At 41.7% G+C, this 230686-nt stretch carries 210 protein-coding genes, 1 other RNA gene, 1 pseudogene and 7 other annotated features (2 of these 219 cut by a window edge); of the genes and pseudogenes, 30 read left to right on the top strand and 182 right to left on the bottom strand.

Annotated features, from left to right (window positions below; genetic code table 11):
- Both hemW and lepA read right to left on the bottom strand, forming a co-directional pair.
- On the bottom strand, nucleotides 1–575 hold the 5' portion of the coding sequence (gene hemW / locus HMPREF0556_RS04080) for a radical SAM family heme chaperone HemW (protein WP_003755793.1). 553 nt of this gene lie to the left of the window's left edge; the window shows 575 of its 1128 coding nt (coding positions 1–575); it begins with the start codon at nucleotides 573–575; the stop codon falls past the left edge of the window.
- 64 nt (nucleotides 576–639) lie between these two features.
- Nucleotides 640–2472 (bottom strand): translation elongation factor 4, encoded by a 1833-nt coding sequence (gene lepA, locus HMPREF0556_RS04075; RefSeq protein ID WP_003755790.1) that lies wholly within the window; start codon nucleotides 2470–2472, stop codon nucleotides 640–642.
- A 239-nt stretch (nucleotides 2473–2711) separates the two neighbouring features.
- Here lepA and rpsT point away from each other — a divergent pair, with 239 nt between their 5' ends.
- Entirely contained in the window at nucleotides 2712–2966 is a 255-nt protein-coding gene (rpsT, locus tag HMPREF0556_RS04070; protein WP_003755788.1) for a 30S ribosomal protein S20, read from the top strand.
- Nucleotides 2967–3062: 96 nt separating this feature from the next.
- On the opposite strand, the gene holA is transcribed toward rpsT, so the two are convergent.
- The 12 genes from holA to HMPREF0556_RS04010 all read right to left on the bottom strand — a co-directional run bounded on the left by holA (nucleotide 3063) and on the right by HMPREF0556_RS04010 (nucleotide 12712).
- Nucleotides 3063–4091: a DNA polymerase III subunit delta gene (gene holA / locus HMPREF0556_RS04065; protein WP_003755787.1), complete on the bottom strand. Its 1029-nt coding sequence runs from the start codon at nucleotides 4089–4091 to the stop codon at nucleotides 3063–3065.
- A 67-nt stretch (nucleotides 4092–4158) separates the two neighbouring features.
- Nucleotides 4159–6303, bottom strand: coding sequence for a DNA internalization-related competence protein ComEC/Rec2 (locus tag HMPREF0556_RS04060; protein ID WP_003755785.1), 2145 nt, complete (start codon nucleotides 6301–6303; stop codon nucleotides 4159–4161).
- Nucleotides 6304–6414: 111 nt separating this feature from the next.
- Nucleotides 6415–6897, bottom strand: a complete 483-nt coding sequence (locus HMPREF0556_RS04055) for a ComE operon protein 2 (protein ID WP_003755783.1) — start codon at nucleotides 6895–6897, stop codon at nucleotides 6415–6417.
- Nucleotides 6898–6975: 78 nt separating this feature from the next.
- Nucleotides 6976–7572: a helix-hairpin-helix domain-containing protein gene (locus tag HMPREF0556_RS04050; protein WP_003755782.1), complete on the bottom strand. Its 597-nt coding sequence runs from the start codon at nucleotides 7570–7572 to the stop codon at nucleotides 6976–6978.
- A 91-nt stretch (nucleotides 7573–7663) separates the two neighbouring features.
- Nucleotides 7664–8398 (bottom strand): class I SAM-dependent DNA methyltransferase, encoded by a 735-nt coding sequence (locus HMPREF0556_RS04045; protein WP_003755780.1) that lies wholly within the window; start codon nucleotides 8396–8398, stop codon nucleotides 7664–7666.
- 52 nt (nucleotides 8399–8450) lie between these two features.
- A complete protein-coding gene (gene rsfS, locus HMPREF0556_RS04040) occupies nucleotides 8451–8807 on the bottom strand; it encodes a ribosome silencing factor (RefSeq protein ID WP_003755779.1) in 357 nt (118 codons plus the stop codon).
- Nucleotides 8808–8824: 17 nt separating this feature from the next.
- Complete coding sequence (gene yqeK / locus HMPREF0556_RS04035; protein ID WP_003755777.1) at nucleotides 8825–9388, bottom strand: bis(5'-nucleosyl)-tetraphosphatase (symmetrical) YqeK; 564 nt, start codon at nucleotides 9386–9388, stop codon at nucleotides 8825–8827.
- Complete coding sequence (locus tag HMPREF0556_RS04030) at nucleotides 9381–9950, bottom strand: nicotinate-nucleotide adenylyltransferase (RefSeq protein ID WP_003755776.1); 570 nt, start codon at nucleotides 9948–9950, stop codon at nucleotides 9381–9383. Before HMPREF0556_RS04030 ends, yqeK begins: the two co-directional genes overlap by 8 nt.
- 13 nt (nucleotides 9951–9963) lie before the next feature.
- Nucleotides 9964–10257 (bottom strand): ribosome assembly RNA-binding protein YhbY, encoded by a 294-nt coding sequence (yhbY, locus tag HMPREF0556_RS04025; protein WP_003755775.1) that lies wholly within the window; start codon nucleotides 10255–10257, stop codon nucleotides 9964–9966.
- Nucleotides 10254–11078: a shikimate dehydrogenase gene (gene aroE / locus HMPREF0556_RS04020; RefSeq protein ID WP_003755773.1), complete on the bottom strand. Its 825-nt coding sequence runs from the start codon at nucleotides 11076–11078 to the stop codon at nucleotides 10254–10256. The genes yhbY and aroE overlap by 4 nt, the downstream gene beginning before the upstream one ends.
- Before the next feature lie 15 nt (nucleotides 11079–11093).
- A complete protein-coding gene (gene yqeH / locus HMPREF0556_RS04015) occupies nucleotides 11094–12194 on the bottom strand; it encodes a ribosome biogenesis GTPase YqeH (RefSeq protein WP_003755772.1) in 1101 nt (366 codons plus the stop codon).
- Nucleotides 12191–12712, bottom strand: a complete 522-nt coding sequence (locus tag HMPREF0556_RS04010) for a YqeG family HAD IIIA-type phosphatase (RefSeq protein WP_003755770.1) — start codon at nucleotides 12710–12712, stop codon at nucleotides 12191–12193. Before HMPREF0556_RS04010 ends, yqeH begins: the two co-directional genes overlap by 4 nt.
- A gap of 148 nt (nucleotides 12713–12860) precedes the next feature.
- Here HMPREF0556_RS04010 and HMPREF0556_RS04005 point away from each other — a divergent pair, with 148 nt between their 5' ends.
- Nucleotides 12861–14663 carry a M3 family oligoendopeptidase gene (locus HMPREF0556_RS04005; RefSeq protein WP_040486458.1) on the top strand — a complete coding sequence of 601 codons (1803 nt, stop codon included), beginning with the start codon at nucleotides 12861–12863 and terminating at the stop codon, nucleotides 14661–14663.
- Between the two features lie 356 nt (nucleotides 14664–15019).
- Here HMPREF0556_RS04005 and HMPREF0556_RS04000 read toward each other — a convergent pair whose 3' ends face one another.
- From HMPREF0556_RS04000 to mltG, 7 genes are all read right to left on the bottom strand, one after another.
- A complete protein-coding gene (locus tag HMPREF0556_RS04000; protein WP_003755765.1) occupies nucleotides 15020–15475 on the bottom strand; it encodes a hypothetical protein in 456 nt (151 codons plus the stop codon).
- Nucleotides 15476–15803: 328 nt separating this feature from the next.
- Complete coding sequence (locus tag HMPREF0556_RS03995) at nucleotides 15804–16511, bottom strand: 5'-methylthioadenosine/adenosylhomocysteine nucleosidase (protein WP_040486457.1); 708 nt, start codon at nucleotides 16509–16511, stop codon at nucleotides 15804–15806.
- 51 nt (nucleotides 16512–16562) lie between these two features.
- Nucleotides 16563–17201 (bottom strand): DUF1510 family protein, encoded by a 639-nt coding sequence (locus HMPREF0556_RS03990; protein WP_003755762.1) that lies wholly within the window; start codon nucleotides 17199–17201, stop codon nucleotides 16563–16565.
- 40 nt (nucleotides 17202–17241) lie between these two features.
- The gene (gene greA, locus HMPREF0556_RS03985; protein ID WP_036104011.1) at nucleotides 17242–17724 is read right to left on the bottom strand and encodes a transcription elongation factor GreA; all 483 of its coding nucleotides are present in this window, start codon (nucleotides 17722–17724) and stop codon (nucleotides 17242–17244) included.
- Between the two features lie 208 nt (nucleotides 17725–17932).
- The gene (gene udk / locus HMPREF0556_RS03980) at nucleotides 17933–18565 is read right to left on the bottom strand and encodes a uridine kinase (RefSeq protein WP_036104008.1); all 633 of its coding nucleotides are present in this window, start codon (nucleotides 18563–18565) and stop codon (nucleotides 17933–17935) included.
- Complete coding sequence (locus HMPREF0556_RS03975) at nucleotides 18558–19217, bottom strand: O-methyltransferase (RefSeq protein ID WP_036104006.1); 660 nt, start codon at nucleotides 19215–19217, stop codon at nucleotides 18558–18560. Before HMPREF0556_RS03975 ends, udk begins: the two co-directional genes overlap by 8 nt.
- 16 nt (nucleotides 19218–19233) lie before the next feature.
- A complete protein-coding gene (gene mltG / locus HMPREF0556_RS03970; protein WP_003755755.1) occupies nucleotides 19234–20301 on the bottom strand; it encodes an endolytic transglycosylase MltG in 1068 nt (355 codons plus the stop codon).
- A gap of 181 nt (nucleotides 20302–20482) precedes the next feature.
- Between mltG and HMPREF0556_RS03965 the strand changes: the two genes are divergently transcribed.
- Nucleotides 20483–21106 carry a DedA family protein gene (locus tag HMPREF0556_RS03965; protein ID WP_003755753.1) on the top strand — a complete coding sequence of 208 codons (624 nt, stop codon included), beginning with the start codon at nucleotides 20483–20485 and terminating at the stop codon, nucleotides 21104–21106.
- A 61-nt stretch (nucleotides 21107–21167) separates the two neighbouring features.
- Here the strand turns inward: HMPREF0556_RS03965 and HMPREF0556_RS03960 are convergent, their stop codons facing one another.
- The 6 genes from HMPREF0556_RS03960 to HMPREF0556_RS03935 form a co-directional block, all read right to left on the bottom strand.
- Entirely contained in the window at nucleotides 21168–21485 is a 318-nt protein-coding gene (locus HMPREF0556_RS03960; protein WP_003755752.1) for a DUF1292 domain-containing protein, read from the bottom strand.
- Nucleotides 21486–21498: 13 nt separating this feature from the next.
- Nucleotides 21499–21915, bottom strand: coding sequence for a Holliday junction resolvase RuvX (gene ruvX / locus HMPREF0556_RS03955; RefSeq protein ID WP_003755750.1), 417 nt, complete (start codon nucleotides 21913–21915; stop codon nucleotides 21499–21501).
- Complete coding sequence (locus tag HMPREF0556_RS03950; protein ID WP_003755748.1) at nucleotides 21912–22184, bottom strand: IreB family regulatory phosphoprotein; 273 nt, start codon at nucleotides 22182–22184, stop codon at nucleotides 21912–21914. Before HMPREF0556_RS03950 ends, ruvX begins: the two co-directional genes overlap by 4 nt.
- Before the next feature lie 104 nt (nucleotides 22185–22288).
- Nucleotides 22289–24919: an alanine--tRNA ligase gene (gene alaS / locus HMPREF0556_RS03945; RefSeq protein ID WP_003755747.1), complete on the bottom strand. Its 2631-nt coding sequence runs from the start codon at nucleotides 24917–24919 to the stop codon at nucleotides 22289–22291.
- Between the two features lie 296 nt (nucleotides 24920–25215).
- A complete protein-coding gene (locus HMPREF0556_RS03940) occupies nucleotides 25216–25896 on the bottom strand; it encodes an ABC transporter ATP-binding protein (protein WP_003755744.1) in 681 nt (226 codons plus the stop codon).
- Between the two features lie 9 nt (nucleotides 25897–25905).
- Nucleotides 25906–27366, bottom strand: coding sequence for an ABC transporter permease (locus HMPREF0556_RS03935; RefSeq protein WP_040486456.1), 1461 nt, complete (start codon nucleotides 27364–27366; stop codon nucleotides 25906–25908).
- Between the two features lie 168 nt (nucleotides 27367–27534).
- Here HMPREF0556_RS03935 and HMPREF0556_RS03930 point away from each other — a divergent pair, with 168 nt between their 5' ends.
- Nucleotides 27535–28227 carry a response regulator transcription factor gene (locus HMPREF0556_RS03930; RefSeq protein WP_003755739.1) on the top strand — a complete coding sequence of 231 codons (693 nt, stop codon included), beginning with the start codon at nucleotides 27535–27537 and terminating at the stop codon, nucleotides 28225–28227.
- The gene (locus HMPREF0556_RS03925; protein WP_003755737.1) at nucleotides 28224–29627 is read left to right on the top strand and encodes a sensor histidine kinase; all 1404 of its coding nucleotides are present in this window, start codon (nucleotides 28224–28226) and stop codon (nucleotides 29625–29627) included. Before HMPREF0556_RS03930 ends, HMPREF0556_RS03925 begins: the two co-directional genes overlap by 4 nt.
- 551 nt (nucleotides 29628–30178) lie before the next feature.
- Here the strand turns inward: HMPREF0556_RS03925 and HMPREF0556_RS13555 are convergent.
- The 8 genes from HMPREF0556_RS13555 to HMPREF0556_RS03880 all read right to left on the bottom strand — a co-directional run bounded on the left by HMPREF0556_RS13555 (nucleotide 30179) and on the right by HMPREF0556_RS03880 (nucleotide 39218).
- Nucleotides 30179–30457, bottom strand: coding sequence for a hypothetical protein (locus HMPREF0556_RS13555; protein WP_003755735.1), 279 nt, complete (start codon nucleotides 30455–30457; stop codon nucleotides 30179–30181).
- 1850 nt (nucleotides 30458–32307) lie between these two features.
- Complete coding sequence (locus HMPREF0556_RS03910; protein WP_040486455.1) at nucleotides 32308–33087, bottom strand: MurR/RpiR family transcriptional regulator; 780 nt, start codon at nucleotides 33085–33087, stop codon at nucleotides 32308–32310.
- A gap of 124 nt (nucleotides 33088–33211) precedes the next feature.
- A complete protein-coding gene (gene arcC / locus HMPREF0556_RS03905) occupies nucleotides 33212–34153 on the bottom strand; it encodes a carbamate kinase (RefSeq protein WP_003755725.1) in 942 nt (313 codons plus the stop codon).
- Nucleotides 34154–34158: 5 nt separating this feature from the next.
- Nucleotides 34159–35256, bottom strand: coding sequence for an agmatine deiminase (aguA, locus tag HMPREF0556_RS03900; protein WP_003755724.1), 1098 nt, complete (start codon nucleotides 35254–35256; stop codon nucleotides 34159–34161).
- Nucleotides 35243–36619, bottom strand: coding sequence for an APC family permease (locus HMPREF0556_RS03895; RefSeq protein WP_003755722.1), 1377 nt, complete (start codon nucleotides 36617–36619; stop codon nucleotides 35243–35245). Before HMPREF0556_RS03895 ends, aguA begins: the two co-directional genes overlap by 14 nt.
- A 59-nt stretch (nucleotides 36620–36678) precedes the next feature.
- On the bottom strand, nucleotides 36679–37701 hold the full coding sequence (gene ptcA / locus HMPREF0556_RS03890; RefSeq protein ID WP_003755719.1) for a putrescine carbamoyltransferase: 1023 nt from the start codon (nucleotides 37699–37701) through the stop codon (nucleotides 36679–36681).
- A gap of 546 nt (nucleotides 37702–38247) precedes the next feature.
- The gene (locus tag HMPREF0556_RS03885) at nucleotides 38248–38766 is read right to left on the bottom strand and encodes a ClbS/DfsB family four-helix bundle protein (protein WP_003755718.1); all 519 of its coding nucleotides are present in this window, start codon (nucleotides 38764–38766) and stop codon (nucleotides 38248–38250) included.
- Entirely contained in the window at nucleotides 38763–39218 is a 456-nt protein-coding gene (locus tag HMPREF0556_RS03880; RefSeq protein WP_050776985.1) for a VOC family protein, read from the bottom strand. The genes HMPREF0556_RS03885 and HMPREF0556_RS03880 overlap by 4 nt, the downstream gene beginning before the upstream one ends.
- A 79-nt stretch (nucleotides 39219–39297) precedes the next feature.
- Here HMPREF0556_RS03880 and HMPREF0556_RS03875 point away from each other — a divergent pair, with 79 nt between their 5' ends.
- The gene (locus HMPREF0556_RS03875; RefSeq protein ID WP_040486454.1) at nucleotides 39298–40233 is read left to right on the top strand and encodes a helix-turn-helix transcriptional regulator; all 936 of its coding nucleotides are present in this window, start codon (nucleotides 39298–39300) and stop codon (nucleotides 40231–40233) included.
- Between the two features lie 178 nt (nucleotides 40234–40411).
- Here HMPREF0556_RS03875 and HMPREF0556_RS03870 read toward each other — a convergent pair whose 3' ends face one another.
- The 8 genes from HMPREF0556_RS03870 to HMPREF0556_RS03840 all read right to left on the bottom strand — a co-directional run bounded on the left by HMPREF0556_RS03870 (nucleotide 40412) and on the right by HMPREF0556_RS03840 (nucleotide 50660).
- Nucleotides 40412–42940: a YhgE/Pip domain-containing protein gene (locus HMPREF0556_RS03870; RefSeq protein WP_040486453.1), complete on the bottom strand. Its 2529-nt coding sequence runs from the start codon at nucleotides 42938–42940 to the stop codon at nucleotides 40412–40414.
- Between the two features lie 18 nt (nucleotides 42941–42958).
- Nucleotides 42959–43432: an Rrf2 family transcriptional regulator gene (locus HMPREF0556_RS03865; protein ID WP_036103954.1), complete on the bottom strand. Its 474-nt coding sequence runs from the start codon at nucleotides 43430–43432 to the stop codon at nucleotides 42959–42961.
- Nucleotides 43433–43552: 120 nt separating this feature from the next.
- Nucleotides 43553–45940, bottom strand: coding sequence for an SF1B family DNA helicase RecD2 (gene recD2 / locus HMPREF0556_RS03860; RefSeq protein ID WP_040486452.1), 2388 nt, complete (start codon nucleotides 45938–45940; stop codon nucleotides 43553–43555).
- 11 nt (nucleotides 45941–45951) lie between these two features.
- Nucleotides 45952–46623: a tetratricopeptide repeat protein gene (locus HMPREF0556_RS03855; protein WP_040486609.1), complete on the bottom strand. Its 672-nt coding sequence runs from the start codon at nucleotides 46621–46623 to the stop codon at nucleotides 45952–45954.
- Between the two features lie 147 nt (nucleotides 46624–46770).
- Nucleotides 46771–47886: a tRNA 2-thiouridine(34) synthase MnmA gene (gene mnmA, locus HMPREF0556_RS03850; protein ID WP_040486451.1), complete on the bottom strand. Its 1116-nt coding sequence runs from the start codon at nucleotides 47884–47886 to the stop codon at nucleotides 46771–46773.
- The gene (locus HMPREF0556_RS03845) at nucleotides 47883–49043 is read right to left on the bottom strand and encodes a cysteine desulfurase family protein (protein WP_036103945.1); all 1161 of its coding nucleotides are present in this window, start codon (nucleotides 49041–49043) and stop codon (nucleotides 47883–47885) included. Before HMPREF0556_RS03845 ends, mnmA begins: the two co-directional genes overlap by 4 nt.
- Nucleotides 49044–49139: 96 nt before the next feature.
- Nucleotides 49140–49328: non-coding RNA, 6S RNA (ssrS, locus tag HMPREF0556_RS13125), on the bottom strand.
- 57 nt (nucleotides 49329–49385) lie between these two features.
- Complete coding sequence (locus HMPREF0556_RS03840) at nucleotides 49386–50660, bottom strand: replication-associated recombination protein A (protein WP_003755697.1); 1275 nt, start codon at nucleotides 50658–50660, stop codon at nucleotides 49386–49388.
- A 143-nt stretch (nucleotides 50661–50803) separates the two neighbouring features.
- Here HMPREF0556_RS03840 and cymR point away from each other — a divergent pair, with 143 nt between their 5' ends.
- The 4 genes from cymR (at nucleotide 50804) to HMPREF0556_RS03820 (ending at nucleotide 53532) form a co-directional block, all read left to right on the top strand.
- A complete protein-coding gene (gene cymR, locus HMPREF0556_RS03835; RefSeq protein ID WP_040486450.1) occupies nucleotides 50804–51229 on the top strand; it encodes a cysteine metabolism transcriptional regulator CymR in 426 nt (141 codons plus the stop codon).
- A 204-nt stretch (nucleotides 51230–51433) separates the two neighbouring features.
- Nucleotides 51434–52639, top strand: coding sequence for an ammonium transporter (locus HMPREF0556_RS03830; RefSeq protein WP_036103939.1), 1206 nt, complete (start codon nucleotides 51434–51436; stop codon nucleotides 52637–52639).
- Nucleotides 52640–52648: 9 nt separating this feature from the next.
- Nucleotides 52649–53017: a P-II family nitrogen regulator gene (locus tag HMPREF0556_RS03825; protein ID WP_077904778.1), complete on the top strand. Its 369-nt coding sequence runs from the start codon at nucleotides 52649–52651 to the stop codon at nucleotides 53015–53017.
- Nucleotides 53018–53148: 131 nt separating this feature from the next.
- Nucleotides 53149–53532: a hypothetical protein gene (locus HMPREF0556_RS03820; RefSeq protein ID WP_003755688.1), complete on the top strand. Its 384-nt coding sequence runs from the start codon at nucleotides 53149–53151 to the stop codon at nucleotides 53530–53532.
- Nucleotides 53533–53615: 83 nt separating this feature from the next.
- On the opposite strand, the gene aspS is transcribed toward HMPREF0556_RS03820, so the two are convergent.
- Complete coding sequence (aspS, locus tag HMPREF0556_RS03815) at nucleotides 53616–55394, bottom strand: aspartate--tRNA ligase (RefSeq protein ID WP_003755685.1); 1779 nt, start codon at nucleotides 55392–55394, stop codon at nucleotides 53616–53618.
- Nucleotides 55391–56683, bottom strand: a complete 1293-nt coding sequence (gene hisS / locus HMPREF0556_RS03810) for a histidine--tRNA ligase (RefSeq protein WP_003755683.1) — start codon at nucleotides 56681–56683, stop codon at nucleotides 55391–55393. Before hisS ends, aspS begins: the two co-directional genes overlap by 4 nt.
- 46 nt (nucleotides 56684–56729) lie before the next feature.
- Nucleotides 56730–56975: a binding site (T-box leader), on the bottom strand.
- 173 nt (nucleotides 56976–57148) lie between these two features.
- On the opposite strand from hisS, the gene HMPREF0556_RS03805 reads away from it, so the two are divergent.
- Nucleotides 57149–58429, top strand: coding sequence for an N-acetylmuramoyl-L-alanine amidase family protein (locus HMPREF0556_RS03805; RefSeq protein ID WP_003755681.1), 1281 nt, complete (start codon nucleotides 57149–57151; stop codon nucleotides 58427–58429).
- Nucleotides 58430–58439: 10 nt separating this feature from the next.
- Here the strand turns inward: HMPREF0556_RS03805 and HMPREF0556_RS03800 are convergent, their stop codons facing one another.
- From HMPREF0556_RS03800 to obgE, 18 genes are all read right to left on the bottom strand, one after another.
- Nucleotides 58440–58931 (bottom strand): GNAT family N-acetyltransferase, encoded by a 492-nt coding sequence (locus HMPREF0556_RS03800; protein ID WP_003755679.1) that lies wholly within the window; start codon nucleotides 58929–58931, stop codon nucleotides 58440–58442.
- A gap of 5 nt (nucleotides 58932–58936) precedes the next feature.
- The gene (gene dtd / locus HMPREF0556_RS03795) at nucleotides 58937–59383 is read right to left on the bottom strand and encodes a D-aminoacyl-tRNA deacylase (RefSeq protein WP_003755677.1); all 447 of its coding nucleotides are present in this window, start codon (nucleotides 59381–59383) and stop codon (nucleotides 58937–58939) included.
- Nucleotides 59384–59399: 16 nt separating this feature from the next.
- Entirely contained in the window at nucleotides 59400–61616 is a 2217-nt protein-coding gene (locus HMPREF0556_RS03790) for a RelA/SpoT family protein (RefSeq protein WP_036103918.1), read from the bottom strand.
- Nucleotides 61617–61779: 163 nt separating this feature from the next.
- Complete coding sequence (locus HMPREF0556_RS03785; RefSeq protein ID WP_003755675.1) at nucleotides 61780–62301, bottom strand: adenine phosphoribosyltransferase; 522 nt, start codon at nucleotides 62299–62301, stop codon at nucleotides 61780–61782.
- Nucleotides 62302–62324: 23 nt separating this feature from the next.
- A complete protein-coding gene (recJ, locus tag HMPREF0556_RS03780; protein ID WP_003755673.1) occupies nucleotides 62325–64649 on the bottom strand; it encodes a single-stranded-DNA-specific exonuclease RecJ in 2325 nt (774 codons plus the stop codon).
- Between the two features lie 41 nt (nucleotides 64650–64690).
- The gene (locus HMPREF0556_RS03775; RefSeq protein ID WP_003755671.1) at nucleotides 64691–65686 is read right to left on the bottom strand and encodes a hypothetical protein; all 996 of its coding nucleotides are present in this window, start codon (nucleotides 65684–65686) and stop codon (nucleotides 64691–64693) included.
- A gap of 9 nt (nucleotides 65687–65695) precedes the next feature.
- Nucleotides 65696–67489, bottom strand: a complete 1794-nt coding sequence (locus HMPREF0556_RS03770) for an HSP90 family protein (protein WP_003755669.1) — start codon at nucleotides 67487–67489, stop codon at nucleotides 65696–65698.
- Between the two features lie 98 nt (nucleotides 67490–67587).
- Nucleotides 67588–67911 (bottom strand): LapA family protein, encoded by a 324-nt coding sequence (locus HMPREF0556_RS03765; protein ID WP_003755666.1) that lies wholly within the window; start codon nucleotides 67909–67911, stop codon nucleotides 67588–67590.
- A gap of 83 nt (nucleotides 67912–67994) precedes the next feature.
- Nucleotides 67995–70265, bottom strand: a complete 2271-nt coding sequence (secDF, locus tag HMPREF0556_RS03760; RefSeq protein ID WP_003755664.1) for a protein translocase subunit SecDF — start codon at nucleotides 70263–70265, stop codon at nucleotides 67995–67997.
- The gene (locus HMPREF0556_RS03755; protein WP_003755662.1) at nucleotides 70262–70621 is read right to left on the bottom strand and encodes a post-transcriptional regulator; all 360 of its coding nucleotides are present in this window, start codon (nucleotides 70619–70621) and stop codon (nucleotides 70262–70264) included. Before HMPREF0556_RS03755 ends, secDF begins: the two co-directional genes overlap by 4 nt.
- Before the next feature lie 169 nt (nucleotides 70622–70790).
- A complete protein-coding gene (gene yajC / locus HMPREF0556_RS03750) occupies nucleotides 70791–71114 on the bottom strand; it encodes a preprotein translocase subunit YajC (RefSeq protein ID WP_003755660.1) in 324 nt (107 codons plus the stop codon).
- Between the two features lie 36 nt (nucleotides 71115–71150).
- Nucleotides 71151–72290 (bottom strand): tRNA guanosine(34) transglycosylase Tgt, encoded by a 1140-nt coding sequence (tgt, locus tag HMPREF0556_RS03745; protein ID WP_003755658.1) that lies wholly within the window; start codon nucleotides 72288–72290, stop codon nucleotides 71151–71153.
- A 126-nt stretch (nucleotides 72291–72416) separates the two neighbouring features.
- Entirely contained in the window at nucleotides 72417–73445 is a 1029-nt protein-coding gene (gene queA / locus HMPREF0556_RS03740) for a tRNA preQ1(34) S-adenosylmethionine ribosyltransferase-isomerase QueA (RefSeq protein ID WP_003755656.1), read from the bottom strand.
- A 2-nt stretch (nucleotides 73446–73447) separates the two neighbouring features.
- A complete protein-coding gene (gene ruvB, locus HMPREF0556_RS03735) occupies nucleotides 73448–74455 on the bottom strand; it encodes a Holliday junction branch migration DNA helicase RuvB (protein ID WP_040486449.1) in 1008 nt (335 codons plus the stop codon).
- A 16-nt stretch (nucleotides 74456–74471) separates the two neighbouring features.
- Nucleotides 74472–75074, bottom strand: coding sequence for a Holliday junction branch migration protein RuvA (ruvA, locus tag HMPREF0556_RS03730; RefSeq protein ID WP_003755652.1), 603 nt, complete (start codon nucleotides 75072–75074; stop codon nucleotides 74472–74474).
- 102 nt (nucleotides 75075–75176) lie between these two features.
- On the bottom strand, nucleotides 75177–75905 hold the full coding sequence (locus HMPREF0556_RS03725) for a YebC/PmpR family DNA-binding transcriptional regulator (RefSeq protein WP_040486448.1): 729 nt from the start codon (nucleotides 75903–75905) through the stop codon (nucleotides 75177–75179).
- Between the two features lie 48 nt (nucleotides 75906–75953).
- Entirely contained in the window at nucleotides 75954–76802 is an 849-nt protein-coding gene (gene pheA / locus HMPREF0556_RS03720; RefSeq protein ID WP_003755646.1) for a prephenate dehydratase, read from the bottom strand.
- A gap of 73 nt (nucleotides 76803–76875) precedes the next feature.
- The gene (gene obgE, locus HMPREF0556_RS03715) at nucleotides 76876–78165 is read right to left on the bottom strand and encodes a GTPase ObgE (protein WP_003755644.1); all 1290 of its coding nucleotides are present in this window, start codon (nucleotides 78163–78165) and stop codon (nucleotides 76876–76878) included.
- A gap of 235 nt (nucleotides 78166–78400) precedes the next feature.
- Between obgE and HMPREF0556_RS03710 the strand changes: the two genes are divergently transcribed.
- On the top strand, nucleotides 78401–78916 hold the full coding sequence (locus HMPREF0556_RS03710) for a hypothetical protein (protein WP_003755642.1): 516 nt from the start codon (nucleotides 78401–78403) through the stop codon (nucleotides 78914–78916).
- Nucleotides 78917–78960: 44 nt separating this feature from the next.
- On the opposite strand, the gene glpK is transcribed toward HMPREF0556_RS03710, so the two are convergent.
- The 39 genes from glpK to HMPREF0556_RS03520 form a co-directional block, all read right to left on the bottom strand.
- Entirely contained in the window at nucleotides 78961–80454 is a 1494-nt protein-coding gene (gene glpK / locus HMPREF0556_RS03705; RefSeq protein ID WP_003755641.1) for a glycerol kinase GlpK, read from the bottom strand.
- Between the two features lie 17 nt (nucleotides 80455–80471).
- On the bottom strand, nucleotides 80472–81290 hold the full coding sequence (locus tag HMPREF0556_RS03700; protein WP_003755639.1) for an MIP/aquaporin family protein: 819 nt from the start codon (nucleotides 81288–81290) through the stop codon (nucleotides 80472–80474).
- A gap of 302 nt (nucleotides 81291–81592) precedes the next feature.
- Nucleotides 81593–81883 carry a 50S ribosomal protein L27 gene (rpmA, locus tag HMPREF0556_RS03695; RefSeq protein ID WP_003755637.1) on the bottom strand — a complete coding sequence of 97 codons (291 nt, stop codon included), beginning with the start codon at nucleotides 81881–81883 and terminating at the stop codon, nucleotides 81593–81595.
- Between the two features lie 13 nt (nucleotides 81884–81896).
- Nucleotides 81897–82214: a ribosomal-processing cysteine protease Prp gene (locus HMPREF0556_RS03690; protein ID WP_003755635.1), complete on the bottom strand. Its 318-nt coding sequence runs from the start codon at nucleotides 82212–82214 to the stop codon at nucleotides 81897–81899.
- Between the two features lie 43 nt (nucleotides 82215–82257).
- The gene (gene rplU, locus HMPREF0556_RS03685) at nucleotides 82258–82566 is read right to left on the bottom strand and encodes a 50S ribosomal protein L21 (protein ID WP_003755633.1); all 309 of its coding nucleotides are present in this window, start codon (nucleotides 82564–82566) and stop codon (nucleotides 82258–82260) included.
- Between the two features lie 12 nt (nucleotides 82567–82578).
- Nucleotides 82579–82653: a sequence feature (ribosomal protein L21 leader region), on the bottom strand.
- A gap of 47 nt (nucleotides 82654–82700) precedes the next feature.
- Nucleotides 82701–84032, bottom strand: coding sequence for a ribonuclease E/G (locus tag HMPREF0556_RS03680; protein ID WP_040486447.1), 1332 nt, complete (start codon nucleotides 84030–84032; stop codon nucleotides 82701–82703).
- A gap of 58 nt (nucleotides 84033–84090) precedes the next feature.
- Nucleotides 84091–84891 carry a septum site-determining protein MinD gene (gene minD / locus HMPREF0556_RS03675; RefSeq protein ID WP_003755629.1) on the bottom strand — a complete coding sequence of 267 codons (801 nt, stop codon included), beginning with the start codon at nucleotides 84889–84891 and terminating at the stop codon, nucleotides 84091–84093.
- Nucleotides 84892–84893: 2 nt separating this feature from the next.
- Nucleotides 84894–85571 carry a septum site-determining protein MinC gene (gene minC / locus HMPREF0556_RS03670; protein ID WP_003755627.1) on the bottom strand — a complete coding sequence of 226 codons (678 nt, stop codon included), beginning with the start codon at nucleotides 85569–85571 and terminating at the stop codon, nucleotides 84894–84896.
- Between the two features lie 151 nt (nucleotides 85572–85722).
- Complete coding sequence (gene mreD / locus HMPREF0556_RS03665; RefSeq protein ID WP_003755625.1) at nucleotides 85723–86235, bottom strand: rod shape-determining protein MreD; 513 nt, start codon at nucleotides 86233–86235, stop codon at nucleotides 85723–85725.
- A gap of 2 nt (nucleotides 86236–86237) precedes the next feature.
- A complete protein-coding gene (mreC, locus tag HMPREF0556_RS03660) occupies nucleotides 86238–87101 on the bottom strand; it encodes a rod shape-determining protein MreC (RefSeq protein WP_003755623.1) in 864 nt (287 codons plus the stop codon).
- A 56-nt stretch (nucleotides 87102–87157) separates the two neighbouring features.
- Entirely contained in the window at nucleotides 87158–88165 is a 1008-nt protein-coding gene (locus tag HMPREF0556_RS03655) for a rod shape-determining protein (RefSeq protein WP_036103884.1), read from the bottom strand.
- A gap of 183 nt (nucleotides 88166–88348) precedes the next feature.
- Nucleotides 88349–89029 (bottom strand): RadC family protein, encoded by a 681-nt coding sequence (gene radC, locus HMPREF0556_RS03650; RefSeq protein ID WP_003755617.1) that lies wholly within the window; start codon nucleotides 89027–89029, stop codon nucleotides 88349–88351.
- Between the two features lie 11 nt (nucleotides 89030–89040).
- On the bottom strand, nucleotides 89041–89733 hold the full coding sequence (locus HMPREF0556_RS13765) for a prepilin peptidase (protein ID WP_390620694.1): 693 nt from the start codon (nucleotides 89731–89733) through the stop codon (nucleotides 89041–89043).
- Between the two features lie 220 nt (nucleotides 89734–89953).
- Nucleotides 89954–91258, bottom strand: a complete 1305-nt coding sequence (locus HMPREF0556_RS03645; protein WP_003755612.1) for a bifunctional folylpolyglutamate synthase/dihydrofolate synthase — start codon at nucleotides 91256–91258, stop codon at nucleotides 89954–89956.
- A gap of 61 nt (nucleotides 91259–91319) precedes the next feature.
- The gene (locus tag HMPREF0556_RS03640; RefSeq protein ID WP_040486446.1) at nucleotides 91320–93968 is read right to left on the bottom strand and encodes a valine--tRNA ligase; all 2649 of its coding nucleotides are present in this window, start codon (nucleotides 93966–93968) and stop codon (nucleotides 91320–91322) included.
- Between the two features lie 42 nt (nucleotides 93969–94010).
- Nucleotides 94011–94231, bottom strand: a binding site (T-box leader).
- A gap of 41 nt (nucleotides 94232–94272) precedes the next feature.
- Nucleotides 94273–95565, bottom strand: coding sequence for a glutamate-1-semialdehyde 2,1-aminomutase (gene hemL, locus HMPREF0556_RS03635; RefSeq protein WP_003755607.1), 1293 nt, complete (start codon nucleotides 95563–95565; stop codon nucleotides 94273–94275).
- A 3-nt stretch (nucleotides 95566–95568) separates the two neighbouring features.
- Entirely contained in the window at nucleotides 95569–96552 is a 984-nt protein-coding gene (gene hemB, locus HMPREF0556_RS03630) for a porphobilinogen synthase (protein WP_003755606.1), read from the bottom strand.
- A complete protein-coding gene (locus HMPREF0556_RS03625) occupies nucleotides 96549–97271 on the bottom strand; it encodes a uroporphyrinogen-III synthase (RefSeq protein ID WP_040486606.1) in 723 nt (240 codons plus the stop codon). The genes hemB and HMPREF0556_RS03625 overlap by 4 nt, the downstream gene beginning before the upstream one ends.
- A complete protein-coding gene (hemC, locus tag HMPREF0556_RS03620) occupies nucleotides 97264–98199 on the bottom strand; it encodes a hydroxymethylbilane synthase (protein WP_003755604.1) in 936 nt (311 codons plus the stop codon). Before hemC ends, HMPREF0556_RS03625 begins: the two co-directional genes overlap by 8 nt.
- A complete protein-coding gene (hemA, locus tag HMPREF0556_RS03615) occupies nucleotides 98196–99506 on the bottom strand; it encodes a glutamyl-tRNA reductase (RefSeq protein ID WP_040486445.1) in 1311 nt (436 codons plus the stop codon). The genes hemC and hemA overlap by 4 nt, the downstream gene beginning before the upstream one ends.
- Nucleotides 99507–99654: 148 nt before the next feature.
- Nucleotides 99655–100242, bottom strand: coding sequence for a ribosome biogenesis GTP-binding protein YihA/YsxC (gene yihA / locus HMPREF0556_RS03610; RefSeq protein WP_003755602.1), 588 nt, complete (start codon nucleotides 100240–100242; stop codon nucleotides 99655–99657).
- An 89-nt stretch (nucleotides 100243–100331) separates the two neighbouring features.
- Entirely contained in the window at nucleotides 100332–102254 is a 1923-nt protein-coding gene (gene thrS, locus HMPREF0556_RS03605; RefSeq protein ID WP_003755601.1) for a threonine--tRNA ligase, read from the bottom strand.
- Nucleotides 102255–102329: 75 nt separating this feature from the next.
- Nucleotides 102330–102554: a binding site (T-box leader), on the bottom strand.
- A 50-nt stretch (nucleotides 102555–102604) separates the two neighbouring features.
- Nucleotides 102605–103528: a primosomal protein DnaI gene (gene dnaI, locus HMPREF0556_RS03600; protein WP_036104429.1), complete on the bottom strand. Its 924-nt coding sequence runs from the start codon at nucleotides 103526–103528 to the stop codon at nucleotides 102605–102607.
- Nucleotides 103529–103537: 9 nt separating this feature from the next.
- On the bottom strand, nucleotides 103538–104917 hold the full coding sequence (locus HMPREF0556_RS03595; protein WP_003755599.1) for a replication initiation and membrane attachment family protein: 1380 nt from the start codon (nucleotides 104915–104917) through the stop codon (nucleotides 103538–103540).
- A gap of 5 nt (nucleotides 104918–104922) precedes the next feature.
- Nucleotides 104923–105387: a transcriptional regulator NrdR gene (gene nrdR / locus HMPREF0556_RS03590; RefSeq protein ID WP_003755598.1), complete on the bottom strand. Its 465-nt coding sequence runs from the start codon at nucleotides 105385–105387 to the stop codon at nucleotides 104923–104925.
- A gap of 68 nt (nucleotides 105388–105455) precedes the next feature.
- Nucleotides 105456–106049, bottom strand: coding sequence for a dephospho-CoA kinase (gene coaE / locus HMPREF0556_RS03585; RefSeq protein WP_040486444.1), 594 nt, complete (start codon nucleotides 106047–106049; stop codon nucleotides 105456–105458).
- An 8-nt stretch (nucleotides 106050–106057) separates the two neighbouring features.
- Complete coding sequence (gene mutM / locus HMPREF0556_RS03580) at nucleotides 106058–106879, bottom strand: DNA-formamidopyrimidine glycosylase (RefSeq protein ID WP_003755596.1); 822 nt, start codon at nucleotides 106877–106879, stop codon at nucleotides 106058–106060.
- Nucleotides 106880–106900: 21 nt separating this feature from the next.
- Nucleotides 106901–109534, bottom strand: coding sequence for a DNA polymerase I (polA, locus tag HMPREF0556_RS03575; RefSeq protein ID WP_050776984.1), 2634 nt, complete (start codon nucleotides 109532–109534; stop codon nucleotides 106901–106903).
- Nucleotides 109535–109731: 197 nt separating this feature from the next.
- The gene (gene icd, locus HMPREF0556_RS03570; RefSeq protein WP_172465241.1) at nucleotides 109732–110994 is read right to left on the bottom strand and encodes an NADP-dependent isocitrate dehydrogenase; all 1263 of its coding nucleotides are present in this window, start codon (nucleotides 110992–110994) and stop codon (nucleotides 109732–109734) included.
- Between the two features lie 26 nt (nucleotides 110995–111020).
- The gene (gene citZ, locus HMPREF0556_RS03565) at nucleotides 111021–112142 is read right to left on the bottom strand and encodes a citrate synthase (protein WP_003755593.1); all 1122 of its coding nucleotides are present in this window, start codon (nucleotides 112140–112142) and stop codon (nucleotides 111021–111023) included.
- Nucleotides 112143–112214: 72 nt separating this feature from the next.
- Nucleotides 112215–112679 carry a DUF441 domain-containing protein gene (locus HMPREF0556_RS03560; RefSeq protein WP_003755592.1) on the bottom strand — a complete coding sequence of 155 codons (465 nt, stop codon included), beginning with the start codon at nucleotides 112677–112679 and terminating at the stop codon, nucleotides 112215–112217.
- Nucleotides 112680–112914: 235 nt separating this feature from the next.
- Complete coding sequence (pyk, locus tag HMPREF0556_RS03555; RefSeq protein WP_003755591.1) at nucleotides 112915–114672, bottom strand: pyruvate kinase; 1758 nt, start codon at nucleotides 114670–114672, stop codon at nucleotides 112915–112917.
- A 165-nt stretch (nucleotides 114673–114837) separates the two neighbouring features.
- Nucleotides 114838–115797: a 6-phosphofructokinase gene (gene pfkA / locus HMPREF0556_RS03550; RefSeq protein WP_003755590.1), complete on the bottom strand. Its 960-nt coding sequence runs from the start codon at nucleotides 115795–115797 to the stop codon at nucleotides 114838–114840.
- A 274-nt stretch (nucleotides 115798–116071) separates the two neighbouring features.
- Nucleotides 116072–117028 carry an acetyl-CoA carboxylase carboxyl transferase subunit alpha gene (accA, locus tag HMPREF0556_RS03545; RefSeq protein WP_003755589.1) on the bottom strand — a complete coding sequence of 319 codons (957 nt, stop codon included), beginning with the start codon at nucleotides 117026–117028 and terminating at the stop codon, nucleotides 116072–116074.
- On the bottom strand, nucleotides 117018–117902 hold the full coding sequence (gene accD / locus HMPREF0556_RS03540) for an acetyl-CoA carboxylase, carboxyltransferase subunit beta (protein WP_040486443.1): 885 nt from the start codon (nucleotides 117900–117902) through the stop codon (nucleotides 117018–117020). Before accD ends, accA begins: the two co-directional genes overlap by 11 nt.
- A 264-nt stretch (nucleotides 117903–118166) precedes the next feature.
- Nucleotides 118167–121499, bottom strand: coding sequence for a DNA polymerase III subunit alpha (gene dnaE / locus HMPREF0556_RS03535; RefSeq protein WP_003755587.1), 3333 nt, complete (start codon nucleotides 121497–121499; stop codon nucleotides 118167–118169).
- A 114-nt stretch (nucleotides 121500–121613) separates the two neighbouring features.
- On the bottom strand, nucleotides 121614–122555 hold the full coding sequence (locus HMPREF0556_RS03530; RefSeq protein WP_003755586.1) for a DHH family phosphoesterase: 942 nt from the start codon (nucleotides 122553–122555) through the stop codon (nucleotides 121614–121616).
- A gap of 24 nt (nucleotides 122556–122579) precedes the next feature.
- Nucleotides 122580–123881, bottom strand: a complete 1302-nt coding sequence (gene ytoI, locus HMPREF0556_RS03525; RefSeq protein ID WP_003755585.1) for a CBS-HotDog domain-containing transcription factor YtoI — start codon at nucleotides 123879–123881, stop codon at nucleotides 122580–122582.
- 25 nt (nucleotides 123882–123906) lie between these two features.
- Nucleotides 123907–124590 carry a metal-dependent hydrolase gene (locus HMPREF0556_RS03520; RefSeq protein ID WP_003755582.1) on the bottom strand — a complete coding sequence of 228 codons (684 nt, stop codon included), beginning with the start codon at nucleotides 124588–124590 and terminating at the stop codon, nucleotides 123907–123909.
- A gap of 182 nt (nucleotides 124591–124772) precedes the next feature.
- Between HMPREF0556_RS03520 and HMPREF0556_RS03515 the strand changes: the two genes are divergently transcribed.
- Nucleotides 124773–125867, top strand: coding sequence for a M24 family metallopeptidase (locus tag HMPREF0556_RS03515; RefSeq protein WP_003755580.1), 1095 nt, complete (start codon nucleotides 124773–124775; stop codon nucleotides 125865–125867).
- A gap of 54 nt (nucleotides 125868–125921) precedes the next feature.
- On the opposite strand, the gene HMPREF0556_RS03510 is transcribed toward HMPREF0556_RS03515, so the two are convergent.
- Together HMPREF0556_RS03510 and HMPREF0556_RS03505 are read right to left on the bottom strand one after the other, a co-directional pair.
- A complete protein-coding gene (locus HMPREF0556_RS03510; RefSeq protein ID WP_003755578.1) occupies nucleotides 125922–126494 on the bottom strand; it encodes a class I SAM-dependent methyltransferase in 573 nt (190 codons plus the stop codon).
- On the bottom strand, nucleotides 126491–126922 hold the full coding sequence (locus tag HMPREF0556_RS03505; RefSeq protein WP_040486442.1) for an RrF2 family transcriptional regulator: 432 nt from the start codon (nucleotides 126920–126922) through the stop codon (nucleotides 126491–126493). The genes HMPREF0556_RS03510 and HMPREF0556_RS03505 overlap by 4 nt, the downstream gene beginning before the upstream one ends.
- Nucleotides 126923–127078: 156 nt before the next feature.
- On the opposite strand from HMPREF0556_RS03505, the gene HMPREF0556_RS03500 reads away from it, so the two are divergent.
- Nucleotides 127079–127537: a universal stress protein gene (locus HMPREF0556_RS03500; protein ID WP_003755575.1), complete on the top strand. Its 459-nt coding sequence runs from the start codon at nucleotides 127079–127081 to the stop codon at nucleotides 127535–127537.
- Between the two features lie 109 nt (nucleotides 127538–127646).
- Here the strand turns inward: HMPREF0556_RS03500 and HMPREF0556_RS03495 are convergent, their stop codons facing one another.
- From HMPREF0556_RS03495 to HMPREF0556_RS03480, 4 genes are all read right to left on the bottom strand, one after another.
- The gene (locus HMPREF0556_RS03495) at nucleotides 127647–129638 is read right to left on the bottom strand and encodes a GW dipeptide domain-containing protein (RefSeq protein ID WP_003755573.1); all 1992 of its coding nucleotides are present in this window, start codon (nucleotides 129636–129638) and stop codon (nucleotides 127647–127649) included.
- 124 nt (nucleotides 129639–129762) lie between these two features.
- Complete coding sequence (locus HMPREF0556_RS03490; RefSeq protein WP_003755571.1) at nucleotides 129763–130956, bottom strand: acetate kinase; 1194 nt, start codon at nucleotides 130954–130956, stop codon at nucleotides 129763–129765.
- 22 nt (nucleotides 130957–130978) lie between these two features.
- Nucleotides 130979–131977, bottom strand: a complete 999-nt coding sequence (locus HMPREF0556_RS03485) for a class I SAM-dependent methyltransferase (RefSeq protein ID WP_040486441.1) — start codon at nucleotides 131975–131977, stop codon at nucleotides 130979–130981.
- A 125-nt stretch (nucleotides 131978–132102) separates the two neighbouring features.
- The gene (locus HMPREF0556_RS03480) at nucleotides 132103–133416 is read right to left on the bottom strand and encodes a right-handed parallel beta-helix repeat-containing protein (RefSeq protein WP_050776983.1); all 1314 of its coding nucleotides are present in this window, start codon (nucleotides 133414–133416) and stop codon (nucleotides 132103–132105) included.
- 208 nt (nucleotides 133417–133624) lie between these two features.
- Here HMPREF0556_RS03480 and HMPREF0556_RS03475 point away from each other — a divergent pair, with 208 nt between their 5' ends.
- Both HMPREF0556_RS03475 and HMPREF0556_RS03470 read left to right on the top strand, forming a co-directional pair.
- Complete coding sequence (locus HMPREF0556_RS03475) at nucleotides 133625–134248, top strand: TetR/AcrR family transcriptional regulator (protein ID WP_003755563.1); 624 nt, start codon at nucleotides 133625–133627, stop codon at nucleotides 134246–134248.
- Between the two features lie 81 nt (nucleotides 134249–134329).
- Nucleotides 134330–135724 carry an MDR family MFS transporter gene (locus HMPREF0556_RS03470; RefSeq protein ID WP_003755561.1) on the top strand — a complete coding sequence of 465 codons (1395 nt, stop codon included), beginning with the start codon at nucleotides 134330–134332 and terminating at the stop codon, nucleotides 135722–135724.
- A 49-nt stretch (nucleotides 135725–135773) separates the two neighbouring features.
- Here HMPREF0556_RS03470 and tpx read toward each other — a convergent pair whose 3' ends face one another.
- The 3 genes from tpx to sppA all read right to left on the bottom strand — a co-directional run bounded on the left by tpx (nucleotide 135774) and on the right by sppA (nucleotide 137869).
- Nucleotides 135774–136271, bottom strand: coding sequence for a thiol peroxidase (gene tpx, locus HMPREF0556_RS03465; RefSeq protein ID WP_003755559.1), 498 nt, complete (start codon nucleotides 136269–136271; stop codon nucleotides 135774–135776).
- Between the two features lie 62 nt (nucleotides 136272–136333).
- Entirely contained in the window at nucleotides 136334–136840 is a 507-nt protein-coding gene (locus tag HMPREF0556_RS03460) for an RDD family protein (protein WP_003755556.1), read from the bottom strand.
- A gap of 12 nt (nucleotides 136841–136852) precedes the next feature.
- Nucleotides 136853–137869, bottom strand: coding sequence for a signal peptide peptidase SppA (gene sppA, locus HMPREF0556_RS03455; RefSeq protein WP_003755553.1), 1017 nt, complete (start codon nucleotides 137867–137869; stop codon nucleotides 136853–136855).
- Nucleotides 137870–138006: 137 nt separating this feature from the next.
- Here sppA and HMPREF0556_RS03450 point away from each other — a divergent pair, with 137 nt between their 5' ends.
- Entirely contained in the window at nucleotides 138007–138810 is an 804-nt protein-coding gene (locus tag HMPREF0556_RS03450) for an NAD kinase (protein WP_003755552.1), read from the top strand.
- Nucleotides 138811–138856: 46 nt separating this feature from the next.
- On the opposite strand, the gene argF is transcribed toward HMPREF0556_RS03450, so the two are convergent.
- The 9 genes from argF to HMPREF0556_RS03405 all read right to left on the bottom strand — a co-directional run bounded on the left by argF (nucleotide 138857) and on the right by HMPREF0556_RS03405 (nucleotide 149216).
- The gene (gene argF / locus HMPREF0556_RS03445; RefSeq protein ID WP_003755550.1) at nucleotides 138857–139798 is read right to left on the bottom strand and encodes an ornithine carbamoyltransferase; all 942 of its coding nucleotides are present in this window, start codon (nucleotides 139796–139798) and stop codon (nucleotides 138857–138859) included.
- Nucleotides 139799–139804: 6 nt separating this feature from the next.
- Complete coding sequence (locus HMPREF0556_RS03440) at nucleotides 139805–140956, bottom strand: acetylornithine transaminase (protein ID WP_003755548.1); 1152 nt, start codon at nucleotides 140954–140956, stop codon at nucleotides 139805–139807.
- Nucleotides 140953–141705, bottom strand: a complete 753-nt coding sequence (argB, locus tag HMPREF0556_RS03435; protein ID WP_003755547.1) for an acetylglutamate kinase — start codon at nucleotides 141703–141705, stop codon at nucleotides 140953–140955. The genes HMPREF0556_RS03440 and argB overlap by 4 nt, the downstream gene beginning before the upstream one ends.
- 15 nt (nucleotides 141706–141720) lie before the next feature.
- Nucleotides 141721–142917, bottom strand: a complete 1197-nt coding sequence (gene argJ / locus HMPREF0556_RS03430; protein WP_003755545.1) for a bifunctional glutamate N-acetyltransferase/amino-acid acetyltransferase ArgJ — start codon at nucleotides 142915–142917, stop codon at nucleotides 141721–141723.
- A gap of 12 nt (nucleotides 142918–142929) precedes the next feature.
- Nucleotides 142930–143961, bottom strand: a complete 1032-nt coding sequence (argC, locus tag HMPREF0556_RS03425; protein WP_040486440.1) for an N-acetyl-gamma-glutamyl-phosphate reductase — start codon at nucleotides 143959–143961, stop codon at nucleotides 142930–142932.
- 196 nt (nucleotides 143962–144157) lie between these two features.
- On the bottom strand, nucleotides 144158–144988 hold the full coding sequence (locus HMPREF0556_RS03420; RefSeq protein WP_003755540.1) for a DNA/RNA non-specific endonuclease: 831 nt from the start codon (nucleotides 144986–144988) through the stop codon (nucleotides 144158–144160).
- Nucleotides 144989–145065: 77 nt separating this feature from the next.
- Nucleotides 145066–146274, bottom strand: a complete 1209-nt coding sequence (gene thiI / locus HMPREF0556_RS03415; RefSeq protein ID WP_003755538.1) for a tRNA uracil 4-sulfurtransferase ThiI — start codon at nucleotides 146272–146274, stop codon at nucleotides 145066–145068.
- Nucleotides 146274–147419 carry a cysteine desulfurase family protein gene (locus HMPREF0556_RS03410; RefSeq protein ID WP_003755536.1) on the bottom strand — a complete coding sequence of 382 codons (1146 nt, stop codon included), beginning with the start codon at nucleotides 147417–147419 and terminating at the stop codon, nucleotides 146274–146276. Before HMPREF0556_RS03410 ends, thiI begins: the two co-directional genes overlap by 1 nt.
- Before the next feature lie 93 nt (nucleotides 147420–147512).
- Nucleotides 147513–149216 (bottom strand): septation ring formation regulator EzrA, encoded by a 1704-nt coding sequence (locus HMPREF0556_RS03405; RefSeq protein WP_003755534.1) that lies wholly within the window; start codon nucleotides 149214–149216, stop codon nucleotides 147513–147515.
- A gap of 263 nt (nucleotides 149217–149479) precedes the next feature.
- Here HMPREF0556_RS03405 and HMPREF0556_RS03400 point away from each other — a divergent pair, with 263 nt between their 5' ends.
- Nucleotides 149480–149968, top strand: coding sequence for a GAF domain-containing protein (locus HMPREF0556_RS03400; RefSeq protein ID WP_036103840.1), 489 nt, complete (start codon nucleotides 149480–149482; stop codon nucleotides 149966–149968).
- Nucleotides 149969–150027: 59 nt separating this feature from the next.
- On the opposite strand, the gene HMPREF0556_RS03395 is transcribed toward HMPREF0556_RS03400, so the two are convergent.
- Entirely contained in the window at nucleotides 150028–150504 is a 477-nt protein-coding gene (locus tag HMPREF0556_RS03395; RefSeq protein ID WP_003755530.1) for a GNAT family N-acetyltransferase, read from the bottom strand.
- A gap of 274 nt (nucleotides 150505–150778) precedes the next feature.
- On the opposite strand from HMPREF0556_RS03395, the gene rpsD reads away from it, so the two are divergent.
- Nucleotides 150779–151381 carry a 30S ribosomal protein S4 gene (gene rpsD, locus HMPREF0556_RS03390; protein ID WP_003755529.1) on the top strand — a complete coding sequence of 201 codons (603 nt, stop codon included), beginning with the start codon at nucleotides 150779–150781 and terminating at the stop codon, nucleotides 151379–151381.
- A gap of 58 nt (nucleotides 151382–151439) precedes the next feature.
- Here rpsD and HMPREF0556_RS03385 read toward each other — a convergent pair whose 3' ends face one another.
- From HMPREF0556_RS03385 to HMPREF0556_RS03335, 11 genes are all read right to left on the bottom strand, one after another.
- A complete protein-coding gene (locus tag HMPREF0556_RS03385; protein ID WP_003755526.1) occupies nucleotides 151440–152288 on the bottom strand; it encodes a phytoene/squalene synthase family protein in 849 nt (282 codons plus the stop codon).
- The gene (locus tag HMPREF0556_RS03380) at nucleotides 152285–153781 is read right to left on the bottom strand and encodes a phytoene desaturase family protein (protein WP_040486439.1); all 1497 of its coding nucleotides are present in this window, start codon (nucleotides 153779–153781) and stop codon (nucleotides 152285–152287) included. The genes HMPREF0556_RS03385 and HMPREF0556_RS03380 overlap by 4 nt, the downstream gene beginning before the upstream one ends.
- A gap of 19 nt (nucleotides 153782–153800) precedes the next feature.
- Nucleotides 153801–154463, bottom strand: coding sequence for an ABC transporter ATP-binding protein (locus HMPREF0556_RS03375; protein WP_003755522.1), 663 nt, complete (start codon nucleotides 154461–154463; stop codon nucleotides 153801–153803).
- A gap of 5 nt (nucleotides 154464–154468) precedes the next feature.
- Nucleotides 154469–155536 carry an ABC transporter permease gene (locus HMPREF0556_RS03370; RefSeq protein WP_040486438.1) on the bottom strand — a complete coding sequence of 356 codons (1068 nt, stop codon included), beginning with the start codon at nucleotides 155534–155536 and terminating at the stop codon, nucleotides 154469–154471.
- Between the two features lie 106 nt (nucleotides 155537–155642).
- Nucleotides 155643–156209 (bottom strand): TetR/AcrR family transcriptional regulator, encoded by a 567-nt coding sequence (locus HMPREF0556_RS03365; protein ID WP_003755518.1) that lies wholly within the window; start codon nucleotides 156207–156209, stop codon nucleotides 155643–155645.
- A 47-nt stretch (nucleotides 156210–156256) separates the two neighbouring features.
- Nucleotides 156257–157513 carry a tyrosine--tRNA ligase gene (gene tyrS, locus HMPREF0556_RS03360; RefSeq protein WP_040486437.1) on the bottom strand — a complete coding sequence of 419 codons (1257 nt, stop codon included), beginning with the start codon at nucleotides 157511–157513 and terminating at the stop codon, nucleotides 156257–156259.
- A 220-nt stretch (nucleotides 157514–157733) separates the two neighbouring features.
- Nucleotides 157734–157945 (bottom strand) — a binding site (T-box leader).
- A gap of 42 nt (nucleotides 157946–157987) precedes the next feature.
- Entirely contained in the window at nucleotides 157988–158995 is a 1008-nt protein-coding gene (gene ccpA, locus HMPREF0556_RS03355; RefSeq protein WP_003755513.1) for a catabolite control protein A, read from the bottom strand.
- Between the two features lie 266 nt (nucleotides 158996–159261).
- Nucleotides 159262–160296: a hypothetical protein gene (locus HMPREF0556_RS03350; protein ID WP_040486436.1), complete on the bottom strand. Its 1035-nt coding sequence runs from the start codon at nucleotides 160294–160296 to the stop codon at nucleotides 159262–159264.
- Between the two features lie 73 nt (nucleotides 160297–160369).
- Nucleotides 160370–161455: a bifunctional 3-deoxy-7-phosphoheptulonate synthase/chorismate mutase gene (locus HMPREF0556_RS03345; RefSeq protein ID WP_003755509.1), complete on the bottom strand. Its 1086-nt coding sequence runs from the start codon at nucleotides 161453–161455 to the stop codon at nucleotides 160370–160372.
- A gap of 469 nt (nucleotides 161456–161924) precedes the next feature.
- The gene (locus tag HMPREF0556_RS03340; RefSeq protein WP_040486435.1) at nucleotides 161925–162449 is read right to left on the bottom strand and encodes a YtxH domain-containing protein; all 525 of its coding nucleotides are present in this window, start codon (nucleotides 162447–162449) and stop codon (nucleotides 161925–161927) included.
- Nucleotides 162450–162476: 27 nt separating this feature from the next.
- Complete coding sequence (locus HMPREF0556_RS03335; RefSeq protein WP_003755505.1) at nucleotides 162477–162923, bottom strand: DUF948 domain-containing protein; 447 nt, start codon at nucleotides 162921–162923, stop codon at nucleotides 162477–162479.
- A 222-nt stretch (nucleotides 162924–163145) separates the two neighbouring features.
- Between HMPREF0556_RS03335 and HMPREF0556_RS03330 the strand changes: the two genes are divergently transcribed.
- Nucleotides 163146–164258, top strand: coding sequence for an aminopeptidase (locus tag HMPREF0556_RS03330; RefSeq protein ID WP_003755503.1), 1113 nt, complete (start codon nucleotides 163146–163148; stop codon nucleotides 164256–164258).
- 42 nt (nucleotides 164259–164300) lie between these two features.
- On the opposite strand, the gene murC is transcribed toward HMPREF0556_RS03330, so the two are convergent.
- The 7 genes from murC to HMPREF0556_RS03295 all read right to left on the bottom strand — a co-directional run bounded on the left by murC (nucleotide 164301) and on the right by HMPREF0556_RS03295 (nucleotide 171542).
- Nucleotides 164301–165623, bottom strand: coding sequence for a UDP-N-acetylmuramate--L-alanine ligase (murC, locus tag HMPREF0556_RS03325; RefSeq protein ID WP_003755502.1), 1323 nt, complete (start codon nucleotides 165621–165623; stop codon nucleotides 164301–164303).
- A 233-nt stretch (nucleotides 165624–165856) separates the two neighbouring features.
- Entirely contained in the window at nucleotides 165857–168295 is a 2439-nt protein-coding gene (locus HMPREF0556_RS03320) for a DNA translocase FtsK (protein ID WP_003755500.1), read from the bottom strand.
- A gap of 197 nt (nucleotides 168296–168492) precedes the next feature.
- The gene (ytpR, locus tag HMPREF0556_RS03315; RefSeq protein ID WP_003755498.1) at nucleotides 168493–169110 is read right to left on the bottom strand and encodes a YtpR family tRNA-binding protein; all 618 of its coding nucleotides are present in this window, start codon (nucleotides 169108–169110) and stop codon (nucleotides 168493–168495) included.
- A 3-nt stretch (nucleotides 169111–169113) separates the two neighbouring features.
- Nucleotides 169114–169917 (bottom strand): DUF1444 domain-containing protein, encoded by an 804-nt coding sequence (locus HMPREF0556_RS03310; protein ID WP_040486434.1) that lies wholly within the window; start codon nucleotides 169915–169917, stop codon nucleotides 169114–169116.
- 30 nt (nucleotides 169918–169947) lie between these two features.
- Nucleotides 169948–170259, bottom strand: a complete 312-nt coding sequence (locus HMPREF0556_RS03305) for a thioredoxin family protein (protein ID WP_003755494.1) — start codon at nucleotides 170257–170259, stop codon at nucleotides 169948–169950.
- Complete coding sequence (locus tag HMPREF0556_RS03300) at nucleotides 170246–170494, bottom strand: hypothetical protein (RefSeq protein ID WP_040486433.1); 249 nt, start codon at nucleotides 170492–170494, stop codon at nucleotides 170246–170248. The genes HMPREF0556_RS03305 and HMPREF0556_RS03300 overlap by 14 nt, the downstream gene beginning before the upstream one ends.
- Nucleotides 170469–171542, bottom strand: coding sequence for a M42 family metallopeptidase (locus tag HMPREF0556_RS03295; protein WP_040486601.1), 1074 nt, complete (start codon nucleotides 171540–171542; stop codon nucleotides 170469–170471). Before HMPREF0556_RS03295 ends, HMPREF0556_RS03300 begins: the two co-directional genes overlap by 26 nt.
- Nucleotides 171543–171692: 150 nt before the next feature.
- On the opposite strand from HMPREF0556_RS03295, the gene HMPREF0556_RS03290 reads away from it, so the two are divergent.
- Nucleotides 171693–172004: a PepSY domain-containing protein gene (locus tag HMPREF0556_RS03290; RefSeq protein WP_036103777.1), complete on the top strand. Its 312-nt coding sequence runs from the start codon at nucleotides 171693–171695 to the stop codon at nucleotides 172002–172004.
- A 45-nt stretch (nucleotides 172005–172049) separates the two neighbouring features.
- Here the strand turns inward: HMPREF0556_RS03290 and HMPREF0556_RS03285 are convergent, their stop codons facing one another.
- From HMPREF0556_RS03285 to HMPREF0556_RS03260, 6 genes are all read right to left on the bottom strand, one after another.
- Nucleotides 172050–172289: a metal-sensing transcriptional repressor gene (locus tag HMPREF0556_RS03285; protein WP_003755488.1), complete on the bottom strand. Its 240-nt coding sequence runs from the start codon at nucleotides 172287–172289 to the stop codon at nucleotides 172050–172052.
- Between the two features lie 146 nt (nucleotides 172290–172435).
- On the bottom strand, nucleotides 172436–173287 hold the full coding sequence (locus HMPREF0556_RS03280; protein ID WP_040486432.1) for a YtnP family quorum-quenching lactonase: 852 nt from the start codon (nucleotides 173285–173287) through the stop codon (nucleotides 172436–172438).
- Between the two features lie 57 nt (nucleotides 173288–173344).
- Nucleotides 173345–173983 (bottom strand): tRNA (guanosine(46)-N7)-methyltransferase TrmB, encoded by a 639-nt coding sequence (gene trmB / locus HMPREF0556_RS03275; protein WP_003755484.1) that lies wholly within the window; start codon nucleotides 173981–173983, stop codon nucleotides 173345–173347.
- A 6-nt stretch (nucleotides 173984–173989) separates the two neighbouring features.
- Nucleotides 173990–174769, bottom strand: a complete 780-nt coding sequence (locus tag HMPREF0556_RS03270; protein ID WP_040486431.1) for a phosphotransferase family protein — start codon at nucleotides 174767–174769, stop codon at nucleotides 173990–173992.
- A gap of 241 nt (nucleotides 174770–175010) precedes the next feature.
- Nucleotides 175011–176444: a multidrug efflux MFS transporter MdrM gene (gene mdrM / locus HMPREF0556_RS03265; protein ID WP_050777004.1), complete on the bottom strand. Its 1434-nt coding sequence runs from the start codon at nucleotides 176442–176444 to the stop codon at nucleotides 175011–175013.
- Between the two features lie 50 nt (nucleotides 176445–176494).
- Entirely contained in the window at nucleotides 176495–176935 is a 441-nt protein-coding gene (locus HMPREF0556_RS03260) for a MarR family winged helix-turn-helix transcriptional regulator (protein WP_003755478.1), read from the bottom strand.
- Between the two features lie 280 nt (nucleotides 176936–177215).
- On the opposite strand from HMPREF0556_RS03260, the gene HMPREF0556_RS03255 reads away from it, so the two are divergent.
- Nucleotides 177216–178487 (top strand): MFS transporter, encoded by a 1272-nt coding sequence (locus HMPREF0556_RS03255; protein WP_003755476.1) that lies wholly within the window; start codon nucleotides 177216–177218, stop codon nucleotides 178485–178487.
- A gap of 25 nt (nucleotides 178488–178512) precedes the next feature.
- Here the strand turns inward: HMPREF0556_RS03255 and dat are convergent, their stop codons facing one another.
- The 3 genes from dat to HMPREF0556_RS03240 all read right to left on the bottom strand — a co-directional run bounded on the left by dat (nucleotide 178513) and on the right by HMPREF0556_RS03240 (nucleotide 181381).
- On the bottom strand, nucleotides 178513–179388 hold the full coding sequence (gene dat / locus HMPREF0556_RS03250; protein ID WP_003755474.1) for a D-amino-acid transaminase: 876 nt from the start codon (nucleotides 179386–179388) through the stop codon (nucleotides 178513–178515).
- A 94-nt stretch (nucleotides 179389–179482) separates the two neighbouring features.
- Nucleotides 179483–180895 (bottom strand): dipeptidase PepV, encoded by a 1413-nt coding sequence (gene pepV / locus HMPREF0556_RS03245; protein WP_003755472.1) that lies wholly within the window; start codon nucleotides 180893–180895, stop codon nucleotides 179483–179485.
- Nucleotides 180896–180967: 72 nt separating this feature from the next.
- Nucleotides 180968–181381, bottom strand: coding sequence for an NUDIX hydrolase (locus HMPREF0556_RS03240; RefSeq protein WP_003755470.1), 414 nt, complete (start codon nucleotides 181379–181381; stop codon nucleotides 180968–180970).
- Nucleotides 181382–181488: 107 nt separating this feature from the next.
- Here HMPREF0556_RS03240 and HMPREF0556_RS03235 point away from each other — a divergent pair, with 107 nt between their 5' ends.
- A complete protein-coding gene (locus HMPREF0556_RS03235; RefSeq protein ID WP_040486430.1) occupies nucleotides 181489–182316 on the top strand; it encodes an NAD(P)H-hydrate dehydratase in 828 nt (275 codons plus the stop codon).
- On the opposite strand, the gene HMPREF0556_RS03230 is transcribed toward HMPREF0556_RS03235, so the two are convergent.
- The 3 genes from HMPREF0556_RS03230 to HMPREF0556_RS03220 form a co-directional block, all read right to left on the bottom strand.
- Nucleotides 182313–182672 carry a hypothetical protein gene (locus HMPREF0556_RS03230; RefSeq protein ID WP_003755466.1) on the bottom strand — a complete coding sequence of 120 codons (360 nt, stop codon included), beginning with the start codon at nucleotides 182670–182672 and terminating at the stop codon, nucleotides 182313–182315. The genes HMPREF0556_RS03235 and HMPREF0556_RS03230 overlap by 4 nt on opposite strands.
- 72 nt (nucleotides 182673–182744) lie before the next feature.
- Complete coding sequence (locus HMPREF0556_RS03225) at nucleotides 182745–183398, bottom strand: phosphatase PAP2 family protein (protein ID WP_050776982.1); 654 nt, start codon at nucleotides 183396–183398, stop codon at nucleotides 182745–182747.
- A 55-nt stretch (nucleotides 183399–183453) separates the two neighbouring features.
- Nucleotides 183454–185067 (bottom strand): putative polysaccharide biosynthesis protein, encoded by a 1614-nt coding sequence (locus HMPREF0556_RS03220; protein ID WP_003755462.1) that lies wholly within the window; start codon nucleotides 185065–185067, stop codon nucleotides 183454–183456.
- 286 nt (nucleotides 185068–185353) lie between these two features.
- Between HMPREF0556_RS03220 and HMPREF0556_RS03215 the strand changes: the two genes are divergently transcribed.
- From HMPREF0556_RS03215 to HMPREF0556_RS03205, 3 genes are read left to right on the top strand one after another with little or no spacing between them, the layout of a single operon-like run.
- Nucleotides 185354–186112 (top strand): ABC transporter ATP-binding protein, encoded by a 759-nt coding sequence (locus HMPREF0556_RS03215; RefSeq protein WP_003755461.1) that lies wholly within the window; start codon nucleotides 185354–185356, stop codon nucleotides 186110–186112.
- Nucleotides 186109–188013, top strand: a complete 1905-nt coding sequence (locus HMPREF0556_RS03210; RefSeq protein ID WP_003755460.1) for an FtsX-like permease family protein — start codon at nucleotides 186109–186111, stop codon at nucleotides 188011–188013. The genes HMPREF0556_RS03215 and HMPREF0556_RS03210 overlap by 4 nt, the downstream gene beginning before the upstream one ends.
- Nucleotides 188014–188376 (top strand): YxeA family protein, encoded by a 363-nt coding sequence (locus tag HMPREF0556_RS03205; protein WP_003755458.1) that lies wholly within the window; start codon nucleotides 188014–188016, stop codon nucleotides 188374–188376. It abuts the gene before it with no gap.
- A 182-nt stretch (nucleotides 188377–188558) separates the two neighbouring features.
- Here the strand turns inward: HMPREF0556_RS03205 and HMPREF0556_RS03200 are convergent, their stop codons facing one another.
- The 9 genes from HMPREF0556_RS03200 to trpE all read right to left on the bottom strand — a co-directional run bounded on the left by HMPREF0556_RS03200 (nucleotide 188559) and on the right by trpE (nucleotide 197058).
- Nucleotides 188559–189959, bottom strand: coding sequence for a sensor histidine kinase (locus tag HMPREF0556_RS03200; RefSeq protein ID WP_003755456.1), 1401 nt, complete (start codon nucleotides 189957–189959; stop codon nucleotides 188559–188561).
- A gap of 1 nt (nucleotide 189960) precedes the next feature.
- Nucleotides 189961–190650 (bottom strand): response regulator transcription factor, encoded by a 690-nt coding sequence (locus HMPREF0556_RS03195; RefSeq protein ID WP_003755454.1) that lies wholly within the window; start codon nucleotides 190648–190650, stop codon nucleotides 189961–189963.
- A gap of 112 nt (nucleotides 190651–190762) precedes the next feature.
- Nucleotides 190763–191530: a tryptophan synthase subunit alpha gene (gene trpA, locus HMPREF0556_RS03190; RefSeq protein WP_003755452.1), complete on the bottom strand. Its 768-nt coding sequence runs from the start codon at nucleotides 191528–191530 to the stop codon at nucleotides 190763–190765.
- Nucleotides 191523–192722: a tryptophan synthase subunit beta gene (trpB, locus tag HMPREF0556_RS03185; protein ID WP_003755451.1), complete on the bottom strand. Its 1200-nt coding sequence runs from the start codon at nucleotides 192720–192722 to the stop codon at nucleotides 191523–191525. The genes trpA and trpB overlap by 8 nt, the downstream gene beginning before the upstream one ends.
- 6 nt (nucleotides 192723–192728) lie before the next feature.
- The gene (locus HMPREF0556_RS03180) at nucleotides 192729–193340 is read right to left on the bottom strand and encodes a phosphoribosylanthranilate isomerase (RefSeq protein ID WP_003755448.1); all 612 of its coding nucleotides are present in this window, start codon (nucleotides 193338–193340) and stop codon (nucleotides 192729–192731) included.
- Complete coding sequence (trpC, locus tag HMPREF0556_RS03175; RefSeq protein ID WP_003755446.1) at nucleotides 193337–194104, bottom strand: indole-3-glycerol phosphate synthase TrpC; 768 nt, start codon at nucleotides 194102–194104, stop codon at nucleotides 193337–193339. Before trpC ends, HMPREF0556_RS03180 begins: the two co-directional genes overlap by 4 nt.
- On the bottom strand, nucleotides 194101–195120 hold the full coding sequence (gene trpD, locus HMPREF0556_RS03170; protein WP_003755445.1) for an anthranilate phosphoribosyltransferase: 1020 nt from the start codon (nucleotides 195118–195120) through the stop codon (nucleotides 194101–194103). The genes trpC and trpD overlap by 4 nt, the downstream gene beginning before the upstream one ends.
- Nucleotides 195092–195700, bottom strand: coding sequence for an anthranilate synthase component II (locus HMPREF0556_RS03165; RefSeq protein WP_003755444.1), 609 nt, complete (start codon nucleotides 195698–195700; stop codon nucleotides 195092–195094). The genes trpD and HMPREF0556_RS03165 overlap by 29 nt, the downstream gene beginning before the upstream one ends.
- On the bottom strand, nucleotides 195697–197058 hold the full coding sequence (gene trpE, locus HMPREF0556_RS03160; protein WP_003755443.1) for an anthranilate synthase component I: 1362 nt from the start codon (nucleotides 197056–197058) through the stop codon (nucleotides 195697–195699). Before trpE ends, HMPREF0556_RS03165 begins: the two co-directional genes overlap by 4 nt.
- Before the next feature lie 59 nt (nucleotides 197059–197117).
- Nucleotides 197118–197347: a binding site (T-box leader), on the bottom strand.
- Nucleotides 197348–197385: 38 nt separating this feature from the next.
- Nucleotides 197386–197629: a binding site (T-box leader), on the bottom strand.
- A 267-nt stretch (nucleotides 197630–197896) separates the two neighbouring features.
- Here trpE and adhE point away from each other — a divergent pair.
- The 3 genes from adhE (at nucleotide 197897) to HMPREF0556_RS03145 (ending at nucleotide 202627) form a co-directional block, all read left to right on the top strand.
- A complete protein-coding gene (gene adhE / locus HMPREF0556_RS03155; RefSeq protein WP_040486429.1) occupies nucleotides 197897–200497 on the top strand; it encodes a bifunctional acetaldehyde-CoA/alcohol dehydrogenase in 2601 nt (866 codons plus the stop codon).
- 148 nt (nucleotides 200498–200645) lie between these two features.
- The gene (locus HMPREF0556_RS03150; protein ID WP_040486428.1) at nucleotides 200646–201566 is read left to right on the top strand and encodes an ABC transporter ATP-binding protein; all 921 of its coding nucleotides are present in this window, start codon (nucleotides 200646–200648) and stop codon (nucleotides 201564–201566) included.
- A complete protein-coding gene (locus HMPREF0556_RS03145) occupies nucleotides 201563–202627 on the top strand; it encodes an ABC transporter permease subunit (protein ID WP_003755434.1) in 1065 nt (354 codons plus the stop codon). Before HMPREF0556_RS03150 ends, HMPREF0556_RS03145 begins: the two co-directional genes overlap by 4 nt.
- Before the next feature lie 30 nt (nucleotides 202628–202657).
- Here the strand turns inward: HMPREF0556_RS03145 and HMPREF0556_RS03140 are convergent, their stop codons facing one another.
- The 7 genes from HMPREF0556_RS03140 to HMPREF0556_RS03110 form a co-directional block, all read right to left on the bottom strand.
- The gene (locus tag HMPREF0556_RS03140) at nucleotides 202658–203233 is read right to left on the bottom strand and encodes a DNA-3-methyladenine glycosylase I (protein WP_003755430.1); all 576 of its coding nucleotides are present in this window, start codon (nucleotides 203231–203233) and stop codon (nucleotides 202658–202660) included.
- 17 nt (nucleotides 203234–203250) lie between these two features.
- Nucleotides 203251–203472, bottom strand: a complete 222-nt coding sequence (locus HMPREF0556_RS03135; protein ID WP_139028044.1) for a hypothetical protein — start codon at nucleotides 203470–203472, stop codon at nucleotides 203251–203253.
- A 121-nt stretch (nucleotides 203473–203593) separates the two neighbouring features.
- On the bottom strand, nucleotides 203594–206302 hold the full coding sequence (gene acnA / locus HMPREF0556_RS03130; protein ID WP_003755426.1) for an aconitate hydratase AcnA: 2709 nt from the start codon (nucleotides 206300–206302) through the stop codon (nucleotides 203594–203596).
- 158 nt (nucleotides 206303–206460) lie between these two features.
- Complete coding sequence (locus HMPREF0556_RS03125) at nucleotides 206461–206880, bottom strand: general stress protein (RefSeq protein WP_036106561.1); 420 nt, start codon at nucleotides 206878–206880, stop codon at nucleotides 206461–206463.
- Between the two features lie 5 nt (nucleotides 206881–206885).
- Nucleotides 206886–210083, bottom strand: a complete 3198-nt coding sequence (locus HMPREF0556_RS03120; RefSeq protein ID WP_139028042.1) for a DEAD/DEAH box helicase — start codon at nucleotides 210081–210083, stop codon at nucleotides 206886–206888.
- Between the two features lie 156 nt (nucleotides 210084–210239).
- Nucleotides 210240–213305 carry an AAA family ATPase gene (locus HMPREF0556_RS03115; RefSeq protein ID WP_003755421.1) on the bottom strand — a complete coding sequence of 1022 codons (3066 nt, stop codon included), beginning with the start codon at nucleotides 213303–213305 and terminating at the stop codon, nucleotides 210240–210242.
- Nucleotides 213302–214429, bottom strand: a complete 1128-nt coding sequence (locus tag HMPREF0556_RS03110; protein WP_040486426.1) for an exonuclease SbcCD subunit D — start codon at nucleotides 214427–214429, stop codon at nucleotides 213302–213304. The genes HMPREF0556_RS03115 and HMPREF0556_RS03110 overlap by 4 nt, the downstream gene beginning before the upstream one ends.
- Nucleotides 214430–214535: 106 nt before the next feature.
- On the opposite strand from HMPREF0556_RS03110, the gene HMPREF0556_RS03105 reads away from it, so the two are divergent.
- Nucleotides 214536–215147 (top strand): lysophospholipid acyltransferase family protein, encoded by a 612-nt coding sequence (locus HMPREF0556_RS03105; RefSeq protein WP_036106557.1) that lies wholly within the window; start codon nucleotides 214536–214538, stop codon nucleotides 215145–215147.
- 15 nt (nucleotides 215148–215162) lie between these two features.
- On the opposite strand, the gene HMPREF0556_RS03100 is transcribed toward HMPREF0556_RS03105, so the two are convergent.
- The 15 genes and pseudogenes from HMPREF0556_RS03100 to HMPREF0556_RS03035 all read right to left on the bottom strand — a co-directional run.
- Nucleotides 215163–215666, bottom strand: a complete 504-nt coding sequence (locus HMPREF0556_RS03100) for a hypothetical protein (RefSeq protein WP_003755416.1) — start codon at nucleotides 215664–215666, stop codon at nucleotides 215163–215165.
- Between the two features lie 156 nt (nucleotides 215667–215822).
- Complete coding sequence (locus tag HMPREF0556_RS03095) at nucleotides 215823–216305, bottom strand: CcdC family protein (protein ID WP_040486425.1); 483 nt, start codon at nucleotides 216303–216305, stop codon at nucleotides 215823–215825.
- A gap of 72 nt (nucleotides 216306–216377) precedes the next feature.
- Nucleotides 216378–218174, bottom strand: coding sequence for an ABC transporter ATP-binding protein (locus HMPREF0556_RS03090; RefSeq protein WP_003755412.1), 1797 nt, complete (start codon nucleotides 218172–218174; stop codon nucleotides 216378–216380).
- Nucleotide 218175: 1 nt separating this feature from the next.
- Entirely contained in the window at nucleotides 218176–219927 is a 1752-nt protein-coding gene (locus tag HMPREF0556_RS03085) for an ABC transporter ATP-binding protein (RefSeq protein WP_003755410.1), read from the bottom strand.
- Between the two features lie 406 nt (nucleotides 219928–220333).
- Nucleotides 220334–220972 carry a hypothetical protein gene (locus tag HMPREF0556_RS03080; protein ID WP_003755408.1) on the bottom strand — a complete coding sequence of 213 codons (639 nt, stop codon included), beginning with the start codon at nucleotides 220970–220972 and terminating at the stop codon, nucleotides 220334–220336.
- Between the two features lie 1016 nt (nucleotides 220973–221988).
- Nucleotides 221989–222099 (bottom strand): annotated as a pseudogene (locus HMPREF0556_RS13295) (YneF family protein); the annotation flags it as partial.
- 199 nt (nucleotides 222100–222298) lie between these two features.
- The gene (locus HMPREF0556_RS03075) at nucleotides 222299–222727 is read right to left on the bottom strand and encodes a YolD-like family protein (RefSeq protein ID WP_003755405.1); all 429 of its coding nucleotides are present in this window, start codon (nucleotides 222725–222727) and stop codon (nucleotides 222299–222301) included.
- 334 nt (nucleotides 222728–223061) lie between these two features.
- On the bottom strand, nucleotides 223062–223724 hold the full coding sequence (locus HMPREF0556_RS03070; protein WP_040486424.1) for a hypothetical protein: 663 nt from the start codon (nucleotides 223722–223724) through the stop codon (nucleotides 223062–223064).
- A gap of 286 nt (nucleotides 223725–224010) precedes the next feature.
- The gene (gene istB, locus HMPREF0556_RS03065; RefSeq protein ID WP_013315180.1) at nucleotides 224011–224766 is read right to left on the bottom strand and encodes an IS21-like element helper ATPase IstB; all 756 of its coding nucleotides are present in this window, start codon (nucleotides 224764–224766) and stop codon (nucleotides 224011–224013) included.
- A gap of 10 nt (nucleotides 224767–224776) precedes the next feature.
- Nucleotides 224777–226003: an IS21 family transposase gene (gene istA / locus HMPREF0556_RS03060; RefSeq protein ID WP_003755396.1), complete on the bottom strand. Its 1227-nt coding sequence runs from the start codon at nucleotides 226001–226003 to the stop codon at nucleotides 224777–224779.
- An 84-nt stretch (nucleotides 226004–226087) separates the two neighbouring features.
- Nucleotides 226088–226678 carry a helix-turn-helix domain-containing protein gene (locus HMPREF0556_RS03055; RefSeq protein ID WP_003755391.1) on the bottom strand — a complete coding sequence of 197 codons (591 nt, stop codon included), beginning with the start codon at nucleotides 226676–226678 and terminating at the stop codon, nucleotides 226088–226090.
- Nucleotides 226679–226801: 123 nt separating this feature from the next.
- Nucleotides 226802–227719, bottom strand: a complete 918-nt coding sequence (locus tag HMPREF0556_RS03050; RefSeq protein ID WP_040486423.1) for a tyrosine-type recombinase/integrase — start codon at nucleotides 227717–227719, stop codon at nucleotides 226802–226804.
- A 247-nt stretch (nucleotides 227720–227966) separates the two neighbouring features.
- Complete coding sequence (locus HMPREF0556_RS03045; protein ID WP_003755388.1) at nucleotides 227967–228206, bottom strand: YneF family protein; 240 nt, start codon at nucleotides 228204–228206, stop codon at nucleotides 227967–227969.
- A gap of 218 nt (nucleotides 228207–228424) precedes the next feature.
- Complete coding sequence (gene tkt, locus HMPREF0556_RS03040) at nucleotides 228425–230419, bottom strand: transketolase (protein WP_003755386.1); 1995 nt, start codon at nucleotides 230417–230419, stop codon at nucleotides 228425–228427.
- A 94-nt stretch (nucleotides 230420–230513) separates the two neighbouring features.
- Nucleotides 230514–230686, bottom strand: partial view of a DUF896 domain-containing protein gene (locus HMPREF0556_RS03035; protein WP_040486422.1) — the 3' portion only. 55 nt of this gene lie beyond the right edge of the window; the window shows 173 of its 228 coding nt (coding positions 56–228); the start codon falls outside the window, past its right edge; its stop codon occupies nucleotides 230514–230516.

Genomic DNA, 230686 nt, shown 5'->3' with positions numbered 1-230686 from the left:
ATAATGAGCGAATAGGCAGAATAATGCGGTAGATCCAGATCAAGTGCTTGCGTGAGCGTATCTTTAAAATCAGCGAAGGTTTGTGTCGGCAAGCTGAAAATCAAATCGATGCTGACATTATCCAAACCGATCTTTCGGAGATTATCGACAGACTGATACACATCTTTTGTGGTATGGATCCGGCCGATTTTTTTTAGCAGCTCATTATTAAAACTCTGCACGCCCATACTGATACGGTTGACGCCATGGTCTTTCAAAACCTGGATTTTTTCGAGCGACAAGTCACCTGGATTTGCTTCAAAGGAAAACTCCGCGTTTTCCCGTAGTGGCAAAAGTCGATGAATAGCTGTGCATAAGCGGGCAAGCTGTTTTTCATTTAATGTCGTTGGTGTCCCTCCACCTACAAATACTGTATCGATCGGTTCTAATTCTTGCTTTCCTGTTACCATTTCCATTTCTCTGATCAACAAATCGACATAACGATCCACCGGCTGACCTTCTAAAAAGACTTTATTAAAGTCGCAATAATAACAAATATGTTCGCAAAATGGGATATGGATATAAACAGAACTCATTTTGACAAGGCCTTCTTTCTAATAAAGAGCTGCCAGTATATGCTGACAACTCTTTTTCATTTTATTATTTGGAAGGGGAATCATCCATCTTCAAGATCGCCATAAAGGCTTCTTGCGGAACTTCCACGGAACCAATCGATTTCATCCGTTTTTTACCTTCTTTTTGTTTTTCTAATAATTTACGTTTTCTGGAAACATCGCCGCCGTAGCATTTTGCAAGGACGTTTTTACGCAGCGCCTTGATGGTCGAACGCGAAACGATCTTTGTGCCGATCGCGGATTGGATCGGAACTTCGAACTGCTGCCGAGGAATAAGTTCTTTTAACTTTTCAACAATGATCTTGCCGCGCTCATAAGCAAAATCACGATGAACGATAAAGCTGAGCGCATCGACTTTCTCGCCATTAAGGAGAATATCCATTTTGACTAGCTTGCTTTCTTTATAACCGATCAGCTCATAATCAAACGACGCATAGCCTTTTGTACTGGATTTTAACTGATCAAAGAAATCATAGACGATCTCAGATAATGGGATCTCATAAATAATACTCACGCGAATATCATCCAAATATTCCATTGTAATGAAATTTCCACGTTTGTTTTGCGCTAGCTCCATTACAGCACCGACATAATCATTCGGTACCATGACAGTTGCTTTTACATAAGGTTCTTCCACGCTGGCAACATTCGTTTGATCCGGCATGTCAGCTGGATTATCCACCACGATCTCGGAACCATCAGTCATTTTGACATGATAGATAACACTCGGAGCCGTAGTGATCAAATCGATATTGAATTCGCGCTCGATCCGCTCCTGAATGATTTCCATATGCAGTAAGCCTAAGAATCCAGCACGGAAACCAAATCCAAGTGCTTGAGAAGTTTCAGCTTCATATTGTAGCGCTGAATCATTCAATTCTAGCTTTTCAAGGGCATCACGCAAATCATTATACCGTGAGGAGTCGATCGGATAAAGGCCACAGTACACCATTGGGTTCAAACGGCGATAACCTGGTAGCGCTTCTTTTGCAGGATTGTTTGCAAGTGTGATCGTATCACCGACATGCGTATCTGCGACATTTTTGATAGCAGCAGTAATATAACCTACATCCCCTACCATTAGACTATCGCGCGGGGTCGTTTTCGGCGTGAATACACCTACTTCGGTTACTTCAAACTCTTTACCGGTCGCCATCATTTGAATCGTATCACCGGCTTTTACCATTCCGTCCATGATCCGGATATTCGCGATAACGCCTTTATATGGATCAAAAATCGAATCAAAGATCAACGCTTTCAGAGGATTGTCAATGCTTCCTCCTGGTGCAGGAACTTTTTCAACGATCTGCTCTAGAATCTCTTCGATGCCGATCCCTGATTTTGCCGAAGCCAGGACAGCTTCACTTGCATCCAATCCAATCACGTCTTCTACTTCTTCGCGAACACGTTCCGGATCAGCAGCAGGAAGATCGATCTTATTGATGACAGGTAATATTTCCAAATCATTATCAAGTGCCAAATAGACATTGGCAAGTGTCTGTGCTTCAATCCCTTGGGCAGCATCAACGACTAAAATAGCGCCTTCACAGGCAGCTAGACTTCGCGACACCTCATAGGTGAAATCGACATGTCCCGGTGTATCGATCAAATGAAAAATGTATGTTTCTCCATCTTTTGCTTGATAATTCAATTGTACGGCGTTCAATTTAATAGTGATCCCGCGTTCACGTTCTAAATCCATCGAATCCAATAACTGGCTTTTCATTTCACGATGGGTCAACGCATTGGTTTTCTCCAGAATGCGGTCGGCAAGTGTACTTTTCCCATGATCGATATGAGCAATGATGGAAAAGTTTCTTATTTTTTGTTGTCGTGCTTGCATTTCTTCTTTATTCATATCTCCAGCTCCTGATAAGAACTCATCTCAATTTCCGATGGCAAACTAACCTTGATTATAGCAGTAGATGCCATAACTTTCAATCTCTCTTTGGATTTAATGATAAATTTCTATAAAATCGAAAAGTATTATTGCATTATGAAGATACTTTCGGTATAATTACTTGTGTTCTGAATAAAATTAAAGGTATCTTGAAGTAAATAAATAGTACCTCATTAGTCTGGACGGAGGTGAATGGAATGCCAAATATCAAATCTGCAATCAAACGCGTAAAAACAACTGAGACTCGTAACAGCCGCAATGCTGCACAACGTTCCGCAATGCGTACTGCTATCAAGAAATTTGAAGAAGCAGCTGCAACTAATGCAGACAACGCACAAGAATTGTATGTAGAAGCAAGCAAAAAATTGGATGGCGCTGCAAGCAAAGGATTGATCCATAGAAACAATGCTGCTCGCAACAAATCCCGTTTAGCTGCTAAATTAGCTAAATAATAGCGAAGCAAACATCACACCTTATGTGTGGTGTTTTTCATTTTATAAAAAATCCCGCTAGTTATCGAATGTCATTGGATACTCAGCGGGATTTTTTTATCTAACTTTTCGTTTGTCATGTAGTGTAAATAAAAACCATTCAAACTTCTGTTCTTTATTTCCATACCCGGTTTTCAATTCATAATCAATAGCTGCGAGTTGTTTTAAAATGAAATCCAGATCTGGTTGACTGAAATTACGAGCTTGTCTGCTAGCCAATTTCACACGAAATGGATGAACACGTAATTTAGTTGCCATCTGCTGCTGGCTATATCCTTGCTTTTCCAATATTTTTAATTGATTAAGCAGTCTAAACTGACTTGCGATCAATGCCATGATCTTGATCGGCTCTTCTTTTTGCTTTAAAAGATCATAATAAATACGCAAAGCTCCGGCAATATCAAAGGCAATCATTTTATCAAGCAATAAAAAAATATTTTGTTCCAATGAGCGAACTACGAGTTGTTCGACACTATCCACTGTCACAAGCCGTTCTTCTTGACCGTAAAGCATTAATTTTTGCAGTTCGTTCATGCTAGTAGTCAAATTGATATTGGTCAATTCAATCAAGCGATCCAACGCAGCGGGTTCTATCTTCATTTCTGCTTTTGCGATTTCATTCATGAGCCACTGTTTCAATTCTTTTTCTGCTGGCGGTTTTGCTTCAATCACAGTTGCTTGTTTTTTTATTAATTTTGTCAGTTTCTTTCGTTCATCTAATTTAGGTGTACGCGCGATAATACATAACACAGAATAAGGCGCTGGTTCTGCGAGGTAGCGTTCCAAATTCTCTGTTCGGTGCTCGATTTTGGATTTTGTTTTTTCAGCAGTTAGAAAAACGGGATTACTGGCGATCACCAAACGACGATCTCCGAAAAAAGGCATGCTTTCCGCTTCTTCGATTACCGTTTCGACAGGCGTTTCTTCTAAATCAAAATTGGCATAATTAAATTCCGAATTTTCTGCTTCTAAGATTTGGTCACTTAATTTCTTTTTGGTTTCATTGATAATATAATCCTCTGTTCCGATAATAAGATAGAGCGGAGCGAGCTTTCCTTTGTTGATACGATTCCATTCAGCTAACATATGTCCCTAGCACCTTCCTACTTTATTATCCTTCTATCGTAAGGCATCTTTCGGAAGATGACAAGCCCTAGTCTAATTTGAATGTAAAACCTTGTCCAAACGTATAGCGAATCTCGCCTTGCAGATCGGTACGGTACACAACTGCGCCTATCTGCCGCAGCGTCGCTAATGTTTGCCGATGCGGATGACCAAAGCGATTGTTTACGCCACAGGAGATAATAGCTATTCTTGGATTTACAGTTTTAGCAAATGCAAGGGACGTAGAAGTTTTACTACCGTGGTGACCAACTTTTAATATATCCGCTCGAATTGCTTTATTCAATAGCTGTACCTCCCCCTCCGCTTCCAAGTCACCCGTGAACAACCATGTTTTTCCATCTAAGTTTGCTTTGATAACAAGTGAATCGTTGTTTTCTCCCTTTCCTTGTTTGGATGGGTAGAGGCATTCAAAATGGATGCCGTCGCCTATGTCCCAACTGTCTCCCGCTCTCATCGTGTGTACTTTAGAAGAAGGCCATTTTTGTAAGGCTTTTTGCAGGATTTTCTTCTGTTCTGCGCCCTCTCCATGATATAACTGCTTCATGGTTATTTCTGCTTCCAATTCTTCGAGTGCTCCCATATGGTCTGCATCACTATGTGTTACGATCACTTTATCCAATTTTCCGATTCCTTTTGATTTCAGGACGGGGACAAGGATATTTTTCCCAACTGTAAAATCGCGCCTTCGTTTTTGCCATTTTTCTTGTTGGAAAGCCATTTGTCCGCCAGTATCAATGAGGTAATTCCCCTTGTTATTTGGTAATTGAATCAAAATACTGTCCCCTTGACCAATATCAATAAATGTTACCTTCCCTATCCAATTACTTTTACTTAGAAGCAGCAATACGAAAACAGCAATAAGGCAAATGTAGCGGGAGGTTTTTCGATTTTCCCAAAGGAGAAAAAAAAGATAGATCAATGCAAGAATAGCGATAATCAAACTTGGATGGGGCCTTCCAGTTATCAGCACTTGATACGGAATACTGCCGAGATAATGCGTGATTTTTTCCATGAAAAGCAGTAAAGGATTGCCATAAACTGCTGCTATCGGGAAGCAAAAAGAGAGAAAGGATAATGGGAGGACGAAAAAAACAAATAATGGAACATAAATCAAATTGAGAAAAATACCTGTCCAGGAGATTTGATAAAAGTGATAACAGACAATGGGGATAGAGATCCATGTTGTGATCCAAGAAAGCACAAACATCTGGCTCCAATTAGAGGTAAAGCGGCGTAAGATTTTTTGATTAGAAAGAATAATACCTGCTGTCAGTGCGTAACTCAGCTGGAATCCCACATCAAACAGCTGCATAGGGCGAATAAATAAGCAGATTATACCACTGGCACAAAGTGCGGTAAAAGGATCGATTTTCTTCATAAAAAGCGGTAATAGATAGCTTAGCAGCGCCATAATACCGGCTCTCGTAACTGATGGTCCTGCCCCTGTCAAAAAAATATAGAAGGGAATAAAGATAACAATACTGATTTTTGCATATTCATGCGGTAGCCGGATGCGAATCAGCAGATAGTATACTGCTTTTAAAAGTACTTGGATGTGCAGACCGGATATCGCTAATAAATGCACAACTCCTAGTTCTTGGAAGTCCCGGTAGCTTTCTTCGGAAAAGTTAGTGCGTTCTCCAAGTATTAATGCCGCAACATAAGCGCTTGTTGGTTGTGGTAATGTATTTTCGATATGCGTATACAAAAAGCGGCGATAGTTTTTTATGAGTAATAGCGGTGTATTACGCTTTTTAGTACCTATCCGCAATTCTTTTGCTTGAAAAACCGCCTTAATATTATTTTTTTCTAGAAAAGCAGCATAATCGAACTGGTCAAAATTTCTACTCTTCTGTGGAGGAGTCGTTTCCCCCTTTAAAAAAAGATAATTTCCATATTCTAGCTTCTGCAGTTGCTTTTTTTCGGAGAGCTGATTGATTTTATAGGTTACTTGGATTCTTCCAGTCGAGGTCTGGAGAACCGTTCGAAATTGGTTTCCGTCTATGTCTAGCCGCTCTGAGATGTAGCCATTCCGTTCACTTCTACTTTGCAACTGTGAATTTCCATGATGTGTCCATTGTAAGAAAAGCAGGTATAACAGGGTGATAAAAGCGACCAACAGCCATGTTCTTTTTTTTAAAACAGCAAATGCGCAGCAGCTAAAGCTGCACATTAAGATTGCAGTTTGTGGATAAAAATGAAACAGTGTGATGCTGAGAATCAGCGTCAGAAAAAGCGTACTTAGAGGTCTGTGCAGTCCGTTCGCCTCCGCTCTTTGGTGTATTTACTTTGCTTCTGTTATATTTTCAGAGGTAAATGGTTCACGATCAAAGATGTCTTTACTCATTTCTACTTTTTTGGTCGTGACATTCGCTTGTTCAAAAAGTTCTACCGCATAGGGGTGATTTTTATAATCTTCACCATAATAAACCGTCTTGATTCCTGCTTGAATGATTGATTTACAGCAGGATATGCAAGGAAAATGGGTCACATATAGTTCTGCATTATCAGTAGACGCACCAAACTTCGCACATTGGAGGATCGCGTTCATTTCAGCATGGATCGTACGGATACAATGTCCGTCTACAATGTAGCAGCCATGTTCCGTGCAGTGATCTCCACCTGCGATCGATCCATTATAGCCACTTGCAATAATTCGTTTGTCGCGAACGATTGTAGCACCTACCATTAAACGGGTACATGTGCTTCGTGTAGAAATCAAATAGCTTTGCGCCATGAAAAATTGATCCCACGCAATTCTTTGCATATTAAAAACTCCTTTAGCAATTAGACATCATTAAAACTAGTATAGTGCTAACGTTAAATAACCGTCAATCTTTTCTCGTCATTTTACTGCAATAAAGTTTTTTAAGCGCTCGATGGTCTTTTCACCAAATCCAGAAATATTCTTTAAATCTTCCACTTTTTGAAACAAACCGGTTGATTCGCGGTATTCAAGGATGGCTTGTGCTTTTGCTGGGCCGACGCCAGGAATACCTTGCAGTTCTTGTAGAGAGGCAGTATTGATATTAACGGTGTCATCTTTCCTCTGTTTATCTGTATCGGTTTGTTCTGCTATCTCGCCGATTTTGGCAATGTAAATACTTTCTTCATCTTTCAGTTTGGCAGCCAGATTGATTTGCTTCATATCGGCTGTTTGGTTTACCCCACCCGCCAAGTGGACTAGATCCTGTACTCTAGCATCTTTAGCAACCTGATAAACGCCAGGTTTGCTTACTGCTCCTTTAATATCTACTACAATCGTTTTTGATGATTTTGGTGTTTCAGATTCGGCTGCTTTAGTTTGATCCACTGGTTTTGGCGTAGCTTCAGCGACAGGTGCTTCAGTCCTCGTTAAAAACCAAAAAAGTAAGAGGGCACCGATCAGAGCAATGCCGGCAGTTATGAGTTGTTTGGTATACTTCCGCAAATAAATATTCATGTTGTCTGCCTCCTTTAACTACTTTTTCCACTCGAATGTCGATTTCCCTTTTTCCAGTTGGTCACATAAAAAAAAGAAATAATCCTGAGAATTATTTCTTCGCTACAAAAAAGATCCGTTCACTTGTTTCAGTAGGCTGATTATCCGTGAAATCGGCATAAACTTCAATTTTCGAAAAACCGGCTTCATCGAGCCAAGCTATGTATTGTTCCTTTGGAAAAGTGCGTTCTTTATGTAATTCATCTACTCTTGTATATGTTCCGCTTTCTTCATCCAAAAGAAAGAACGTCAATTCGTGTTCTACAGATAGTGGTGATTCGCCGGGGAAAGAATTCCAGATCGTGGCGATTTCTTCTTCCGCATCGCCATATGAGAAAGCATGAAACCCTGTCGTCATTTTATAGACAGAATGAACATCAAAAAGGAACGTTCCCGATTCATTTAGCTGTTTCGCCACATTTCGAAAGGTAGCTTTGACAGCTGCTTCTGTGTCTAAATAATTAAGCGAGTCGCAGTAACAAGTAATCACATCAAAACTTTCCGGCAAGGAAAAGGTCGTCATATCTTGGGTCGCAAAATCGATGGGAACTTCGGCAGCCAATGCTTTTTCCGTGGCTACATCAATCATTTCTGATGAAAGGTCAAGTCCTGTGACTGCAAAGCCAGCAAAAGCAAATTCAAGTGCCAGTTCTCCAGTCCCACAAGCTAGATCAAGCAATTTAGCCGCTTTCCGGTCCACATGACGCTGCGTAAATTCTAACCATTTTTGATACAGGGCAGGATCCATCAACCGATCATAAAATCCCGGAAAATATTCATAGCTCATCACAGTTTCCTCCTTACATAAAGAAAGAGATCAATTGATCTCTTTCTGCTACCTATAAATTAAATGCAGGCGTTACATCCACAGTTGGCGCATCGCCCCATAGTTTTTCAAGATTATAATACGCACGTTCTTCGCGTTGGAAAACATGTACGATCACATCGCCAAGATCTAGCAAGATCCATTTTGCTTCATCCGCACCTTCAAGTCGTTTGATCTCCACTTGGTTTTCATCCGCTTTATCTTTGATTTCCTTTGCGATCGCCTCTACTTGCTTGTCCGAGTTACCGTGGCAGATCATAAAATAATCAGCAATGCTGGATAGTTTTTTCATTTCTATTGCGATAATATCTTCCGCGCGTTTATCATCAGCTGCTTTTGCAACTGTCATAAGTACATCATAACTAGTCAAATTTATTTGTCACTCCTTTATTTTTTTCGTGCAATATAGTAATTATAAGCGGCTAATGTTTCCGGGAATACTTTTTGCTCTTTTTCGATCAAGTAAACGATTGTTCTGGAAAGCGCGAAGACCATGCCGTCATCCAGCGATTGTTGGGTAAGGCGGCGTGCTTCTTCAACACCTGGAAAATCGCGGCCAGGTTCGATGTAATCGGCTAAAAAGATCACTTTATCTAACTCAGACATTTCCGCAGTTCCGGTCGTATGATATTTGATGGCATGCAAGATCTCTGGATCAGTAATGCCGAATTCTGTTTGTACAAGAAAAGCGCCAACTGGGGCGTGCCATAGTTCCGAATGATAATCTAACAGTCGCGGATCCATCTTTTCACGCTCGATGATTTCCCGCGCTTTTGGCACATCTACATATTTTGCATAATCATGCAAAATACCGGCTAGGCTTGCTTTCTCTTCCGAAACCTGATAACGCTTGGCAAGCTGGATAGCAGTCTTTTCTACTCCAAGTGAATGCTGATAGCGTTTTTCAGGCATTGCTGCTTTTACTTTTTCTAAGATCTGTTCCCTAGTCATATAAATGATTCTCCTTTATATAATTCGCCACATTATCAGGTACCAAGTATTGGATCGAGCTATTTTGTTTTACTTTATCGCGAATAATCGTGGAAGAGATCTCGATCACAGGAATGTCGATCTTGATAACGGGATAAGGCGACTTGCGGTGATGCCCGCGTCTATTTACCCCGACAAAGTGCACGAACTTGATCAGTTCATCAATCTTATACCACTTAGGTAAAAACTCAACCATATCGCCACCAATGATGAAATAAAGTTCGCTGTCCGGACTTTCTGCTTTCCACGCTTTGATCGTATCATACGTGTAAGATTTCCCGGAGCGGTGCAATTCTCGCTCATCAATCGCAAAGAAGGGATTATTCGCCGTAGCTCCCTGCAACATCTCTAATCGTTGCTGAGCACTTGCGAGGTTTTCCTCTTCTTTATGCGGTGGGAGCTGATTAGGAAGAAACCAGATCTTGTCGAGATCAAGCTGTTCTTTTACTTCATTAGCCATAATCAAATGACCAAGATGAGGCGGGTTAAATGTACCACCAAGGATACCGATTTTTTGAACCATCTGTTTCGCTCCTTTACGACGGCAAGATGATTTGCTTTTTAGTCTTTGATTCTTTATACAAAATGATCGTTCGGCCGATGATCTGAACTAGTTCTGCGTGCGTTCGTGAGGTGATCAATTCTGCCACTTCTTCTTTCGGTACGTCACAATTTTGTAAAATCGAAACTTTGATAAGTTCACGTGCTTCTAAAACATCATTCAATTGCGTAATCATGGTAGGCACGACGCCACCTTTGCCAACCTGAAAAATCGGCTCTAACTTGTGTGCTTCTTTGCGCAAGTAGCGCTTTTGTTTTCCTGAAATCATAGGGATGATTGTCCTCCTAGTTCTTCTAATAGCTTCTTTTTCATTACTTCAAGGTTGGGCATATGTCCCGTCCAGCGTTGGTAAGCTAATGCTCCTTGACCGCTAAACATCGGCAGACCATTTTGGATGACCGCACCTTTTGTCTTTGCCTGCTTTAGAAAAGCAGTTTCAGCAGGATTATAGATGATATCGACCACCACAGTGCCCGCTTGTAAATTTGTCAATTGGATCGGTGTTTCATTTTTAGACGCTGGCAGTCCGATCGACGTTGTTTGAATAATGATCGTAAAATCAGCCAAATATTTTTCTGCTTTTGCAAGCGACCATGCTTCGTGTGTTTTCTGTACCATAGCTGCTGCCTTTTCTACTGTACGATTGGCGATGACGAGCTGCTGTGGCGATGCATCTGCTAATGCCAAGTAAATGGCCTTGCTTGCCCCGCCTGCTCCGATGATCAAGATTCGGTCTTCACTCGTGACTGCTTTGATCTCGTGTAATCCTTCCATAAAGCCAGCACCATCTGTGTTGTCACCAAGCCATTTTCCATCAGCTTTGATAACTGTATTCACAGCCCCACAACGTTTGGCAAAGGGGCTTAGTTCATCCAAATGCGGAATGATACGTTCTTTGAAAGGAACGGTGACGTTAAAACCGTTAAAATCGCCAGCGAGTAGATGGGCGATCTCAGCATCGAAAGCTTCCACAGAAACTTGGATCGCTTCGTAATTGGCGTCACGCTCTTCTGATCGAAAAGCAGCATTATGCATACTTGGCGATAAGGAATGATTGATTGGATTGCCGATCACTGCATATTTTTCCATTGTTGACCTCTTTTACTACACAAGCGAACGTCTAATACTGACATTGACTCCTTCTGGCACCCAGGCAGTGACTTTTGCATTGCCTTCAGGAACCGTTACCCAGCCTAATCCAGAAAAGACGATATCTTGTTTTTCTTTTAATTGGAATTGATACGGAACAAGTTTGGGCAAGTCCGCGATTTCTTCTTTTGTCGGCGGTGCTAATACTTCACCGGCTTGTGTTTCATAAAGCTGCGTCGCTTTTTCTAATTTCGTACGGTGTGTTTTGAGTTGATTTGACATGTAAACGACAAATGATTTCCGGCCGCCGCTCTCATAGTCTAAACGTGCCAACGCACCGAAGAAAAGTGTTTGTTCTTCGTTTAATTGGAAAACAAGCGGTTTGATCTCGCTTTTCGGCATCATTAACTTCAATGTTTTTCCAGAAACAAAATGAGCCATTTGATGATGATTGATGATCCCTGGTGTGTCGACAAGCAATTTGCCGTCTGCAAGCGGGATCTCGATCTTATCAAGTGTTGTTCCAGGGAATTGCGATGTGGTCACCACATTGCTCTCACCGGAAGCACGTTTGATGATCTGGTTGATCAATGTGGACTTCCCGACATTTGTACAACCAACGATATAAACGTCTTCTCCGCCTCGCAAGTCGTCGATCGTATCTAACAGTTCATCAAAGCCAGTATTTTTTTCTGCACTGACGAGAACAGCATCTTTTGCCTGTAAGCCTAGCTCTCTCGAACGGCCACGCATCCATTTTATCAATTTGTCGTGTTTCAACGATTTTGGCAGCAAATCTGCTTTATTGCCGACTAATAGTACCGGATTATCACCCGCAAAACGGTTCAATCCCGGTAGCCAACTGCCATCAAAATCAAAGATATCGACAACATAGACGATCAGCGCTTTTTTTGCTCCGATCGTATTCAAGATCTTTAAGAAGTCATCATCTGTAAGCGAGACATCTTGAATCTCATTATAATGCTTTAAACGAAAACAACGTCTACAGATAATCGTATCTTTGTCTAACGAAGATTTCGGCGCATAGCCGATCTTTTCAGGATCTTCGGTTTGAATAACGGCTCCACAGCCAATACATCTTAATTCTTCTGTCAAAGTGAATCCTCCCACTTTAGATTTGTTTTTTTACGAAGTGATTTTAAGATCATTCGTTCCATCATACGGTTAAACTTTGTAATAAAGCCGTCCGTTTCTTTTACTGGCTTCACGAAAATCGTATAAAGTTGCTGCCGGTTCCCGCCCCATATATCTGTCATGATCTGGTCGCCGATCATGATCGTTTCTTCCGGCGTTGCATCAAGTGCCTCCATCGCTTTTTTAAAATTGCCAGCTAATGGTTTCTTTGCTTTTGCCAAAAAAGGGATCCGTGCTGCTTTCGCTACGCGTTCTACCCGCATTTCATTATTATTGGATAGGATCATGACTTTGATCCCCTCTGCTTCTAAGATCGTAAACCAGTTGATGACTTCATCGGTCGCATCTAACTGATCCCAAGCCAGCAGGGTATTGTCTAAATCAGTCAAAATAGTTGTTTTCCCCATCTCACGAAGATGTTCTGCTGTTATTCCAAACGGAGTCTTTAACATTTTGTCTGGTGAAAATTGTTTTAGCACTTCATTGGCACCTCATTTATTCATATGATTACATTATTTTATCACAATTCCCTCCTAAAATGTCAAATTTCCGTATTTCCTAGGGTTTTAGTAGTTTCCTTTTGAAAAAAAATGCTATAATAGGCCTATTATGAAGGGAGGAATAAAGATGAGTGATTCCTATTCTTTGAATTGGAACCTGGACGCGATTTATTCAGGAGGAAGCGGTTCAGAAGAATTAAAAGAAAGTCTTGCAGCGTTAAAAAGCGATTTAGACAGCTTTGTACTACATATAAAAGATTGGGTGATCCCTACTCGAAAAGAAGATTCCGTGGAATTCTTATTATTGGTCAATCAGCATGCTGATATTACAAAAGGGCTTCTTAATAGCAGTAACTTTTTAGAGTGTCTTGCTTCAGCAGATGTGAACGACACACGAGCGAACGAGCTCGCTTCGCTCGTTTATGAATATTTTTCGATTTTGCATACAGCAGAAGATGATTGGTATGACAAATTCGCTTCGATCCGTGATGATGTTTGGGAAAGACTACTGAACGAAAACGGATTGAATGAGATCCAGTTTATTTTGAACGAAGCACGCACTAACCGCAAGAAAAAAGGCAGCAAGGAACAAGAAGCCGCTATCAATAGTTTATCCGTCGATGGCTACCGTGGTTGGTCTGATCATTATGATACGATCGTCGGCAAAGTACGTGTTACAGTCAATCTAGATGGCGAGGAGAAAGAATATTCTGCGGGGCAAGCACTTAACCTGCTCAATCACCCGGATCGTGCTGTACGAGAAAAAGTATTTCGCGCGTATACGAAAGCATGGCAGGATAACAGCCGCTTATTCGGCGACACGCTCAATCATTTAGCTGGATTCCGTTTAGCAACGTATCAGTTGCGTGGCTGGGAAGATATCCATGCCGAACCGCTCGATTACAACCGCTTAGATAAAAAAACCTTAGATACGATGTGGCAAGTCATTGACAATCATAAAGCTAAATTCGTCACTTTCCTTGAAAGAAAAGCAAAAATCTTGGGACTTGAAAAGTTAAGCTTCTACGATGTGGAGGCGCCCCTTGTCTTCTCTGGTGAGCCTAAAAAATACAGCTACCAAGAAGGCGCTGATTTTATCATCGAACAATTTGGCAAATTCAGTCCAAAAATGGCGAAATTCGCTGCATACGCATTCAAGGAAGAATGGATCGAAGCAGAAGACCGAGATAACAAGCGTCCCGGCGGCTTTTGTATCGATTTCCCACTTGAAAAAGAAAGCCGGATATTCATGACGTATGATGGAGCGCCTGGAACAGTCGCTACGCTTGCACATGAATTAGGTCATGCTTTCCATTCACACGTGATCCGAGATGAGGCTTTTGAAAATACGGATTATGCAATGAATGTCGCAGAGACAGCTTCTACATTTGCAGAAATGATCATTGCCGATGCTTCGGTAAAAGATGCGGCGACAAAAGAAGACAAGATCACATTATTAGAAGATAAAATCGGCCGCAGTATTGCGTTTTTCATGAATATCCATGCACGTTTCTTATTTGAGACTCGCTTTTATGAAGCGCGAAAAGAAGGTGTCCTTTCCGTTGACCGCTTGAATGCATTAATGGAAGAAGCACAACGCGAAGCTTATATGGATGCGCTTGATGAATACCATCCGCAATTCTGGGCGTCGAAATTGCATTTCTATATTGCCGACGTGCCATTCTATAACTTCCCGTATACATTCGGATATTTGTTCTCGCTAGGCATTTATCATATCGCTTTAGAAGAAGGCACAAGCTACGAAGATAAATATATCGCCCTCTTGCGCGATACTGGTGCGATGACGACAGAACAATTAGCTAAGAAGCATTTAGGTGTTGATCTGACAGAACCCGCTTTCTGGGAAAATGCTGTTCAGACAGCAGCAAAAGATGTAGATGAATTTTTAGAGCTTACGAGTGAGCTTTGAGACTAGAATAGAGAACAGGAAAGAAGATCTTTCTTTCCTGTTTTTTTAAAAGCTGTGCCAAGCTCCTACATCAATCTTTCGAACGAAAAATACGAAAAATTTTTCAGACAGTTTTTTATAGTCATACTCTGCTTACGTCACAAATTAAACTCCATTATTATTGTACCGATAGATAATTATCCATTACAGCGATGGCTTTATCTTTGAAATCATAAGACTCAATAAGTCAAATAACAAAGGAATCGCATGAAATCCATTTTCGAAAATGGTGTTTCCATGTGATTCTTTTTTGCTTTTATTTTAGGTGAACAATAACTTTATATTTCCGTCGCTTGGAATGAACACATAAAATTTAACTATTTATTTTTTAAAGTAATGAAAATATTTTTTTCACTTTTTTTACTAATACTGTTACCAGCTAGAACATAATCAATAGTTGCTTTTTTAGTGTTTTTTTCGTAAGTAATATAATATGTTATCTCACAATTTTCTATTTTATTTAAGTCCCGTTTGTTCTTCAACTTAGTACCATCAAAATATTTATCTCGTCTTAGAACCAGCTTTTCCCATTGCTTATAATCACTTTTCGTGGTAATTATTTTATACACATCATCCACAGAATCGGCCGTATAATAAGTATTATCTTTAATGACATAAAGGTCTGATTTAGGGATGTCCATACTCTTGACTGCTTTTTCAATAGGAACTTTGGCTTTAGCTTTGAGATACCACATGTTCCCATAATAATAACCATAAGAACCCCCAATAACTAGCACGACAACTACAATAATTCCGATTACTATTTTTTTCATAATAAACCTCGTTTCCTTAGTAGGTTCCTATTTTCTTAGGATAGTATTTCGCTGTAAATGTTCGTGGAATCATAGATGGGGAAATCCAATCTAAGCCGGCCATTGCTGGCTCGATTGCATTTATACTTCCGCTTCCATAATAATATGATTGAAATACCATTTTAGAACAATAATTCGGATTCTTATTCATTGTAGCAGTGGAAACTTTATATTTAATGTGCTTATTTTTTTTATAAGCATGGCTACTATTCCAAAAAGTTTTATCTGCATAACTAGCAACTTTGCATGTCCATTTCCTCCTATTGATTCATTCACAGGCACTGCCTATTCAAGCCAATTCCTCCAACAATTTCAAAATACAAGACGCGGATTGTTTAGAAGCAAGTTCGACAAATGTATCAAATGAATCTGCTGCTTTTCCGTCTGCTGTATCAGAAATCGCGCGAATGATAACAAATGGTATCTCAAAATGAGAAGCGGTTTGGGCAATTGCGGTTGCTTCCATCTCTACCGCCTGTACAGCAGGGAATTGCCGCTGGATAGCCTGTTTTTGTTCGCTGTTAGAGATGAAGGAATCTGTTGTCACGATCAAACCGTAATAAGCTTTGTTGCCAATTTCTTCCAAAGCAGTGTTATAGATCGATTGCGCTAGTCTCGCTAATTTTTCACTACCTCGATAAAAAGCTGGCATTTGTGGTACTTGGCCAAATTCGTAACCGAAAGCAGTGGCATCGACATCGCCATAAGTCAGCTGATCAGAAATAATGATATCACCAACAGAAAGTTCCGAACCCACTCCTCCTGCTGTTCCAGTGTTGATGATCATTTCTGGTTCAAAGTTTTGACAAAGGATCGTAGTACCGATTGCAGCATTCACTTTGCCGATCCCAGATTGAAGCAAGATGATTTCTTTGTCATGGATATAACCTTTATAAAAAGTTGCCCCTTTAAGGACGATTTCTTCTCTATGTACTAATTTTTCTTTTAGTAGTGCTACTTCTTCTTGCATAGCACCGATAATTCCGATTCGTTGCATAATTTTCCTCCTTAAAAAAAGAATGGCACTTAGACGCAGTCCCATTCTTTTTTATCGTTTATCATTTGTTTTCAATACTTCTACTTTTGTGGCTGCCCAACCTTCGTTGTCTTTCCAAGACAGATAAACGCGGAAAGCCTTGTCAGGCGTTTCTTTTTTAGAAACCGTGGTAATTGCTTCCGTTGCTGGCTTTTTACCATGTTCCACAAACCAGACAGACATATCGTCACGCGAGATGTCTGCACCTTCGCTTGCTGCTTCCAGCTTTTCTTTCCAATCAACACTGCTGGAGTCATACGAATTGATGTGTTGACCGGTTTGTTCCGTTTTGACCGCTTGCCAGTTTTTCGTGATCACTTCAGAGACATTAGGATCATCACTTTTTTCGGTCTTTGTTTCTTCTTTTGCTTTTTCCTCTTTTGCAGGTGTTTTTTCTTTCTTAGAAACACCTACAGCATCTTCTTTATTTTTAACAGAAGATGCTGTTTTGGTATTGGAAGGAGTTTGTTCCTTTTTATTCGTTGTAAATAAAACAAACCACAAACTTAAAACGATCAATAGTGCGACGACAATAATCAAGATATTTAATATCAAGTTGGTTTTTTTACGCTTCGTATTTTGCTCTTGTCTGGAAGCATCCACCATATTTTGCGAAACGCGTTTGTTTTTTGTTTGTCTGCTATTTGCCACGTGTATTCACCGCCTTTATATCCACTAGCACGAAAGCTGATTAAGAAGCGCTGATCGCGATGATCTTAACTGTCATTTCGCCGCCAGGGGTTTGGATCTCTACTTCTTCGCCGATCTTGTGTCCTAAAAGTGCTTTAGCGATTGGAGAATCGTTAGAGATACGTCCTTCAAATGGATCTGCTTCGGCGCTACCGACGATCGTGTAAGCTTCTTCGTCTCCGTCAGGAACTTCCGTAAAGGTTACTGTTTTACCAAGTGTCACTAAATCGTTGCTTGCATCTAAAGCATCAATGATCTGCGCATTGCGGATCATGTTTTCCAGGGTTGTGATGCGACCTTCTACGAATGCTTGTTCATCTTTAGCAGAATCGTACTCGGAGTTTTCTGATAGATCACCGAAACCGCGAGCGATCTTGATTCTTTCTACAACTTCTTTACGTTTTACCGTTTTTAATTCATGTAATTCTGTTTCTAATTTTGCTTTCCCTTCCAGGGTCATTGGAAATACTTTTTCTTGAGCCAATCTAGTTCTCTCCTTTATATACACATTATTTCTTTATTGCAAGAAAAGCACGGAGGCTACTCCGCACTTTGAAATGAATATTTACCTTATGTGAGAATCATCCATCGTTTTCTCTTCCAGTAAGCAAACGTTTCAATTTTCACTAGGGAAATTTTACCGTAATTTCTGCCATTTGACAAGCAGAAAGGCATATCTTTTGAAAATGCGGTTATTTTGCTTGCAGGATCGATGCTATTTTCGTTGTCATCAAGTCAATAGCCACGCGGTTCTTCCCACCTTCTGGGAAAATAATATCTGCAAATTTTTTAGTAGGTTCGATGAATTCATTATGCATGGGTTTGACAACTGACAAATATTGATCGATGACAGACTCCATTGTTCTGCCGCGGTCATTGATATCACGGGTGAGCCGGCGTATAAAGCGGATATCGTCATCCGTATCGACATATACTTTGATATCCATTAGCTCGCGAAGACGCGGATCTTCCAGAATCAAGATCCCTTCCAGAATAATCACTTCTTTTGGTTCTTGAATGATTACTTCTGAGGAGCGTGTATCGATGGTATAGTCATACACTGGTTTTTCTATTGTCTCATAGTTGAGTAGCATTTTCAAATGCTCGATCAAGAGATCGGTATCGAAGGCAAGCGGATGGTCATAGTTCGTTTTCCGGCGTTCTTGCATCGGTAAATGCGATTGGTCTTTATAATAATAATCTTGTTCCAGCATGAGGATAGAGTGTCCCTGAAAGTAATCATAAATAGCTTTTGTCACGGTCGTTTTCCCGGAACCAGAGCCGCCTGTTACTCCTACCACGATCGGTTTCTTATTCTTATTCATTATCATGGCTCCCTTTTTGTTTTCGCTTCGTAATCGCTAATCCATCGCCCAAGGGGATGAAACTGGTTGTAAAGTCAGGATGAGCCGTTAAAAATTGATTAAATTCACGCATTTTCCGTGCAACACGTCTTTTCTTCTGCAAATCGGGTTCAAGTTCTAATGCTAAGCCTTTAAAAAGCACATTATCTGTGTAGATAACACCCTCATCTATCAGCCTAGCAGTGAAAAGAGTAAAGAATTTTTCGTATTGTGCTTTGGCTGCATCGATAAAGATCGCATCAAATGGCCCATGCGCTAAGATAGCTTCCGTTTGTTCCAAGGCATCAGCAAACACGACACGAATCTGGTCTTCTGCTCCGTAAGTATTGATATTTTCGATGGCTTGATCATAGCGCTCTTGATCGCGTTCCACCGTAATGATCTCTGTATGCGGTAACCGTTCTGCCATGCGGAGCGCGGAATAGCCAATCGCGGTTCCCAGTTCCAAAATGCGTTTCGGTTGTTGGATTTCCATGATCATCAGCATGGTCTCTAATGAATCTGGCTCCATGATCGGAACGCCGTCTTCTTTTGCCCGTTTCTCCATTTCCTGAAAAAACGGATGACGTGCGGGTATTTGTTCTTGCAAATAGGTACGAATCAAGTCGTCCATTGTCATTCTCCTTCAATCAATTTCCTTGTGAAATATGTTTTTCTTTTAAAGCATTGTGTTCTTCTAACGTTTTAGAAAAATAAACTTTATGTGTTTTGCTATTCGCTAAGAAATACAAGTAATCCGTCTTAGCAGGATGAAGTGCTGCTTCCATGGAAGTGACGCCACTATTAGAGATAGGGCCAGGAGGCAATCCAGTGTTTTTATAGGTATTATAAGGCGAGTCCACTTCCAGATCCTTATAATAAGTCCTTGTTTTGTGCTTTCCAAGTGCATAAAGGACAGTAGGATCTGTCTGTAGCGGCATTTTCACTTTGATTCGGTTATAAAAGACACTCGCGATCTTTGCTCTATCTGTATTTTGCGTCGCCTCTTTTTCAATAATAGAAGACATTGTTAAAAACGCTTGGACAGATTTCTTTTGCTTTTTCAACTGTGGTGCATAATCCGTGATCTTGACGCTAGTTGCTTTCAACATCTCTTCAATGATCTGTTCTGCGGTTGGATGGGTTTGTTTGAATTCATAGGTAGCTGGATATAAATAACCTTCCAGTGGATGAAGAACGGATTTATGTAATACTTTTTTGCTGAGCATATCCGGATATTTCGCGATCATTTCTTTTACAAAAGCAGGATCATCCATCGTTTTCAGAACCGCTTTTTTGGAAAGTTTTGGCTCGAACTCAGCGATGCGACTGGCGATTTGATCCACTGTATACCCTTCCGGAATAACCAATTTTTCTGGCGGGACCGTTTTGCCACTTTGGATCTTGCTTACGATCTGATCAACACTCATGGACGGTGATAATTGATAATTACCAGCTTTGAGATTACTATTATTATATTTGACATAAAAAGAAAAAATCCTTGCGCTGCTGATAACATCTTTGTTTTCAAGCAGTTCAGCAATTTGTTTACTGCTAACACCATTTGGTATCTCCACAATTACTTTTTTGTCGCTGTCTGGTGATTTTGCGTCTAATTCTGATTTTACATAAAAATAACTGATACCAGCGATGAGAAGAAGTAAAACGACGATGCTAACGATGACCACGGTGATGATTTTGCTCGTTTTCTTTTCCATTATAGACCTCTTTTCTCTCAGCAAATTCCCTATTTATTATACAGACTTTCGCGGTAAATTGCTATGTTTCTTCAAAACTTTAATTAATATTTAGAATTAGCAAGGCAATCTAGTGATGACGATTTCGCTTTTTTTCGGTATAATGATTAAGCTGTGATTTTATTAAAAGGAGTCCTTGATCGTGTTACATTCACTTATTCATCTATTACAAACTTTCACACTCTGGCTTGTTGACACATTAGGACATTTCGGGATTTTTCTCGGGATGACGATCGAAAGTGTATGTATTCCGCTACCCAGTGAGGTTATCATGCTCTTCGGCGGATTCATGGCGGAAGCCGGGAAATTAAACATCGCACTTGTCGTCATCGCGGGCACACTCGGGAATCTCTTCGGTTCGCTTCTTGCTTATTATGTGGGGAAATATGGCGGAAAAGCCTTTATCTTGAAGTATGGTAAGTTTATTTTCTTAAATGCCAGTCACTTAGAAAAATCAGCGCTTTGGTTTGAACATTATGGTGCAGCTACTGTATCTTTCGGCAGATTGTTGCCGGTGATCCGGACTTTCATTTCCTTACCAGCCGGAATCGGAAAAATGAATATATATAAATTCGTGATTTACACAACGCTAGGATGTATTCCCTGGAACCTTATGCTGACTTGGCTTGGGTACTCGCTCGGTTCCCACTGGGGCGCCGTAGAGAAATACATGCGGCCGATCAGTTATTTGATGCTGATCGCAGTTATTCTCTTAGTCCTTTATGGCTTATATAAACTATGGAAGAGAAGAAGACCTGCTGCTTGATCCAAAAACGAAAAAAGCTACGCAACCTGTTACTGGTCTGCGTAGCTTTTTTGCTGCCCGATTATTCTTCTTCGCCTTCTTCATCTGCGAGGAATGTAGCAAGGATCTCTTCGATCATATCCCATTCTTCATCTGTTTCAACTGGTTCTAATTTACCTTGATTTCCTTCTTCATCTTGAATATAAGAAGAAGCGAGAATCTCGATCTCATCGTCTTCGCTCGCATCCGCTGGGAAATACAAAACGTAAGATTTATCAAATGCTTCCGAATCGAAATCAAATAAAATTTCGTATGCTTCTTGTTTTCCTTCTTCATTTGTGATCCAAATCAAGTTTTCCTCGTGATTATGCGCATGGTTATGGTTGTGTTCCTCTGCCATGTTTTCACCTCTTTTAATTATTTGTATCCAAGTAGGACTGCAAGATCATCACAGCTGCCAACTTATCGATCACTTTCTTGCGCTTCCCTCTTGAAACGTCTGCTTCAAGAAGTGTGCGTTCAGCGGCCTGAGTCGTCATCCGTTCATCCCACAGTACTACTGGGAGTTGTACTCTTTTTTCTAAGACCTCTGCGTATTTTTTTGAGCTTTCCGCACGAGGACCTAATGTGTTATTCATATTTTTCGGCAGGCCGACCACGATTTTCGACACTTCATATTCTTGCGCGAGTTCTTTTACGCGATCGTACCCGAATTGTTTGGCAGCTTCGTTGATGGCAATAGTTTCAATGCCTTGTGCTGTCCATCCAAGCGCATCACTGATTGCGACACCGACTGTTTTTGAGCCGACATCTAAGCCCATGACCCTCATTTAGCGTCGGATTGGTGAGTCTTCATATAAGATTTTACCAATTCTTCAATGATTTCGTCACGTTCCAGTTTGCGCACCAATGTTCTTGCATCGTTGTGTCTTGGAATATAAGCAGGATCGCCTGAAAGCAGATAGCCAACAATTTGATTAACTGGATTGTAGCCTTTTTCCTGCAAAGCGTTATACACTTCTTTCATGATCCGCTTCACATCTTCTTCAATGGAATCATCGCCGAAATTGTAATACATTGTTTGATCTTTTGAATCCATATCCTCACACCCCACTTTTGTTTACAGCTTTGTTTCCTACATTTTACACTATAATGGGGAAAATAACAAAGAAATCCAAGCGCTTTTCGCGAATTAAATCATTCTTATTGAATACTTATCCATTCTTTTACAAAAGCAAGTGCTTCTGGCAGTGCTTCGGGGTTCTTACCGCCTGCTTGAGCCATATCCGGCTTGCCACCGCCGTTTCCTCCAACGCGCGCTGCCACTTCTTTGATCAGTTTGCCAGCAGGGTATTTACTGCGGTATGCTTCACTGACGGCTGCGATCAGATTGACTTTTCCTTCTTCGCTTGTTGCAAGTACTAAGACGCCTTCCAATTGTTTGTCTTTCCAGTTATCGACAAATTGGCGCAATTGGTTCATATCTTTGGCATTTACTTTTTTCGCGATTACTGGCACACCGTTTACTTCTTCCGGTTGTTCAAAAATAGCTGCACTTTCTGTATTAGCAAGTTTCGCAAGGAGCGAATCGTTTTCTCGTTTGACTTCTTTTAATTCTGCAAGCAGTTGATCCACTTTTTGCGGTGCTTCACTGCTGTTTGTCTTCAGTTTTGCTGCCGTTTCTTTGAGAGTCGTTTCTTGTTCGGTAACGAAACGGTACGCTGCTTCGCCAGTAACTGCTTCGATTCTGCGTGTGCCGGCACCAATACCAGATTCGGAAATGATCTTGAACAAACCGATTTCAGAGGTGTTTTTAACATGGACCCCGCCGCAAAGCTCGATCGAGTAGCGTCCAACTTGGACAACGCGCACGATATCGCCATATTTTTCACCGAAAAGTGCCATGGCACCAAGTGCTTTTGCTTCATCGATCGGCATTTCTTCAATAACAACCGGGATCTGTTCCCAAATTTTTTCGTTGACGGCTGCTTCCATTTCGGCAAGTTCTGCTTCTGAAATTTGGCTGAAATGGGAAAAATCAAAACGCAGCCGTTCCGGTTCTACTAGAGAACCTGCTTGGTTAACGTGTTCCCCCAAGACATTTTTGAGTGCGCGATGCAATAAGTGAGTAGCGGTATGGTTTTTGACCGTACTTTTACGTTTATACGTATCAACGCGCAAGTCGACCTCTTCTCCTGATTTTAATACGCCTTCCTCGACAAAAATGCGGTGTAGGTTTTGTTTATTTGGTGCTTTTTGGACATCTTTCACATAAGCAAGACCGCTTGTGGACTGGATTGTTCCGTGATCTGCGATTTGACCGCCACTTTCTGCATAGAATGGTGTTTCGCGGAAAATCACTTGTGCTTCTTCACCTGCTTTTACTTCATCTACTAATGTATCATTTTGGATCAAATAAACGATTTGGGAGCGGCTCTCGGTATTTTCATAGCCGATAAATGCGCTTGGTTCTGTCAATGTAGCCAACAATTCTCCTTGGACCTGCATCGACTTCACGTCTGCCCTTGCTTCCCGAGCACGTTCACGTTGTTGTTTCATTTCTGCTTCAAAACCTTCATGATCAACTGCTAGTCCATGATCTTCTGCGTATTCTTCTGTTAATTCCACTGGGAAACCATACGTATCATACAATTTGAAGATCGCCGAGCCACTGATCGTTGCTTCGCCTGATGCTTTTGCTTCCTTTAAAATCGTCTCTAAGATCGCAAGTCCTTCGTTCAGTGTTTCATGGAAACGTTCTTCTTCGCTACGAATGATTTTTTGGATAAAGCTTTCTTGCTTGCTTACTTCCGGATAATAGCTTTTCATGATCGAACCGACAACTGGAACAAGACGATACATAAATGGTTCGTTGATACCGATCAGTTTTGCATAGCGGACAGCCCGGCGCAGCAAGCGGCGCAAGACATAGCCTCGCCCTTCGTTAGAAGGAAGTGCTCCATCGCCGATCGCAAATGCTACCGTACGAATATGGTCAGCAATTACTTTGAAAGCAACATCGGTTTCACTAGAATTGCCATAACGTACATTTGCCAATTTTTCAGTTTCTTTGATCGTTGGCATAAATAAGTCTGTTTCAAAGTTGGTAGGTGCGTCTTGGATAATGGAAACCATACGTTCCAGTCCCATCCCAGTATCGATGTTTTGCTTTGGAAGCGGTGTATAACTGCCATCTGGATTGTGGTTGAACTGTGAAAATACTAGATTCCAGATTTCCAGATAACGTTCGTTTTCGCCGCCTGGATAAAGCTCGGGATCATCCGGATCGTTGCCGTAGCTTTCGCCGCGGTCATAGAAGATCTCACTGTCTGGGCCGCTTGGTCCCACGCCGATATCCCAGAAATTATCTTCGATCTCGACAATGTGCGCATCGGCCAAGCCAACTTTTTCTTTCCAGATCGCTTTTGCTTCTTTATCTTCTGGATAAACCGTTACATATAGCTTTTCCGGATCGAAGCCGATCCATTTTGGACTTGTTAAAAATTCCCATGCCCATACGATCGCTTCTTCTTTAAAATAGTCACCGATCGAGAAATTTCCGAGCATTTCAAAAAAGGTATGGTGTCTGGCTGTTTTACCGACATTTTCAATATCATTTGTCCGAATGGATTTTTGGGCATTAGAAAGCCGTGGATTATCTGGAATGACTGAACCGTCAAAATATTTTTTCATCGTTGCTACTCCGCTGTTGATCCATAATAATGTCGGATCATTTGCTGGAACTAATGATGCGCTTGGTTCGATCGTGTGACCTTTTTCTTTGAAAAAGTCTAAAAACATTTGTCTTACTTCTTGACTGCTTAATTGTTTCATTTCAAAGTTCCTCCTCTTTTTTATAAGCAAAAAAAGCCCACTTCATTGCTACAGGGACGACTGATCGCGGTACCACCCTGTTTGCAATGATGTAGACTTTATCATTACCTCTTTATAGTCGTTAACGCAGAACTGCGGAGTCTTGATTTCGAAGGAGAGCAATGGACAATTACTACATGGCATCCTTTCAGCGAACGGATTGCCTCTCTGTTATGCGTATGATCGTCATCATATTCCTTCAGACTCATATCTTGATTTAGTATTTAACCAAATTATATAGAAGGCACGTCAGGTTGTCAATAAACGTTTCCTGCTTTTTCGAGGAATTTTCCCGCCTTCAATGTCAACGTCACATCAGAAACTTTGGCGATTTCCAGATCATGCGTGACCATGATGACACATTTCCCTACATCGTGTGCCAAATTTTGAAAAATAGTGATGACTTCTTTGCTGCTTTTATCATCGAGGTTACCGGTCGGTTCATCGGCAACGATCAGTTCAGTTTCACAACATAGTGCTCGGGCAATGGCAACACGCTGCTGCTGACCACCACTAAGCGTTAGCACTTTCTGTTTGGCCATTGCTTCTGTGATTCCTACTTTTGCTAGCATTTCGAGTGCCACTTTCTTTTTATTCCTCTTCCGGACTTTGGTGATCTCCATTGCAGTTAGAACGTTTTGCAGCGCCGTCATGTACGTCAACAGATTGTAGCTTTGAAAAATAATCGACACGCCTTTATTACGATATTTCTGCAAGCCCATTTTGCGGATATTCTGATCTTTGTAATAAATATCTCCTTGATTTGGACTATCAAGCCCTCCTGCCAATGATAAAAAGGTTGTCTTCCCGGACCCGGATCGGCCCACGATCGTATAGAATTTACCTGCTTCAAATGTTTGACTGACATCATTCAGGATTTTACTTTCTGGATTTTGATACCAATATTGGATATTTTGAAATGCTAAAATTTGCGTCATTACTCTCACCTACTCCTGTTTAGTTAAAATTTCTTTTGGATTCAAACGTACTACGAAAATGGCTGGGACAGCAACAGCAAAGAATGTGATTCCAATGCCGATCAATCCCATTTTCACTAGATCGGCTAAGCTGATGTGCACATTTAGAGCGGTGATCGCAGTTTGTTTTGTGTTCGTATTCGTTGGCTGACCTCCGAAACCACCAAAGCCACCATTTGGTCTGCCGTTTTGCTGATTGGTTGGCTGGGTTGTTTTTTCTGAACTATTTTGGTTATCCAGTAATTTATTCCCTGCTGCTTGTGCTAGATAATGGCTGCCAGCTGCTGATACTGCAAAGGCGAGCAATGCAACGATAAGTAATTCGACAAAAAACTGACCAATCAATTTGCTGCGTTTTTCACCGATCGCAAGTAAAACACCCATTTCATATTTTCTGGCACGGACTTGCATAATGATCAGCAGTGCCAAGATCAATGCACCAGCAATACTTACTACATAGACGATTATTTTAGCAAAGGAGGCGACATTGTTGATTGGACCCACCATTTGTTGGTACAGCGCGTCATTAGCATCTAATTGATAGACGTCGTAGTCCACCGCTTTTTGTTTTTTAGCGGCACTTACAAACGAACTGATATTTTTCGCATCGTCCATCGAATAGACCGCCGAATCAACTTTGTTTTTATAGCTGGAGCCTTTTAAAGTATTAGCAACTGTGTATGGCGTATAGATTTTGTTATAGGGATTTAAAAAGGAAAAATTAGCAGCTGAATCGCTGCTGCTGGATTTATTGGTATAAATACCCACGATTTTTAATTTGACGGTGTGTTTTTTATCGCTGGATTTGATTTTAAATGTATCACCGATTTTCCAGTCATTCGCTTCTGCCAACGTCGCTTCCACTAATGCGACGTTTTTCGAAGTGTCATCGCTTGTAATGGCTTTGCCGGAGGTAAGGACGCTGGTTTTCGCATCGAAATCTGTTGAGCTAGCACTGTCTAAAACCCCACTGACGCTGAGATCAGCCTGTGTCATTCCCTGCCCGCCTCTCGCTCCTCCAAAACCGCCTTGGGAATTCGAGCTGTCTTGATTATCGGAGTCATCCCCAGAAGACTTGATCGGGTCAAAGCCGCTGGCAAGCGCTTGGGTACTGGAATATAGATTATAAGTGCTGACATGATTCAAGGAAGCTACTTTTTCTGCCGCGGATACAGCGATCGGGCTGCTCTCGAATTTTGGCCGTTCTCCTTGCTGGCTCTGCATCTTTTCACGCTGTTTATCGCGGTCGACCGATAGCGTGACAGTCGATCCGAGTTTTTCTCTGGCTTGCTTGGTTGCGATATTTGTCGCCGACTGGATCGCAAATCCCGATAAGACGAAAGCACAAACGACAGTAAATACAATAAATTGTAAAATGGCCCTTCCTCTGCGCTCTTTTAGATTAAGCAGTGCACGTTTTAAAAAATTCATCATCAGTTTCCTCCATTCCTTGGTTCTTTTTTAGATTATCGGCAAGATATGAACGAACTGTGAACAAAGTATGATAAAGCTTTTAAACTTTCAAAAATCGGCAAAAGTGCTTGCAAATCTGCTTGTTTTTCGCTAGCTTTAAAGTAGTTATAAAAGAGGTGGAACGATTTGAAATTATTAATGATTGAAGATAACCATAGCGTCTGCGAAATGATGGAATTGTTTTTCATGAAAGAAACGATAACGGCAACTTTTATTCATGACGGTCAAGAAGGACTAGACCGCTTTTTAGAAGAAGACTGGGAATTTGTCATTATCGACCTTATGCTCCCTTCCTTGGATGGCATGACGATCTGTAAAAAAATAAGAGAAGCAAGCGATGTTCCGATCATTATTTTAACAGCAAAAGAGTCGGAATCCGATCAAGTTCTAGGGCTGGAAATGGGTGCAGATGATTATGTGATCAAACCATTTAGTCCAATCACGCTTTTGGCGCGCATTAAAGCAGTCAAACGGCGTCATCATAAAGTCGAGGGCTCTCAACCTAGTTCGATCATCCGTACAAAAGATTTTGTAGTGGATTTGCAGACTCGCGAAGTCCTTCATCTAGGGAAACCACTAGGTGCACTTACACCGAAAGAATTTGATCTGCTTTATTTCTTTTTGCAGCATCCGCGGCAAGTTTTTTCGAGGGAACAGTTGCTGGAGCAAGTGTGGGGTTATCAATTTTACGGAGATGAACGCACAGTCGATGTCCATATCAAACGGCTGCGTCAAAAAATCGCCAATCAAAAGCAGCATTACTTGTTTACGATTTGGGGAGTAGGTTATAAATTTGAGGAAGTAGCTGATGATCAATGAGATTTAAATTCCAATATCAATTGTTTGCTGTCCAATTTCTCTCACTTTTGATTGCTTGTCTGCTGATTGGTTTTTTGACCTCGCATTTTTTTAAAAATTATTTCTTTGAAAGTAGTGTCAATGAACTAAGCGAATATGGTGTTAAAATTGCGGATGATGATCTTTCCAAACCCGTCTTAGATACGTATCAGCGTTTATTGAGCGTGAAAAATATCCATTACACGATTTTAAAGCCCAATAATCAAATCGTTTATCCCAATTTCAATCGCCCACTTCCGCCGAGTTTCAAAATCAGTATGGCTGAGAGAAAGCAGCTAGAAAAAGGCAAAATCATCTCTCATCAAATGGATGATCGTTTTAATCAAACCATGTCTATTGTTTATATCCCGATTTTAGAGCAAAATGAGCTTCGAGGAATTATTATTTTGAATTCTCCAGTAAGCGGAACAGAACGCGTCATTGGGAAAATCAATGCCTATATGTTCTACACGATCATCTTCTCTGTGGTGATCGCCCTGGCAATCAGTTTCCTGCTCTCAAAAATGCAGGTCAAACGGATCAACCGCTTGCGTAAAGCAACAAAAACGGTCACGCAAGGAAATTACGACATCCAACTCACGAGCGGACAACTTGATGAGATCGATGATTTGACCACCGATTTCAACCAAATGGTGCAGGCATTAGCGCGATCCAAAGCAGAAATCAACCGCCAAGAAAAGCGCCGTCGCCAGTTTATCGCAGATGTGTCTCATGAAATGCGCACACCACTTACCACGATCAGTGGCCTTTCTGAAGGACTTGTCAATGATTTGATTCCAGCCGACCAATTTCCGCGCTCTTTAGCATTGATTGAAAAAGAAGCAAAACGGCTGACCAAATTAGTAAATGAAAATCTGGACTATGAACGAATTATTTCCAATAAAGTCCATCTGCAGCAAACCTCTTTTAAAGTGCTGCCATTTTTAAATACGATCAAAGATCAAATGCTTCCGCTAGTTAAGGAAACTGGAAATGAGATCAAGATCGACGCTCCTGAATCGCTCCAGATCTACGCAGATTATGATCGACTGACTCAGATCGTGATCAATGTGGTGAAAAACAGCATTCAGTTTACCAAAAAAGGGACGATCACATTACAAGCTACTTCTAATTATAAAGAAACGCTACTCACGATCACGGACACCGGCATCGGTATGGATCCAGCAGAATTGACTCAGATTTGGGAACGTTTTTATAAAGCAGATCTATCGCGTACAGATACAAAATATGGGGAATACGGTATCGGTCTTACCATTGTTAAGCAGTTAGTAGAACAACACCATGGGCGAATCGAAGTAAAAAGTAAGCGCGGGGAAGGAACCACATTTTCTCTATACTTCCCCGCTCCTTCTGTTCAGTGAGCGCTTGGGAAGACAGTCCCCCATACGCGATACGCGGGACACAATGATGATGTGAGGAGCGTCCTCTGCGACCTGCATTACTTATGACGAACAAGAAAAATCTAATTCTCGTTTGGCACTGGCGAAGAACGATTTCATATCGATACAAAGAGTGTCGTGATAGGGGATTTTCTATGTGTACCATTTTCCTATTGCCCTTCTGACAGATTTTCTGTATGCTCGGATAGATTTGCATGTCTTGATCTTCATACGTCATTGAAATGACCTCCTCCAACAATAACAAACGTTCTATTTGGCAAGTTAAAAATTTATTGAATAATAAAAGCTCCAGTCAAAAACTGAAGCTTGCGAATGAACACATAATAAAAAATTTATTTACTAATTTAAAAGATAACTAAAATATTGTTTATTCTTTTTGTAATTAACTGAATTTCCTGCAAGGATATAATATTTTCGTACTTTTTTAGTATGAGTGTCATAGACAAATTGATAGGATGTTTCACATTTATCTATTTTATCCCAACCCTTCTTCTGATGCCAAGAACTTCCATCTACGTATTTTTTTCCTTGCTAACAAACTGTTTCCAATTTTGGTAATCTTCCTTTGTAGTGATTTCTTTTTTAACACTATCTCCTATAGATTCAGAACCATACTCGTTTTCCTTCATCACATAAATATCCTTTTGAGGGATTTTTGAAGTCTTGATAGCAGCTTCTATGGGCTTTTTAGCTTGCATTTTTTGGTAGTACAGATTGATATAGTACTTCCCTTCAACTACAGCAATAATTAGTACTATAACCACAAGTACTCCGATAACGATTTTTTTCATAAGACATCTTCACCTCTTTTTATCAATATGTACCAACTTTTTTAGGAGCATACTTTCCAGTAAATGTATTAGGAATAGCTGCTGGCGAAACGAATGTCAACCCAGTTGTCGCTACTTCAATACCCTGTTCCATAGTAATAAGCTTGATATACTAGCTTGGAACAATAATTGGGATTTCTTGTTAAAGTCCCTGCGCTTAAATTATAGGCAATATGTTTATCTATTCATAGTTAGCATATAATAGTTGCGCAATTTCTTTATTCCATTTGCTATATAGATATGTAAACGGATTTATATTTTTTTGTTCAGCACCCAGTTCATAAACATCTTCATTGCTTATAGAGGCTGCGCTTAAAAAAAAAGGAAGTAAAGCTATCATTCTTAGCAAAAGAAGTATAGTTAACATAGATTATTTTATCTAATTTCACTCCCGCGATGTAACTTAAATCTGAAACCCTATTAGCAATAACATACTATTATTGATTAAACCGATAAAACATACCATAAATACTATTAAGATCAGCCAAGAAAATTTCTTATGGAACATACAATATCCCAATAGGAAAAGTGCAACGATTGGTAAACCGATTAAAAAAAGCAAAAAGAAAATATTATTATCCAACAACCAATTTGGTAGCTTTTCATAAGTTCCTGAAAAAATTAAAACATGTGAAAAGCATGCCAGTAAAATTATAGTATATGTAAGTAATTTCTTAATACTAATCATCCCCCTTTAGTAGAATTATCTGTGACTATTCTAAAATATTATTGCGCAATAGTTCACATGTCAAGTTGCTTTTCTGATTTTATTAAAGATTTCGTAGTAATCTTGGTAGGAACCGCGATAAAAAAACATACTCCTTTTCCTAGAAAATGGGTATATCACATCGAGCGACAGACATATCGGATAAAAATAGAAGGCTCTACCTACTTAGTTTAAGTTCCTTCAGGTAAAGGCTTAACATTTGGCGTGAAATATCGGTGCTTTTTTCAATATCAACTAACGTATATTTATACTTGTTAGATCCGTCTTATTGCAGATATAAACCGATTGCAAGCCTCAACTTTGGATCTCATCCGATGTGAATTTTTTATTTTCTTCCTTTGTCTTATATAGATGTTCAGTGTCTATCAGATATCTTCTTTTGATTCAATTTCCTAAATGCACTTACTTTTTTAAGTATCCAAACACATCTAACTGTTCTAATCGTTTTTGTTACAATCATTCTACGCAACTTTCCAAAATCTTCACTTGTATTCATGGTTATTATTCCAGCCTCTCTCTATATAAGTTCACGGAAATTTTGTCTCCGTGACTACCCCAAGCAATAATTATATTAAATTACTTGTTTTCCATAATAGAAGGATTATCAGATAAATACGGTTTAATCTCTTTTGTTATACATTTCGGGTACTGTAATAGACTGTCCCATACTTGGATTCACATTCCATATGTATGTCTTTCTTTACATCGATTTTTAAAATCTCCACCATTTCTACCGGAGAAATATCCCCAACACAAAAATCACGATCGTTCTTTCGGATCTCAAAAGTCTCTCTGTTAGCACTTTTTGGACTATAACGGAGCTTTACGGGCTGTTTAAAATTCAGCTTAATAAAAACCGGAAGTAAATATACGCCTTTACGAAGGTAATTACCCTACACCTGCTCCACCAAGCAAAGGGCCTATGCAATTTTTCTAAAAATGAAAGGAGTTTCGGACATAAAAACCAGGAAAGAAAAGCATTAATTTTACTTTTCTTCCCTGGTTTTTATGTAGCAACTAAAGTTTGGCAATACACTTACTTAAGTTTACTGCCAATAGCGCAAAGTCCCAGCCACTTTTCCAGTTACATCTGTTTATTTTTATTTTCCATATATTGATAGAGAATCAATTCCATAATAGCAATTGTTGAGATCCTAGAGGTGATATCTAGTGAAGCAATCTCGATTTCATCTGTAAAAATATACAAATTGATGTCACTCATATTCTGAATGATATTATTGTCTGCGCCGGTGATCGATACCAGCATTTGAACTTGATTTGTGTTCTTTAGCTGTCTGGCGATCTGGATCAATTCGATGTCGTGGCCGCCATATGTAAGAATAAAAACAATATCTGTTGATTGAATATGGACTGCTGCTGCCTGACGATATTGATAATCTTCCGGGAATTCTACAAAAAAGCCGCTCATCGTATATAGGTATTTGATATATTGGGCCGCATGTTTGCTCAGCCCTTTAGCAAAGATGTATATTCGCGGACGATCTTGAAGTACTGCCGTGATACGGTTGATCTTATCTACTTCCAAGACACGCACGGATTCGATGATGTTTTTTAAATATTCTTCGCGGTAGTCTTGCTGATCAACAACGAACGGTAATTGTTTGGAACGCTTTTTATCCAATAATGTAAATTTTAGAACTGTTGTAAATTCACTATAACCGACAAAACCTAGTTTCCTTACGAACCTCAAAAAGGTAGTCGTAGAAACAAAGCATTCTGCCGCTACTTCACGTATACTTTGGTGCTTGATGACATCCATGTTCTTGACCACATAATCGAATAAAATTCGTTCGTTACGTGTCAGCATGGAAACATGTTTACTTACCATTTCGAAAAAATCCATTGCCATTCCTCCAGAAGTTGCTTATCTCTTCTTTGCTATTATAAAGGAAAAAGGGATAAGGAAACAATAGGAATAAACCTGCTGGCAACCACTGATTGAAGTGATTGCTAGCAGGCCTGAGTGTTTATCTTGTAATAACCGTTCCTGCTCCTTCTGTCAATAAATTAGGCAGATTTTCCAGTGAAGTGATAACGGCTTTTCCATGCGGATTGCCCCTTACAAATTGGATCGCTGCTTCGATTTTCGGTAGCATGCTCCCTTTTGCAAAGTGATTTTCTGCTTTATAAGCCTCTAGTTCGCTGGTTGTCACTCGCTGTAATTCTTTTTGATCAGGCTGATTGAATCGGATCGCAACGTGTGAAACACCAGTCAAAATAATCAGCTGATCAGCCTGAACAGCTTCAGCTAATGTTGCAGCAGCAAAGTCTTTATCGATTACTGCTTCGATGCCGACATATTCATTTCCTTCCTGGATCACAGGGATACCGCCACCGCCTGCTGAGATCGTCACGACATCATTTGCGATCAGTTGCGCGATCACAGGATATTCTTTGATCGCGATTGGTTTCGGCGATGGCACTACTTTCCGATAACCGCGTCCTGCATCTTCTTTGTAGACAGCCTTGGTGCGCAATTTTTCTTCCTGCATTTCGGTTTCTGTCAAAAAAGGACCGATCGGTTTCGTTGGGTCTTGAAAAGCTGCGTCACTCTTGTCCACGATGACTTGGGTGACGATCGTTGCTGTTTCTTTCTGTAATTGATGATTTAAGAGCGCTTCATCCAGCGCGTTCTGTAGCCAATATCCGACACTCCCTTGTGTCATCGCTACACAGGTATCTAGTGGCATCGCCGGATTTTTATCGGAGTGAGCTGCTTCTTGCTGTAAAACTAAATTGCCGACTTGTGGCCCGTTACCATGCGAAATGATCACTTGATGTCCTGCGGTGATCAGTGGGATCAAATATTCTGCGGTTTCTTTTAAAACCTTTTTTTGTGCATTGGCAGAAGCATCATCTGTTAAGATGGCATTTCCGCCAAGTGCTACAACGATTCTTAATTTTCTCATCTGCTCTACTTCCCATCTGGTACTTGTTGTGTAATACAATGGATATTACCGCCGCCCAATAATATTTCTCGAGCACGCACGCCAACGACTTTACGATCTGGATAAAGTTCTGTCAGCGCTGTTCGTGCTTTTTCATCATTTGGATCACCGAAAAGTGGGAAAACAATACCACCATTTGCAGTATAATAATTGATATAGCTTGCTGCTAAGCGGTCGCCTTCTTCTCGCGGAAGTGTTCCTGCTACAGCATCTACGCCCAAGCTTTCTTCTTCAGTGATCAAGATCGGTTTCGGTACTTCTAATTTGTGGACCTCCAATTTCCGGCCTTTGGCATCTGTTGCCTCGCTTAAAATATCGAAGCATTCTTTAGAGATCTCATATTGCGGATCCTCTTTATCATTGGTCCACGCAAGTGCTACAACTCCTGGACGCACATAATTAAGGATATTGTCGACATGTCCATTCGTCTCGTCTAAATAGATTCCACGTTTCAGCCAGATGATCTTTTGGATATTGAGATATTCGCTCAAGATCTTTTCGATCTGCGCTTTGGAAAACTGGGGATTGCGTCCTTCTGACAGCAAGCATTCTTCCGTTGTGATCAATGTCCCTTCACCGTCTACGTGGATAGAACCACCTTCAAGCACAAATTCAGGAAGTTCATAACGATCACAAGCTTCGATCTCACAAACTTTTTGTGCGACCATGTTGTCATTGTCCCAAGGGAAGTATAAACCATCCACTAAGCCACCCCAAGAATTGAAAGTCCAATCAATGCCGCGAACTTCTCCGGCTTCGTTTTTCACAAATGTTGGGCCGCAATCACGAACCCATGCATCATCGCTCGCCATTTCGATCACACGAATCTCATCCGGCAACTGATAGCGGGCATTTTTATATTGCCGATTGCTGACTAAGACCGTCACTTTTTCAAATTCGGCAATCGCCGTTGCTACATTGGTAAATGCTTGTTGCGCTGGTTTTGCTCCTAAGCGCCAGTTATCTGTACGCTCCGGCCAAATTAAATAGCAGCCTTTATGCGCTTCAAATTCACCCGGCATACGGAAACCTTCTGCTTTTGGAAATCCATCAATTGTTTTCATCTTTCTTGTCCTCCTTTTTACCATTCGCCACACGAATACATATCTCACCGATAACCGCTGTTATCACGAAACCAATCAAGATCGGAACTTTTCCAGTTATTTCTGCGGAACTTCCGTTTAAAGGAACCGCTGAGAAAATCAATGTGATTCCAAGAAGTATCATTGGTACAAATGCTACAAGGCGAATCACCCATTTTGGTCCAGGAACTTTAAACGGACGAACTCTTTTTCCATCACTTTTCCGCAACTTCAAGAAAGCTGGGAACATGACCATGTAGGAAACAAGTAGCGCGATCACATTGAGTGCGAAAAAGGCCCAGAAAATATCTTTATTCGGTATGAATGGTGCCACGATAATCAACACAGAAGCAACAACACCGTTCATCACATTCGCTCCGATCGGCATATCGGTTTTTTTGCTAGCGATCCGAAATACTTTCGGCAAATCTTGATTTTTTGCTGCATACATGGTCACATAATTAACACCAAGCGCCCATGAAATCAAGTTAGCAGCCAATGTATACATAAACATGATCCCGATAATGATCACAAACCAATTATTGTGTCCGATCATCAGCAAGAAGCTGTCGATCAAACCGCCTGATGTCGAAAGGTCGCCTACAGGTATGGCTGCGCCGATCCCAAATGCTGCTAATACATAGAAGAAAGCAATCAAAGCCCCGCCAATGATGATAGCTTGTGGGATTTGTTTTTTGGGATTATCCATATCTCCCGCCAGTGTCGTCACAACTTCAAATCCCAAGAAATTGAATAAAATGATCGAAATAAATGATAGACTGTTCAAATCAAAAGACGGTAACAATGCCTTACCGGAAAAGTCATTTGCTAGTCCTTTCGTAACGGCAAAATAAATACCGAGCACACCTAAGCTGACCATGATCGCAACTTTGCAAAACGCTGCGATATTCAAGATCCATTTACTATCACTAACAGGAAACGCGCTAATCAGTGTGACAATCCATACAAATACCAGCTGGATAATGATCGATGTCATGGTTGATATATGAAAAGAAAAAATCTGTGTCATTACTTCTACGAACAACACCGCTAAGCTCGCCATCCAGATCGGAAAGTTGATCCAGTAATACCAAGCGACTCTACCTCCCCAGCGTCTGCCAAATGCCCTTTTTACCCAATCATAAATGCCGCCTTCATCATCATACGTCGTGCCGAGTTCTGCTGATACCAGCCCATAAGGTAAGAAAAACAAGATCAGCAAACTGATCCACCAGAAGAACTGACTGGGACCGATCGCAGCTGCCGGTGCCGCGGATTCTACAACTAGAATAACGCAGACAGCCATAAGCACCGCGTCAAATAAGCGGAATTTCTTTTTTTCCATTTGCACTCGCCTCTTTTATGAGTAGGGAAAAAGCAGCTGACCGCTTCTTCCCCTATTTTCTATTGCTTGTTCGGTGCCTTGCGTAGCAATAATTCCAGTTCGCTGTCATAATGGTCGCCCACTTTTTCAGAAGCTGGTTTAACGAACGGCTGCATAAAGTAAACTAGCAAAGCACGCATTGCTGTTAATCGATTTTCTGCTTCATCTAAAACCACACTGTAAGGTGCGTCGATCACTTCATCCGTCACTTCTTCGCCGCGCGTTGCTGGCAGGCAGTGCATAAATTTCACGTGTGGTGCCGCTTTATCGATCATTGCTTTATTGACTTGGTATTTTGGATAAAAAGCATTCATCCGTTCTTCTTCGGAAAGTTCAGCTTCGTACAAACCATACCAAACGTCTGTATAGATAAAGTCAGCATCCTTGATCGCTGTTTCCAAATCTTCTGTTACCGTATAGCTTCCGCCGGACACTTTACAGTTTGCTTCTCCAATTTTGCGATGTTCTTCTTTTAATTGGAAACCTTTTGGCCCGAATTGTACAAAATCCATTCCTAATTTGGTAGCCATGAACATCGTTGAAGCACATACTTGCGTCGCATCTCCGACAAAAACGATTTTACAATCCTCGATGTTTTTACCTGCTGGAAGATGTTCGATCATGGTAATGGCATCGCCAAGCTCTTGTGTGGGATGGTTGTAATCACTCATTCCGTTGATAACAGGAATAGAAGCGCTTTCAGAAAGCTCCACGACGGTATGATGGCGTTCAACGCGTGCCATTAAGATATCGACTAAACGAGATAGCACTTTAGCAGTATCTCCAACGGATTCGTGTCCACCCAATTGGATCTGACCAGGAGCTAGATATTGCGCATGTCCACCTAATTGTGTCATCGCTGTTTCAAAAGAGACACGCGTTCTCGTCGACGATTGTTCAAAGATCATCCCGAGTGTTTTATCTTTCAATAATTTCGGATAATGTCCATTTTTGATAGATTCTTTCATTTTTAATGCTAAATCGACCATAAATAAAATTTCTTCTTTGGAAAAATCTTTTGTGTCTATAAAATCCTTTACCATGTTTTCCACCTCGTTAGATTATTACAAGCCGGCTTGCTCGAGTAATCTGATTACTTGCTCATCATAATACAAGAATAAAATTTGGAAAAGCCTTTTCCAAGGTTTCGCAACAGACTAGAGAACCTTGTAACTCGTTTCATTTCGCGTAACATGTTATGCACATAAAAAAACAAGCCAAAAAGGCTTGTTTTAGACTGAAAAAAACATCATTTCAATCATTTTCGTGCTGTTTTCAGCTTGGCGAAAAATGATTAGATTTTAGGCAAAGTTGAGTACCGAAGCGGTGCGTACTCGTAACGCGTGAATCGGAACGCAGGCTTTAACGACGAAGATGATCGTTTTTCGCCAAGCTGAAACAAGCCAGAAAGGCTTGTTAGCAATAAGAACGGTTCATCTTTTTTTTCCGCGAATACTCAGCCAAATAATAAGGCCGATAATGATCACGATGACGCTAATCACCGAGATTGGTATAAAGACTTGAAAACTTAATGCAGCCAGCTCCATGAACGACTTCCTTTCTGCGTATGTATGAAAGGATTATATCACTTATTGAGCAGCAGGAGCCAGCTTTTTCCATTTTCTGATCTTCGGACGGAAATTGGTGAATGGTGCTACTGTATTGATATGCAACCATTTCACCACTGGCCACATTGCCTTCGTCGTTGCCCAATTTTTTTGTCCCGGCTCCATTAATTCACGCTCTGACAGCAACGAGACCCAAGCGCAGACTTTTTCCACCAATGCGGTCAATTCTGTTGTCATCTCTTGTAGAGTAGCAGCTTCATACCGCTTATAAAAAGATCGATACAGTCCTCCCAGATTATTCCATTTATAATCCGCTGTTGGAGTTTGAACATTTTTGCCTGCTTTTTCGTCTTCCTCCCAGCTCAATAGCAGATCTAGCCAGCCCAATTGATAAGCCAACATTTCTGCAGGAGTTTTGTCGACTTCCTCCAACCGAAGATCTTTCAACGCTTCGGGCACATTTTCAAATTCGGAGATAAATGTTTGATAGGCCGTTTGTATGGCTGCTACTAATTCTGCTCTATCCGCATAAGTTCTCATCTTTGTTCTCCTTCCGCCTGCACAGCGAACTGAATGATCACGCCAAATGGATCCTTTACAATCGCATATGCTTCGGCAAAAAAGTTTTTTCCTAAGGGAATAATGACTTTTGTTCGTTTATCCATTGTAACACGTTCATAAAAATCGGTCACTTGCGCTAAGGAACTGCTGTAGAGGCATAGTGATAGATTATTTCCTGTCACTACATCTGTGCCTTCATCCATCGTATCATCGATGATGGATAGCTCTGACGAACCGATTTCTAACACCGAATGCGAAACAAAATCTTTTTCTGATTCAGGAAATGTATATTCCGGATCCATTTTTGCTTGGATTTCAATATTAGTGATCTGGAACCGAACCTTTGCATCAAGATTTTTTTGGTAAAAAGAAATAGCTTCCTGCGCCTTTCCATTTAGAGATAAAAATGTAGTTACTTTTACATGCGCCATCATTAAATCCTCCTTCTTTTTGATAGTCTAAGTATATGCTATAATGGTGTCAAAATACGGCACCATCGGGAGAATTAAAATGAAAAAAGATGAACGCTTGATCCAAGAGTTACTATTTATCAATAGCCGTAAAAGGTTTAATCTGCGGGATCTTATGGAACGATTCGCTATTTCTAAACGGACAGCGCTACGCGACATCGAGGCGCTAGAACGGATCGGCGTGCCTTTATATTCCGAGCGCGGCAGTCATGGCGGTTATCATTTGCTGGAACATAAATTATTACCTCCAATCTATTTCAATGATAATGAGTTGCACGCGATTTTTTTCTCACTCCAATTATTGAAATCATTGCTTGTGACGCCTTTTGAACAAGATTACCAGCAGATCAAAACAAAACTATTAGCGGTACTCTCCCCACCTCAGCAAGAAAAGGTCCTGTTCGCTGACCAGATGATCCGCTACACCGGAATGGAGCAACATCAAGAGTCGCCGCATCTCAAAGCTCTTTTTGACGCGATTTTTCAAAAGCAAGTCATTGTGATTACCTATACACGCTATCATACAGAAATTCGCGAGATCCAGCCACTGCAACTACAAACAATAGATGGTAACTGGTACTGTTCCTGTTATGACCTCACTAAACAGGCCTTTCGGATTTTTCGTTGTGACTTTATCGAATCTGTAGAACAGTCATCGAAGGCGGCGCTTGTGTTTACACCGGAAGAGCTGGAACATCGCTATCAGGACCAGTTGCGTGCTGATCGTCCCTATCGCTTCCAAGTCCAACTTTATCCAGATGGAGAAGAACAATTTTATAAACGGCATTATGCGAATATGAAGCTTGTGCGCACCTCCGATGGCACTTACATAGAGGGTACTTTCGGCAAACAGGAAATTCCCTTTCTAGTTCGTTATTTTTTATCATTCGGGAAAACGATCTCGATACTCGAACCAAGCGAATTGAAAAAGGCTTATACAGCTTATCTTAGGGAATTGCTTGATCGCTGTGAGTGAAAAACCCTTGTCCTATTATACTGACAAGGGTTTTTCGCTTAATTATGCTACTGCTTCTTCTTGAGATATTTTCTTGCGTTGTCCACGGAAAAAGAGAATGATAAGCAGGTTGAATACAATAGCTAACGTAATGATGATAAACAGATCCTACTGGATGCTTCCGCCAATGGAGAGCGTATTACGTAGCGCATCGACGGAATACGTCATTGGTAAAAATGGATGGATCGCTTGGAAAAAGCCATTGGAAAGTTGAACGGGATACGTTCCTCCTGAACCGCCAAGTTGCAAGATCAAGAAGATCAGCATCAAGAACGAACCGGCTTTTCCTAGCGCAAGGGTTAAAGAAGCAGATAATCGCCATGAACATCAACGACGTGGCTACTAAAACGCCGAATGTTTGCAAGATCGCCACTGGTTCTAAACCATTCACAAATGTCAAGAAAATCACCATTAAGAGCGCTTGTAAGATTCCGACTGCTCCAAGAACAGACATTTTGCTCGCCCACCAACTGACGCCGTAACGCGGATATTGTTTTGGCGAATAAATGTTATACATCATATTCAATGTGATCCCGCCGACAAATAGTGCCAGTGACATCATATAAGGTGCCATTCCTGTCCCATTGTTTACGACTTTCGCTAATTCTTCATGTTTGGTTTTAACTGGTTTTGCCATCATTTGATAGGTTTTATCAGTTGGATGGAGTTGGTTGATCTTTTCCCCGCCAGTTTGCAGATTAGTAGCAATTTGCTGGTTCCCATCAACGATTTTTTTCATATTTTTCTCTATTTCGGAGGAACCGGCTGCCAATTGCTCAGAACCGTGGTGAATACCGGTTGCCCCGTTATCCAATTGATTTACTCCAGCCGTTAGCGTGCTGCCCTTAGCTTGTAAAGTCGCTAAGCCGGTTTGTAGATTGGCTGCCCCAGTCGCCAATTGCGCTGTTCCATTAGTCAGTAGCGGTACTTTGGCATTAAGAGTAGTCAAACCGTTATCCAGTCCAGAAGCTCCGTTTTGCAAAGCTCCCGACTTAGCCACTAATGTACGGCTTCCTTGCGCAAGTTTGCTACTGCTACTTTCGAGTTGGGAAACGGAACTCGTTAACTTCGGTAGTTGTTGATTGGCCTGTTTTACAGCGCTGTGAGTCGTTTCTAAACCTTGGTTCAATTGAGCAGCACCTGTTAAAATACTTTTCCCTGAACCGCCTATAGCTGATGCAATTTGCTGATTAGCTGTCAGTAGTTGTTTAGTTCCGCCATAAATGCCAGGTTGTGCGTCTGTTCCCGAATAGCCTGCTTGAAGAGCAGCAGCTGTTTGAGCCACATCACGGACTTGCTCTGTAAGTTTTGTTGTGGAAATATTGGTCTGTAGTTGATGAACTGATTGATTCGTAGTTCCTTGTTGTTTTTTCAAAACCGCAAGTTTTGCTTTTAACGCTTGCATACCGTCCGCATCCAAGTCACTTTTATCTGCTAGCAGATTGTCGATTTCTTGGAGTGTTGCCTGTTCTTTGTCACTTGTTTGGACAGCAGATTGGATGCTTTCCTGGGAAGTGGCGATTTGTTCATTCAAAGTTTGTAGTGTGCTCGTCAATGCTGGAATCTTTGCTTTAGTCAGTGCAGTCATTCCCTGCTTCAACTGTTCCAGCCCCTCTGATAAACGAGCAGTTTGCGCTTTCGCTTCTTTGCTTGTTAATTTTGTATTCAAACTGGAGACTGCATTTTCCAATTGCGAACTGCCGGTCTGCAGTTTTGCGATGCCGTTCTCTAAATGGCTGGATTGCTTTTCCATTTGCGGCATTCCTGTATTTAGCTGCATTAAGCCATTATTCAGTTGATCCATACCTGAGCCAACTGTTTTTACACCGCTGACAAATTGGGTTGTTCCCGTCGCTAATTCATCGGCTCCTCCGGCCAAGGCATCGACTCCTTGTGCAAGCGGGGCTGTTTGTGTGGCAAGTTGTTTCGTTCCTGATGCTAGTGTGCTGCTGCCTTTCGCAACTTTGCCCACGCCATCTTGATATAAATCGAACCCTCGCTCTAATTTGGCGGTTCCCTGTTGGAAAGTAAGTGTACTATCCGCTAGCTTTTGTAAATTCGCAGTCAGAGCTGCATTTCCTGATTGAATTTTCCCGCTACCGTCTGCCAATGTTTTATTTGCTTTTCCAGCCTTTGTAAAACTGCTGCCAACTTCTTTGAATTGTCCGAATACGCTTGTCGCATAGATTTCTGTCACTTGTGAGGCAATACTGTCTTTCAGCGCTGTTACTGCATTTCCCATAAATTTTGATGCCGTGAAGTTGTGCCCAGCCATCGTTTGATAGTTGATCGTCATTTTCTTTGGATCGTCTTTCAGCAGAGTGGTTGCATTTTTGGAAAAGTCCTTCGGGATCGTGATCACCATGAAGTATTTACCACTTTTTAATCCTGCTGCTGCCTTCGCTTCTGTGGGGAACCGAAAATCCAGTTTCCCATCTTTACGCATGTTTTTTTCCATTTCATCGCCGATCGCCATTTTTTTGCCATTCATTTTTACGGGCTTATCGTGATTGATAACCGCTACCGGTAGTTTCTCCATTTTTCCATATGGATCCCACATGGAGCCCAAAAAGGTGACTGTATAAATGGATGGAATGAAACACATCACACACAATACGATTATTAAGAGCTTTTTATTAAAAATGCTCTTCCATTCTGCTTTGATCAACTTGATACCTTCCTTCTCTTACTTTCCCTTAAGTGGGATTTCTTTCCAATCTACACCCTTATTGATTTGTTCGGTATTCATTAATAACTGTGAAAATTTGTATTGTCCCAATCGTATTTTAAATAATTCTTCTGCTTCAAAAAATACATTTAAAATCTCGCTTTCTTTCGCTTCGATGATATCTTCGTACAAGAAAACTTTTGCCGCTAAGTTTGTCGAATGGATAAAACTTTCTTTTCCTTCGATTGCTTCATAGATATCTAACATCGTAAAATCCTCGGCTTTTTTTGCTAAAATAAAGCCACCGTCTTTTCCAGCTTCCGAAGTTACCAGGCCTGCAACGACTAATTGCCGCATCACTTTTTTTAGATAAGAATCGGAAATCCCAAGACGTTCACTGATCGTGTAGCTTTTTAATGGTTTTGCTTTATCCTGGGTTTCTAACATAATGAGAATACAGATTGTCTGCTCAATGCCATTTTTCAGTTTCATGAGTCGCTCCTTTCGTGGATAAGTTTTATCTATGGATATATAATATCTCTTATTAGAGAAGATAGCAGCTTTTTTTGCAAAAAAATAACGCATCAGTGAAATCCACTGATACGTTATTTATCATGCGCTCGCGAATTGCTCCGGTGTTATTCCTTCCATTCCGATCATCGGATCGATTTCTTCCACATTTGTCATGGTCAGGACTTTCAAACTGCTTGTTTCATCGAGCAACACATCTTCGCTCACAAGTCTGTCATATAACGTGGTATTGCGTGTATGCTCATTGATTCGTTCGACACCTGCTCGAAAAGCTTCTTCTTCGCCGCATATAATCAAAAACTGACTACTTCTTGTAACGGCTGTATACAAGAGGTCGCGTCGTAGCATCCGGTAATAGCTTTTCACGACCGGCATGATGACGATCGGGAATTCACTCCCTTGCGCTTTATGGATCGAACAACAATACGCATGCGTGATCTGCGTGAATTCCTGCCGATAATACGTCACTTCGGTCTGATCGAATTCCACAACGATCATATCTTGTTTTTCTGTATTTTCTTTTGCATAAATAATCGAGACGATTTCGCCGATATCGCCATTAAAAACATTTTTTTCCGGCTGATTGACAAGTTGAAGCACTTTATCATGTATCCGATATTTGATATCGCCGAAAGCAACTTCTTTACGCTTACCCGTATCATTTGGATTAAAGATTTCCTGCAGCTGGCGATTCAAAATATCGATCCCGGCTGGACCGCGGTACATCGGTGCCAGAACTTGAATGTCCTTCGCCCGAAATCCCTTTGCTTTGGCATTTTTGACCACTTGTTCTACGACGTCACTGATTTGACCAACTTGGCAATGAAAGAAAGAGCGGTCTGCGCTGTTTTTCGTAAAATCCGGAGGTAATTGCCCCTCTTTGATCGCATGCGCCATTTCAATGATCGAAGAGCCATCCTTTTGGCGGTAAATATCAGTCAGTTCCACTGTTGGGAGCTGTTTCGATTCAAGGATATCTTTCAGCACTTGACCTGGACCGACTGACGGCAATTGATCCTGATCGCCTACCAAGATAACTTGCATATGCGCAGGAAGTGCGCGAAAGAGCTGGTTCGCCAGCCACACATCGACCATCGACATTTCGTCCACGATAAGCAAGCGTCCATCGATAGAGCGTTCTGATTCATCATCCAAGTTCTCTTGCCCATTCATGCCAAGCAAACGGTGGATCGTCATCGCCGGAAGTCCAGTCGATTCCGACATTCGTTTAGCCGCTCTGCCAGTTGGGGCTGCAAGCAGGATAGGAAAAGCCGCGCCATCTTTATAGGCATGCGGATCTAAGCTAAGGCCATGCAGTTCCGCAAATAGTTCGACGATCCCTTTGATAACCGTTGTTTTCCCAGTACCCGGACCACCTGTAAGTGCCAGCATCGGTGACATCAGCGCTTGTCTGATCGCTTCTTTCTGCGTTTCTCCAAAAGAAACCTGCAAGCGCTCCTCTAATTCTCCGAGTGCTAACAAAAATTCTGATTCTGGAAACTGCTCTGCATATTCAGTTTGTTTCATTATTCGCTTCACATGGTAGGCAAAACCGCTTTCCGCAAAATAGAGAGAAGGTAGATAGATCCGTGTGTTTTCCCTTATCAATTTTTGTTCCTCTGCTAAGACAAGCAGTTCCTTTGCTACTTCCTCATGCGAGATCGTTACCGGTTCACTTTCTTGGAGCAAATGGATCACTTCTTGGATAAGCGGCTCTTCTTCCATATATACGTGCCCTTGCTGCATACTGATCTGATCCATTGTATAAAGCAAACCTGCGCGAATACGATCAGGATGCGCACCGCTTAAACCGAGCTTACGCCCCAGTTCATCGGCACGCTGAAATCCGATCCCACGAACATCTTCAATCAACCGGTAAGGATTTTTTTCGATCACCTCGATCGCATCTTGTTTATAAGCCTGATAGATACGCATGGATAGCTGAGGTCCAAACCCATATTCATTGAGCTTGACCATGACATGTTCCAGACCTTGATTTTCCCGAAGTGTATCGATCAATGTCAGCGCTTTTGCTTCTGGTAGTTTCGGGACATTATCCAGCAGCGAGGGATCCGCTAAGATCCTACTGATCGCGTCTTTTCCAAGTGTATCAACGATGTTTTCCGCAATAACCTTGCCGATACCCTTAAATAGCTCTCCAGATAAGTAGCTGATGACGCCTTCCCGTGATTGCGGCATTTCTTTTTGAAAACGCTCGGCATGAAACTGCTGCCCGAATTTCGGGTGCTCCTTCATTTTTCCGTAAAACAGATATACTTCTTCTTCATGTAAGGCTGGGAAATAACCGGTAACGACGATGTCCCGTTCATCCCAATTCGTGTTCGTATCTTTTACTAGCAAACGAACGACAGAAAACAAGTTATCAGCATTATGGAAGATCGTGGATAAAATAGTCCCTTTAATAAATAATTCTTCTGGCTGTTCTAATAAAGAGCCTTGTTCTTCCATCATTGATCCTCCTAATCGTTGTTTTCTTTTTCCATTTCTTCGATCGCATAAAGCGCTCGAAGTGCCAATTCGTGATTGCTGTCAGAGGCTACGGCGCGTTCTAGGTAGTCTTTTCCGACTACGAGATCGCCCTGCCATGCTAAATAGACGGCACCAATATTATAAAGGCTGTCTGCGTCATCCGGTTTTAATTCTAACGACTTCTCAAGTGCGCCGATCGCTTCTTCATAGACTTCTGATTTCGCAAGTGCAATACCATATTGGAACCATGCTTCTCTATCTTCTGGAGCTAGTTCGACGCTCCGCAATAAATAGGGAATCGCCAGTTTATTTTGCTCTAATTGTACAAAGGACATTCCTAGCATAAAGTAAAGATCGCCATTTTCCATTCCGTTCTTCTGCGCCAATGTGAATGTTTCTGCCGCTTTTTGATAGCGTTCCAATTCATAATATAAACTACCCAAGCTGTAATAAGCAGCAGGAATCGTATTGTCCAGCTCCAAAGCTCTATTGAAAAACAATTCTGCCCGTTCGAAGTCATCCATGGAAAGCAGAACGTTCCCGAAGTTCAAATAACCGATCGGCTCTTCTGGATTTTCTTCGATCACTTCTGTAAATGTTTTAACCGCTTCTTCTAGTTTTCCTTCTTGCATATATGTAATACCTAATTGATTTTTATCCATAATAACCCCTTTTTCCAAGTTTCTTTCTTTTATTTTATCATAAAAAAGAAAAGTAGCCATGCGATTCCTCTTGAAATGTAGAGAAACATGGTGATCGTCCTTTTTTCAAAAGAAAAAGTGGTTATCATTATTGATAACCACTCTCTTTTAACCTACATAATCCAATTGTTTTTCATTTTTATAAACAGTGTCGATCGTGGCACCACCCAAACAGATATCACCATCATAAAAGACAACGGCTTGTCCCGGCGTGATCGCACGAACTGGTTCGTCAAAAACGACTTTCGCTGTGCCATTTTCTGTTAGATAAACTGTGACGCCTGAATCGACTTGGCGATAGCGGAATTTCGCTGTACAATGAAATACCATTTCTTTCGGGCGGTTCGATGTGAACGATACATCTGTAGCGATCAGCATGTCAGAATACAAACTGTCATGATGGAACCCTTGTTCCACGAACAACACATTATTTTCTAAATCTTTACCAGCCACAAACCAAGGTTCCCCGTCTCCGCCAATGCCTAAACCATGGCGTTGACCGATCGTATAGTACATCAAGCCATCATGCTTGCCCATCCGCTTGCCTGTCAATGTGCGCATTTCCCCAGGTTGTGCAGGCAGATATTCGCTCAAGAATTGTTTAAAGTTGCGTTCTCCGATAAAGCAGATCCCCGTGCTATCTTTCTTATTCGCAGTCGCTAAGCCGGCTTTTTGTGCAATGTCGCGCACTTCCGATTTTTCCATTCCACCAAGCGGGAACATAACTTTAGAAAGTTGTTCTTGGGAAAGTTGATTTAAAAAATAAGTTTGATCTTTATTATTATCTACTCCGCGAAGCAATTGCACTTCGCCATCCACGATTTCAGTGCGTGCATAATGGCCGGTAGCAACATAATCTGCGCCTAAGCTTTCCGCATGTTCCAGAAAAGCTTTGAATTTGATTTCTTTGTTACACATAACATCAGGATTTGGCGTTCTACCTAACTTATATTCAGCCAGGAAATAAGTGAATACTTTATCCCAATACTGCTTTTCAAAATTGACCGCATAATACGGGATACCGATTTGATTAGCTACGCGGATAACATCTTCATAATCTTCGGTTGCTGTACAAACGCCGAATTCATCTGTGTCATCCCAATTTTTCATAAATATACCAACGACATCATATCCTTGCTGTTTCAACAGGTAGGCTGTAACGGACGAATCAACGCCGCCTGACATCCCGACTACAACGCGGATATTACTGTTATCTTTCACTATTTTTCACTCACTTTCTTTTTCAGCCGTTTTACGATCCCGACTACTTTTTCTGCTGCGTATTCCACTTCTTCTAACGAATTTCCCAACCCAAAACTGAATCTGACTGTTTCCTGGATACCGGGATGCTCTTCGCCATAAAGCGCTACGAGTACATGAGAAGGATCGACAGTTCCGGCTGTACAAGCAGAACCACTTGACACAGCGATGCCTTCCATATCCAGATTCATTAATAGCTGTTCGATCGACACATCCGGAAAGCGAACGCTGAAGACATGTGGCAAGGTAGAGGCACTTGCGCCATTTACGCTGAAGTCTATCCCATTTTCGCGCCAGAACTCGGCCATTCGTTGTTTAAAGAATAGATAATCTTCGGTTTTCGCTGCGCGTTCTTTATGGATGATTTTTTGTGCAGCGTTCATCCCGGCAATGCCGGCTAAGTTTTCAGTTCCAGCACGACGCTTGCGTTCTTGTTCACCACCGTGGAATGGATATTCTAATCTTACACCATTTTTACAGTATAAGAAGCCGATTCCGCGGGGGCCATTTATTTTATGGGAAGAGGTAGATAAAAGATCAATACCCATCGCTTTTACATCGATCTCGGCAAGACCATACGCTTGAACAGCATCCGTGTGAAAAACAGCCTGATGTTCCGACAACAATTCGCCGATCTCACTGATTGGCTGAATTGTGCCGATCTCGTTATTTCCGTACATGATGCTGACTAAGATCGTATCTTCTCGCAATGCTGTTTTAAGCTCTTGAAGTTCGATCACTCCCTCGCTATTGATCGGCAAGTAAGTAACTTCAAACCCTTTCGTCTCTAAAAACTCACATGCGCGAAGAACAGCATGATGTTCGATAGTAGATGTAATGATATGTCTGCCTTTTTCTTGATTAGCATATGCAGCGCCGATCACAGCGGTATTATCACTTTCAGTACCGCCACTTGTAAAAATAATCTCTTTCTCATCCGCATGGATACTTGCTGCTATCTCTGCACGGCATTCGTCGAGCACCTTACGTGCTTCTCTTCCAGCAAAGTGGATGCTGGATGGATTGCCATAGCTGCCAGAAATTGCTCCAAGCATCGCCTGCACGACTTCTGGATGAATCGGACTTGTAGCTGCATGGTCCAGGTAAATTCTTTTTTCCACCAAAATCGCTTCCTTTTTTGTCATCAATTTGAATCGATAATTATTGTAACAGCTATCCTTTCGGAAAGCAAAAACACTGACTTTTTTAATAAAAAAAGAAACCCCAATCGTACCGTTAGGATTCCCGTCCTTTGAACCCGCAGTTAATGCAGGTGGGTGCCTTGTCAGACGTTTTACACTTCCTCGTGTGGAGGCATGTGCGCTGCGCCTGAACTCCAGGCTCCCAAGGTAATAAAAATTGTTCGGTTCAAAATAATGGGAACTACTCGAATACATTAGGGTTTCTTTTCATCATTAGAATAGCATAGATTAAAAAATTTTACAATCATTGATACTCTAATTTCACTTTTTATTTTGGTTGATTTTTGTATAAACCCCCGCGATAGTTTGTTCAAATTTAGAATTTTCTTTTGGCTCATAGTAACGTTTATTAATCAATTTATCCGGAAGATACTGTTGATCCACCCACGCATTTTCATAGCTGTGTGGGTATTTATAGTCTTGCGCACGACCAAGTTTTGCCGCGCCTTGATAATGGCCGTCCCGCAAGTGATCGGGGACTTCGCCACTATGCCCTTTACGGATATCTGCAAGCGCTGCATCGATCGCCATGATCGCCGAATTTGATTTTGGCGATAAACATAGTTCGATCACTGCGTTGGCCAGCGGAATGCGCGCTTCTGGAAAGCCGATTTTTTCAGCGGTTTGAATCGCTGAGAGTGTGTGGACAGCTGCCTGCGGATTGGCGAGGCCGATATCTTCATACGCCATGACGAGCATTCTCCTACTGATGCTGATCAGATCGCCTGCTTCGATCAGGCGCCCCATATAATGAAGTGCCGCATTAACGTCACTTCCTCGAACCGATTTTTGAAATGCGCTGAGCACATCGTAATGGGCATCCCCATCTTTATCGTGCGCTAAGCTCTTTCGCTGCAGACATTCTTCTGCCACTTCCAAGCTAACATGAATCACGCCTTTTTCATTGGTTTCGGAAGAAACGACTGCAAGTTCTAAAGCATTAAGAGCACTGCGGACATCTCCATTACTGGCTGTTGCGAAATGCTCTCTCGCTTCCGGAGCTAATTCGACTTGATAATCGCCCAGACCATTTTCCGTATCTGCCAAAGCACGATCGATCGTTTTTTCGATATCTTCTATTGTTAATGGTTTTAATTCAAAAATCTGCGTACGACTTCTGATCGCCGGGTTGATCGCGATATAAGGATTACTGGTGGTAGCGCCGATCAAAATGATCGCACCGCTCTCTAAATGCGGTAGCAGAAAGTCCTGCTTCGCTTTATCAAGGCGATGAACTTCATCTAACAGTAAAATTACTGTCCCGCTCATTTTCGCTTCGGCAGCAACGACTTCCATATCTTTTTTATTATTGGTTACAGCATTTAGCGTACGAAACGCATATTTCGTGCTGCCGGCGATCGCACTTGCAATCGAGGTTTTACCGATGCCCGGCGGACCATAGAGAATCATGGAGGAAAGCTGTTTTGCCTTCACCATACGGTTTATGATCTTACCTTCTCCTACTAAATGGGTTTGACCCACGATCTCATCCAGTGATTTTGGACGCATACGGAAAGCAAGGGGTTGAATTGCCATCGTAGCCCTCCTCTTTTTTTCTTCGTTCTTATACTCTATTATATCATAAGAACGTTTGTTTCCATAGTGGAGAATCTTGTTTGCTAATTCCTAGTAGTTTGGTTATAATAATAGTGGTTTTAATGACGTGGAGGTTTTTTAAAATGAAAATTACAACAAAAGGCCGTTATGGTTTGACGGTCACACTGGAACTTGCCCGCCAAGTTGGAAATGGTCCGATTTCTTTGCGTAGTATTGCCGAAGCTAAGGGATTATCCGAACATTATTTAGAACAATTGATTGGGCCACTTCGCAATGCCGGGATCGTCAAAAGTATCCGCGGTGCTTATGGAGGATATGTGCTGAATCATGACCCCTCTGAAATCACAGCAGGCGACGTGATCCGAACGCTTGAAGGTCCGATCGTCCTTGTTGAAGGTATGGAAAATGAAGAATCGGCTCAGCGTGAATTATGGACTCGTATGCGAAATGCAGTACGAGATGTGCTTGATAACACCACCCTCTCCGACTTGCTGGCACACTCGGAAAACGAACGCGCGCTCGAATCAGGTTACATGTTTTATATTTAAAAAGCAGGAGTCCCATAAAGGGGCTTCTTTTTTTCATTCCCGGTCTATACCAATCCGCTTTTTGGAAGCGTTTTCTGTTAGATTATCTTACAAAATACATTAAATTTTCTAATTTTTATTGCTTTATCTTTTTTTTCGTGTATGATGAGGGCATAAATAAATTATTTAATGTTATATTATCTTACAAAAAGAGGAGAGTTGGTTATGGAAGCAGTATTCTTATTTTTCTGTACGTTACTAGTTTGGATCATGACACCAGGAATCGCTTTATTCTACGGAGGCATGGTAAGACGAAAAAACGTGCTAAGTACCGCCATGCATAGTTTTGGAGCAATGGCTGTTATTTCGATCTTATGGGTGGTTATCGGGTATTCCCTAGCTTTTTCTCCCGGCAATGGTTTTATTGGCGGAACGGAATGGGCTTTTCTACACAACGTTGGCTTTGCAGCAAATGACAGCTATTCAGATGCTTTGCCGCATATCCTTTTTATGATGTTTCAAATGACATTCGCTATTTTAACAGTAGCTATCATCTCTGGCGCATTTGCTGAGCGGATGAATTTCTCCGCTTACTTGATCTTTATTGTCCTTTGGTCCCTTTTCGTTTATGCCCCAATCGCTCATTGGGTATGGGGAGACGGTGGCTGGCTAAGTAAACTGGGTGCACTTGATTTTGCGGGTGGGAATGTCGTGCACATCAGTTCCGGGGTATCTGGTCTCGTACTTGCACTGATGATCGGCAAACGTAAGGAAGCGGACAACTCGGCTCCACATAGTCTGCCATTGACATTGATCGGTGGAACGCTCGTCTGGTTCGGCTGGTATGGCTTCAATGTAGGCAGTGCTTTGACGATCGATAATGTAGCAATGGCTGCTTTTATCAACACGAATACAGCTGCTGCTGCCGGAATCATCGGTTGGTCCGCTGTTGAATGGCTGACTAACAAGCGTCCTACTATTCTTGGAACGATTTCCGGAGCGATCGCAGGTTTGGTATCGATCACACCGGCAGCTGGTTTTGTTTCCGTTCCCGGCTCACTTATTATCGGCTTGGTCGGTGGCGCCATTTGTTTCTGGGGTGTATTCTGGTTAAAAGGGAAAATCAAATATGATGATGCCTTGGATGCATTTGGCTTGCACGGCATCGGCGGCATTTGGGGCGGTATCGCTACTGGTTTGTTCGCGACACTGAAAGTGAACGACGGTGGCGCAAATGGCCTGTTCTATGGGGATCCTAGCCTCTTGCTGAAACAAGTGATCGCGATCGTGGTCACACTCGTTTTTGCCGCAGCAGTTACAGCGATCATTACGCTTATCATCAAACTGTTTGTACCAATCCGTGTGGATCAAGATCAAGAGTTTAAAGGCCTTGATTTGACACTACATGGCGAAAAGGCTTATCAAGATTAAGGAGGAACCATTATGTCACTAACAAAAATAGAGATCATTACACGCCCCAACCGCTTTGACGTTTTTCAAAAAGCACTTAAGGAAATCGGAGTAAGCGGACTCACCGTTACAAAAGCAGTAGGAACCGGCCTTGAAAAAGGAATGATCGAACTTTATCGCGGTACAATCAAAGAAAATAATGTGCACGAACGAATGAAAGTTGAAATCGTCGTATCTACTGTTCCTGTAGAAGCAGTCTTGGAAGTTGTCAAAAATACACTTCGTACCGGCGAGCCGGGCGACGGGAAAGTATTTGTCTATCCGCTAAGTGATGTGATCAAAATCAGCACTGGCGAACATGGCGTGGCAGCCCTGCAAGACAGCCCTGCGGCAAAATGATAGAATACCAAGAAAAACAGTAATATTCTAAAAATACCATGAGAAATTGCGCCTCCCTCTTTCTTTCTAAATAACGAACTCGTATAATAGAGAAGCAAGCCGTTATTTTAGATTGGAGGCGCAATTTTTTAATGCGTAAAGTCCCTATTTTCACCTTGTTAGCATTACTACTTTTAGCTGGAGGCTACTTTTTCTATCAACATCTATCATCTAAAGTAGATGTTACCTTTACTTTTTTAGTAACTAAAAAGCTAGAGGATCACAAAATAAATGGCACGATCGATGGTGCCGGCGATAAAATCGTTACCCTTCCCTTATCGAAGCAGCAATGGAAGAACGTAAAAGCGGGCCAACGGTATAATGTGGAAGCTAATTACTATAACAAGAAACAACCGGCAGGAAAAGAACGTGATGCGCTAAAAGGCCCCTTCTGGTCGAATGATGCGAACCGTGGACTGTTGGCGAATAAAATCACGATTGTGAAAGTCGAGAATATCGAAACGAGTATGGAATAAAAACACATGGCTGACCGTGTGTTTTTTTGTTTGCTCTAAAAAAAACCCCGAATGTTTAGGACATTCGGGGTGCTCAACTACTTTTATTTTTTAGCTTCTTTTTTCTCAACCACCAATTCCAACTCATGCAGTTGCGCATCGCTTACGGTGTCTGGTGCATTTGTAAGCGGATCGGATGCACTGCCGGTTTTCGGAAAGGCAATGGTGTCGCGCAGATTCGTCCGCTTTGCCAAGATCATGACGATACGATCGAGACCTAATGCGATTCCTCCATGCGGTGGGAAACCGTATTCCAATGCTTCTAGCAAAAAGCCGAACTGTTCTTGCATTGCTTCATCACTAAAACCAAGTGCACGGAACATTTTTTCTTGCACATCTTTCTGATAGATCCGCAATGAGCCGCCACCGATCTCATAGCCGTTTAAAACAATGTCATAGGCTTCTGCCATCGCTTTTTCCGGAGCGCTCTCCAGAAGCGCGATATCGTCTTCTTGCGGCAGCGTGAATGGGTGATGCGCAGAAACAAAGCGTCCTGCTTCTTCATCGTACTCGAATAACGGCCAGTCGGTGATCCAAATGAAAGCAAGTTCATCTTCATCGATCAATCCCAATTCTTTTCCGAGTTTATTGCGCAATGCTGCTAATGACGCGGCAACAACGTCCTTCTTATCAGCAACAAACAGCAATAGATCGCCGTCTTCTACTTCTAAAATTTCTTTGAGCGCTGTTTGCTTGTCTGCATCAAAGAATTTCGCGATCGGCCCTTTAAGTTCGCCTGCCTCTGCTTTCAGCCAAGCAAGTCCTTTAGCACCATAGTTAGCTGCAAATGCTCCCAATGCATCGATATCTTTACGCGAATAGTTTCCAGCTGCCTTTTTCGCATTGATCGCTTTTACTTGACCACCGTTTTCGATTGCTCCCGTAAACACTTTGAAGTCAACATCTTTAACAATAGGAGAAACGTCTTTGAGCTCCAAACCAAAACGGATATCTGGTTTGTCGATTCCATAGCGATCCATCGCTTCTGTGTAAGTCATTCTTCTGAATGGACGTTCGATCTCGATACCTTTGACGTTTTTCACCACTGCGGCAAGCATCTCTTCCATGATCGTTTGGATCTCTTCCTTGGATAAAAAGCTCGTTTCCAAGTCGATTTGGGTAAATTCAGGCTGTCTGTCACCGCGCAAATCTTCATCACGGAAGCAGCGTACAATTTGGTAGTACTTGTCAAAGCCAGCAGACATCAGCAATTGTTTCATAATTTGCGGCGACTGCGGAAGCGCATAGAAACTTCCTGGATAAACGCGACTCGGCACAAGATAGTCACGAGCTCCTTCAGGCGTACTTTTTGTTAAATAAGGCGTTTCGATGTCTAAAAAGCCTAGTTCATTTAATTTATCACGGAAAGTTTGGGTGACAAGATGACGCATCCGGAAAATCTGATTCATTTCCGGTCTCCTAAGATCTAAATATCGATATTTTAAGCGTAGCTCATCTGCCACATTTACGCCGTCTTCGATATAAAATGGTGGGGTTTTCGAGCTATTTAAGATCGTGATCGATTCCGCCAACACTTCCACTTTCCCAGTCGCGATTTTGTCGTTGACCGCGCTCTCTGAACGAGCTGCAACGGTTCCTTCTACAGTAACAACGAATTCATTTCTGATCTTTTCCGCTACAGCCAACGCATCTGCTGAATTAGCAGGGTTAAAGACCACTTGAACGATCCCCTCGCGGTCGCGCAAATCAATAAAGATCAAGCCGCCTAGGTCACGACGTTTTTGTACCCAACCGTGTAAAATCACTTTTTTATCAATGTCTTGCTCGGAAACTTGTCCGCAATATGTCGTTCGCTTTTTCATTGATGTTCCTCCTTCAATGTTTGTAATTTTTTAGAAATCGTTGCAGCGATCGCATCTTCGGCAATTGCTGTTTGTTCACCGCTTTTCATATCTTTCAATTTATATACCCCGCTTGCGAGTTCCTCTTCGCCGACGATGATCGTGAACAGCGCATTTTTGCGATCCGCGTCTTTCAGTTGGCCTTTTAATTTGCGATCTTGGTAGTCTTTTTCAGCGCTGATTCCTTGCTGACGAAGGGTATTCATAATACTCATCGCTTTGACTGCGGTTCCCTCGCCCGCTGTAATAACATAACACGCAAGCGCTTTTTCTTCTGGAATGATCACTTCTGCTTTTTCTAGCGCTAACAACACTCGCTCTACTCCGATACCAAAACCGATACCGGGGGTTTCCGGCCCGTCAAATTCTTGAACAAGGCCATGATACCGGCCGCCACCGCACAGCGTTGTTTTTGCTCCAAAGCCTTCTTCGACACTCATGATCTCAAAGGTAGTGTGATTATAATAATCCAGCCCACGAACCATAGTTGGATCGATTTCACAGTCCAAGCCAACTGCATCTAGATAACTTTTTACTTTATCAAAGTAAGCCGTGGACGCTTCATTTAAATAATCCAAGATCGACGGTGCCGATTGTACTAATGGATGATCGTGATCTTTTTTACAGTCCAATATCCGTAGTGGATTTTTATACAGACGATTTTGGCAGTCCGCACAAAATTCATCGATCCGTGGTTCGAAATGCGCGATCAAAGCTTCCCGATGTCTCAATCTGCTTTCCTTATCACCCAAACTATTGATAACTAATTTCGTATTGCTAAGTCCGATTTTTTGGAAAAAGTGCATCACCAGAGTAATCACTTCTACATCGATTGCCGGATCATAACTTCCGAGGGCTTCGATCCCCATTTGGTGGAACTGACGTTGCCTACCGCCTTGCGGACGTTCATAGCGGAACATCGGTCCTTTATAATAGAGCTTATTGGGCTGATTGGGAGAACCGAACATCTTATGTTCGACAAATGCCCGCACAACAGAAGCAGTACCTTCTGGCCGAAGTGTCAAGCTTCTGCCACCTTTATCTTCGAAGGTATACATTTCTTTCGTTACGATATCGGTAGAGTCCCCCACACCGCGTTCAAATAGTTCTGTATGTTCAAAAATCGGCGTGCGAATCTCCTGATATTGGTAATCCGTACAGATCTCTTCAAAAGAACGTTCCAAAAAGTGCCATTTCGCGACTTCTTCTGGTAAAATATCACGCGTTCCTCTTGGTAATTGAATTTTCATTTTTTATCCTCCCTATCAAAAAAACCCCCGTCCCTTGTTCCGAAAAACAAGGGACGAGAGTTTGACTATACACCCGTGGTACCACCCTAATTAGGATCCTGTTTGATCCTCACTTGAATTCCGTTAACGCCGGTAATACGTTTCTGTTTACACAGCTCTCTAATAGAAAGCTTTCAACAGAAAACCTCTGAAGTGTCTTTCGGAAACCATCACATTCATGGACCTTCCAGCCTAAGGGTCCAACTCTCTATAATGGAAAAAGTTTCTTACTTTTCTTCGTCTCTGGTCAAAGTATGAATATGTTTAGGTTACTAGAAACGAATCAAAAAGTCAATATATTTCAAAAAAATGCGGATTCTCAGCTTTTCTTGTTTTCACAGTGACGAATTTGTGATAGGATTTTAGTAATGACAGTAAATTTTTATACAAAATTGAATAGAAAGCTTCAGGTGGAGGATTAGATAAATGAGAAACAAGTTCCTATTTATTACCATTGTTTCCTTTTTACTGATTGTAGCGGGAATTATGACGACGATCGCAATGGCTCATGCAAATACGGTCGAAGTTCAGACCGAAGTACTTAATGTACGGAATGGTCCTGGACTAGCCTACGATGTAACGAGTCAGGTTCGGAAACATGATCTTCTGCAAGTGATCGGCGAAGAAAATAAATGGTACAAAGTTCGTTTGAGCAACGGCGAAAGCGGTTATGTTGCCAGCTGGCTCGTAAAAAACAAAGATGTCAGCGCAGCAAGTAACAGTCTCGCTACCGTAACATCGGACGGCGGGCTTAATATCCGCACGAGTCCAAGTACTTCTAGTGAATCAATCGGGTTATTACATAAAGGAGATCAAGTCACGGTGATCAGCCAGCAAAACGGCTGGGCACAAGTTCAGTACAAAGGCAAGATCGCATGGATCAATTCTTCTTATATCACGATCAAAGAATCGGCAACCCGCGAGAAAGACAGTTCACTTCAACAAGTGACCGTTCGTGAAAATGCGACAAATATTCGCGAAACAGCAGCTTTAAACAGTAATATCCTCGAAAAAGTAGATGCTGGCGAATCCTTCGACATTGAAGGCGTTCAGGGAGACTGGTATAAAGTTAAAACAACCAACGGCCAGTCCGGTTATATCGCAAACTGGGTCGTAGATATCAGTCAAAAAGGCGATGCCGCTCCTAAACCGAAAACAACAAAATTATCCGAGGCAGTGATCGTTCTTGATCCTGGACACGGAGGAAATGATCCTGGTACGCGTGGATCTGATGGTATCAAAGAGAAAAATATGACATTGAAAATGGCAAATGTGGTGGCAGATAAATTACGTTCATCTGGTGCTAAAGTTATCCTTACACGTTCTACGGATGAATACATCTCGCTCAAATCACGTGCTGATCAATCCTACGAAGATAAAGCCGATGCCTTTATCAGCCTTCACTTCGACAGCAACGAAGAAGATGATGCCAGTGTTTCTGGTCAAACTACCTATTATTACCATAACCGCGATAAGGAACTTGCTTCTTCTGTCAATCAAGCACTCGGCAAAGAACTCCCAACTCCGAATCGTGGCACAAGGGTCGGTGATTTCTACGTGCTTCGGGAAAACACCCAACCTTCCATCTTACTTGAACTAGGTTATCTAAGCTCGCAGAAAGATGAACAAAATATTACTTCCCCAGGTTACCGCACACAAGTTGCAAATGCCGTTTATGATGGCTTATCCAATTATTTTGCAAATTAAAAAGAATCCGTTATGGATTCTTTTTTTTGTTATCGCTTGGATTTTCTATTCGGAAAACAGTCCAGTCTTCCATTGGAATAGCGCCTTGTGATTTATAAAAAGCAATGGATGCTTTATTTTCATCTAGACACCACCATTCCACCCGTCCCAACTTTTCTGCCTCCGCGATTGATCGCATTTTTTCAAGCAGTGCTTTTCCATAGCCACTTCCGCGATAAGCCTTCTCAATGTAGAGATCTTCAATATAGAGCCCTGGGCGGCCAAGAAACGTCGAAAAGTTATAGAAAAACAAACAAAAGCCGATCGGTTTCCCATTTATTTCCGGGAAAAGCACTTTCGCTGCTTGTATGTTAAATAAACTATCCTCCAGCACTGCCTCGCTCGTATTGACTTCATCAGCCAGCCCCTCATATTCAGCAAGTTCGAGAATGTATCGATAAATGAGCGGAACGTCCTGCTGCGTTGCATAACGGTAGGTTATTGTTTTGTCCACATTGACCATCCTTTTTACATTTCATTGGTGTCGATCATGAAAGTCACAGGCCCATGATTAAGAATCGAAATATCCATATCGGCTCCAAACACGCCTGTCTGCACCACTGTCCCTGTATCTTGCAGTTTCGCATTAAACTGTTCATATAGTGCTTTTGCCTGTTCTCCCGGCAAAGATTTGATGAAACTAGGACGCCGCCCTTTTTTCACATCTCCATAAAGTGTGAATTGCGAGATGCTAAGAATTTCGCCGCCCACCTCCGCCAATGCCAAATTCATTTTCTGGGCATCATCTTCAAAAATACGCAAACCAGTTATTTTTTTCACTGCATAGTCAAGCGCCGCTTCGTCATCGCCGTGCGTAAAGCCGACAAACAAGCAGAGACCATGCTTGATTTTGCCGACTTCCTGTCCACCGACAGTTACTGCTGCTTGTTTGACTCGTTGTATTAACACACGCATCTGCCTCTTGACCTCCTTAATTCATTAAACGTCTTACTGCATAAATATCAGGGATCTGTTTGATCTTGTCCACTACCCGCTGTAAGTGATTGATATTATGAATTTGTAGAGTTAGTACCAGCGTCGCCATTTTATTTTGATCGACTTTGGCATTGACACCATTGATATTGGAAGTAAGGCTGTTCACCACTTGGAGAATCTCATTTAATAAACCATTGCGGTTATAGCCATAAACTTCAATATCGACATTATAATCATTTTTCGCTTGCAAATCAGCAGCTTCCCACTCCACTTCGATCAACCGTTCTTCTTCGATCGATTGTACATTCGGACAGTCTTTCCGGTGGATCGAGATGCCTCGTCCTTTAGTGATATAGCCGATGATCTCATCTCCCGGAACCGGATTACAACAACGTGATAAACGGATCAAGAGATTTCCGACTCCTTGGACAACCACGCCAGCGTTGTGTTTGATCTTCAGCTTTTCATTATTTGCTTCTGAGTTGGAAACTTTATTTTCAAATTGGGTCAACAGTTTTTCTGTTTCTTGTTCTGCTTCCCGCTCGCGTCGTTCTTTTTCCGTTAAACGATTGGCCACTTGAACTGGGGTCAAACCGTTATAGCCAACCGCCGCAAACAGATCATCTTCGTGCGAGAAGTTAAGTTTGGCAGCGACTTGTTCCAAATGTGGATTGGTCAAATATTCTTTTGGATCATAGCCCGATTGTCGTAGTTCTTTTTCAACAGCATCGCGACCTTTTTCGACATTTTCTTCTTTAGTTTGACGTTTAAAGAATTGTTTGATCTTATTTCGAGCCTGAGAAGTTTTCACGAGTTTCAGCCAATCTCTGCTTGGTCCATAAGAATGTTTGCTAGTCAAAATATCGATGATATCGCCAGTTTTGAGCTGATAGTCCAGTGTCACGATCTTGCCGTTCACTTTCGCACCGATTGTTTTGTTCCCGATCTCCGTATGGATGCGGTAAGCAAAATCAAGTGGGACTGAACCATTTGGCAGCTCATAAACATCCCCTTTGGGTGTGAATACATAGACAACATCAGAAAATAGATCCAGTTTCAGACTTTCCATAAAGTCTTCTGCATTATCCGCTTCATTTTGATATTCCAAGATTTCTCGGAACCAAGTCATTTTGTTGTCGAAAGAAGTTTTCGCATTGACCACTTTGCCTTCTTTGTAAGCCCAATGCGCTGCGACCCCGTATTCAGCGATCTGGTGCATTTCTGTCGTTCGGATCTGCACTTCCAATGGTTCACCTTGTGGGCCGATCACTGTTGTATGGATCGATTGATACATATTCGATTTCGGCATCGCGATATAATCTTTGAAGCGGCCTGGCATCGGTTTCCAGCGTGTATGAATGATTCCAAGGACTGCATAGCAATCTTTGATGCTGCTAACGATGATTCGTACAGCAAGCAGGTCATAGATCTCATTGAACTGCTTTTGCTGAATAGACATTTTGCGGTAGATCGAATAAATATGTTTCGGCCGGCCAGTAATGTCTGCTTGAATATTCAGTTCTTCTAAATTGTCGTTGACGCCGTCGATCACATCTTGGAGGTAGCGTTCGCGTTCGTCGCGCTTTTGACGCATCAAATGAACGATGCGGTAATATTGTTGCGGATTGAGATAACGCAGCGCCGTGTCTTCGAGCTCCCACTTCACGCGCGATATCCCCAAGCGATGAGCGAGCGGTGCAAAGATCTCCAAGGTCTCATTAGCGATCCTTCGCTGTTTCTGAGTAGGCAGATGTTTCAATGTCCGCATATTATGCAGCCTGTCTGCCAGTTTGATCAAAATGACCCGGATATCCTGTGCCATTGCAATAAACATCTTCCGGTGGTTTTCTGCTTGTTGCTCTTCGTGTGATTTATATTTGATTTTACCAAGTTTCGTTACGCCATCAACGAGCATGGCAACCTCTTCGCCAAATTCTGCTTTTAAGTCATCAAGCGTTACAGGCGTATCTTCTACAACGTCATGCAGGAATCCTGATGCTACGGTAGAAGGATCCATCCGCAGTTCCGCTAAGATTCCCGCAACTTGAATGGGATGAATAATATATGGCTCACCTGATTTACGAAATTGTTCTTTATGGGCATCGCGAGCAAATGTATAGGCTTTTTCTACGATCGCTAGATGTTCTTTATTCATATAATGAGCAGCCATTTCAATCACTTGCTCAGCAGTGAGATTTTTTTCCTTTGCCATCTTCATCACCCCTTTAGTGTGTTTTTATGTGAATGAAAAGCACCCAGGTCTCCCAGAGTGCTTTTCAAAGGTTATTTTTATTATACATGGAAAATTGCGCTTTATAAAGGAATTTTCCTTAAAATTCGTTCATTTTCTGAAAAAAGAAGCTGTTTGGTAATTTTTAGAATTCCATCAAAATCAAGCGGTCATAGCCGTTTAATTTTTTATGTCCTTCTAATTCTGTTAGTTCGATCAAAAAGGCACAGCCGGCAACGATGCCGCCAAGTTCTTCTACTAACTTGATCGTCGCTTCGATCGTCCCGCCTGTTGCTAACAGATCGTCCGTGATCAAAACACGTTGTCCAGGTTTGATCGCATCTTCATGCATGGTCAATACATTGGAACCATATTCAAGATCATAACTTTTTTCGATCGTTTTACGCGGTAATTTATTAGGCTTTCTAACCGGTGCAAAGCCGATACCAAGTGAATATGCCACTGGACAGCCGATAATAAAACCGCGTGCTTCCGGACCGACCACGATATCGATATTTAATTTTTTGGCATATGCTACGATTTGATCAGTCGCAAATCTGTATGCCTCTCCGTTATTCATTAAAGGCGTGATGTCTTTAAAAACGATCCCTTCACTGGGCCAATCATTCACAATCGCTACATAATCTCTTAACTCGTTCAAATTCATGTTTTTTCCTCCAACTAGGTAACCTAGAAATCCATCGATTTTGCAATCCAGTCGTGCAGCTCCTGGTAGTTCGCATAAAGCAGTTTTTGTTTGACCGCAAGCTTATTCGCTTTTGTCTGATAGACTGTCGAGTCTTCCAAGTTACGCTTTTCCTTTACTTCATTTAATAAAATAACACCATCATTCATTGTAACAAAATTTAAGTCAAAAAACACGTTTGACATAAAATTAATTTGTGCGGTCGTCCAACCAAATTGTTTTGATAAATGCGGAATGTATTTTTCTAAGGAAAATGGCTGGAACTTTTTGATCAAGCTATATAGTTTTGCAAATGCAGAACGGTCTGGGATCGCAGCTATTTCTTCTGAATCAGAAAAATGGATGTAGATCCGTGCCGGTTTGATCTTGTTCACGAGCGAGGTCACTTGTTCTGCTTCGGCCGGCAGATCCGCAAAGATCAATTCCTCGCATGAGCCCTCACCTGTCACCGTGGCTGCATCTTTGGCCGCGATCACTTCTTCATTGTTCAGTTCGCTGCTCAATTTGTCTGCTGTTTCCGGTTGGAAGCAAATAATCATCCGATCGGCAACTTGCTGTTTGATCAATTGCTGCCAATCAGTTTTATTACGGACATCAAAGAGTTGCCATTTTTCGATATGCATGTCCACCAACCGTAGTTGTGGTTTCCGGACATTATTCCATTCGTTGATTGATAACTCGCCAGCAATTTCTACCGTTGCCTGCGCCGAAACCTTTTCTGCGAGATCACCAAAACCAAAACCTACCGCATCGAGCGTTGCGGAAGTATTGTTCTCATCAACAAGCAACGTTTTTAAATGCGTTTTGTCTCCGCCGATCCGTTTCGTATTTTGTAGTTTCAAATTCTGCAAGCGGAAGACTGGCTTCGGATTATCCGTGCCAAATGGAGCTAGATTCTCTATTTTTGAAATGAACGCTACATCGATATCGGCTAGCGCTAATTTATCTTCTACGATCAATTCCAATTGAAAATCTTCGTCCTTTAATAGCGCTGCTTGCTGATTGAGCTGGCTGCGCAGTTCCTCGACTTGTTCTGTTGCGATAGTCAGACCTGCAGCCATCGGGTGTCCACCGAAAGCGATCATCAACGCACGATTTTTATCTAGCTCTTGATAAAGATGAAACGCAGGTATGCTTCGGCCAGAGCCTTTTGCGATTCCAGTAGCTGGATCGCTAGCAAGCATAATCACGGGGCGAGCGTAGCGATCCACTAAGCGTGATGCTACGATCCCTAATACACCGGCATTCCAGCCCTCTTTAGAAAGAATCAAAACGCGATCCTCTGCAAGGCCGTTTTCTTCTACCAATGTAACTGCTTCTTCTGTAATAGCAGCCACGATCGCTTTTCGTTCTTTATTGGCTTCATCGATCTCCTCAGCCAAAAAGCCTGCTTCTTCCTCATCAGGGGTCAATAATAAATCAGCAGCTGGATCAGCCGGGCCTAAACGACCAATTGCATTCAGACGGGGTGCTAAGGCAAAACCAACCGTTTCTTCCGTTGCCGCCTCTAACTTCACACTCGCTTTTTTTGCTAAAGCAGCTAAACCGAGCGTTGGTTCTTCACGTAGTTTCCGCAATCCTCTTTGGACAAGCAAACGGTTTTCATCCGTTAGGGAAACAAGATCCGCGATCGTTCCGACAGCCACGAGGTCGAGTAATTCTGTCGGCTCCGCTCCAAGCAAAGCATGCGCCAATTTATAAGCAACACCAACTCCGGCTAGATCCGGGAACGGATAATCGCTTTCTGGATGACGTGGATGGATAACTGCCAATGCTTTCGGCAATGTGTCGCGTCCTTCATGATGATCGGTCACGATCACATCTAATCCGATCGCAGCTGCCTCTTCCATCACATCAAGCGCAGCAATCCCGTTGTCTACCGTGATCAGCAGGTCCACACCGTCTGCTTTGGCCGCTTGGAAAGCAGCGCTGTTCGGACCGTAGCCCTCTGTGAATCGATTAGGGATATAAAAACTAGGTTCCGCACCTAATTTGATCAATGTTTTATAGAGAACAGCGATACTTGTTACACCGTCTGCATCGTAATCGCCATAAATAAGAATACGTTCTCCGCTTGCGATCGCTTTTTTGATACGCGTTACTGCTTTGTCCATTTCCGGAAGCAGAAATGGGTCGTAAACATCGTATTTGGTAGGGTGGAAAAATTTGTCGTATTGACCAGCAGTAGTGATCTTACGCTTCCACAACATATTTGCGAGTGGAACTGGTATCGCTAATTCTTCTGCAAGTGCAGCCACTTGTTTTTCGTCTGTCTGCTTTATTTTCCATGTATATTTGGAACGAATCACATTACCACACCTTTCAACCTTCCAATTATACTGGAAATCGGTTAAATTTCCAAGTCTCTTTCTCGTTTATCCATGGAGGTTTGCCATAATTTCGAATAATAATCATTACCATTTCTAGCATCGAATCTTGCCGCTAAATCACGCGATATCTCCGGGAAACTACTGTCAGCTTGAACGACTGGCAATGCATGGATCATAAAGAGCATCTTACTCATTTCAGAATCCGATTTTTCCAAGATCACTTCATTCTCAGCAATAATTTCTTTTGCCTTCACAAGATCCCCGATTTGATAATGATAAGCAACAAATTGACCGATCGTTTTTAAATATTCCGGTTCTTGCCGCACCAGCGGGTACCCTTTAGCAAAACAAGCTGCTGCCTGATCAGGTTGATCGACATCCAAAAATGCCAGAGCTGCGAAGCCATATGTTAAATGCGGTATCTCTGCACAGCTTTGTTTGCCATTAATGACCGGTTTTGCGGCTTGAATCGCCTTTTGGCTGTCACCAGTGAAGTAATGATGATGCGCCACATCGTTTGTTTCGCAGGCCACACAATCATTCATATAATCAGCTGGTGTCGCTTGCCATTTCGCAAAATAGTCGGCCGCGGTTTCTGCGTTCCCCATTTCTTCCGCTGCGATCGCAACTGTTTTATAATAAGGCCGCAGCGAAAAGCCGTTTTCTTGGAATTTTGTTTTCATATCGGCTAGCAAGTTTTCTATTTGTTCTTTAGAAATCGCCAAAATCCCGCAAGTGTCGCCCGCGATCCATTTGTATTTCCATAAAATATCATACGTGGATACAAATGGGCTTTTTTCTTCATATTTTTTTATCAACCAGGCAAACGCTTGCAGCGCTTTTTTCATTTGTCCATTATAGACAGTAGCTTCGATCATCAAATCGCGTGCTTCAACGCCCACTTCAATGTCTTGATAAACATCTGCCGCAGCGATCACGCGTTCCAATATCGGGATGACTTCCGGGTTTTGATCGCCTAATTGGTAGGCTAACTCTAGGTCTTCTAAATAATTCATCGCGTCCTCCTATAACATGCTCAAAATTTGCAGGTAATTGTCGTTCATTAATGTCATTTCTTTTTGTTTCAACGGATAATGGCCGAATAGCAATGCTTGGATATACAGCATTTTTACGATCGTTTCTAGCGACTCCGCCGTTCGATCTTGGGAAAACAAGCGTTTGATCAATGGATTTTCCAAGTTGAGATACAACTCGGCAAAGACACGTTCCACTCCATAATCACTTTGGATGCTCTCTAAGATCGAACTAAATAAGCTATTGGACTCTTCTTGGGCACGCTCCAATTCACGAAGCTGCTGCGTTGCGGTCGGATTGATAAACAGCACTGGCATGTCGCGTGGTTCAAACTTTTTGATTGCTACTTTGACTTTATACTCCGCCATCCGCTGATTTAAAGACTCCAGAAGTGCCGCGAAAAACTGCTGTTCGTCCGCCGAGATCTCATTCCACTCATTTAACAGCTGAGCTGGCTCGATCATTTCGAGCTGCACGTTTTCGACCATATCGCTTAGCGCACGCAAGATTGCTGCATCGTAACTAAAACCACCATTGATCACTTCCATGCCTTTACTTCTTGCTAAATCGATGATCTGTCTAAAATCATCAACAGAATACGTATAATAAATGTCGCTTGTTCGCTTTAAAACCGCAGCGAGACTTTCTTCGCCGTTTCCTGACCGGAAAGGCAAGTAAGGATAGATCAATTCTAAAAACTCATTATCTTCTAATGCCATCAGTTTGAATGCGTGGAAATGTGTGTAAACGATTCGTTCCAACACTTCTTGATTAAGTGATTCGATCCCCTTTTTAAGTGCTTTTCCAAGTGAACCAGCCACCTTTTCCAGCGTAGCATTTTTATAAAAGTCTTCCCGAGAAGCGACTGGCTGAAGCTCATCTGTCCATAAGACACAATTAGTAAAGAAAGACCATTCTGGTAAAATATCGGCGGACTGTCCCGTCACAAACATGTTGTTGAGATACACGGTATGGTTGCGTTTCGCATTCATTTGGATCGCATACGGAATAACATAGGCAATCCCATATGTACGTTTATTTTCTGATTGAAGCAGACAATACGTTTCAAAGTTCGTTTGATAGAGTTCGCGGCCAAACGCAAGGATCTCATGCGAAGAAAGTTGTTGCAAGGTTTCTAGGTCAGCAAACTGTTTCGTTGTTTCATTAATGATCTGATCCTCATAGCGAATCGCGATCTCCAGCGAAGCTCCATATTTTTTAAGTACTTTTTCCAGTTGCTCCGCTTCGAAGCACTCCAATCCTTCTTCCGCCTCTGGATCAGCACGCAAATAAACATGCGTTCCCGGCTCACGATCCGGCAGATCAAGTTCACGGATCTGATACGTGCCATCCGCATTCCCACGCCACTCCACTGTCTGCCTTGTTTTTGCTGATGTGGAGATCATGACGATTTCATCACTGACGATAAAACAGGAAAGCAGACCGATCCCAAAGCGACCGATGTAATCATTCTCTTCGATTTGAAAACGCTTAGACCCTTTAGAAGAGCTGGCAATCGTTGCTAAAAATTCGTGGACTTCCTCGGTGGTAAGTCCGATCCCATTGTCCTCAAAAATAATCACCGAACCGCCTTGGTCCGATGTATTTAAACTAACAGCGATTTCTCCTGTTAGCGAAGATTCGTTTTTTTTGCGAGCTCGAATTGCATCTGTAGCATTCTGCAGCAGTTCCCGAATATAAACATCTTTGGAATCATACAGGTGGTTGGATAAAATGTCGATCATGCCACCGAGATTTACTTTGAAGCGCATGTTTTCTTCCATAAAACGTTCCCCTTTCGCTACTATCTAGTAGTTAAAGTATACAAAAATAGCAAATCAATGTCAAAATGCTGGAACACTGATCTGCTAGGAATACTTCTTTATTCGATTGGCGTTTGCGTACTTGGAGCACGTTTCGGTTTCGCAGCATTTTGCTCGCGGAAAGCCGTTAATTGACGGTTTAGATCGTCATTTTGACTGTTTAGTTGTTTGATTTGTTTTTTCAGTGAACGAGCTTTGCCAAGATTCAAACAGAAAATAATCAGACAACCAATCAGCACGGAACCGATGATGATCAAGATTAGTGGCCACTGCGCCTCGACAATTAAGAAATTGACTTGCACTGCATCTACATTGATAACAGCAAAAATAGCAATAAGAAGTGCTAATATAATTCCAACAATCACTTGCCATTGTACTTTCATAAAAATCCCTCCCTTTCATTTTACTCATTTACCCCATTTTCCCAGAAAAAAAACCAAGCAACCGTAGCTGCTTGGTCTCGGATTTATACGACTGGTTGACCACCGTTTCGTTTTTTCTTCTTCTTGACTGTAGTAATCGTACCTTTTTTCTTCAATTGACGTACCTTGAAGACGTACCATAACTGCATTGCCATAAAGATAGAAGAGAATACACTGGAGATCAGACCAACTAGCAAAGCAATGGAGAAGTTCAAGATGGAACTGCTTCCGAATGCTACTAAAGCTACAACTGTGAAAATAACCGTTAAGATCGTATTGATCGAACGAGTAAACGTTTGTCTTAGCGCACTATTGACACTGCTAGCGATCTCCTCTTTCGTTTTGAAACGTTTCATTTGTTTACTGATATCCCGAATCCTATCAGCCGTAACGATCGTATCATTGATCGAATAACCAATAACCGTCAACACCGCGGCAATGAAGGTAAGATCGACCTCCAGCCTGAAGATGCTGAAGAAAATAAAGATCACAAAAGCATCAAATAGGAGTGACAAGATCGCTGCGATACCCATATAAAGTTCAAAACGAATACCGATATAGATCACAAGCAAGATGGAAGCGACTCCCAATGCCCAGAAACCATTTTTTGCCAATTCCTTGCCGACCGTAGGGGTTACTGTACTAATACTTGGTTCATGACCATATTTCGATTTGAATTCTGCCTTGAATTTCGCGATTTCCTGCTGGCTAAGCGCGCCTTTATAGGAAACAACCGCAACTTTTTGGTCTTTCCCTTGTAAAACGATCGTTTCAGCAGGCATATTGATCTCTTTCAAGTCCTTTTGGACAGCAGCCGCTGTAAGCGTATGATCCGCTGTTACATCTGCACGCGTACCGCTCGAGAAATCAATACCAAGATTCATTTTGAAGACGGACAACAAGATGACCCCGGCTATTGTGATCACTGCGAAAGTCCATAAGAAGCCGCGGTGATGTTTAACAAAATCAAAGCGGTCAAAATGCGTTTTTAACTTAAATGTGCTGATATCTTCATGCAGATCATAGATCTCATCTTTTCTGACTGCAAACCAGCCTGGACGTTTATTAAGGAAATTACTGTCGATCGCAAAGCGAAGCAGTAAACGAGATCCCCAAACAGCCGTCAAGAAACTGATCAAGATACTGATGATCAATACCGTAGCAAAGCCTTTGATCGAGCTTGTTCCAAAATAGAACAATACGACAGCAACAAGCAATGTGGTAAAGTTTCCGTCAAAAATGGCACGGAAAGCTTCTTTACCGCCGATCTCAAATGCCGACTTGATCGATCGACCGATCTTGATCTCTTCTTTTATCCGTTCATAGGTGATAACATTCGCATCGACTGCCATCCCAATACCCAGTATCAACCCTGCAATACCTGGCAGAGTCAGCGTCGCATGCAGCAGACTTAAAATCAGCAAGACTAAGTAGGTGTATGCAACCAAAGTAACAGAGGCAACAAAACCTGGGAAACGATAAACAGCCATCATGAAAATGAAAATCGCAAGTACACCGATCAACCCAGCCATTACTGTTTCGTTTAGCGCATCTTGTCCGAATTGTGCACCTACCGAAGTAGAGTAAACTTCTTTCATTTTAACTGGTAGTGCTCCAGAATTCAGCAAGTTAGCTAGATCTTTGGCTTCTTTTACTTCAAAATCACCAGTGATCTCCACTTGGTTCGTGTCTAGGACTTGACTGACATTTGGTGCTGATAGGAAAGCCGGTTTTTCTTTTTGTCTTTCCTCTTTGTATTTTTGTCCTTTTTTATGATCCAGCCAAATAACGAGTTGATTTTCCTGCGTTGGTGCTTTTGCTAGGATCTCTTTGGTTACTTTGGCAAATTTGGATGCACTTTTGAGTTTCAACGTTACGATCGGACGATTATTGTTATCAAACGCTTGTTTTGCGCCACCGCCAACTAGATCGCTTCCGTCCATCATTAGCTTATCATCCGCATCACGGAAAGATAATTGGGCCGTTGTGGAAAGCAACTTTCTTGCTTCTGTTTGGTCCTTGATCCCTGCTAATTGCACACGGATCCGATTTTTGCCTTCAATGGTAATACTTGGTTCTGCAACACCAAGTGTGTTTACCCGGCGGTCAAGCGCACTCACAGTATCTGATAACGTAGATTTATCTACTGTTCCCTTGCCATTTGCTGGTTCTACTTGATAGAGAACTTCAAAACCACCTTGAAGATCCAATCCTAAATTGATATGACTAAGTACCACCTTTGCCGTTCCAAAAACGACGCCGAAAATGATAGCCAGTGCAAGTAAGAACGCAACGATTCTGCTTTTCTTAATCATGTATGACTCGTTCCTTCCTCATCTGAAATGTTTGCCGCAGGGGCGATTTCTTCCTGTTTTGGGTTATCGATGACCGCATCCACCAATTCCTGATCCAGTTTCGCACCTGCTTCTGGTACGTTTTTTTCAGATGTCCTCATAATAAATTGTATTAATTGCCCTATCTTCATCTGCATAACATCATTTATCCGTTCATGCAGAGCAGGAGTGGGTTTGTTCGCCCATATGACTTCCGTAAGAAATTCCCAGATATCTTGTTTTTTCACTTCGCGGTACCCTAATATATGGAAATCTTCTACTTTGATCAATATCGCCGGCTCAAGTGTGTCATGCCACTCTTGGTAGTTATTCGCCATTTCGTTTCCCCTCCTTCTCCAAAAACAATCAACATATCTCCATTTTATCTAATCTCGGGTCAAATGAAAAGAAAAAAATGAAGGAATTCCTTTTTTAACAGAAAAAGCAGCTTTTCCCTAATAAAAAATGCCCTTTACAGTTTTCAAGCTATAAAGAGCATCCGTTTACTTATTTGGTTTGATCATTATCCGGTTCTTGAACTTCTTCTACTACTTCTTCATCTGCAAGTACACTTGGTTCTGCAGTTTTTTCAAGTACAGTACGAATCGCATTGCGATCAAAAGTCAATCGAGCGCCGCCACAATTCAAGATAACAGTGTTATCTTCGATTGCGTCTACAATACCGTGCAGTCCTCCAATAGTGATGATTTTATCACCTTTAGACAAACCACTTTGCATTTGTTGTACTTGTTTTTGACGTTTTTGTTGCGGTCTTATCAACAAAAAATAGAAAAGTACGATCATTAAGACCAATGGAATTAACATTTGCATATAAAACTTAACCCCTCTCCGATATGTTATTATATATTAGAAATTTTTCGCGTCCGGACGATTCAGTCCATATTGCTCAAAAAATTCTTCCCTGAAATCACCAAGCCGGTCTGCTTGGATAGCAGTTCTTACCTGCTTCATTAAGTTTAACAAAAAATGTAGGTTATGATAAGTAGTAAGCCTTATACCGAATGTTTCATCACATTTTATTAAGTGACGTACATAGGCACGGCTGTAATTGCGGCATGTATAGCAATCGCAATCCTCATCGATTGGTCTGAAATCGCGGGCAAATTTAGCATTTTTGATTACTAATCGGCCTTGCGATGTCATACAAGTCCCATTTCGGGCGATCCTCGTCGGTAATACGCAGTCGAACATGTCGATTCCACGGATCACGCCGTCGATCAATGAATCTGGGGAACCTACTCCCATCAAATAGCGAGGTTTATTAGTTGGTAACAATGGTGTCGTATATTCTAGCACTTCATTCATTACCGATTTAGGTTCGCCAACGGACAAGCCGCCGATCGAATAGCCTGGGAAATCAAGAGAAACCAGATCTTTCGCACTCAATTCCCGTAGTTCTTGATATGCACCACCTTGCACGATGCCGAAAAGTCCTTGATCCTCTGGACGTTCGTGTGCTCGAAGGCCTCTTTCAGCCCAGCGCGAAGTACGTTCTACCGATTTTTTCATATAATCATGCGTAGCCGGATATGGCGGGCATTCATCAAATGACATCATAATGTCGGAACCCAGCGCATTTTGGATCTGAATCGCTTTTTCCGGAGACAAAAATAACTTGTCGCCATTTAGATGATTTCGGAAATGAACGCCTTCTTCCTTGATATCGCGAATATCGCTCAAACTAAATACTTGAAAACCACCTGAATCTGTTAAGATCGGCTGATCCCAGTTCATAAAGCGATGCAAGCCGCCTGCTTCACGAATAAGTTCTTCCCCAGGTCTTAACCATAGATGATAGGTATTGCTTAAAATAATCCCAGCCCCCATTGCTTTTAACTCTTCTGGAGACATCGTTTTTACTGTTGCAAGCGTTCCGACGGGCATAAACATTGGTGTATCAAATGTGCCGTGTGGTGTATGGATCTTGCCAAGTCTAGCGCCAGTTTGCTTATCTGTTTTTATAAGTTCATAACGAATCGCAGTCATTACTTACCTCTTTCTACTTGTTCTTTTACTAGCATAACGAAAATACTTGTCTATTACAAGTATCAGACGGAAGAAAATACGAATTCAATCTTTTTCGCCTATTTCGCGCAGCCGGTATTGTTTGTATTAATGAATAAACATCGCATCGCCGAAACTAAAGAAACGATAACGGTTCTCTACGGCATGCCGATATGCATGTAAGATGATATCGCGGTTGGAAAGTGCTGATACGAGCATGATCAGCGTTGACTTGGGCAAGTGGAAATTGGTGATCAGCGCATCTACTGCTTGGAAAGTAAACCCAGGGGAGATAAAAATATCTGTCCAACCAGATTCTTCTACTAAAGCACCATTATTTCTCGAAGCGATCGTTTCCAGTGTTCGGATCGACGTAGTGCCCACTGCAATAATACGCTTACCGGCAGCTTTCACTTCGCTTAGCTCTGCTGCGGCTTCCTTCGTCAGTCGGTAAAATTCAGAGTGCATTTTGTGATTATCCGTATCTGCGACATCGACAGGACGAAATGTCCCAAGACCAACATGAAGTGTCAAGAAAATCACTTTTACTCCTTTTTCCCGAATTTGATCCAGCAAGGCTTCTGTAAAATGGAGGCCTGCAGTCGGTGCTGCAGCGGAACCATTTTCTTTCGCATATACTGTCTGATAGCGTCCTTGGTCCTCCAGCTGTTCTTTAATGTACGGTGGCAGCGGCATTTCACCAAGGTTTTCCAAAACTTCATAAAAAATACCTTCATAGTGAAATTCAAGGATGCGACCGCCATGCTCCAACTCTTCTTTGCAGACTGCTTTTAGTTCGCCATTACCAAATGTGATCGTTTGCCCGACCCGAATACGCTTCGCCGGCTTTACCAAGGTTTCCCATTCATTATCTGCTTTTTGCTTTAAGAGCAGCACTTCGATATGGGCGCCGGTTTCATCTTTGAGGCCATGAAGTCTGGCAGGAAGAACGCGTGTATTGTTAAGAACAAGCGCGTCCCCAGGTTCCAGATAATCAACGATCGAAGCAAAATGTTTATCATCAATGGCTCCGGTTTCTTTATTTAATACCATCAAGCGACTGGCCGTTCTATCTAATAATGGAGTTTGGGCAATCAGCTCTTCTGGCAAATCAAAATCAAAATCTTCTACTTTCATTTCTACACACCTTTTTCATATGAAATTCCTAAATGATTATATGCTCTTTCCGTAACTAGCCGACCACGAGGCGTTCGTTGCAGAAAACCGATCTGCAGCAGGTAAGGTTCTTGCATATCTTCAATAGTTTCGCGTTCTTCACCGATACTTGCCGCAATTGTTTCGATTCCGACAGGTCCGCCTCCGAACGAGTGAATAATCGTTTGTAATAAACGCTGATCGATCGTATCCAGACCACGGGGGTCGACACGCAGAAGTTCCAGCGCTTCTTTAGCAAGCCTTTCAGTCACATAGCCATCTGCCTTCACATCAGCAAAATCACGCACGCGCTTTAATAGACGATTCGCGATTCGCGGGGTCCCGCGTGAGCGACGTGCGATCTCTTCTGCACCGGGAACATCTACTTCGGTATCCAATATCGAAGCAGTCCGCGTGATGATTGCTTCTAATTGTGCTTCTGTGTAAAACTCCAAGTGATCGATAACACCGAAGCGATCACGTAGCGGCGCTGATAGTTGTCCTGCCCGAGTTGTTGCGCCAATCAATGTGAATGGCGGAAGATCAAGACGAACAGATTTCGCAGTAGGGCCGTTACCGATCACGATATCAATAAAATAATCTTCCATTGCTGGATAAAGTATCTCTTCGACCGTTCGCGATAGACGGTGGATCTCATCGATAAATAAAACATCCCCCGGCTCGAGGCTGGTCAAAATTGTAGCCAAGTCCCCTGGTCGTTCGATTGCCGGACCACTTGTCGTTCTGATCCCGGCACCCATTTCATTGGCGATAACCATTGCTAGCGTCGTTTTCCCAAGTCCAGGCGGTCCATACAGTAGCACATGATCGAGGGCTTCATTTCTTTTTTTTGCTGCTTCAATAAAGATCTTCAAGTTATCTTTTACTTTATCTTGACCGATATAATGGGCCAACAGTTGAGGTCTTAGTGACATCTCAAAACTTTCTTCTTCAGGATTCACAGATTCTCCAGAAATGATCCGTTCTTCCATGTCCATAATCCCTCCTTTACTTTGTCATCAATTGTAGCGCTAATTTAATATAAGCATCGCTGCTCAAATCTTCTTTTTCCAATTTTGGAATGACTTTTTTTAATTCTTTTTTATTATAACCTAATGCTTCTAATGCTAAAATAGCTTCTTCCAACGCTTCTGTCAAACCAGCTGTCAAATCTTCTTCTTTTCTCTGCATCTTTGCAAAGGAAGTATCCACATCGCTTAGTTTGCCTTTTAAATCCAAAATGATCTGCCTAGCTGTCTTCTTACCGACACTCGGGAATTTCGTCAAATAAACATCGTCTTCTGCCTCGATCGCACCGATCAATGCATTGGCGTCCCCAGTCGCAATGATCGCCAAAGCACTTTTCGGACCGATCCCAGAAACGCTCAGTAATTTTTTGAATAGGAAACGCTCTTCTTTGGTTTTAAAACCAAAAAGTGTTAGACTATCTTCTCTCACATGCTGATATACAAATACTTTGGCGGTCTGTCCGCTCATAGACTGAAAGGCAAACGGATTGCCGGTGATTAACTGATAACCGACTTGTCCGGCTTCCACCACGATGAATTCCGGGGTAATGTCCGTAACGGTGCCATTGATATAATCGTACATAAAAGTTCCTCTCTTTCTTTACTCATACCATTTATGATAGCATAAAAAAGAACGTTTGTACTGTTTTATTTTCTTGTTTACATAATAATATTATAGTAGTTTTTAAATGAGATGCGCTGCATTCGTATAAACTTCTTGGACATCGTCGTCCTCTTCCAACACATCGATCATTTGCTCTAATTGTTCCTTTTTATCCTCAGGAACTTCAATCGTTGTTTGCGGTTTCATTATCAGATTTGCCTCTGCGAATACATATCCAGCGTCCTGCAGACTATCCTTTACAGCTGTAAAATCACTTGGATCCGTAAGCACTTCAAACACTTCCGGATAGACGAAGACATCTTCTGCTCCTGCCTCGATTGCTTCGAGCATGAAATTGTCTTCCTCAACTTCTGTATCTGTACGTTCGATCACTAAATATCCTTTTCGATCAAACAAATAATTGACTGTTCCAGTTTCACCTAAACTACCGCCATTTTTATTAAATCCGACACGAACATTGGTAGACGTACGATTCTTGTTGTCAGTTAAAGCATGGACCAAGACGGCAACACCTGCCGGGCCATATCCTTCATAAGTGACTTCTTCATAATTTTCTGTCGCATTTGCCCCTGTCGCTTTATCGATTGCCCGTTTGATATTATCATTAGGCATATTAGCCGCTTTTGCTTTATCCATCACAAGACGTAGACTCGGATTCATATCGGGATCTGCCCCGCCTTTAGCTGCCACATATAGTTCCTTCGCTATTTTTTGAAACGTTTTAGCGCGTTTCGCATCTTGCGCATTTTTTCGTCCTTGAATATTGTTCCATTTCGAATGTCCAGACATCATTATCATCCTTTCTTCAAATCAAGAAGCATAAAGCCCTGCTAAGCATCAATCCTTAGCAAGGCGGTAGACATGGTAGGTTCCTAAGTTGCGGACTTCACCGCCGATCAATTCGATCTCTTCCACTGCATTTGCTACTAATTGCGATTTTCCCGCTGATAACAAATCAACGAAAAAGAAATATTCTCCGAGTGATGTTTTTAGCGGCCGAGATTCGATCCGGCTCATATCGATATTGCGCCAAGCAAACGTCGACAATATCTTATGTAATGCACCAGGTAAATTTTGTGGGAGTAGAAACGTAAGTGTTGTTTTTTCTTCTTCTTTAATGAGCGGAATCTCAATCGGGATCCGACTCAGCACAAAGAAGCGCGTTTGGTTGAGCTCCAAGTCCTGCGCGTCTTCCTGGACGATCTCCAAACCATATCGTTCTGAGGCCATACGTGGAGCGATAGCAGCAAGCAGTTCTTCCGGGTGCTCGCTTACATATTTAGCTGCATATGCCGTAGAAGGTGTGACTTCCTGTTCGGTTCCATATAATTCTGCCTGTAAGAACGTATGGCATTGAGCTAAAGCTTGCGGATGCGACATTACTTTTTGTACCGATTTCCATGCTGTTTTATTCTCCGGATGGACCATCAAATGTTGTGAGATCGGCAAAACGATCTCTGCTACGACAGGTACTTTAGAAAAATGGAACAAGTAGTCGAGTGTCACATTGACGCTACCTTCAATTGTATTTTCGATTGGGACAACTGCCACGTCGACCTCTTCTTTTTCAATGGCCATGATGCAATCAGGAATCGTATTTTTTGCTTGCATCTCCCCATAAGGAAATGCTTTGGACGCAGCTGAATGCGTGAAGGAGGCAGCTGGTCCTAAGTATGCGACTTTCATTTTTCATACCCCTTTCTTATGTAGAAAAGAAGCCTAAGCATTTCGCGAAAAATACATTAGGCTCCTATGCGTGCTATTCCATAAACTCAAATTCAAAATCAAGCAGACGAACAACATCGCCGTCTTTAGCTCCACGTTTCCGCAAGGCTTCATCGACTCCAAGTGAACGAAGCTGTCTGGAGAAACGATTGATGGAAGCATCTCGTTCGAAGTTCGTCATTGTGAACAAGCGCTCCACTTTCGCCCCAGTAAGCACAAACGCACCATCTGGATCGCGAGTGATCTCGAAATCTGGTTCTTCTTTTTCAAATTTATACAAAACTGTATTTTCTTCTTCTTGTTCCAAGATTTCATCCAGCGGAAAGGCTGGTGTATCTTCCAATTTATCAGCAATTGCCAAGATCAGTTCTTTCAGACCTGTTTGGGTAACTGCAGAAATTGGGAAGATCGGGTATTCCCCTGGAATTTCTTTGCGGAATTTTTCTAAGTTTTCTTCCGCTTCCGGCATATCCATTTTATTGGCTACGATGATTTGCGGGCGTTCCATAAGGCGAAGGTTGTATGTTTCAAGCTCTTGATTGATTGCTTTAAAGTCTTCGATCGGCTCTCTGCCTTCGGAACCCGACATATCAATCACATGAACGATAACGCGCGTCCGCTCGATATGACGTAAGAATTGATGACCTAAGCCAACACCTTGGCTAGCGCCTTCGATAAGTCCCGGCAGATCAGCCATAACGAAACTTCTTCCGTCATGTGTATCCACCATTCCTAGATTAGGGACGATCGTTGTGAAATGATAGGCTGCGATTTTCGGACGTGCAGCCGATACAACAGAAAGAAGCGTGGATTTACCAACACTTGGGAAACCGACTAAGCCAACATCTGCAAGAACTTTAAGCTCCAACTGGATATTACGTTCTTGACCTGGTTCGCCGTTTTCGGAAAGCTCCGGCGCAGGATTGGCCGGCGTCGCAAAACGCTTGTTACCGCGTCCGCCGCGTCCGCCTTTAGCAATAATAGCTGTTTGACCGTGAGCTACCAAATCCGCAATGATCTCTCCCGTATCAATATCTTTTACGATCGTGCCCGGTGGAACTTTGACAACTAGATCGTCTGCCCCGCGTCCGTGCATACTTTTACTCATACCGTGTTCTCCATGATGTGCTTTGAAATGACGTTTATAACGGAAGTCTACTAATGTCCGCAGTCCTTCTTCCACGATAAAGACGACGTTCGCGCCTTTACCGCCATCTCCGCCAGCCGGCCCGCCGTTCGGGACAAACTTTTCGCGGCGGAATGCGACCATTCCGTCACCACCGTTACCGCCTTTAACATATATTTTTACCTGATCGACAAACATGTAAATGAAATTCTCCTATTCTTATAAAAAAGTTATTGTATTCTCTCTATCTCTGAAGTAGCATTCTATTTGCTTGATATTCTAAAGTGTACTCTATAATGCGATTTAATTCAAGTTCGTTAAAATAGAAATATCTTCTGTTTCTTGCTCATCAGACCTAAATCGACTAAATTTATGAGAAAAGGGTATAATTAATACTAGTTCCCTTACAAAAAAGACAAAGCGAGGTGTAAAAATGAATCCATTCCTAATAAAAACTGCAGCTAAGAAAATCGTCAAGCTAGCGATCCAAGCTGGTGTAGCCGACCTAGTTGCACAAGCGGCAAAAGAAGGTATTCATAAGTTCGCTGAAAAAAACAAGGATAAAAAATCAGCAGCCGTTAAACGTAATGAACACGCTTATAGATTGGCGATCGCCAGTTATGAAAATACAGTAGATACGCTAGGTGAAAAACCGGAGCTAGAAGCTGATGAAAAAACAGCTTTGCTCATCAGCAGAGAAATGCTACATGCTTTAGATAATTATAGCTATGCGGTGGAAGGCAGTTTCAACGCCTATCATAAAAAACAGTTGGCGATCTTGTATACCCGCTACAACAATCAGCAAAAACCGAATAAAAAAGAGAAAAAATTCATTTCGCTTTTTGTCGGCGCCCTTCCCGCCTTAATGATTGCAACAAAAACAGTCAAACGAACTGGTACGGATATATTATCGAAAGCAAAACCAAGGAAGCGAAAATTCTATAGATAATAATAGTGCAAAAAAAGGATGCCGATTAACCGGCATCCTCTTTTTTATTTAAAAGCTTGTGTTGCTTTAACCGCTTTTTGCCAACCTTCATACAGGTCATTACGTTCTTCGCTACCCATTTTCACTTTGAAGCGTTTGTCTAGTTTCCATTGTTTCTTGATCTCGCTCTTATCTTTCCATAGTCCAACAGCCAGACCTGCTAAGAATGCTGCACCTAGAACCGTTGTTTCTTGGTTTTCCGGACGTTCGACCGGTACATCCAAGATATCTGCTTGGAACTGCATCAAGAAGTTATTGGAAGAAGCGCCACCATCTACCCGAAGCGTTTTCAAAGCGATTCCTGAGTCTTTTTCCATGACATCCATCACGTCTCTTGTTTGATAAGCAAGTGATTCTAATGTGGCACGGATGAATTGTTCTTTTTCTGTTCCGCGGGTAAGTCCGAAAATAGCCCCACGTGCGTCAGCGTCCCAATACGGAGCACCGAGTCCAACGAAGGCAGGAACCACGTAAACACCGTCGGAGGATTCGATCCGTGTTGCATAATTTTCTGTATCCGGTGATTGACGTACCATCCGCAGACCATCACGCAACCATTGGATAGCAGAACCAGCAACGAAGATACTTCCTTCTAAAGCATATTCTACTTTTCCATCGATTCCCCATGCTAATGTCGTAAGTAATCCGTTTTCCGACTTCACTGCATTTTCGCCGGTATTCATCAATAAGAAGCAACCTGTCCCATAAGTGTTTTTTGCCATCCCTTTTTCAAAACATCCTTGACCAAACAATGCTGCTTGTTGGTCGCCAGCGATTCCGGCAACTGGAACTTCTTCTCCAAAGAAATGATAAGGAACGGTATTTTCATAGATCTCCGAGGATTGTTTTACTTCTGGAAGCATTGCTTTTGGAATATTGAGCATTTCCAAAAGTTCGTCATCCCACTCAAGATCATAGATATTGTAGAGCAGTGTACGGGAAGCATTGGAATAATCAGTGATATGCGCTTTCCCGCCAGTTAATTTCCAAACCAGCCAGCTATCGATCGTTCCGAATAACAGCTCGCCTTTTTCTGCACGTTCTTGCGCGCCGTCTACTTCATCTAAGATCCAGCGTGCTTTCGTACCGGCAAAATAAGGATCGATCAACAAGCCGGTTTTATCTTTTACCATATCTTGATAGCCCTCTTTACGAAGCTTTTTACAAATGTCTTCTGTTTGGCGTGATTGCCAGACGATTGCGTTATAAATCGGTTTCCCAGTATCTTTTTCCCAAACGACTGCGGTTTCCCGTTGATTGGTAATCCCGATCCCCGCGATTTCTTTAGAAGAAATATTTGTTTTTAATAGTACACCAGCAATAACTGCTAAGATAGACGCCCAAATCTCATTAGCATTATGTTCCACCCAGCCCGGTTTTGGAAAAATCTGTTCAAATTCCTCTTGTTCCACGCCGATGATTTCTCCGTTTTGATTGATGATCATTGCTCGTGAACTTGTTGTTCCTTGGTCTAATGCCAAAATATATTTCTTTTCCATGATAAAATCCTCCTCAGTTATGCTAAATGTTTTCTTTTATCTAATTGTACAGTGAAAATAAGTACTAATATGAATAAGACTGCAAATAGAATCATCCAATTGCTGTAACTTCCTTTAATAATCAACTGATAGATAACTGCGCCTAATCCACCACCGACAATCGGTCCAAGAACAGGTACCCATGAGTACCCCCAGTCTGAATTACCCTTTCCAGCGATCGGCCAAACAAAATGCGCGATCCGCGGGCCAAGGTCACGAGCCGGATTGATAGCATAACCGGTTGTTCCACCTAAACTCATCCCAATCGCAACGATCAATGCACCAACGACTAAGGGATTCAAACCATCTGAGAATTTATTAGATCCTAAAGATAATAATCCAAATACTAATATGAAAGTTCCTAACACTTCACCGAAAAAGTTTGACGTGAAATGTGGAATTGCTGGTCCTGTAGAAAACACACCTAACTTAGCTGCAGGGTCCTCTGTTTTTTTCCAATGCGGATAATAATGAAGCCATACCAATGTCGCCCCGATAAATGCACCAATAAATTGGGCGATGATATAAGGAAGTACATAACTCCAAGGAAAGTTCCCTGCAATCGCCATACCGAGTGTCACGGCAGGATTAAGATGTGCCATACTCATATATCCAGAGACATATACACCCATTGTGACCGCTAGCCCCCATGCTATCGATACAACTACCCAACCACCGTTCTCGGCTTTTGATTTTTTCAGCGACACGCCAGCAACGACGCCTCCACCAAAAATAATCAATACCGCGGTGCCGATGAGTTCTCCCAAAAACTGTGTTGCTAAACTCGTACCAATCATCTTTTCCAACTCCTTTTGATTACGTTTTTCTGCTACATTGAAAGCAGATATTTATATTCAAAAAAAGAATGACAAACAAAGCGACAGGTGGCTACACCGATCGAATTTGATTGTCATCTCTTCTCCTGACTAATTATTAACTTACCCCCATTTAAACATATGGAGAAAGCGCTGTCAATCAAATGATATGTACAAATGGTCACAATAAATTTTGTTGTAGTTATATATTTATACCCTTGTTATGAAAAAAGTAACGCTTGTTAGAAAAATAAAAAAACCATTCCGAAGAATGGTTTTTAGTCTTATGCTTCTTGAACTACTGGATAAACGCTCACTTTTTTCTTGTCGCGTCCAACGCGTTCGAAACGAACGATACCTTCTGTTTTAGCAAAAAGTGTATCATCGCCGCCACGGCCAACGTTAGCACCAGGATAGATTTTTGTACCGCGTTGACGGTAAAGGATAGATCCACCTGTTACAAATTGACCATCAGCACGTTTAGCTCCAAGACGTTTGGATTCTGAGTCACGGCCGTTAGAAGTCGAACCGCCACCTTTTTTGTGCGCAAAATGTTGAATATCAAATTTTAACATGAAATTCCACCTCCTAGTTGGAGTAAATTTTAATATGATCAGGATAGCTGTACGCTAGTGATCTTAATTGATGTTCCATCCCTGTAAGTAAAGTTTGAACAGTCGTATCATTTTCCCATTCTATAGGAACTACATAATGAAGATAGCCTTCACTTTGTTCTACAATCGGCTCTGTTTCTTTTATTTCCGAAATGGCATTCACCATACCGAAAGCAATCGAAGAAGCACCTGCACAGACAAGATCACTGCCATGTTCGGCAAAATCTGCATGTCCGCTCATTGTAAATGATATAACATGGTCTTCTCTACGTTTTACATTGACTTGAATCATCTTTTATCGTCCTTTCGCTTGCGACTGACGAGCAGTCCAAACCTTACAAGTTGATTGCATCAACAGTCAATTTTGTATAAGGTTGACGATGACCTTGTTTTTTGTGGTAATTCTTTTTAGGTTTATATTTATAAACAGTTAACTTTTTAGCACGACCTTGTTTTTCAACTTTAGCCGTAACTGTAGCGCCGTCGATAAAAGGAGCCCCAACTTTTGAGTCGTCGCCTCCAACTAAAAGAACTTTGTCAAAAGTAATTACATCACCAATTTCACCTGCTAATTTTTCAACATAGATCTCTTGGCCTGCTTCTACTTTGATTTGTTTCCCACCTGTTTCGATAATCGCGTACATACTTGCACCTCCTCATATACTAAGACTCGCCAGCACAGGAGAATGTTGCCATTGCTTAATTCCTGCTTTGTGCGGTTGTAGCGTGGTGCGCTACAAACATAACAGTAAAATAATAGCATATCCACATGTCAGTGTCAACTTTCCGTGCGTCTGATAGCATAAAATGGAACTGCCTCTTCCCCGATCTCCCATTCCAGATCAATATGCTCGCATACTTGTAGATCCAGAAAAGCAGATAATACCGGTTCTGTAACATAGACGCTTGCATAAGAAAGCCCTTTGTAACTCATCAGCTCCCGTTCTAGCTGATACGCAAGCGACAACGCAGATTGGATATGCCCACTGCCATTACAGACCGGGCAAGCCACTGTGACAGTCTCAAGTAGCGATTGCTGCTTTTTTCTGCGCGTTAGCTGCATTAGTCCCGTTTTGGAAAAGTCCGCCACCTGCGTAGTCACATATTCTTTATTTGCTAATACTTCCATTTTATCTTTCACTTTTTGGAAGCCCGTTTCATTCATACCGCCAACAAAATCGATCACGATCAAGCCACTCATATTTCGAAGCCGGATCTGCCGCACGATCTCTTCTGCAGCCGCAAGGTTTACCGTTGCCATAACTTCACTTTTCGCTTGGTTACTCTTATAACGGTGGGTGTTGACATCAATGATCCACATTGCTTCTGTTTTTTCAATAAACAACGAAACACCGTTTGCTAAAATAACTTCCGGCTGGAGCAGGTTTTCAATCGCTGGTTGTAAATGGTAGCTGTGAAACGTATCTTCCTGGTAATCTGTATAAATAGAAGCGCGTTTATCATCCGTGACGACTCGCATGACATCTGGGTAATGCTGCTGCCACTGCGAGATAACTTCAGTGAAGTCGAGCACATTTTTTTGTACTAACCCTGCTTTTTTGCGGGAACCGATTTTTTCTTTTAAAGTTTGGAAACGCTGACGCAGCTCGAAAATCGCGCTAGTCACTTCCTCTATGCTCTTCTCGGCAGCTTTCGACCGCAGAATAGCTGCTTCATCAGCCTCTAATATAGGTTCTACCGCCTTGACCCAGCTGCTTCTCTGTTCCGAAGTCAAACGCTTGGAAACAGAAAGATAATGTGCGCCTTCAATAAGAACCACTAAATCATTGGCAAATTCAATATTGCCGGTAGCCAAAGGCAACTTGATTGCGGTTCCTTCCCGTGTGATCTGCACAGGAAGTTTGGCTCCCTGTATCCATTTAAAAGCAGCTGGGGCATCTTTCATATGGATAAACGCCTTTTCCGATCCTCCCAGATTCAAAAAAGCGGCATTGATTTTTTTGTCGATTTTTTCAACAGCCGCATAATAGATGTCGCCAACAGAAACATCCTCTGACGGTCTTACAAGCCGATATTCCAATAGTCGCCCCGATTCCAGCAACGCTAAATGACCCTCTGTATTTTTATTACTGATAATAATTTCTTTCATTCTCGTCATCCTTATAAAGAAAAGGCATAGAGCAAAAGCCCGATACCTTTTCTACATATTATTTTCCACCGAAGAAACGTTTTAATTTGGCAAAAAAGCCTTTTTTCTTGGTTTCGATCGACATCAATGGAATCGATTCTCCCAAAATCCGTCTTGCGATATTGCGATACCCTTGTGATGCCCGATTATTCGGCAAAAGCGCCACTGGATCTCCACTATTAGATGATCGGATAACCGCATCATCATCAATAATGATACCAAGTAGTTCAATCGACAAATGGGAAGTGATCTCATCAATATCCATCACATCACCATTTTCCATCATTTGCGTCCGAATACGGTTGATGATCAATTTCGGCGGCTCAATAGCTTCTTTTTCAAGCAACCCGATGATTCGGTCTGCGTCACGCACTGCAGAGATCTCCGGTGTCGTCACTACGATCGCTTTATCAGCTCCGGCCACTGCATTCTTATAACCTGTTTCAATCCCAGCAGGGCAATCGATCAAAATAAAATCATAATCAGGGCGCAATTCTTCTACTAACGCGATCATCTGCTCACCAGAGACCGCACTTTTATCTGTCGTTTGTGCTGCAGGTAATAGATAGAGCAAGTCATCAAAACGTTTATCTTTGATAAGTGCTTGATGAATCTTGCATCTGCCTTCCACTACATCTACGAGATCATAAATAATTCGATTTTCGAGTCCTAATATAACATCTAAGTTACGTAATCCGATATCCATATCGATCAAGCATACCTTTTTACCTTGCAGGGCTAATGCCGTCCCCAGATTAGCAGTAGAAGTAGTCTTACCTACGCCACCTTTCCCGGAAGTTATGACTATCGCTTCTCCCATTTTTAACGCCCTCCTTGAAAATTAGCAATATGCGGTCTTACTTTTCTTAATGTATGTACGCCGTCCACTTTGATGTCTTTTGTATCTGTAATAAAAGCCGCCTTCAAATCGGTATCTCCAATTTCTTTATAGGCTTCATCATCAAAGCTGTAAAATTCGCTAGCGATCCGTATTTGTGACGGATATAAAAATTTGCCAGCAACAACTGCATCCTTTGATCCAGCAAAGCCGGCGTGCACGATTCCTTTGATTTGACCTAAAACAAAAATATTTCCATCTGCGCGAATTTGCCCACCAGGATTAATATCTCCGATCAATAAAAAGTCGCCAGGAACATGAATAACTTGTCCGGAACGAATAATCGTTGCCATCGAATAGATTTGTTCTTCTTCTTTCCACTTTTTGGCAGCTTCTTTCGTCATGACATTACTATAAAAAGCTTTGATCTTCATCTGGCTGTTATCATGGATGATCCCAGCAAAATCCGCCTCTTCTTCTTCAGAAAACAGCCGATTCCCCAATTGAACTTGTACTTCCAGTTTCTCGCCAGAATAAGGACCTTGCTTCTGTTCTACCAATAATTGCAGTAACTCCTGCCTTAACTGCATGATATCTGCTTTGTCGCTAAGACTGATCACGATCCCATCTTTCGTACCTTTGATTTGTACATTTTTTTGCATTTTCAAATTCACCCCACTTTATGGTGTATCCTGTCATTGTTTCCATTATAACAGGAAAAAGTTGACTTGACATTTCTTTTCTATAAAAACAGCTTAAATCGTGCTACAGTCTATTTACCTGCATGCGGAAAACGATTTAAGCTGCTCTATGTTAATTTTCTAGTTTTAATAAAAAGCGCCTGAATGGAAAATATGCAATCAAGTAAAATGCAAAATTCAATAAGATCGTCGTCCATAGACGAGTATCGATAAAGGCAAAAATCTCCATATTCGTTTTGCCGATCAGCAGATAAAAAGCATAAACGATGCTTTCCATCAAGATAATATCAAAAATCGTTATCAATGCTAACAGCAAAATATTTTTCTGGAAAACCTGCAAAAATTTATCCGTAATGTAAACGATCAATGGGAAGAGGGCAAAGAAAACACCCATGATATTCGTATAGTAAATATCATAAACCAATCCCAAAATAAAAGCATAGATCAAAGTTGGATTTCTTTTGTAGAAAGCTGTCATCAAAATCAGCATAACTAAAAGAAAATGAGGAATAAACAGCCGATTTTCAGCAAAAAGTTGTTTGCCGAAAATCAGACTGGCTACCCCTTCTAGGATAAAAGTCAAGATAATGATAGCAGGTAGCGCAACATTTTTTCTCAAATCCATGCTCAATTACCTCCATCATCGGAGCTGCCGGATTGAACACTGCGGTCCAAGACGATCACATGATTCAAGTCATACAGATCAGCCCCGGTCTTCAACGACGCTGTTTGGGAAAGCCCCATTTTATCGGTCTCTACCTTTTGGATCGTTCCGATATAAATTCCAGCAGGAAATTTTCCGCCAAGCCCAGAAGTAACGACTTTTTGCCCTTTCTTGAACGTCATATCATACGGCAACTGCGTTAATTCCAATAATTTTGAATCCGCATTGTAACCGTTGATGATTCCGAAAGCTCTATCTTTTCCTTGAACGCTCGCAGATACGCGATTTTTCACATCAACAGAAGAAACCAGTTCAACTGTCGACGATTTTGCCCCAGCAGTAGTGACCTTCCCGATCAATCCTGCTGGCGTAACAACTGCCATATCCGGCTTCACGCCGTCGTTGGTCCCTTTGTCCAGTTCTACTTGATCGTTCCAGTTATTCGGATTTCTAGAAATGACCGATGCATTGATCGATTTATAATCACGAATACTTGCCGGGATCTTCAACGTGCTTTTCAAGTCTTTATTTTCTTTTTCTAAATCTGCTACATCACTCTCTAATTGAGCTACTTTTTCTAAACGTTTTTTCAATTCTTCATTTTCTTTATAGGTGTTTTTCAAAGAAGAAACATTTCCAGTTACATTTGCAACAAACGAAACTGGTTTAGAAATGATATTCTCTCCAAACCCAACAACGTCTTTAACAAACTGTTCCGGCCAAGAAGCATTTTCTCGGTCCCGCAACGAAAATCCAACCAAAGCTACGAGCACAATGATGGATATCAACAAGATAATCAAACGTTTATTAAGAAAAAATTGCGGCATGTGGACACCTCATCTCGCTAATATTCTTCCTGCATTATTCGCACAGGACTTAGTCGTTAGTTTTTCTTTCTGTAAACATCCATGTTGTCCAACGATTTCCCTGTTCCGATCGCCACACAATCCAGTGCATCCTCAGCTAAAATAACTGGCATTTTTGTTTCTTCTGAAATAACGTCATCCAGTTGACGCAATAATGCTCCGCCACCTGTAAGAACGATTCCTTTATCCATGATATCTGCAGAAAGTTCTGGCGGTGTGTTTTCCAACGTGCTTTTCACTGCATCGATGATTGCAGAAACAGTATCACGCAATGCTTCGCTGATCTCTTCAGGTTGGATCTCGATCGTTTTTGGAAGTCCTGTTACTAAATCACGGCCGCGGATGCTGAAAGGAGCAAGTCCCTCAAAACTATGTCCAGCCGAACCGATTTCAACTTTGATCGTTTCCGCAGTACGGTCACCGATCAATAAATTATATTTTTTACGGATATAATTGATAATTGCGTCATCCATATCATCCCCTGCTGTTCTCACGGAACGACTTGTCACGATACCTCCCAAAGAAATAACGGCAACCTCTGTTGTTCCGCCGCCGATGTCAACGACCATGCTTCCCGTTGGATCCCATACAGGAAGTCCTGCTCCAATTGCGGCTGCAAAAGGCTCTTCGATCGGATAAGCTTCTTTCGCTCCTGCTTGGATCGTCGCATCTGTTACGGCACGTTTTTCTACTCCGGTAATACCAGAAGGAACACACACAACAACGCGCGGCTTACCTGCATTGATATTTTTGCTCGCTTTTTGGATGTAGTATTTCATCATCGCAGCAGTTGTATCATAATCAGCAATAACTCCATCTTTCATCGGTCGAATAGCAACGATATTTCCAGGCGTTCTACCGATCATATTCTTTGCTTCGCTACCTACAGCCACAATTTCTTGTGTATCTTTCTTCATAGCAACAACGGAAGGTTCACGCAGTACGATCCCTTTTCCTTTTACATAAACAAGTGTATTTGCAGTTCCCAAGTCAATACCAATATCTTTATTTCCAAATCTAAACATCCATATTCTCCTTTTCATCTACGGTTTTCGTTATGTATATCAGCTTTAAAATCATCTCTTAAACCCAATAAATCTGCTTTTATATTTATCCATAAAGTATACATAAACAACCATTTTATTATAGCATACTCTAAAGAAACAGACATCCATTTTCTCACGCTTCCCGTAAATTTATACTTTTCTTTAAAAATATCCCTGTTCTTTTAAACTGGTAAATGAACCCTTGCCAATGATGATATGATCAATCAAGGGAATGCCGATGATGTCCCCGGCTTTTGCCAAATTCTTAGTAACTTGGATGTCTTCGGGAGAAGGAGTTGGATCTCCCGATGGATGATTGTGAAAACACATGATTTGGGCGGCAGATTTCCGTACAGCTAATCCATAAACTTCTCGCGGATGAACAATAGAAGCATTCAAACTGCCGATAAAGATAGTCTGACGATGAACAATCTGATTTCGTGTATTCAAAAGCACGCAATGAAAATGTTCTTGAAAAAGAAAAGCAAGCTCTGGCAAAACAATGGACACTGCATCTTGTGGACTTCTGATCGCTATATTATTTTTTTCTGATTCACTTTGCAGACAGATCCGTTTCCCAATCTCGATCGCAGCCATGATTTTAGTAGCTTTCGCAAGTCCAATACCATTGATAGATCGCAATTCTTCGATAGTCAGATCTTTGATATCTCCTAGCGATTTATATTTAAGAATGATTTTATTGGCTAATGATAAAACGGAATCTTCTTTCGTTCCCGTTTCCAATAATATCGCAAGAAGTTCCGTTATGGTAAGTTGCGCTTGCCCTCTTGTCTGCATTTTTTCTCGAGGTTTATCAAAAATCTGCATTTCTTTCATTTGCATAAAAAACCCTCCTAAAATAATATTATGCCCATGTAACTGATGAAAATAAACGGAACAAACGGCGCTTTTGCAGAGTTAGAGATTTTTTTGAACTTCACTAGTAATAGTAAGCTAATCAACCCTATTATTACTGCCCCAGTAAATAATATATATCCTTGTCTCCATCCTAATGCAGCACTATAAATAATAAGCAGTTGGATATCCCCGCTGCCGATACCTTGGTGAAAGAGCAAGTAAAGACAGGCGTAAAAAATACTACAGAGTAAGAGAGATTGATAAAAGGGCCAGTTGGTTAAATTCCATATAAAGAGGATCACCAACAAGAAGTACAAATAACGTAATGGAATATACATATATAAATAATCTGTAACTGTGAAAAACAATAAAAAAATAAATAGAAGAAGGTAATAAAAAAAGGAGATAGAGAAATTATATTTTACATATAACAAGCAGATAAACAATGGAGATACGACTTCTAAAACGACATAATGCAGCCTCAATCTATTATGACAGCATATGGCTTTTCCGCGTTGCCTGAGAAAGGAAAAGATCGGAATCAATTGAGTCCAATGCAGCATGGAACCGCAATGATCACACTTGGATTTTCGCCACAAATGTTTTTGCCATTCAAAAAAATGTTCTGCGAGAAAAAGTACAAATGAGGTAGCAATAGCGCTATACACAAATAACCAGAAAAAAAGCATTGGCATCTTTCCTTTTATTTGTATAGTAGCAGGAATTGATTTTAGCTGCATTGGCAAAAATCATATTTTCTCTATATAAAAAAAGCTTTTTCGTCTATAGAGAAAAAGCTGTTTTTATGTAACTATTACCTCTCAAAAAAAGAATATCGGGAGTTGAAGAAATAATGGTGATTGTTATAATGAAACATATTACCGCTCCACTTTGCATAACCAATCAGTTTTATTTACTTTTCGCTTCACCATTCTTTATAAAATGACGTACCTCCGAAATGAAGTAGAGCGAACCAGTAATAAATAATGTTTTTTCTAATTCTTCTTGACTCCAATAAGTCTGTAACCAGGACTTCCAATCCACCACCGCTTCAATCGAATGTATTTCTGCTGTGTGGCGAAGCTCTTCCTGATCCATCGCTCTTGGATAATCGAATGTGGTTAAATAAACTTTGGCATTTGGTATGGATTTTAGAGTAGCTAACATCTGCCTATGATCCTTATCCCCTAGGATGCTACACAAAATAACTTTATCACCCAAAATTGCCGAAGCATTATCAGCAAATGCCTGCACTCCCTCTGGATTATGAGCACCATCTAGAATGCAAAGCGGATGATTGGAGATCGTTTCCATTCTTCCCGGCCAAAAAGCATTGGCCAAACCTAATTTGATGGCTTGATTGGAGATTGAAAAGTCCGTTGTCTCTGCCAGTGAAAGAACCGTTTCCACTGCCAAAGCAGCGTTGTGATATTGATGCTTCCCTTCCAACCCTAGTTTTAAATCGGGCAATTCTTTATTTCTACTTACAAAACGCAATTCTGACTTAGTCGATGTTTTTATGTCAAAATCTTTATTTATCTTGTATAACGGTGCCTGTCTATCCCTAGCAATCATTTCGATCACTTCTGATGCTTCTGGCTGAATAACTCCTGAAATGATTGGAAGTGAGTCTTTAATGATCCCAGCTTTTTCTTTGGCAATCACTGCTAGATTATCGCCTAAGAATTCCATATGATCCATTCCAATGGTTGTGATGACACTGATTAGAGGTGTTAATACATTTGTTGAATCCAACCTTCCGCCTAAGCCAACTTCAATCACACCAATATCAATTGTTTCAACTTCTGCAAAATAAACAAACATCATAGCTGTAATTATCTCAAATTCCGATGGCGAGCCAAATTCGCTCTCTTTCATTTCTAAGGTTATTGGATAAATAAGGTTTGCAATCGTCACTAGATCCTCATCCGGAATCGGGTTCCCATTGACGCAGATCCGTTCATTGAAGGTTTCGATATAAGGAGATGTAAATGTGCCTACTTTGTATCCGCTATGTTCTAAAATCTCTCTAATAAAAGTAACTGTGGATCCTTTCCCATTGGTGCCGGCTACATGAATCCATTTATTACTCCGTTCGGGGTTGTTTAACCGTTCCAATAAAAACTCCATTCGGTCTAATCCTGGTTTTATTCCCAGACGGAGAGTTCCATGTATCCAAGCAATAACTGCTTCGTAATCATTGAATTTCACCATTGATCCCCAACTTTCTGTAAAAAATAGTCATATCCGTCAACTGACAGATATGACCAGTTTATCAAGCCTCTTGTAACGTTTGGATACGCTCTTCTACTTTTGCACGTTTTTCAAGATAGTCTTTTTCTTTCGCGCGCTCTTCTTCAATTACTTTTTCTGGTGCTTTTTCCATAAAACGTGTATTTGCTAGTTTTCCTTGTACACGAGCAACTTCTTTGTTCCATTTCTCCAGTTCTTTCTCTAATCGCTTGATTTCCTCATTGATGTCAATTAGTCCTTCTAATGGCAAGAATATTTCTGTTCCTGTTACAATAGCTGTCATTGCTGTATTGGAAGGCTCAAGATCAAAAGAAATCGCAACGGTCTCTGGATTACAGAAGCGTTCGATATAAGAAAGATTTGTTTCTAGGATCGTCTTGTAATGTTCATTTTGTGGTTTCAACTGCAAAACGATTGGCTTACTTAATGGTGTATTTACTTCAGCCCGAATGTTTCGAACCGCACGAATCACTTCTACAAGAACTTTCATGGATTCCGAAGCTTCTTTATCGATTTGTTCCGCTTTTACTACTGGCCATTCAGCAACTGTTATAGAAGTGCCTTCATGTGGCAGATTTTGCCAAATCTCTTCCGTCACAAAAGGCATAAACGGATGCAAAAGACGCATTGTTTGATCTAAAGTATAGGCTAGTACCGATTTTGTGGTTTTCTTTGCGATCTCATCTTCACCATAAAGTGAGATTTTAGCAATTTCGATATACCAGTCGCAAAGATCGTCCCAAATAAAGTTATATAAAACCCGTCCTACTTCACCAAATTCATATCGTTCGGCAAGTTTAGTAACTGCCTCGATCGTCTCATTAAGACGTGTTAAAATCCACTTGTCACTCACTTCTTTTACATGACTCAAATCGATTTCTTCAAATGTCATGCCGTCCATATTCATTAGAGCAAAACGAGAAGCATTCCAAATTTTATTGATAAAATTCCAAGATGCTTCAATTTTTTCAAAGCTGAATTTCAAGTCTTGACCAGGAGATGTCCCTGTAGATAGCATGTAGCGCAAGGAATCTGCACCGTATTTATCAATAACCTCGATTGGGTCTACGCCATTGCCAAGTGATTTAGACATTTTCCGTCCCTCTGCATCACGAACAAGGCCATGAAGAAGTGTATCATTGAAAGGTTTATGTCCAGTAAATTCTAACGATTGGAAAATCATTCTTGAAACCCAGAAGAAAATAATATCGTATCCGGTAACCAATACATTTGTTGGGAAAAAGTGTTTATAATCTTCATTTTCTGTATCTGGCCAGCCCATTGTCGAGAAAGGCCATAGTCCAGAACTGAACCAAGTATCGAGTACATCTTCGTCTTGTTCCCAGTTTTCCAAATCGGCTGGAGCTTCGGTTCCCACATAAAGTTCACCTGTTTTTTTATGATACCAAGCCGGGATACGATGCCCCCACCAAAGTTGTCTTGAAATACACCAATCATGGATATTGTCCATCCAGTTTTCATATGTTTTCTCAAAACGAGGTGGTACAAAGTTGATTTTTTCCTCTGTCTTTTGGAAATCTAAGGCTTGTTTCGCGAGAGGCTCCATTTTAACGAACCATTGTTTAGAGAGATACGGCTCAACGATTGCACCTGTTCGTTCTGAATGGCCTACGGAATGCAGATGGCTATCTTGTTTGATGAATAATCCTAGTTCTTTGATATCGGCAATAATCTGCTTACGTGCTTCAAAACGATCTAATCCTTCATATTTACCAGATTTAGCATTCATCGTACCATCTTCATTCATCACGATGAGACGCGGCAAATCATGGCGGTTACCTACTTCAAAATCGTTAGGGTCATGTGCAGGAGTGATTTTCACAGCACCTGATCCAAAATCTTTCTCTACGTATTCATCAGCTACGATTGGGATCTCTCGGTCCATGATCGGCAAAATAATCGTTTTTCCGATCAAGTGCTGATAGCGTTCATCATCGGGATGAACAGCCACTGCTGTATCACCAGGGATCGTTTCTGGACGGGTTGTCGCAACTTCCAAATAGCCTGATCCATCAGATAGCGGATATTTCAAGTGATAAAATGCGCCTTCAACATCTTTATGGATAACTTCAATGTCGGATAATGCTGTTTTAGCAACAGGATCCCAGTTAATGATATATTCACCGCGATAAATAAGTTCCTTTTCATATAACGTTACAAAAACTTTTTTCACAGCATCTGAAAGGCCTTCATCTAATGTAAAACGTTCTCTGGAATAATCAAGGCTCAAGCCCAGTTTTCCCCATTGTTTGCGGATCTCGCCGGCATATTCTTCTTTCCAATCCCAAACTTGATCAATGAATTTTTCACGGCCAAGATCGTATCTAGAAATGCCTTCTTCGCGAAGTTTTTCTTCTACCTTTGCTTGTGTCGCGATACCTGCATGGTCCATTCCTGGCAAGTATAGCGTATCAAATCCTTGCATCCGTTTAATCCGGGCAATAATATCTTGGAGGGTAACGTCCCAAGCATGACCGATGTGTAGTTTGCCTGTTACGTTTGGTGGCGGTATAACAACTGAAAAAGCTTGTTTATCTTTTGTGATCTTGGCTTGGAAGAAGTTTTGTTCTTTCCACCATTCATATTTTCCTGCTTCTACATTATTTGGTTCATATTTTGTCGGCATTTTTATTTCATTATTTTCTGACATAAACATCCTCCTTTTTTCAATAAAAAAACTCTCTTCATCCTATAAAAGGACGAAAAGAGTATCATTCGCGGTACCACCTTTTTACTCACTTGAAAGTAAGCACTTCATTACGATAACGATGTTTCACACACCGGTTTTTCTTACTGCTCGTTCAGAAAAACTGCTCCAAGGTTACGTTCAAATAGTTTTTTCTAAAGGTTCTCAGCTTTTCCTTCTCTCTTGGAGAAAAACACTATTTTACTCTTCCTCTTCTTAGCATTTAAAAATTTAATTGCCTTTATTCTAGCAAACTAGCGTGATTTAGTCAATTGTTCTTTAGCTGTTTAAATGTATACTCTAACGCGTTTAATGTTTTATTGATTTCTGCTTCCGTATGGGCAGTGGAAATAAATATCCCTTCAAATTGAGACGGTGGTAAAAAGATCCCTTGGCCCAACATTTCACGGTAATACTGACGGAAGAATTCTAAATCGCTTGTTTTTGCTGTTTCAAAATCAATGACTTTTTCTTTTGTAAAGAAGAAGCCGAACATGGACCCCGCTTTATTGATATGGACTGGGACTTCGTATTGCTCTGAAAGCAAGTTTAGTCCTTCCTCCATTTGGCTGATCAGCGACCGAAAGACATCGTAATGATTTGGCGTCAATTGTTTCAAAGTCGCAAATCCGGCATTCATTGCTAATGGATTTCCTGATAAAGTTCCTGCTTGATAAATCGGTCCACTTGGGGCAATTTGCTCCATGATCTCTTTTTTACCGCCATAGGCACCAACTGGCAGACCGCCGCCGATAACTTTTCCTAGACAAGTAATATCAGGAGTGACCACGTAATATCCTTGTGCCGAATAATAATCTACGCGGAAACCGGTCATTACTTCATCAAAGATAAGCAGACTTTCATACTGGGTAGTCAATTCGCGGAGACCTTCTAAGAAACCAGCGATAGGCGGGACTACACCCATGTTTCCAGCAACAGGTTCTACCATGACAGCAGCGATCTGATCGCCGTATTTTTCAAAGGCTAATCGGGTGCTTTCGAGATCATTATAGGGAACTGTGATCGTATCGGCCGCTAGATTTTTCGTTACTCCTGGAGAATCAGGCAATCCCAAAGTTGCGACGCCGGAACCGGCTTTGATCAGAAGGGAGTCGCCATGACCATGATAGCTACCTTCAAATTTCAAGATTTTCTCTCTTTTCGTATAGCCTCGTGCCAAACGAATAGCACTCATCGTTGCTTCAGTGCCGGAAGAGACCATTCGGATCATCTCGATCGAAGGGACACGTTCAATCACTAGTTTTGCCAATTCTGTTTCGATCTCGGTCGGTGTGCCAAAGCTTGTTCCCTTTGCCGCGGCAGAAGTGATCGCTTCGACTACGAGGGGATTAGCATGTCCGGTAATAAGTGGGCCCCAAGATAAAACATAGTCGATATAAGAATTGCCATCGATATCTGTTAAATAGGCTCCTGTTCCGCTTTCCATAAAGATTGGCGGGGCATCAACTGCTTTGTTAGCTCTGACAGGACTATTTACTCCGCCAGGCATGATGTCTATAGCTTGTTTGAATGCAGATTTAGATTTAGAATAATTAGCCATCTATTACATCCCTGCTTTCTTTAGATAATGAGCAACATCTTTCGCAAAGTATGTGATGATCAAAGAAGATCCTGCGCGTTTCATGCTCGTCAACATTTCCATAACGATTCTTTCCTCATCGATCCAGCCATTTATAGCGGCTGCCTTTACCATGGAATATTCACCACTTACATTATAGGCAACAACTGGTAGATTCGTTTGGTTTTTAACATCGCGCATGACATCTAAGTAAGAAAGTGATGGTTTTACAATAATAAAATCAGCACCTTCCTTTTCGTCACTTTGCGCTTCCCTTAGTGCTTCCAAGCGATTCGCGGGATCCATTTGATACGTTTTACGATCCCCAAACTGCGGAGCGCTTCCTGCGGCGTCACGGAATGGCCCATAAAAAGCGGAAGCATATTTCACAGCGTAAGACATGATCGGAATATCAAAGTACCCTGCTTCATCCAAACCTGCTCGGATCGCTTGGACGAATCCGTCCATCATATTAGAAGGCGCAATAATATCTGCTCCTGCTTCTACTTGACTGACAGCTGTTTTTTTCAATAATTCCAGTGATTCATCGTTCAAGATCTGACCTTCTTGGATAACACCACAATGGCCATGATCTGTATATTCGCAAAGACATGTATCTGCTACTACGAGCATTTCGGGAACGGTTTGTTTAACTACCCGAGTTGCTTCTTGGACGATTCCATGTGTGTGAAAAGCCCCACTTCCGATCGCATCTTTTTCATTAGGGATCCCGAATAAAAGAACGGCTTTTATACCTAATTGCGATATTTCTTTGATCTCCGCTGCTAGTTCATTTAGAGGATATTGATAAATACCTGGCATTGAAGGGATCTCCGTTTTCGGTTCATTGCTTTCTTTTACAAAAATCGGATAGATCATATCATCCATCGTTAAAATGGTCTCTCTCACTAAATCACGCATCACGCTACTTGAGCGTAGACGGCGATGTCTATCAAAATCATAGTTCATGATTGCTTTTCCTCCCTCATTATTTCCTGAATCATCGCTTCCATCGTATAAGTATCTGCCGGCTGATATTTCACAGAGCAACCAGATGCCTCGATTGCCCGGCTAGTGATCGGGCCGATCGATCCATACTCCCATGCTTGTACGGACTGGTTCCTCGTTTGGCAGATTGCTTCAAAATTATGCCATGCAGAGGGGCTGGCAAATAGAAAAAGAAAGTCTTTTTCTGTTTGGATCAGCGCTGCAAATAGGTTTGAACTGGAAGCAGGTATAACTGTTTCATAAATATCTATTTCTTCTACCGAATAGCCTTGCTCACGCAAAGTTTTCGCAATAACCTCCCGAGCCAAACTGCTTCGCGGGAACAAGATGCGTTTGTCAGCCGAATATTGAGGCAGCCATTCTTCTAAAAACGTTTCCGCCACATAGCTGGAAGGCTCGAAATCAGCTTTTCTTCCATATCGAATTAAGGCTTCTGCCGTTTTTTCTCCAATTACCGCAATCTTAGCAGTCACGACCGCTAGATCATATTTTTCAGCAAAGTAATGAATGGCTTTCGCACTTGTAAAGAAAATCCAATCATACTCCTTTTCAATTTGAAAAGGGAGCGCTTTGGTTTCAATGAGTGGTAATGATACTGCTTCTACTCCCAGCTCATGAAAATAGGGCAGCCATTTTTCATTATCAGCAGCCGTCCTCGTCAATACGAATGTTTTAGACATTTTCATCTCGGAGCGAGGCGATCAATGCTCCAGCACCTTTTTCCAGAAGCTCATTTGCTGCTTCTGTGCCAATCTGATCCGCGTCTTCTCCCACTCGTTCGGCTTCCCAGATCGTTTTGCCGTCTGGTGTTCCAACAAGTCCTTTGAAAGATACTTTACTTCCAGATTGAGTAGCATAACCAGCGATCGGTATTTCGCAGCCGCCATTTAATGTCTTTAGAAAAGCGCGTTCAGCGGCAACGCAATTTGCTGTGATCGCATGATGGATGCTGCGCAAGATATCTTTGGTATCATTATCTTCTTCACGGCATTCAATTGCCAATGCTCCCTGACCAACTGCTGGTAGACAAATCGTTTCAGGGATCGTTTGAATACGAAGCGAATCGTCTTCCAACCAGCCCATGCGACTTAATCCTGCTTGTGCGAGAATGATCGCATCAAAATCTTCTTCGCGTAATTTACGAAGCCGGGTATCGATATTACCGCGGATAAATTTGATCTGCAAATCAGGACGTTCTGCTAATATTTGCGAGGCACGACGCAAGCTGCTTGTCCCAATGATTGCTTGGGTTGGCAGATCACCGAAATCATGGACTTCTTTAAAGACGAATACGTCATTTGCAGATTCGCGCTCTGGAATCGCTGCGATCGTTAGACCTTCTTCTATAACCGCTGGAACATCTTTCATACTGTGAACAGCAAAATCAATATGCTTATCTACTAATGCTTGTTCGACTTCGGAGACAAAGAGTCCTTTGCCGCCAACTTTACTTAATGTGACATCGAGAATCTTATCCCCTTTTGTCACCATTTCTTCTATGCGAAAATCAATAGTGGGATAATGTTTTTTTAGTTCGTTTATTACCCAATTGGTCTGCACTAGCGCCAGTTTGCTCCGTCTAGAGCCGACAATGATTTGGCTTTTCACTGTTTATTCCCCATTTCTATTTCTGTTTCACTCATTTCTGTTGTGGCTTCAACTTGAAAAATTCGTTTGGCAATATCTAATTTATAAGCGGCATCTTCTTCCGCAGACATTTCTTTCAGTTCAGAGATCGGTTGTTTGAGAAGCTGATTGATAATACTCTTCATATGTTTTCCGATCACTTTCTCTTCCCGATCTGTTAATCCAGGGATTTTTTGCGTCAAGCTTCTCATTGTTTCCGCTTGGATTTGAAGCGCATTGTTACGAAGCTCTCGAATGATTGGAACAACACCTAACTGTTTTTGCCATTCATAGAAAGCGGCTACTTCTTGTTCGATCACTACTCCAAGTTTGGCAACGATTCGTTTGCGTTCTTCGGTATTCGCCGAAACAACACCCTCCAGATCGTCAATATTGTATAAAATCAAATTGGGAATTTCTGCACATTCATCGGCAATATTTCGAGGCACACCGATGTCGATGACCAATAATTCTTTTTCTGGACGAGTAGCCAACCAAGCTTCCATGTCTGCCTTGGAAATAATCGGTTCTGCCACACTCACAGAACTGATGAATACATCCGTTTCTGTCAAAATAGCTCCCAGTTCATCGATAGGTGCTGCTTTCCCGCCATGTTTGGCAGCAAGTACTTCTGCGCGAGATAAAGTCCGGTTTAAAATCGTCAAATCGGTCGCCTTTTGCCCAGCAATATTTTGTAATGCCAGTTTGCTCATTTCTCCAGCCCCTAAAATACTGAAATGCTTTCCAGCGATATCACCGTGTACTTTTTTGGCCACTTCCACAGCTGCATAACTCACAGAAACTGCATTTTCGTTGATTTTAGTTTGCGAGTGCACACTTTTAGCAAATGTGATCGTCATTTTGAACAATTGATTCAGTAGCGTTCCCGTTGTGCCTAGTTGATGCGCGGTATCAAAGGCGTTCTTTACTTGACCGAGAATCTGTGTTTCGCCAAGAACAAGGGAATCTAATCCAGCTGCTACTTCATATAAATGTTTGACTGCTTCGCCATCTTCATAAAAATAAAGATAATTCTCCACAGCGCTTATTTCCATTTGGAACCAATCTGCAATAAAGCGTTTCAAATAAAAGCGTGCTGTATGTATTTGATCTACAACCGCAATGATCTCTGTTCGATTGCAAGTCGAAATGATCACATTTTCTAAAATGCTCTTTTCTTGTTGCAATGTGATCTGCGCCATTTCCACTTCTGATTCTATAAAGGAAAGTTTTTCTCTAATGTCTACTGGAGCGGTCTTAAAATTGAGCCCCATAGAGAGTATGAACATGGATAATCCCCCTAGATTTAAATTCATTGTTTATTTTATCACTTTTCATTTGTGAAACCAAATACGCCGTTTGTGAATCTGCTTTTGATTCGGACAAACTAAAAAACCCCTTCCCAGCTGATTAGATTTCAGGGACGGAGGGGCAGTTTTAGCGATTAAGAAATGATTCGATATGCTGCCAAGCTTCCTCTTTCCCCATTTTCGTTTCAGAAGAAAACAATACTAATTTATCGTTGGCATCAAAATCGAGTGTTTCTTTGACGACTTTGGCATTTTTATACCATTTGCTACGTGGGATCTTATCCGCTTTTGTGGCAATAATAATGACTGGAATGTCGTAATACTTTAAGAATTCATACATCATAACATCGTCTTTTGTCGGTTTATGTCTAAGATCGATGATTTGAACCACTGCCCGAAGCGGTTCACGGGAAGTGATATAGGTTTCGATCATTTCTCCCCATTTTTCACGTTCTTTTTTAGATACTTTAGCAAACCCGTAACCTGGTACATCGACAAAAAAGAGTGTATCTTCAATGTTGTAAAAATTAAGGGTCTGCGTTTTCCCTGGTTTCGATGAAATACGTGCCATACTTTTACGGCCGATCATCGTATTGATAAAAGAAGATTTACCAACATTTGACCTTCCTGCAAGTGCGAACTCTGGTAATCCGCCTTCTGGATATTGCTCCTGCCAAACGGCACTGATTACAAGTTCAACGTTGTTTACGTTCATAATTTCCCCCTACTTCAAATAGCTTCTTTGCTAAGTATAACGGATATTGCAAAAAAAATCACTCCCCTATTTGGAGAGTGACTCATTTCTTAAAATTTATTTACTTCTGCAACGACTTGTTTGATAAAGTCATCTACAGAAAGTGTTTCGGAATCTTTAGAACCATATCTGCGAATATTGACTGTGCCGTTTTCCGACTCTTGATCGCCAACGACTAATGCGTATGGAATCTTTTGTGTTTGCGCTTCGCGGATCTTATAACCAAGTTTTTCATTGCGGTCATCGATTTCCACGCGTAAACCAGCTCGGACTAATTTGTCTTCTACTTCTTTAGCGTAATCGAAATGAGCATCGCGATTGACTGGAATGATCTGCATTTGGATCGGAGCCAGCCAAGTTGGGAAGGCACCTTTGTATTCTTCAATCAAATAAGCGACAAAGCGTTCCATTGTAGAAACAACACCGCGGTGGATAACAACTGGGCGGTGTTTTTCGCCGTCTTCGCCGATATAAGTCAGATCAAAGCGTTCTGGTAAAAGGAAATCAAGTTGAACAGTCGATAGTGTTTCTTCCTTCCCAATCGCTGTTTTTACTTGGACGTCTAATTTCGGTCCGTAAAATGCTGCTTCGCCTTCTGCTTCAAAATAATCCATTTCCATTTCATCCATCGCATCTTTGAGCATTGTTTGTGCTTTTTCCCACATCGCATCATCATCAAAATATTTTTCTGTATTTTCAGGGTCGCGGTAGCTCAAGCGGAATTTATAATCTGTAATGTCGAAGTCTTTGTATACGGCAAGGATAAGTTCAAGCACGCGTTTGAATTCATCTTTGATTTGATCTGGTCTTACGAAAACATGCGCATCATTTAATGTCATCCCGCGAACACGTTGCAATCCTGATAAGGCACCACTCATTTCATAACGGTGCATCAGGCCTAGTTCGGCGATTCGGATCGGTAACTCACGATAGCTGTGGATGTCATTTTTATAGACCATCATGTGATGCGGACAGTTCATTGGGCGTAGAACCAATTCTTCGTTATCCATCTTCATTGGTGGGAACATATCTTCATGATAGTGATCCCAGTGACCGCTTTGTTTGTAAAAATCTACTTTGGCCATGATTGGTGTATAGACGTGACTATAACCGAGACGCTCTTCACGATCTACGATATAGCGTTCGATCACGCGGCGGATCGTAGCACCTTTCGGCAACCAGAGTGGCAAGCCTTGCCCTACTTCTTGGGAGATCGCGAACAACCCTAGTTCTTTACCTAACTTACGGTGATCGCGTTCTTTTGCTTCTTCTTGCATTTTCAAGAAAGCTTTTAGGTCTTTTTTATCGAAGAAAGCTGTTCCGTAAATACGCTGCAGCATCTTGTTATTGCTATCGCCGCGCCAGTATGCACCGGCTACATTAAGCAATTGGAAGACTTGTAGTTTGCCAGTGGAAGGGACATGGATCCCGCGGCAAAGGTCGAAAAATTCACCTTGTGAATAAATAGTTACCGTTTCATCCGCTGGTATCGCTTCGATCAATTCCAATTTATAATGATCGCCAATTGCTTCAAAGCGTTTGATCGCTTCTTCGCGACTGACAACTTCCCGAACGATCGGCAGATTTTCGCGGACGATTTTCTGCATTTCTTTTTCGATCACTGGGAAAGATTCTTCACTGATTGGTTCTTCTGTATCGACATCGTAGTAAAAGCCTGTTTCGATTGCCGGTCCAACTCCAAATTTGATGTCGGGATAAAGGCGTTTAAGTGCTTGAGCAAGCAAGTGTGCTGTGCTGTGACGTAAAATGCCAAGGGCGTCTTCATGATCAGGAGTGACGATCTCGATTTTTCCGTCCTCTTCGATTGGTGTTGCCAGATCCACCAATTCACCATTGATTTTTCCAGCTAAGGCTTTCTTTTTCAGTCCTGGGCTGATGGATGCGGCGATGTCTGCAGTAGAAACTCCTTTATCAAATTCTTTTACTGCACCATCTGGGAAAGTGATTTTCATTTTTATCGACTCCTTTGTTTGTTTTAGATTTTGTAAGTAAAGGAAGGCAAAATAAAAAACCCGCCCCTACTACGCTCAAGGGACGAGTTTACGCTCGTGGTTCCACCCAAGATTCTGAAGCTAAAAAAGCTTCACTCTTGTTGCCAATAACGAGGCAAGCCGGCTGTCAATAGTTGCAAAAGCGTTCCTGACAGCAGTTTAGAGGTGGTCCGATTTCTAATTTTCGATTCGGAGGTTCGCAGCTACCCCTCCTTCTCTGTAATCACCAATTAGAATGGTTGTCCTCATCGTTACTTGTTAGTATATGATAAGCATTATATGCTACAATCGGCTAATTTTCAAGTCTTTTTTTAATAGCGTCTGTTTTTGCCTTCCAAACCGACTTCTTTGGATAAATAACGGATACGTTCCATGATTCGCCTTGCTTTCAATCGTTCTTCATTTCCGTTCCCGGTAAACATCAAATGGCTTTCCAGCTCGTTCATGGTGTAATTGGACGAAAAGAATGTCGGTAGTTCTTCCTGCATACGGAACTGCAGGATCGCACCGAGAACTTCATCTCTGGTCCATGCTGTCATGGCTTCGGCACCGATGTCATCCAGCATCAAAATATCGGTTTCTTTCGCAAACTGGATCTTTTCGCCAACGGTATTATCTGAGATCGACTGTTTGATCTCACGCATGAATTCAGGCAGATAGACAAGCGTTGATGAGATGCCTTTTACGGCAAGCTCTTTCGCCATCGCTCCTAGCAAATAGGATTTTCCTGTCCCGAAATTACCATGGATATAGAGACCTTTTAGACGCTCACCGTTTGCACTTGGGTAGCTGTTCAAAAATTGATAAGCTTCAACCAAGGCGACTTGGCGCGATTCTTCGTCCGTGAAAAAATCTTCGAGATCTGCTTCCAGCACTTGTTTCGGCATGTAGAGAGAGCGCATCCGTCTTTCGATCGCACGTCTTTTATCTGCTTCGACTTTTTCCTTCGTAGGATAATAACTGACAGTGATATATTCGCCATTCAAGGATAATCTTGGCGCATAGCCCGGCATCATGGTTTCTTGTTTCTCTTCGTATTTTTGATTTTCGGTCATAAATTCATATAGCTTTGATAAATTTTGATTGACCATTTGTTCGGAGAGCACGTCTTTATTTTCTTCAAGAAACGTTTTTACCCGCGGATAAGCCAAAACTTCTTGTTTCAGTTTTTGATAACGATCATCGAAATCACGTCCGTCGAAGAGGTTACCTAGCGTCTGATTGATTTTATCCATTTCTTTCACCTACCTCTTTTTTAGTTTTTCTTTGATTTCGCGAACCTGTTCTTCCAAGGTTTGCTTTTCTTTATTCGTCATTTTGCTGTCAGTCGGTTCTGCAGTTTCTTTATCAAACCATTCCGGCAGGACTTCTTTCTTTCCATTGCCGCGGCGTGAGTAGTTCGTTGGCTTGTCTTTGGTTTCTTCCTGTAGGCGCTTGTATTTCTCGTGTTCAGCCCAAGCAAGCTCCATCGCATCTTTTGCAGTTTGGACTTTTTTACGTTTCCAGTGTGCCGCGATCGTCATCATGTAGTTACGGGCGATCTTGCCATCTAGGCGCAAAAGAACGTACTCGATCAAGACATTCATGACTGGTGTCGGCAACTGCTGTTGTTCCATTACTTCTTCCACGATTTTCAAATCGGTCTCAGCGGGTCTTGCTCCATCCGCAATGTCTACCAGTAGCTGAAACGGCGTGATGTTCTCCAAATAGATCTGCAAAGCTTCTTCATCGCTGGCCGGTTCTGACTGCTCTGGTATTTTTTCTTTTGGGGCGCTTTTTTTCATGCTAAGAGCCGGTAGTCTGCCGGTCTCGATATGATAGCCGTTGCGAACGATTTTTCGTAAGTATTCTAAATCGATATCGCCGCTCGGTTCTAGCGCGCGATATAAGTAAGTCACTAATTCTTCTGCTGAAGCGCCATAGATCGTGTGCATTTTCACCAGTGCTTGTTCGACAGCAGGCGTGATTTGTTCCCGTGTGATCAATTGCGGAGAAAGCATTTGATAAAAGGCTTCAAAATCGAATGTTTTTTTATCTAATTGGATCACTGTCGGTTTACTTTTCTGAAAAACTTCGGAAGCAACATGGTTAACATCGGGTGGAATCGCAGTACCTTTAAAAGTTTCAAAAACATCTTGGAAGGATCGTGTCACTTCTTTATAATCGTTTGCTGGTAATGGTTTATCTGAGAAAAATGTGCGTAATCGTTTGAACTGCTTTTCGCCTACTTGGCTGAATAAATAAATATTCAGTAAGCCATCCCCGAAAAATTGGGCTGGCGAGAGTGGCGGCAAGATCTCGTACACGTATTCACGGGTATCGTCCGCATCTTTCATAAAGACTTTGAGTAGCCCTAGTCCTTCTAGTTTCAAGCGTGCTTCAAATAATTCTTCGAGTCCCACATGAAGCATGCTTAGGAGCTGCATGTGAGAGCGGCTTTCTGCTGTCCAAAGACGGTTCTCTTCTACTTCTGCGGCTAACGTTTGGTATAGCGCTAGGCTGCTTGTTCCCATCAAGGGTTGGTAAAGCATCGTGAGTGTTTTGGCATCGATCGTATTAAATGTACCATTTAGTTTTACTTGATAGCTGTCTATCGCTTGTAATTCCATCCAAAATCCGGCCAAAGCGCTCACCTTTCTTTATTTTTTTCCATCAGTTCTTTTAATTCTTCAACGAATACATTGATGTCTTTAAATTGCCGATACACAGAAGCAAAGCGCACATATGCTACTTCATCGAGATTCGCCAATTTATCCATGACTTTTTCACCGATCAATTCAGAAGAGATCTCGCTGTCACCAATGTTACGCAGCTCGCGTTCTACTTCGTTTACGATCTCTTCTAACTGTTCTGCACTGACGGGACGTTTTTCACAAGCACGAATGAGTCCTCGTCTGACTTTTTCGCGCGCGAATTCTTCGCGTGCACCATCTTTTTTCACTACGATCAGTGGACTTTCTTCCACTTTTTCAAATGTCGTAAATCGAAACCCGCATTGTTCGCATTCTCTTCGTCTGCGAATGGAATTTCCAGCATCTGCTGGTCTTGAATCTACGACACGTGTTCCATTATATTTACAATTGGGACATCTCATGCTATCACTTCCCTTAAAGCATTTTTGTGTTTATTATACCATGATGCGGGCGGACTGACTATTTGTTCTTAACGCAATTCTGCCAAGATCCGATTCAGCTGTGCTTCTGTTTCTTCCAGCGTACCATTATTATCAATGACATAATCGGCAAGTTTCGCTTTTTCAGAAATCGAGATTTGGCTTGCGATCCTGAGCTTGGCATCTTTTTCGGAAAGATGATTGCGCGACATCAAACGTTGTAGCTGAACTTCTGGATCCACTTTGACGACAATGACCTTATCGACCAAATGGGTCAGCTTGCTTTCATATAGTAACGGAATATCGAAAATGATCAATGGTGCTCCTTCCGCTATCCACTCCTGTTGTTTTTCCAACATATACTTTCGCACTAGTGGATGCGTGATTTGGTTCAACTTTTCACGCTGCGTCTCATCTTGGAAAATCAGTTCTCCTAGCTTTGCCCGGTCTAAATCGCCATTTCCATTCAAAAAGGAAGCTCCAAAAGTTGCTTCGATCATTGCCAGCCCTTCACTACCTTTTTTTACAACTTCTCTCGCAGCGACATCTGCGTCTACGACAGGAATCTGTTTATCAGCAAGCATTTTGCTGACGGCAGATTTTCCTGTAGCGATACTGCCCGTTAATCCAATCGTTTTACTCATTCTTCCACCTACTTCTGACATCCCCGGCAAAAGTGAGTGCCGCGTCCATTTAATTTTATTTTTTCCACTGTACCGCCGCAACGTAGACATTTTTCACCCGTCCGACCGTAAACTTTGAGAAAGTCTTGGTAATTCCCTTTCTTTCCTTGTGAATTTTCATAAGTTCGAATGGAGGAACCGCCTGCTTCGACTGCAATACCAATGATTTTTTTGGTGGCTTCATATAATGCAGCGACTTCAGCATCGCTTAATTCATTTCCTCCCCGCATCGGTAGCACCTCTGCTTCAAAGCAGATCTCATCGGCGTAGATATTGCCAACTCCTGCGACTAATTTTTGATCTAATAAAGCCGTTTTGACCGCGCGGGTCGTTTTTTTTAGTTTACTTGCAAAAGCAGCTAGCTCAAAATGAGCGGAAAGCGGTTCAGGTCCGAGCTTTTGGAGAGAATTTGTCGTTTCTTCCTGATGCTTGGCGGCAACTTGCATGGTTCCGAATTTACGGACGTCCAAGAACCGTAATTCAGTTTGATCGGTAAAATGAAAAATGATATGCGTATGCTTCGTAGTTGGTTCGGTTTCGGGATAAACGCGAAACTTCCCTTCCATCCGCAAATGTGAAAGAATCGTGCAGTCCGTCAGGTCGAAAAGCAGAAACTTTCCGCGACGTCTTACCGCTTCGATTTCTTGGCCAACCAACATATGGACAAACTCATCTGCCGGAAGTCCGTGAATCATTTTCGGAACATGAACAATCACTTGATCGATCGTTTTTCCGATAACTTGGCGTTCGAGTGTTGTTCTGACATTTTCTACTTCTGGTAGTTCTGGCATTGCTGTTACCCCTTTTTCTACTTATTTTGCATCGTACCAAGAGTCGCCATGGGCACTGTCTACTTTCAGCGGTACCGAAAGTGCTACGGCATTTTCCATAACATCTGGAACGATCTCGGCTAATTTTGCGATTTCTGCTTCTGGTGCTTCAAAAATCAATTCATCGTGTACTTGAAGCAGTAATTTTGCTTCCATTTGTTCGGACTCTAAGCGTTCATCCATGAGTAGCATCGCTTGTTTGATGATATCAGCTGCACTTCCTTGGATTGGCGTGTTCATCGCTGTTCGCTCAGCAAAGCTGCGGACATTAAAATTACGACTGGTGATTTCTGGAATATAGCGACGTCTATGCAAGATCGTCTCCACGTACCCTTTTTCTTTGGCAGAACGGACGATCTCTTCCATATAGACTTTTACATCTGGATAGCTAGCGAAATAACGATCAATAAAATCTTTTGCCGCTTTTCGGGTGATTCCAAGGTTCTGCGATAGACCATAATCGCTGATACCATAAACGATGCCGAAATTGACTGCCTTCGCTTGCCTTCTCATCAAGCTGTCCACTTCCGCTTCCGAAACATGGAAAACATCCATAGCTGTTTTCGTATGGATATCATAATCGTTTCTAAAGGCATAGACTAAGTTTTCATCTTGGGAAATGTGGGCTAGCACCCGTAATTCTACTTGCGAATAATCGGCAGAAAACATTTTCCAGCCTGGATGGCTTGGAACGAAAACTTGTCTGATCTTCCGGCCTTCTTCTAAGCGGATCGGGATGTTTTGCAGGTTCGGATCAACAGAACTCAGACGTCCTGTTTGTGTCAGTGTTTGGTTGAAACGAGTGTGGACTTTGCTTGTCTTTTTATCAGTCACTTTTAGCAGTCCTTCCACATAGGTGGATTGGAGCTTACCTAATTGTCTATATAACAGGATCTCATCAATGATCGGGTGCTTACCAGAGAGGCTTTCTAAAACATCTGCAGCCGTCGAGTAACCAGTCTTTGTTTTTTTGACTGGCGGCAGGCCAAGCGTCTCAAATAAAATCACACCTAGTTGTTTTGGTGAATTGATATTGAAAGTCGTTCCAGCAAGTTCATGAATGCTAGATTCGATTGTTTGCAGACGCACTGCCATTTCTGATTTCATCTCTTCTAAGCGCTCCGTATCAACACGAACGCCTTCCATTTCCATTTTCGCAAGGACAAATGTCAGAGGTAATTCCAAGTTATCCACAAGTTCCAACTGCTCATTTTTTTCCAGCGATTCATTGACTGTTTGTTCAAGCTTGGCAATAGCTACTGCTTTGCGGGCCAAATGATCTGCTACTTTCGTTTCGTCTGGAACATTGTATTTTGCTCCTTTACCGAAAACAAGTTCATCTGCCTCTACTTGCGTATAATCATAACGACTGGCTACACTAGCGAAATCATCGATCGTCTGAGAAGGATCGAGCACATATGAAGCGAGCATAAAGTCGAACAAGATCCCTTCGCATGGCAGTCCTAAACGATTTAATGTAACCATTGTTTTTTTGGCATCGTATACGGCTTTTGTCTGATTGGGGTCGCTGATCCAATCTGCAAACGCAGTGCTGTTTTGGATCGTTGCTGCACTGTAATAAAAATTTCCTTTATCGGAAGAAATTGCAACGCCGATAATGTCAGCGGTGTGATAATTTTCTCCTTGTAATTCGATATAAAAAGAGGTGTGTTTCCCGAAATCCTCAGGAGAAACATCGGTTTTGATCGTTACGTCGATCCCTTGTAGCTCTATTTTCTCTTCTTCCGGATCCTCTGCACTGATATTTTTCAGCAAGGATGTAAAGTTCATTTCTTTAAGCAACGGAATAACTTTTTCGGTATCATAGCCGGAATAAGCTGTATCCGCGATTTTTACTTCGACAGGTGCTTCGGTATTGATTGTTGCTAATTCTTTGCTTAGTAGCGCTAGTTCTTTATTTTCCATCACTTTTTCCTGCAATTTTTTGCCGGAAATCTCAGAAGCATGTTCCAATACACTTTCGACCGTCCCACCGTATTGATGTAACAACTTGAGCGCTGTTTTTTCGCCAACTCCTGGAATTCCGGGAATGTTATCGGAGGAATCTCCCATTAGGCCCTTCATATCAATAATCTGTGCTGGTGTTAATTGATATTTTTCTTGAAGAGATTCGGGCGTATTTTTTTCCATATCGGTGATACCCTTCTTAGTGATATAGACCGTGATGTGCGATGAAGCAAGTTGTGTCAAGTCGCGATCTCCTGTGATCACGATGACTTCAAACGCTTCCTTTTCTGCCTCGCGAGCAAGCGTACCGATGATATCATCTGCTTCATAGTCGGGCAATTCATAACGGGCAATACTGTAAGCATCTAGCAGTTCGCGAATAAAGGGGAATTGTTCGGAAAGTTCGCTTGGTGTTTTTTGGCGGCCGCCTTTATATGCTTTAAAAGTTTTATGTCTAAACGTCGTTTTCCCTGCATCAAATGCAACTAGTGCATGTGTTGGCTTTTCCTTTTCGATCACGTTTATCAGCATCATTGCAAAGCCGTAAACAGCATTTGTATAGACACCTTTATCATTATTTAAGAGTGGCAATGCATAGAATGCGCGATTCGCGATACTGTTACCATCAATCAAAATCAATTTATTCATCAGGGATATCCTCCTTGTTTCTTGCTTCAATATCTTTATTTTAACATAGGTATAGGGGAAAAACACTTGCGGTCGCATTGCTTGTCACAAAAAATAACTTCTCAGCAAATTCGCTAAGAAGTTATTTCTCATTAACTGAATGTTTTTATCTAAAATCAAAATTACAGACTAGTTATAGATTGCTTAAAATCTCTATATTATAGATTTTTAATCAATTCATCCGCAAATTCCGAACATTTAACTTCAGAAGCATTTTCCATCAAGCGGGCAAAATCGTAAGTCACGACTTTAGAAGCGATCGTTTTCTCCATAGATCTCGTGATCAATTCTGCTGCTTCGCTCCAACCGATATGCTCTAGCAACAATGTTCCAGAGAGGATGACAGAGGATGGATTCACTTTATCAAGATCTGCATATTTAGGTGCTGTTCCATGCGTTGCTTCAAAAATAGCATGACCGGTATCGTAATTGATATTAGCCCCCGGAGCGATCCCGATGCCGCCGACTTGGGCAGCAAGCGCGTCAGAAATATAATCGCCGTTTAGATTCATCGTAGCCACAACATCAAATTCAGCTGGTCTTGTGAGAATCTGCTGCAAGAAGATGTCAGCGATCGAATCTTTGATCAATATCTTACCAGCATTTAAAGCAAGTGTTTGCGCTTTATCAGCTGCTTCGATCCCTTTTTCTTCTTTGATACGGTCATATTCATTCCACGTGAAGACCTGGTCACCGTATTCCCGTTCTGCTAATTCGTAGCCCCAGTTTTTGAAGGCTCCTTCTGTGAACTTCATGATGTTTCCTTTATGGACCAACGTAACCGATTTACGGCCTTCTTTGATCGCATAGTCGATCGCAGAACGCACTAACCGTTCCGTTCCTTCTTGAGAGATCGGCTTGATACCGATCCCGGATGTCTCTGGAAAACGGATCTTGTTCACGCCAAACTCTTTTTTCAAGAAAGCGATCAGCTTTTCAGCTTCTTCTGTTCCTTTTGCAAATTCGATCCCCGCATAGATGTCTTCCGTGTTTTCCCGAAAAATCACCATGTCCGTATCTTCTGGACGTTTGACTGGAGAAGGAACTCCTTCGAAATAACGAACTGGGCGCAGACATACATAAAGATCGAGTTCTTGACGAAGTGCTACATTCAACGAACGGATCCCGCCTCCGATCGGTGTTGTTAGAGGGCCTTTGATTGCGATCAGATACTCACGAATGGTATCTAATGTTGCCTTTGGAAGCCATTCCCCAGTCGTGTCAAAAGCTTTTTGCCCAGCTAATACTTCCTTCCAGACAATTTCTTTCTCACCCTTATATGCCGTTTTGACTGCTGCATCTAATACTCGCTTCGCCGCACGCCAAATGTCTCTTCCTGTTCCATCCCCTTCAATAAAAGGAATGATCGGATTGTTCGGGGTATGTAATGTCCCTTGTTCTACTTGAATTTTTTCACCAATAGTCATATCTTGCTTTTCCTCCTTTATTACAAGCGTTTTTCAACTGGTTGATATTCCCTGTTTTCCGGTCCTACGTAAATCGCACGTGGACGGATCAGACGGTTATCGCGATATTGTTCATAAATATGTGCTAGCCAACCGGATACACGGCTTACAGAAAAGACAAGTGTAAACAGATCATGATCGATTCCGAGCGCGTGATAGAGCGAAGCCGAATAAAAGTCGACGTTCGGATGCAAATGTTTTAATTCCCATACGACTTGTTCTACTTCTTTCGAGATCAAATACCATTTTTCTTCACCAGATTCAGCTGTTACTTTTTGAGACATTTCTTGTAGATATTTTGCTCTTGGATCACCATTTCGGTACACGCGATGACCAAATCCCATGATTTTTTGTTTATTGTCGATTTTATTCCCGATATAGGATCTGACATTCTCTAATTCGGCGATGTCTTCGAGCATATCGAAAACACGTTCATTTGCTCCGCCATGAAGTGGTCCTTTCAATGCGCCGATCGCAGCAGTGACTCCGGAATAGACATCCGAAAGGGTTCCTACACAAACGCGGGCAGTGAAGGTGGAAGCGTTGAACTCATGATCAGCATGCAAAACAAGTGCCTTATTCATGGCAGTTACAGAAAGTTCATCTGCCTCTTCTCCCGTCAGCATATACAAAAAGTTTGCAGCCATCGAAAGTCCTTTTTTGGGCGCGATTGGATCTAATCCGCGGCGGATTCTTGAAAAAGCAGCTACGATCGTAGGCATTTTCGCTTGTAATCGCAGTCCTTTACGGTATACCGCTTCCCCGTCTTCCAGTTCCGACTCCGTATCAAATACCCCAAGCATCGATACCGTTGTGCGCAAAACACTCATCGGATGCAAATTTTGGTGGTTCTGCATTCGTAGGCTAGTAATAATCGTTTCGGAAACTTCGATATTTGCTTCAATTTCTTCTTGGAATTTTTTAAGTTCTTTCGCATTCGGCAAGCGCAGGTGCCAAAGAAGATAGATCACTTCTTCAAATGACGCATCATTCTCCATCAAATTGTCGATACTATAGCCAACATAAGTCAGCGTATCATCTACAATGGAACTGATCGATGTTTCAGCAACGTAGACATTTTCTAATCCTTTAGAAAGTGGCATGATTTATTCCTCCTTTTAAAGATGCAAAGCCCTCTTTAGAAGGCTTTGCACTATTCGTGTATTTCACAAACCTCATCTACCGATAAAACCAACCACTTGCATGGCTATGTACGCTATTCCCGCAGCAATAACTGGTCCAGCAGCGATTCCGCGGAAAAGTACAACAGCTAGTATTGTCCCGAAAACAAGCGAGACAGTGATTTGCGGATCAACGGACATATAGCCGACACCCTTTTTAGAAAGAATCGACACAAGGATCCCCGCTGTTAAGCCAATCCAACCAGCTGCGGACTTAAAAGATTCAATCAGATCTTTCAAGCCGATTTGATTCGTGGCAATTGGAATCAAGATCGCAATCGTGATGATCGTTACTCCCCAATTAATACCTTTTGCTTGGATCGTTTCTAAGATCTTGCCATCAACATGGAAAATTTTTAATAACAAAACGACCACGACAGCAATAATCAATGAATTGTTCTTCGCTATTAAACCAAGGAGTAAAAAAAGTAATAAAAATAACATGCTTTCTGAAAACATTCCATTACACCTTTCAAACTTGCAAACTCGCAAGATAGAAGTAATTATAACATAAAATCACTAAATGTCATAAAGTAAACCTTATGTTATTTTCTATATAGCATAAGAAAAAACAATTGAAGCTAATTCAAATTGCAGTTCTTATTTCAGTTATTATACCTCAATTTCAGTAAATTAGACATGGAAATAAAAAAACCGGCAAAGCACAAGGCTTTACCGGTCGATGATCATTATTTTAATGAGTTGATGTTTTACCATTGTAGACACTGCCTTGACGAGAGTCAACCGTGATTACTTCCCCATCATTGATTAGGGAAGTGGCATCTTTTGCACCAACAACAACAGGAATACCTAAGTTGATTCCTACAACAGCTGCATGGCTTGTCAATCCACCTTCTTCTACGATGATCGCTACGCTTTTTTCGATTGCTGGAAGAATTTCTTTATCCGTTGTTTTTACAACAAGGATGCCGCCTTCTTCTGCCTTCGCTAAAGCTTCTTTATTGGATTTGGCAACGATTGCTTTTCCGCTTACGGATTTGTCGCCGATCCCTTGGCCTTTGACTACTTTTTCACCAATCAATTGGATCTTCATCAAGTTAGTTGTACCACTTTCTGTAACTGGTACACCAGCCGTGATGATGATCAAATCACCTTGTTTTGCGATTCCGGAATCAACAGATTCTTTCACTGCTAATTCAAACATTTCATCTGTATTGGAAACTGGCTCTGCTAGACGAGGATAAACGCCCCATGACAACGCCAAGCTGCGGTATACATGTTCGTTGAATGTTACGGCAACGATATGCGATTTCGGACGGTATTTAGAGATCATGCGCGCTGTGTGACCGCTTTGTGTCGCAGCAACGATCGTATGAACATCTAGGTTACGCGCCGTATGACCAACTGCTTGGCCGATCGCTTCCGTCATATCTGTATTTTCATGCATTTTAAGCGCTACTTTGTCTTGTGTCGAAATCACTTCTTCTGTACGGATCGCGATTTGTGCCATCATTTTAACTGCTTCTACTGGATAATCCCCAGCTGCTGTTTCACCAGAAAGCATGATCGCATCTGTTCCGTCGAAAATAGCATTGGCAACGTCACTTGCTTCCGCACGAGTTGGACGTGGGTTGCGTTGCATCGAATCTAGCATTTGTGTAGCAGTAATAACAGGTTTACCTAATTTATTACATTTTTTGATCAATTGTTTTTGAACGATCGGAACTTCTTCCGCTGGGATCTCAACTCCAAGGTCGCCACGAGCAACCATCAAGCCTTGCGATACTTGCAAGATTTCGTCGATGTTGTCGACACCTTCTTGGTTTTCGATTTTAGGGATGATTTGAACGTGAGTCGCATCATTTTCTTCTAAAATTTTCGTAATTTCCAGTACATCTGATGCACGGCGTACAAAAGAAGCAGCGATAAAGTCGATTCCTTGACCTAAACCAAAACGAATGTCGTTAGCATCTTTTTCAGTGATACCTGGCAAGTTGATCGAAACATTTGGCACGTTAACGCCTTTTTTGTTTTTCAATACGCCTGGATTCAATACTTTCGTTACTAATTCGCGGTTTTTAGCATCTTTTTCAGTTACTTCCAGCGCAATCAAACCATCATCCAATAAGATAGATGATCCAACTTCTACGTCGTCAAATAATTGTGGGTAAGTAACGGAGAATTTTTCTTTTGTTCCTTCTACTTCTTCCATTGCTACGCGTACGATATCTCCAGTAGCGAATTCTAACTTGCCGCCTGCCATATCATTCGTGCGGATTTCAGGGCCTTTTGTATCTAATAAAATAGCTACTTGTTTCCCTGTTTGTTCAGATGCTTTGCGAATATTTTCGATTCGAGCACCGTGTTCTTCATAGTCACCATGGGAAAAGTTAAGGCGAGCAACGTTCATTCCCGACTCAATCAATTTTACCAATGTATCTATCGATTCACTGGCTGGCCCAATAGTACAAACGATCTTAGTTTTTTTCATGTTAATACTCCTCCTAGAACTACCTATTCCTCTTCATTATATACATAAACAAACGAATTTACCAGCTACAACCTAGTAAGATCTGCTTATTTGTGAAAAACATCGCAATGCTACGATTCCATACGCGCAGCAGAAAAGCCGCCATTATGGGCAGCCTTCTCTGTCTTAGATGGATAAAATCGATGCTAGATTGAACAAATCTTTATCCAATGTGTGTTTTTCTTTTAAAATTTCTGTAATGTTATTTTCTGTAATGTGGTTATTACGGATACCGACAGCTAGACCGCCGCGGTTTTCTAATAGTAATTCTACTGCACGAGCGCCTAAACGGCTTGCAAGTACACGGTCGAATGCAGTCGGGCTTCCCCCACGTTGCATATGACCTAAAACAGATACACGTGCATGATAATCGCCATATTCAGCCAAGCGTTCCGCAAATTCGTTTCCGCTCATAACGCCTTCTGCAACAACGATAATGCTGTGTTTTTTACCACGAGCACGTCCTTGGTTCAAACGTCCGACAACATCATCCATGCTGAATTCTTCTTCAGGAATAAGAATCGCTTCTGCACCGCCAGCTAATCCAGACCAAAGTGCGATATCGCCAGCGTCGCGTCCCATTACTTCAATAATAAAAGTACGTTCATGACTTGTCGCTGTATCACGGATTTTATCTAGTGCGTCGAGCGCTGTATTAAGTGCTGTATCAAAGCCGATCGTAAAGTCTGTTCCACAAATATCATTATCAATCGTTCCCGGTACGCCGATTGTTGGGAATCCTCTATTCGTAAGCGCCTCTGCGCCATGATAAGAACCGTCGCCACCAATTACGACTAATCCTTCGATGCCGTGTTTTTTCAGTTGTTCGATTCCTTTAAGCTGACCTTCTTCTGTCGCAAATTCTGGATAGCGTGCGGAATATAAGAAAGTTCCTCCACGATGCAAAAGATCTCCTACTGAACCAAGTTCCAGTTTATGGATATCTCCGTTGACAAGACCTAAAAAGCCGTAATTTATTCCGTAAACTTCCAGCCCTTCGTTGATCCCTTTACGTACTACTGCACGTGCAGCAGCATTCATTCCTGGAGCGTCGCCTCCGCTTGTTAAAATTGCAATTCGTTTCATTTTTTCTACCACCTTAGAAAATGATATTATTTGTCATTCTTCGTATTTCATTTTACATGAAAACAATGTAAATGGAAAGCAGGATTCCGGCGTTTTTTCAAATGTTTTCTACTTTTATTCCTATTCTGGATGATTGGAATAGACAATGAAAACGTTTTTCATTAGGGCGTCCGGGAATTGGTCTACCTTCTCGTGACTTTGAAAAATATTTCACTAATTACAAAAAAAACGAGGGAAGAACTGCGAATCTAGGCGTTTCTTCCCTCATTGTTATTTATTCGACTTCATAGACGCCGATTTTTTTGAATTTATTATAACGCTGTTCCACCAATTGCTCCTCTGAAAGAGCTGTCAATGTATGAAGCGCTTTGCTCAGTGTTTTTTTGATTGCTTTCGCTTGTTCCTCTAAATCGCGATGCGCGCCGCCTTTCACTTCTGGGATAATACCATCCGTGATCTGCAGTTCATATAGATCATCGGCCGTGATCTTCATAGATTCTGCCGCTTTTTGGGCTTTGCTCGCATCTTTCCAAAGGATCGCTGCAGCGCCTTCTGGAGAAATAACGGAAAAGACCGCATTCTCTAGCATAAAGATCTGGTTGCCGACACCTAGTGCCAGCGCCCCGCCACTTCCGCCTTCCCCAATAACGATGGAAATGATCGGCACTTTCATGTCGCTCATTTCATATAGGTTCCGTGCGATTGCTTCACTTTGGCCGCGTTCTTCGGCAGCTCGACCCGGATAAGCACCCTTAGTATCGATAAAACAAATGATCGGGCGACCAAATTTATCCGCTTGTTTCATCAAGCGAAGTGCTTTGCGGAAGCCTTCGGGATGTGGCATCCCGAAATTGCGGACAAGATTATCTTTAGTATCTTTCCCGCGTTGGTGACCAATAACGGTTACCGGTGTGCCTTTAAAGGTCGCGATACCGCCAACGATAGCCGCATCATCACCATAGGCCCGGTCACCATGCAGCTCCATGAAATTATCAAACAGATAAGGGATATAGTCTAGCGTAGTCGGGCGTTCAGGATGTCTCGCTACTTGGAATTTGTCCCAAGCTGTCATGTTGTCATAGATATCTGTTTCTAGCTTAGCCAGACGTTTTTCCAGCTTTTCGATCTCGCGGGTCAAATCCACTTCCGCATTTTCATTATACTCTTTTAAATCGGTGATCTTCTCTTTGAGTTCGAGTATCGGTTTTTCAAATTCTAATTCACTCGCCATCCTGTTCACCTACTTCCTCATTCTTTGGAGCATGGACTTGCAAAATGAATGCCAGCTTCTCGTTCATATCGAGTCTAGAAATAACATCATCCAACTGTCCATGTTTCAATAAAAATTCAGCAGTTTGAAAGTCTTCTGGTAACTCTTCGCGAACAGTCTGTTCGATTACTCGGCGTCCTGCAAAGCCGATCAATGCTTTTGGCTCAGCAAAGTTAAAATCACCAAGGGAAGCAAAACTAGCAGAGACTCCGCCAGTTGTCGGGTGCGTCATAACCGTGATCGCAAGTCCGCCATGATTGCTGAAGCGTTTGAAGGCAGCAGAAGTTTTCGCCATTTGCATCAGCGAGATCATTCCTTCTTGCATTCTGGCACCACCTGAAGCGGTGAAAATAATGAATGCTTCTTTGGTCCGATCTGCTTCTTCCACAGCACGAAGAATCTTTTCACCTACGACAGATCCCATGCTTGCCATCCGGAATCTGGAATCCATGACAGCAACAACAAATGGAACGCCATCAAGTTTGGCATGTCCAGTCACGATTGCTTCGTTCAATCCGGTTTTCTTCTTATCTTTCTCGATGCGATCCATATAATCGTCAAACCCAAGCGGGTTAGCAGTCGTAAGATCTGCATCCAGCGCTTGAAAAGAACCTTCATCAACGAGCATCTCGATACGAGCCATTGCCCCTATTGGATGATGATATCCACAATGGCTGCATACCATTTTGTTTTTTTGCAGTTCTTTGGTGTACATGATTTTCTTACAGTCGGGACATTTTGTCATGATGCCTTCTGGTACTTCTGTCTTGGCCCCACTAGCTGACACACTTGCATACTTCCTTTTTTTCGGTTTTGTAAACAAATCTCCTAACAAGGAAAAAAACCTCCCCATTACGCTTTCTATAATTTTAAATCTAATAAGTGCATGATACTTTTTCAAACAAAAACTGATCTCAGCGAGACAACAGTGCCTTCCTTCTGCATGAAAAGGTCTTGCTTGGTGCTCGCACCAATACCAGCTCTTCTCCTCAGAAATGAACAACCGCCATCCCGCCGAAAGATAAAGAAAAAGATTCTTAACAAATAAATTCCATTCTACACTATACCATACTTTTTGGAAAGATAGGAAATTTAAACCTTATTTCCAAACGACATTTTCGGTACCTAACGTCTGTTTTAATTGGTGCAGCAAGTTGTCCGAGCCGTTTACGGAGAATTTATTTTGCAGTTGTAGCGTCTGCTTTTCCCCGGCATGATAAACGATAACGGCATGGTCACCGGCATTTTGAAGTAAGATCTTTTTGACCATATTCAGTTCTTCAGCTGTGGCGATTTTCAAAAAAAGCCGTTTGGCAGGCTCGAGTGTTTTCATATCTTGGATACTGTTCACAACAGCTTGCATCTCCCCGTTACGATCCTCTACTTTTACTTTCAGCAGCAAGATCGCACCTTTTTGGATAATTGCTTGCGCCTTTGCATATACTTCTGGAAAAACCACAGCCCGAAATTCCTTGGAGGCATCACTGATGGTTAAAAAGCACATCTGCGACCCTTTTTTCGTGCGAACCGTCTTGATTTGATGTACATACACTGCAATGGCGTAAGAATTTCCATTCGTCACATCAGCAAGTTCTGTAACCGCAAGTGTCTGCGCTACTTGTTGATAGGAAGTAACAGGATGTGCGGAAACGTATTGACCGGTAAACTCTTTTTCTTTATCTAGTTTTGTATCCATCGGCATCGGATCCGCTTCCCGATATTTCGGCTTCATCGACTTTAAGAAAGAATCTTCTGTAGCAAAGAGATTCATTCCTGCTTCCGATTCACCGAAAAGATCTGTATATTGGAGTCCTGTCTCAATAGAAGCCATAAGGACCGCTCTATCTTTACCGAATTCGTCAAATGCTCCAGCATAGATCAGCGCTTCTAAAACTTGGTGGGTCAGCATATTATTTGGCATACGCTCACAGAAATCGAAGAAATCCGCAAACGGGCCCCCTTGTTTTCTGACATTCAAGAGCTCTAAAATAAATTTATTCGGCACTTTTCGAATGATACGCAAGCTATAGCGGATCTTGTTCTCCTGTTCTACTTGGAAATAATAGCCACTTTTATTGACGCTTGGCGCAAGCATTTCGATTCCATAGTTTTTCGCTTCCGTTACGTACTGGGCGATTTTCTCATCGTTCCCAAATACAGAACTCAATAGAGAGGACATAAAAGCTGCTGGATAATGCGCTTTTAAATAAGCTAGTTGGAAAGCGATCTTGGAATACGCAGCAGCATGACTGCGGTTGAAGCCGTAATTGGCAAAACGAACGATCAGATCATACACTTCATTGGCAGTCGTCTCCGCATAACCATTTGCATTCGCGCCGGAGACAAATTGTTTGCGAAAACCGTCTAAAACTTCCCGCTTTTTCTTGCTCACTGCACGGCGAAGGATATCTGCCTCTCCTAGCGAGAAACCAGCCATCCGGTTCGCTACTTGAATGATTTGTTCTTGGTAAACGATAACACCATACGTGACATCTAAGATCTGCTTCAGATCCTCATGCGGATAAACGATCTTTTCTTCCCCATGCTTGCGGGCAATGAAAGTATCGATCTGTTCCATTGGACCGGGACGATACAGGGCATCGACCGCAACGATATCTTCAAAAGAAGTCGGCTTCAGTTTGCGAAGGACACGCCGAATCCCACTTGACTCGAATTGAAAGACTCCGGTTGTGTCTCCTTTTTGAAAAAGATTCAGCGTCGCCTTGTCCTCCAGTGGAATATCCGCTAGCGTGAGCGGCTTCGTACGGTTATAATTGACGATTTTCAAGATCCGATCCAACAAGCTGAGATTCCGCAGTCCTAAAAAGTCCATTTTCAAAAGACCGATACGTTCTAGCTCGCCCATCGCATATTGCGTCAAACGTGCATCTCCACTTCCCGACTGAACGGGTGTATAGGTAACGAGCGGTTCATCGTTGATAACGATTCCGGCAGCATGTGTGGAGATATGGCGCGGCAGTCCCTCCAATTTCTCTGCGATCTCCCAGATCATCTCATTGACATGGGAAGAATGGATATGACTGTTTAACCGCGGATTCTGTTCACGCGCTGCTTTTAATGTTATCCCAAGTTGACTAGGGATCATTTTCGACCATTCGGAAAGTAGCACTGCATTCAATCCAAACGTTCTTGCCGTGTCGCGGATCGCCGCTTTTGCAGCTAATGTCCCGAACGTTCCGATCTGAGCAACATGATCTGCGCCGTATTTATCGACGACATAGCGAATGACTTCATCGCGGCGGTTATCTGGGAAATCCAGATCGATATCCGGCATCGTTACACGCTCCGGGTTTAAGAAACGTTCAAACAGCAGACGATAAGCGATCGGATCCACATCCGTGATCCGAAGAGCATAAGAAACCAGTGATCCTGCGGCAGAACCACGCCCTGGTCCGGTGAGGATCCCTACTTCTCTGGCGAAACGCATGACGTCCCAAACGATCAGAAAATAGTCTTGAAATCCCATTTTCGTAATAACATCCAGCTCGTAATGCAACCGGTCTAAATACCGTTTGTCTCTTGCAACATTTCTTTCTTGCAATCCTGCCAGCGCCAACTTTTCTAATTCCGCACTGGCATTGCTGCCTGACCTCAGCGGGAAACGCGGTAGCAGCTGCAGCCCCATTGGGATTACAACTTGACATCTTGCTGCGATCTTCGCCGTTTGTTCATAAGCTTGTTGCTCAAAGTCAGTAGTCAGGCTTGCTGCCATTTCATCAGCGGAAGCAAGAAAATTCGGTCCGGCAAGCGGCAACTTTTCGTAATCAACGGTTCGATTATCGCGGATCGCCATCAACACTTCCTGCGCACGAACGTCTCCTGCATCCAGATATTGGACATCTTTAGTAAGGACAACATCGATTTCTTGCGCGCTACTGAAGTTCTGGACAGCTTCTTTCAAACGCGGGTTCTCCGCTTGGATCGATAAGAAAAAAGAATCCTGTGAAAAGATCGACTGCCAGTATGCTGTTACTTCAGCAGCACTCTCAGGAGAACTATCCATCAGCAGATGCTCCACTTCGCCTGTCGCTCCAGGAGAAATCGCGATCAATCCTTTTCCATAAGCTTTCAACCAATTGAGCGGCAGGACTTTTTCATCTTGAGTTTGAATGGCACTCGCTATTTTAAGCAGGTTCTGATAGCCCGCAGTAGTTTCAGCTAGTAAAAGCAACTCATAAGAACGTGTCGTATCGATATAGCCATAAACGGAAACGGTCATTCCGATAATCGGTTTAATTTGAGCAGCCTGACATTTTTCATAAAAATTCACTGCCCCATATAAGGCATTTTTATCTGTGATCGCTAGAGAATCGAATCCACACGCTTTTGCCTTCGCAATGAGTGCGTCAAGCGAGGCTGTGCTGGAAAGCAGATCAAATGCACTTTTTACTTGGAGATGTACAAATCCCATTATCGAAACTCCTTTCTCGGCCTTTTTCTTTTATTATATCGGTTCAGCCAAAAAAAAGAAAGTACGTTCGCATTTATACGAGAGCGACTCTTCTATTGGAAGAGCCGCTCTCACTTATTTGGAATAGTTTTGACATAATAAAGAAAGTTTTCTTGTCATTGCTTCTACTTCTGATGGGCTATGAATCGTCGCACCGGATGCTAGCGGATGACCTCCGCCATGATATTCTTTCGCCAGTTCATTGATAACCGGTCCTTTAGAACGAAGGCGGGCCCGAATAAACTCGCCTTCTTGGATGAATAAGATCCAAGCGCGGATTCCCTCGACATTTTCCAGTATGGACACGAGTGCCGAGGCTCGGCGTGGATCAACGGCATATTTTTGTAATAATGCATCATCCAAATATACTGTCGCCGCCCCATATTCATCCATTTCGAAATGTTCCAGCACATAGCCGGACAATTGAATGATCGGCCGCGGTAGTTCATATAGGCGCTCATAAATAGCGGAGCGGTCAAATGGAAAGCTGACCAATTTCGCAGCCAAACGCAGCGTTTTCTCGGTCGTACTCGGATATAAAAAGCGTCCGGTATCGCCAACGATCCCTGCATAAAGCAGGCGAGCCGCGGTAGTACTCAGCGTCAATTCCGCGGCGAAAGTTTCATAAAAGTCGACAATCATTTCACTGCAAGAAGAAGCTGCTGTGTCTACCCAAAGCAAATCACCGTATGGATCATCATTGGGATGATGATCGATTTTGATAAGTTGTTTTCCGCTAGTATAGCGCCGGTCGGAAACCCGTTCTTCATTGGCAGTATCACAAACGATAACCAACGCATCTTGATATTTCTCATCGGCGATCGTATCGACCTCACCTAGGAAACGAAGCGATTCTTCTGGCTGCCCCACGGAGTAAACTTCTTTTCCCGGAAAACTGGCGCGAATAATTTCCGCAAGTCCCATTTGCGATCCGTATGCATCTGGGTCTGGTCTTACATGCCTATGCAAAATAATGACATCATATTGCTTTATTGCTTCTAAAATTTTTGTTTTCATTACAGATACCCCTACTCTTGTATGCTATCGTTCCATCATTTGACAGGTGACGATTGCTTTTCCTGTCAGAATGCCTTCTAAATATAATTCTACATCTAATTTAGCAGATTTTCTTCCCATTTCCAAAATTCGTGGCTGGACTTGCAGCTGCGCATCCATCTGGATAGGTTTTAAGAAATACATATTGATATTTTCAATAGCCACATTCCGCTTTTTGAGTGCCATCAATTTTTGTTGGACAACTTCGCCGACTACTTGGGCAGAAACGCCATAAGAAAGTGTGCCTAACGAGTTCGTCATTTGCGGAGAAACTTGAAATTCATAAAAACCGTCTTCTTTTTCAAACAGCTGGTTCGCGATCGTATCGTCGATCGTTTCCCCGACTTGTGGCTGTTTCTGGATCATCTGCATGGATTTCAAGATATCCTGTCTGCTAACGATACCGACTAGCGTTAGATCATCTTTGACAACCGGAATGACTTCGATTCCTTCCCAGATCATCATATGTGCAGCAGAAGCCACACTCATTTTCTCGCCAACGGTCAGCGGATTTTTCGTCATCACTCGCTCGATTGAAGCCGTCATATTCTTATCTAAAATATCTTTGCTAGTAATCATGCCAACTAAGCGCATCGCTTTATTGACTACCGGGAAACGGCTGTGACCGGTTGCTTCTTCTTTATCATGCCAATCAGAAACTTTTTCGGCAGTCGTCAGATAAGCAGTGTTTTCAAGCGACGTCAAAATATCTTCGACAAGCACGACTTCTTTTTTGATCAATTGGTCATAGATCGCCCGATTGATCATCGTTGCTACAGTGAACGTATCATAAGAAGTCGACAAGATCGGCAGTTCTTTTTCGTCCGCTAGTTTTTTGACCGCTTCTTCGGTGTCGAAACCACCAGTGATCAAAACAGCTGCTCCGCGTTTCAGCGCTAATTCATGGGCACTCACACGATTCCCTACGATCAAAAGGTTATCTGCTTCCGTGTAGCGTTCCATTGCTTCTACCGTCATCGCACCGATCACGAATTTATTAAGCGACTTATACAGCCCTTCACGCCCACCGAGAACTTGTCCGTCGATCATATTGACGATCTCGGCAAATGTCAGTTTCTCAATGCTGTCTTTTTGCTTGCGCTCGATCCGGAGGGTTCCCACACGCTTGATTGTTGAAACGTAGCCCATGATTTCCGCATCCTTGATCGCGCGGTAGGCAGTCCCTTCACTAACGGAAAGATTTTTTGCGATCTTTCGTACTGAGATTTTTTCCCCGACCGCAAGATTTTCAATATATTTTAAGATTTGCTCATGCTTGGTAGCCATTTTTCACACCTGCTCTTTAGATAGTTTATAATTCTAATCCTTCTCCGATCGCCAGCACTTTTCCTGCAACTCCTTCTGGAAGGAGACCGACAAACGCTTCAGGATCTTGATTGATCAGCGGGAATGTGTTGTAGTGCATCGGTACAACTGTTTTAGCTTGTAAAAACTCTGCTGCCAGCGCCGCATCTTCTGGTCCCATCGTGAAATTGTCACCGATCGGCAAGAACGCCAGATCCAAGGGATTCAGTTGCCCAATCAGTTTCATGTCGGAGAATATTCCTGTATCACCTGCAAAGTAAATGTTTTTTCCTTCTAGCGTAAAAACAGCCCCGGTCGGAAAACCTAGGTTGACGATTTTTCCGTCTTTTACCGTTTGTGACCCATGGAATGCTTGGGTCAATTTGATTGTTCCAAACGGAAATTCCCGCTTGCCGCCAATATGCATCGGCGCGATATTTTCTGCCCCTTCCAATGAAAAGAAAGTTGCTAAGTCTGCATTGGCAATAATCGTTGCGCCGCTTTGTTTTGCGATTGCTACTGTGTCGCCGACATGATCGTCATGTCCATGGGAGACAAAGATAAAATCAGGTTGCTGCGCTTCTACTTCCAAATCACATTTTTCGTTTCCGGAAATAAATGGATCAACAAGAATTTCAATTCCTTTTGTTTGGATTTTTAGACAAGATTGACCATGAAAAGTGATTTTCATTTTTCTTACTTCCTTCCTACATCTTGAATTTTTTCTACTTTTTTATTGTATCACTTTTTTTGATAAACTACTATATAACAGTTCTCTTTTCCATTATTTGTACCACTCAACATTATTCTTTAAACTAGCCGTCGCTTCGTGTTATGATAAGGAAGAGTAATTGAAGGAAAGAAGGATTAGACATGGAAAAAAATATTGATGTGTTACAACATTGGCTGACAGAGGAAGCCATCGATGCTTGCTTGATCACCAATCCAGAAAATGTCGCTTATTTTAGCGGCTATGTAAGTGAACCACATGAACGCGTGCTGGCTCTAGCTGTATTCCAAGAGGCAGAACCATTTTTATTCGTTCCTGGTTTAGAGATCGAGGACGTCAAAGGCGGCGACTGGTCACATCCGGTTTATGGCTATAGTGACATTGAAAACCCTTGGGAAATCATCACTTCTCAATTAAAAAACCGTGCATCGCTCTCTAATTTAGCGGTTGAAAAAGGTCATATGACTGTAGAACGTTACGAGATACTTCAATCCCTTCTACCAGACAGTGCCTTTGCCAATGCAGAAGAAAAAATCCAAATGATCCGCCTGATCAAGACACCAGAAGAATTACAGATTTTAAAAGAAGCAGCACTGCTTGCTGATTATGCTGTAGAAGTGGGTGTCAGCGAGATCGCAGAAGGAAAAACAGAAGCGGAGATCGTAGCGAAGATCGAATTTGAAATGAAGAAAAAAGGCGTCACTGCCATGTCCTTCGATACTATGGTATTGACAGGTAAAAATGGCGCCCTTCCGCATGGAACGCCCGGTGACACAAAGATTCAAAAAGGCGATCTCGTCTTATTCGATCTAGGTGTCGTTCACAAAGGATATTGTTCTGATATCACTCGTACAGTGGCCTTTGGTGATATTTCTGCCGAACAGGAAAAAATCTATCAAACTGTTTTAGAAGCCCAAGAAGCTGCTGTTGCCGCTGTTCAATCTGGCAAAACTGCAAAGGATATTGATCTAACAGCGAGAAACATCATTGCCGAGGCTGGCTATGGCGACTATTTTCCGCATCGCCTTGGTCATGGATTAGGTGCAAGCGTGCATGAATTCCCATCGATCACTGAAACGAACGAGATGCCTCTCCAAACCAACATGGTCTTCACGATCGAGCCTGGTATCTATGTACCAGAAGTAGCTGGCGTTCGGATCGAAGACGATATCGTCGTAACTGAAAATGGCTGTACAGTACTTACAGAATATCCAAAAGGATTGCAAGTTATCCGTTAAGTATAAGGCTATAAAAAAGAAGCGCGCATAATAAGCGTGCTTCTTTTTTTGCTTTTATTCTTTTTCTGCTACCAGCAGATACATGTGCTGAGCCAAATGAGATTTTTTAATCGGTTTAAATCCTGCCATGATCAAAGCTGTTTCCATCTCGTTCGAGCTTATACGGTTATGCATGTGTTTCTCAGAGGCTTCTTCTTTTTCAAACTCCAAGCAAATGAGTTGTCCCTTCGCTTTTGTGATCCGATTTAATTCTATCAGTACTTTATTTAGATCGTGCATTTCGTGTAAAACAAGAGAAGCCAAGCTAGTATCGACTGAATTATCTGCTAGCGCAATATTTTCCGCATTGCCAAATAGCAATTCGATATCCTCTAAATCTTCTTTTTTTGCACGTTCCTCAATGATATCCAACATGTCTTTATCCATATCTAAAGCGACCACTTTGCCGCCAAACGCTTTTGCCGCAGGAATAGTGAGAAATCCTGTTCCGGCTCCAATATCCAATATCGTCGGTTTTTCAGACGGTGAGATCAGTTCGAAGATTTCTTGGGGACTAATGATAGCATTCCTTTCTGGGTTATCTAAGTAGGCCATTTTGTGCGCCAGTTTGGCATTTTGCTTATTCATTTCTTCATTTCCTCCTTTAGGGACTTCATTTGACGGGCCACACCTGCGATTGTTTTAGTTGCTAGATCTGCTTCCATCTTCTGTTCCGCTTCTTTCATGGCATTTTCAATCAAACAGATTTTCTCATTGTGTGCAGGAGTCGCATTCATCCCACAGACAAAGAGCGGATTAGCCCCTTCTACTGCTTGGACAACATCCAAAAAAGTGATGGTCTCACTTGATCGTGCCAATTTATAACCACCTTTGACTCCTGACACAGACTCGATCAACCCCGCTTTAACAAGTGTAGTCAATACTTTGGACAAATAAGTGGAGGATACTTGAAAGCGTTCTGCCAGCTCTTTCACTCCGAGCGTATTCTCCAGTGTTGTGTGTGCGAGATAAACCATCGTATGCAGTGCATAATTGGTTGCTTTAGAATATTTCATGATTAGCTCCTTTTCAATCATAGACTTAATATATCTATAATATCCTTTATATAACAAAAAAGCAAATTATTTTTATTTTTTTCTCGTTTTTGTGCTTGTTCAATAAAAAAAGGGGTACAATAGTAATATAAAAAGATATTTAGGGAGGTAACGAATATGTTACAACAATATTCAAGAGTTTTAGTAGCGGTGGATGGATCAAAAGAAGCAGAAAGTGCTTTCCGTAAAGCAGTCCAAGTGGCAAAACGGAATGACGCAGCATTAGGTTTAGTACACGTTATTGATACCCGAGCATTTTCTTCTGTTGCCAATTACGACACAAGCATGGCAGACAAAGCAACGGAATATGCGGACGAATTGCTAGAAGGTTATAAAGAAGATGCTTCTAATGCCGGTGTTGTAAAAGTAGAAAGTTATATTGAATATGGTTCACCTAAAACGGCGATCACAAAAGAAGCAGCAACAGCTTTCAAAGCTGACTTGATCATGTGTGGTGCTACTGGATTAAACGCTGTAGAACGTTTATTGATCGGTAGCGTTTCCGAGTATATCATTCGTCATTCTCCTTGTGATGTATTGGTTGTAAGAAATGAAGAACCAACTTACGAAGCCTAATTAAATAAACATAATATCGTGAAAATGGATTTGGATCCTTCGATTCAAGTCCATTTTTTCAGCTAAAAAAGAGGAGAAAAACCATCATACAGGTTTTTCTCCTCTTTTATCAGTCTGTGATGTTATTTGCTTGCAGGATCTCGGGATAACGTACGTTTAAAATATATGCATTTGTTCCCTCAAAGGTGATATCTTGTGTTTCGATGACATTGGCACCCAAATCTTTTAAAAGTCTGGTATAAACGATATCTTTTCCTTCCAGCGTTCCTTCTTTTAATTTCTCACGTGGGAAACTGGCATAGATACTGTCGGAAACGATATAAAGTCTGTCATTCAACGGATTGTAGCTTATATTCTGCATGTAATAGCCGATATATTGCGTCAAGTTCTGTTTGATCAGATTGACTTTGACGCTATTCCCTGTTATTGTTCCACGGTAAAATTGATAGCCAGTAAAGCGCGCATCGCTTCTTGCTTTTCTTTTCAAAGCAAAATAAAATTCATTATTGCCTGCCCAAGTAAAGTTATTTACGTAATAGTAGCTAGTACTAGTTGAAAAACGATTGCTCAGTTTAAAGGACCACTCTCGAACCGGGAGCAACGTGTTTTTATCCAGCTTCTGGATAACCGTGTTATATTGTGCACCTGCGCTTGTAGTCGTATCTGACAACATGTATAGCGTGCCGCCACTTTCCGACAATGTCTGGCCGTGACCAGTCGGAAATTTCGGACTGATTTTGATGGAATCGCGCAAACGGATCAAATATGGATCAGTTAAACTGGCTTTTTTAGAGAGCAGCCGGTAATCGCCGATGTTCTTTAGCGGAAAACTTAGATCATATCGTACTAACCTGCCGTAATACGTATCTTCATCATAAATCACATACATATATTTTCCTTCTTTTACAATACTTTGCGGATTATAAAGCGTGAGATTATCTTTTAAAGATGTCGGCAAGATCAGTGTCGAGGCATAGGTTTGACCTGTTGGTTTATTCTCAAGATTTTTATAGGTTTGCAGTTTGGTCGCGCTGGTCGGGAATTGATTGTTATATTGATAAGTCGGTTTCAACAGTTCATCCATATTTGTTGCAGCTTTATGTGGAAAAGGATTATTCTCATTATTTTCCAGCGGCGTGATGTAGCTTGATTTGAATTGTTCCAGTGCCTGTGTGTCTGATCCGCTGATCACGTGGATATTGGATCTTGCAGTAGCTGTACCATATTTCGTCTTATATTGATAGGTAATGACATAACTACCAACTTTCGATATATTGACATTGTTGGAGAGGATCGTTGCTTTTTCCGGTTCTACTTGCGTGTGGAAATCCCCTTTTTCACTCAAAAGAGCTGCGATGCCGTCATAAGGGCTAAACGCTTTTCCCTCAGCCCGCCAAGATCCGCCGATCGGTACGGAAAGATCTTGTGCGAATATTTGCGGCTGAAGCGCCGGTGAGACAGGTGGAGCAGCAGGCTTAGCTGGCGCCTGATACTTACCAACTTTCATTGCTTTATAATAAATCCAGCCGAAGTTTTTGCCATTTGTCTGCTTTAAATAATAATATTTGGTATTATCGCTCTTTCTAGTCGTTTCTTTTGTAACATAGAAAGAGGTGGTCCAATACTTTTTGCTACGGTAAACTACTTTCGCTTTATAAGCAGTCCCAGCCGGATAATTCCAGACATCTTTCGTATCATTGCTAAAATGATATAGCTTTTTAGGTAAGTTTTTGCTGCGATATGTCGTTGCATATTTGGCGATCCCTCTTGCATCGATATACCCGTATACTTGCCCATTTCCCTTTACCAGTCGAAAATACGTGTGTTTTTTCGTGGTAATGATTTTTTTGTCTGCGAAAAATGTTGTATTCTTGCTAGCTGTTTTCGCGTGCAAACGCTTGCTCTTCGCCTTTAATTCCCGCGGATACGCATACACATCATAATTGTTTTTCGCTTTGATCCGGTAGCTGACATGCGCCACCTTTGCACTTGACTTCACTTTACTTTGTGTACTTTTTGCATACACATTGGTTGTTGTTATTAAAAACAAGATACTCCAAACAATAATAAATATTCCAGTAACTCGCCATTTTCTCTTCACTCAAGGTCCTCCCATTTCAGGCTTGCCTTCCCCGTTAGCAGACCGTTTTTCTCTAAAGTTATTCATAAAAAAAGCCCTGCAAGGCAAAACATACTTATTTGACTTACAGGGCTTTCTATTATTTTCAGGCTTGGTCTTTCAATGTTTCTACGTCGCGAGCAATCATTAATTCTTCGTTTGTCGGAATAACGATTACTTTGACTGGTGAATGCGGATAGTTGATGAAGGCTTCTTCACCGTGGATCTGATTTAGAGCTTGATCCCAATATACGCCCATGAATTCTAGGCCGCGTAATACTTTTTCACGAATGAAAGTACTGTTTTCACCGATACCGGCTGTAAAGATGATCGCATCTACACCGTTCATGCGTGCTGCATAAGAACCAATGTATTTGTGGATACGGTCTACGAATACTTCTAAAGCAAGTTCTGCACGGTCATTTCCTTCTGCTGCTGCTTTTTCAAGATCGCGCAAATCACTGGAAATACCGGATACGCCAAGCATCCCGGATTCTTTGTTTAGCACATCTAGCACTTGCTCCGCTGTTTTGTCCGTTTTTTCCATGATGTAAGGAATAAGTGCCGGGTCAATGTTACCGGAACGAGTTCCCATGGAAACACCAGCAAGCGGCGTGAATCCCATCGATGTATCCATTGATTTTCCGCCTTCAATAGCTGCGATACTTGCACCATTACCTAAGTGACAAGTGATCAAGCGTAGCTCTTCGATTGGACGGCCTAATAGTTCAGCAGCGCGTTCGGATACATATTTATGACTTGTTCCGTGGAAACCGTATTTACGGATGCCGTAGTTTTCATAATAGCTGTACGGCAAGCTGTATAGGAAACTTGCTGGTGGCATTGTTTGGTGGAATGCTGTATCGAAAACTGCCACAGATACGATATTCGGCAATACTTTGCGGAATGCCTTGATCCCGATAACGTTTGCCGGATTGTGAAGCGGTGCAAGTTCAGAAAGTTCTTCAATTTTTTCGATAACTTGGTCGTCGATCACAACGGATTCAGGAAAAACTTCGCCGCCATGAACGACGCGGTGTCCTACTCCTGTGATCTCATCGTAAGAGCTGATGATTTTATGTTCTAATAATTTTTCTAATAGCATTTGAACAGCGACTTCGTGATCCGGAATGTCCACGATCTCGGTTACTTTTTCGTCTCCCACAGAGATTGTAAAAATAGAATCTTTTAATCCGATTCTTTCGACGATACCTTTTGTGATGACGGTTTCTGCTGGCATTTCATATAATTGGAATTTCAAAGATGAGCTACCCGCATTGATTGCAATTGTTTTATCCATGATAAATTATTCTACTCCTTTATTATTTATTCTCGTTAAACCATTTCTCAATATTGCTTAGAATCGGTGCTGTTACTGCCGGATCAGATAATGTCGGCAAGTTGGCAAGCAGCACTTCTTTCGGCGCTTTTGTTTCTGCAGACTGCTTTTGCAAGATCAAAATGCTTTTTCGCGACTGTTCGCTTTTAAACAAGGTCTCTGGAAGTTTGATGATACCTTGCATGTGTCCGTGTTTCTTGATAAAACGGTCGACTCTCGGAAATTCACTGTCTGCAAACATACTGTCTGGGATAAGGAAGAACAAATAGCCGCCTGGCTTTGTATAGCGCATACCTTGTTCAATAAATAAATAATGAGCAAAGGAGTGCCCGGACGCTTGTTTTAGTTCGTACGTATTTGCTCGCTCGTCATCCGGATAATAACCGACCGGAAGATCACTGACGACGATATCTGCCGGGTCAACGAGCAGATTGCTGAGTCCATCTTGATGAAGCAGATGGGTACGTTGTCCTTGTAGGTCACTGGATACAAGGGCGAGAGATATCAGCAGATCGTCTACTTCGATACCAGTTGCCTGAACGACTTTATCTTTTGTCAGCAGCAGCTGGTTCGTGATCGTAGAGAGGAGATTACCGGTGCCGCAAGCTGGATCTAAAATGGCTACTTCTGCTTTTTCTTTTGTCAATTTCTCAATGAAATAAGCTAAAATAAAGCCAATCGAATCCGGAGTCATTTGATGATTCGTTTGGATACCGTGCTTCATGCCTTTTAAGAGCGCAAGTTGAAGTGCTCGGCGGATATCCTCTGGCGTATAATCATCGAGTGCGACCGACGCATATGCTTTTTTCAAATCAGCTACTTGCTCGGCACTAACTTCTTCTACTTGTAACACCTCGTGCTGAAACAAATTTTCTCCTGTTTCATACAACGCTTCCAAATAGCTTATTTCCAAAGCGTCTTGCAAAATGACGGTCGTACTGTCGAGCACTTGGAAAAGTTCTTCGGCGACTGAATTTGTCAAAAGTAACACCTCTACTATTTTTCATTAATAACACCACAAAACATTATACAGTAATTCGCTTTATTATTAAAGGGTTTTTTCTTAAAGAGATTACTACAGTTTTTCAAATCAATTAATACAGTCTGTTATTTTCTCTTTATTATTTTTCCGGTTTCGGCGGTAAGCTTTTTGAATTTAGAAAAACTGGTTATTCGCTTCCCTTGCCATGTACTCAAGAACTTGTCTCCAGTCCTTAGATAGTATTTATTTCCGGATAATACCGCTTTGATTTTTTGTTTTTCTCCCTGGGAGATGAAAAACCCGGCTTTCTTATTATACAATTTATTATTGGTTACTTTTAATTGAGTAATGTGGGACTGGATCAATAGTTGTCCAGCTTCTTGCCCGATTTTATCATTATCAGCAAGTATGTTACCGGAAATAACAACATTTTTGATTCCGCCAACGCTAGAATCGTAACCACCTACTGCAATTCCGGTATAGTTGTTTTGCCGGACCGTATTATTCAGCACACGGATGTCTTTTGCTACTTTATTTTTATGTTCGCTTGCCACTTCAATCCCAATATCATTGTTGTTCGATGTGTTTCCTTTGATCAAAACATTTTCGCCACCGTCGATATAGATACCTCCGGCAGCCTGTTCTCCTTTGTAGGCTGGATTATGTTTGCTGGATTGATAGCTGACATTGTTACGGAGGATGCTGCCGTTACGTGCTTTATCGGTCTTTTTGCTGGCAGAGACCCCTTCCCCGCCGATAATATCGATGCCGATATTATCATTTTTCGTCAATGTATTATCTGTGATCTTAAAAGTAGACACATCACCGTTCAGCACCATTGCCTCGCTGTATCCTAATTTCAAATGAGCCAGTTTATTTTTTACAAGCGTAATGTCCTTGATCGGTTTATTTCCATATACTGCGATTCCATGAGCGTTGCCGTTTTTATGTTTGGTTCCAAGGTCATGGATATAGGTTTTTTCAATCCGAATATGACTGGATTTCCCCGTGACCATGATCGCGATCGGTGTGAAGTCTTCTTTTTTTGTCCAAAAGTTGGTCAATTCAATGTTTTTGATTTGGATATACTGCTTATTATTGATGAGGATCAGCTGTTCTTGATTCCCTTTTTTCTTTCCTGTTATTTTCACTGTATTAGGCTTTTCAGCTTGAAAGATAATCGGTTCCTTTTTAGTGCCCGAATTTTTCAGCACGATATGCTCAGGATACGTTCCTTTCTTTATTGTGACAACCGTTCCTTTTTTAGCTATTTTAGCCGCTTTTGAAATGGTTTTCAGTGGTTTGTTTTTAGTCCCTTTACTGTTATCGCTCCCGCTTGGTGAAACAAACAATTCCTTTTTCGCTTCTGCCTGATTAGGAATCGTTCCCCAAATCACCCCCGCAAGCACTATACAGATTACAATCATCCAGTTTTTCAATTAAATATGCTCCCTCCAAAATAAAGTTTTTTTCTTCATTTCTACTATTTTGACAACAATCCTAACTGGTTCAACCAATTTTTAAAAATACTGATCGATTCCTGCTTTTATCCTCCGCAAATAGCCACAAAAATAGTTATGGATAGCTACTTTTCTACTATGCTATAATAATGTACAGATATAAAGTCTATTTTTAGGAGAAAATAAAATGAAAAAGCAAGAAACTCAAAAGAAGATCACAAACGCTGCATGGAAATTATTACAATCCCATGGGACAAATGGTTTCTCCATGCGTAAACTGGCAGAATTAGTAGGAATGACTGTCTCTTCTTTATATTACCACTTCCCGAGTAAGGAAGCATTGTTTGCAGAATTGATCAATCATGCAAGCGAAGAAATTCTTTTTCCTGTGGAAGAACGAACCTGGAAAGGTCGCTTAGAAAAATATGCCCATCATATTTTAACAACCTTGGATCATTATCCAGGATTAGCTCAATTACTGATGGATTATCCACCTTCCAGCCGTAATTATTTAAAATTATTAGACACTCTATTGATGACATTAAGTGATTTGACAATGGAGCCCGAAGAAAAGTTTTTTGCGATCAATGCCTATATGAATTATATTTGTACGTTTAAGATCGATAGCGAGCGTTTCCAAAAAAGGGATAATCGATTTACAGAGGAGGAAGAAGAAAGCTATAAATTTCTGCCGTTTTTAACTGCCTACAAAAAAGCGGGTATTTTTGATCGTTTAGGTAGCCCATTCATGTTTGAATTTGGCTTGCAATTAATTTTATCTGGTATGGAAAAGATTGAAGCCGATCGTTGAAAAGTTTTTCTTTACAACTAATTCGAACGGTGTTAGTATTTTTATCGAACAGTGTTCTAAAAATGATAAGAGGCGATAAAAATGGATACACAAAATTTTGAATTAAAAAAGGTACTCCCCTCGATCTTAACGATTTCGCTGGGAATGCTTCTAGTGATGATGGATACGACCGTGATGAATGTTGCTTTACCGCATATCCAGCAGGCATTTCATTCTTCATTGGCAGTTTCCCAATGGACGATTACTGCGTATACACTTGCAATGGCAACGGTAATTCCTTATGCCGGCTGGTTGGCAGATCGTTTTTCCGCTAAAAAAGTCTTTATTATGACGGTCGTATTGTTCACCGTCTCTTCCTTTTTAGCTGCAATCTCAGGATCGATGACGCAGCTGATCCTCTTCCGAATTCTTCAAGGTATTTTTGGAGGAGTCGTGGGACCGCTTGGTATTGCTATGTCTTTTCGGATCATTCCTATCGAAAAACGTGGAAGTATGATGGGCTTTTTAGGTCTGCCGATGCTGATCGCACCAACCGTTGGACCGGCATTATCTGGCTGGTTGATCAATCACTTTGATTGGCACACGATATTCATGATAAATTTGCCGATCGGCGCAGGTGCACTTTTAATGGCCGTGCTGTTTTTACCGAACTTCGAAGCAAACAAACATGCAAAAATCGATGTCAAAGGGGCACTCTTTTCTCCTTTTGCTTTTCCGTTTTTGATTTATGGGATTCATGTTGGAGCAGACGAGGGGTGGGAAAATCCTATAGCTTTATTTTTTTTGATAGTTGGGATAATTATGCTGGTCACGTTTATCATTACCGAATTACGAGCAGATGCTCCCCTTTTGCATGTCAAAGCCTTTCAAATTTCCGAGTTTAGAAAAGGGATCGTTTTGATTTGGCTAAATCAAGTGGCGGTTTTCGGTTCCATGCTCCTAATCCCGCTATATCTACAAGAGATTTGCGGATACTCTTCTTTCCATGCCGGATTGATGATGGTTCCGCAGGCCATTGCTAGCTTTATCGGTATGATCATCGGTGGTAAAGTATTTGATAAATTTGGAACCAAAGCTGCTGCGCTTCCAGGTTTCTTCATGACAGGGGCGAGTTTGTTCCTATTATCACAAGTACAGCCATCTTCTTCGATTTCCTACTTGCTAGCAGCTGTTATTTTGTTAGGACTCGGCCAAGGACTAGTCAATATGCAAGTAAACAATCATGCTTTACAATCGGTGCCCATTCAATTCATTAGCAGGGTAACGCCGATTTCCAATGTTATGATGCAAATCGTCAATTCTCTGGCAGTTGCCTTTTTGACGGTGTTTCTTTCGCAGCAGATCGATGCGCATAAAACGCTCGGTATCAAAAGCGCCAGTCTGATCGGATATCAGCATACTTTCTTACTGCTCGCAAGCTTCATTGTACTGGGATTGATTATTGGGCTGTTTTTAAAGAGAAGACAAGCCAAATAAAAAAACAAGCATGCAAGAGTAAACTCCTGCATGCTTATTTATATGGCGATTATGCCAATTTTGCGGCTTCGATCGCTTTTTCGTAATCAGGATGGTTGGTACCTTCTTCTACATATTCGCTATACACGATTTCGTCATCGCTATTTACAACGAAAACGGAACGCGCCAATAAGCGAAGTTCTTCCATGACAACGCCGTATGCTTTGCCGAATGACAAATCATAATGATCTGACAATGTGATCGCATTTGGTAATCCTTCGTTCGCACACCACTTACGCTGTGCAAATGGCAAATCAACAGAAATCGTCAACACCACGGTGTTTTCTAAATCGCCAGCTTCTTCGTTGAACTTTCTCGTTTGCTGGGAGCAGACACTTGTATCGATGGATGGGACAACGCTGATGATCTTTGTTTTGCCTGCATAATCCTTTAACGTTACAGGTTCGCTCGCGTTATTCAGCACTTTAAAGTCAGGTGCTTTATCGCCTGCTTTACGCTGCTCTCCGCCGAGTGTCACGGGTTTTTGTTTAAATGTCACTTGTACCATGTAAATTCCTCCTTTTTACTTTCCTCTTCTATTGTAAGAAAAACTGTTTCAAGAAGCGAATATTATGCTTTTGTCTCTAATTCTAAATAACCAACATGCACAACGGTCGTATTCTCCAGTAAATCTGCGATGCTTTGTTTTTGCGGAGTGAATGCGACAACCAAATAAAGCGGTAGAATCACTTTCTGCAGATAGCGTAGCAGTCCTTCACGGAAAAGTACATTGCTGAATGTCAGCGGCTTCCTGTCTAAGCGGATCACTTTGATCCCTAGTAGCATTTTCCCAAGTGTCTGTCCTCCCAGCTTAGTGAAAACGATAAAATAAGCTAGAAAAAGAAGGGCGCTCGCCAGACCATACAAACTGAAAAGGCTGGAATGTTTTGGCAAGCCAACACCTGTGAATAGCGGTGTCAGCAGAATGACTTGAATCGATCCTGCTGCGATCAGATCAATGATATAAGCGAAGAAACGAATCCAAAAACCTGCAAAATAAGGCTTGGGGATCGCTTCGCTTGCTGGCATTTTTTCAGCGGCTGCTTGGCGGTAGTAAAAAACACGTGGTTCCGTCATTTTTATCCCTCCTTATTTTCCATACAAGTACATCATTTTTGGTGCACTTATATTTCCGCTCATTTTTAAGAAAGAAAGCAATTCTGCATTCGGGCTGACGATTCCTTTTACCGAGGCAGAAAATAAACTTTCGATTCCGCCAGTTTGCTGATATTCAAAAACATCAGCATCTTGCAGTCCTTTTTCTTTTTTAAGTGCACGGATCGCATCTTCTTTATAACCGAATTGATCGATCAACCCGATTTTTTTAGCTTGTCTACCATCATAAACGCGTCCGTCCGCGATCTTCCGAACTTTTTCTTTCGACATATGGCGGCCAGTAGCAATGACATTTACAAATTCATCATACGAATCATTGATCATCTGCTGCATGATTTTTTTCTCTTCTTTTGTCATGGGACGGCTACTGCTCATGATATCTTTATGTGCGCCGCTCTTGATCGTATTATCGGAGATCCCGACTTTTTTCATCAGTCCACTGTAGTCATAGCCCTGCATGATCACGCCAAGCGAACCCGTCAAAGTTTCTTTACTTGCGAAGATCTTGTCCGCTGCTGTGGAGATATAATAGCCACCGGATGCTGCCATGCTGCCCATTGAGACATAGACAGGAAGCTTTCTTTTCTTCTTGATCTCCAGTAATTTGTCGCGGATCTGCGCAGACTCCATCACTCCACCGCCAGGAGAATTCACATACATCAAAATTCCTTTTACCGATTTATCTGCTTCGATCTGTTTTAGTTGTCTCATAAAGGCAGCATGATTATAGCCACTGCTTCCGAAAAGCGAACTAGCTTCTCCTGTATCCTGGATGGTCCCATCAACAGACAAAACTGCGATTCGAGCATCTCCGTCGCCTTCTTCTAGCGTTTTTTCATCAAATGTATCCTCATCCGCCAGCAGCGAATCTATGAAACTTGGTTTAGTTTCTTGGTCGGCTGCTAAAAGACTGGTGGTGATTTTTACTAACCCGCTTACCAGTAGTAAACCTGCCACCAACGCAAGCGCGACCCATCGTTTTGCATTCATATGTATTGACCCCTTTTCATAAGATATACACTAATAGTAGCAAGATTCAGGCTCCCTATCAACTATCAGTAAAATAAAGGCAACTTTGCTGCTTTCATGCTATACTGGACACAAAGGATAAAGAAGGAGGAAGTACTATGCCACAAACAACCTTTTATTTTTTTTATCGTAAAACCGAACAGCTGCATGAAAAAGTCAGAGAATTGAAAAAGATAACCAAGTCTTATGGCTACGACATCACGGCCGATCCTGAAGAAGCGAATGTGATCATCAGCATCGGCGGCGACAGTGCCTTTTTGAAAGCAGTACGGGATACTGGTTTTCGAACGGATTGCCTGTATGCAGGAATTGCTTTAACGGAACAATTGGGACAGTACTGTGATTTTCATATCCATCAGCTCGATGAGATCATCAAAGCCGCAGCAGAAGAACGCTGGCTTGTTCGTAAATATCCGACGATCCACGGGACGGTCAATAACACCAAAGCTTTTTATGTGTTGAATGATTTCAATATCCGCTCTTCTACGATCCGAACTTTGACGTTAGATGTTTTTATCAATGAAAGTTTATTTGAGACATTCCGTGGTGATGGCATGGTTATTTCCACGCCGACTGGAAGTACAGCCTATAATAAATCCGTGCATGGCTCGATCGTTGACCCGCTGCTGCCTTCCATGCAGGTAAGTGAACTTGCCTCCCTGAACAATAATCGTTTCCGGACGTTGGGGTCTTCTTTCCTGCTTAGTTCTAAGCGGAAGCTGCATTTAAAGATGGCTTCCGAATTAGGGCATAATGAATTCCCATTGATTGGCATGGATGGAGAAGCACTGAGCATTCAACATATTTATGACATTCATTTGGAAGTGGGCGACCGATTCATCAATATTATCAAACTGCCTAAAAATTCATTTTGGGATAAAGTGAAGCGGAATTTTTTGTAGCATACGAAAATGGGAAAACCACTAAGAAAAGTGGTTTTCCCATTTTTTAATGTTGTAGCACCAACTGCAACAAAGCCTTCTGCGCATGCAGACGATTTTCGGCCTGCTGCCAGCATACGGAATGTTCGCCGTCAATGATTTCCGCTGTCACTTCTTCTTCGCGATGAGCGGGTAGGCAATGCAGAAACTTATAATCCGGTTTCGCATAAGCAGCCAATGCTGTGTTGACTTGATAAGTTGGGTAGAAAATCCCCATTCTGGTTTGATTTTCTTTCTCTTGCCCCATGCTTGTCCACACATCCGTATAAATGAAATCGGCATCCGTTACTGCTTTAACTGGATCGGCAGTAACGACGATCTCTGCTCCACTTTCTGCCGCCAGCTGATGTGCTTTCTCCAAGATCGTGGCATCGATCTGGTAAGCATCGGGGATCGCAAAGTGGATCGTGATGCCCATTAACGCGCAAATCAATAACAGCGAGTGGCAGACGTTATTGCCATCGCCGATGAATGCGACTTTCACATTCGTGAGATCATCTTTCCATTCATACATCGTCAGCAGATCTGCCAGCGCCTGACAGGGATGATGCAAATCAGTCAAACCATTGATAACTGGGATCGTAGCGTGCTCGGCTAACGCCTCCACTTCTTCGTGACTAAATGTCCGGATCATCAATGCATCTATGTAACTCGACAGGACTTTCGCTGTATCAGCGATCGGCTCTCCTCTTCCTAGCTGCAACTCTTTTCCGTTCATCATAATTGCTTGTCCACCTAATTGCAGCATACCTGCTTCAAAAGAGACCCGCGTCCGCGTGGAGGGCTTATCAAAAATAAGGCCTAATATTTTCCCGCTCAGTGCATGACTGAAGTGTTTGGGATTGGTTTTCATTTCCAGTGCTAATTGGATCAATTCTTCGATTTCCGCTTTCGACCATTCTAACAGCGAAAGCATATCTTTGGGATAACTTTTTTTCATCTCCAACATTTCCGCTCACCCTTCCTGTATCATCCATTTTTCTAATAAAGCATCATTTAAAATAGCAAGTGCTGCTGCAATCTCTTCTTCCGTTGCCGTGAGTGGCGGCAGAATACGAAGCACATTTGGACCGGCACTCAGCACGAGTAGTCCGTTTTCTCGGCAGGCTGCGATGACTTCATCCGCTGGTCCTGGGAGTTCGATCCCAAGCAAAAAGCCTTTCCCACGGACTTCTGAACCGGGAAGCCCTTTTACTAAAGCCGTCAGTTGTTTTTTAAAATCGGCTGCTTTTATGTTCAATTCTTCCAAAAAGGCTGGCTGATCGATTTCTGTCAAAACTTGCTTGGCAGCAGCAAGCGCTATCTTATTCCCCCCAAAAGTAGAACCGTGACTTCCAGGGCCAAAAGCTTCCGCCAATTTATTTTTCCCTATCATTGCTCCGATTGGAAATCCGTTTGCTAACCCTTTTGCTAATGTATACATATCTGGTGAAATAGCGTATTGTTCAAAAGCATATCGTGTTCCGGTACGACCGATCCCAGTCTGGATCTCATCTACGATCAACAATGCCCCTGTTTCTTCACATTTCGCTTGGATCGCTTGTACCCAAGTAGGATCTGCTACATTTACGCCACCCTCTCCTTGCACCAATTCAATGAAAACTGCCGCCGTATCTTCATCGATCTGTTCAAGAGCGCTATTTTCATTGAAGGTAGCAAATTCAAATCCAGGAACGAGTTTGCCAAAGCCTTTTTTGATTTTCGACTGACCTGTCGCACTCATGGAACCAAATGTTCGTCCGTGGAAAGATTGGGTGAAACTGATGATTTTTTCTTTGTGCGTGTATTTGCGTGCTAATTTGATTGCCGCTTCATTCGCCTCGGTCCCACTGTTACAGAAAAAAACTTGATATGCTTCGTTTTGCGCGATCTTCGCAGCAACTTCTTCTTCCAGTGAACTTTCATATAAATTCGATGTATGCCAGATTTTGTTCAACTGCGCTTCTACAACTGTTTTCACCGAATCAGGGACATGACCCAAATTGCAGACAGCGATACCACTTGTAAAATCTAAATACGTTTTGCCTTGGGCGTCTTTGACATTTGTCCCCTTACCTTCTACTAATTCGATCGGATAACGCTTGTAATTCGGAAAGACATTTTTCATGAAACCGTCACCTCGCTTTTAATCGTTGTTCCTGCATTTGCCAAGTGATTAGTGATAATAACTTGCTCTACGCCTCCTTGCAGCGCAGCCTCAGCACTTGCTAGTTTAGGAACCATGCCACCATAAATAGTACCGTCCTCTTTCCACTTTGTGATTGCTTTTGTTGTGATTTCCGCTTGCACTTCTCCGGCTACTTGGACACCAGCGACGTCTGTGAGTAAAAATAACTGCTCGGCATGCATAGCGGTTGCGATTTGACAAGCTGCTATATCTGCATTGATATTCAGCCAGTCAAATGTTTCGGTAATCCCTAGCGGCGCGATGATTGTCACAAAATCAGCGGCTAATAGATGCTCGATCACTTCCGTTTGGACAGCTGTCACTTCTCCTACTAGACCCAATGAGGGGTCGGCGGTTTTCTTAGCAGAAATGATTCCGGAATCCCCAGCATTGAGGCCAACTGCCGGAATATGTTGAGTTTGGAAAGCGGTCATAATAAGCGGCTGTACTTGGCCGATCAACACCATTTTTGTAATCTCCAGTGTTTGTTCATTTGTCACACGAATCCCGTCCTTCGTCTTAATAGGGATCGCCAACCGTTCTAACATACTGGAAATATAATGTCCGCCGCCATGCACAATGATTATTTTCTTGTTTGCTTCTTGCCATGCTTTGATTTGTTCGAAAAATGCCGGCGTCAAATTAGCGCTTGCAACACCGCCGATCTTGATCACAATTATATCTTTCATCCAAGTCAGCTCCTTTTAGGTGTGGTAACACGCATTGATTTTGACATATTCATAACTTAAATCGCAGCCCCAAGCAGTCCCCGAGGCGATGCCGATATGCAAGTTGACATCCACGACGATATGTTCCCGGCGTAGATACAGATCTACCTCTGCCTGCGAAAATTCGACGGGTTCACTTTGCTGCAAGATCATCGTATCTCCGATTTTGATGGTAATGTTATCCGGTGTGATCCTGCCGCCTGAATAGCCGATCGCACAAATGATCCTGCCCCAGTTCGCATCTCCACCGAAAATAGCGGTTTTAACCAGACTCGAGGAAACGATTTTTTTCGCGATCATTCGTGCATCTTCTGAATTAGTCGCGCCTTTGACATTGATTTCAATTAGTTTCGTTGCGCCTTCTCCATCTCGCGCGATCTGTTTGGCTAAAAACTCGCAAATCGTGTGAAACATATCTGTGAAAATCTCGTAAGCCTCAGTATTCGGAAAAATCTCCGCTGCTCCCGACATACCATTAGCCATGACGATCACCATGTCATTCGTTGATGTGTCGCCATCCACCGTAATTTGATTAAAGGTTTGATCCACTTTTTGCTTCAATAATTGCTGCAAAAGCAACGGACTGATAGCAGCATCCGTGGTGATGAATGCTAGCATCGTGGCCATGTTCGGGTGAATCATTCCTGAACCTTTGGAAACGCCGGACATCGTGACCTCATTTCCATCAATCACAGCTTTGCAGGTAATTGTTTTTTCAAAGGTATCCGTGGTTAAAATCGCTTGCTGAAACGCTTTGCCATTTTGTACGTTTGTTTCCAGCATTTTAATCCCTGTTGTTATTTTCTCCATCGGTAGTGTTTCACCAATGATTCCGGTAGATGCAACCGCCACGTCCGTTTCTGATAACTGTAACCGTTCGGCAGTCAAACGGCGCATCGTTTTAGCATCTTCTGTGCCTTGTTTCCCTGTACAGGCATTGGCATTACCACTATTGACGATGATTGCCTGTAGCGTTCCATCTTGCTGGATAGATGCTTTCGTCACTGCGATCGGTGCTGCCTGAATGATATTCGTTGTATATACGGCAGCTGCAGAAGCTGGCACTTCGGAAACAATCCAGCCGATATCTTTTCTTTTTCTCTTTAAGCCAGCAAACTTTCCATCTGCATGAAAGCCTTTTGGCGAATCGATTGCTCCCTCGATAATTTCCAAGTTTTTTCCTCCTTATGGATACACTGGAACAAAACCCAATCCTTTAGTTTCTTCCCATCCATTCATTACATTTAAATTCTGGATTGCTTGTCCCGCAGCGCCTTTGATCAGATTATCGATCACTGCCACGATCACAAGTGTATTTGTTTGTGGATTATACGTGATACCGATATCACAATAATTGGAGCCTACGACTTGTTTGATTGTCGGCAGTTCGCCCGCAGGCATCATTCGGACAAATTCCTTTTTCTCATAAAGATGCTGATAGTACGCGAAGAGCGCTTCTTCTGTTATCGGCAGCTTGGGCTTCACATATATAGTGGCTACCAGTCCTCTAGTGATTGGTAGCAATGCAGTTGCAAATTGGATGGTTGGAACGGAAGCATCCCATTTGTTGATCTGCTGCATGATCTCCGGAATGTGCTGGTGTTTATTGACCTTATAATAAATGAGGTTGTCATTTACTTCTGAATAATGCGTGAGTGGTGTTGGTGCTTTGCCAGAACCGGAGATCCCAGACTTAGCATCCACAATGATGGAGTCTGGTTCAATCAGCTGGTGTTGCAAAAGCGGAGCTAAACCTAGCAGAGTAGCTGTCGCATAACAGCCCGGATTTGAAACGAATGTCGCTGCTGGATCGTCACGAAACTCTGTGAGACCATAATCGGCCTGTTGCAAATATAAATCCGCGGCTGGTGCTTTCTGATACCACTGTTGATAAAGTGTTCCTTTTTTCAAACGAAAATCGCCTGATAGATCAATCACTTTCATACCTAATTCGAGAAAAGTTGGCGCCAAGTCTTTGGAAGTCCCGCTTGGTGTTGCTAGAAAAACGAGGTCCACGGTTTGGCTGATTTTTTCAGGGTCGATTCTTTCTAAAGGAGGAAGGTGCTGACCAGCTAAATGAGGATATAGAGAAGCAAGCGGCTGATCTGCTGCTGTTGTGCTATGTAGTGAAACGATTTCAACATCGGGATGCTGCTGCAGTAAACGAATCAATTCTAAACCACCATATCCCGTCGCTCCGACAATCGCTACCTTCATTCTGTTTCCCCCTAACATTTATTGGAATATATTCATTATAGTTATGTATAAATATAATGTCAAATGTTTTTTTATTAATTATATATACGATTTAATTGGATTTTATACATATTATTTGTATTTTATATACATTTTACTGTTTTTTCTGAAATTTTATCGCAAAAAAAAGAACATGCAATGCGGCATGTTCTTTTTCCTATTCGGCTAAATGATTATCGGTGGATACTTTCATCTGCTTAGCTACTTTGGAAGTTCCAGTCGCATAATTAAAAACGATCCCCGGTTGGACATTCCAGTTATAGACATTGAAATGGAGAGTTCCTTTACTATCGACTGCTTGAAGCCAATAGCCCCGCGGCATTTTTTCTTGTCCACGAAAGACGGTAACGATTTGATAGATCACTTTATTGCCACGAATCGCTTGGGCATTTCGGACCTTGTTTTCAAAATAAGTCTGCGTATGCTGATTTGAAAATTGCGATTGCGTAGCTAAGTTTTTCGGATTATCGATGCTACCTTGTTCGCCGGTTTTATAATTACCGTCTTGATCGAAATTGAAACTGGATGTATACGCCAGCAAATGGCCACGGTTATAGATCGGCATGCCGTCAATCTCCTTTTGGTGCCAACCAGTCGGCTGCCAGATTTGGCGGTCGCGTCCTTTCGATTTACCTAAGTTCTTGCGATCGATAAACGCTGTCACATAGGTTGTCCGGTTCCATTTATCGAGGTTTCCGTAAATCACGCGATTTTCTTTCCACTTGCGGATATCCAAATTGCTTTGCCCGTTATTCACTTCTATGTAGGGCGCTTCTCCTGATTGATAATTTTTGCTTGCCAACTTTTTATATACAGTCTGATCCACCGCATTGGAAAGCGGGGCATTATTGGAACGTGTAATGGTTTGTTTCTGTTTTTGCGGTTGATCAGATAAACCAAGTTCTCCTAAAATATCGATCTTGAAAATTGCTGAAATAGCAATGATCGCGATAATGATCAAACTGATCCACGGTGATTTTCGTTTCATTGTCTCTTTCCTTTCTAAAAAAAGATCAGGCGCTGGACGCTTCGTTCAAAGCGTCTTCCTGCCTGATCATCTTCCTTTTAAAATAAATCGGCAAATTCGGTTTTTGCTTGTTTTTGGCTGCTTTCGACCACAAAGCTTTCCGTTTCTTCTACTGCTTTTTGGATCAGCGGCTCAAAATCAACAAAGCTTTCATATCGCTCGATTTTTTCAAGCTTGGGCTTTGTTTTCGGCGATGGTGGTGTGAAAATGGTGCAACAATCCTCGAATGGCTGTACGGAGAGGTCATACGTATCGATTTGTTTGGCGATCTGGATGATCTCATTTTTATCCATTGTTACTACAGGACGAATGATCGGCGTTGCTGTAACCGCATTGATAGCCGTCATGCTCTCTAAGGTTTGGCTTGCTACTTGTCCTAGACTTTCTCCATTAATGATCGCAAGCCCTTGTTCTTTTTGACGGATCTGATCGGTGATCCGGAGCATCATTCGTCTGGTGACTGTCATAATCACACTTTCTGGAATCTGTTGTTTGATCGTTTCTTGAATTTCTGTAAATGGGACCACGTGCATACGGACATCACCGCCGTATTTGCTCAATGTCGCAGCTAGATCCACTGCTTTTTGTTTCGCTTTTTCACTCGTATAGGGTGGACTGTGAAAATGGACAGCTTCCACATCCACGCCGCGTTTCATAGCTAGATAACCAGCGACCGGACTATCGATCCCGCCGGAAAGCATCAGCATCGCTTTGCCAGAGGTTCCGACTGGCAGACCACCTGCTCCTAAAATGTGTTTCGCTGAAAGAAAAACACCTTCTTTACGAACATCGATCGTTAACTTGACTACCGGTTGTTTCACATCTACTTTCAAATCAGGAAAAGCATTTAATACATGACCACCGATTGTTTGATTGATTCCATTCGTATCAAGCGGAAAATCACGATAGCTTCTTCTTGCCGCCACTTTGAATGTCCAATTTGGTTCCTGCAGTTCGGTCATCAACACGACCGCCGCTTTCTTCACTTCTTCTACATCTAATTCGGTACGAATAGCCGGACTAAAGGACTGGATCCCGAAAATTGGACGCAGACGTGCTTCGATAGCGGTCGGATCTGCTCCATTTAAAATCAAATACATCCTGTCTCTCTCTCCGTAAACTTTTACTTCCGGCATGTCGGAGATCGCTGTTTTCACATTATGCGCTAGTGTTTTGATAAATTGTTTGCGATTTCTTCCTTTGGTCGATAATTCTCCATAACGTATAACGATTCTATCAAATTCCATTATTTCACCACTTTATTTAGATTTTCAATAACTTCTTGCAATGCTTCGATAAAAACCTTTGCCTCGCTCTCTCTATTTTCATACGAGAGGCTTACTCGTACTGCACCTGTTGCCTCGTTATCACTTACACCCATTGCTTTTAAGATGCTGCTGGCTAACTTTTGTCTGGAAGAGCAGGCACTTGTTGTCGAGATATAAATATCTTTTTTCTCCAGTGCATGCACGATGACTTCGCCACGCTGTTTGCCTGCTACCGTAAAGCATAAAATATGCGGTGCTGCATTTTCAGCAGGCGTATGGATAGTAATAGCTGGGATATCAGTGAGTTGCTCGCGCAGATACTTGTTTACTTCACGCAGATCGCTAGCCTTTGCTTTTTCCTCATCAAAAGCAAGTCGCAATGCTTTCGCAAAAGCCACTGCGCCAGCCACATTACTCGTGCCACTGCGTAAGCCGTTTTCTTGCCCGCCCCCCAGCATTTCTGGATGTAGACTAACTTTTTCGTGCTTATATAAAATCCCGATTCCGCGCGGCGCATGAATCTTATGCCCGGAAATCGATAAAAGATCGATATGCGCGTCTTCTATGTCTAGTGGCACCTTGGCGATTCCTTGGACATTGTCGACATGAAACTTGATTTGCTCATACTTTTCTAGTATTTCTCCAATAGCTTGAATCGGCTGAATGCTACCGACTTCGTTATTCACATACATAATCGATACCAAGATCGTTTCCGGCGTGATCGCTGCTTTTACATCGCTTGGCGAAACACGTCCGTCCTTATCTACTGGCAAATAAGTGACTTGAAAACCTTCCGTTTCCAGCTCCTGCATCACTTCCCGCACAGAAGGGTGCTCGATGCTCGAGGTGATGATGTGGTTTCCTCTGGCACGATACGCTCGTGCTATTCCCTTGATCGCCAGGTTATTGCTCTCTGTCCCGCCCGAAGTAAAAATGATTTCTGCTGGTTTCACAGCAAGCATACTAGCGATCTGTTTGCGCGCTTCCGTCAGCAACTCATCCACTTTCCCGCCTAGGCGGTGCAATGAACTTGGGTTTGCGAAATAATGCTGCGCTACTTTTGTATATGTTTCTAAAACCGCATCTTTGGGTTTAGTTGTCGCACTATTATCAAAATAAATCATTGTTTTCCCCGCTTCCGAATTTATACCATATATATTTTATCACATCTGTCAAGACATAAAAACTGGCTATGCTCGGGGGCATAGCCAGTTCGATCAGTTATCTTGTTCCGTATATTTCTTTTCGATTTTCTTAAAGGCGCCACTTTCGACTTTCTCTAAAGCCGTAACGGCGATTTCCAAAGCTTTTTTATATTGGAAATCTTCGTAGAAATGATATTCTGCCCCTGAAAGACTTTCTGCTAATTCCGGATTGGATAAACGGTAACGATTCGCATATTGGATAACGTGTTCGACCAACTGCACGTTTTCGATCATTTCTTCTGTCTTTTCTGTAAGGTGTCTGAGATCCTCTTCCGCCACTTGCCAATGCTGCGAAACTGTTTTCATGTTCAATGGTTTCGCTTCTAGAGCAGCTTCCAGGTTGTCGATGGATTCGCCTAAGTGCAGGCGCCACTGAACGTAATCTTCTGGGAGTCCCGGCAGTCTTTCACGTTCGATCTTGCGGTCCAGCCCGATGACTGTTCTGCGCATCGCGCTTGCAGCATCGCGGGCTTCTAATTCGTCTTTGCGGAGCGAACGTAATTCTCCGGTAAATTCATCTTGCTCCAATGTAATTTCATTTAGAGCGATCTCGATCTCTTTGAATGTATCTTGCGCTGCAGAAAAAGCGATCTCGTTGCTTTGCAATAAGGTAATTACTTGCTCGTAGGATTCGCTTTGCTTTTCTAACTTCTCGCTCGTTTTCAAATACGTGGCTAGTTCGTCTTCCCCTACATGGTACGTTTGTTTGACTTCTTCGATTTGGACGGCGACGGAATCAGCAACTTGAATAAGATTGGTGATTTTTTCGCCGATCACAGAACGATTATCTTTCACAAATCGTTTGGCTGTTACTTCTTTTTCCAATTCATCGTAGAACAGATCCAACTCTTTATGTAAAGCTACAACGCCTTCTTCTGCTGCTTCCAAATCCAAATTTTGAATCGTCGCACGGAGTTTTTCTAGTTGCTCCCGCATCCGGCTCGTTTCGCTTGGAATCTCTAAATGCGCTAAGTAAAAGCCATCTCTTACCATTTCTTCATGACCTTCGTTCAACTTGCCGATGTCATCCGGAAGCGCAACTTCTGTTTCATGAAGCAGATTCGGGATTTTTTCCATTTCGACTTCGACTTGCTGTAGTTCCACTTGGACATGCTTGACTTTTTCGCGAGCTTCCAAATGGTCCCCTTGATCAGTCAAGTGGTCGTATTCATTTAATTCAAGTGCTAATTGATCCAGCTTTTGTTCGATCTCCGCACGCGTATTGCCGAGTTTGAAACCACGTGTCAAGACTTCTCGTCTTAAACCGGCAAATTTTTCTTTGGTCGTGCGGCTCTCTTCCGCATTTTTTTCTTCACTTTGAAGCAACTCATGTAAGCCGGCTAAAATGGAATCCATTTGTTTTTCGATCACAGCGAGCATTTGTTCAATATCGTTTTCCACATTCGTCGCTGCTCGGAATTGGTATTTATCGACATGCATTTCTGCTTCCATAAAAGTCTCTTCTAAGTCAGGGAATAATTTACTCGCGATCTCATCCCAAGATTCCCGCCATGATTCAAATAGTTCTTCTGTTTGACCTGTTAGTTTCAGCTTTTTCACTTTTCCAAGTTCATCGATCACCGGCCGGTCGTATAAAGTGATCTTTTTCGTTTCTAATTCATTGATTTGTTGATAATGTCTCTTTTTTAATAAGTAACCGCTCACTAAAATAGCAATGACGATTACGACGAATGCAAGCAATATATATATGAACATTCTATATCCTCCTATCAGATTCACTACTGAAAGAAAAAGCCGTTTCGTTGCTTTTGCTCTATGTACGTTTTGATTTCGATTCTATTCCTATAAACAGGATACACAATTATTATTTTAACACGATTTTCACAGAATTACTTCTCTTATTTGAAAAAAAGAACGCTTTTTTCAAAATATAAGCATGTTTATAACCAAGCGAAAGTGAATGTGCTATACTTATACGTATTATAATACTCAGACTGTAGAAGATGGAGGGATCGTCCATGATCGAAATCGCAAAATACAATGGCTCCAAAGAAGAAAATTACTCGCTTTGTGCGAAACAAATAAAAGCAATGATCGACGGAGAAACCAGTTTGATCGCTAATCTCAGCAATGTTTCTGCACTCCTCAATCAAGCTTTAGAAAATATCAATTGGGTCGGCTTTTATTTATATGAGGAAAGTAGCGATCAATTAGTATTAGGACCGTTTCAAGGCTTACCTGCCTGCATTCGAATCCCACTAGGAAAAGGTGTCTGCGGATCTGCTGCGGCAGAGCAATCCACGTATCTGGTTGAAGATGTCAATGCTTTTCCTGGACATATCGCGTGCGACGCTGCTTCCAGATCCGAGATCGTCGTGCCGATCACGATCGAAGACGAACTGATCGGTGTTTTGGACATCGACAGCCCAGAAGTTGGACGCTTTGATGAAGTGGATCAAAAATGGTTGGAACAGATTCGCGATATTATTGTGGATAATCAGCTATGAAATAAAAAGCAACGCGCTTTTCGGATAAGCTGAGACCTATCGAATCGATAGGTCTTTTTTTATTGCCTTCTCACCATCACATAATCATCCATCACATAGCCATTACCGATCTCTGCAACCACAGCCTCTTCTTTCTCAAAACCGATATGCTCGTAAACTTGGATCGCAACGGTGTTATATTTATTAACGGTCAGACGAATGATGGGCTGATCACTCACTTCCGCAAATAATCGTTTTGCGATTCCTTGCTTTTGTCTGTCCGGATCGACATATAATTTACTGATGAAAATTTCTGCTTCTTTTTGCTGGAAAGCTAAGTAGCCAACTAACTGATCTTCTATGTAGGCCAACCGATAGTCATATATGCCCGCTTCGATGCTTTCCCAGACCACCGCAGCGGATTGGAACTTATCCAGCATATAGTCGACCTGGGCTTTGCCGATGATCGGGATATAGGTATGCTCCCACACTTTTTTTGCTAGAACTGCGATTGTATTGGCCTCTTCTCTCGTAGTTGCTTGTTTTATTCTTATCACCTTGCATCTCTCCTTTGCTATCCTAGTTTAGCATGAAAAAACAGCTCCTCACAACTCCCAGTTGACAAAAGAGCCTAAACTATATTATACTGAAATTTGTGTAAAACGCAGCATGAGTAAAAAATAAGTAAGTTGTTTATCCCCAGAATTTTCTGTGGTATATTGTGTAACCAGCGGCTGCAAAGGTGAAGGTATATGAAGATAAACTGCCCTTATTTGGTTGCTTGTCTTGTTTGTTTTTATACTAAAAACAAATTAAAGGAGGAGTCTTCTAATGGCTCGTTATACTGGTCCAAGCTGGAAAGTTTCTCGTCGTCTAGGCATTTCACTTTCTGGTACTGGTAAAGAATTAGAGCGTCGTCCGTACGCTCCGGGACAACATGGTCCTAACCAACGCAAAAAATTATCTGAATATGGTTTGCAACAAGCAGAAAAACAAAAACTTCGTCACATGTATGGTTTGACGGAACGTCAATTCAAAAATACATTTGATAAAGCTGGTAAATTACCAGGTAAACAAGGTGAAAACTTCATGATCCTTTTGGAACAACGCCTTGATAACGTTGTTTATCGTTTTGGTCTTGCTCGCACTCGTCGTGCAGCTCGTCAACTTGTTAACCATGGTCACATTCAAGTAGATGGCAAACGTGTAGATATCCCTTCTTACCAAGTTTCTGTTGGTCAAGTGATCACTGTTCGTGAAAAATCTGCTAAAAACTCTTCTATCGCAGAAAGCTTAGATGTATCTAATTTCGTTCCGGAATATGTTACTTTCGACGCTGAAAAATTAGAAGGTTCATTAAACCGCTTGCCAGAACGTTCTGAGCTTGCAGCTGAAATCAACGAAGCATTCATCGTTGAATTCTACAGCCGTTAATCTCGAAATAGCGGCAATCGAAAAAGAACTCTTAAACTTTTGTTTAAGAGTTCTTTTTTTATCCAATCAACTGTCGGTAGATCTCCCTTGCTTTTAGCTTCGATACATATCCCCGCTTCGTGAAACAATCATAATCATTATTCCGCACGCTGTTCAAGATTTCATTATAGCTTCTAGCAGCGAACAAAACACTGACTTCGACGGTTTGCTCTAAATTATGTCTTTCCCTCTCAAAAAACGCATAACGCTGATCTGCTTCCTCTGCTAAATGTTCCCATAATGCTACAAAGTTCCCATTGATTTCCTGCGCTGCGATTTCAGCCTCGGAATAACCAAAGCGTGTCATGATACTTTTCGGCAAGTAGATCCGCTTGTATTGCTGATAATCTTCGCCGATGTCTCTCAATATATTGGTGATCTGCATGGCTATTCCGAGCTCGACACACGCCTTTCTCCATACCTGCTGATCCTGCACAGAAATGATAGGCAGCAAGATCAAACCCAGATTTCCAGCTACAAAATAACAATATTCCAAAAATCGTTCCATATCAGATGGCTGTTCAAAATCCAGATCCATGCGTTGACCAACGATTTGTTCTTGCAGTAGGTCAACGTCGATCCGATATGCAGAAATCGTAGCATCAAGTGCCTGCACACCAGCAATCTCTGTGTAAGCTGCTCGATTCTTCAAGATGTTTTCCCACATCAATAAACGCGCTTTCTTTTCGGCTATTGTCAATTCCGCATCATCTGTAATATCGTCGATTTTTCGACAAAATGTATAAATGGCAAAAACCGCATTCGCTTTTTCTGTATCCATTTTTGAAAAGGCACGGTAAAAGTTCGTCGAATTCGTTTTAATGACTTTGCGGCAGTAATCGAAGTCGGCTTTTAATTCTTTACTCATCTTCTCTCTCCTTCATCTGCGATTATGGCTTCTGCGGCTAATTTCGCTGATGTCATCACGATTGGCACTCCGGCACCTGGATGCGTACTACTGCCAGCGTGATAGAGGTTTTTGATGTGTTTATCCTTGCTTTGCGGTCGCAAATGATTGCTTTGTTTAAGCGTTGGCTTCAAACCGAAGCAAGCGCCATTATAAGCATGGAATTTATCGCGAAAGTCGAGCGGTGTCGTGTACATCTCCAACTCGATATCCGCTTCGATAGTAGCAAAGCCGTCTACCTTTTTAAGCGCGGTCATGACTTTATCTCGATAAAACTTCGTATCTGCTTCCGTCCAGTCTTGTTTATCTAGCGAAGGGACCGGCACCAAAACATACATACCTTCCTTTCCTTCTGGCGCTAATTCTGCGTCTAACATAGAAGCTAAGTAAACATAAAAAGATGGATCTTCGGCACGCTCCCCTGCAAAAATGGCTTCGAGATTTGTTTTCAGGTCTTCAGCAAAGAAAAAATTATGTACATTCAATGTAGAGACTTTATGCGACAACCCTAGATAAATAACGAAACAGGAACAGGAATATTCATACTTATCTACCTGCTTTTGTCTTTTTTGATTTTCAGCTGCCGTTGTGTTGAGCAGATGTTTCATTGTGTAAGGATAATCTGCATTACTAAGCACGACATCGCTTGCAATAACGCTACCGTTCACGCGGATTCCTTTCGCAACCTTATTTTCCACGATGATTTCCTCGACATTTGCCTCACAATGGAGTTCGCCGCCTAACTTCTGATAAACAGCTACTAGACTTTCCACTAAGGTATACATGCCACCTTTGATAAACCAAATGCCATATAGCAATTCGATCATCGGGATCATGGTATAAATCGATGGTCCTTGGTAAGGAGAGATCCCGATGTATAGCGTTTGGAAACTCAACATATTGCGAATCCGTTCATTTTTCACGTATTTCCCAATCGACTTTTCCGCAGTATCAAAAGTTTTTAATTTGAGTCCTTGACGAATCGTATTCGGATTATAAAAGTCGCTAAAGCGATTGAAGGATTTTAGAATAAAGTGATTCTTCGCTGTCAAATAACGTTTATAAATATTTTGCAGATACTGCAGAAAGCCTTGCGCATCCTCTTCGCTGATTCCTTCCAACATTTTCATCAGCTCGCTCAGTTCCGAGGAAACGCCATATTTCTCCTCATACTGTTCCCCAAAGAAAACGGTATACATCGGATTTAAAGGCTGCATGTCTAAATATAAGTCCGGATCTTCCCCTGCCATTGTAAAAACTTCGCGGTAGATATCCGGCATCATTACGATCGTTGGGCCCAGATCAAAAGTAAAACCATTCTTTTTGATTTGATTCATTTTCCCGCCCGGTTTATCATTCTTTTCATAAATCGTCACTTGATAGCCTTGCTTCTGCAATCGGATCCCGGCACACAAACCAGCCACGCCAGCCCCGATAATTGTCACTTTCGTCATTTCCTGCTCCTTCATTTTATCAATTTGTAAGCACACCATCTTTCATTCGTACTACACGGTCACAGTAACTTAAAAGACGTTCATCATGCGTTACCATAATGATCCCCTTGCGTGTTCGCTTACATTCTTTTGCCAATATCCGCATAACATCAAAAGCACGTTCGGAATCAAGACTCGCTGTCGGCTCATCTGCCAAAATAATTTGCGGATCGTGGTACAAAGCGATCGCGATCGCGACCCGCTGTTGTTCTCCACCAGATAATTCTTGAGGGAATTTGTCCATTAACTCTTTTATACCCAAAGATTCCAGTAATTCCACATATTTTGTCGATTTATTTTTGTTAATTTTATTAATTAGTTCAAATTGCTTTTTCACTGTCAAAAAAGGAACTAAATTTGTGTTTTGTAGGATAAAGCCAATCTCATGGAAACGCAGCTGAACCAGTTCTTTTTTTGAAAGTTGGTGGAGCGGCTGATCACCGACTTGGACCACTCCTTCTGAAGGCATCTGCAAACCTGCCGCCAATGTCAAAAAAGTGCTTTTCCCGGAACCAGACGGTCCAATCACTGCAACCAATTCATTTTCTTCCATTGTAAAGTTGATATGCTTGGCTGCGGTCACTTGCGTATGACCCGTTCCAAATGATTTCGTCACATCTTGCATTGTCAATATTGCTGTCATCTCTGTCAACCTCCTATCGCTACTAAAGGATTTATTTTCACAATCGTCCGAATCGATACCAGACTGCCAACAACAGAAACAAGCAGTATCAATCCCATATCACTCAGCAATTTCAAATAATCTAAGCGAAAGGGCAGTGTATCTGGCATGACAAGTGAAATTCCGACCGTAAGTATAAAGCCGATCACAATACCGATCATAGCAAGGACAAATGTTTGCGCCACGACCGAACGTGCTAGATAAGCGGTTGGAATCCCCTGTACTTTCAAGACCCCAAAAATCGCTTGCTTCTGCAAGGTCATGATATAAATAAAAATACCGATTACAAAAGAGGCAATCACGATCAGAAAATAATTCATCGTTTGCAGCGTCAGATTTTGAGCTTGATAGCCGGGTAAGTTTTCAATAAACGTATTGGTCGGCAATAATTCCGTATTGGCGGCTTTGACTTTCACTTTAGAAATATCCGCTGCACGGATCAATAATCCATTGACCATATTCGTATTTGGTCCAGCAGATTTGATTCCTTGGACAGAGGTCATGGAACTATAGGCTATCGGTGCCAAATTCAGTGAACTGTCCGCAAATGCGCCAACGATCTTCCATTTTTCCTTATCAGCGCCTACTTTCACCTTGTCTCCTACCCGATATTCCTTTTTAAGGACACCATCAGAAACAATGATTTCTTTCTTATGCTGAAATAGTTTTCCTTTTGTTAGTTTTGGTGTTATAAAAGCATTCTTTTCAATCCCCAACAAATTGATATTTAATTGCGCTTCATCCGTTCCTTGAATAACTGCAGAAGTCTGGCTTACAGGTGTTACTGCTTTAGCATGGTTAACTTTATCTGCAATACCTGCTTTCAAAGCGGAACCTGTCAAATTTTTATTGGCTTCCTTCGAAAGAACGACTCCCTCGATTTTCCATTGATCCACTGCCATTCGATTTCCTTCCGCTAGTCCATTTGCCAGACCGTTGATCGTAAAAATCAGCCAGCCGATCAATCCGATCACCGCTATGATCAGTAGATATTTAAATTTTGTATAGCGCATCTCATTGATCCCTAAAAACATACTATCCCTCCTCGCTAAAACTTTATCACTTATCGTTCGATAAATCAAATAAATAAGAAAAAACCAATTAGTATAATTGGTTTTTTCTTTGGCTCCTGACAAGTTTTTACATAATCCCATGAAGTAGAAGATCGATTGTCAGTTCCACTTGCTTGCTGACCGTTTCTTGCGGTAATTCTTTCATATTGAGCAAATAACTGATATTGGTAAGTACAAGACTAGCAGCTTGTGCGGCCGTGACGCCAGAACGAAGCGACTCATTTTCAAAAATAAGCTGAAATGGACGACTATACGTTTGCTGAAATAAAGTAAACATATCCATTTTTGCTTTTTCATCCAATTCATTGTTGATATCATGAATCATCATTGTTAAATTTGCTGGATGGGTGGCAAGTAAGAAGTGGATCATGCGGGACAGCAGCTCTTGCGCTGTTCCTGTTTCAGCCGCCATTTCTTGTAACGTCTGACTGACCGAACTCGTCAACGTCTCAATAACAGCTAGATAGATAGTGACTTTATTCTTAAAGTGGTGGTATAAATTAGGCTGCGTGATTCCACACTGCTTCGCGATCTCACGTGTAGACGTTGCTTTAAACCCATTTTTCATAAATAGATCCGTCGCTACTGTTAAGATTTTTTCATGCGTCAGTTTCCATTCTGCTTTTCGATCCATCTGCTTCCCTCCTCTGCCTTTTTCTCACCCAGCAAATTCACTCTTTATTAATATTGAATCAAAAAGTATTTTTTCTTTCCTTTACGGATGATCAAGTATTTATCCTCAATGCGATCGCTACTACTGATAACCTTTTCCAAGTCTTGACAACGTTCGCCATTCAAGTAAATGGCACCGTTGGAGATATCTTCGCGTGATTGGCGTTTGGAAGGTTCGATTCCGCTTTCTACTAGCCAATCCACTAATTTAGCATCTTCTTTGGTAGCTTGGATGGTCGGAACATCTTTGAAGCCTTGTTCAATTTCTTCCGCAGTCAGCGAAGCGATATCCCCACTGAATAAAGCGTTTGAAATCTTGATAGCTTGGTTCAGATCCTCTTCACTATGAACAAATGTAGTGATCTCTGCAGCCAATTTTTTTTGTGCTTCTCGCAAATGCGGTGCTTCTATCATTTTTTGTTCTAACTCGGCAATTTCTTCTTGCGATAAGAAAGTAAAGTATTTTAAGTATTTAACGACATCGCGGTCGTCCGTGTTGATCCAAAATTGGTAAAACTCATACGGTGTTGTTTTTTCGCGGTTGATCCAAATAGCACCGCCTTCTGTTTTCCCAAATTTTGTACCATCTGCTTTTGTTAATAACGGGATCGTTAAGCCGAACGCTTTCGCTTTGTCGCCTTCTTTTTTACGGATCAGGTCGAGTCCGGCTGTGATATTGCCCCACTGGTCGCTTCCACCGATCTGCAGACGACAGTCTTCGTGTTGGTATAAATGTAAAAAGTCCATTGCTTGTAAGATTTGGTAGCTGAATTCCGTAAAGCTGATTCCGTTTTGGAGTCTGGAAGCAACAACATCTTTAGAAAGCATGATATTCACGTTGAATTCTTTCCCAAAATCTCTTAAAAAGTCTAGAATCGATAATTCTTTGGTCCAATCATAATTGTTGACCATTTTCGCCGCATGCGCACCTTCAAACTCAAAAATTTGACCCAGCTGACTACGCAGACCTTCCACGTTTTTTTGAATCTGTTCAATGCTTTGCAATTGACGCTCTTCTTTTTTACCGCTTGGATCCCCAATAGTCCCCGTTGCCCCGCCGACTAACACGATCGGTGTATGTCCGGCTTTTTGGAAGCGGCGCAAGATCATAAACGGAATCAAGTGACCAATATGCATAGAATCACCGGAAGGATCGATTCCGCAATATAGCGCGATCGATTCTTTTTCTACTAATTCCTTCAAGCCTTCCTCGTCTGTTTGTTGGTAAACGGCTCCGCGCCATTTTAGTTCTTCAATGATATTCATTTTTTTCCTCCTTGGTTGGTGTGTTTTGAAATGCAATGAAGTGGACTTATCTTTTGATGGATCAACCTCTCGCTTTGCTCGATCTTGTATTGCAACTGTAACCGCCTCTCGGCGGAACAGTTCTTCATGGATCAACCTCTCGCTTTGCTCGATCTTGTATTGCAACTGTAACCGCCTCTCGGCGGAACAGTTGCAATAAAAAACGTCCCCTCGTCAATGACGAAGGGACGTTGGATACGCGGTACCACCCTTGTTGGAAACTTGGCTCGAAGTTTCCCACTTGATAAGATAACGATTTTTCACCGTTCACGCCATTTCCTGCGTGAATATGCTCCCGGATGTAATTCATCTGCTTTTTTATACTGGTTCACACCGACCACCAGCTCTCTGAAATAGGGAAAAGCGACTACTTCGTCCGTTCATTGCTTTGCATTATGAAATTTTCATAAATATATCATATCCTATTTATGACTGTCAAGATTTGTTTTTTGTTGTGCCGCGGAACTTTTCGCTGTGCGGCAGGATCACTGCTTTTTCATCTACTTCGTCACTGGACATCAATTTCGTAAGCAGACGCATTGCTACCGCACCGATGTCATATAATGGTTGTACGACTGTCGATAATTGAGGTCTTGTCATCAATGTTAATTTCGTATTGTTGCTAGTGATGATCTCAAGGTCATCAGGAACACTGACACCAGCGTCAAGAGCGGCATTCAAGATACCTACACCTAGTTCGTCATCAGCTGCAATTACAGCGTTTGGTGTATGCGCAAGGTTGCTTAGTTCTTCCCAAGCTTTGACACCCGCTGCATAATTATAGTCCGCTTCTAATACATAAGTTTCGTCGTAGGCAATGCCAGCTTCTTCTAATGCATCTTTATAACCGCCCAGTTTCAGATCACGATTGACAGGCTCGTTTAAAGAACCGATCACAAAGGCGATCTTGTCGTGACCGTTTTCAATAAAGCGTTTTACAGCAGCTTTTGTTGCTTCCCGATAATCGATATTTACCGAAGCAAGTTTATTTGCTTGATCCACTGAACCAGCAAGTACGACTGGCGCTGGAGAACGGTCGAATTCTTCTTGTAGCTGTTCGGAAATACGTTCACCCATATAAATGATCCCGTCCACTTGTTTCCCTAGCAATGTGTTCAGAACTTGAAGTTCTTTCATCTCGTTTTCATCCGAATTACTTAAAATAATATTATATTTATACATCGTCGCAATGTCTTCGATCCCGCGAGCTAATTCTGCATAAAATACATTTGAAATATCTGGGATGATAACACCGACCGTCGTGGTTCTCTTACTAGCAAGTCCACGTGCTACTGCATTCGGGCGATACCCAAGTTTATTGATCACGTCTAATACTTTTTTTCTGGTCACAGGCTTTACATTCGGATTCCCGTTGACCACTCGAGAAACAGTTGCCATTGATACGTTAGCTTCACGAGCTACATCATAAATGGTCACATTCATCTCTATTCACTCTCCATTACCTAAAATTTATCTCCGTTTTGAAAACGCAAACAATATTGCTCTCACTATATAATACGATAGTTTTAAAGCTTATGCAATTTATTTCACTTTTTATTTTCATTAATTTTCATAGTATTTTAGCATGATTTAGACTACATCGTTCTAATAAAGTGATTGAAACTTTTTATGTGCTATCGTTTAGCGAAAATAATGCACACACTTTTTCGTAAGCTTTGGATTTTCCCCGTCATCTTGGATGAGATAATCTAACAGAATCGCTTCTCGTTCTTCTTCGTGTTTTTGCATATTGAGCAATTTCGAAAGATAGTGATCAAATGAATACGATAAGGATCAATAGCAAGTACTGGATAAAGTTCCAGATATTCTGCCGGAGCAGTGAAATAAGTAAAATCAATCAAATGCGTGATTTCATTTTCATCTAGTTGCGCAAAATCTGTTGAAACACAAATCTTTTCCGTATGTTTTTTACTAAAATCCATCAAATGGTAATATTCTTGTAGCGTTGGTAAATCATGCAGTTGCGGCATTGCTTTTGGAACAGAGATAAGCTCATCCAGATTTATTGGTTGGAGTCTTTTTTTATTTACCTCTCTGATTGTTGACACAACCACGCATTCTAGCCATTCACGTTTTTGAAAAGCTGCTGTTGCTTTATGATGTCCATCCAATAAGCAGGCGTAAAACCCAACAAAATGTGTAGCAAAACCCCGCCCCATAAATGATTTTTCCTTATACTCTAAGATAGTCTGAGGCTCAAGGCTATCTTTTGATTGTGTAGGCACCAAAAAAGCTGGCTCCGACTCATAAGCAAAGGGTTCGTTTCCTTCTTGTCGGTAAAAAAGATCGACAGAAGCCGGGAAATTCTGGGAATCTGTCGGCAACTCCTGAAACCAATTTCCAGCACCGTCTGTTGGGACCAAATGCTTTACCTCCACTTGGTAATACCCACTTTTAAACAGCTTGAAGAGCGGCTCGCAAGCATGCAAAAGTGCCCCATAAGTGGAATATTCCTCATTCATTACTTGACGATAAAGCGCTGTTTCAGCGATGTGCACTTCCTTTCTGTCCATGTTTCCCAAGGCGAGCATTTTTTCGCAAGTTGGGCTACTATCGCTATTAGCTTCATTTTTGACCAGAGGCTGTCCATTAACCGAAATGGCGTGCCTGTCTTGTCTTATTATATGTGACCCATGCTTGACTTGGACAATCCATTTTTTATCGTTGGAAATAGTATCTTGCTTGAAATAAAAGACTTTTGGTTGTCTTTTCAAATACTTCATCTGGAACCTCCTTTCCATAAAAAAACTGTGATCCTAGTATCGCTACAGGAATCACAGTTTGATCCTTATTCGATTAACGAACTACTTGCGGGGCAACTCGTGAATTCATAATATTCTCCCAGAAAGCATCGAATTCTGGAATATTCATTTGTTGGGCAGCATCAGACAGTGCTACTGCTGGATCTGGATGTACTTCCGCCATTACGCCGTCCGCTTCGATCGCTAAGGCAGCTTTCGCACATGGCAATAGTAGATCTTTACGTCCAGTGGAGTGGGTCACATCAACCATAACTGGTAAATGGGTTTCTTTTTTCAAGATTGGAACAGCAGAAATATCCAGTGTGTTCCGGGTCGCTTTTTCGTAAGTGCGGATACCGCGTTCGCAAAGAATGATGTTTCCGTTCCCTTGCGACATGATGTATTCGGCTGCACCAATGAATTCTTCGATCGTTGCTGAAAGACCGCGTTTCAAAAGAATCGGTTTATTCACACGCCCAGCTTCTTTTAGTAATTCAAAGTTCTGCATGTTACGAGCACCGATCTGGATCACATCGACATAGTCAAGTGCTGTTTCGATATCAGCTGGTGTTACGATCTCGCTGATAACACTCAAGCCAAATTCGTCCGAAATACGTTTCAAGATCTTCAGACCTTCTAAGCCAAGACCCTGGAAGTCATATGGGCTAGTACGCGGTTTGAATGCACCACCGCGGATAAGGTTCAAGCCCTTCCCTTTGATGGAAGCCGCTACAGCTGCTACTTGTTCATAAGATTCTACCGAACATGGTCCGAAAACAAAAACAGGTTCGCCATTACCGACTTTTAGGCCATTGACATCAACGATCGTATCCTCTTTTTTATTTTTACGAGAAACAAGTAACGCTTTGGAATGATCTTCCTCTTGCAATTCCAAACCTGCTTTGAAGATCTCTTTAAAAATGTTTTGGATCGTTGCATCTTCAAACGGTCCTTTATTCGCTTCCACGATGTGGTTCAGCATTTCTCGCTCACGTAGCGGATCAAAGCGGAGCGATCCTTGGACACCTTTTATTTTACCAATTTCTTGGACTAGATTGCCTCTTTTATTGATGTTTTCTAGCAGTTCGATATTTAATCGATCTACTTCTGCGCGTAATTCTTCTAATCTGTCATTACCCATTTCTTGCTTCCACCTTTCATGAATGCTCTTTTGTTAACAATAATTATAAAGGAAAAGAAAAGATTTGTCACATATCCGCTTTTCTACTTAATCGCTTTTAAGCGTTAAAGCCTTTAAGCACATAAATAATACTAACATGGATTTGCAAAGTTGACAAGTGATTTAAATGTTTGGTTGTAAAGTTTGGAGTGACAATCCCTTATGTTTTACTTTTTTGATAGATGATCAGCATGGTATCTCGTTCAACGTTTTACAAGTTATGTAAACACTGCTTTGTCATTTGTGCCGGGAACGACGACTACATAAACGGTGTAGGTTATCCATTTTCGGATCATCACTTGCACCTTGTATATATATTTTTAAGATTAACACAAGAAAGTACGAACTAATTATAGAGAAACACTAGATTTTATCAACGTAGACTGAAAAAGACCGCTTGCCATGGTGGCAAGCGGTCTCCTTCTGTTACTTAATTATTTTCTTTTCTAGCTTCTTTTAATTTTTTTTCAGCTTCTTTTTTTGCTTCTTGTACTTCTTTTTCAGCATCTTGCTTGGTTTGCTTTGCTTCTGAAGAAACATCTTGGGCAGCATCTTTCGCATCTTTTTTAATGTTTTCTGCTGCTTCTTTAAAGCTTTCTTTGTTTTCTTCTGCATTGCTAGAAATCGTATCTTTCACATTTTTACCTTGTTTCACAACTGTATCTGCTAATTTACCAGATTTATCTTTGACTACATCGACAAGTCCATTAGCTGAATCCACGATTTTTTCTTTGCGGTCTTTAGCAGCATTACCGATTTCGATTCCTTTTTCATAGGCAACATCTTTCCATTGATTGCCCTTTTCTTTTAAGTTATCTACTTGGTCATTTAAATCTCCGCGTAGTTCTTTACCAGATTTCGGTGCTAAAAGTAATGCGACGGAAGCACCGATCGCTGCTCCGATAAATCCACCAATCAAAAAGTCTTTTGAATTAATACCATCTTTTTGTCCCATGTTTGTTACCTCCATATTCCTGATTTTTTAAATTTCGCTTGCTTCTTCTGCTGCTTGTTTTGCAGCTTTTTTTGCTTTCATCTTATTACGGAACGACAGAATAGAATTACTAAAAGAAAGTGCTTGGGCAATTTTAGTATCATTCTGCTCTACTTTGTTTGTAGCAAGCTCAGCAAGTTCGCGAACGGATTTGCTAAGTCCGAACAAGGAAGTTCCGATATCGCCGACTGCATCAAATACAGGGTCGATTTTAGAAATTTTCCCGTTCACATCTTCCAGCAATACATTTGTTTTATCAAGCAGATTCGTTGCCTGCCCAGTTATTCCCTGTACTTCCACTGTGATCTTATCTAGAGATCCTTTTACCTCGTCTAAAGTTTGCGATGTTGATTTTAATGTTTTTCCTAAGTAAATAGCAATGATGAGTAATGCGATTGCGGCAATTAATGCGGCAATATATAAAATATCTATCATCTATCCACACCTCCGTTTTCTTAATTCTTACCCTCTCTTAGAATATGTAAAACTTGCTGTCAAAAAAATTATGCAAATAATGGCTCCAGAATTAGGGTTATATACATTCTACCAATTATACCTCTAAATGAAAACTAAAACGGTAACAACATTGCAATTCTTACTTTTTCGCGTAAAATAGATAGAGAAATCTCATTTTACTATTTAGGGAGGAACAAGGGAATGAAAGATCCACGTATTCAAAAATTAGCACATAATTTAATTCATTATTCCGTAAAACTAGGCAAAGGCGAGAAAGTATTGATCGAGAATTTCGGTGTGCAAAAAGAACTCGTTGCTGCGTTAGTAGAAGAAGCATATGGCGTAGGCGGCTTGCCGTTTGTATCTCTAAAAGAACCAGAGATCGATCGCGCGCTCTTACTTGGTGCAACTACATCGCAATATGAAAAAATCGCTGCGTTTGAAGCAAATGTTATGAAAGAAATGGATGCTTATATCGGCTTGCGTGCTGGTGGCAATATCAGTGAGCTCTCCGATGTGCCCGCTGACAAACTAAAAATAAACGGCGGAACGGTTGGCAAAATGCATACAGATATTCGTGTCAAACAGACCAAGTGGGTCGTACTTCGCTACCCAACTTCTTCGATGGCACAATTGGCTAAAATGAGCACCGCAGCATTTGAAGATTTCTATTTTGACGTATGTACATTGGATTACAGCAAAATGGGCGAAGCAATGGAAGCCTTAGTCGATCTGATGAACAAGACGGATAAGGTCAGATTGACCGGTCCGGGAACAGATCTAGCTTTCAGTATCAAAGATATCCCTGCGATCAAGTGTGCCGGCGAACTGAATATTCCTGATGGTGAAGTTTACACAGCACCTGTTAAAGACTCGATCAACGGAACATTAACATATAACACACCTTCTCCTTATCAAGGTTTTACTTTTGAGCAGATCTCTTTCACCTTTAAAGACGGCAAGATCATAGAGGCGACCGCAAACGATACGGACCGCATCAATAAAGTACTCGATACAGACGAAGGCGCACGTTATATCGGCGAATTTGCGATCGGTGTCAATCCTTATATCCACGAACCGATGCAGGATATTCTTTTCGATGAAAAAATCGAAGGCAGTTTCCATTTCACACCTGGACAATGCTACGACGATGCATTCAACGGCAACCACTCCGCTATCCACTGGGACATCGTCAACATTCAACGTCCGGAATACGGAGGCGGCGAGATCTATTTCGACGACGTTCTTATCCGAAAAGATGGATTGTTCGTATTACCGGAATTAGAGGCTTTGAATCCAGACCGACTTATTTAAACAGAAAAAGCCAAGCGAGTGAATCGCTTGGCTTTTTTAATTTCAGATACTGATATTCACATTTTTATTTTCTAATACTTTTTCATAGGCGGCCTGGAATTTCTGTACATCTCCTGCTCCCATGAATAAGATCACAGCTTCTGGATAGCGTAGCAATTCTTCCGTATGCGCTTCTTTGATAATGTGGTTTCCTTTTGTTTTAGCAGCTAAGTCACCGATCGTTAGTTTTCCAGTTTTTTCACGTGCTGAACCGAAAATATCACAGAGATAAACTTCATCTGCTAAATTCAAGCTTTCCGCAAAACCTTGTAAGAATGTCTGCGTCCGGGTAAAAGTATGTGGTTGGAATACAGCTACTACTTTTTTATCTGGATATTTTTGGCGTGCAGCATTGATCGTCGCCCGAATCTCAGAAGGATGATGCGCATAGTCATCTACCAATACTTGATTTCCTTTTTCAGAAATAGAGAAGCGGCGTTTGACTCCTTCAAACGTCTTCAAACCTTCAATGACCGATTTCATAGGCAGACCTTCATAGTCTGTCAAAGCAATAACGCTTAGAGCGTTCATCACATTGTGATCTCCATAAGTAGGAATTTCAAACGTGCCAAGCTTTTGGTCGAAATGATACGCATCAAAGACTGTTCCTGTCGTCTTTTTGATGACATTTTTCGCGATAAATTCGTTATTTTCTCCAAAGCCAAAGTAAACGATCGGAATATCTAGATCCAAGCGACGTAATTGTTCGTCATCTCCAAGGGCAATGACAGCTTTTTTCACTTGCGAACCCATTGTTTGGAACGCATCAAAAACATCATCTACACTTTTGAAATAATCCGGATGATCCCAATCAATATTCGTCATGATCGCATAGGTAGGCGAATAAGCTAGGAAATGGCGTTGGTATTCACACGCTTCCAAGGCAAAATATTCCGCACCCTTTGTTCCGCTACCTGTTCCATCCCCGATCAGATAAGAAGTCGGCTTTATCCCTTCTAGGACATGCGATAAAAGACCGGTCGTGGATGTTTTTCCGTGAGAACCGGTAATTGCGATGCTTGTATAGTTTTCAATAAATTGTCCCAAAAATTTATGATAGCGGATAACTGTCAGACCAAGTTCTTTTGCTTTTACGATTTCTTCGTGTGTGTCAGGAAAAGCATTCCCGGCAATGATCGTTTGTCCTTTTTGGATGTTTTCTGCGGAAAACGGTAAGATCTTGATACCCTTTTCTTCCAATGCTTTTTGAGTGAAAAAATATTTATCGATATCGCTTCCTTGTACGTTTAAGCCTTTATCAAATAGAATCTGTGCTAAAGCACTCATCCCAGAGCCTTTTATTCCTACAAAATGATAGATTGTCATTATTATATACCTCCGTTAACTATTTCTGGAAGAGGTTGTCTAAAATAGTATGGTAATGGTTGAATCAGCTAACTATTCGTATTCATTTCTTTTCTAGACATCATCTTTTTTACTACGTCTTCTTTTAGAGTTCTCTTTTTGCAATCCTAAATTATTATAGCACCTTTCCCGCTTTTAGAAAAACCTTTGAGCAAAAATCCGTCATTGGTCGCATATAAATTATAAAAAATAGTTTACTGCTCGATTTCTCTTAATTTTGCTAGTTGATCACGAGTGATGATCACATCGCGTGGCTTAGTGCCATTTGTTCCGGAAACGATTTGCTGAGCTTCGAGTGCTTCCATCAATCGCGCCGCGCGGTTATAACCGATACGGAAATGTCGCTGCAACAGCGATGTCGATGCAGCATTTTGCGATAAAACAAATTCGCAAGCATCATCAAATAACTCGTCGGTGTTCTCTTTATCGACTGCTTTTGCTAATAATTCTTCTTGCTCAAAAAGATAATTCGGCTCTCCTTGGTTACGGACATGAGCAACGACGGTATCGATCTCTTCATCGCTGACAAATGTTCCTTGAAGGCGTACTGGCTTATTCGTGCCGTTCGCAAGGAATAGCATGTCCCCTCTTCCAAGTAGTTTTTCTGCTCCGCCGACATCTAGGATCGTCCGCGAATCGATCTGGGAAGAGACCGAGAAAGAAATACGTGTCGGAATGTTCGCTTTGATCAATCCAGTAATCACATCTACGGATGGCCGCTGCGTTGCGACAATCATATGAATCCCGCAGGCTCTTGCTTTTTGAGCGATACGGCTGATTGCTTCCTCGACATCACTTGGAGCAACCATCATTAAATCTGCTAATTCATCAATCACAATCAAAATGTACGGTAATTTTTCTCCGGTATGATCTGGGTGGCTGGCATATTCATTATATTTTTCCATATTGCGGACGCCAGTATGGCTAAATAGCTGATAACGTCTTTCCATTTCTTCTACGGCCCATTTGAGCGCCGCTGTTGCCGCTTTGGCATCTGTGATCACAGGGCTTACCAAATGCGGAATGTGATTATACGGAGCCAGTTCAACCATTTTCGGGTCGATAAGCAACAACTTCAATTGATCAGGCGTTGCTTTGTAAAGCAAGCTGACTAGCAATGAATTGATACAAACACTTTTCCCCGAGCCGGTCGCCCCAGCGATCAGACCATGCGGCATCTTCTGCAGATCCGTCAAGATCGGTTCACCAGAAATATCTAATCCCAACGCTGCCGTTAACGGTGAAGCGGCATTTTGGAAATATGGGGTGCCCATGATCTCAGAGAGCATGACCGGTCTGCTTTGCGGGTTTGGAATCTCGATCCCGACTGTGCTTTTCCCCGGAATGGGCGCTTCGATCCGAATATCTTTTGCCGCTAAGTTCAATTTGATGTCATCCGATAGGTTCGTGATCTTGCTGACTTTGACACCTTTTTCCGGCTGCACTTCGAATCGTGTTACAGCTGGTCCCTGCGTACGATCAACTACTTTTGCCTGAACATTGAAGTTTTCAAAAGTCTCGTCTAATAATAATTGTTCATCATCAAGCCATGCTTCATCTTTTGCACTGAAAACAGGTGGATTAAGTAATTCTTCGGATGGGAAATAATATCCCGACATCGCTTCGCTAGTTACGACTTCCGTTTGGATGGCTGGTTCCGGCGATGCGGGTTCCGGCTTTTTTTCAAGCTTTGTTTTATCACGGTTGATCATCATCACATTAAAAGGAATATGGGTTTTTTTCGACTTTTGCTCACGAGCGGCAGAATGCTGTGCTTGGGTTTCAACTTTTTCTTCTTGTTGCTCTAGACTTTCTTCCTTTTCAGGCTCTATAGTGGCTTCTGCTGCTTCTGAAGGTGCTTCTGGTTCTGACTCGAGTGGCTGCTCTTCTAAAACGGCCGGTTCTTCTATAATAGGTGCTACCATTTCAGTCGGCTCTACTACAGATTCGCTAATCATAGCAGATTGAGTGAGTTCAGGCTCTGGCTGATTCATGACTTCCTGCACTTCGGCTTCTGTTTGTATTTGGGCATCTAAATGCGCATCAAAGGAAACGGAAGCAGTTTCTGCTTGCAATTCAGTATCAACAGGGTTGATTTGAATATCTTCTGCGATTTCCTCCTGCACAGTTTCTACTTTGGTATCCGAAAGACCAAATTCAAATTTACTTGGCCGTTTTTGGAAAGCAAAAACTGGTGAAGGAACATCCGTGGCAGCAAACGGCTTTTTAGAAACGGGTTCTGAAGGCGCTTCGGCTTCCTTTATCTTATGTACTGGTTCTGTCTGGCGGTAAGCAGGCGCTGAACTCGCCTCTTGCTGCTGAACGCCATCAGGTATTAAGGGGAAACGAAATTCACCCTTGGGATATTGATAGGTCATTTTCGCGCTGACAGCCCGGTTTTTTTTCGGTTTTGGCACTGGGTTGCGGCGAATGATCGGCTGCGCCTCCTGCCTTATACTTTGTTGGTTGAAAGCCGCTTTTTTTGGGGCGGCTGGTGGTTGATTCTGTTGTTTACTTACTTGTTTACTAGCTTGTATTGGTTGTTCCTGCTCGTTTTTTGTTTGTTTTTTTTCGGCTTTTTCTTCTGGCGTTTCTTCCAAATCACCAAAGAAAAATTCTTTAAACCATCCCATTCTATATCACACCTAAACATAAATTCTTATTTTAATAGATTCATTATACATGAGATAGTAGCATGACGAAACGGCGATAAGTTTTTGTTAACCTTTGATTGAAAGGATAAAATAAATGCAATAATAACATGTATTGTATACAATATATAGCGTGAAAAAGGCTTAGAACGGCCATTCCGTTCTAAGCCAATTGTTTTCTAAAAGGAAACAGGAAATGCAGCACCAGTTTCATAGCCGTCTTCCAACACTAAGATCCCTTTTTCTTGCGGCGCATTTGGGATCGCTAACTCTCTTGCTGCACACAGCATTCCAAAAGAGTCTACACCACGTAGGTTGGACGGTTTAATAACAAGTCCACTGGGCATCACCGCGCCGACTTTGGCAACCACGACTTTTTGTCCCGCTTCGACGTTCGGAGCTCCACAGACGATCTGCAATTCTTCCTCCCCTACCGCCACTTTACAAATACTAAGTTTATCTGCGTTTGGATGTTTTTCTTTTTCAGCTACATATCCAACTACGAACTTCGGTGACAAATCAACTTCTAATTCGTCTTCAAAACCAGCCTTGCGAATAACTTCATTTAGTTCCGCTACCAGTTTCTCCGTCAATTCTACTGGACCATCTTTTTCTGCTTTAAAAAACGAGGATGCTTCAAAAAAATTGTATCCTGCTAATTCATTTGTTTTTTCTCGGTAGATTCGAGCCACATTCCCTTTTCGTTCAAAGGATTGTTCTGTCAATGGGACATCCATCGTTTCCACGATCAGCACATCCCCTACCCCTTTTGCATTATAAAAAGCATTTACTATCACGTTTTATTCCTCCGTCTTTCTATTTTTCGCTAGTATAAATATCGGTTCTAGTTTACCATCATTGTAAACAAATGACAACGACGTGATCGGCATCATCCCCTCAGCAAAAAATTGCATCGTCACATGCGCCATGACATCATAGCCGCTTTCATCACGAATATCGCCAATGATCAGTACATCTTGATGCGGAACCGCCAAGACCATTTCGCCAGTCAGATCCGCGCGCATTTTCGCAAGGTAATCAAGATTTAAGATTCTGCTGGCATCGTAACCATCATTCATGCGAACAAAATAAAAATCATTCGCGCCGACGCTATCTTTTTTCACTTCCACCGGTAATTTGTTCACATTCGCTAGCGCGTGCTTTCGGATCACTTCTATCGAGATCGCCTCATCTTGCAGTTGCTTCTGAGTAATGAATTTATACGAGCGTCCAAGATCCAATACATAGAAAATGGCTGTTTCCGCAGTGTGTTCGTCCACCGCCAACAGTTCACCCTGTTTTGTCTTTCGAGGAAAAGAAGTGGAACGAATCACCGGAAAGATTTTCGTTTCATTGCCGTCCAATTGAATTTCGTGGCCGGAAGCGCGCAACCCTTCTTCGACATAATAACGAATTTTTTCCAGCGCCCGTTCGCCCTCTTCTTCCCAATTCCCAATAATCGTCGGTAGCGTCAAAACGACAGAAGCGCTTCCCTGCTCAACACTAAGTGTGTCTTTCTCGCGATCAAATCGAAACGTTCGCTTTGGATCAGCCAGGAGCGCCTCTAGTTTTTCTTTCATTAGGAAAGCGGTCATTTTTGCGATATTAATCCCCTCCCCTGCTTTGCTATTTGCTTAAATGGCTTGTAAAAAATCATTGATTTCTTCTTTTGTTTTTCGATCTTTGCTGACGAAACGCCCAGCTTCCTCGCCATCTTCGTAGACAAGGAAACTTGGGATACCGAAAATCGAGAGTTCCGCACATAGATCAATAAACTGATCGCGATCCACTAAGTAAAAAGCAAAATCGCTGTTTTCTTGTTCGATTTCAGGCATAGCGGGTTCAATAAATCTACAGTCTCCACACCAATCTGCACTGAACATAAAAACCGCTCTCTCCTCTGCAGCAACTTGTCGAAATTGTTCGACCGATTCAATTCTTTTCATTTTCTTCCCTCCTTTTCCTGATACGTTCGGATCGATAAGCGTCGACCCCCGCGAAAACGACTATCAAAATCACAGCTATCCAACCAGCCATTAGCCAGCCGACCGAAGTTCCGGTCAGATAAGGGATCGCCAACCAATGACCGATCGTCATCACTAAACAACTGAGCGCAAGCACGGCACCCCAAGTCAAACTAGGATAACGAAAAGCTTTACGCATTACTTTTAATCGTTTCATATGTCGTCTTATCCAGCGTGCGAATAACTTTCACGATCATTTCCTTCGCTGCTGCATAATCATCCACATGCAAGATCGAATTAGTCGAATGGATATAACGGGATGGCACGCCGATCACCGCACTTGGGATACCACTAAGCGACGTATGAACTTTACCCGCATCTGTACCGCCAGGCGATACGAAATATTGATAAGGGATCTTGTTCGTTTCTGCTGTATCTAATAAAAACTCACGCATGCCGCGATGCATGATCATCGTCCGATCAAAGATACGCATCAAAAAGCCTTCACCAAGTTTGCCGAATTGCGATTCGTCGCCGGCGACATCATTGGCCGGACTCGCATCTAACGCAAAGAAAATATCCGGTTTCACCAAATGCGCACTCGTTCCTGCACCGCGCAAGCCAACTTCTTCTTGGACATTCGCACCCGCCACTAATGTATTCGGCAGTTTTTCACCCGCCACTTCGCGAAGTAATTCGATCGCCAAGCCGACTCCATAGCGATTGTCCCAAGCTTTTGCCATGATTTTCTTAGGATTAGCTAGCGGAGTAAATTCGGATACCGGTACAATAAATTGTCCTGGTTTGATACCGATCTTCTCCGCATCTTCCTTGTCATCCGCACCAATATCGATCAACAAATTTTTCGGATCAGTCGGTTTGCTACGTTCCGCTTCCGTTAGTAAATGCGGCGGAACCGAAGCGACTACACCGATTACCGGTCCGTCAGCTGTCATCACTTGAACACGTTGCGCTTGTAAAACTTGCGGATTCCAGCCACCCAGCGTTTGAAAACGAAGCAATCCTTTAGACGTGATCTGCGTGACCATAAACCCAACTTCATCCATGTGGCCTGCTACCAATATCTTAGGCCCATCTTCCGCACCGCGGCGAACGCCAAAAATACCACCTAGTCCATCTTGGATAATTTCATCAGAAACTGGTTCGATCGCTTTGCGGACGTAATCGCGAATCCGAAACTCATCTCCAGAAGCTCCCTGTAATTCTGTTAGTTCTTGAAACATTTGCAGCGTTTCTTTTTCCACCATCATCATTCCTTTATTATATAATCCCCTCTATTATAGCAAATCTTAACAAAAATAACCGCCCTTCTTGCTCATGGCAGTTATTCTTTCGCGAATGATGAACTTTGTAGTATAATGGATGATAAAGGCAAAATCATAGGAGGAATTACCGTGAACGCAAAAACATTTATTGCTGGCGCATTGACTGGTGCAGCAGCTGGACATCTTTTTTATCATTATTTCATCGATCAAAAAACCACTTCTGGTGATGCTATCCTAGAAAAAGTAAAAACTGCTTTCAAAAAAGAAGGACCGATCGAAGGATCTTGGATTCAATTAAAAAAACAGCATTATAAAAAATTCGCGATCGATACTTTCGTTTACCACGGTGGCATCACTTGTATCCGTGAAGGCGAGAAAAAACAATTTGAATTTATCGCTGATGCGAATACCGGTACGATCATTGATATTTATTTAGTGTAGCTTCTACTACATAATAAAAACCGCTTCTATTCAGAAGCGGTTTTTTTAGCGTAAAAAAGTATCGATTTGTTTCCTGATTTTCTTTTCGTCTTGTTCTTGTGTGCGAATCCAGTTTCCAATTTCAGCTGCAAATAATTCTCTCGACACACCATCCAAAGCCTTTTTTACAGCTAGAATCTGCTGCTCGATCAACTCGATTTGACGTTCTTCTGTCACCATTTTGGAAACAGATTTTACGTGCCCTTCGATTCGAGCTAAGCGTTTAATGATTGGGTCTTTATCCATTATACCCTCCTCCCGTATCTATAACGTTATCCCCATACCCAGGATAAATAAACGGCTTTATATAAGCATATTATATCAATTTATTCTCTTATTATCTATATACCCCACAAAAAAAGGAGATCGCGGGGCAATCTCCTTTTCACTAGCTACCCTTTCCGGACAATTGGGAGCTCGTCAGTTACCGTTCCATCAGCATTGATTTTCACTGCACGATAATGTGCATCATGATAGGTTAAGAACCAGTAATTTGCGCCGCATGTTTGTTTGAATAAACGTTGTTTCGCGGCGATCGAATCCATTGGATAATCATCGTAGGCAGTGACCCATAGGACATTTTGATGCGCGAATGTAGGGAAAATATCTGCCATATGGATCGCTTTCTCTCCTCTTGATTCAAACCAGATCACAGCGTGACCATTACTATGGCCTCCGGTATGCTCCATCGTCACAGCATCATTACAACGGAAACGGTCATGATACGTCTGTATTTGCGACTGGATCGCTTCGTAATTTTCTTTCCAGTAGGTTGCCTTGGAGCGAATATTCGGGTGTTGCATCTCTTCCCATTCGATGTCGTTCACAATGATCGTTGCATTCGGAAAGACGGAATAGTAGCCCTCCCCTGCCGCTTTACCTGTCAGACCAAGCACATGATCAAAATGGAGGTGCGTCATCAATACAACATCGATTGCTTCTGGTTGGATACCAAGTTTCGCTAGATCTTCAAGCACAAATGATTCTTCTTCCACACCATAATTTCGTTTTTGTTTTGCCGTCAAACGATCGTTGCCAAGTCCGCTATCGATCAAGTAATTTTTCCCTTGGTATTCAAAAAACATCGGGTCCGTGTAGTTAAGGATCTGATTTTTCTCATTTGCTTGGTATTTTTTCTGCCATAATGGTTTTGGCACGACGCCAAACATCGCTCCGCCGTCAAAATTTGTTTTTCCGCCCCGTAGCCAGTAAATTGTGATATCACCAATTTTTATCGAATCCATTTTACGCACCCTTTCTCCATTAAAAAAAGAAGCTTTCGGCGGCTTCTTTTTTATTTGTTACTCAAATTTTGCTTCGAGCCGATAAATCGGGAAGCCTTTTTCCGAGAATTTTGCTTCATACTCTGTCATGATATTCCCTTCAAAGTCGCTTTTATGCAGATCGAGCGACAAATAAGTCAGCTGCAAAGGATATTCGGAAAAGGTCACAAGCGAATATTCAAACAATCCGCGGTTATCTGTTTTAAAATGAATGTCGCCATCCGGCTTTAAAATTTGCTTATAACTGTCTAAAAATTGCGGATACGTCAACCGTCGTTTCGCATGGCGCTTTTTAGGCCACGGATCAGAAAAATTCAAGTAGACCCGCGCAATTTCTGCATCTTCGAAATAATCCGTCAAATAAGCAGCATCTACAGATAGTAAGCGAACATTATCTACTTCTGCTTCCAGCACTTTGTCTAGTGCAGAAATAATGATGCTCTCTACGATCTCGATGCCAATATAATTGATCTCCGGGTTCTGTTTCGCCATTCCACTGACGAAGCTCCCCTTCCCTGAACCAATCTCAATATGAATCGGATGGTCATTTCCAAATAGTGTATGCCATTTCCCTTTATAGGTTTCGGGATCGGCGATACAGACCTCTGGGTGGGCAAGCAGTTTGTCTTTTGCCCAAGGTTTGTGTTTTGCGCGCATGTTTCGTTACACCTCATTATCTTCCATTACTTTTTGTAATAATTTTTTTGCCTCGTGCAATGTATCCGAGCTGGCTACTTGCATCAAGCGATGAAGCAGACCCGCCGTCGTGTACCATTTCAACTTCAGGTGGAGCTGTTTGGAGTAGTTTGTGCCATATACATGAAGCCATTCATCCCATTTTTCGCGTGGGATGTATTGATATAATAGAACTCCGATATCGATTGCCGGATCGGCAAGCTTGGCTTCATCCCAATCAACGAGGTACAAATCGTCTTCTTCGGAAACGATCCAATTTTTATGGTTGACATCACCGTGACAAACGACTAGCTTATCATCTTCCACTGCTCCGATATTTTCTTCTAAATAAGCAAGCGATCGATTGAAAAGCGGCTGTTCGGAATAGAAATCACTTTTTTCTTTGATTTGGTCCAAAATCGAAGAAGCGTTGTAAAAGCGTTGATCGATTCTAGCAAGCATGTTTTTTAAAGGCTCAGAATGATGGATTTTGGCAAGAAGTTTTGCAACGCGAGCTTCTTGCATATCGGCTTCAGAAAGGATATAACAATTGATCCATTTTTGGGCAGTCAATACATCGCCATTTTCTACCCTTCTTGTCCACATTAATTTCGGAACGATATTTTCTACAGAGAGCGCAGCTAAAAAAGGCGAAGAATTTCTTTTCAAAAAGAATTTTTCGTCTTCATTGGACACCATAAAAGCCTGACCAGTCTCGCCACCAGCAGAACTTATTTCATATTCTCTCCCAAAGAAATAATCTTTCATTGTCATACACACCTTTTGATTTTGCCTTTTCTGTTTTCTCACAGCTGCAAAAGGACTACTATTCATGATTTTACTTCTCTTGCGATTATGCGTCAAGTCAACATACGTTCGGGTTTTTCAGCAAACCATTTTAAACTAAAGCAGTAATGCGAGCAAGTCATTATTCAGGAGAAATTTATTTCTTTTTTGTTACCGAATTTATAAAAAAATACATCCCCTAGTAAAAGAGGATGTATTTCTATCAAGCTGTTTCTTGCGTATCTTTCGTAGCTGCTGTCGTTTTCGTGACGATTGGATCGCGGGTGGTATTTTTGATGAATAGAGATAAAATAACGGCAACCAACGAGATGATCGCAGCCACTAAGAAGGCTGTTTCGATTCCGTGGATCAGCACATGGTTGGCGATTTCTTGTTTTGTTTTACCGACCACATCGCTCGCCCCCAAGTTTTTACCAAAGTGGCTCGCACTTTTCGACATAACGGTAATCAAGAATGCCGTACCGATCGATCCGGCTACTTGTCTTAGTGTGTTGTACATCGCGGAACCGTGTGACGCCAGTTGAAGCGGCAATGCATTGAGTGCGGCAGTTTGAAGCGGCATCAGTACCATCGCCATTCCTAGTGAACGAACAGCTTGGACGATAGTGATATACGTCAATGTCGTGCTTTCGCTCAGATTCGTAAACATAAACGTCGCAACTGTCATGATCGTTAAGCCAATGATCGTCAAGTATTTCGCGCCGTATCGGTCAAACATGATCCCAGTAATCGGCGACAATGCCGCCATCATGACTGCTCCGGGAAGTAAGACGAGTCCAGAATCAAGCGGCGAGAATCCGCGGACAGATTGTAGGAAAATCGGCAGTAGCAGCATGCCGCCGAATAATCCCATAATAACGAAGAAGCTGATGATCGATGTGAAAGTAAATGTCGAACTTTTGAAAACTTTGAAGTTGAGCAAAGGAGTTCGTGCCCAATTTTGATAGAGTACAAAAATGAACAACACGATCAATCCAATTAGAATAAATCCGAATACTTTCAGTGTTAACCAGTCATGATCTCCGGCATTACTGAAGCCTAGCAACAAGCTTCCGAATCCGATCGTCGACATAATGACACCGAGCACATCCAATTTAGGGAAAGTACGTTTCCCAACATTTTTAAGTAAAAATGCGGCAACTATCACATCTAAAAGTGCAAATGGGATAATAATGAAAAAGAGATTCCGCCAATCAAACTGTTCAACGATCCAACCGGACAAGGTCGGTCCAATGGCTGGCGCAAAATTCATCGCCAGTCCGATCAATCCCATTGCTTTTCCTCGGCGGTTTGGTGGGAATAAATTTAAGATAACGACGGTCAAAAGCGGCATAACTACTCCGGCACCAACTGCTTGTACCATTCGGCCGACGATCAAGATCGGATAGCTAGTAGCAAACCCGCCGATCGTTGTCCCGATCGCAAATGCAATCATGGCAAACAAGTACAGCTGTCTTGTCGTAAAGCGCTCGATCAAAAATGCCGTCATTGGGATCATAACCCCGTTAACAAGCATAAAACCAGTAGAAAGCCATTGACCTTGGCTGGCAGTGATTTTAAATTCATTCATAATACTTGGTAAGGCTACGTTCATGAGCGTTTGATTTAAAATTGTTACAAAAGCGCCCATCAGCATAACAATCAATATACCATTTCTCTGTTTTGGTGATTCTACTATATTACTATTCAATTTGCAGATGCCTCTCTTTCTAATATCGCGATAATCTTACGGTGAGTTTCTAACATACTTTCTAATTCCGCTGCATCAATTTCCTCAATTGGCTTCAACCGTTTAAAAAACAGATCATACGTAACAGCGGCCTTTTCCTCCCCTATTTCCGTAAGCTCCAAGTTTAAGCAGCGGCGGTTAGTCGCATCGCGCGACCTTTTTAAAAATTCTGCTCTTACCAATCGATCGACTACCCCAGAAACTGTACTTTTTCCTAATTTCATCCGATCAGCCAGTTCCCCAAGCGTCAAGCTAGGTTCCCGCTTCAAAAAATTCAGTGCCATTAGCTGCGTGGTAGTGATGTCTCGTTTGCTTGCTTCTTCCGCAAAAAAATGCTGTGTTTTCTTCTGAACTTCCCGAAACGAGAAAATAATGTCACGAATAAATTGATCCTCCATTTTAATTCTCCTCCGAACTGTTCGCCTATAAACAGTTCGTATACGAACTGTTAACCAATAGAAATTATACACCGTTAAAACTAATTGTCAATGACTTTGAAAACTACATTTCTAAGTGTAAACGCGTTCATCATTGAAAATAGTGCGTTTATATTTTATGTAAAAATTTACATATGAATTAAAAAACAACTAAATTTAATTTGTTCCCGATTTTAAAATACGCTATACTAATAAATATCTGAACATTCTTGACATAACACTGAAAGGGACGGGTACTATTATGGAAGATCACGCGAAGCAATCTCAGCAGCAAGTTTTCAAATTTTTGTTAAGCATGCTGACAGGAAATTTGGGAAGTAGTATCTTGACCTTTATAATCGGCCTATTGATCTTAAAAAGTACCGATTCAGCGATTCAATTTGGGATCTCGCAAGTGATTGGTCCCTTAGTCGCGTTGTTGTTACTTCCTTTCACAGGCAGTATGATTGATAAGTTCGACAAAAAGAAAGTGTTGATCGCAGCCCAGTTTTTGAGCATTGGCAGCCTAGCAGTTTACAGCATACTTATTTACTTTCAAGGCTTTGATAACCTTATTTATACATATGTATTACTTATTTTCTTAAAAATATCTGATCAATTTTTAACCACCGGTTTTACCGCCGCGATCATTACTATGGTTATAGAAGAACACATTCAAAAATTAAAATCCTTTCAACAGATGTTGAGTGCGTTTATCATGATTCTCTCGCCCCTGCTGGGAGTCATGTTTGTAAATCTTATTCCGCTATACAGTTTCGTATTGATTGAAATCGGTTTGGAAATAATCGCTGTCCTTGCGATTTACTGGATCAATTTTCAGTTTATTGATGCTGCTTCCACAGATGAACCGCCGGAAGGGATTTTATTGATGTTCAAAAAAGGATTGTCCTTTGTCGGCAAAAGTAAAAAATTGATCTTCACCTTATTCTTCTCGATGATGATCAACTTTTTGTTTGGTGCGATCAATGTCGGTATTCCCTTTGTGCAGATCAATGTTCTCCATTTCCCCACTCATATTTATGGGATCACAGAAGCGATTCTTTCGATTGGCATGATATTAGCTGGTCTCGTATTATCCATTAGGAAAGCGATCAAACACCCGCTGCTAAGCACTTGGTGGATGATCAATATGTTTGGGCTGTTATTTATTTTATTAGGGGTCTTTTTAAGTTTTCAGCTCGATCGTTTCTACGCGATCCTCCTGATCAGCAGTTTTAATTTCTTGATTGGAGCTGTTATTACCTGGACAAATGTGCCACTGACGATCTGGATGACAAAAGAGATCCCCATCCAGCTTCAGGGACGAACGTTCCATCTATTGAATACCGGTGGTCAGCTCTTGACTCCGCTTGGGATCTTATTGTTCTCGGTGCTATTCGATTTTTATGCTAGCTTTATTATTTTTATTATTGCTGGTATTTGTATTTTACTGATAACGATTATTTATCCTGCAATTTTCAAGATCGACTTGCGCGACACTACATTGCTTACGGAAAAAGAAAAAGCCCGCTGAAAAAATCCAGTGGGCTTTTCCTATTTTATTGTTCAGGAACTGTTTCTAGTTCGCCACATTGTTCCACGATCAAGTCTACAAAATGTTCATGGATTTTCGCAGTAATAGCACCGCGTTTTCCTTCGCAGACCGGAACGCCATCGATCGCTGTAATTGGTGTTACTTCTAGCGTAACGCTGGAGATAAACACTTCATCTGCTTCTTTCAAGTCTTCGATAGTAAAAGCTTCTTCCTTCACTGGAATACCATTTGCACGAATCGCTTTTAAAATGCCTTGACGCGTGATCCCGTTCAAAATCAAATTGTCAGCAGGATGCGTGAACACTTCACCGTCTTTGATCATATATACATTGGAAGCCGAGCATTCGGTAACTTCACCATCGCGATGCAAAATCGCTTCCATTGCACCAGCACGATGCGCCCGATTTTTAGCCAGTACATTTCCCAGCAAACTGATACTTTTGATATCACAATGTAGCCATCTTGTATCTGGTTCTATGATCGCCGTTCCACCATCTTCGAATAAATGAGGATTGCGTGGCACTTCTTGTGCCGAAGCTGTCAAGATGCCCACTAAGGCAAGGTCATCTGGAATGATATGGTTGCGGGGTTGTTGCACGCCTCGAGATACTTGTAGATAAACATTCCCTGTGTCGATATCATTTTCTTTTACCAAATTTTCTAAAAGTTCCCGCAATTTTTCTTTGGAATAAGGAATTCCTAGTTCGATTTTCGCTGCACTCGCAAATAAACGGTCGATGTGCTCTTCAAATGTAAAGAATTTTTTATTATAAAGCCGAATTACTTCATAAACACCGTCGCCAAATTGATAACCGCGATCTTCAATATCCACAGCAGCCTTTGATCGATCAACTAATTTGTCATTTACTAATACTTTCACTACTTCTCACTCCTTAACAGCTTGTCTTCCTTTAATAAAAACCGCTGCAATACGTTAAATTATTGCAGCAGTTTAGTTTGAACAATTATACCGCTTATTCGGCTAATTTGTAAAGCGCTTCTGCATAAATCGCAGTCGCTTTAAGCAAATCTTCCAAATAGCTGAATTCATCTTTTTGGTGCATCGTATCTTCGCGTCCTGGGAACAATGCGCCGAATGCGACACCTGTTTCTAAATGACGTGCATACGTACCGCCGCCGATCGCAAGCAAGTTTGCTTCTTCGCCAGTTTGCTTCGTATAAACTTCTTGAAGCGTTTTGATAAGCGGATGATCTTTAGGGACGAACAATGGTTCCGAATCATCATAATGCGAGTATGAACCACTGTATTCAAGCACCACAGTTTCCATTTTATCTTTAAGATCGTCCATTTTTGCTGTTACAGGGTAACGGAAGTTCAAGCCGTATTTCCCGCCATCTTCCGGTGTGAAGCGGATGATGCCGACATTCATCGTCAATTCTCCACTTTCTTCATCTTCAAAACTGATTCCTAGTTTTACAGCGCGGGAATCACCAAATAAGTAATCGCGTCCAAAAGCAACAAAGTTTGCCGCAGCTCCGGAAAGTTTGAATTGCCCTAAAAAGGCAACTAGATGAAGGCCTGCATTGATACCATTGTTTGGCTCCATTGCATGTGCTGATTTTCCGACAACTGAGATCGTCACTGTATCTTCATTATTGGCGATCATTCCCTCAACATCATGATCAGCTAAGAATGTACGGAAAGCTTTATTAAGTGCTTCGTTATCTTTTACATCGGATAAAACCGCATCAGCATGATCAGGAACCATATTGTAACGAGCTCCAGACGCAAGACTTACTAAACGAAAATCGGCCTCATCGGTTTGTTCGCCTGTTTGGAAAGCAACGTCTAATTCGGAGATCCCTTTTTCCGCATGGATGATCGGGAATTCAGCATCAGGAACGAATCCTAATGTTGGCTGTGGTTCTGTTTCGAAATAACGTTCTACACAGCTCATACCGCTTTCTTCATCAGAACCAATGATTACACGGATGCGCCGGGAAATCGGCAATCCTAGTTCTTTAATTATTTTCAGCGCATAATAGCCAGCGATCGTTGGTCCTTTATCATCTGCCACACCACGTGCATACAATTTACCATCTTTCAAAACTGGTTCAAAAGGATCGTTGCTCCAACCGTCACCAACTGGTACGACATCCACATGTCCGAGTACGCCGACGATTTCTTCGCCATCGCCATATTCCACATGCCCTGCTACATGCCCTACTTCTTTGGTTGTAAAACCATCTTTATCGCCAAGTTCAAGCATATAATCAAGCGCGCGCTTTACATCAGGACCAAATGGTGCATCGTCCGTTTTCTTGCTATCGTCGCGCACACTCGGAATTCGAAGTAATCCTTTTAGATCTTCTAAGAATGCCTCTTTGCGGGATTCTACTTCTTTTTGCCAATCAATCGTACTCATATTATCATTCCTTCCTAATATATAGACATTTCTATTGTAAACTCTTTTACTGCTCCTTGAAAGTCTTAATCCTTATTTTTTCATAAAACTTTTGATTGCTTCAAAATCCCATCTTTCCATTCGGCTGGAAAAGACGAGATCGATCACAGCCAAACTTTCTTTTTCTAATGGTAAAAATTGGTAATCACGGTGTTCTTCTGACAAAATGATGGTTTGATCGGCTGGCATTTCAACTAGATAAATGACACCTGTGATCTGGTAATCAGGTTGAAAGTTTTCAAATGTGTCGTAAAGAATAAACGGCTGGACTTGCAGTTTGGTTTCTTCATAAACCTCACGGAAAAGGGCTTCGCCATGAGTTTCACCGAAATTCATTTTCCCGCCAGGTAGTTCATATATCTCTTCGGTCATGCCTTGTTTTCTTAGCACTAAAAATTTTCCGTCTTTGACGATCACTGCTTTTACAGCTGGAATAACTGGTTTCATTTTAGCAACTCCTTTTAAGCTTCTAATAAAATACTTTCTGCACCTTTTATTTTAGCGTGATAAGGGGTAAAATACAACGATAGGGTCAAAACTTGGAGGGAATGAAAATGAAAAAAATAACGCCAAAAGCCATTTGTACGTGGGTACCGCAGCGCGAAGATGATTCTTATAAAGGAGATTATGGGAAAGTCCTCATCATTGCCGGCAGCAAACGATACGGCGGTGCAGCGATCATGGCTGCAGAAGCCTGCGTGAAGAGCGGAGCAGGTCTCGTGACGGTTGCGACAGATGCTGTCAATCGGCCGGCACTTCATTCGCGACTTCCTGAATGCATGTTTTTGGATCACCAAGAATTAGATTCCTTGCGCGAACTGGTCCCGACTTTTGATGTCATTTTGATTGGTCCTGGCCTTGATCGAAATGAACTTGCAAATGAATTATTGACGCTGACTCTGCAAACTGCTGGAGAAGAGCAGAAAGTGATCTTGGATGGCGATGCACTATTTTTATACAGCAAACAGCCTACAAAAACGAAAGCCGCTTTGATTTTCACTCCGCATTTAGGCGAGTGGGAATATCTGCAGACTCTAACAAACGAAGATTCGAATGCGGGTCGGGCAGAAGAACTTGGCGGGATCGTGGTCTTAAAAAGCAATCGAACGACCGTATATACCCCTGATGGTGGTGTTTGGCAGAATATTTACGGCACACCAGCAATGGCTACCGGCGGAATGGGTGACACATTGGCCGGTATGATTGCCGGTATGATCGGTCAAACCGAAAAATTCGCACATGGTGTGCTGGCTGCGGTTTTTCTGCATAGCTATATCGGTGAAATTTTAGCAAAAAAAAGATATGTTGTTCTGCCAACTGAGATCGCGGCCAGTATTCCGACCTATTTGAAGATTTTCAGTGAAATGGAAGAACAACTTTAAGCAAAAAAAGCACGTGACGCTAATCGCCACGTGCTTTTTTTTATATTTTCTCTTTCGATCCACCCGATCCGCGAATCATCGGAGGTATAAGCCAATACCCAAATTCGATTATCGGCAGTTGCCCGCTCCTCGCGAACGATCAATGGCGTACCTTTTTCAGCCCGTTTTTCTTCACAGCTTCCGCCGATCTCTGTATATATTTTTGCCCGTTTGGCCACTATTCCCGTGTAATTTATTTTTTTACAAACAACTTCTTTTTTGGTAGCACGATATATTTCTGGAACAAGGCTGACCAATACTAGTATACAAAGAAGAACTGCACTGTAACGTGCTACTGTTTTCATAACACCCTTCATTCTGCCACCTCTCTTGTTGCTTCACCTTACTTATCAGTATACCGAATTTCATTCCCCAAAGCTGTGTCTTTTTTATGAACTTTTAAAGAAATGTGGTTTTTTTTCGCGAAACCAGTGCAGAAGGCTGCTTGATAAAATAACGATACCAATGCCGAACAGAAAACCTGCGGTGATATCTGAAAAATAATGGACACCAAGATAAACGCGGCTAGCCATTATCAAAAGGATGAGTATGATCCCGCCTAGCAATATCGTCCATCTGATCCACTGCTTGCGGATAAACAGCAACAAACAAACCAATAACATTCCATAAAAAATCGTTGAACCAGAAGAATGACCGCTCGGAAAACTATAGCCACCTTCGGGGATCAATTTATAAGCTGGACGGGGACGCTGGATCGTATGTTTTAAGATAGACGGAATGACTGCCGCTCCGATCAAGACAGTCAATCCGAACCAAATACCGATCGTATAGTGTTTTGCTAGAATAAATACAGCCATCGCAATAATCGTCAGCCAAGTAATAAATGTCACCCCACCAATATTCGTCCAAAAAGCGACTACATCGATCCGTTGTTTTGTGAAACCGTGCCGCAATAACTCGTTTCCAAATCTATCATAGCCGCTGATCCAAGTCGCATGCGTCAAGACACTGATCAGAAAGATACCAAATATCAGAAAAGCGGCTCCGCTGATTCCATATGCGATATAGCGTTTATTTTGCATGCTTTTACACCTCTTATTAAGAAATAAAGCACCTCCCATGAGAAGTGCTTTGCTTTTATTTGATTCCTAATTTTTCCCGTACTCGCGTGCCACGCGGTCCGAATAACTTGTCTACTAAATGAAGGCGCATCGAGATATAGCCATAAACAGCCGCTCCTGCGACACCACAGATCACACAGATCAAGAATGCGGAAAGCTTATGATCCGGACTAATGCCGAGAGACGCGAGGTAATAAACGGCTTTTACCACGACCGACATCACAAGCGTCATCATGATAAACAAGACCGTCCGCCGAAATGTCTGCTTAAAGGAAAACTGGACATATTTTTTGATAATCACCAGCATGAAGATACAAGACACGAGATAACCTAAGCCCGTTGCCAAGATCGAGCCTTTCGCTTCAAATAACATGATCAGCGGCATTTGCAGCACTGATTTTGTTAATAGCCCTACTAACAGCCCTAATACAGTAAAGCGCTGTTCATCGATTCCTTGCAACACTGCCGCTGTTACCGCGAACAGGGAGAACAAAATGGCAAATGGTGCGAAAAATTGTAGCAGCTCTGTTCCATTGTCGCTTGCATTGAAGAACACAGTAAATAATGGTCGTGCTAGTAAAGCGATGCCGAAGCAAGCTGGAATAGTTAGAAAAAGGAGAATCTGAAAAACGTCATTCAATTGTCGCTTCACATAATCATATTGTTTTCGAACATATGCCCCAGTTACAAGCGGTACTAACGCCATAGAAAAGGCGATCGCAAGTGTTCCAGGTATCATAATCAATTTTTGTGCATCAAAGTTGATGATCGCGACATACGTATTTACCAATTTTTCGCTAACACCGATGTACTCCAGTACTTGACCTAGTGTAAACTGGTCGATCAATTGATAAAGAGATGTTGCGGAACCCACAATGATAAAAGGAATAGCTGATAAAATAATGTCTTTATATAGCCGCGGTATCGAGATATGTACTTCCCCGCGGTCTTCTAATAATGTCCTGTCCAAGCCAGGCTTTCGTTTCACAAAGTAAAAGATCAACAAGATCAAACTGGCAAAAGCCCCTATAAATGCGGAGAAAGTTGCGACACTGACTGCATTTACCACACCACCGTCCATCACATACATGACGATAAATGTACCAATTAATAGGAAAACGATCCGAGCCACTTGTTCCAATACTTGTGAGACCGCTGACGGTCCCATGGAATTATATCCTTGAAAGAATCCTCTGAGTAAACTCATTACAGGAATGATAAGCAAGGCAAAGCTCACTGCACGAATAACTTGGATACCATCTTGCAAGCTGTAGCCGCCTTTTAGCTGCTGCATCCTTGCTAGCGTTGGCGCCAGCCCGTACATCGCCAAGAAGCACACGATCCCCGAAACGATCATTAAATAGATCCCCGTTCGGAACAATCTTCTACCTATCATATACTCTTCCATTGCATTGTATTTCGCAATATATTTCGCGACTGCTAGCGGAATCCCTGCTGTAGCGACACTTAAAAAAAGTTGATATGGTACATACCCGAAATTATATAATAATGCCGGTTTATCGCCTCCGATAATCCAATAAAAAGGAATGACATACACGATGCCGAGTACTTTTGAAATCAGTGTACCTAGCGTTAATATAAACGTGCCTCGTAGCAGTTTTGAACCCATGTTTTAACTTCCTTTACCAAAAAATAATCTATCTTAAATACTTTACCATTTTATCTTCTAAAAAAAAAGCATCTTTTTCATTTCTTATGCTGTTTCCATTCTGTTTGTGCGCATTTTATCACAAATATTTTTACCCGTATATCTACTAGATTTTATCATATAGCATTTTCTTAGAAAAAGCGACTTTAATCCTTTTTTAAAAGTAAGCTTTATGTAAGGTTGGAACAACAATGACGTAAGGTTGCCCCACTATACTTAGGTTATCAAAGACAAGGTGGTCATAAAAATGAAGCATTTATTAGAGGTTGAACAGTTAAATAAAGTATACGGTAAAAGCGATAATCAATTTCGAGCGCTGAAAGACATTTCTTTTACCATCCAAGAAGGTGAATTCGTTGGAATAATGGGGCCTAGCGGTGCTGGGAAATCGACACTACTTCATATTTTAGCAACGATCGATCATGCAACTAGCGGTACGATCACGCTAAATCAAAAAGATATCCAAACATTGAAAGAAAGTGAATTAGCCGACTTTCGGCGCGATCATCTAGGATTTATTTTTCAAGACTACAATTTGCTGGATTCCCTGACCGTTCAGGAGAATATCCTCCTTCCCCTTGCGATTGCAAAGGTTACGGCAGCTGCTATCCAAGAACGTTTAGATGCGATTTTGGAGTTACTGGGGATTGCTGCGTTGAAGGATAAATACCCCTATCAGATCTCCGGCGGGCAAAAACAGCGTACAGCTGTTGCGCGGGCGATCATTACGAAACCATCGCTGATTTTCGCAGATGAACCAACGGGAGCGCTTGATTCCAAATCTGCAACTAACCTATTGAACAGCTTGTTCCAACTAAATCAAGAACAAGACGCGACGATCATGATGGTTACGCATGATGCATTTGCAGCGAGTTTCTGCAGTCGTATCCTTATTATTAGTGATGGCGAATTATCACATGAGCTACTTCGCGGTTCACAGCGCCGAGAAACCTTTTATCAAGAAATTCTTGAAACGATCGCACAAATGGGAGGCGAGCAGAAATGACTCTCTTTACGCTTGCGAAACGGAATGTCAGCCGTAATTTTTCGCAATACTTCCTTTATATGCTTTCGATGGTAGTGAGCATTGCCATTTATTTTACTTTTGTTGCGTTGAAATACAGCGACAGCGTAGCTCAAAAAATGACAACTTCCACGAAAGTAAGTGCCTTGATGGGCGGAGCTTCTGTTATTTTACTGATTTTTGTAGCGATCTTTATCTTCTATTCTAATTCTTTTTTCTTGAAAAAGCGTAAGAAAGAGGTGGCGCTATATGCGTTACTCGGGCTAAGAAAGCGCCAGATCGGTAAAATGCTATTTTTTGAAAACTTATTGATTGGTCTGATCGCCTTAATTATCGGAACCGCACTTGGCTTCTTGTTCTCCAAAGGATTTGCAATGCTACTGCTCGTTTTTATCCATAGTTCGGAAACGGTCAGTTTTACCTTTTCACTAACTGCGGTCTTGCAGACAGCACTTGTTTTCTTTCTGCTATTTTTCATTACTTCTTTGCAAGGCTACCGCTTGATCTATCGCTTTAAACTGATTGAACTTTTCCATGCAGAGGGAAAAGGCGAGTCGATGCCGAAGCCTTCCTTGTGGTTGGCACTGATTGCCATCCTCTCGATTGCGGCAGGGTATTATCTAGCGTTAGAGAATATCTTGACCTCAAAATGGTGGGAATTATTCGGCATGTTGACCACGCCGTTACTGATTTTAGTGCTCGTGATCGCTGGCACATTTCTCCTTTTCCACAGCTTAGTCGGCTATTTCTTTATTTATATGAAAAAAGCACCGGCTTTATTGTGGAAAAATCTGCGACTCATCACGATCTCCCAATTGGCCTACCGTATCCGCGCCAATGCAAGGATCCTTACAATAATCGCTGTTCTAAGTGCAACGACGATCACAGCAGGCGGCGCGATTTTTGGCATTTACTATAATACGACCAGTTCTGTAAAAAAAGCAGATCCAAATACGCTGATGTTCACAGCAAACGCCGCTCTCAACAAACACGCCGATGCTATTTTAAAACATCCGACCTATGACATGATCATCCCAGTGGTGGAAGCAAAATTTGAAGCGAAATCGATCAATCAAAATGCGGAGGATGAACGTATTTTGCCTGTCATGGCTGTTTCTAATTACAATCAACTCGCCGGCAAACAACACAAGCCGCGTCTCCAACTAACGAAAAATAACGGCCTTATGCTGGATAGTGCTTATGACAAACGCTTCTCGCCGGATTATACCAATAAAACCATTACCAGCAAAAACCAAACAATCAAGTTACAAGGGTTCCGTACCAAAACAGTCTTAAATGCAATCAGCGGATCCAATGCCGTTATTGTCAGCGATACTGCTTTCAAGGAATTTCAAGCCAAACATCAAACGACTTTCATCCGCTTGATCCAAGATCCGCTTTTGAAAGCAGATGATACCAAAAAATTGCACAGCTTTATCACTGCGAAAACACTGTTTAGCAGCCAACCGGAAGATATCCAATCTAGCTTTGAAGGCATCGGCGTCATGCTGTTTATCGGTAGCTTCCTCGGCATCGTTTTTCTTATTGCCATGGGCAGCATTATTTACTTTAAAGTGCTGACAGAAGCGGAAGCAGACAAAGAACAATATCTGATGCTTTTCAAACTTGGAAATAACATCCAAGCATTACGAAAAACGATCGCTGCTCAGATCGCCGCCTTTTTTGTTATCCCACTGATCATTGGGCTAGCACATAGTGCAATCGCGCTAAAAGCTTTCTCCGCATTGCTAGGTGTGCAGTTGTTCCTTCCAATCATGCTGTGGATGATCGCCTTTACAGTCATCTATATTCTGTATTATTTCGCAACTGTCCACGCTTATATGAAAGTCATCAAACAAACCATTCGAACGGAGGCTATTTAAATGAAAAAAACATTATGGATCATTATCGGAATCTTACTGGTTCTTGTCGTTGGGGCTGCGGCTCTTTTATCGGTCGACTTCAACCGCTTGGGAAAGCAGGCTTATTACGCAGAGATCACCAAAAGCGATCACATCACAGAGGATAAAGACGCAAGCGGAGTGGTGTACAAAACATATCATTATAAGTTGCCTGCCTATGATAAAAACGGCAACAAAAAATCACTCACTTTCACTGCTTCTAAAGAATTGCGCAGCCACGCTTTTCTGAAGCTCTATGTCAAAAAAGCAGATCGCGTGACTTCTTATGACGAAGTAAAACAAAGCGAATTGCCGGATAAGGTTACAGCTAAATTAATAAACTAAGAAGAAAAACACCATTTCAATCATTATTTTACTGTTTTCAGCTTGGTGAAAAATGATTAGATTCTAGGCAAAGCCGAGTACCGAAGCGGAGCGTACTTGTGACGCGTGAATCGGAACGCAGGCTTTAACGACGAAGATGAGCGTTTTTCGCCAAGCTGACAGCCCTTTTAGGAGGGCTGTTTTTATAAGTAGATATTCAACTTCGTACCGCTTCCTTCTTTACTGGTCAGTTCGATCTCGCCTTGATGTGCTTGGACAATATCGCGAGCGATCGCCATTCCTAGACCTGTTCCATAATTATTTTCTGTATTGGTCCCCCGATAATAGCGTTCGAATAAAAAGGGCTGTTCCCTAGCTGGTATGCCTTTTCCATTGTCTTCTATCCGAATTTTGACCCGATATGGTGATTCTGCCTTTTCCACTTGGACTTGCACTTGCACATCTTCCTTATTATGAAGCAGGGCATTGTAAATAATATTTAACAAAGCTCGTTTGATCAATTTTTGATCGATCGAAGTTTCAATATTTGTTTCCTCAGCTATAAATTCTAGCTCTGCGGCTTGAAATTTCGGATCATTCAGCAATTCAATGACCATTTCGCGCATAAAACTTACCATATTAGTAGACTGCTTGGTAAGCGATTGTGCTGGATTTTTCAATTTTGTGGTTAAATTCAAATCATCGATCAGTTCTTGGATATAAATCGATTTTTTCTCAATGATCTGCGTATATTCTTTCAGTTCTTCTACTTTAAGCGTTGCGGCATCTTCTTTGATAAATTCTGCATAGCCGCGAATCGATGCCATCGGTGTTTTCAGATCATGAGAAATATTGCGAATCCAATCTTCCCGCATTTCTTCTAACTGTTGGCGCTGCTTTTCATAATGATCAAGTGTTGCGGCTAAGTCATTGACATTATTGAATACTTCTGCATAAACCCCTCTTGGGATCGGGAGCTGTTTGTTGAACCGTCGTTTTTGAAGCTGTCTGATTCCTTCGATCAATTTATAAAGTGGTGCTGCCAATCGTTTACTGAAAAAGAAGCCCACTAATAAAGCAATCAGCAAATCAACAACTAGAAAGAACAGCAAGACCTTATTAGAAAGCAGAAATAAACTGTCTTTATTCAAGTTGAAAACGATTCGTTGGTTTTTCGAATCTGCCACACCTACCATATAAGTGAGCGATCCTTTTTGACCAAAATAAGTCGTCGTCTGTGCATCTACTTCTTTATATTTATATTGTTGAACGATATCGATTGGCGCATAAGCAGTCGGTACTTTTTTTGGCTTTTTGTAACTGCCTACTTCTTGCCCGGCTTTATTCAAAAATTGGACCCATGCTTTTCTTTCCGTCAGCTTCTTCTTACCACTTGCATCGAGAACAGGTTTGTCGTCTTTTAACTGGATATGTTTTTCAAGCGCTCTTGTAAAATCTTCGGCTGATTCTGCTTCCTTATTTCCCCAATAGCCAGAGGCACGGGTAATAAAAAAACCTACTGTCAGAATCGAGTTGACGAGTATAACGATCAGCACGACGGTAATAATGGATAGCACAAATCGACTTGTTAGACGCCATTTCATTTTAAATATCCCTTATTAGGAATTTATATCCTAATCCTTTCACCGTAATCAGATATTCCGGTTTTGAAGGCTGAGCTTCGATTTTTTCGCGCAACCGGCGAATGTGGACCATCAATGTATTATCTGCACCTAAAAAAGTTTCCTGCCAGACCCGTTCAAAAAGTGTTTCTTTACTGATGATCTGGTTAGGATTATGCATGAACACACGCATCAATGCGATCTCTTTTGCAGTCAGTTCCAACGGTTCGCCTGCTTTTCGCAGTTCTGTTTCATTGTCATTGAACTGAAATGGGCCGACCTGTAGTGCTTTTTGTTGCGGGACGGTAAAATTAGCACGGCGAAGATGCGCTTTGACGCGGTAAGCAACCTCTTTCGGGCTGAATGGCTTCGTAATGTAGTCATCGCCGCCGATCGCTAATCCTAGCAGTTTATCGATCTCTTCTCCTTTGGCCGACATAAATAAAATCGGTACAATGGAAGTTTCGCGGATTTTTTTGCAGAGGTCATAACCTTCTCCATCTGGCAGCATGATATCCAGTAACACAAGATCCGGCTTTTCAGCTTCAAATTTTGTATAGCCTTCTGCTAGATTTTGCGCGATAGAAATATCCGAAAGCCCCTCTTTTTCCAATATTCGTTTCAAAAGCAGGGAAAGTTCTTTTTCATCATCAACAATCAATATTTTTTCCATAAGTCACCTTTTCTATGCTTTTTTCGCTACTTAAAATATAGCAAAAATACCCACTAATTCCTATTGAAAAAGCAAGCATTCCTAAAAAAGGGAATGTTTGCTCCTTTCCAACTTATTTTGTCGCCTCTTCTAGAAATTGCTGAACTTCCTGCTCTTTGTTTTCATGGAATAGTTGCACGAACTTGCTACCAATCACGACGCCATCACAAATCGCATGGAAATGTGCGACATGTGCTTGGGTCGAGATTCCGAAACCTGCTAATACCGGAACCGGACTAACACGTTTCAATTGTGCAAAATGTGTTTCTAATGTATCGGCAAACGCTTGGCGCTGACCAGTGATGCCATTTACTGTTACCGCATAAATAAATCCTTCTGCTTCGGAAGCGATCTCTTGCATCCTTGCTTCGGAACTAGTAAGTGAAACGAGCGGTACTAAAGCGATATCTGTATCCACCAACAAATTACTGATCAGCTCTCTGTGTTCATAAGGTAGATCTGGAACGATCAATCCTTTTACTGGGGTCGTTTGAATAGCTTGGATGAATTCCTTGATGCCATATTTGAAAATCGGATTGATATAACTCATAATAACGAGCGGAAGCTTCACGCGGCTGGTCTGCAAGGTTTGCAGGATCACTCGCAGAGATACGCCGTCTTGCAAGGCGCGTAATCCGGCTGATTGGATCACTGGACCATCTGCTACCGGATCAGAGAATGGAACGCCGACTTCAATCGCAGTCGCCCCGCTTGCTTCTAATAACTGTAGCTTGGCTTCCAAATTTTCCAAACCGCCGTCTCCAGCCATGATATAAGGAACGATCACGGCAGTTCCATTTGCTTGTTTGTCTCGAATCGCTTTTGTCAGAGGTTTAGTCATGTTGTTCACCTTCCAATCGGTCTTTGATTTGACTTACATCTTTATCGCCTCTTCCAGATAAGCAAACAACGATCGATTGCTCAGGCGATAGTTGACCAGCTAGTTCAACAGCGTAACTGATCGCATGCGAACTTTCAAGTGCCGGAATAATGCCTTCTGTTTTGCAAAGCAATTGAAAAGCTTCGACTGCCTGTGCATCTGTAACTGATACGTACGTAGCTCTACCAAGCGTTTTGAAATAACTGTGCTCTGGTCCGATGCCGGGATAATCCAGTCCAGCAGAAATCGAAAATGCTTCTTGAATCTGCCCGTTTTCATCTTGAAGCACGTCCATCAATGCCCCGTGCAGAATTCCTTTGCTCCCTTTCGTCAGCGAAGCCGCATGTTTTTCCGTATCTAGTCCAAGTCCAGCAGCTTCCACACCATACATTGCCACATCCTTATCATTGACGAACGGATAAAAAAGCCCCATTGCATTGCTTCCTCCGCCAACGCATGCTACCAATGCATCCGGCAGTTTGCCTTCCGCATCTAAATGCTGCTGCCTTGCTTCGGAACCGATCACACTTTGGTAATCCCGAACGATCTCAGGAAATGGATGCGGGCCTAAAACAGAGCCCATCACATAATGCGTATCCTCTACATTCGCGACCCAATATTTCAGCGCTTCATTGACTGCATCTTTCAGCGTACGGCTCCCAGCTTTGACACTTACAACTTTCGCACCTAAAAGCTCCATGCGGAAAACATTCAGTTCTTGTCGTTTGACATCTTCTTCCCCCATAAAGATCGTACAATCCATTTTAAATAAAGCAGCTACAGTCGCAGTTGCCACGCCGTGCTGACCAGCACCAGTTTCTGCCACGATCTTCCGTTTCCCCATTTTTCGCGCTAATAAAGCTTGTCCTACTGTATTATTGATTTTATGGGCACCGGTATGATTGAGATCTTCTCGTTTTAAATAGATCTTCGCTCCACCGCTATGTTTTGTTAACTGTTCAGCAAAATAAAGCGGTGTTTCCCGGCCTACATATTGTTTTAAATAATAGTTCAATTCTTTTTGAAAGTCGCTGTCTTGTTTAGAATCCTCATATGTTTTTTCTAATTCTTTTACAGCTTTCATTAATGTTTCCGGGACAAATTTCCCACCAAACTCACCGTAAAAGCCATCTTGATTTGGTGCTTGATACATGGTGCTTCACACTCCTTTAGCATTTTGTAAAAAGGTTTTGATTTTCTGCGGATCTTTCTCACCCGCCGTTTCTACGCCAGAAGAAACATCCACTCCATAAGGTTGGAAAATTTCCTCGGCTTTCTTTACATTCTCAGGAGTCAATCCGCCTGCAATGATGATTTTTTTATTTGCCAGCTTGATATGCTGCCATTTTTCCCAATCAAATGTTTTTCCGCTCCCACCAGCAAATTGTTCTCCTGGCGTGTCTAATAAAATATAAGTAGCCTTTGTTGTTGGCAACCACTCTTCGAATCGAGCTAGATCGCCATCTGCTTTATACGCTTTAATGACCGGTCGTTCGATTTGTGCGATCAAAGATTCAGATTCTTCGCCGTGGAGTTGAACAAGATCGAGCGGCACTTGCGTAATGGCTGTCTTTACTTCTTCTAAAGTCGGGTTCACGAATACACCGACTTTTTTGATTGACGCGGGGATTTGTTTCGTCAGCTCTTGTGCTTGTTTAATGGAAACTTGCCGTTTGCTCGGAGCAAAAACAAAGCCGATCATATCACCGCCATTCTCAATGACTGTTTGGACGTCCGCTGCTTTTTTAAGTCCGCAAATTTTCACTTTCATCGCAGTACCCGCAGACGTTCTGCTGCTTTCTCCGGCTGATCATCCCGCATCAATGCTTCGCCGACTAAGACAGCGCGGTAATCTTGTTTTACTCGTTCGACATCTTCCGGTGTTTTAAAGCCGGACTCGCTGATATAGCAGACTTTTTCACCGCTTGCAGCCCTTTTCGTCGCTAATGTTTCACTTACCGCGATATCTACTTCAAAACTGTGGAGATTGCGATTATTGACACCGATAATCGTAGCGCCTAATTTAGTTGCTGTTTCCAACTCCTGTTCGTTATGCACTTCCACCAGTACTTCCAATCCGATCGACCGGGCAAAGCGGTATAGTTCTTCCAGCCGTTTTGCCTCTAGCGCAGCCACAATCAGCAAAATGATCGTGGCACCAGCATTATTTGCCCGGCTGATCTGCTTTTCATGAATGATAAAATCTTTACATAACACAGGAATACTTACTCGGCTTGCAACTTGCCGCAGATCTTCAATGGATCCTTTGAAATAACTTGGATCAGTGAGGACGGAAATTGCTGCCACACCCGCACGTTCATAAGCAAGGGCTTGTTCGATCGGATCCACATCTAATTTGATTGCTCCTTTGGAAGGTGAGGCACGTTTGACCTCTCCAATCAGTTGCATGCGTTCCGGATGTGCTTGTAAATAATCATAAAAAGAATAGGTCTCTCTAATAGGCCGAAGCGTTTCTTGCTCCATTGCCGCCACTTCTTCGCGTTTTGCGGTCAGTATTTTTTCTAAAAATGTCATCCTGCCATTACCTCTTTCTGCATGTGCAATAGTTCCTTCAATTTTGCTTCTGCTTTTCCGGAGAGGATCAATTCCCTCGCTAACTCGACACCTGCTTGCACCGTTGTCACTTTCCCATTTGCCAGTAAACCTAAACCGGCATTTAGTAAAACAGTATCTAATGGCGCGCCAGGTTTCCCAGCTAGCACATCGCGTAATATTGCGGCGTTCTCGATTGGTCCGTTCCCGCGGATCGTTTCCAGCGGATAACGATTTAGCCCTACATCCTCTGGCGTGATCGTATGCAAAGTCACTTTACCGTTTTCCAGCAATGCATAGTGGTTTTCACCAGACAGACTTGCTTCATCTAAATAGTCTGCCCCATTTACTACAATGGCACGTTCTCTTCCTAGCTCACCTAATACAACTGCTGTCTGTTCCAATAAATCTCTGCGGTAAATGCCCATCAGCTGAGTTTTTAATTTGATCGGATTAGTAAGCGGCCCGATCAAATTAAAGATCGTCGGCGTCGCAAGTGCTTTTCTCACACCCATCACATATTTCATATTGGGGTGAACATGCGGTGCGAATAAAAAGGCGATGCCGGTTTTATCTAATAGATCCATTACAGCAGTTGGTTCTAAGTCAATATCAATACCGAGCTCCTGACAGACATCGGCGCTCCCAGAACGGCTGGAAATACTGCGATTGCCATGCTTTGCCACTTTTATCCCTGCTGCGGCAAGTACGAAAGCAGAGGTCGTGCTGATATTGAAACTGTTTGATTTGTCGCCGCCAGTTCCGCAGTTATCCATCGCATCCGCGTTTGTATAAGGAATCGAAAGTGACATGCTTTGCATCGCTTCGGCAATCCCGACCATTTCCGCAGTTGTTTCACCTTTGATTTTAAGAGCCATTAAAAAGGCTGCGATTTGGGCATCTGCGATTTCACCTTTAAAAATTGCTTCTGATAATTGTTTCATTTCTTGCCGAGTTAAATTTTCTTGATCATAAACTTTCTGTAATAAATTTTCCATTATTTTTCACCTCATCCTTTACTAACGTAACAAAATTACGAATTATTGTTTTCCCATAAGGACTTCCGATCGATTCAGGGTGGAACTGCAAGCCATATACGGCTTTACCTTGGAGCTTCATCGCCATCATTTCGCCATCATCCAGCGCGGTTCCCATCGATATTAGCGTTTTTGGCAAACTGGCTTTTTCCACGATCAGCGAATGGTAGCGCATGACCGGAAACTCTTCGGGGATGTCAGCAAACAATGGATCCGCGATTCGTTGCATCATCGAAACTTTACCGTGACGGATCTGGGAGGCTCGTGCTACCTTTCCACCATTTACTTCACCAAGCGCTTGGTGTCCTAGGCAAATGCCCAGGATCGGCTTCGTATGCTGATAGCTCTGAATGACTTTTTCAAGCAAATTTGCTTCGCTCGGATGTCCCGGTCCCGGTGAGAGTACGATACCATCGGCATGTCGGATTGCTTCCAGTAGCTTTGGATCATCGTTTCTGATCACGGAAACTTTGGTATACTCAGACAGATATTGTTCTAAATTAAATGTAAAAGAATCATAATTATCTACTAAAACGATCATTCTCCCACCTCCAAAAGTGCCTTCGCTTTTTGCAATGTCTCCAGATATTCCGATTCTGGATCTGAGTCATAAACGATCCCCGCACCAGCCTGGACGTATGCTTTTTGCTTATGAAGTACCATTGTCCGGATCGCTAGCGCAAAATCAGCATCACCGTGCTTTGTCAGATAACCGATTGCTCCTGCATAAGGACCACGCTTGCGATTTTCCCATTCATAGATTCGCTGCATTGCCCGAATTTTTGGTGCGCCGCTAACGGTTCCGGCCGGCAATGTCGATCGCAAGGCGTCAAGTGCTGTCAAACCTTCCTTCAATTCGCCTTCCACTACGGATACTAAGTGCATGAGAAAGCGATAACGCTCGATTGTTAGATAGACCGGCACTTTAACAGTGCCGATTCTGGCCACTTTACCAATATCATTTCTACCGAGATCTACCAACATGCGATGTTCTGCCAGTTCTTTTTCATCGCTCAGCAGACTTTCCTCCAACTCGCGATCTTCTGCTTTGGTCTGACCGCGTTTTCGAGTTCCGGCAATCGGATTTGTCGTGATCTTGCGGCCTTGTTTACTTATCAAGCTCTCCGGCGAAGACCCAATCAGCTTTGTTTCGCCGAAATCTAAATAGAATAAGTAAGGCGAGGGATTAAGCAGCCGCAGTTTTCGGTAATAATCAAAAGCATCACCTGTAAATGTTGCTTCTAAACGCTGCGACAAAACCACTTGAAAGAAATCTCCCGCTTCAATATGCTGTTTCGCATGTTCTACCATCTGTTGATAGGTCTCTTTGGTAACGTTGCTGGTATAAGTCATTTTTTTGATTGCTGTAATCGTATTTTCGTCCGCCAGCGGTGTCGTTAGCTGTTTTTCACGAAAGGCCATTGCCTCGCGAAGTACTTCTTCAGGACGGCCGCTGTAGCAGTTATCTTCGACGATAAACAATTGTTCTTCTTGATGATCAAAAATAACAAATGATTCATAGAGGAAAAAGTGACAATCCGGGATCTGGAGATCATCTTCTGGAATCGTACCGATGCTTTCATATAAAGCAACGGTATCATAACCAACATAACCAATGGCTCCCGCTTCAAAGGGAAGCTCGCTTTCTTTTTCCTCTTTTAGCGTCAATCGATCGATTTCTCGAAGTGGATCTTGCGTGCGCTGTTCTTTGCCATCAAAGAAAAAACGGTCTTGATAAACTTGGATATCATGCACAGGATCACTTGCTAGCAAAGAGTATCTTCCAGAATCAGCATCTTTCGCAGCTCCTTCAAGCAAACATTTATTTTCACCCTGGATTCGCTTGAACACCACGATCGCAGTCAATGTATCAGCTGGTAGCTTCTTATATAATCGCATTTTCTTTTCTCCTTTCGTCTTTCCAAATAAAAAAGCCCTCTAAAGCCGTATTTACAGCTTTAGAGGGCGAATTATCGCGGTACCACCTCATGTTGATCAGCAGAAACACTGATCATCTCTATTTCCAGATATCTGGAATCACTCGTTAACGGGAGCGCCGAAAATCCCTACTCTTCGTTCAGGATCTTACTCATAGGCCCATTCGCAAAACCGCTTTGCTTACTCACACCACCCGTAAGCTCTCTGGATCAGCATCTGTTTTGTTACTCTTCCTACTCATCGTTTTAGACTATAAAAAAGGAGCTTCCTCCATGTTTAAATAAATTAAACAAGGACGAAAGCTCCGCGTTGCCACCTTAATTAATTGGTAAAATACCAATTCACTTTATCCATCCAATCATTGAATGGTGTCTTGGATAACGACAAGACATACACGCTGCCACCTACTCGCAAACTGCTTTCAGTACAGGACTCAGAAGCCCATTCACCTAGCTTTTACTACTGATTCTCACCAACCATCAGCTCTCTGAAAATAGCCACTAGACTACTTACTCTTCTTCTACGTCACTTATATTGTCCCTATCATACAAAAATTCTGCTCCTCTGTCAAGAACACCGATTATTTTCTGCTAAAATAGGTCTTTTTTCTTATTTTCTATTTTTGTGAAACTTTTCACGTGAAATAGTGGACAAACTTTTTTGGATGTTTTATACTAAGCTTGTAAACAAAAGAAATGACATCATGCATGCAGGCAAAGCCTATTTTTTTAAACCTATCGGGACGTTTATTGTAACACAGGGACATTGAATGACCCGAAAAAATAAGGAGGACTTTATCATGGCAGTAAAAGAAACCGACCAAAAAGAAGTTTTAGCAGTACAGCAAACAATCGACCAACTAGCAGAAAATGGACAACAGGCGTTGAAAGCATTTGATACTTACACACAAGAACAAATCGACAACATCGTGCACGCAATGGCATTAGCAGGACTTGATCAACATATGCCACTTGCAAAAATGGCAGTTGAAGAAACAGGACGTGGTCTTTACGAAGACAAATGTATCAAAAACATCTTCGCTACTGAGTACATCTGGAATAGCATCAAAACAAACAAAACAGTCGGCATCATCCATGAAGATAAACAAAACGGCGTGATCGAGATCGCAGAACCGGTTGGCGTTATCGCTGGTGTAACACCGGTAACTAACCCGACATCTACTACTCTTTTCAAAGCGATCATCGCTATCAAAACACGTAACCCGATCATTTTCGCTTTCCATCCAAGCGCTCAAAAATGTTCCGCTGAAGCTGCAAGAGTAGTTTATGAAGCAGCTGTAAAAGCAGGCGCTCCGGAACACTGTGTGCAATGGATCGAGACACCATCGATCGAAGCTACCAAACAACTTATGAATCACGAAAAAGTTGCATTAGTGCTTGCAACAGGCGGACCAGGAATGGTCAAATCCGCTTATTCTACTGGTAAGCCAGCTCTAGGCGTTGGTTCTGGTAACGTACCTGCTTACATCGATAAAACGGCAAAAATCAAACGTGCAGTCAACGACCTGATCCTTTCTAAAACATTCGACCAAGGCATGATCTGTGCTTCTGAGCAAGCCGTTATCGTGGATAAGGAAGTTGTTAAAGAAGTAAAAGAAGAATTTACTCGCAACAACTGCTATTTCGTTAAAGGTGCGGAATTCAAAAAATTAGAAAGCTATGTGATCAATCCTGAAAAAGGAACTTTAAATCCGGATGTTGTTGGTAAATCTCCTGCTTGGATCGCAGCACAAGCTGGCTTCAGCGTTCCTGAAGATACCAAGATCCTTATTGCTGAAATCAAAGGTGCAGGCAGTGATTATCCGCTATCTCATGAAAAACTAAGTCCAGTACTTGCATTTATGGAAGCAAAAGACCAAAAAGCAGCATTCGATCTAGCAGAAGCGATGCTTGAATTCGGTGGTCTAGGACACTCGGCAGTTATCCACTCCACAGATGAAGCCGCTCAAAAAGCATTTGGCCTTCGCATGAAAGCTTGCCGGATCATTGTGAATGCACCTTCTGCACAAGGCGGAATCGGCGATATCTATAACGGCTTCATTCCTTCTCTAACGCTTGGCTGTGGATCTTACGGCAAAAACTCTGTTTCTCAAAATGTTAGTGCTACGAATCTTCTAAACGTCAAACGAATTGCTGATCGGAGAAATAATATGCAATGGTTCAAATTACCACCTAAAATTTTCTTTGAAAAATACTCCACACAATACTTGCAAAAAATGGAAGGTGTCGAACGTGTTTTTATCGTAACTGACCCGGGAATGGTACAATTCAAATATGTCGATGTTGTCATCGAACATCTGAAAAAACGTAGCAATCAAGTAGACTATCAAGTGTTCGCTGATGTTGAACCAGATCCATCCGATGTGACTGTTTATAAAGGTGCGGAATTGATGCGCGACTTCAAACCCGACACGATCATTGCCCTTGGTGGCGGTTCTGCAATGGATGCAGCGAAAGGTATGTGGTTATTCTACGAACACCCAGAAGCTTCCTTCTTCGGATTAAAACAAAAATTCTTGGATATCCGCAAACGTACTTTCAAATATCCTAAATTAGGTGACAAAGCAAAATTCGTTGCTATCCCTACTACCAGCGGAACAGGTTCCGAAGTAACACCATTTGCTGTTATCACAGATAAAGAAAATAATATCAAATATCCACTAGCTGATTACTCATTAACACCTGACGTAGCTATTGTAGATGCACAATATGTCACAACTGTTCCTGCACATATCACTGCAGATACCGGAATGGATGTACTGACACATGCGATCGAATCTTATGTCTCTGTAATGGCAAGCGATTATACGAAAGGACTTTCGATCCGTGCCGTACAGTTAGTCTTTGAAAACTTACGCAACTCAGTATTGAAAGCCGATCCAGATGCTCGCGAAAGCATGCATAACGCCTCTGCCCTTGCCGGAATGGCATTTGCCAATGCTTTCCTTGGCATTAATCACAGCTTGGCGCATAAGATCGGGCCAGAATTCCATATTCCGCATGGCCGTGCCAATGCGATCTTACTGCCCCATGTTATTCGCTACAATGCAACTAAACCGAAAAAACATGCGTTGTTCCCTAAATACGAATCATACAAAGCAGACGAAGATTATGCACAAATCGCTCGCATCCTTGGTTTGCCTGCCGCAACGACAGAACAAGGGGTAAGATCATTAGTTGACGCGATCATCAAACTTGGAAAAGATGTTGGCATCGATATGAGTCTAAAAGGACAAAATGTCGATAAAAAAGACTTCGATGCAGTGGTAGACACTTTGGCAGACCGTGCTTTCATGGATCAATGTACAACTGCCAATCCAAAACAACCACTTGTAAGTGAACTAAAAGCAATCTATCAAGAAGCATATAAAGGCGTTTGATCTAAGTGCCACTTGTAAAAAGGCTGGGGACAATAATCGTCTCCAGCCTTTTTACGTCTTAGGACTTATACTTTTCTTATACTATTGACAGATGATTTTCCCAATATTAATTGTTATACTGAAAACATACTACATAAGGAGGGCTACTATGGAACAACCTATTTTACAAGTCAAGCAAATATCCAAAAAAATCGGTAAGAAAAAGATTATCCAAGATATTTCCTTCGACGTACATAAAGGCGAGGTATTTGGTCTTCTCGGACCAAACGGTGCCGGAAAAACTACTATCATCCGCTCGATTGTCGGACTGATCTCAATGTCTGAAGGAGAGGTATGGATCGCTGGAAAAAATATCAAAAAAGATTTTAAATCCGCGATTTCTAATGTCGGCGCGATCATTGAAAACCCTGAATTTTACAAGTTCATGAGCGGCTGGGATAATCTGAAACAATTTGCAAGGATGAGCCGAAAAAAAATCTCCGATGACGAATTAAAGCGCATCGTGGAAACGGTCAAGCTTACTCCTGCTATTAGAAAAAAAGTAAAGACCTATTCCCTTGGGATGCGTCAACGTCTAGGTGTAGCACAGGCGCTTATCCACTCCCCTGGCCTCTTGATTTTGGACGAACCGACCAATGGACTTGATCCACAAGGGATGGCTGAATTTCGCGATTTGATTACGCAGTTAGCAGCAAACGGTACTTCTGTTCTTATCTCTAGCCATTTACTCAGCGAGATCCAACAGATCACCCAACGTTTTGCGATCATCAATCAAGGTATTGTAACACATATTGAAGATATTGCTTCATTGACGGATGAAAATCACATCAGCTATCTGCTGGAAGTGACTAATCCCGCGATCACTGCTTCGCTGCTTGAAGATAGCGGCATTAAGATCATCAATCAGCAAAACAATCAGTTTGAGATCGAGTTGACTCACGAACAAAGCGTTCACTTGGTCCGCAACCTCATCCACGCTAATGTCGATGTTTTGGAATTCGTGAAAATAAAGGCTTCACTAGAGAAACGATTCTTAGAATTAACAAGCACTGGGGGTACTCAACAATGATGGCTTTAGTAAATAACGAATGGCGCAAACTAATGGCGCGTAAATCTTCATGGATTTTGCAATTAATTTTAATTGTTTTTATTATTGGTTCTGCTATCCTGCTCCTTTCCCTTTCCAATATGTTAGGAAATTCAGCAGAAGACGGTGTTACAACTTCAGAAAACGGCGTGATCGTTTATCAATCTAGTGACGGCAGCACGATTTCCGAAGAACAGTACCAATCGCTCTCTGATAGTAAATCAAGTGCCTATAAAGAAAAAATATTGTCTCCTAAAGACTCTGTTACCGAACTAAAAAAACAAAAAACGGCTGTTTCTAGTAAAGAAGAGCGCGAAACACTTCAAAAAGAGATCGATTATTATCAAGGATATGCGGATGCAGGCAAAACGCCTGATGTTCCTAGCGGTTACGGAAGTGCTTCTTTCTTCTCTAACTTAGGTGGAATGAGTTTTATAGCCTTAGTTTTAGTCGTGATCATGAGCAGCATGATGGTAGCAATGGAATTCTCAGGTGGAACGATCAAACTGTTATTGACACGTCCTTATTCCCGTAGTCAGATCCTGTTATCTAAATTGATCGTGACTTTATTATATGGACTTGTAACGCTCATTATCTTGATCGTCGTCAGCTACCTCTGTTCCTTTATGCTGCCACATCAATCAGCGTTCCTGCCAATGGCAACTTACACAGGCTCATTAAGTGCTTTTGATATCGCACTTCGCTCGATTGCGATCTCCTTTGTACTGATGATCGTATACGCAAGCTTGTCCTTCTTCTTCTCATCTGTAATTCGCTCGCAAGCGCTAGCGATCGGTGTTGGCTTAGGTGTGATGTTTGCCAGCAATATCTTAGGAGGGATCTTACAAATCGCGATCGGCAAATACGAATGGATCAAGTGGGTATTTTTCAACCTGCTGAACATTAATTATTATGCTATTGGAGATAAGATTCCCGGCAATCTTGATTTTTGGCAGGCATTAGTCGGCTTAGCGATCTATACCGTTATTATTCTCGGATTAAGCTTCTATATCTTCAAAAAACGAGATGTTGCTTTAACGTAACAAAAAAAGAGTCCATATATGGACTCTTTTTTATTTGCTGCGATTATCGGTATGATAAGGACAGGTCGTCACATGATCGTCAATGATGCCGATCGCCTGCAAGTAGGAATAAATGATGACCGGACCAACGAAGGTAAAGCCGCGTTTTCGTAGATCTTTACTGATTTTCTCTGATAACTCATCTTTTGCCGGGAGCTCCTTATCGCTTTTCCGATGATTGACGATTGGCTTATTGTCAGTAAACTGCCAGAAATAATTTGCTAAGCTGCCAAACTCTGCTTGTACACGAAGCGCACTTTTAGCATTTTTTCGTACACCATTTACTTTCAGTTTATTACGGATAATCCCTGGATTTTGCAGGATCTCGGTAATTTCTTCATCAGTCATGGCAGCACAGCGATCAATATCAAATCCGAAAAAAGCTTCTTGATAGGCGTGTCTCCGATGTAAGATTATTTTCCAGGAGAGACCAGCCTGCGCACCTTCTAAATTAAGCAACTCAAATAAATAGTTGTCATCGTAACTTGGGAATCCCCATTCGGTATTGTGGTAAGCTTCCATTACTTCATCGTTTTGTGCCCATGTACAAATCGTTCCTTCTGTCATTTTCTCACTCCACTCTATTAGTCAAAAACATATAAGACACTGATCACAACTGCGAAAAACAAACCTGCTAGTGCCCAGATAAAGCGCCCTTTCCATTCCATAACGGCTATGCCGATACAGGCTGCCAAAAAAAGTAGACGCGCCCAAATCGGTATGGATGCGAGAACAGGAACGCCTCTCCAAATCAATGCCCAACCACTAAGTATGCCGGCAAGTATCGTTATACCTAAAAGAAGCACTCTGGTCCTCAAAGCGAGGCACATCCTCTCAATATGTATTTCTTACTCTCATTATAGAACGTTTGTTCCTGCTATGCAAGCAAAAACCCAAGCCGATTAATAGCTTGGGTCATACTTTTATTTAGGCTTCGCTCAACTTGCCGCGCAATACCATAGGTAAGATACCGCCGTGTCGATAGTAATCGATCTCCACCTCGGAATCAAAGCGGACAACTGCTTGAAATTGTATTTTTTCACCAGTTGGTTTTACTGCTGTTACTGCAACAAGATCGTGTGGCAGAACAGATTCATCGATTGCGACATGAATCGTTTCGTCTCCAGTCAATCCAAGTGAATCGGCATCTTCCCCCGCTTGATATTGAAGTGGTAAGACACCCATCATTACGAGATTGGAACGATGGATACGTTCATAGCTTTTCGCGATAACTGTCTTGATACCTAGTAGATTAGTACCTTTCGCGGCCCAATCACGGGAAGAACCCATGCCATAATCATCGCCAGCCAAAATGACAAGCCCGGTGTTTGTTTGCTGATATAATCTGGATGCATCATAGATTGACATCACTTCTTCTGTCGGCCAATAAGTCGTATACCCGCCTTCTGTTCCAGGAGCAATCTGATTTTTGATCCGAATGTTGGCAAAGGTTCCGCGCATCATTACCTCATGATGCCCTCGGCGTGAACCGTACGAGTTGAAATCGCGGATCTTCACGTCGCGTGACTGTAAATATTGACCAGCGGGAGTATCTTTTCCGATTGCTCCGGCTGGAGAAATATGGTCCGTCGTGACAGAGTCAGCAAATTTTCCAATTACACGCAAATCATTCAATGCTTCTACCTTACCTGCTTCTTTCGCTAGGTTTTCAAAGAATGGCGGATTAGCGATATAGGTAGAAGCATCATCCCATTGATAAAGCGGTTCGTCTGTAGTTTCGATCGCATTCCACGTTTCATTTTCTGTAAAGACATGTTCATACTGTTCACGGAAAAGTTCTGGTGTGACCGTTGCTTCTACTAATGCTTTTACTTCATCTGTTGCCGGCCAAATATCTTTCAGATAAACTGCTTCGCCATTTTGATCGTAGCCGATCGCCTCACCTTGCAAGTCGATATTTGTTGTCCCAGCAAGTGCATAGGCAACGACAAGCGGTGGTGAAGCGAGGAAGTTCGCTTTTACTAAAGCATGGATTCTTCCTTCAAAATTACGGTTCCCACTTAATACAGCAGAAACCAGCAAATCGTTATCTTGAATAGTGGTTTCGATTTCTTCTTTTAAAGGACCGGAATTACCGATACACGTTGTACAACCGTAACCAACCAAGTCAAAGCCTAGTTTCTCCAAGAATGGCAGTAAACCGGCCTTCTCCAAATAGCCAGTTACGACTTTAGAGCCCGGCGCTAATGATGTTTTAACGAATTTAGGAACTTCTAAGCCTCTTTCTACAGCTTTTTTAGCCACTAAACCGGCACTGAGCATAACATAAGGATTGGATGTATTGGTACAGCTTGTGATTGCAGCAATCGCGATCGATCCGGTTTTCATTACTGCTTCATCGCCGTTATGAAATTTCACGACCGCTTCTTTGTCTAAATCAGTCTTTTCCAGACCGAAGCCTTGGTTACCACTTGGAGCTACGATCGATTGTTGGAAAGTCTCTTTCATTTTTGAAAGCGGGATTAGATCTTGTGGACGTTTTGGTCCAGCTAAGTTAGGTTCAATATCAGATAGAACGATTTCGAGCGTATCCGTATAGGACGGCTCTGGTTTATCTGGAGTGAAAAATAGATCATTTGCTGTTAGATATTTTTCAACTAAATCGATCTGTTCTTCAGAACGGCCAGTTAAACGCAGGTAAGTAAGCGCCTCTTTATCCACAGGGAAAAAGCCGCAGGTCGCACCATATTCTGGAGCCATGTTGGCTACTGTTGCCCGGTCCGCAAGTGGTAGTTCGGAAACACCTGGTCCGTAAAATTCCACAAATTTGCCCACTACTTTTTTCTCACGCAGTGCTTGGGTGACTTTCAAAGCAAAATCAGTTGCTGTCGCGCCGTTAGGCAATGCGCCTGTTAATTTGACACCAATGACTTCTGGGATAGGGAAATAAGACGGCTGTCCAAGCATTCCTGCTTCGGCTTCGATTCCGCCGACTCCCCAACCAAGTACGCCAAGGCCATTGATCATGGTCGTATGGCTATCTGTTCCTACTAATGTATCTGGAAAAGCTGTAACTTCCCCGTCTTTTTCCAACACATTTACGACGTTCGCCAGATATTCCAGATTGACTTGATGCACGATGCCAGTTGCTGGTGGGACTGCGCGATAATTGTCAAATGCTTTTTGCGCCCAATTTAAAAATTGATAGCGTTCCATATTGCGCTCAAATTCCAGATTCATATTGATTTGTAGTGCTTCCGGCGTCGCGTAACTGTCTACTTGGACGGAGTGATCGACCACGAGATCAACAGGAATCTCAGGGTTGATTTTTTCTGGATCGCCGCCAATATCTGCCATCGCTTTTCGCAGTGACGCCAGATCCACGACTGCCGGAACTCCGGTAAAGTCCTGCAAGATCACGCGCGCTGGTTTGAATGGAACTTCCCCCTTGTTTTCTTTTTTTGGCTGCCATAGCGCTAGCTTTTCGACATGACCATCTTGGATCACTTTTCCGTCTGACTGTCTAATGACCGATTCCAGTAATACCCGAATCGAATAGGGTAGTTTGTCGATCTTCGTATTCAGTTCGTCTTCTACACTTTTTAGTTGATAATAATGATACGTTTTATTATGCAATTCAAAGGATGACTTCGCTTTTTCTTTCCATTTAGGCATTTTCGCTTCCTCCTTATTCTCGAAACGGTTGCGAGTACATCTTTTATTTTACTTAAATATCTTTGATAAGTAAACTAATTGTTTTTAGAAATAATCAATAAGTTTTACTTATACAAAAAAATCTACCTCAAAAGGTAGATTTTCAGCTAATCCATTGCTCATCGCGCTAATATAAGTAAATTACCGGCGTCAAGATTACGGATAAAAGAATCGATTTGTTCTTCGGTTAGATCAAAATCTTCTAACAGATTTCTGACAGTCTTATCATCTGTCTTGGAAAACCATTTGGCGAATGGACCAGCTGCATATAGAGCGCCGTAATCAGGATTATAAACTTGCGGGATAACCAAACCTCCGCTTAAAGATTGTAAGATTCCTGAAATAACGCCAAACGCATTTTCATTTACTGGATGTTCCAAGGAAATATTTTCCGCTTCAATAAACGCATTGATTTCTTCATTGGAAGATTTGACAAGCAACGAGATATCTTCTTTGTCGTAGCCTTCTGCAATCAAATTCTCAATGGTGGTTTTTGCGGTTTGAATATCTAATACGGTGTAAACTTGCCATGGTTTCATACGGATCATTCCTTCCTATTTTCTAATAATAAGGCCTTTAATTCATCGACGGAAAGTGTATTCAGGAGTTTTTCGCCTGGTTGGATGATGTCGTCGATCAATGCTTGTTTTTTCTTCTGTAAGTCGAAGATCCTCTCTTCTATTGTACCCTTTGCGACCATTCTTATAACCTGTACGACATTTTTTTGTCCAATACGGTGAGCACGGCTAGCTGCTTGTTCTTCCACTGCCGGATTCCACCATAAGTCATATAAAATCACGGTATCCGCACCCGTCAAGTTAAGTCCTGTTCCACCAGCCTTCAAGGAAATCAAGAAAATATCTTTTCCTCCCTCATTGAACGCATTGACTAAATTCACTCGTTCTTTAGAAGGTGTTTGGCCGTCCATATAAAAATATTCCATGCCAATTTTTTTCAGCTCAGACTGGATAATACCAAGCATACTTGTAAATTGGGAGAAAATCAGCATCCGCTTACCATTTTCTCTTGCTGTTTGGATCGTATCCAGCAGTTGGAGTAATTTCCCGGAACCGCCTTGATAGCCGTCGACAAATAAAGTTGGATCGCAACATATCTGGCGAAGGCGCGTCAATCCGGCTAGCAATTTCATCCGGTTCGTTTCATCATCCTGGGCAAGTTCTGTTTGGATTCGCTCTAAGTATGCCAGATAAACGACTTTTTGTTCTTCGGTCAATTCAGAGTATAAATTCGTTTCGATCTTATCGGGTAGCTCTTTAAGCACATCTTGTTTGATTCGTCTTAACAAGAATGGACGGATCATACGGGCGATCTGATCGTTTTCCAACAGTTTGAATTTTCGTAGTGAGGGGAAAAATCCCGGCATTAGGGTTTGAAAAATCGTCCACAACTCATCTAGATTATTCTCCAGTGGCGTCCCGCTGAGTGCAAAAGTTTGATAGCGATGAAGCGCCCGAACAGCTTGTGATGTCTTTGTATGATAATTTTTCACTGCTTGCGATTCATCTAGGATAACAGACGAAAAAGTATGCTCTTGGAAAGAGGTGATATCCTGCCGCAGCGAAGGATAAGAAATCAAATAAACCGCATTTGATTCTAGATTCGCGATGATCGTTTCCCGATTTTGCTTGTTGCCGTCAATGATCTGCACCTTTAAAGCTGGAGCGAACTTCTCAAATTCATTTTGCCAGTTGTATAAAAGCGATGCTGGGGTAACGATAAGGATCGGGTCAAGCGCCTCCGCTCCCTCGATCTCCGATGCTAAGAAAGTGATCGTCTGTAGGGTTTTTCCAAGTCCCATGTCATCAGCTAAAATCCCGCCCAATTGATATTTTGCCAATGATTTCATCCATTCAAAACCAACGATTTGATAATCTCGCAGTTCTGCTTGGATATTAGTTGGCAATGTGAAAATCTCCTCTTGAAATGCCGTGATGTCTTCAATCAAATGTCTGAAACTGCGTGTGAACTTTCGATTTTCATTGGGAGTACTGGCAATCGTGTCATAGATCTGTAGTCCGCGATAAAGCGGGACGTGAACTTCCGTAGTCAAATCTTTTTTACGAATATCGATCAATGTCAAGATTCGTTCCATCTGTTTGAAGCGCTCTTCTTCTAGCGAAATAAAATGACCGTTTTCCAAGCGATAATATTTTTTGTGTTCGCGGATCGCATTTAAGATATCCGGGACTTCTACTGGATCGATCCCTTTGAAATCAAAAGCGATCGATAAATAATTGAGTTCTGTCGAAACATCGAGTGTCGTTGTCGGCAGTACATCTTTTTCTACCAGTGTTTCTAATTCTTCGTCCAAATAAACATCCGCAAGCGCTGATAAAGCCGGGACTGTACGTGCATAGAACTGGTAATAAGATGCTTCTTTATCATCCACGACTAGCTGATTAGAAGAGATATGCAGCGGCGCATTCTCGATGATCTGCATAAAATGCGTCTCTTTTTCCACATCGCGAATGATGATCGCGGCTTGATTTTCCAACTGTTCCTCGATTTGGAAGGGATGAAAACTTTGCTCGCCATAGTGATAAGCAATGTCAACAGTGTGCTGTCTCTCCACTTTCTGAACATGCACTTCGATTTCCAGCGGTCTTTTCACCAAACGATCCTGAATCGCTGTGTCGATCTCTAGTTCGCCGCTCTTTTGCAAACTCGGAAGCACGTAAGAGATCACTTCGCTAAGCTGCTGTTCGCTGAATTGTACGATTTCATTCTTCGTAATATGTTGAAAAGAAATAAACGGTTGCAGCGCCTGCCAATCCTCAGTAGATAGCGCGTAGAAAGTTCCATCCAAAAAAAGCAGACGGTAGCTTTCTAAAAAGATCGACTGCTGAACATCTTCCATTTCCAAAATGTAGTGAGCTTCGCTATCTTTATTTAATTTAAAGGTAAAATCTGGTTTTGTCGTTTCAAGTACGATACGGTTATATTTGAATAAGGCTTCTTTATCACGCATCACTGTCAAAGAAGCATCTTGCCCGTCCAACAGTTGCAACAACTCGGTCGCGAATGTCGGCGGGATGATCAACTGTTTTTCTTCCTCATAACTCTTACTCCAATAGATCGTATCGGTATCATACATTTCAGCTACTTTACTGATTTGGAATAAATGCTGGAGAATCTGCTGGTCTTTTTCGGAAAAGTAATATTCGTTAGGATCATAAGTGAAATTTTTATTAAAGCTGACTAATTGCTGTTTATCAACGGCTGTAACAAAATTACTGATATTTTTCACCACATAATCACGCTCTGTCCCAACTTTGATCTCAAGTGACAGACTGGTACCATCCTCTTCGATTTTCAGCCGGAGAAAATAACCGACATGGAGCTTTTTCTTTTGTGATGCCCCGCTGTCATAATGTGCGGATAGATTTTCTTGAAATAAAGATAAAAGTGTCGCGGCTTCTTGCTGTAAAATACGGTTTTTAAAATTGATTTTATTTTTCTGCTGATTTTCTTCTTCTATCTGCAGAGAAACGGCATAAACATGTTCGCAATACTGCTTTTCGGCAAATGTCTGGCAGCTGCAGTGATAATTCCCGTTATTATCGTCTTTGACCGTTTCGTGATCTGTAAACATCGTTTTATAGATGGAAGAATCTTCAGGCACGCGAAATGCAGTCATCGCATTTTCTTTGAACAGCGCCCGTCCCTTTTGCTTGATACTATATGGGATCATTTGTTTTTCAAGTGAAATATACACTGAAATTCCTCCTCTATTTCTCTCTTACTCTAATATATCATTATACAACAACTCGCAGGCAGTTGCTATGATAAGGCAAAAAAACGCTCCGTATCACGGAAAATGCTTTTTTAGGCAGTAAAAACCGCAATTAGCATCATCCATTTTACGAAGCATTTCTTATCAAAGCATATGAATAAATTCCGTCGTGCTACCGTGATTAGTGGCAGTGACTTCTAACCGAACTGGAATACGTTCTTTCAGTTCCGGCACATGGGAAATAATTCCGACTAGGCGCCCGCTCTCTTGTGTTTCTAGTAGGCACTCTACAGCCATTTCGAGTGATTCGGGGTCTAATGTGCCAAATCCTTCATCAATAAACATCGTTTCCAAGGAGATTCCCCCAGCCATCTCTTGAACGACTTCTGCCAGGGAAAGTGCCAGCGCAAGAGAGGTTTTAAAGCTTTCACCTCCCGAAAGCGTTCGCACATGGCGCATATAGCCTGTATATGCGTCATAAACTTCTAATTCGAGTCCACTTTGTGCGTTCCCCTTAGAACGGTCCAGTTTGCGGCTGAGCTGAAATCTGCCACCTGTCATTTTTGCAAGACGCAGATTAGCTCGTTCGATGATCGTGTCGAGGAAAGCTCCTAGCACATAACGTTCAAAAGTGAGTTTGCGTTCATTTTTCCCTCGTGCCGTATCTGCTAAGAATCCGAGTTCAGCATATTTCTGCTCTTGTTTAGCAACATGGTGCATTTCTTTTTCAAAACGTTGGAAGTTCTCTCGCTTGAAAGTCAGGCGATCACGAAGTTTCACGGTCTGCTCTTCCAAACGTTCCCTTTGCTGTTGTTTCTCTTGCCAGACTTCTTCTAAGTGATCTAGATCCGGATAAGTTGTATTTGCGAGCTTAGTCGATAGATCCTGATACCTTGATTTGGCGATTTCAAAGTCATTTTGGAAAGCTTGGATCTGCTTTTCGAGTTTGTCCATTTCCTCATCGGTAAGTGACGCTTGCTTATAAGCGTCATACGAAGCAAATTCTTGTTCTTTTAGCAATTGCTTGAAACTTGCACGTTCTTCGTCCAATTCTTGCTGCGTGCGTGCCATATCCTGCTTCACGTTGCCTTTCGCAGCATCTTTACGGCTAACTTCTTCTATTATGCTGTGAAGTTCTTCTTGCAGTTGTTTTGCTTGTTTATCATGGCTGACGATCTGTTCTTGTAGCTGCTGCTTTTCTTGTTGAAACTTTTGTAGATTTTGGTATTCTGCTGGTATTTCCTGTTCCAAGAAAGTTCGTTCGGCGGCTATTTGTTCGCTTTGCTGTTTGAGCGTTTCATAGCTTTGCTGCTGTTTCGTAATGGTCTGTTCTAGTTCTTGCTGGGCAGCGATCGCTTTCTCTATTTCCAAGTGAAGTGTTTGCTTGGTCTGTAGCATCCTCTCAGCTTCGGCGGCTTGAGAAGCAAGCTTTTGCAAGGCTTCAGTAAGGCTGGCGATGTTGGCGTTTATTTCTTCTGCATTTGGCAGCTCTTCCCGTGTCAATTGGCTCATTTGCCAGGTTATTTGTTGATTTTCCGCCTTTAATTGTTCTTTTTTACTCTGCAAATGCTGTAAATCTTCTTGTGTTTGTGCCAGTAATTCCAGATCCACTTCGTTGCTGAAAACGGCTAGCTCTGGATGCGTAGTGGAACCACATACTGGGCAGGCTTCTCCTTCGTGCAGATGACCGGCTAAGACGGCGGCTTGCTGATTTTTTTGCTGGGATTCTAGCGCTTCCACCTGTTCTTCCAGCGGTGCTAATTGCTGTTCATAGGCAGCTAGTTGCCCCAGAGTTGAGGCTTGCTTTTCTCTGTAAATGGTTAATTCCGCAAGTTGCTGTTTTTTTTGACGCCAAATTTCTAATTCACGTTCCTGTTGTGCACTTTCATTTGCCCGCTTTAATTGGTTTATTTCCACATCCACAAGCTGTTCTTTTTGCCGATCAAATCCCGCTTTTTGCTGCTCCAGGTCTTTGATTTGCTGCGCATTCTGTTCTAAAGCTGCTGCTAACTTTGCCAACTGCTCGTCTTCTGCCTTGGTTTTTAAAGCTTCCCATTTTATGATTTTTGGTTCTAGATTTTCCAAATAATAGAACGTTTTGCGTCTTTCTTCGATCCAACCTGCTTTAGCTTCGATAGCGTCGCTTTCTTTCCGGATCGTCTGCAAACGTGTGGTCGCTTCGGCTAGTTCGCGTTCGATCTCAGCTAGTTCACGTTCCCGTTTTGTAAGCCTTGCTTTGAGCTGTATGCAGTTTGCATCTTGAGATTGGAGGCGCAGTGCTTGTTTGGCACGCTGTAGGGTGTGGATTTGAGACTCGACTGCTTCTTGTTTAGCCTCGAATTGCGCTAATTCTGCTTGATATCGTTCTAAGTATTGAAAATCCGTTTGGATATTTTTTGCGAGTGTCCATTTTTCTGCAGCTTCATCTGCTTCTTTCCGCACTTTTTTCAACTGCAGTTCGCTCTCGATCTGTTCTTCTTCTTTTTGGCTGATCTCTGTTTGAAATTGCTGGCTGATTTCCTCAGTCGTCATCCCGCTGAGCATGGCCTTTTCATCTAATCCATTTTCTGCAAGCAATATTACCGCTTGACGTTTTTGCTGGATCTCATCTGCCAATTTTTTCTCTTTTTCCCATAACTTATCTTCCATTTGCTTATAAATATAGGTGTGTGCTAGCCGCTGTAAGATTGCTTCTTTTTCTTTGCTGTCTGATGTCAGCAGTTCGCGAAATTCGCCTTGCGGGATCATCAAGATCTGGCGGAACTGATCGACTGTCAGCTGCATGAGTTCACTGATCTTGCTATCGACATCACGAATCGCACTGGCGAGCAGTTTTTCTTCGCCATCCATGATTTCATATAAGACCGCTTTTTGGTTGACGGTACGTGTACCCTCACCGCGTTTTTTTGTGATCTCCTGTTGGGGTGTTCGTTCGATTCGGAAGATCCGTGTTCCTAATTTAAAAAGAAGACTCACCTCTGTCAGTTCGTCCGCACTCGCATAATGGCTTCGCATGGAGATTCCATCACGATCGCTGGTATTGTTTTTACCAAAGATCGCAAAACTGATCGCATCGAAAATGGTCGATTTACCTGCTCCCGTTTTTCCGGAAATGATAAAAATCTGTTCGTGCTGTAGTTCCGTAAAATCAATTGTTTCTTTACCCGCATATGCGCCAAAAGCCTGCATCGTTAATTTTAAAGGTTTCAATTTTCATCCGCTCCTCTGACTTCGGCAATAACTTCCTCTAAGACCTCGTTTTGATCAGCCGATAATGTTTCTCCCGTTGTATAATGGAAGAACTGCTGGAATAAATCACGTTCGTCCTTTTGGATCACTTCTTTAAAAGCTTCTTTTTTCGCCTTTTCAAGTCTTGGCTTCACACGTTCCAAGTGCAAGATATTCGGATAAAAGGCGCGTAATTTTCCAATTGGATCGATCAACGCACCAGCGTCTAGCAAACGAATTTGTAAATAATCTTCCGGGGAACCATCTATATGAGTCGTGAGTGCTTCCAATGTCCCTGTCAATATCCGCATATCGTGGACAGGCGTTAATTCGCGTTCGTTCACAGAGATCAGCCCTTCTGCATCCCATTCGACGATCCGGACGCTTTTATGATCTTCGGCCTCGGAGAAGGAATATTTGAGCGGCGAACCGCTGTAATGGATGGTCGGATGTTTGATTGCATGTGGGTGGTGCAAGTGACCAAGCGCGGTATACGTAAACGCTTCAAAGAATTGGGTCGCGACACGGTCGACATTCCCAATTGCCAGTTGACGTTCGGAATCACTTGGAACTCCGCCGGCAACAAAAGCATGCCCAATCAATACCTGTGCTTTCGTCGGGTCCCAGTTTCTCTTGATTTCCGCAACGACACGCTGCATGGCATCTTCATGACTGCGAATAGCATCATCTTGAAAAATCTCTCTTGCTTGAGCCGGTTCATGATAAGGAACAAGCCAAAATTGCGTATCATCTAGCTCGATCGGCTGCATCTTATTTGTCAATTTCCCCTTTAAAAACAGCTTGTTATTTTCATACCATGTCGAGCCGAAAGCAAGCCGCTCTTGACTGTCATGATTGCCACTGATCGCTAAAATCGGAAAGCGATGTTCTACATTCCAAGTCTGCAGCACTTCATCTAATAACTCTACCGCGTCTGTAGGCGGGATCGAACGATCATAAAGGTCACCTGCAACGATGATAGCATCTACTTTTTCTTCGAGCGCGATGGTCGTGATTTGTTTCAATACCTCTCGTTGCTCCGCAAGCATCGACACGCCGGCAACGATTTTACCTAAATGCAGATCGGCTGTATGTAAAACTTTCATGTTCATCCTCTTTTCTATTCCAAACTAGAAGTTTTTAATGCAAATTCCGTGTTTTTTCAGTATACTTAATAGTAACAAAGATTAGTCAATTTTGGGAGTGAAGATTTTGTTTTATAAATTTGCCAAAGGCGTTGTTGCCGTCATTTTATTTCTTATCGGCGGCCATTTTCGTATACAAAACAAAGAGAAAATCATTGAAGGTCCTTTTGTTGTCGTCTCTCCGCATTCGACTTGGATCGAGATCCTCTATCTGGGCCGTGCGCTCACACCGCAGCAGATTTATTTTATGGCGAAGCAAGAACTCTTTAAGAACAAAGTGTTCAGCTGGGTCCTCCTCCATTTAGGAGCTTTTCCAGTCAACCGCGAAAAGCCGGGACCAAGTGCTATCAAAGCGCCAATCAAGCTGCTTCGCTCAGGGAAAGTGGTAGGTATCTTTCCAAGCGGCACACGCAATACCAGTAATATCCAGTTAAAAAGAGGTGCTGTGACGATTGCCTACAAAGCAGGCGTTCCAATGCTACCCGCAGTATATGAGGGTCCAAAAACAGTGAAAGAACTGCTAAAACGCAAAAAAATCACCATTCGTTTTGGTGATGCGATCGATTTTGAATCCACAGAACAAGAACAAAAAGAAATATTAGAAGAAAAGTCACAAGCATTGATGGAAACATTTACGAAATTACGAGCAGAAATAAAAGAAACGGATATCAAAAAATGATATCCGTTTTTCTTATTAATGTACGTCTGTTAAAATATCGGATTTGCTAAGACCAGCTTTTTCAAGAACGCTACCGATCTTAGAAGAAGCTTCAGCTAATTTCTTATCTGCTGCAGCAGTATCGCGCTTAGGCGTTTGCAATGCTTTTGCTTCATCGGCATAGCCTTCCGCTAATTGATCTACCCCTGCTTGCAGGTCTTTTTGATATTTACCAAGCTTCGCGGGAACTTTTTCTTTTTTCAGTTCATCGCTTGCTTGTTGTGCAGATTCGCTAGCTGGTTTAGCTGCTTTTTTAAGATCTGCTTCCGAAGGTTTTGGATCTAGCCCAGTCATATTTTGATAAGCGCTTAGATCATGTACTTTGTCGCTGACTTTATCAGAAAGGTTCATGTAGTAGTCTAACACGGTTGTCTTAGAAACACTTTTCGATTTGTCCTTGTTTGAATCATTGCCGGAACCACACGCTACTAAAGCTACTGCTAATAGTAGAGTAAAGGCTGCTACGAGCCATTTTTTCATTGCTAAATTCCTCCTTGGTTTGCGGTGTCTTGGGAGTCTGCCTATTTTACTGGCCGCGTCAGTAGGGAACTCTCGCCATTACACGTGCTGATTTTTCATATGTTACTCGCGATGTAACTTATTATATTATAAACATTTTACTAAATGATTACAACATTATTTCGTCAGTTCTCCAGTTGTTAAAAGTCGGCGCTCTGCTGCTTTAAATTGGTAATACATGGCAATTCGCCATGGAACAATCATCGCAAATGCCATGATCCAAAACATCCCTGGTAATTCACTGACATCTACACTGCCACTGATCCAGTATTTGATAAAGATTCGGATCAAAAGTAGTGCCATCAAAATAATGGGAAATGCTTTGGTTCTCTTGATATAGATAAAATTATCTTTCGCTGTAAACTTTGTCGTTGCGATCAAAATAACTGAGAAAATCAATCCTAGAACCACCGCTTCGATAATATCAAGCGTCGTCACCCAAAAATACGGGATCACAAACATCAATGCGCCAGTTGACATCATAATTGGCGGAATCAGGATACCTTTTACATTTGCCGGGCGTTTCGATGCTTTCATCCGAATAAAGATGATTCCTGTCCCGAAAATAAATGTTATGATGATTGATACAAGTAATGACACAATCATTCCTCCCTATGCAATTCAATTCCGCCATTTATTATATACGTTTTTCAAGAAAAACACAAAATTGAGCTATTCGATATCCATTCCGCTTTTTTGCAGCTGATACATCGAATAATACACACCTTTTTCGCCAATGAGACTCTCATGTGTCCCGCTTTCGATGATGCTTCCTTTTGCAAGCACAAGAATCAGGTCTGCGTCTTTGATCGTCGATAATCGATGCGCGATCGCGATCGTTGTACGCCCTTTCCGCATTTTTTGAAGTCCTGTCTGAATCAGTGTTTCTGTTTCTGTATCGATGTTGGCAGTCGCTTCATCTAACACCAAGATCTGCGGATTGGTCACCACCGTCCTAGCAAAGGAGATCAGTTGTCTTTGTCCACTTGAAAACGAAGCGCCCCGTTCAATCACTTTATGATCATATTTCCCATCTAACGTTTGGATAAATTTATCCGCCTGAACAAATTCTGCTGCTGATTCGACTTCTTCATCAGAGATATTTTTATTGTAAAGCCGGATGTTGTCCTTAACATTTCCGTAAAACATAAAACTGTCCTGCAAGACTAATCCCATTTTCTTGCGCAGTTCTGCGATCGGATAGGAGCGAATCGACTTGCCATCAATCAAAATCTCGCCACGCTCAAACTCATAAAAGCGCATCATTAGATTGATGATCGAACTTTTCCCACTACCAGTATGCCCGACTAAGGCAACAGTCTGCCCAGGTTCCGCGGTAAAACTGATATGCTTGAGGACATCATTTCGTCCGTCATAGGCGAAAGAAACATCTTGGAACTCGATTTTAGCGGCACTGATACGGTTTTCTGAAGTTTCCAGCTGTTTCGGCGCCGCTTCTTTTTCATCCATGACCCGAAAAACCCGTGCTGCCGAGGTAATTGCTTCTTGATAGATCGCCAGCCGCTCCATAACTGCATAGATTGCTTCTAAAAAGCGGTCAAAGTAAGATATGAAGGCATAGATCATCCCGATCGCTACAGTGCCTGTAAGCGCGTTAACACCGAAGAAGCTTAATATCACTACGACTGCGAAAGCATAGAGCAGATCGATCGCAGGCCCAAGTAAGAGCGCATTGAACTTGATGTTTTTTAAACTTACGTTATAGTAATCCGCATTTATCTCCTCAAACTCACTTGTCAGCCGTTTTTCTTGATTAAACTGCTGAATGATCGACATCCCGGAGATCGACTCGCTGATATTGGCATTTAGCTGACTCAGCTTCTCCCGACGTGCTCGGTAAAATTTGGAACTGTACTTCCGATAAACAAAGATGATCAACAAAATCAATGGGAAGACGATCAGACTATAAAGTGCTAATGTCACGTCCAGCGCAAACATTGCCGCATAGATACCGATCAGCATGAAGAAGCTTTGGATCGCAGTAGATAGAACATCGATAAACATATCTTTGACCGCTTCCGTATCATTCGTCACCCGCGAAACAATACTTCCGGCCGGCGTTTTATCGAAATAACGCATTCCCAGCGACTGTAATTTCGAAAAAATATCGACCCGCATCTGTTTGATGATCTTAAAAGCAATTTTTTGAAAAAGGAATAATTGAAAATATCGAATGATCGATTGTCCCAAGATAATACCGAAATAGCCAAAACTAAAAATCAAAATAATTTTTGTCGAAATATCCAATTTTGTTAAATGATCATCCAAAAACGTCTTGATCACAAGCGGCGCAAAAACATCTGCCACTGTCGCTAATAAAACCAGTACCATGATAACGATCAATAGTGGAATATGATATTTCGTGTAGCTAAGCATTCGTTTGATGACATATCGATGCTCTTTTCCTGACATCGTCGTCAGTTCCAGCTCTTCTACCGTTTTCTCCATTTTATTCGCCCCCTTTCTCTAAAGATTGTTCAAGCTGCTGATTACGGAACATTTCGGCATACCAACCATCTTGCGCCATAAGTTCCGAATGCGTCCCGCGCTCAATGATCCGGCCACCATCAATAACAATAATGACATTGGCATGTTCGACTGAACTAAGTCTGTGAGCCGCGATTATCGTGGTTTTATCAGTACGCGTTGTTTTAAGATTATGCAGGATCTGCTCTTCGGTTTTTGCATCAACCGCAGAGAGAGCATCGTCCAAAATCAATAGTTCTGGATCTAAAATCAAAGCTCTAGCAATCGCCAAGCGTTGTTTTTGTCCACCGGAAAGTGAAACCCCGCGCTCCCCGACCACAGTTTGATAACCTTGCTCAAATCCGACTATATCTTCATGGACGGCCACTAGATCAGCAACCTGCTCTACTTCTTCATGTGACGCCTCTGGTTTCCCGAAACGAATATTCCCTTCAATCGTTGTCGAAAACAAAAACTGATCTTGCGGAACATAGCCGATCGAACTTCGAAGTGCTTTCAACGAGTATTGTTTGATCGATCTCCCGCCAATTTTGATTTCCCCTTCGTAGTCATCAAATTCCCGCATCAATAGCTTCAATAATGTCGTCTTCCCGGCGCCTGTTTTCCCAACGACCCCAAGCGTCCCGCCAGCTGGAAGTATAAAGTCGATCGCTTTCAAAACAGCTTCATTTTCATCAGGATATGTGAACCTTTCCAGATTCATTTGAATCGCTCCAGAAGGCTTGGTTGTGATTGCCCCTTCTTCTTCAATAATATCCTCTTTTTCATTCAACAAATGCATGACCCGGTCGTAAGAAGCGCTTCCGCGTTGGATGACATTATACAAAAAGCCAAACGCCAACATCGGCCAAATCAATAAGAATAAATAGTTCGTAAACGCGATGACCTGTCCAATCGTCAAAGAACCATCCACTACAAACTTAGAACCAAAAATGATAGATAATACAAAGGAGATCCCAACGATCACAGAAATCATCGGTTCGAATAAGGCATCGACTTTTGCAACCGAAACATTATTTTTCACGACCACTTCCGCTTGATTGCTAAAGTCCTGAACATCCTCTTTTTCTTGACCAAATGTGCGTGTTACTTTAATTCCGGAAATACTTTCCTGCGTTTTATCATTTAATCTTGAAAAAGATTCCTGCGCCTTGTGAAAGCGCGCGTGCATCCGTCTTCCCAGCATCGAACTCCCAAGCGCCATAAACGGCATCGGGAGAAGCGCGATCAGCGTCAGTCGCCAATCGATCGTGATTGCCATCGTAATAATGACTGTACTGCCGGTCAATACAGAATCCGCTAACTGAAGCACACCTGCTCCCGCCACTTGTTGGATCGCATTGATATCATTCGTCGCATGCGCCATTAAATCCCCCGTACGATAACGTTGAAAGAAAAACGGCGACATTTTTGTAAAATGCTCGAACAGTCGCAGTCGCAATGTCCGCTGCAAACGATTATCAGAACCAAAGATCATGTTCCGCCATACGTACCTTCCCAGATAAGTGAAAATACCAGTAACAACTAAGATCAGCATCCAATTAAATAATTTTTTGGAAGTGATCACCTGCTGAGTAATCGCATCAATCGTTATCCCGATGATTTGCGGAGGAATCAATTGGAGTAGAGAAATCATGAATAAAATGCTCACGCCTAATAAATAATGTTTCCACCTTTCCTTAAAAAACCAACTCAGCTCCTTAAAAATTTTCAAGCCCGTTCCCTCCTTTTTTGGACAAATAAAAAATAATGGACATTAACCTAAGTCCATTATTATCAAATATCATTTATCCAATTTTTATATACTATGCAATAAGAAGACACTTTTTTCCCTAAGGAAGCATCCCATAGGCATGGAAAGAAAATGGACAGAATAATAGCTGATAATAATGTTTTGCTGAATTTTTTCCTCGTAGTAAATTCATTTTCCATACCTCCTTCTTATTTTTCGCAACGATATTATTCTATCGTATCTAAAACAAAATTACAATAAGAAAAATTAAATTTTTCAAAAAAATTCAAAATAAAGAAAAAGAACTTGAGTTTCCCTCAAGTTCTAATCCTGTTTTTGCCCACAAAAAAACCTACTTGCATAGGAACGCAAGTAGGTTTCTGTAAAATCAATCGTTGGAATGATTGTTTTGGACTTGTGCAGCATGGGACGCAGTGTTGTCAACATCAGCTTTTAGTTTTTCATATTTAGCAGTGATGTCGCTTAGATTTTTATCTTTGTCCGCTAATTGTGCTGTCAATGTATTTTTTTGGCTTGTCAAATCAGAAACTTGTTGATTTAGTGTACCTAATTTTTGGTTAGCTGCATCTAATTCGGATTGTTTGGCGTTTAGCTGTGTTTGGATTTGAGCCACTTGTTGTTGACCTTCAGCGATTTTTTGTTGAATTTGCACATCTTTTTGTTGTAATTCTACATTTTTTTGTTGCATATCACGATCATATTGTTGTGATTTCACATCATATAGTTGTTGATATTGTGTGTAGTTTGCTTGTGCAGTGTTGTAGTTCGCTTTTAACGTTTGGATTTGTGTTTGCAGGTCACTTACTTGTGTGTTTAAATCATTTACTTGTTTTACTTTACTAGTAAGTTTTCCGTCTAAGGAATCTAATACTGCGTTAATTTGTTGAATCTTGTCTTCCTTACCATGTAAGATTGTGTTGGCAGCATCTGCGACGTATGTTCCCCCAACGAACATCACTACTGTCAGTGCTAAAGTAATAAAAACTCGGATCAAAACTTTTTTCATTTTATTGTTGCCCCCTCGGTATTTTTCCACTGGTATTCCTTCCAGCCTTTTCTAAGTATACGGATTTACGGAAACTTTACAAGACCTCCGTTACATCTTGCACACTTTGTAACTTTGCATGACAAAAGCACTTCTAAACCCTTTGATACCAATAGTTTAAACGTTTTTATTTTTTATAGATTTTGTAAAGCCTTTGTAAATCGAATATTCAAGCAGATGAATAGTAAGCCTTGATATTAAATTCTGATTATTCCAGCTATTAATTCAATGAAGTGAGTTGCAAGGTTTTTTCCGCTCTTGGTCGCCCTTACATTCTCAATTTTCTGACTTTATAGACTACTAACCGTTTTCTTTTTAATACCCCACTCTCTGCTCGGTTTAGCCAAATGTAATTTTATGCAACTTTCATGCATATAGAAAAAAATTTTTAAAAAGGAGTCATGTGTTACAAAAAGATATATTTGTAACTGTGTTTTCGCATAATAAGGGGGTTCATTTTGATTCAACACGTAAAACTTTTATTTCAAAATGTCAAAAAAGAGAATGATCAATTGTTTCATAAGCGCTATATTTGAATAAATTAGCCGTTATTTACTCATTGTTATTTTTTAAAGGGTACTAGGTTTTCATGAGCATAATTATTTTCCAAATGTGACGATATTATGGCGTACTTATGGATCAGTTCTTTCTTAATATCTTATACAAATTCCTTATAATGAATTAAATTCCATTGATTTATGCTTAGAAAGCTTCTTCTATTTCAAGTTAAGATCGTTTCTTATCAGCGGTTTATAAATTTGTCTAACTATCATTAAAATTAGTAGGAAATTTCCGATAATAACAAAAAACCCTTTCCATGACTTTGGTACGTGTCATTAGAAAGGGAATTTCTATAGATAATTAAATAATATGTGATAAATGCGTCGTATTATTTAGTTTCTTTTCCACTAGTATCTAGTCTAAAATAGCTACTTATAATAATACCTCAAATGTTTGGAAACGATCAAAACAGCTTTTTACTTCGATTTTTTCTTCGTTGATGCTTGGGCTGATTGTTTGTTCATTGCGCTCATCATTTGGTTGATTTTCTTTTGAGATGGCTTTTGACCCATTTGTGCCATCAAAATAAGCGAAAATCCAGTTATACCAACCGTTTTCACGTTTTAATCAAATTATAAAATTCTGCTAATTATTGGGTAAATCCATGCAGATGGTTTAATCAAAAAGACTTATTTAATAAATACGTCAGTAAGGAAACTTTATCAAATAAAAAAATTTTGTCAATGCGCTGCCTTTTCACTCGCAAAATTTGCTGATTTTTTTACTTTAATACACTTCCAAAATATCATCAAAGGCTATTCTCTCCATAACCTCTACAGGTAATTCAAATTGAACCATTTGGCTATCGGTTTCAAAGTAAACAGGCACCGCCCATTCTAACGTTAGTATCTCTCCCATTCCCTCGTAATCTCTTAATAGTACGCTGTCCCTATCTGTGACCGTCAAATAGTCCCTTAAATTAGCTTCCTGGAACACTTTGACCGTTACCCCTCTGTTATCCGCATGCGCTTCTTTGAGCGCCTGTAAGTTCTCCTGCATGGCTTGCTCGTCTATGACAGGCTTGTCTACTAAAGCGTATAGGCGTTCAAACTCTTTCAGTGTGTCCCTATGTTCTTTTAGAATAAATCCATTGTATTTTAGCATTCCTCTGTCCGTGTAAGTGTCTTGGCTGGATAAATTGAAAATATCTTCCATGTTATCCCTCTCCTATCATCTTATTACCTTTATTTTACGAACAAACGTTCTTATTATCAATAGGTATTTAGGCACAAAAAAAGCCCGTATAAACGAGCTTCCAGTTTTATTTCTTATTGAAAATTATTAAACCGCTTGCCAATATCCCTAACAAGCTAATAATTGTTGCACAGGTTCTTATAGCATAATCTGTACTAAATAATTTACTTTCGATATTATCATAAGTTGCGCTTAGATTATTGTAAATCATGCTAGGAGATAGAAATATCAATACACAAACGATTACTGCAAAAATACACATTATAATTTTTATTTTCATTTTCATTTACCTACCCTATTTTTTATATGTGAACGTTTTTCTATATTCAAAACCATATGGCTTATGGGCTTTCCCAGTGCCTTGCTTCTTGAACTCATGCTTGCCCCACCAAGTAACTTTTGTCAGCTTGTATACATCGTATTTTTTAGTAGCGTATACAACATAGGTAGCAATAGATACTTTTTTCACTTTCTTTTTACCTACTTTAGAAGGAACTTTGTATTCGCCGTCATACGAAACGCTATACTTTTTACTAATCGTAAAACCAACGCTTGTGCTAATTAATTTTTTTGTTGCCCCGAATGTTGCGGAGGTTGTAGCCGTTACGTCTTTTGTAAAATTAAGTTTCAATTTAAAACCAGGTTCTCCATTTAATTTTCTTACAACAGTTTTGCCTATGTAATCAGGTGCCTTTTTAACATGACGAATGTCATATTTGACGGCGCTTGTCCCTCCTGCCATAATTTTCGGAGGCGTGGTATTAGCATTATCTTTATCAGATACCACTCTAACGACATTTATTTTATCGTCTTTCAATGCACTATTTACTTTAAATTCTGCTGCAATATCGTCTGAATGGATAGTAGCAATGTTTTCGGCTGCTTTAGCATGGCTAGGGGAAAAAATAATAAAAGAAGCTAGCAAAGCAATAGCTATGAAAAATAAATTTTTCTTCAAGTTAATCATCCTTTTCTATGTAGTCTTAGTTGCGCAACAGTAATTATTTTAACATATTTTGTCTTTAAATTGTAATAAATATCTTAAACGGCTTATATTTTGTCTTAAACGACTGAAATTTTATGTAAATTTACAATTTCTGTATACAGAATCACATAATAAATAGGTATTTATGCCTGCTTATTTATACAGAAAAAGCCCTGTCAATTAGGCAAGGTGTCAAGGGCCATATTAAAATATTGGTTTTAGGCCACTGAAAATGTAGGTGAAAATCGTTTAAACGTTTTTACGATTTCACCTCTTTGTTTTCGCTATAACTCTTCATTCTATAAGAGGGCCCCGTAATTTGGATCAATTTAGAGTGATGGACCAACCGGTCCAGTAGCGCGTTGGTAAGCTTCTTGTTTCCAAATATTTCGGACCACTGGGATAGTGGGATATTGGTTGTAACAATCGTAGATTTTCTTTCATACCGCATATTAATCAGCTGAAAAAGTAAGTTGGAACCTTCTTTGGAGAAAGGTAAATAGCCGACTTCGTCGATAATCAACACCGAATAACCCGAATATTTTTTTAGCATCGTTTCGCTAGTTCCGCGCTTGTGAGCGCGGATCAAACGATTCACTAATTCAGTGCTCGTAATGAACAAACAACTTAAACCACGATCGATACATTCTAATCCAATTGAAACGGCTAAATGGGTCTTTCCAACACCACTATTTCCAATAAAGAGAATATTGTCATATGTGTCTAAAAAGCGTAATGTTAATAAATCCTGCATTTCCTTCTTTTTTATCCTTGGTTGAAAATCAAAATTGAAATCATGGAGTCGTTTGTGGTAGGGGAACATTGCACGCTTTAATACCTTTTTTTGACTTTCTTTTTTACGATAACTAATTTCTTGTTGGGTGAGCTCGAATAAAGAGTCTACAAGCGATTTATCACTTTTGGCAACCTCATCTAAATGGGCAGGTAGATTTTCTTTCATGCAAGATAAATTCAATTCGTTTAGTTGATTTAACAATTGATGGTAATGGGACATCATTTCCTCCTTATAGATCGTCATATGCATGTAAATTATCATCGACAAATCGCTCTAATTCTTCATCTTCTAAATATTTAAATACATCGGAACGCAAAATTTCAAGCGAGTCTTCGCGTTGATAATTAAGCGCTTTTTCACTTATAGGATGGGTTCGAATACATTTATCCCCATACCAAACAAATAGATTGTCCCTACGAATATCTAACGTCACTTCTTTCCCAATATATTTAACAGGAACAGAATATTTAGCATTTTGATATTGAACCATGGACTCCATCGATACCTTTCTCAGTAGACGTTTATTTCTAGAAACATAGCTGAGCAATTCTAAACGATGGATGGGAGCTAGTATGGGAAGCTCTTCCTTTAGTAAAACCGTCGGTTTGTTGTGGATGGCTTGTGAGACGGAGCCATTCAGATCTTGCATCAATTCATATATGATCTGTTTTAACTCTTGTACATCTGTAAATTCATAATTAAAGACCATTAAACGCTCAACTGTTCGGGCTAATGCTTCCACTTTCCCTTTTGTTTGGGGTCTAAAAGGACGACAAGCAATCGGATGGAATCCAGCATCTTTCGCAAATTGCCGGAATTTTTCATTGAAAACAGTTTGTGTGAATTGACTCTTACTACGGTCGACAACGGTTTTCATATTGTCAAACCAAATTTCTTGAGGAATACCGTTTCCGCAATATTCAAAGGCATTGACTAAACACTGAAAAACCGTCGGTTGTGTTCGATCAAAAGTGAGCTCTAAGTACTTCATTCTTGAGTAACCAAGAATATAGAGAAAAATATTGAAATAAAACACTTCACCGTCTCGGCTAACCATTTTAACGTTTTCTTTCCAATCTACTTGAGCAGAAAGACCGGGTGTGGTCTCAATACGAATCGTTGCTTTTTGTACTTTTTCTTCCCGGTATTTACGACAATAACGTTTAATCGTTGTATAACTCCCTTTATAACCTTTTTTACCTAAGAAATAAAAGATAGAAGCTGCCGAACAATTTAATTCTAATTTATCACGAATAATTTCTTCAAAACCATGAAGCAAAGGAGGGACCGAAGGTTTTCTCTCTCTAAGCTTATCTAAATCCCCCGTCAATCCAGCTTCATAATAGCGTTTAACCGTTCGATAATCACAATTATATTGTTTGGCAAGGGCTGCGAAATTAGGATGAATTTCATTCATAATGTGTAGTAACACTCCTTCTAAGACATCTTTTCTCATGATTCACTCTCCTTGGATAGTTTCATGAAAAAGAATATCAGATTTGTCATGTACCTACATTTTCGATGGCCCTTTTCCTACATTTTAATATGGCCCTTTACACTTCTGATTAGCTTGTCTATTAAACTCCACCATAATACGATTAAATAAGGACTTTGACAGGTTAGGAAAAGACTTATATACCTCATTTATCTGGTCGTCTGTTAATAAGTTTTTAACTAATGTTTTTTGTGTAGTTAAAGTAGTTATAACTCCATTTTCACCAGCTAACGCCTTGCTATCACTTACTTCATCGGACATCAACAAGTTATCATCTTGCTTATCATGTTGCTTATCATCGTAGGCACAAAAAGTGATAATAGACGCCCCTCTTCCGCCGTTTACGCTCTTTTTAGCGGTTGCCTGCACCTTGATGATGCCTAGCTTTTTCAGCGCTCTAAACGCACGTGAAACGGTCACAGGGGACACTTGCAAGCTGTCTGCAATCGTTTGACGATATACGTGACATACGCCGTTATTATTGCCTGCGATTAATGCAAGATATTCGATTACTCTTCTTTGATTCGTGTTCAGTTTCATGCTGTGGGCTTCCAAATGTTTGCTGATTGCTTCCTTCATTTCTTCTTTATTGGTAAAATCTGTTTCATATTCTGATAAGTGACTAAAATTGTACATAATAAAATACACTCCTATCTATTGAATTTTTCAGATAGAAATGCTACAATAACAGTAGTTTAGGTGTTGTTATTGCAACATTCCTTAAGCCTTTCCTGCTAGTAACAGGGAGGCTTTTTTTATTTATTTCTTGTTCCTTTTTAACAACGGACTATTTAACTTAGCATTTCGTTTTACTTCTGCTTCTTGCATGGAACCGAGATAAACTTTTGCTGTTGTCGAGACACTTTTATGCCCAAGGACTCGCTGCACGAAGAACAAATCCAAGCCATTTGACAGACTTTGAACCGCATAAAAATGACGGAATTTGTGAGGTCTAACATCTTTCAGTCCTGCTTTTTTCTCTGCAAATTTTATAATCTGATACAAGCCCGCATAGGTCAGTTGTCGTCCTACCGTCGAAGAAACAAATAAATATTCTTCATCAATCAACGCATGGTCTGTAAAATAGTCTTGACGCCTCCTAAGATATTTGCTTAATATTTGCGTGCTTAGTGCTGACAGATAGACGGTGCGCTGCTTATTTCCTTTCGCTTTTTCAATAAAAATGCTGTCCTGCTGAATGTGGTCAAGTTTAATATTCAGCAACTCATTCGAGCGTACTCCTGTATCAGCAAGCAAGGCTATCGCCGTCTTACCTCTTAATTGTTTGAAACTTTGCGTGGTATAACTATTTAGCAATTTGATAACTTCCTCATAGGTCAGTGCATTTACTTGGCGTTGTTCGATTTTCGGCGGCTCCAATCCTTCCATGATGTTTTTCGGTAAGTACCGTTCCTTTTCGCAAAAGGTTATGAAAGAACTAACGCAGAAATAGAAAGCTCGTATGCTGCTCCTGCTTAAATTTTGACTGGATTTAAAAGCTAGGTATTGCTTAATAACCATTCGATTCACTCCGCTTATTTCTTTAACTCCTGCGGTATAAAGAAAATCCAAAAATTTACCAATCTCAAACTTTCTATTTTTAATTGTCTTTACACTTAGCCCCCTAATCTCGCAATCTAGCAAAAATTCTTTCGCTATCATTTCTATTTCTGACAACACAAAAACCCCTCTCCAAAGACTTTTTGATTAAAGTCCCTGAAAAGGGGTTTCCAACTGATAGATTAATGAAATAACCGAACAGATTTTTATTTGATTAAGTTTTATACTCTATTTCATTAAGTTTTCACGTTTGTGAATTTTTGCGATGGTTTAATGAAACAGGATAAGTTTTCGTGAAAATTTGATGATTGACAGCTTTTTGGCAAGCTGTTAGAATGGCTTTATATCAACACTTATAAGCTTTTTACTTCGATTTTTTCTTCGTTGATGCTTGGGCTGATTGTTTGTTCATTGCGCTCATCATTTGGTTGATTTTCTTTTGAGATGGCTTTTGACCCATTTGTGCCATCATTACTTGCAACATTTGTTCATTGATAGGTGGGTTCTTTTTCAAATAGCTCATCATGTATTGTCTTGCGATAAAAAATCCGCCGACTGCTCCTAGAAGCAAGCAAATGATACCCACGAGAATGTATATCCACATAAACTTTTTCTCCTCCTTGACCTATTACCTCTTTTATTTTACTTGATTGTTTTGTTATAAACAATAAAAATATTCTTGTTTATTCATTCAATAAAAGAAGACTCCCATTGTCAAACAACCATTTCATTATATCATCTTCATAACGCTTTCGCAATGTGATTATTACCCTAGCAAAAAAAGCAGAAGACATGTGTCTTCTGCTTTTCAAAGCTTTTCTATTAAAGAGAACGAACGGCATTGACAACATTGTCAACAGTAAAGCCGTAGTTTTCAATGATTGTGTTACCTGGAGCAGAAGCACCAAATTTGTCGATCCCGATAATTTTTCCGTCTAGTCCAACGAAACGTTCCCAGCCGAATGTTGTACCCATTTCTACTGCAACACGTTTTCTTACGTCGTTTGGCAGAACGGATTCTTTATATTCCGCTGATTGTTTGCTGAATAAGTCGAAAGATGGAACACTGACAACTGATGCATCGATTCCTTGGTTCGCAAGTTCTTTTTGTGCTTCCACTACTAAGTTGACTTCAGAGCCGCTTGCAAGCAAGATGACTTCTGGTTTGTCATTTTTAGCTGGTGAAATCACGTAAGCCCCTTTAGCAACGCCTTCTTCTGCTAATTCTGCAGATTTCGGCAATGTCGGCAAGCCTTGACGTGTCAAGACGAGTGCATGAGGTTGGTTTTTAGAACTAATCGCGATCTTCCATGCTGCGACTACTTCGTTTCCGTCAGCTGGACGAAGAACGGATAAGCCAGGCATTGCACGAAGCGATGCAAGTTGTTCAACTGGTTCATGAGTTGGACCATCTTCACCAACAGCAATACTATCATGTGTCAGCACGTATGTGACAGGTAGTTTTTGGATAGAAGCTAAACGGATCGCTGCGCGTTGATAGTCGGAGAATACGAAGAATGTTCCTCCAAATACACGCAAGCCACCATGAAGTGCCATACCATTCAATGCTGCTGCCATCGCAAATTCACGAACACCGAACCAGATATTACGTTCTGCTGGATTTTCTTTTGTGAATTCACCGTCAGAGCTGATGGTTGTATTATTGGAGCCTGCTAAGTCGGCAGAACCACCAAAGAATGTTGTGATTTTATCTGCTAACGCATTGATTACTTCCCCGCTAGATGCTCGACTAGCTAATGCTTTGTCATCGCCGTATGTTGGCAGATCCGCATCCCAGTTTTCTGGAAGTTCACCTTTTAAGCTTGCTTCAAATGTTTCGGCAAGTTCGGGATAATCTTTTTTGTAAGCACCGAATAATTCATTCCATGCTGTTTCTGCTTCTTCACCACGTGTTGCGATCGTTTCTTTAAAGCGTGTATACACTTCACTTGGTACGTAGAAATCTTCTTCGTAATCCCAGCCATATGCTTTTTTCGCTGCTTTTACGCCTTCAGCGCCTAGTGGAGCACCGTGGACTTTGCTTGTTCCAGCATTTGGAGCACCAAAACCGATTGTTGTTTTCACTTCAATAATGGTTGGTTGGGATGTATTTTGTTTAGCTTTTTCGATTGTTGCAAGAATCTCTGCTGTGTCATTGCCATCTTTTACTAGCAAGTGTTCCCAGCCGTATGCTTCAAAGCGTCCTTTAATATCTTCTGAGAATGATTTATCCAAATCACCATCTAATGAGATATTATTGGAATCGTATAATAATACTAATTTGCCAAGACGTTGGTGACCAGCAAGAGAAACAGCTTCTGCCGCAACTCCTTCCATTAAATCACCATCACCACATAGCGCGTATGTATAGTGATCCACGACTGGATAATTTTCTTTATTGTATAATGCTGCTAAGTGACGTTCTGCCATTGCCATACCGACAGCCATGCCGATACCTTGTCCTAATGGACCGGTAGTTGCGTCTACGCCGTCTGTATAATCATATTCTGGATGTCCGGGAGTTTTACTTTCCCATTGGCGGAAATTTTTCAGATCTTCAATTTGAAGTTTGAAACCGCTTAAATGAAGCAGGCTGTATAATAACATGGAACCATGCCCAGCAGACAACACAAAACGATCACGGTTGAACCAATGCGAATTAGCCGGATTTGTGTTCAATACTTTTGACCACAATGTGTAGGCCATTGGAGCTGCCCCCATTGGCAATCCAGGGTGTCCTGAATTCGCTTTTTGTACCGCATCGATAGATAACGTTCTGATTGTGTTGATCGCTAATTGATCTGTTTTATCAAACAAGTTTAACATCCTCTCTTCTTTTGATTTTACAACTTCCTATACACTATAATAATCTTTCTAAGCCGATTGTACAACTATCTTATCTCTATGCTGCTTATTTCTTTTTCTTCTTGAGAGCCTTTACTTTTGCTGGGGTGACATCGTTTCCTTTCGGATCGATGACAGTTGTATTTTCAATCGTACCTCGCATGTGCGTACGGAAATTTTTTAGATATTCTTCACGTAAGATCGCTTGCTCTTTCTTTTCTTGAAGCGTCAGCGTACCTA

The sequence above is a fragment of the Listeria grayi DSM 20601 genome, assembly GCF_000148995.1.
Classification (GTDB): domain Bacteria; phylum Bacillota; class Bacilli; order Lactobacillales; family Listeriaceae; genus Listeria; species Listeria grayi.
Note: the sequence above shows the minus strand (reverse complement) of the source record. Positions and strands in the feature narration are given on the sequence as shown.

Excerpts from the sequence above, each read along its gene's own strand:
- queA (WP_003755656.1), bottom strand. The coding sequence starts at position 73,445 with ATGAAAGTAGAAGATTTTGATTTTGATTTGCCAGAAGAGCTGATTGCC.
- ruvX (WP_003755750.1), bottom strand. The coding sequence starts at position 21,915 with ATGAGGGTCATGGGCTTAGATGTCGGCTCAAAAACAGTCGGTGTCGCA.
- HMPREF0556_RS03370 (WP_040486438.1), bottom strand. The coding sequence starts at position 155,536 with ATGTTTTTAGGGATCAATGAGATGCGCTATACAAAATTTAAATATCTA.
- argB (WP_003755547.1), bottom strand. The coding sequence starts at position 141,705 with ATGAAAGATATAATTGTGATCAAGATCGGCGGTGTTGCAAGCGCTAAT.
- radC (WP_003755617.1), bottom strand. The coding sequence starts at position 89,029 with ATGCAAATGAAAGAAATGCAGATTTTTGATAAACCTCGAGAAAAAATG.
- rpsT (WP_003755788.1), top strand. The coding sequence starts at position 2,712 with ATGCCAAATATCAAATCTGCAATCAAACGCGTAAAAACAACTGAGACT.
- HMPREF0556_RS04000 (WP_003755765.1), bottom strand. The coding sequence starts at position 15,475 with ATGAAAAAAATAGTAATCGGAATTATTGTAGTTGTCGTGCTAGTTATT.
- sppA (WP_003755553.1), bottom strand. The coding sequence starts at position 137,869 with ATGAATGCAAAACGATGGGTCGCGCTTGCGTTGGTGGCAGGTTTACTA.
- HMPREF0556_RS03645 (WP_003755612.1), bottom strand. The coding sequence starts at position 91,258 with ATGGTGAAATTCAATGATTACGAAGCAGTTATTGCTTGGATACATGGA.
- murC (WP_003755502.1), bottom strand. The coding sequence starts at position 165,623 with ATGACAATCTATCATTTTGTAGGAATAAAAGGCTCTGGGATGAGTGCT.
- HMPREF0556_RS03340 (WP_040486435.1), bottom strand. The coding sequence starts at position 162,449 with ATGGGACAAAAAGATGGTATTAATTCAAAAGACTTTTTGATTGGTGGA.
- HMPREF0556_RS03855 (WP_040486609.1), bottom strand. The coding sequence starts at position 46,623 with ATGGATAAAAATCAATTAGGTATTACATATATGCAAGAAGGAAAACTA.
- HMPREF0556_RS03090 (WP_003755412.1), bottom strand. The coding sequence starts at position 218,174 with ATGGAGAAAACGGTAGAAGAGCTGGAACTGACGACGATGTCAGGAAAA.
- trpC (WP_003755446.1), bottom strand. The coding sequence starts at position 194,104 with ATGACATTTTTAGAAAAAATACTGACCGCAAAACGCGAAGAAGTGGCG.
- thiI (WP_003755538.1), bottom strand. The coding sequence starts at position 146,274 with ATGGAATTTGATAGAATCGTTATACGTTATGGAGAATTATCGACCAAA.
- HMPREF0556_RS03865 (WP_036103954.1), bottom strand. The coding sequence starts at position 43,432 with ATGAAACTGAAAAATGGCATTGAGCAGACAATCTGTATTCTCATTATG.
- tgt (WP_003755658.1), bottom strand. The coding sequence starts at position 72,290 with ATGACTGCGATTCGTTATGAACTTATAAAAACAGATAAGCAAACTGGC.
- HMPREF0556_RS03490 (WP_003755571.1), bottom strand. The coding sequence starts at position 130,956 with ATGGATAAAACAATTGCAATCAATGCGGGTAGCTCATCTTTGAAATTC.
- HMPREF0556_RS03410 (WP_003755536.1), bottom strand. The coding sequence starts at position 147,419 with ATGATTTATTTTGATAATAGTGCGACAACTAAACCCAAAGATGCGGTT.
- aspS (WP_003755685.1), bottom strand. The coding sequence starts at position 55,394 with ATGAAAAAGCGAACGACATATTGCGGACAAGTTTCCGAGCAAGACATT.
- HMPREF0556_RS03300 (WP_040486433.1), bottom strand. The coding sequence starts at position 170,494 with ATGAAACGATTAAAAGTAATGCGTAAAGCTTTTCGTTATCCTAGTTTG.
- trpE (WP_003755443.1), bottom strand. The coding sequence starts at position 197,058 with ATGCGATTATATAAGAAGCTACCAGCTGATACATTGACTGCGATCGTG.
- arcC (WP_003755725.1), bottom strand. The coding sequence starts at position 34,153 with ATGAGAAAATTAAGAATCGTTGTAGCACTTGGCGGAAATGCCATCTTA.
- HMPREF0556_RS03690 (WP_003755635.1), bottom strand. The coding sequence starts at position 82,214 with ATGATTCAAGTCAATGTAAAACGTAGAGAAGACCATGTTATATCATTT.
- HMPREF0556_RS03055 (WP_003755391.1), bottom strand. The coding sequence starts at position 226,678 with ATGTACAATTTTAGTCACTTATCAGAATATGAAACAGATTTTACCAAT.
- secDF (WP_003755664.1), bottom strand. The coding sequence starts at position 70,265 with ATGATTAAGAAAAGCAGAATCGTTGCGTTCTTACTTGCACTGGCTATC.
- recD2 (WP_040486452.1), bottom strand. The coding sequence starts at position 45,940 with ATGGAAGAACAAGGCTCTTTATTAGAACAGCCAGAAGAATTATTTATT.
- dnaE (WP_003755587.1), bottom strand. The coding sequence starts at position 121,499 with ATGGGATTTGTACATCTCCAAGTAAAAAGTGCATTTGATCTGCTTTCC.
- citZ (WP_003755593.1), bottom strand. The coding sequence starts at position 112,142 with ATGCCACTTTCTAAAGGATTAGAAAATGTCTACGTTGCTGAAACATCG.
- rplU (WP_003755633.1), bottom strand. The coding sequence starts at position 82,566 with ATGTACGCGATTATCGAAACAGGTGGGAAACAAATCAAAGTAGAAGCA.
- yajC (WP_003755660.1), bottom strand. The coding sequence starts at position 71,114 with ATGCAAATGTTAATTCCATTGGTCTTAATGATCGTACTTTTCTATTTT.
- HMPREF0556_RS03925 (WP_003755737.1), top strand. The coding sequence starts at position 28,224 with ATGAGATTTAAATTCCAATATCAATTGTTTGCTGTCCAATTTCTCTCA.
- HMPREF0556_RS03505 (WP_040486442.1), bottom strand. The coding sequence starts at position 126,922 with ATGAAATATTCTAAAGCAACCAATTATGCACTGCATACGATGGTTTAT.
- HMPREF0556_RS03880 (WP_050776985.1), bottom strand. The coding sequence starts at position 39,218 with ATGGCGCATGTAAAAGTAACTACATTTTTATCTCTAAATGGAAAGGCG.
- pepV (WP_003755472.1), bottom strand. The coding sequence starts at position 180,895 with ATGAGTACGATTGATTGGCAAAAAGAAGTAGAATCCCGCAAAGAGGCA.
- hemL (WP_003755607.1), bottom strand. The coding sequence starts at position 95,565 with ATGGCTAATTATTCTAAATCTAAATCTGCATTCAAACAAGCTATAGAC.
- HMPREF0556_RS04055 (WP_003755783.1), bottom strand. The coding sequence starts at position 6,897 with ATGCAAAGAATTGCGTGGGATCAATTTTTCATGGCGCAAAGCTATTTG.
- HMPREF0556_RS03350 (WP_040486436.1), bottom strand. The coding sequence starts at position 160,296 with ATGAAGTATTTGAAAAGACAACCAAAAGTCTTTTATTTCAAGCAAGAT.
- HMPREF0556_RS03365 (WP_003755518.1), bottom strand. The coding sequence starts at position 156,209 with ATGGATCGAAAAGCAGAATGGAAACTGACGCATGAAAAAATCTTAACA.
- minD (WP_003755629.1), bottom strand. The coding sequence starts at position 84,891 with ATGGGAGAAGCGATAGTCATAACTTCCGGGAAAGGTGGCGTAGGTAAG.
- HMPREF0556_RS03220 (WP_003755462.1), bottom strand. The coding sequence starts at position 185,067 with ATGGGTTCAAAACTGCTACGAGGCACGTTTATATTAACGCTAGGTACA.
- HMPREF0556_RS03755 (WP_003755662.1), bottom strand. The coding sequence starts at position 70,621 with ATGGCGAATAACTACCAAGAGTGGCATGACACACTTGAGCCGGCGATA.
- HMPREF0556_RS03710 (WP_003755642.1), top strand. The coding sequence starts at position 78,401 with ATGAATCCATTCCTAATAAAAACTGCAGCTAAGAAAATCGTCAAGCTA.
- HMPREF0556_RS03260 (WP_003755478.1), bottom strand. The coding sequence starts at position 176,935 with ATGGAGGATCAATTTATTCGTGACATTATTTTCTCGTTTCGGGAAGTT.
- alaS (WP_003755747.1), bottom strand. The coding sequence starts at position 24,919 with ATGAAACAATTAAGCAGTCAAGAAGTAAGACAAATGTTTTTAGACTTT.
- HMPREF0556_RS03440 (WP_003755548.1), bottom strand. The coding sequence starts at position 140,956 with ATGAAAAATGTCTTTCCGAATTACAAGCGTTATCCGATCGAATTAGTA.
- glpK (WP_003755641.1), bottom strand. The coding sequence starts at position 80,454 with ATGGAAAAGAAATATATTTTGGCATTAGACCAAGGAACAACAAGTTCA.
- HMPREF0556_RS04060 (WP_003755785.1), bottom strand. The coding sequence starts at position 6,303 with ATGTGCAGCTTTAGCTGCTGCGCATTTGCTGTTTTAAAAAAAAGAACA.
- HMPREF0556_RS03940 (WP_003755744.1), bottom strand. The coding sequence starts at position 25,896 with ATGACGCAAATTTTAGCATTTCAAAATATCCAATATTGGTATCAAAAT.
- HMPREF0556_RS03515 (WP_003755580.1), top strand. The coding sequence starts at position 124,773 with ATGGAAAAAAATATTGATGTGTTACAACATTGGCTGACAGAGGAAGCC.
- trpA (WP_003755452.1), bottom strand. The coding sequence starts at position 191,530 with ATGACTAAACCTCTGACAAAAGCGATTCGAGACAAACAAGCAAATGGA.
- aguA (WP_003755724.1), bottom strand. The coding sequence starts at position 35,256 with ATGAAAACAATTGATGGATTTCCAAAAGCAGAAGGTTTCCGTATGCCG.
- HMPREF0556_RS03180 (WP_003755448.1), bottom strand. The coding sequence starts at position 193,340 with ATGAAAGTGAAAATTTGCGGACTTAAAAAAGCAGCGGACGTCCAAACA.
- HMPREF0556_RS03560 (WP_003755592.1), bottom strand. The coding sequence starts at position 112,679 with ATGTTTTCAGAAAGCATGTTATTTTTATTACTTTTTTTACTCCTTGGT.
- argF (WP_003755550.1), bottom strand. The coding sequence starts at position 139,798 with ATGTTGGAGATGAAAAAAAGTTATCCCAAAGATATGCTTTCGCTGTTA.
- HMPREF0556_RS03775 (WP_003755671.1), bottom strand. The coding sequence starts at position 65,686 with ATGAATTATTTAGAAGACCTAGAGTTAGCCTACCAATTAGGCGATCAA.
- tpx (WP_003755559.1), bottom strand. The coding sequence starts at position 136,271 with ATGGTACAAGTGACATTTAAACAAAAACCCGTGACACTCGGCGGAGAG.
- lepA (WP_003755790.1), bottom strand. The coding sequence starts at position 2,472 with ATGAATAAAGAAGAAATGCAAGCACGACAACAAAAAATAAGAAACTTT.
- HMPREF0556_RS04005 (WP_040486458.1), top strand. The coding sequence starts at position 12,861 with ATGAGTGATTCCTATTCTTTGAATTGGAACCTGGACGCGATTTATTCA.
- HMPREF0556_RS03975 (WP_036104006.1), bottom strand. The coding sequence starts at position 19,217 with ATGGACGACTTGATTCGTACCTATTTGCAAGAACAAATACCCGCACGT.
- HMPREF0556_RS03075 (WP_003755405.1), bottom strand. The coding sequence starts at position 222,727 with ATGGAAGATATTTTCAATTTATCCAGCCAAGACACTTACACGGACAGA.
- HMPREF0556_RS03510 (WP_003755578.1), bottom strand. The coding sequence starts at position 126,494 with ATGAATAAGCAAAATGCCAAACTGGCGCACAAAATGGCCTACTTAGAT.
- HMPREF0556_RS03530 (WP_003755586.1), bottom strand. The coding sequence starts at position 122,555 with ATGAAAACAAAAATTTTAGAAGCAATAAAGCAATATGATGTCATTATT.
- HMPREF0556_RS03235 (WP_040486430.1), top strand. The coding sequence starts at position 181,489 with ATGAAAAAAATAACGCCAAAAGCCATTTGTACGTGGGTACCGCAGCGC.
- HMPREF0556_RS04045 (WP_003755780.1), bottom strand. The coding sequence starts at position 8,398 with ATGAGCTATGAATATTTTCCGGGATTTTATGATCGGTTGATGGATCCT.
- HMPREF0556_RS03770 (WP_003755669.1), bottom strand. The coding sequence starts at position 67,489 with ATGGAAGAAAACATGCGCTTCAAAGTAAATCTCGGTGGCATGATCGAC.
- HMPREF0556_RS03625 (WP_040486606.1), bottom strand. The coding sequence starts at position 97,271 with ATGTCTAAAACATTCGTATTGACGAGGACGGCTGCTGATAATGAAAAA.
- HMPREF0556_RS03385 (WP_003755526.1), bottom strand. The coding sequence starts at position 152,288 with ATGAGTAAAGAATTAAAAGCCGACTTCGATTACTGCCGCAAAGTCATT.
- HMPREF0556_RS03960 (WP_003755752.1), bottom strand. The coding sequence starts at position 21,485 with ATGGCAGAGGAACACAACCATAACCATGCGCATAATCACGAGGAAAAC.
- mreC (WP_003755623.1), bottom strand. The coding sequence starts at position 87,101 with ATGCCGCAATTTTTTCTTAATAAACGTTTGATTATCTTGTTGATATCC.
- HMPREF0556_RS03400 (WP_036103840.1), top strand. The coding sequence starts at position 149,480 with ATGATCGAAATCGCAAAATACAATGGCTCCAAAGAAGAAAATTACTCG.
- HMPREF0556_RS03450 (WP_003755552.1), top strand. The coding sequence starts at position 138,007 with ATGCCACAAACAACCTTTTATTTTTTTTATCGTAAAACCGAACAGCTG.
- minC (WP_003755627.1), bottom strand. The coding sequence starts at position 85,571 with ATGCAAAAAAATGTACAAATCAAAGGTACGAAAGATGGGATCGTGATC.
- HMPREF0556_RS03255 (WP_003755476.1), top strand. The coding sequence starts at position 177,216 with ATGGAAGATCACGCGAAGCAATCTCAGCAGCAAGTTTTCAAATTTTTG.
- rpsD (WP_003755529.1), top strand. The coding sequence starts at position 150,779 with ATGGCTCGTTATACTGGTCCAAGCTGGAAAGTTTCTCGTCGTCTAGGC.
- HMPREF0556_RS03765 (WP_003755666.1), bottom strand. The coding sequence starts at position 67,911 with ATGAAAGTACAATGGCAAGTGATTGTTGGAATTATATTAGCACTTCTT.
- HMPREF0556_RS03995 (WP_040486457.1), bottom strand. The coding sequence starts at position 16,511 with ATGCAACGAATCGGAATTATCGGTGCTATGCAAGAAGAAGTAGCACTA.
- trpD (WP_003755445.1), bottom strand. The coding sequence starts at position 195,120 with ATGGAAAATTTATTACAGAAAGTTTATGATCAAGAAAATTTAACTCGG.
- aroE (WP_003755773.1), bottom strand. The coding sequence starts at position 11,078 with ATGGAAAAATATGCAGTGATCGGCAATCCAATCAATCATTCCTTATCG.
- HMPREF0556_RS03125 (WP_036106561.1), bottom strand. The coding sequence starts at position 206,880 with ATGAAACCATGGCAAGTTTACACCGTATTAGATATTCAAACCGCAAAA.
- trmB (WP_003755484.1), bottom strand. The coding sequence starts at position 173,983 with ATGCGCGCAAAACACAAACCTTGGGCAAAAGACAAACTGCTTGCCCAC.
- HMPREF0556_RS03280 (WP_040486432.1), bottom strand. The coding sequence starts at position 173,287 with ATGGATTCGATAAAAATTGGTGATATCACAATTTACTGGCTACGGGGC.
- cymR (WP_040486450.1), top strand. The coding sequence starts at position 50,804 with ATGAAAATTACAACAAAAGGCCGTTATGGTTTGACGGTCACACTGGAA.
- pyk (WP_003755591.1), bottom strand. The coding sequence starts at position 114,672 with ATGAAAAAAACTAAGATCGTTTGTACTATTGGGCCAGCCAGTGAATCG.
- hemA (WP_040486445.1), bottom strand. The coding sequence starts at position 99,506 with ATGTTCATACTCTCTATGGGGCTCAATTTTAAGACCGCTCCAGTAGAC.
- HMPREF0556_RS03285 (WP_003755488.1), bottom strand. The coding sequence starts at position 172,289 with ATGGATAAAGACCCAATCATTAAACGCTTAGCTCGAATCGAAGGGCAC.
- ruvB (WP_040486449.1), bottom strand. The coding sequence starts at position 74,455 with ATGGAAGAACGGATCATTTCTGGAGAATCTGTGAATCCTGAAGAAGAA.
- mutM (WP_003755596.1), bottom strand. The coding sequence starts at position 106,879 with ATGCCAGAACTACCAGAAGTAGAAAATGTCAGAACAACACTCGAACGC.
- HMPREF0556_RS03460 (WP_003755556.1), bottom strand. The coding sequence starts at position 136,840 with ATGACGGAACCACGTGTTTTTTACTACCGCCAAGCAGCCGCTGAAAAA.
- HMPREF0556_RS03790 (WP_036103918.1), bottom strand. The coding sequence starts at position 61,616 with ATGGCAAAGGAAAAAAATCTCACTGCTGAGCAAGTGATTGAAATGGCT.
- HMPREF0556_RS03335 (WP_003755505.1), bottom strand. The coding sequence starts at position 162,923 with ATGATAGATATTTTATATATTGCCGCATTAATTGCCGCAATCGCATTA.
- hisS (WP_003755683.1), bottom strand. The coding sequence starts at position 56,683 with ATGAAAATTCAATTACCAAGAGGAACGCGTGATATTTTACCAGAAGAA.
- coaE (WP_040486444.1), bottom strand. The coding sequence starts at position 106,049 with ATGAGTAAAACGATTGGATTAACGGGCAGTATCGCTACAGGAAAATCT.
- trpB (WP_003755451.1), bottom strand. The coding sequence starts at position 192,722 with ATGTATCAAGCACCAAATCAAGATGGCTTTTACGGTGAGTTTGGTGGG.
- ruvA (WP_003755652.1), bottom strand. The coding sequence starts at position 75,074 with ATGTACGATTATATCAATGGCACCGTTACGGACATTACCCCGGAATTC.
- adhE (WP_040486429.1), top strand. The coding sequence starts at position 197,897 with ATGGCAGTAAAAGAAACCGACCAAAAAGAAGTTTTAGCAGTACAGCAA.
- istA (WP_003755396.1), bottom strand. The coding sequence starts at position 226,003 with ATGAGAAAAGATGTCTTAGAAGGAGTGTTACTACACATTATGAATGAA.
- HMPREF0556_RS03840 (WP_003755697.1), bottom strand. The coding sequence starts at position 50,660 with ATGGCAATTCAACCCCTTGCTTTCCGTATGCGTCCAAAATCACTGGAT.
- ytoI (WP_003755585.1), bottom strand. The coding sequence starts at position 123,881 with ATGGCTACCAAGCATGAGCAAATCTTAAAATATATTGAAAATCTTGCG.
- acnA (WP_003755426.1), bottom strand. The coding sequence starts at position 206,302 with ATGCCTAAATGGAAAGAAAAAGCGAAGTCATCCTTTGAATTGCATAAT.
- yqeK (WP_003755777.1), bottom strand. The coding sequence starts at position 9,388 with ATGACTAGGGAACAGATCTTAGAAAAAGTAAAAGCAGCAATGCCTGAA.
- pheA (WP_003755646.1), bottom strand. The coding sequence starts at position 76,802 with ATGAAAGTCGCATACTTAGGACCAGCTGCCTCCTTCACGCATTCAGCT.
- HMPREF0556_RS03700 (WP_003755639.1), bottom strand. The coding sequence starts at position 81,290 with ATGATTGGTACGAGTTTAGCAACACAGTTTTTGGGAGAACTCATCGGC.
- HMPREF0556_RS03270 (WP_040486431.1), bottom strand. The coding sequence starts at position 174,769 with ATGAAAGATTATTTCTTTGGGAGAGAATATGAAATAAGTTCTGCTGGT.
- tyrS (WP_040486437.1), bottom strand. The coding sequence starts at position 157,513 with ATGAATATCATTGAAGAACTAAAATGGCGCGGAGCCGTTTACCAACAA.
- HMPREF0556_RS03680 (WP_040486447.1), bottom strand. The coding sequence starts at position 84,032 with ATGAAAGAAATTATTATCAGTAATAAAAATACAGAGGGTCATTTAGCG.
- HMPREF0556_RS03655 (WP_036103884.1), bottom strand. The coding sequence starts at position 88,165 with ATGTTTAGATTTGGAAATAAAGATATTGGTATTGACTTGGGAACTGCA.
- dtd (WP_003755677.1), bottom strand. The coding sequence starts at position 59,383 with ATGCGTGTGTTAATACAACGAGTCAAACAAGCAGCAGTAACTGTCGGT.
- HMPREF0556_RS03100 (WP_003755416.1), bottom strand. The coding sequence starts at position 215,666 with ATGAAAAAATGGCTCGTAGCAGCCTTTACTCTACTATTAGCAGTAGCT.
- yhbY (WP_003755775.1), bottom strand. The coding sequence starts at position 10,257 with ATGATTTCAGGAAAACAAAAGCGCTACTTGCGCAAAGAAGCACACAAG.
- HMPREF0556_RS03210 (WP_003755460.1), top strand. The coding sequence starts at position 186,109 with ATGACTCTCTTTACGCTTGCGAAACGGAATGTCAGCCGTAATTTTTCG.
- HMPREF0556_RS03215 (WP_003755461.1), top strand. The coding sequence starts at position 185,354 with ATGAAGCATTTATTAGAGGTTGAACAGTTAAATAAAGTATACGGTAAA.
- yihA (WP_003755602.1), bottom strand. The coding sequence starts at position 100,242 with ATGAACGTAAACAACGTTGAACTTGTAATCAGTGCCGTTTGGCAGGAG.
- HMPREF0556_RS03910 (WP_040486455.1), bottom strand. The coding sequence starts at position 33,087 with ATGGATTTTTTCGAAATGGTAAGTAAACATGTTTCCATGCTGACACGT.
- HMPREF0556_RS04030 (WP_003755776.1), bottom strand. The coding sequence starts at position 9,950 with ATGGTTCAAAAAATCGGTATCCTTGGTGGTACATTTAACCCGCCTCAT.
- HMPREF0556_RS03785 (WP_003755675.1), bottom strand. The coding sequence starts at position 62,301 with ATGAATTTGAACGAGTTAAGAGATTATGTAGCGATTGTGAATGATTGG.
- udk (WP_036104008.1), bottom strand. The coding sequence starts at position 18,565 with ATGAATAAGAATAAGAAACCGATCGTGGTAGGAGTAACAGGCGGCTCT.
- HMPREF0556_RS03640 (WP_040486446.1), bottom strand. The coding sequence starts at position 93,968 with ATGTCAGAAAATAATGAAATAAAAATGCCGACAAAATATGAACCAAAT.
- HMPREF0556_RS03045 (WP_003755388.1), bottom strand. The coding sequence starts at position 228,206 with ATGTGGATATACATTCTCGTGGGTATCATTTGCTTGCTTCTAGGAGCA.
- ptcA (WP_003755719.1), bottom strand. The coding sequence starts at position 37,701 with ATGGTAAAGGATTTTATAGACACAAAAGATTTTTCCAAAGAAGAAATT.
- rpmA (WP_003755637.1), bottom strand. The coding sequence starts at position 81,883 with ATGTTAAAATTTGATATTCAACATTTTGCGCACAAAAAAGGTGGCGGT.
- HMPREF0556_RS03935 (WP_040486456.1), bottom strand. The coding sequence starts at position 27,366 with ATGAATTTTTTAAAACGTGCACTGCTTAATCTAAAAGAGCGCAGAGGA.
- HMPREF0556_RS03805 (WP_003755681.1), top strand. The coding sequence starts at position 57,149 with ATGAGAAACAAGTTCCTATTTATTACCATTGTTTCCTTTTTACTGATT.
- HMPREF0556_RS03240 (WP_003755470.1), bottom strand. The coding sequence starts at position 181,381 with ATGAAACCAGTTATTCCAGCTGTAAAAGCAGTGATCGTCAAAGACGGA.
- HMPREF0556_RS03950 (WP_003755748.1), bottom strand. The coding sequence starts at position 22,184 with ATGGATTCAAAAGATCAAACAATGTATTACAATTTCGGCGATGATTCC.
- holA (WP_003755787.1), bottom strand. The coding sequence starts at position 4,091 with ATGTTAGCTGAATGGAATCGTATCAACAAAGGAAAGCTCGCTCCGCTC.
- HMPREF0556_RS03405 (WP_003755534.1), bottom strand. The coding sequence starts at position 149,216 with ATGTTCATATATATATTGCTTGCATTCGTCGTAATCGTCATTGCTATT.
- argC (WP_040486440.1), bottom strand. The coding sequence starts at position 143,961 with ATGAAGGTAGCGATTGTCGGAGCGACGGGATATGGTGGTTTAGAATTG.
- obgE (WP_003755644.1), bottom strand. The coding sequence starts at position 78,165 with ATGTTTGTCGATCAGGTAAAAATATATGTTAAAGGCGGTAACGGTGGT.
- thrS (WP_003755601.1), bottom strand. The coding sequence starts at position 102,254 with ATGAAAATCACTTTCCCAGATGGTGCAGTAAAAGAATTTGATAAAGGA.
- HMPREF0556_RS03895 (WP_003755722.1), bottom strand. The coding sequence starts at position 36,619 with ATGGAAAAAAAGAAATTCCGCTTATTTGACGCGGTGCTTATGGCTGTC.
- HMPREF0556_RS03080 (WP_003755408.1), bottom strand. The coding sequence starts at position 220,972 with ATGAAAAAAGTTTTGATCCGAGTTTTTATTACTTTAGCACTGACAGTA.
- HMPREF0556_RS03380 (WP_040486439.1), bottom strand. The coding sequence starts at position 153,781 with ATGACGAAAGTGACAATTATCGGGGCTGGCGTGGCTGGTTTGTGTGCC.
- HMPREF0556_RS03330 (WP_003755503.1), top strand. The coding sequence starts at position 163,146 with ATGAAAGATCCACGTATTCAAAAATTAGCACATAATTTAATTCATTAT.
- HMPREF0556_RS03165 (WP_003755444.1), bottom strand. The coding sequence starts at position 195,700 with ATGATCGTTTTAGTAGATAATTATGATTCTTTTACATTTAATTTAGAA.
- nrdR (WP_003755598.1), bottom strand. The coding sequence starts at position 105,387 with ATGAGATGTCCCAATTGTAAATATAATGGAACACGTGTCGTAGATTCA.
- HMPREF0556_RS03345 (WP_003755509.1), bottom strand. The coding sequence starts at position 161,455 with ATGGGTAATGACAGATTAGAAGAATTACGCGCAGAAGTAGATCGATTA.
- HMPREF0556_RS03140 (WP_003755430.1), bottom strand. The coding sequence starts at position 203,233 with ATGACAGAAGGAACGATTTGTACATGGGCACAAAACGATGAAGTAATG.
- HMPREF0556_RS03520 (WP_003755582.1), bottom strand. The coding sequence starts at position 124,590 with ATGAAAATCACTTTTCATGGTCAATCTTGTCTAAAAATCCAAACAAAA.
- HMPREF0556_RS03110 (WP_040486426.1), bottom strand. The coding sequence starts at position 214,429 with ATGAAAGTTTTACATACAGCCGATCTGCATTTAGGTAAAATCGTTGCC.
- HMPREF0556_RS03320 (WP_003755500.1), bottom strand. The coding sequence starts at position 168,295 with ATGGGATGGTTTAAAGAATTTTTCTTTGGTGATTTGGAAGAAACGCCA.
- HMPREF0556_RS03205 (WP_003755458.1), top strand. The coding sequence starts at position 188,014 with ATGAAAAAAACATTATGGATCATTATCGGAATCTTACTGGTTCTTGTC.
- HMPREF0556_RS04050 (WP_003755782.1), bottom strand. The coding sequence starts at position 7,572 with ATGAATATTTATTTGCGGAAGTATACCAAACAACTCATAACTGCCGGC.
- HMPREF0556_RS03230 (WP_003755466.1), bottom strand. The coding sequence starts at position 182,672 with ATGAAGGGTGTTATGAAAACAGTAGCACGTTACAGTGCAGTTCTTCTT.
- HMPREF0556_RS03820 (WP_003755688.1), top strand. The coding sequence starts at position 53,149 with ATGCGTAAAGTCCCTATTTTCACCTTGTTAGCATTACTACTTTTAGCT.
- dnaI (WP_036104429.1), bottom strand. The coding sequence starts at position 103,528 with ATGGATAAAATCAATCAGACGCTAGGTAACCTCTTCGACGGACGTGAT.
- HMPREF0556_RS03500 (WP_003755575.1), top strand. The coding sequence starts at position 127,079 with ATGTTACAACAATATTCAAGAGTTTTAGTAGCGGTGGATGGATCAAAA.
- mltG (WP_003755755.1), bottom strand. The coding sequence starts at position 20,301 with ATGGAAAAGAAAACGAGCAAAATCATCACCGTGGTCATCGTTAGCATC.
- pfkA (WP_003755590.1), bottom strand. The coding sequence starts at position 115,797 with ATGAAACGAATTGCAATTTTAACAAGCGGAGGCGACGCTCCAGGAATG.
- HMPREF0556_RS03725 (WP_040486448.1), bottom strand. The coding sequence starts at position 75,905 with ATGTCTGGACATTCGAAATGGAACAATATTCAAGGACGAAAAAATGCG.
- istB (WP_013315180.1), bottom strand. The coding sequence starts at position 224,766 with ATGTCCCATTACCATCAATTGTTAAATCAACTAAACGAATTGAATTTA.
- HMPREF0556_RS03195 (WP_003755454.1), bottom strand. The coding sequence starts at position 190,650 with ATGGAAAAAATATTGATTGTTGATGATGAAAAAGAACTTTCCCTGCTT.
- polA (WP_050776984.1), bottom strand. The coding sequence starts at position 109,534 with ATGAATAAATTGATTTTGATTGATGGTAACAGTATCGCGAATCGCGCA.
- HMPREF0556_RS03375 (WP_003755522.1), bottom strand. The coding sequence starts at position 154,463 with ATGACAGCAATATTGACAATGCAAGATGTGACGAAATCATTTGGAACG.
- hemB (WP_003755606.1), bottom strand. The coding sequence starts at position 96,552 with ATGAACTATGATTTTGATAGACATCGCCGTCTACGCTCAAGTAGCGTG.
- HMPREF0556_RS03800 (WP_003755679.1), bottom strand. The coding sequence starts at position 58,931 with ATGGTCAATGTGGACAAAACAATAACCTACCGTTATGCAACGCAGCAG.
- mreD (WP_003755625.1), bottom strand. The coding sequence starts at position 86,235 with ATGGATTTGAGAAAAAATGTTGCGCTACCTGCTATCATTATCTTGACT.
- HMPREF0556_RS03150 (WP_040486428.1), top strand. The coding sequence starts at position 200,646 with ATGGAACAACCTATTTTACAAGTCAAGCAAATATCCAAAAAAATCGGT.
- HMPREF0556_RS03470 (WP_003755561.1), top strand. The coding sequence starts at position 134,330 with ATGGATACACAAAATTTTGAATTAAAAAAGGTACTCCCCTCGATCTTA.
- HMPREF0556_RS03475 (WP_003755563.1), top strand. The coding sequence starts at position 133,625 with ATGAAAAAGCAAGAAACTCAAAAGAAGATCACAAACGCTGCATGGAAA.
- ccpA (WP_003755513.1), bottom strand. The coding sequence starts at position 158,995 with ATGAATGTGACCATTTATGATGTAGCTCGTGAAGCTAACGTATCAATG.
- HMPREF0556_RS03200 (WP_003755456.1), bottom strand. The coding sequence starts at position 189,959 with ATGAAATGGCGTCTAACAAGTCGATTTGTGCTATCCATTATTACCGTC.
- HMPREF0556_RS03885 (WP_003755718.1), bottom strand. The coding sequence starts at position 38,766 with ATGAGAACTTATGCGGATAGAGCAGAATTAGTAGCAGCCATACAAACG.
- HMPREF0556_RS13555 (WP_003755735.1), bottom strand. The coding sequence starts at position 30,457 with ATGAAAAAAATCGTTATCGGAGTACTTGTGGTTATAGTACTAATTATT.
- HMPREF0556_RS03225 (WP_050776982.1), bottom strand. The coding sequence starts at position 183,398 with ATGCAAAATAAACGCTATATCGCATATGGAATCAGCGGAGCCGCTTTT.
- HMPREF0556_RS03420 (WP_003755540.1), bottom strand. The coding sequence starts at position 144,988 with ATGAAACGAAAATCACCGTGGATCAGTTTGATCATTATCGCGATCATT.
- HMPREF0556_RS03830 (WP_036103939.1), top strand. The coding sequence starts at position 51,434 with ATGGAAGCAGTATTCTTATTTTTCTGTACGTTACTAGTTTGGATCATG.
- accA (WP_003755589.1), bottom strand. The coding sequence starts at position 117,028 with ATGGCGAGTGAATTAGAATTTGAAAAACCGATACTCGAACTCAAAGAG.
- HMPREF0556_RS03145 (WP_003755434.1), top strand. The coding sequence starts at position 201,563 with ATGATGGCTTTAGTAAATAACGAATGGCGCAAACTAATGGCGCGTAAA.
- HMPREF0556_RS13765 (WP_390620694.1), bottom strand. The coding sequence starts at position 89,733 with ATGCTTTTTTTCTGGTTATTTGTGTATAGCGCTATTGCTACCTCATTT.
- HMPREF0556_RS03305 (WP_003755494.1), bottom strand. The coding sequence starts at position 170,259 with ATGAAAAGAATTGAATCGGTCGAACAATTTCGACAAGTTGCTGCAGAG.
- HMPREF0556_RS03875 (WP_040486454.1), top strand. The coding sequence starts at position 39,298 with ATGAAAAAAGATGAACGCTTGATCCAAGAGTTACTATTTATCAATAGC.
- mdrM (WP_050777004.1), bottom strand. The coding sequence starts at position 176,444 with ATGCTGATGGGCGCTTTTGTAACAATTTTAAATCAAACGCTCATGAAC.